This is a genomic window from Castellaniella sp., from assembly GCF_034675845.1.
Lineage (GTDB): Bacteria > Pseudomonadota > Gammaproteobacteria > Burkholderiales > Burkholderiaceae_B > Castellaniella.
Window position 1 is genome coordinate 1610628 of the sequence record NZ_JAUCCU010000001.1, and the last position, 229338, is coordinate 1839965.

At 60.7% G+C, this 229338-nt stretch carries 199 protein-coding genes, 1 tRNA gene, 8 pseudogenes and 1 riboswitch (2 of these 209 running past the window's edge); of the genes and pseudogenes, 100 read left to right on the forward strand and 108 right to left on the reverse strand.

What is annotated here, in order from left to right; genetic code table 11:
* From yidC to VDP81_RS07815, 3 genes are all read left to right on the forward strand, one after another.
* Positions 1-951, forward strand: partial view of a membrane protein insertase YidC gene (gene yidC / locus VDP81_RS07805; protein ID WP_323011978.1) — the 3' portion only. It extends 765 nt beyond the left edge of the window; only the last 951 of its 1716 coding nucleotides appear in the window; its start codon lies beyond the left edge, outside the window; it ends in the stop codon at positions 949-951.
* A gap of 67 nt (positions 952-1018) precedes the next feature.
* The gene (gene mnmE, locus VDP81_RS07810) at positions 1019-2524 is read left to right on the forward strand and encodes a tRNA uridine-5-carboxymethylaminomethyl(34) synthesis GTPase MnmE (protein WP_323011979.1); all 1506 of its coding nucleotides are present in this window, start codon (positions 1019-1021) and stop codon (positions 2522-2524) included.
* An 86-nt stretch (positions 2525-2610) separates the two neighbouring features.
* Positions 2611-3108, forward strand: coding sequence for a cupredoxin family protein (locus VDP81_RS07815; protein ID WP_323011980.1), 498 nt, complete (start codon positions 2611-2613; stop codon positions 3106-3108).
* A 62-nt stretch (positions 3109-3170) separates the two neighbouring features.
* On the opposite strand, the gene VDP81_RS07820 is transcribed toward VDP81_RS07815, so the two are convergent.
* The 7 genes from VDP81_RS07820 to VDP81_RS07850 all read right to left on the reverse strand — a co-directional run bounded on the left by VDP81_RS07820 (position 3171) and on the right by VDP81_RS07850 (position 11447).
* Positions 3171-4436 carry a tyrosinase family protein gene (locus tag VDP81_RS07820; protein ID WP_323011981.1) on the reverse strand — a complete coding sequence of 422 codons (1266 nt, stop codon included), beginning with the start codon at positions 4434-4436 and terminating at the stop codon, positions 3171-3173.
* Positions 4437-4512: 76 nt separating this feature from the next.
* Positions 4513-6192: a YHYH protein gene (locus tag VDP81_RS07825; protein ID WP_323011982.1), complete on the reverse strand. Its 1680-nt coding sequence runs from the start codon at positions 6190-6192 to the stop codon at positions 4513-4515.
* Positions 6193-6331: 139 nt separating this feature from the next.
* Positions 6332-7036, reverse strand: coding sequence for a response regulator transcription factor (locus VDP81_RS07830; protein ID WP_323011983.1), 705 nt, complete (start codon positions 7034-7036; stop codon positions 6332-6334).
* Positions 7037-7040: 4 nt separating this feature from the next.
* Positions 7041-8510 (reverse strand): sensor histidine kinase, encoded by a 1470-nt coding sequence (locus VDP81_RS07835; RefSeq protein ID WP_323011984.1) that lies wholly within the window; start codon positions 8508-8510, stop codon positions 7041-7043.
* Positions 8511-8904: 394 nt separating this feature from the next.
* Positions 8905-9759, reverse strand: coding sequence for a DNA damage-inducible protein D (gene dinD / locus VDP81_RS07840; protein WP_322995798.1), 855 nt, complete (start codon positions 9757-9759; stop codon positions 8905-8907).
* A gap of 144 nt (positions 9760-9903) precedes the next feature.
* Positions 9904-10200, reverse strand: a complete 297-nt coding sequence (locus VDP81_RS07845) for an antibiotic biosynthesis monooxygenase (RefSeq protein ID WP_322995799.1) — start codon at positions 10198-10200, stop codon at positions 9904-9906.
* 128 nt (positions 10201-10328) lie between these two features.
* Entirely contained in the window at positions 10329-11447 is a 1119-nt protein-coding gene (locus VDP81_RS07850; RefSeq protein ID WP_323011985.1) for an NAD(P)/FAD-dependent oxidoreductase, read from the reverse strand.
* A 176-nt stretch (positions 11448-11623) separates the two neighbouring features.
* On the opposite strand from VDP81_RS07850, the gene VDP81_RS07855 reads away from it, so the two are divergent.
* From VDP81_RS07855 to VDP81_RS07865, 3 genes are all read left to right on the forward strand, one after another.
* Complete coding sequence (locus tag VDP81_RS07855; RefSeq protein WP_322995801.1) at positions 11624-12118, forward strand: MarR family transcriptional regulator; 495 nt, start codon at positions 11624-11626, stop codon at positions 12116-12118.
* 168 nt (positions 12119-12286) lie between these two features.
* Entirely contained in the window at positions 12287-12712 is a 426-nt protein-coding gene (locus VDP81_RS07860) for an organic hydroperoxide resistance protein (protein ID WP_322995802.1), read from the forward strand.
* Between the two features lie 99 nt (positions 12713-12811).
* The gene (locus tag VDP81_RS07865; protein ID WP_322995803.1) at positions 12812-14077 is read left to right on the forward strand and encodes a nitrate/nitrite transporter; all 1266 of its coding nucleotides are present in this window, start codon (positions 12812-12814) and stop codon (positions 14075-14077) included.
* 118 nt (positions 14078-14195) lie between these two features.
* On the opposite strand, the gene VDP81_RS07870 is transcribed toward VDP81_RS07865, so the two are convergent.
* Complete coding sequence (locus VDP81_RS07870) at positions 14196-14480, reverse strand: heavy-metal-associated domain-containing protein (protein ID WP_322995804.1); 285 nt, start codon at positions 14478-14480, stop codon at positions 14196-14198.
* A gap of 122 nt (positions 14481-14602) precedes the next feature.
* On the opposite strand from VDP81_RS07870, the gene dinB reads away from it, so the two are divergent.
* Positions 14603-15736, forward strand: coding sequence for a DNA polymerase IV (dinB, locus tag VDP81_RS07875; RefSeq protein ID WP_323011986.1), 1134 nt, complete (start codon positions 14603-14605; stop codon positions 15734-15736).
* Between the two features lie 44 nt (positions 15737-15780).
* Here the strand turns inward: dinB and VDP81_RS07880 are convergent, their stop codons facing one another.
* The gene (locus VDP81_RS07880) at positions 15781-16653 is read right to left on the reverse strand and encodes an MOSC domain-containing protein (protein ID WP_323011987.1); all 873 of its coding nucleotides are present in this window, start codon (positions 16651-16653) and stop codon (positions 15781-15783) included.
* A gap of 103 nt (positions 16654-16756) precedes the next feature.
* Between VDP81_RS07880 and VDP81_RS07885 the strand changes: the two genes are divergently transcribed.
* Both VDP81_RS07885 and VDP81_RS07890 read left to right on the forward strand, forming a co-directional pair.
* Entirely contained in the window at positions 16757-17650 is an 894-nt protein-coding gene (locus tag VDP81_RS07885; protein WP_323011988.1) for an EamA family transporter, read from the forward strand.
* Positions 17651-17704: 54 nt separating this feature from the next.
* On the forward strand, positions 17705-18895 hold the full coding sequence (locus VDP81_RS07890; protein ID WP_322995807.1) for an acetylornithine transaminase: 1191 nt from the start codon (positions 17705-17707) through the stop codon (positions 18893-18895).
* A 6-nt stretch (positions 18896-18901) separates the two neighbouring features.
* Here VDP81_RS07890 and vapC (VDP81_RS07895) read toward each other — a convergent pair whose 3' ends face one another.
* The 4 genes from vapC (VDP81_RS07895) to VDP81_RS07910 all read right to left on the reverse strand — a co-directional run bounded on the left by vapC (VDP81_RS07895) (position 18902) and on the right by VDP81_RS07910 (position 20677).
* Complete coding sequence (vapC, locus tag VDP81_RS07895; protein ID WP_322995808.1) at positions 18902-19315, reverse strand: type II toxin-antitoxin system tRNA(fMet)-specific endonuclease VapC; 414 nt, start codon at positions 19313-19315, stop codon at positions 18902-18904.
* On the reverse strand, positions 19312-19551 hold the full coding sequence (locus tag VDP81_RS07900) for a type II toxin-antitoxin system VapB family antitoxin (protein ID WP_322995809.1): 240 nt from the start codon (positions 19549-19551) through the stop codon (positions 19312-19314). Before VDP81_RS07900 ends, vapC (VDP81_RS07895) begins: the two co-directional genes overlap by 4 nt.
* Positions 19552-19681: 130 nt before the next feature.
* Positions 19682-19882 (reverse strand): hypothetical protein, encoded by a 201-nt coding sequence (locus VDP81_RS07905; protein ID WP_323011989.1) that lies wholly within the window; start codon positions 19880-19882, stop codon positions 19682-19684.
* A gap of 75 nt (positions 19883-19957) precedes the next feature.
* Positions 19958-20677, reverse strand: coding sequence for a hypothetical protein (locus tag VDP81_RS07910; protein WP_323011990.1), 720 nt, complete (start codon positions 20675-20677; stop codon positions 19958-19960).
* Positions 20678-20753: 76 nt separating this feature from the next.
* Here VDP81_RS07910 and VDP81_RS07915 point away from each other — a divergent pair.
* Positions 20754-20924, forward strand: a pseudogene (locus VDP81_RS07915) (IS3 family transposase); the annotation flags it as partial.
* 125 nt (positions 20925-21049) lie between these two features.
* Here the strand turns inward: VDP81_RS07915 and VDP81_RS07920 are convergent.
* From VDP81_RS07920 to gcl, 7 genes are all read right to left on the reverse strand, one after another.
* Entirely contained in the window at positions 21050-23221 is a 2172-nt protein-coding gene (locus tag VDP81_RS07920; protein WP_323011991.1) for a malate synthase G, read from the reverse strand.
* 175 nt (positions 23222-23396) lie between these two features.
* Positions 23397-24821 (reverse strand): pyruvate kinase, encoded by a 1425-nt coding sequence (gene pyk / locus VDP81_RS07925; RefSeq protein WP_322995813.1) that lies wholly within the window; start codon positions 24819-24821, stop codon positions 23397-23399.
* Positions 24818-25261: a GlcG/HbpS family heme-binding protein gene (locus VDP81_RS07930; RefSeq protein WP_322995814.1), complete on the reverse strand. Its 444-nt coding sequence runs from the start codon at positions 25259-25261 to the stop codon at positions 24818-24820. Before VDP81_RS07930 ends, pyk begins: the two co-directional genes overlap by 4 nt.
* A 27-nt stretch (positions 25262-25288) precedes the next feature.
* Positions 25289-26548, reverse strand: a complete 1260-nt coding sequence (locus tag VDP81_RS07935; RefSeq protein ID WP_323011992.1) for a glycerate kinase — start codon at positions 26546-26548, stop codon at positions 25289-25291.
* Positions 26549-26718: 170 nt separating this feature from the next.
* The gene (locus VDP81_RS07940) at positions 26719-27603 is read right to left on the reverse strand and encodes a 2-hydroxy-3-oxopropionate reductase (RefSeq protein WP_322995816.1); all 885 of its coding nucleotides are present in this window, start codon (positions 27601-27603) and stop codon (positions 26719-26721) included.
* A 27-nt stretch (positions 27604-27630) separates the two neighbouring features.
* A complete protein-coding gene (gene hyi / locus VDP81_RS07945; protein WP_323011993.1) occupies positions 27631-28404 on the reverse strand; it encodes a hydroxypyruvate isomerase in 774 nt (257 codons plus the stop codon).
* A gap of 102 nt (positions 28405-28506) precedes the next feature.
* Positions 28507-30288, reverse strand: a complete 1782-nt coding sequence (gene gcl, locus VDP81_RS07950) for a glyoxylate carboligase (protein ID WP_323011994.1) — start codon at positions 30286-30288, stop codon at positions 28507-28509.
* Positions 30289-30577: 289 nt separating this feature from the next.
* On the opposite strand from gcl, the gene VDP81_RS07955 reads away from it, so the two are divergent.
* Together VDP81_RS07955 and VDP81_RS07960 are read left to right on the forward strand one after the other, a co-directional pair.
* Positions 30578-31498: a LysR family transcriptional regulator gene (locus VDP81_RS07955; RefSeq protein WP_323012402.1), complete on the forward strand. Its 921-nt coding sequence runs from the start codon at positions 30578-30580 to the stop codon at positions 31496-31498.
* Positions 31495-32472 carry a DMT family transporter gene (locus tag VDP81_RS07960; RefSeq protein ID WP_323011995.1) on the forward strand — a complete coding sequence of 326 codons (978 nt, stop codon included), beginning with the start codon at positions 31495-31497 and terminating at the stop codon, positions 32470-32472. The genes VDP81_RS07955 and VDP81_RS07960 overlap by 4 nt, the downstream gene beginning before the upstream one ends.
* On the opposite strand, the gene VDP81_RS07965 is transcribed toward VDP81_RS07960, so the two are convergent.
* Together VDP81_RS07965 and uraD are read right to left on the reverse strand one after the other, a co-directional pair.
* Complete coding sequence (locus tag VDP81_RS07965; protein WP_323011996.1) at positions 32473-32985, reverse strand: ureidoglycolate lyase; 513 nt, start codon at positions 32983-32985, stop codon at positions 32473-32475.
* A gap of 16 nt (positions 32986-33001) precedes the next feature.
* The gene (gene uraD / locus VDP81_RS07970) at positions 33002-33517 is read right to left on the reverse strand and encodes a 2-oxo-4-hydroxy-4-carboxy-5-ureidoimidazoline decarboxylase (RefSeq protein ID WP_416233217.1); all 516 of its coding nucleotides are present in this window, start codon (positions 33515-33517) and stop codon (positions 33002-33004) included.
* Between the two features lie 111 nt (positions 33518-33628).
* Between uraD and VDP81_RS07975 the strand changes: the two genes are divergently transcribed.
* On the forward strand, positions 33629-34564 hold the full coding sequence (locus tag VDP81_RS07975; protein ID WP_322995820.1) for a LysR family transcriptional regulator: 936 nt from the start codon (positions 33629-33631) through the stop codon (positions 34562-34564).
* A gap of 6 nt (positions 34565-34570) precedes the next feature.
* Here the strand turns inward: VDP81_RS07975 and VDP81_RS07980 are convergent, their stop codons facing one another.
* Together VDP81_RS07980 and VDP81_RS07985 are read right to left on the reverse strand one after the other, a co-directional pair.
* Positions 34571-35962: an NCS2 family permease gene (locus VDP81_RS07980; protein WP_322995821.1), complete on the reverse strand. Its 1392-nt coding sequence runs from the start codon at positions 35960-35962 to the stop codon at positions 34571-34573.
* Positions 35963-36132: 170 nt separating this feature from the next.
* Positions 36133-37083: a LysR family transcriptional regulator gene (locus tag VDP81_RS07985; RefSeq protein ID WP_322995822.1), complete on the reverse strand. Its 951-nt coding sequence runs from the start codon at positions 37081-37083 to the stop codon at positions 36133-36135.
* Between the two features lie 139 nt (positions 37084-37222).
* Here VDP81_RS07985 and xdhA point away from each other — a divergent pair, with 139 nt between their 5' ends.
* From xdhA to VDP81_RS15350, 6 genes and pseudogenes are all read left to right on the forward strand, one after another.
* On the forward strand, positions 37223-38707 hold the full coding sequence (gene xdhA / locus VDP81_RS07990) for a xanthine dehydrogenase small subunit (RefSeq protein ID WP_322995823.1): 1485 nt from the start codon (positions 37223-37225) through the stop codon (positions 38705-38707).
* A 10-nt stretch (positions 38708-38717) separates the two neighbouring features.
* Positions 38718-41096: a xanthine dehydrogenase molybdopterin binding subunit gene (gene xdhB / locus VDP81_RS07995; RefSeq protein WP_322995824.1), complete on the forward strand. Its 2379-nt coding sequence runs from the start codon at positions 38718-38720 to the stop codon at positions 41094-41096.
* 9 nt (positions 41097-41105) lie between these two features.
* Positions 41106-42143: a xanthine dehydrogenase accessory protein XdhC gene (gene xdhC / locus VDP81_RS08000; RefSeq protein ID WP_323011997.1), complete on the forward strand. Its 1038-nt coding sequence runs from the start codon at positions 41106-41108 to the stop codon at positions 42141-42143.
* Between the two features lie 61 nt (positions 42144-42204).
* On the forward strand, positions 42205-43533 hold the full coding sequence (guaD, locus tag VDP81_RS08005; RefSeq protein ID WP_323011998.1) for a guanine deaminase: 1329 nt from the start codon (positions 42205-42207) through the stop codon (positions 43531-43533).
* Between the two features lie 227 nt (positions 43534-43760).
* Positions 43761-43930: pseudogene (locus VDP81_RS08010) on the forward strand (transposase domain-containing protein); the annotation flags it as partial.
* A gap of 214 nt (positions 43931-44144) precedes the next feature.
* On the forward strand, positions 44145-44738 hold the full coding sequence (locus tag VDP81_RS15350) for a GNAT family N-acetyltransferase (protein ID WP_416233218.1): 594 nt from the start codon (positions 44145-44147) through the stop codon (positions 44736-44738).
* On the opposite strand, the gene VDP81_RS08015 is transcribed toward VDP81_RS15350, so the two are convergent.
* The 4 genes and pseudogenes from VDP81_RS08015 to VDP81_RS08030 form a co-directional block, all read right to left on the reverse strand.
* Positions 44670-45890 carry a hypothetical protein gene (locus VDP81_RS08015; protein WP_323011999.1) on the reverse strand — a complete coding sequence of 407 codons (1221 nt, stop codon included), beginning with the start codon at positions 45888-45890 and terminating at the stop codon, positions 44670-44672. The genes VDP81_RS15350 and VDP81_RS08015 overlap by 69 nt on opposite strands.
* Before the next feature lie 608 nt (positions 45891-46498).
* A pseudogene (locus VDP81_RS08020) lies at positions 46499-46708 on the reverse strand (type I restriction-modification system subunit M N-terminal domain-containing protein); the annotation flags it as partial.
* Positions 46705-47715 (reverse strand): virulence RhuM family protein, encoded by a 1011-nt coding sequence (locus VDP81_RS08025; RefSeq protein WP_323012000.1) that lies wholly within the window; start codon positions 47713-47715, stop codon positions 46705-46707. The gene VDP81_RS08025 and the pseudogene VDP81_RS08020, both read right to left, overlap by 4 nt.
* The gene (locus VDP81_RS08030; protein WP_323012001.1) at positions 47712-47873 is read right to left on the reverse strand and encodes a hypothetical protein; all 162 of its coding nucleotides are present in this window, start codon (positions 47871-47873) and stop codon (positions 47712-47714) included. Before VDP81_RS08030 ends, VDP81_RS08025 begins: the two co-directional genes overlap by 4 nt.
* 273 nt (positions 47874-48146) lie before the next feature.
* Here VDP81_RS08030 and VDP81_RS08035 point away from each other — a divergent pair, with 273 nt between their 5' ends.
* Positions 48147-49379, forward strand: a complete 1233-nt coding sequence (locus tag VDP81_RS08035) for an IS3 family transposase (protein ID WP_322994855.1) — start codon at positions 48147-48149, stop codon at positions 49377-49379.
* A 129-nt stretch (positions 49380-49508) separates the two neighbouring features.
* Here VDP81_RS08035 and VDP81_RS08040 read toward each other — a convergent pair whose 3' ends face one another.
* The 3 genes from VDP81_RS08040 to VDP81_RS08050 are packed head-to-tail and all read right to left on the reverse strand — an operon-like array spanning position 49509 to position 52820.
* Positions 49509-50003 carry a 2-oxo acid dehydrogenase subunit E2 gene (locus VDP81_RS08040; RefSeq protein ID WP_323012002.1) on the reverse strand — a complete coding sequence of 165 codons (495 nt, stop codon included), beginning with the start codon at positions 50001-50003 and terminating at the stop codon, positions 49509-49511.
* Positions 49900-50781, reverse strand: a complete 882-nt coding sequence (locus tag VDP81_RS08045; RefSeq protein ID WP_323012003.1) for a 2-oxo acid dehydrogenase subunit E2 — start codon at positions 50779-50781, stop codon at positions 49900-49902. The genes VDP81_RS08040 and VDP81_RS08045 overlap by 104 nt, the downstream gene beginning before the upstream one ends.
* Before the next feature lie 2 nt (positions 50782-50783).
* Positions 50784-52820, reverse strand: a complete 2037-nt coding sequence (locus tag VDP81_RS08050) for an alpha-ketoacid dehydrogenase subunit alpha/beta (protein ID WP_323012004.1) — start codon at positions 52818-52820, stop codon at positions 50784-50786.
* A 167-nt stretch (positions 52821-52987) separates the two neighbouring features.
* On the opposite strand from VDP81_RS08050, the gene VDP81_RS08055 reads away from it, so the two are divergent.
* Positions 52988-53455, forward strand: a complete 468-nt coding sequence (locus VDP81_RS08055) for an Lrp/AsnC family transcriptional regulator (RefSeq protein ID WP_322995832.1) — start codon at positions 52988-52990, stop codon at positions 53453-53455.
* Between the two features lie 25 nt (positions 53456-53480).
* Here the strand turns inward: VDP81_RS08055 and VDP81_RS08060 are convergent, their stop codons facing one another.
* Positions 53481-53624 (reverse strand): hypothetical protein, encoded by a 144-nt coding sequence (locus VDP81_RS08060; RefSeq protein ID WP_322995833.1) that lies wholly within the window; start codon positions 53622-53624, stop codon positions 53481-53483.
* A gap of 75 nt (positions 53625-53699) precedes the next feature.
* On the opposite strand from VDP81_RS08060, the gene VDP81_RS08065 reads away from it, so the two are divergent.
* Entirely contained in the window at positions 53700-55184 is a 1485-nt protein-coding gene (locus VDP81_RS08065) for an AMP nucleosidase (RefSeq protein WP_322995834.1), read from the forward strand.
* A 65-nt stretch (positions 55185-55249) separates the two neighbouring features.
* Positions 55250-55807, forward strand: a complete 558-nt coding sequence (locus VDP81_RS08070; RefSeq protein ID WP_323012005.1) for a YaeQ family protein — start codon at positions 55250-55252, stop codon at positions 55805-55807.
* Positions 55808-55852: 45 nt separating this feature from the next.
* Here VDP81_RS08070 and VDP81_RS08075 read toward each other — a convergent pair whose 3' ends face one another.
* From VDP81_RS08075 to VDP81_RS08100, 6 genes are read right to left on the reverse strand one after another with little or no spacing between them, the layout of a single operon-like run.
* Complete coding sequence (locus VDP81_RS08075) at positions 55853-56602, reverse strand: TSUP family transporter (protein WP_323012006.1); 750 nt, start codon at positions 56600-56602, stop codon at positions 55853-55855.
* An 18-nt stretch (positions 56603-56620) separates the two neighbouring features.
* Complete coding sequence (locus VDP81_RS08080; protein ID WP_323012007.1) at positions 56621-57055, reverse strand: alpha/beta fold hydrolase; 435 nt, start codon at positions 57053-57055, stop codon at positions 56621-56623.
* The gene (locus VDP81_RS08085) at positions 56937-57419 is read right to left on the reverse strand and encodes an alpha/beta fold hydrolase (RefSeq protein WP_323012008.1); all 483 of its coding nucleotides are present in this window, start codon (positions 57417-57419) and stop codon (positions 56937-56939) included. Before VDP81_RS08085 ends, VDP81_RS08080 begins: the two co-directional genes overlap by 119 nt.
* 41 nt (positions 57420-57460) lie before the next feature.
* On the reverse strand, positions 57461-58486 hold the full coding sequence (locus tag VDP81_RS08090) for a DctP family TRAP transporter solute-binding subunit (RefSeq protein ID WP_416233219.1): 1026 nt from the start codon (positions 58484-58486) through the stop codon (positions 57461-57463).
* Between the two features lie 31 nt (positions 58487-58517).
* Positions 58518-59816 carry a TRAP transporter large permease gene (locus VDP81_RS08095; RefSeq protein ID WP_322995838.1) on the reverse strand — a complete coding sequence of 433 codons (1299 nt, stop codon included), beginning with the start codon at positions 59814-59816 and terminating at the stop codon, positions 58518-58520.
* Entirely contained in the window at positions 59813-60340 is a 528-nt protein-coding gene (locus tag VDP81_RS08100) for a TRAP transporter small permease (RefSeq protein WP_322995839.1), read from the reverse strand. The genes VDP81_RS08095 and VDP81_RS08100 overlap by 4 nt, the downstream gene beginning before the upstream one ends.
* 127 nt (positions 60341-60467) lie before the next feature.
* Between VDP81_RS08100 and ilvB the strand changes: the two genes are divergently transcribed.
* From ilvB to VDP81_RS08130, 6 genes are all read left to right on the forward strand, one after another.
* Positions 60468-62246, forward strand: a complete 1779-nt coding sequence (gene ilvB / locus VDP81_RS08105; RefSeq protein WP_416233220.1) for a biosynthetic-type acetolactate synthase large subunit — start codon at positions 60468-60470, stop codon at positions 62244-62246.
* Positions 62247-62405: 159 nt separating this feature from the next.
* Positions 62406-63386, forward strand: coding sequence for a TRAP transporter substrate-binding protein (locus tag VDP81_RS08110; protein WP_323012009.1), 981 nt, complete (start codon positions 62406-62408; stop codon positions 63384-63386).
* Positions 63387-63389: 3 nt separating this feature from the next.
* The gene (locus VDP81_RS08115; RefSeq protein ID WP_322995841.1) at positions 63390-63878 is read left to right on the forward strand and encodes a TRAP transporter small permease; all 489 of its coding nucleotides are present in this window, start codon (positions 63390-63392) and stop codon (positions 63876-63878) included.
* Positions 63879-63888: 10 nt separating this feature from the next.
* On the forward strand, positions 63889-65166 hold the full coding sequence (locus VDP81_RS08120) for a TRAP transporter large permease (protein ID WP_322995842.1): 1278 nt from the start codon (positions 63889-63891) through the stop codon (positions 65164-65166).
* 181 nt (positions 65167-65347) lie between these two features.
* Entirely contained in the window at positions 65348-66334 is a 987-nt protein-coding gene (locus VDP81_RS08125; protein WP_322995843.1) for an SPFH domain-containing protein, read from the forward strand.
* Entirely contained in the window at positions 66334-66801 is a 468-nt protein-coding gene (locus VDP81_RS08130) for an NfeD family protein (protein ID WP_323012010.1), read from the forward strand. The genes VDP81_RS08125 and VDP81_RS08130 overlap by 1 nt, the downstream gene beginning before the upstream one ends.
* Here VDP81_RS08130 and vapC (VDP81_RS08135) read toward each other — a convergent pair.
* The 3 genes and pseudogenes from vapC (VDP81_RS08135) to VDP81_RS08150 form a co-directional block, all read right to left on the reverse strand.
* Positions 66798-67203 (reverse strand): annotated as a pseudogene (vapC, locus tag VDP81_RS08135) (type II toxin-antitoxin system tRNA(fMet)-specific endonuclease VapC). The gene VDP81_RS08130 and the pseudogene vapC (VDP81_RS08135) overlap by 4 nt on opposite strands.
* A complete protein-coding gene (gene vapB, locus VDP81_RS08145) occupies positions 67203-67436 on the reverse strand; it encodes a type II toxin-antitoxin system VapB family antitoxin (protein WP_322995846.1) in 234 nt (77 codons plus the stop codon). Before vapB ends, vapC (VDP81_RS08135) begins: the two are co-directional and overlap by 1 nt.
* Positions 67437-67515: 79 nt before the next feature.
* On the reverse strand, positions 67516-70206 hold the full coding sequence (locus tag VDP81_RS08150; protein ID WP_323012011.1) for a DNA topoisomerase III: 2691 nt from the start codon (positions 70204-70206) through the stop codon (positions 67516-67518).
* Positions 70207-70270: 64 nt separating this feature from the next.
* On the opposite strand from VDP81_RS08150, the gene VDP81_RS08155 reads away from it, so the two are divergent.
* Positions 70271-72823, forward strand: a complete 2553-nt coding sequence (locus VDP81_RS08155; RefSeq protein ID WP_323012012.1) for a GDYXXLXY domain-containing protein — start codon at positions 70271-70273, stop codon at positions 72821-72823.
* Here the strand turns inward: VDP81_RS08155 and gluQRS are convergent, their stop codons facing one another.
* A complete protein-coding gene (gluQRS, locus tag VDP81_RS08160) occupies positions 72824-73732 on the reverse strand; it encodes a tRNA glutamyl-Q(34) synthetase GluQRS (RefSeq protein WP_416233221.1) in 909 nt (302 codons plus the stop codon). It lies immediately after the preceding gene.
* A 7-nt stretch (positions 73733-73739) separates the two neighbouring features.
* Positions 73740-74207, reverse strand: coding sequence for a DUF494 domain-containing protein (locus VDP81_RS08165; RefSeq protein WP_322995849.1), 468 nt, complete (start codon positions 74205-74207; stop codon positions 73740-73742).
* A 273-nt stretch (positions 74208-74480) separates the two neighbouring features.
* On the opposite strand from VDP81_RS08165, the gene VDP81_RS08170 reads away from it, so the two are divergent.
* Positions 74481-76097, forward strand: a complete 1617-nt coding sequence (locus VDP81_RS08170; RefSeq protein ID WP_322995851.1) for a methyl-accepting chemotaxis protein — start codon at positions 74481-74483, stop codon at positions 76095-76097.
* A 6-nt stretch (positions 76098-76103) separates the two neighbouring features.
* Here VDP81_RS08170 and VDP81_RS08175 read toward each other — a convergent pair whose 3' ends face one another.
* From VDP81_RS08175 to VDP81_RS08200, 6 genes are all read right to left on the reverse strand, one after another.
* Positions 76104-78173, reverse strand: coding sequence for an acetyl/propionyl/methylcrotonyl-CoA carboxylase subunit alpha (locus VDP81_RS08175; RefSeq protein WP_323012013.1), 2070 nt, complete (start codon positions 78171-78173; stop codon positions 76104-76106).
* Positions 78174-78183: 10 nt separating this feature from the next.
* Entirely contained in the window at positions 78184-79785 is a 1602-nt protein-coding gene (locus tag VDP81_RS08180) for a carboxyl transferase domain-containing protein (protein WP_322995853.1), read from the reverse strand.
* A gap of 119 nt (positions 79786-79904) precedes the next feature.
* Positions 79905-81086 (reverse strand): acetyl-CoA C-acyltransferase, encoded by a 1182-nt coding sequence (locus VDP81_RS08185; protein WP_323012014.1) that lies wholly within the window; start codon positions 81084-81086, stop codon positions 79905-79907.
* A 16-nt stretch (positions 81087-81102) separates the two neighbouring features.
* Entirely contained in the window at positions 81103-82959 is a 1857-nt protein-coding gene (gene aceK / locus VDP81_RS08190; protein ID WP_323012015.1) for a bifunctional isocitrate dehydrogenase kinase/phosphatase, read from the reverse strand.
* A 4-nt stretch (positions 82960-82963) separates the two neighbouring features.
* On the reverse strand, positions 82964-84142 hold the full coding sequence (locus tag VDP81_RS08195; RefSeq protein WP_322995856.1) for an isovaleryl-CoA dehydrogenase: 1179 nt from the start codon (positions 84140-84142) through the stop codon (positions 82964-82966).
* Between the two features lie 21 nt (positions 84143-84163).
* Positions 84164-84607 (reverse strand): MerR family DNA-binding transcriptional regulator, encoded by a 444-nt coding sequence (locus tag VDP81_RS08200; RefSeq protein WP_322995857.1) that lies wholly within the window; start codon positions 84605-84607, stop codon positions 84164-84166.
* Positions 84608-84717: 110 nt separating this feature from the next.
* Here VDP81_RS08200 and VDP81_RS08205 point away from each other — a divergent pair, with 110 nt between their 5' ends.
* On the forward strand, positions 84718-85794 hold the full coding sequence (locus VDP81_RS08205) for an MBL fold metallo-hydrolase (RefSeq protein ID WP_323012016.1): 1077 nt from the start codon (positions 84718-84720) through the stop codon (positions 85792-85794).
* Between the two features lie 47 nt (positions 85795-85841).
* Positions 85842-87065, forward strand: coding sequence for a PLP-dependent aspartate aminotransferase family protein (locus tag VDP81_RS08210; protein WP_323012017.1), 1224 nt, complete (start codon positions 85842-85844; stop codon positions 87063-87065).
* On the opposite strand, the gene VDP81_RS08215 is transcribed toward VDP81_RS08210, so the two are convergent.
* From VDP81_RS08215 to VDP81_RS08230, 4 genes are all read right to left on the reverse strand, one after another.
* A complete protein-coding gene (locus tag VDP81_RS08215; RefSeq protein WP_322995860.1) occupies positions 87062-87688 on the reverse strand; it encodes a thiol:disulfide interchange protein DsbA/DsbL in 627 nt (208 codons plus the stop codon). The genes VDP81_RS08210 and VDP81_RS08215 overlap by 4 nt on opposite strands.
* An 89-nt stretch (positions 87689-87777) precedes the next feature.
* On the reverse strand, positions 87778-88497 hold the full coding sequence (locus tag VDP81_RS08220; protein WP_322995861.1) for an SPOR domain-containing protein: 720 nt from the start codon (positions 88495-88497) through the stop codon (positions 87778-87780).
* Positions 88498-88502: 5 nt separating this feature from the next.
* The gene (gene argS / locus VDP81_RS08225) at positions 88503-90185 is read right to left on the reverse strand and encodes an arginine--tRNA ligase (RefSeq protein WP_322996420.1); all 1683 of its coding nucleotides are present in this window, start codon (positions 90183-90185) and stop codon (positions 88503-88505) included.
* 79 nt (positions 90186-90264) lie between these two features.
* Complete coding sequence (locus VDP81_RS08230) at positions 90265-93996, reverse strand: phospholipase effector Tle1 domain-containing protein (RefSeq protein WP_323012018.1); 3732 nt, start codon at positions 93994-93996, stop codon at positions 90265-90267.
* A gap of 93 nt (positions 93997-94089) precedes the next feature.
* Here VDP81_RS08230 and VDP81_RS08235 point away from each other — a divergent pair, with 93 nt between their 5' ends.
* Positions 94090-94431, forward strand: coding sequence for a DUF1840 domain-containing protein (locus VDP81_RS08235; protein ID WP_322995863.1), 342 nt, complete (start codon positions 94090-94092; stop codon positions 94429-94431).
* Positions 94432-94481: 50 nt separating this feature from the next.
* On the opposite strand, the gene leuA is transcribed toward VDP81_RS08235, so the two are convergent.
* Positions 94482-96188 (reverse strand): 2-isopropylmalate synthase, encoded by a 1707-nt coding sequence (gene leuA / locus VDP81_RS08240; protein WP_323012406.1) that lies wholly within the window; start codon positions 96186-96188, stop codon positions 94482-94484.
* 97 nt (positions 96189-96285) lie between these two features.
* On the reverse strand, positions 96286-96438 hold the full coding sequence (locus VDP81_RS08245; protein ID WP_323012019.1) for a hypothetical protein: 153 nt from the start codon (positions 96436-96438) through the stop codon (positions 96286-96288).
* A 127-nt stretch (positions 96439-96565) separates the two neighbouring features.
* Here VDP81_RS08245 and VDP81_RS08250 point away from each other — a divergent pair, with 127 nt between their 5' ends.
* On the forward strand, positions 96566-97612 hold the full coding sequence (locus VDP81_RS08250) for a hypothetical protein (RefSeq protein WP_322995864.1): 1047 nt from the start codon (positions 96566-96568) through the stop codon (positions 97610-97612).
* A 46-nt stretch (positions 97613-97658) separates the two neighbouring features.
* Here VDP81_RS08250 and VDP81_RS08255 read toward each other — a convergent pair whose 3' ends face one another.
* Complete coding sequence (locus tag VDP81_RS08255; RefSeq protein ID WP_323012020.1) at positions 97659-98765, reverse strand: PLP-dependent cysteine synthase family protein; 1107 nt, start codon at positions 98763-98765, stop codon at positions 97659-97661.
* 93 nt (positions 98766-98858) lie between these two features.
* On the reverse strand, positions 98859-99425 hold the full coding sequence (locus VDP81_RS08260) for a hypothetical protein (protein ID WP_323012021.1): 567 nt from the start codon (positions 99423-99425) through the stop codon (positions 98859-98861).
* A 6-nt stretch (positions 99426-99431) separates the two neighbouring features.
* Here VDP81_RS08260 and rpoN point away from each other — a divergent pair, with 6 nt between their 5' ends.
* From rpoN to bfr, 3 genes are all read left to right on the forward strand, one after another.
* On the forward strand, positions 99432-100784 hold the full coding sequence (rpoN, locus tag VDP81_RS08265; RefSeq protein ID WP_323012022.1) for an RNA polymerase factor sigma-54: 1353 nt from the start codon (positions 99432-99434) through the stop codon (positions 100782-100784).
* Between the two features lie 21 nt (positions 100785-100805).
* Positions 100806-101057, forward strand: a complete 252-nt coding sequence (locus VDP81_RS08270; protein ID WP_323012023.1) for a (2Fe-2S)-binding protein — start codon at positions 100806-100808, stop codon at positions 101055-101057.
* Between the two features lie 135 nt (positions 101058-101192).
* Positions 101193-101657, forward strand: coding sequence for a bacterioferritin (bfr, locus tag VDP81_RS08275; protein ID WP_322995869.1), 465 nt, complete (start codon positions 101193-101195; stop codon positions 101655-101657).
* Between the two features lie 34 nt (positions 101658-101691).
* On the opposite strand, the gene VDP81_RS08280 is transcribed toward bfr, so the two are convergent.
* The 6 genes from VDP81_RS08280 to VDP81_RS08305 form a co-directional block, all read right to left on the reverse strand.
* Positions 101692-102978 (reverse strand): LLM class flavin-dependent oxidoreductase, encoded by a 1287-nt coding sequence (locus VDP81_RS08280; protein ID WP_322995870.1) that lies wholly within the window; start codon positions 102976-102978, stop codon positions 101692-101694.
* 10 nt (positions 102979-102988) lie between these two features.
* A complete protein-coding gene (locus VDP81_RS08285) occupies positions 102989-103768 on the reverse strand; it encodes a 3-oxoacyl-ACP reductase (protein ID WP_323012024.1) in 780 nt (259 codons plus the stop codon).
* A 47-nt stretch (positions 103769-103815) separates the two neighbouring features.
* Positions 103816-103907: riboswitch (TPP riboswitch) on the reverse strand.
* A 53-nt stretch (positions 103908-103960) separates the two neighbouring features.
* The gene (locus tag VDP81_RS08290) at positions 103961-104584 is read right to left on the reverse strand and encodes a hypothetical protein (protein WP_322995872.1); all 624 of its coding nucleotides are present in this window, start codon (positions 104582-104584) and stop codon (positions 103961-103963) included.
* Between the two features lie 57 nt (positions 104585-104641).
* Positions 104642-106249 carry a peptide chain release factor 3 gene (locus VDP81_RS08295; RefSeq protein WP_322995873.1) on the reverse strand — a complete coding sequence of 536 codons (1608 nt, stop codon included), beginning with the start codon at positions 106247-106249 and terminating at the stop codon, positions 104642-104644.
* An 18-nt stretch (positions 106250-106267) separates the two neighbouring features.
* Positions 106268-106900, reverse strand: coding sequence for a LysE family transporter (locus tag VDP81_RS08300; protein WP_323012025.1), 633 nt, complete (start codon positions 106898-106900; stop codon positions 106268-106270).
* 38 nt (positions 106901-106938) lie between these two features.
* Entirely contained in the window at positions 106939-108405 is a 1467-nt protein-coding gene (locus tag VDP81_RS08305) for a DEAD/DEAH box helicase (RefSeq protein ID WP_322995875.1), read from the reverse strand.
* Between the two features lie 337 nt (positions 108406-108742).
* On the opposite strand from VDP81_RS08305, the gene VDP81_RS08310 reads away from it, so the two are divergent.
* Both VDP81_RS08310 and VDP81_RS08315 read left to right on the forward strand, forming a co-directional pair.
* Entirely contained in the window at positions 108743-109360 is a 618-nt protein-coding gene (locus tag VDP81_RS08310; protein WP_323012026.1) for a LemA family protein, read from the forward strand.
* Complete coding sequence (locus VDP81_RS08315) at positions 109357-110262, forward strand: TPM domain-containing protein (RefSeq protein WP_323012027.1); 906 nt, start codon at positions 109357-109359, stop codon at positions 110260-110262. The genes VDP81_RS08310 and VDP81_RS08315 overlap by 4 nt, the downstream gene beginning before the upstream one ends.
* Before the next feature lie 20 nt (positions 110263-110282).
* Here the strand turns inward: VDP81_RS08315 and VDP81_RS08320 are convergent, their stop codons facing one another.
* The 6 genes from VDP81_RS08320 to VDP81_RS08345 form a co-directional block, all read right to left on the reverse strand.
* Complete coding sequence (locus VDP81_RS08320; RefSeq protein ID WP_322995878.1) at positions 110283-111749, reverse strand: DUF3482 domain-containing protein; 1467 nt, start codon at positions 111747-111749, stop codon at positions 110283-110285.
* A complete protein-coding gene (locus tag VDP81_RS08325) occupies positions 111746-113134 on the reverse strand; it encodes a DUF2868 domain-containing protein (RefSeq protein WP_323012028.1) in 1389 nt (462 codons plus the stop codon). The genes VDP81_RS08320 and VDP81_RS08325 overlap by 4 nt, the downstream gene beginning before the upstream one ends.
* A gap of 65 nt (positions 113135-113199) precedes the next feature.
* Positions 113200-113613, reverse strand: coding sequence for a DUF1850 domain-containing protein (locus tag VDP81_RS08330; RefSeq protein ID WP_323012029.1), 414 nt, complete (start codon positions 113611-113613; stop codon positions 113200-113202).
* A gap of 34 nt (positions 113614-113647) precedes the next feature.
* A complete protein-coding gene (locus VDP81_RS08335; RefSeq protein ID WP_322995881.1) occupies positions 113648-115666 on the reverse strand; it encodes a TRAP transporter permease in 2019 nt (672 codons plus the stop codon).
* A 2-nt stretch (positions 115667-115668) separates the two neighbouring features.
* Positions 115669-116625 (reverse strand): TAXI family TRAP transporter solute-binding subunit, encoded by a 957-nt coding sequence (locus tag VDP81_RS08340; RefSeq protein WP_323012030.1) that lies wholly within the window; start codon positions 116623-116625, stop codon positions 115669-115671.
* A gap of 92 nt (positions 116626-116717) precedes the next feature.
* Complete coding sequence (locus tag VDP81_RS08345; RefSeq protein WP_322995883.1) at positions 116718-117113, reverse strand: RidA family protein; 396 nt, start codon at positions 117111-117113, stop codon at positions 116718-116720.
* A 98-nt stretch (positions 117114-117211) separates the two neighbouring features.
* On the opposite strand from VDP81_RS08345, the gene VDP81_RS08350 reads away from it, so the two are divergent.
* Genes VDP81_RS08350 through VDP81_RS08390 form a run of 9 tightly spaced genes read left to right on the forward strand, consistent with a single transcriptional unit; the run spans position 117212 to position 128115 of the window.
* Positions 117212-118639, forward strand: coding sequence for an ABC transporter substrate-binding protein (locus VDP81_RS08350; RefSeq protein WP_416233245.1), 1428 nt, complete (start codon positions 117212-117214; stop codon positions 118637-118639).
* A gap of 10 nt (positions 118640-118649) precedes the next feature.
* Positions 118650-119606, forward strand: a complete 957-nt coding sequence (locus VDP81_RS08355; protein ID WP_322995886.1) for an ABC transporter permease — start codon at positions 118650-118652, stop codon at positions 119604-119606.
* Between the two features lie 59 nt (positions 119607-119665).
* Positions 119666-120529: an ABC transporter permease gene (locus VDP81_RS08360; RefSeq protein WP_323012407.1), complete on the forward strand. Its 864-nt coding sequence runs from the start codon at positions 119666-119668 to the stop codon at positions 120527-120529.
* Between the two features lie 38 nt (positions 120530-120567).
* Positions 120568-121617 (forward strand): ABC transporter ATP-binding protein, encoded by a 1050-nt coding sequence (locus VDP81_RS08365; RefSeq protein ID WP_323012408.1) that lies wholly within the window; start codon positions 120568-120570, stop codon positions 121615-121617.
* Complete coding sequence (locus VDP81_RS08370; RefSeq protein WP_323012032.1) at positions 121607-122572, forward strand: ABC transporter ATP-binding protein; 966 nt, start codon at positions 121607-121609, stop codon at positions 122570-122572. Before VDP81_RS08365 ends, VDP81_RS08370 begins: the two co-directional genes overlap by 11 nt.
* Positions 122573-122597: 25 nt before the next feature.
* Positions 122598-123872 (forward strand): amino acid deaminase, encoded by a 1275-nt coding sequence (locus tag VDP81_RS08375; RefSeq protein ID WP_323012033.1) that lies wholly within the window; start codon positions 122598-122600, stop codon positions 123870-123872.
* 15 nt (positions 123873-123887) lie between these two features.
* Complete coding sequence (locus VDP81_RS08380) at positions 123888-124775, forward strand: MurR/RpiR family transcriptional regulator (RefSeq protein ID WP_323012034.1); 888 nt, start codon at positions 123888-123890, stop codon at positions 124773-124775.
* Between the two features lie 4 nt (positions 124776-124779).
* Positions 124780-126252: a D-aminoacylase gene (locus tag VDP81_RS08385; RefSeq protein WP_323012035.1), complete on the forward strand. Its 1473-nt coding sequence runs from the start codon at positions 124780-124782 to the stop codon at positions 126250-126252.
* 42 nt (positions 126253-126294) lie between these two features.
* Positions 126295-128115 carry a sodium:proton antiporter gene (locus VDP81_RS08390; RefSeq protein WP_323012036.1) on the forward strand — a complete coding sequence of 607 codons (1821 nt, stop codon included), beginning with the start codon at positions 126295-126297 and terminating at the stop codon, positions 128113-128115.
* A 102-nt stretch (positions 128116-128217) separates the two neighbouring features.
* Here VDP81_RS08390 and VDP81_RS08395 read toward each other — a convergent pair.
* From VDP81_RS08395 to petA, 6 genes are all read right to left on the reverse strand, one after another.
* Positions 128218-128293: transfer RNA gene (locus tag VDP81_RS08395), tRNA-Thr, on the reverse strand.
* Positions 128294-128324: 31 nt separating this feature from the next.
* Positions 128325-128741: a ClpXP protease specificity-enhancing factor gene (locus VDP81_RS08400; protein ID WP_323012037.1), complete on the reverse strand. Its 417-nt coding sequence runs from the start codon at positions 128739-128741 to the stop codon at positions 128325-128327.
* 1 nt (position 128742) lies between these two features.
* A complete protein-coding gene (locus VDP81_RS08405; RefSeq protein WP_322995893.1) occupies positions 128743-129351 on the reverse strand; it encodes a glutathione S-transferase N-terminal domain-containing protein in 609 nt (202 codons plus the stop codon).
* Positions 129352-129413: 62 nt separating this feature from the next.
* Positions 129414-130259, reverse strand: a complete 846-nt coding sequence (locus VDP81_RS08410; RefSeq protein WP_323012038.1) for a cytochrome c1 — start codon at positions 130257-130259, stop codon at positions 129414-129416.
* A gap of 27 nt (positions 130260-130286) precedes the next feature.
* On the reverse strand, positions 130287-131672 hold the full coding sequence (locus VDP81_RS08415; RefSeq protein WP_323012039.1) for a cytochrome bc complex cytochrome b subunit: 1386 nt from the start codon (positions 131670-131672) through the stop codon (positions 130287-130289).
* Between the two features lie 44 nt (positions 131673-131716).
* Positions 131717-132364: a ubiquinol-cytochrome c reductase iron-sulfur subunit gene (petA, locus tag VDP81_RS08420; protein WP_323012040.1), complete on the reverse strand. Its 648-nt coding sequence runs from the start codon at positions 132362-132364 to the stop codon at positions 131717-131719.
* Between the two features lie 183 nt (positions 132365-132547).
* Here petA and mscL point away from each other — a divergent pair, with 183 nt between their 5' ends.
* Positions 132548-132997 carry a large conductance mechanosensitive channel protein MscL gene (gene mscL / locus VDP81_RS08425; protein ID WP_322995897.1) on the forward strand — a complete coding sequence of 150 codons (450 nt, stop codon included), beginning with the start codon at positions 132548-132550 and terminating at the stop codon, positions 132995-132997.
* Between the two features lie 85 nt (positions 132998-133082).
* On the opposite strand, the gene VDP81_RS08430 is transcribed toward mscL, so the two are convergent.
* A complete protein-coding gene (locus VDP81_RS08430) occupies positions 133083-133862 on the reverse strand; it encodes a Nif3-like dinuclear metal center hexameric protein (RefSeq protein ID WP_322995898.1) in 780 nt (259 codons plus the stop codon).
* Between the two features lie 31 nt (positions 133863-133893).
* Here VDP81_RS08430 and VDP81_RS08435 point away from each other — a divergent pair.
* A pseudogene (locus VDP81_RS08435) lies at positions 133894-134685 on the forward strand (trypsin-like peptidase domain-containing protein); the annotation flags it as partial.
* A gap of 25 nt (positions 134686-134710) precedes the next feature.
* Here the strand turns inward: VDP81_RS08435 and hemB are convergent.
* Together hemB and yihA are read right to left on the reverse strand one after the other, a co-directional pair.
* Positions 134711-135721, reverse strand: coding sequence for a porphobilinogen synthase (hemB, locus tag VDP81_RS08440; protein ID WP_323012041.1), 1011 nt, complete (start codon positions 135719-135721; stop codon positions 134711-134713).
* A gap of 80 nt (positions 135722-135801) precedes the next feature.
* On the reverse strand, positions 135802-136425 hold the full coding sequence (gene yihA, locus VDP81_RS08445) for a ribosome biogenesis GTP-binding protein YihA/YsxC (protein WP_323012042.1): 624 nt from the start codon (positions 136423-136425) through the stop codon (positions 135802-135804).
* Between the two features lie 188 nt (positions 136426-136613).
* Between yihA and VDP81_RS08450 the strand changes: the two genes are divergently transcribed.
* The 3 genes from VDP81_RS08450 to ccsB all read left to right on the forward strand — a co-directional run bounded on the left by VDP81_RS08450 (position 136614) and on the right by ccsB (position 140871).
* Positions 136614-137303, forward strand: a complete 690-nt coding sequence (locus VDP81_RS08450; RefSeq protein WP_322995901.1) for a c-type cytochrome — start codon at positions 136614-136616, stop codon at positions 137301-137303.
* Between the two features lie 231 nt (positions 137304-137534).
* Positions 137535-139520 carry a cytochrome c biogenesis protein ResB gene (locus tag VDP81_RS08455; RefSeq protein ID WP_322996424.1) on the forward strand — a complete coding sequence of 662 codons (1986 nt, stop codon included), beginning with the start codon at positions 137535-137537 and terminating at the stop codon, positions 139518-139520.
* Positions 139510-140871 (forward strand): c-type cytochrome biogenesis protein CcsB, encoded by a 1362-nt coding sequence (gene ccsB, locus VDP81_RS08460; protein ID WP_322995902.1) that lies wholly within the window; start codon positions 139510-139512, stop codon positions 140869-140871. The genes VDP81_RS08455 and ccsB overlap by 11 nt, the downstream gene beginning before the upstream one ends.
* Positions 140872-140914: 43 nt before the next feature.
* Here ccsB and VDP81_RS08465 read toward each other — a convergent pair whose 3' ends face one another.
* The 5 genes and pseudogenes from VDP81_RS08465 to VDP81_RS08480 all read right to left on the reverse strand — a co-directional run bounded on the left by VDP81_RS08465 (position 140915) and on the right by VDP81_RS08480 (position 149580).
* Complete coding sequence (locus VDP81_RS08465) at positions 140915-142387, reverse strand: methyl-accepting chemotaxis protein (RefSeq protein ID WP_322995903.1); 1473 nt, start codon at positions 142385-142387, stop codon at positions 140915-140917.
* 234 nt (positions 142388-142621) lie between these two features.
* Positions 142622-145519, reverse strand: a complete 2898-nt coding sequence (locus VDP81_RS08470) for a putative bifunctional diguanylate cyclase/phosphodiesterase (protein ID WP_323012043.1) — start codon at positions 145517-145519, stop codon at positions 142622-142624.
* 158 nt (positions 145520-145677) lie between these two features.
* Complete coding sequence (gene lysA / locus VDP81_RS08475; RefSeq protein ID WP_322995905.1) at positions 145678-146952, reverse strand: diaminopimelate decarboxylase; 1275 nt, start codon at positions 146950-146952, stop codon at positions 145678-145680.
* Positions 146953-146958: 6 nt separating this feature from the next.
* Positions 146959-147129, reverse strand: a complete 171-nt coding sequence (gene lptM, locus VDP81_RS15355; RefSeq protein ID WP_416233222.1) for an LPS translocon maturation chaperone LptM — start codon at positions 147127-147129, stop codon at positions 146959-146961.
* A pseudogene (locus VDP81_RS08480) lies at positions 147129-149580 on the reverse strand (penicillin-binding protein 1A). Before VDP81_RS08480 ends, lptM begins: the two are co-directional and overlap by 1 nt.
* A gap of 166 nt (positions 149581-149746) precedes the next feature.
* Between VDP81_RS08480 and aroB the strand changes: the two are divergent.
* Complete coding sequence (aroB, locus tag VDP81_RS08485; RefSeq protein WP_322995906.1) at positions 149747-151405, forward strand: 3-dehydroquinate synthase; 1659 nt, start codon at positions 149747-149749, stop codon at positions 151403-151405.
* A gap of 2 nt (positions 151406-151407) precedes the next feature.
* Positions 151408-152535: a deoxyguanosinetriphosphate triphosphohydrolase gene (locus tag VDP81_RS08490; protein WP_323012044.1), complete on the forward strand. Its 1128-nt coding sequence runs from the start codon at positions 151408-151410 to the stop codon at positions 152533-152535.
* Here VDP81_RS08490 and VDP81_RS08495 read toward each other — a convergent pair.
* Positions 152518-152679 (reverse strand): hypothetical protein, encoded by a 162-nt coding sequence (locus VDP81_RS08495; protein ID WP_323012426.1) that lies wholly within the window; start codon positions 152677-152679, stop codon positions 152518-152520. The two genes, VDP81_RS08490 and VDP81_RS08495, sit on opposite strands and share 18 nt — an antisense overlap.
* Before the next feature lie 47 nt (positions 152680-152726).
* On the reverse strand, positions 152727-155585 hold the full coding sequence (gene uvrA / locus VDP81_RS08500; RefSeq protein ID WP_323012409.1) for an excinuclease ABC subunit UvrA: 2859 nt from the start codon (positions 155583-155585) through the stop codon (positions 152727-152729).
* Positions 155586-155673: 88 nt separating this feature from the next.
* On the opposite strand from uvrA, the gene VDP81_RS08505 reads away from it, so the two are divergent.
* Positions 155674-156879, forward strand: a complete 1206-nt coding sequence (locus tag VDP81_RS08505) for an MFS transporter (protein ID WP_323012045.1) — start codon at positions 155674-155676, stop codon at positions 156877-156879.
* A 498-nt stretch (positions 156880-157377) separates the two neighbouring features.
* On the opposite strand, the gene VDP81_RS08510 is transcribed toward VDP81_RS08505, so the two are convergent.
* The 6 genes from VDP81_RS08510 to ssb form a co-directional block, all read right to left on the reverse strand.
* Positions 157378-158400: a peptide ABC transporter ATP-binding protein gene (locus tag VDP81_RS08510; protein WP_323012046.1), complete on the reverse strand. Its 1023-nt coding sequence runs from the start codon at positions 158398-158400 to the stop codon at positions 157378-157380.
* Positions 158397-159392 (reverse strand): dipeptide ABC transporter ATP-binding protein, encoded by a 996-nt coding sequence (dppD, locus tag VDP81_RS08515; RefSeq protein WP_323012047.1) that lies wholly within the window; start codon positions 159390-159392, stop codon positions 158397-158399. Before dppD ends, VDP81_RS08510 begins: the two co-directional genes overlap by 4 nt.
* Positions 159393-159404: 12 nt before the next feature.
* Positions 159405-160295, reverse strand: coding sequence for a dipeptide ABC transporter permease DppC (gene dppC, locus VDP81_RS08520; protein WP_323012048.1), 891 nt, complete (start codon positions 160293-160295; stop codon positions 159405-159407).
* Positions 160295-161320, reverse strand: coding sequence for a dipeptide ABC transporter permease DppB (gene dppB / locus VDP81_RS08525; RefSeq protein ID WP_323012049.1), 1026 nt, complete (start codon positions 161318-161320; stop codon positions 160295-160297). Before dppB ends, dppC begins: the two co-directional genes overlap by 1 nt.
* Positions 161321-161460: 140 nt before the next feature.
* Positions 161461-163059, reverse strand: coding sequence for an ABC transporter substrate-binding protein (locus tag VDP81_RS08530; RefSeq protein WP_322995913.1), 1599 nt, complete (start codon positions 163057-163059; stop codon positions 161461-161463).
* 329 nt (positions 163060-163388) lie between these two features.
* Positions 163389-163874: a single-stranded DNA-binding protein gene (gene ssb, locus VDP81_RS08535; protein ID WP_322995914.1), complete on the reverse strand. Its 486-nt coding sequence runs from the start codon at positions 163872-163874 to the stop codon at positions 163389-163391.
* A 216-nt stretch (positions 163875-164090) separates the two neighbouring features.
* Between ssb and hutI the strand changes: the two genes are divergently transcribed.
* Positions 164091-165308, forward strand: a complete 1218-nt coding sequence (hutI, locus tag VDP81_RS08540) for an imidazolonepropionase (RefSeq protein ID WP_323012050.1) — start codon at positions 164091-164093, stop codon at positions 165306-165308.
* Here hutI and hutH read toward each other — a convergent pair.
* Together hutH and hutU are read right to left on the reverse strand one after the other, a co-directional pair.
* Positions 165305-166822 (reverse strand): histidine ammonia-lyase, encoded by a 1518-nt coding sequence (gene hutH / locus VDP81_RS08545; protein ID WP_323012051.1) that lies wholly within the window; start codon positions 166820-166822, stop codon positions 165305-165307. The genes hutI and hutH overlap by 4 nt on opposite strands.
* A 72-nt stretch (positions 166823-166894) precedes the next feature.
* Positions 166895-168609: pseudogene (gene hutU, locus VDP81_RS08550) on the reverse strand (urocanate hydratase).
* Between the two features lie 206 nt (positions 168610-168815).
* Here hutU and VDP81_RS08555 point away from each other — a divergent pair.
* On the forward strand, positions 168816-169973 hold the full coding sequence (locus VDP81_RS08555; RefSeq protein ID WP_322995918.1) for an alpha-hydroxy acid oxidase: 1158 nt from the start codon (positions 168816-168818) through the stop codon (positions 169971-169973).
* Positions 169974-170055: 82 nt separating this feature from the next.
* Here the strand turns inward: VDP81_RS08555 and hutC are convergent, their stop codons facing one another.
* Entirely contained in the window at positions 170056-170787 is a 732-nt protein-coding gene (gene hutC / locus VDP81_RS08560; RefSeq protein ID WP_323012052.1) for a histidine utilization repressor, read from the reverse strand.
* Positions 170788-171065: 278 nt separating this feature from the next.
* On the opposite strand from hutC, the gene VDP81_RS08565 reads away from it, so the two are divergent.
* The 9 genes from VDP81_RS08565 (at position 171066) to VDP81_RS08605 (ending at position 182346) form a co-directional block, all read left to right on the forward strand.
* Positions 171066-172550, forward strand: coding sequence for a nucleobase:cation symporter-2 family protein (locus tag VDP81_RS08565; RefSeq protein WP_322995920.1), 1485 nt, complete (start codon positions 171066-171068; stop codon positions 172548-172550).
* Between the two features lie 167 nt (positions 172551-172717).
* Positions 172718-173605, forward strand: a complete 888-nt coding sequence (gene rfbA, locus VDP81_RS08570; RefSeq protein ID WP_322995921.1) for a glucose-1-phosphate thymidylyltransferase RfbA — start codon at positions 172718-172720, stop codon at positions 173603-173605.
* Entirely contained in the window at positions 173602-174150 is a 549-nt protein-coding gene (gene rfbC, locus VDP81_RS08575) for a dTDP-4-dehydrorhamnose 3,5-epimerase (RefSeq protein ID WP_322995922.1), read from the forward strand. The genes rfbA and rfbC overlap by 4 nt, the downstream gene beginning before the upstream one ends.
* Before the next feature lies 1 nt (position 174151).
* Entirely contained in the window at positions 174152-175126 is a 975-nt protein-coding gene (locus VDP81_RS08580; RefSeq protein WP_323012053.1) for a glycosyltransferase family 2 protein, read from the forward strand.
* Positions 175127-175143: 17 nt separating this feature from the next.
* On the forward strand, positions 175144-175950 hold the full coding sequence (locus VDP81_RS08585) for a SapC family protein (RefSeq protein ID WP_323012054.1): 807 nt from the start codon (positions 175144-175146) through the stop codon (positions 175948-175950).
* A 264-nt stretch (positions 175951-176214) separates the two neighbouring features.
* Positions 176215-177951 carry a type I secretion system permease/ATPase gene (locus VDP81_RS08590; RefSeq protein WP_323012055.1) on the forward strand — a complete coding sequence of 579 codons (1737 nt, stop codon included), beginning with the start codon at positions 176215-176217 and terminating at the stop codon, positions 177949-177951.
* 9 nt (positions 177952-177960) lie between these two features.
* Positions 177961-179328, forward strand: a complete 1368-nt coding sequence (locus VDP81_RS08595; protein ID WP_323012056.1) for an HlyD family type I secretion periplasmic adaptor subunit — start codon at positions 177961-177963, stop codon at positions 179326-179328.
* A gap of 32 nt (positions 179329-179360) precedes the next feature.
* The gene (locus VDP81_RS08600; protein WP_323012057.1) at positions 179361-180749 is read left to right on the forward strand and encodes a TolC family outer membrane protein; all 1389 of its coding nucleotides are present in this window, start codon (positions 179361-179363) and stop codon (positions 180747-180749) included.
* A gap of 4 nt (positions 180750-180753) precedes the next feature.
* A complete protein-coding gene (locus tag VDP81_RS08605) occupies positions 180754-182346 on the forward strand; it encodes a TolC family protein (protein ID WP_322995928.1) in 1593 nt (530 codons plus the stop codon).
* 69 nt (positions 182347-182415) lie between these two features.
* Here VDP81_RS08605 and VDP81_RS08610 read toward each other — a convergent pair whose 3' ends face one another.
* The gene (locus tag VDP81_RS08610) at positions 182416-184101 is read right to left on the reverse strand and encodes a methyl-accepting chemotaxis protein (protein ID WP_323012058.1); all 1686 of its coding nucleotides are present in this window, start codon (positions 184099-184101) and stop codon (positions 182416-182418) included.
* Positions 184102-184293: 192 nt separating this feature from the next.
* On the opposite strand from VDP81_RS08610, the gene VDP81_RS08615 reads away from it, so the two are divergent.
* Both VDP81_RS08615 and VDP81_RS08620 read left to right on the forward strand, forming a co-directional pair.
* On the forward strand, positions 184294-185775 hold the full coding sequence (locus VDP81_RS08615; protein ID WP_323012059.1) for an IS5 family transposase: 1482 nt from the start codon (positions 184294-184296) through the stop codon (positions 185773-185775).
* A 311-nt stretch (positions 185776-186086) separates the two neighbouring features.
* A complete protein-coding gene (locus VDP81_RS08620) occupies positions 186087-186719 on the forward strand; it encodes a Crp/Fnr family transcriptional regulator (protein WP_323012060.1) in 633 nt (210 codons plus the stop codon).
* 9 nt (positions 186720-186728) lie between these two features.
* Here VDP81_RS08620 and VDP81_RS08625 read toward each other — a convergent pair whose 3' ends face one another.
* Positions 186729-187070 (reverse strand): DUF4148 domain-containing protein, encoded by a 342-nt coding sequence (locus VDP81_RS08625; protein ID WP_322995931.1) that lies wholly within the window; start codon positions 187068-187070, stop codon positions 186729-186731.
* Between the two features lie 206 nt (positions 187071-187276).
* Here VDP81_RS08625 and VDP81_RS08630 point away from each other — a divergent pair, with 206 nt between their 5' ends.
* Positions 187277-188173 (forward strand): LysR family transcriptional regulator, encoded by an 897-nt coding sequence (locus VDP81_RS08630; RefSeq protein ID WP_323012061.1) that lies wholly within the window; start codon positions 187277-187279, stop codon positions 188171-188173.
* A 3-nt stretch (positions 188174-188176) separates the two neighbouring features.
* Here the strand turns inward: VDP81_RS08630 and ttcA are convergent, their stop codons facing one another.
* The 3 genes and pseudogenes from ttcA to VDP81_RS08645 all read right to left on the reverse strand — a co-directional run.
* Positions 188177-189127, reverse strand: coding sequence for a tRNA 2-thiocytidine(32) synthetase TtcA (gene ttcA / locus VDP81_RS08635; protein WP_323012062.1), 951 nt, complete (start codon positions 189125-189127; stop codon positions 188177-188179).
* Positions 189128-189135: 8 nt separating this feature from the next.
* The gene (locus VDP81_RS08640; protein WP_323012410.1) at positions 189136-189450 is read right to left on the reverse strand and encodes a dihydroneopterin aldolase; all 315 of its coding nucleotides are present in this window, start codon (positions 189448-189450) and stop codon (positions 189136-189138) included.
* 111 nt (positions 189451-189561) lie between these two features.
* Positions 189562-191325: pseudogene (locus tag VDP81_RS08645) on the reverse strand (M61 family metallopeptidase); the annotation flags it as partial.
* Between the two features lie 19 nt (positions 191326-191344).
* Here VDP81_RS08645 and VDP81_RS08650 point away from each other — a divergent pair.
* From VDP81_RS08650 to VDP81_RS08695, 10 genes are all read left to right on the forward strand, one after another.
* Positions 191345-192121, forward strand: a complete 777-nt coding sequence (locus tag VDP81_RS08650; protein ID WP_322995934.1) for an enoyl-CoA hydratase — start codon at positions 191345-191347, stop codon at positions 192119-192121.
* A gap of 167 nt (positions 192122-192288) precedes the next feature.
* Positions 192289-192759: an ATP synthase subunit I gene (locus VDP81_RS08655; protein WP_322995935.1), complete on the forward strand. Its 471-nt coding sequence runs from the start codon at positions 192289-192291 to the stop codon at positions 192757-192759.
* A 26-nt stretch (positions 192760-192785) separates the two neighbouring features.
* Positions 192786-193664 (forward strand): F0F1 ATP synthase subunit A, encoded by an 879-nt coding sequence (gene atpB, locus VDP81_RS08660; RefSeq protein WP_322995936.1) that lies wholly within the window; start codon positions 192786-192788, stop codon positions 193662-193664.
* A 54-nt stretch (positions 193665-193718) separates the two neighbouring features.
* The gene (atpE, locus tag VDP81_RS08665) at positions 193719-193961 is read left to right on the forward strand and encodes a F0F1 ATP synthase subunit C (RefSeq protein WP_298014239.1); all 243 of its coding nucleotides are present in this window, start codon (positions 193719-193721) and stop codon (positions 193959-193961) included.
* Between the two features lie 120 nt (positions 193962-194081).
* A complete protein-coding gene (locus VDP81_RS08670; RefSeq protein WP_322995937.1) occupies positions 194082-194552 on the forward strand; it encodes a F0F1 ATP synthase subunit B in 471 nt (156 codons plus the stop codon).
* Positions 194553-194564: 12 nt separating this feature from the next.
* A complete protein-coding gene (locus tag VDP81_RS08675) occupies positions 194565-195104 on the forward strand; it encodes a F0F1 ATP synthase subunit delta (RefSeq protein WP_322995938.1) in 540 nt (179 codons plus the stop codon).
* Between the two features lie 36 nt (positions 195105-195140).
* Positions 195141-196682, forward strand: a complete 1542-nt coding sequence (atpA, locus tag VDP81_RS08680) for a F0F1 ATP synthase subunit alpha (protein ID WP_322995939.1) — start codon at positions 195141-195143, stop codon at positions 196680-196682.
* 53 nt (positions 196683-196735) lie between these two features.
* Entirely contained in the window at positions 196736-197635 is a 900-nt protein-coding gene (gene atpG / locus VDP81_RS08685; protein WP_322995940.1) for a F0F1 ATP synthase subunit gamma, read from the forward strand.
* 44 nt (positions 197636-197679) lie between these two features.
* A complete protein-coding gene (gene atpD, locus VDP81_RS08690; protein ID WP_322995941.1) occupies positions 197680-199101 on the forward strand; it encodes a F0F1 ATP synthase subunit beta in 1422 nt (473 codons plus the stop codon).
* Between the two features lie 9 nt (positions 199102-199110).
* Positions 199111-199536, forward strand: coding sequence for a F0F1 ATP synthase subunit epsilon (locus VDP81_RS08695; RefSeq protein WP_322995942.1), 426 nt, complete (start codon positions 199111-199113; stop codon positions 199534-199536).
* A 127-nt stretch (positions 199537-199663) separates the two neighbouring features.
* Here VDP81_RS08695 and VDP81_RS08700 read toward each other — a convergent pair whose 3' ends face one another.
* Genes VDP81_RS08700 through VDP81_RS08715 form a run of 4 tightly spaced genes read right to left on the reverse strand, consistent with a single transcriptional unit; the run spans position 199664 to position 202525 of the window.
* Positions 199664-200116, reverse strand: coding sequence for an HIT family protein (locus tag VDP81_RS08700; RefSeq protein WP_323012063.1), 453 nt, complete (start codon positions 200114-200116; stop codon positions 199664-199666).
* On the reverse strand, positions 200109-200909 hold the full coding sequence (gene trpC, locus VDP81_RS08705; RefSeq protein ID WP_323012064.1) for an indole-3-glycerol phosphate synthase TrpC: 801 nt from the start codon (positions 200907-200909) through the stop codon (positions 200109-200111). The genes VDP81_RS08700 and trpC overlap by 8 nt, the downstream gene beginning before the upstream one ends.
* A complete protein-coding gene (trpD, locus tag VDP81_RS08710; RefSeq protein WP_323012065.1) occupies positions 200906-201940 on the reverse strand; it encodes an anthranilate phosphoribosyltransferase in 1035 nt (344 codons plus the stop codon). The genes trpC and trpD overlap by 4 nt, the downstream gene beginning before the upstream one ends.
* Positions 201941-201958: 18 nt before the next feature.
* A complete protein-coding gene (locus tag VDP81_RS08715) occupies positions 201959-202525 on the reverse strand; it encodes an aminodeoxychorismate/anthranilate synthase component II (RefSeq protein ID WP_323012066.1) in 567 nt (188 codons plus the stop codon).
* A 414-nt stretch (positions 202526-202939) separates the two neighbouring features.
* Between VDP81_RS08715 and lldR the strand changes: the two genes are divergently transcribed.
* From lldR to VDP81_RS08780, 13 genes are all read left to right on the forward strand, one after another.
* Positions 202940-203695 carry a transcriptional regulator LldR gene (lldR, locus tag VDP81_RS08720; RefSeq protein ID WP_322995947.1) on the forward strand — a complete coding sequence of 252 codons (756 nt, stop codon included), beginning with the start codon at positions 202940-202942 and terminating at the stop codon, positions 203693-203695.
* 13 nt (positions 203696-203708) lie between these two features.
* Positions 203709-204845, forward strand: a complete 1137-nt coding sequence (gene lldD / locus VDP81_RS08725) for an FMN-dependent L-lactate dehydrogenase LldD (RefSeq protein ID WP_323012067.1) — start codon at positions 203709-203711, stop codon at positions 204843-204845.
* A 204-nt stretch (positions 204846-205049) separates the two neighbouring features.
* Positions 205050-206258, forward strand: a complete 1209-nt coding sequence (locus VDP81_RS08730; RefSeq protein ID WP_323012068.1) for a PLP-dependent aminotransferase family protein — start codon at positions 205050-205052, stop codon at positions 206256-206258.
* Positions 206258-207208 (forward strand): 4-hydroxybenzoate octaprenyltransferase, encoded by a 951-nt coding sequence (gene ubiA / locus VDP81_RS08735; RefSeq protein ID WP_322995950.1) that lies wholly within the window; start codon positions 206258-206260, stop codon positions 207206-207208. The genes VDP81_RS08730 and ubiA overlap by 1 nt, the downstream gene beginning before the upstream one ends.
* 58 nt (positions 207209-207266) lie before the next feature.
* The gene (locus VDP81_RS08740; RefSeq protein ID WP_323012069.1) at positions 207267-208880 is read left to right on the forward strand and encodes a GMC family oxidoreductase; all 1614 of its coding nucleotides are present in this window, start codon (positions 207267-207269) and stop codon (positions 208878-208880) included.
* Positions 208881-209003: 123 nt separating this feature from the next.
* On the forward strand, positions 209004-210281 hold the full coding sequence (locus tag VDP81_RS08745) for a putative Na+/H+ antiporter (RefSeq protein ID WP_323012070.1): 1278 nt from the start codon (positions 209004-209006) through the stop codon (positions 210279-210281).
* Between the two features lie 43 nt (positions 210282-210324).
* The gene (locus VDP81_RS08750) at positions 210325-210660 is read left to right on the forward strand and encodes a zinc ribbon domain-containing protein (protein WP_323012071.1); all 336 of its coding nucleotides are present in this window, start codon (positions 210325-210327) and stop codon (positions 210658-210660) included.
* 17 nt (positions 210661-210677) lie between these two features.
* A complete protein-coding gene (locus VDP81_RS08755) occupies positions 210678-211322 on the forward strand; it encodes a DUF502 domain-containing protein (RefSeq protein WP_323012072.1) in 645 nt (214 codons plus the stop codon).
* A gap of 41 nt (positions 211323-211363) precedes the next feature.
* A complete protein-coding gene (gene aspS / locus VDP81_RS08760) occupies positions 211364-213157 on the forward strand; it encodes an aspartate--tRNA ligase (RefSeq protein ID WP_322995955.1) in 1794 nt (597 codons plus the stop codon).
* A gap of 15 nt (positions 213158-213172) precedes the next feature.
* A complete protein-coding gene (locus VDP81_RS08765) occupies positions 213173-214027 on the forward strand; it encodes an endonuclease/exonuclease/phosphatase family protein (protein ID WP_322995956.1) in 855 nt (284 codons plus the stop codon).
* A 104-nt stretch (positions 214028-214131) separates the two neighbouring features.
* Entirely contained in the window at positions 214132-215037 is a 906-nt protein-coding gene (gene rpoH, locus VDP81_RS08770) for an RNA polymerase sigma factor RpoH (RefSeq protein WP_323012073.1), read from the forward strand.
* 467 nt (positions 215038-215504) lie between these two features.
* Positions 215505-216341 (forward strand): universal stress protein, encoded by an 837-nt coding sequence (locus VDP81_RS08775; RefSeq protein WP_323012074.1) that lies wholly within the window; start codon positions 215505-215507, stop codon positions 216339-216341.
* Between the two features lie 174 nt (positions 216342-216515).
* Positions 216516-219059 carry a cation:proton antiporter gene (locus tag VDP81_RS08780; protein WP_323012075.1) on the forward strand — a complete coding sequence of 848 codons (2544 nt, stop codon included), beginning with the start codon at positions 216516-216518 and terminating at the stop codon, positions 219057-219059.
* On the opposite strand, the gene VDP81_RS08785 is transcribed toward VDP81_RS08780, so the two are convergent.
* Complete coding sequence (locus VDP81_RS08785; protein WP_322995960.1) at positions 219039-219662, reverse strand: SCO family protein; 624 nt, start codon at positions 219660-219662, stop codon at positions 219039-219041. The genes VDP81_RS08780 and VDP81_RS08785 overlap by 21 nt on opposite strands.
* A gap of 42 nt (positions 219663-219704) precedes the next feature.
* On the opposite strand from VDP81_RS08785, the gene VDP81_RS08790 reads away from it, so the two are divergent.
* Genes VDP81_RS08790 through VDP81_RS08805 form a run of 4 tightly spaced genes read left to right on the forward strand, consistent with a single transcriptional unit; the run spans position 219705 to position 223783 of the window.
* Complete coding sequence (locus tag VDP81_RS08790; RefSeq protein WP_322995961.1) at positions 219705-220583, forward strand: NUDIX hydrolase; 879 nt, start codon at positions 219705-219707, stop codon at positions 220581-220583.
* Between the two features lie 30 nt (positions 220584-220613).
* On the forward strand, positions 220614-221282 hold the full coding sequence (locus VDP81_RS08795; RefSeq protein WP_323012076.1) for a PhaM family polyhydroxyalkanoate granule multifunctional regulatory protein: 669 nt from the start codon (positions 220614-220616) through the stop codon (positions 221280-221282).
* A 16-nt stretch (positions 221283-221298) separates the two neighbouring features.
* Complete coding sequence (glmU, locus tag VDP81_RS08800; protein ID WP_322995963.1) at positions 221299-222666, forward strand: bifunctional UDP-N-acetylglucosamine diphosphorylase/glucosamine-1-phosphate N-acetyltransferase GlmU; 1368 nt, start codon at positions 221299-221301, stop codon at positions 222664-222666.
* A 10-nt stretch (positions 222667-222676) separates the two neighbouring features.
* Positions 222677-223783 (forward strand): glycosyltransferase family 4 protein, encoded by a 1107-nt coding sequence (locus tag VDP81_RS08805; protein WP_322995964.1) that lies wholly within the window; start codon positions 222677-222679, stop codon positions 223781-223783.
* 12 nt (positions 223784-223795) lie between these two features.
* On the opposite strand, the gene VDP81_RS08810 is transcribed toward VDP81_RS08805, so the two are convergent.
* Positions 223796-224317, reverse strand: coding sequence for a gamma carbonic anhydrase family protein (locus tag VDP81_RS08810; RefSeq protein WP_322995965.1), 522 nt, complete (start codon positions 224315-224317; stop codon positions 223796-223798).
* Positions 224318-224358: 41 nt separating this feature from the next.
* Between VDP81_RS08810 and waaC the strand changes: the two genes are divergently transcribed.
* Complete coding sequence (gene waaC / locus VDP81_RS08815) at positions 224359-225348, forward strand: lipopolysaccharide heptosyltransferase I (RefSeq protein ID WP_322995966.1); 990 nt, start codon at positions 224359-224361, stop codon at positions 225346-225348.
* On the forward strand, positions 225345-226679 hold the full coding sequence (locus tag VDP81_RS08820) for a 3-deoxy-D-manno-octulosonic acid transferase (protein WP_323012077.1): 1335 nt from the start codon (positions 225345-225347) through the stop codon (positions 226677-226679). The genes waaC and VDP81_RS08820 overlap by 4 nt, the downstream gene beginning before the upstream one ends.
* On the opposite strand, the gene galU is transcribed toward VDP81_RS08820, so the two are convergent.
* From galU to VDP81_RS08835, 3 genes are all read right to left on the reverse strand, one after another.
* Positions 226672-227517, reverse strand: a complete 846-nt coding sequence (galU, locus tag VDP81_RS08825) for a UTP--glucose-1-phosphate uridylyltransferase GalU (RefSeq protein ID WP_322995968.1) — start codon at positions 227515-227517, stop codon at positions 226672-226674. The genes VDP81_RS08820 and galU overlap by 8 nt on opposite strands.
* 214 nt (positions 227518-227731) lie before the next feature.
* The gene (locus tag VDP81_RS08830) at positions 227732-228547 is read right to left on the reverse strand and encodes a type III pantothenate kinase (RefSeq protein WP_323012078.1); all 816 of its coding nucleotides are present in this window, start codon (positions 228545-228547) and stop codon (positions 227732-227734) included.
* Positions 228544-229338 carry the 3' portion of a biotin--[acetyl-CoA-carboxylase] ligase gene (locus tag VDP81_RS08835; RefSeq protein ID WP_323012079.1) on the reverse strand. It continues 87 nt past the right edge of the window, so the window shows 795 of its 882 coding nt (coding positions 88-882); its start codon lies off the right edge, out of view — the gene reads right to left on this strand; it ends in the stop codon at positions 228544-228546. Before VDP81_RS08835 ends, VDP81_RS08830 begins: the two co-directional genes overlap by 4 nt.

A 229338-nucleotide genomic window follows, 5' to 3' on the forward strand; every position in this document is an offset into this window, starting at 1 on the left:
TTCCAGAAGGTGACGTTCGAGGACATCACCAAGAACAAGGCCAGCTATATCCAGCAGGCTGACAATGGCTGGGTAGGGATGGTGCAGCATTACTTTGCCACGGCCTGGGTGCCGCAGCAGGGGGTGGTGCGCACCAACCAGACCCTGTCCCTGCCAGGCGGACTGTTTGCCGTGCGCACGATCGAATCCGTCGGATCGATTGCGCCGGGGGCCCAGAAGACGGTTGAATCCCATCTGTGGGTGGGGCCGCAGGATCAGCAAGCCATGGGCGCCGTGGCGCCGGGCCTGGATCTGGTGGTCGATTACGGCTGGGTCACCATCATTGCCAAGCCGATGTTCCAGTTGATGATCTGGCTGCATGACATTGTCGGCAACTGGGGCTGGACGATCGTGGTCCTGACGCTGCTGATCAAGCTCGTGTTTTATCCCTTGTCGGCGGCCAGCTATCGGTCGATGGCCAAGATGAAGCTCGTCGGTCCGCGCATGAAGCACCTGAAAGAAAAATTCGGTGACGACAAGGCGAAGATGAACGCCGCCATGATGGAGATGTATCGCACGGAAAAGATCAATCCGCTGGGGGGATGTTTGCCGATGCTGGTGCAGATTCCGGTGTTCATCGCGCTGTACTGGGTGCTGCTGGGTAGCGTAGAGATGCGCGGAGCGCCGTGGATACTGTGGATTCACGATCTGGCGATCAGCGACCCGTGGTTTATTCTGCCCGCGTTCATGATGTTGACGATGTTCCTGCAGATCAAGCTGAACCCGACGCCGCCGGACCCCATGCAGGCCAGGGTGATGATGATCATGCCGCTGGTGTTTGGTGGGATGATGTTCTTGTTCCCGGCAGGACTGGTGCTGTATTGGTGCGTCAATAATACGGTTTCGATCATCCAGCAGCGGGTCATCATGAACCGCCTGGATAAGGAAAAGGCAGCGTCGGCTTCCAGCTGATGGTGAATTTTCCAGCGTGATGATGGGCGGCGCTCTTTTGGGTGTCGCCCTTTTTTATGATGTTGCCATGACTACATTTTCTTCAGATCCTATTATTGCCATCGCCACCGCGCCGGGTCGGGGGGGAATCGGTGTCATCCGAGTGTCGGGGCCGGACTTGCGTGCCTGGGCCGAGGCTTTGTTCGGGCAGGCGTTGCAGCCGCGGCACGCGCATTATCTGGCGTTCCGGCATCGGGATGGCGATGTCATGGATGAAGGGCTGGCGCTGTTTTTTCCGGGGCCGCATTCATACACGGGTGAGGACGTGCTGGAATTGCAGGGGCATGGGGGACCAGCTGTGTTGCGCCGAGTGCTGGATGACTGTCTGGCGCGGGGCGCTGGAATAGGCTTGCGGCTGGCACAGCCTGGGGAATTCACGCAGCGGGCGTTTCTGAATGAACGCCTGGATCTGGCCCAGGCAGAGGCTGTGGCGGATCTGATTGAGGCCAGTTCGACGGCGGCGGCGCGCAGTGCAATGGCCTCGTTGTCGGGGGCGTTTTCGGCAGAAGTCGATGCCCTGAGCGAGCGTATTGTGCAGTTGCGCATGCTGGTCGAAGCCACCTTGGATTTTCCAGAGGAAGAAATCGATTTTCTGGAGAAATACCAAGCGGCGCAGCGTCTGGATGCGGTGACAGACACCCTGGACAAGGTGCTGTCGACGGCACGCCAGGGCTTGGTATTGCGCGAAGGCCTGCATGTGGTGTTGGCGGGCCAGCCGAATGTGGGCAAGTCCAGTCTGCTGAATGCGCTGGCGGGCGAGGACGTGGCGATTGTCACTCCGATTGCGGGGACGACGCGGGATCGGGTGATCCAGCAGATCCATATTGATGGGATTCCGCTGCATATTGTGGATACGGCGGGCCTGCGCGAAACCGATGACACGGTAGAGCGCATCGGCATTGAACGCAGTTGGGCGGAGATCGCCCGCGCCCAGGTGATTGTGCACTTACAGGATGCGCGGCATCCAGACGATCCGCTGGACGCGGCGATTGTGCAGCGTCTGCCGCCGGGGACGCCGCAGCTGCGGGTGCTGAACAAGGTCGATTTGTTGGATGAGCCAGGACACAGCATAGCCCCTGCGGGCTGTGCTGTGCCTGGCGAATCGGAGTGGCCTGCAGGCCGCGAGGTGGATGGAGCTAATCAGCCGGAGTGGCCTGCAGGCCGCGAGGTGGATGGAGCTAATCAGCCGGAGTGGCCTGCAGGCCGCGAGGTGGACAAGACTGAGGAAATCCAGATTTCCGCCCGCACGGGGGCTGGGCTGGATAGCTTGCGCAGACGCTTGTTGCAGATCGCGGGCTGGACGCCGGGGGCGGAATCCCCCTGGCTGGCGCGGGAACGCCATGTGCGGGCGTTGGAAGACGCCCGCGCACACCTGCTGCTGGCGCGGGAACACGCGGCGCACAGCGACCAAGTGCTGGATCTGTTTGCCGAGGAACTGCGTCTGGCGCACGAGGCCTTGTGCGAGATCACCGGACAGTTCACCAGCGATGATTTGCTGGGTGAGATTTTTTCTCGTTTTTGTATTGGGAAATAAATCGGGAAAAAAGATCAAACAGGTTTCCTGCCTTGTCGCAGATATCAGCTTCTGATTTTAAAAACATTTAATTGAGGATAACCACTATGAAGAAGTTTGTATCAACATTGGTTATTGCATGTGTTCCGGCATTCGCCTTCGCTACAGGGCAACATCAAGGGGAACATGCCGTGGGCGGTCACCATATGAGCGACCACAACATAACGACCATGTCCGGAATTGGCAGACCTGGAGATCCGACCAAGGTCGATCGAACCATCGAAGTGGTTATGGATGACACCATGAAATTTTCGCCAGCACAGATTGAGGTCAAAGCGGGTGAGACCATTCAGTTTCTCATCACAAACTCAGGCAACCTGGATCATGAGATGGTCATCGGGCCACTATCAGAACTGAAAGCTCATGCCGAAGACATGAAAAAGACGCCCGGCATGCAGCATGTTGAACCCAACATGATCACCCTCAAACCAGGTCAGCGCGGTGACTTGGTCTGGACGTTCGACCAAACAGGAACGGTTGACTTTGCCTGCCTGATCCCCGGTCACATGGAAGCCGGAATGGTCGGCAAAGTAAAAGTGAACTGAGATCGTAGCGATTCCAATGCCACGATTCCGATGGGTGATCGGGATCGTGACATTGCTCACCATTAATTTGGGATACGGTACTTACTCTGAGTTAATTGAGACAAAGTGCGTGAATAGCTTGAGTTCGCCTCAATGCCCGGACGTTCAGATGCGGAAGGACTGCACAAGTCGTTATACGCGCCACGCAATGCCAGCCACTTCGCGACTGGAATAAACGTCGTCCCGAGTTCGATTTCGAACAAGGCATCGTAACGATATCCCAACGTCTCGACCGGAACAGCCATGGACCCATTGGTCTGGAGATATGGCCACATACGATCGTCGCGATTACTACCGCGCGGGCCTCCACTGACCGGCAAGTATTGGTAATTATTGGCTGCCCACCACGTTTCGGTCAGCAAGTCGATATAGGCATGGTGCAACCAGAAAACCGGGTCGTTCGGCGACGTTGCCGTATCCGTCAGAGAGCCCGGATTACCTTGGTCGTCTGCCCCACCTACCCACATATGTACTGTGCCATGCACCAACGAAGTCGTCGCACCCGTGATCGAGACGATCCCACCATCACACTCCGTGCCGGTCGCATTGACCGAACCATCCACGAACGCCCGAAAACTCACATCCAGATCAGAGACCACTCCCCAGGGGGCCACATCGTATTGTGTGCGCAGCATGGCCTGCTGAACTTCCTCCCTGCTGGGCAGGGTACTCATACCAGGCATGTTTCCGACGGCCCGCACAAGCCAGTCAAACTGCCCGGGATTGGTCGATTCGAAACCCTTGACGTTAATGCGCCAATCCCCTTTCTTGAACGGCCCCGACATCACGTAATAACCCGCATTGGGATCGCCCATCCCCCCCATGAAATCATCCGCGAACACCGTCGCAATACTGGCTGGATCCGTCCAATCCCAATAAGGAATCGCCATGGGCTTGCCCATGACCGTCGACATGGCCCGCTCGAACTCCAGAAGAAAGGCGCGATGCCATGTGAGGATGTCCGGCCCATTGTGACCAAAGCCGCCCTGATTGGGCTCATCGGTCCAGCAAACCAGCTTGCGCATATGCGAAGCAACGAAGTGATCGTACCAATTACCCACTTCATCGCTCTCGGGTGGACGTGCCTGTTTGAGACGTAGGATGGCTTCGACGAATTCAGCCTTTTCTTCCAACGTCAAGTTGTTGACGTTCTTGCGAACAACCGGCTGAACCACCGCTGCACGCTCTGCGCCCGGTGATGGCGGCACGTCGGAGCGTATACCGCCATCACAGGCGCTGATTAGCATCACAAGGCTCACCAACACCCCTGCGCGACGTCCCCAACGCATCCACGTTCCCTGTAGAAATGACTGACTCATGAATCCTCTCGCTCGAAATGGCGAACACACCCGCACACGCCCAATCTCACTTGCCTCCAGCCAGTTGGTGTAACCATGTCTCCACCACTGATGCGTACTGCGTCTTGCCTTGTTCATCCCGGCCTGTCACACCCAGATCGAACACGGTCAAATTCGCATGCTTTGTCGCGGACACATAAGCGGCCTTGTCTTTTTCTGCAATTCTGGCCGCATTGAAAGGCTCAACCACTCCCTTGAACTGGATGCCTATGAAATAGGGAAAACTATTCTTTTCAAGTCGATCGGGATCATCCAATTTGGCATTGAATGGAGTGACATAGTGATAAATCGCTTCATCGCGATCTGGAATATAGCTCTCGATTCCGTTATAAAAATCCAGATCACCATAACCCGGTATAAATTCGTAATCTTCTGCAAACGAACCCATAACGGCCGTAAACATGAATTTTTCCTGATCCGCCTCCTGATAACTGGCGGGCAAAATCCGTTCTGTCAAACCCGGCCCCCATAGCGAGGAGGATTTCAAGAGATAGTTACGCACTTCCGCCTTCCCGCCATCCGGTTTCTCGACTTGGGCGGTCCAATACACATACCCCTGCTCATCTCGCTCCAGTCCCGGATTGGCACTAAGCGCTTCGATCAGGGCCGCCAATTGAACATCATCACCGGTATACCGCAGCGGGCCGCTGCTTGCCCCATCGGAAAACAACATGTCGGCTTTGGCCATGCCCGCCAGATTCAACAAATCATTGCCCTCATCACGACCATCCCAATTCCTTACAACCCACCCTGGCAACGAGCTGCGCGGACCATCGCCCAACCAGGTGCGCTTGACGTAGCTGCTTTGAAGCGGCTTGATTCCCGAAGACGTATCGCGTGAGCTGTAGCCCAGGGGGCCGTAGATCGGATAACTATCGATGGCAAACCCGTAAAGACGTGAATGCTCTGCCACCCCCCGAGCGAAAGGATCGTCGGCCCGCGTAAGAATCTGCCGCGACATCTGGTGATTATGGAAAATCCCCCGGCTGGCAGGAAAACCAGCAATCTGACTCGGTGTCGCATGCGCGATATCGTCATTGACGATCGGCACCTCTGCCACATTGGCATCAAATGACCAAGCGCCCTGGTTCCGGTAGGTGAACGTATCGGTGTAATTAAAGATACTGTGGCCGTTCACAAAAATACCTACTGCTCCCTCTGGCGCTTTCTGATGCACTGAACGGGGATCGGGCTGCGGGAACGCCGATAATTTATAAACGGTATACAGATTGCCCGGTTTGAAACTCGTGAATAAACTAGGCGTGCCAATGGTGTAATCGGGCAACCCTGCAAAATAGATCAGGGCGTGATCTCCCAGGCGACTGACTTGTATCGCGGATATATTGGCTGGTATACGCGATACGACCTCGTTCCAGGCCGGCGTGTCACTCTGACCAAAACATGGATTATTCCGATCTGGATTCATCCACAGATGACGAAGAACATCCTTGCCAATCCGTGAGTCCATCAGGCTGGCAAACCTCTCTGCCTGAGAGTAAGGGGGGGTCAAATGCGGCATCATGCCCTCGCCAAACAACATGGCCTGCTTGCAATAATGTGCATTGGCTACATCATGCCCCGAATGCGCCTGCGCCGAGCCTGGCCACGCCAGCGTCGCCAGCACTCCCCACACCATACACAGAGAACGAACGGGAACCGTTAAACGTATACCGAAACCTTGCGTCATGCCTGTAAACCCCCTGTCAGTCATCAATTGACAATGAGTGTAGGCAAATTTATTCCGGGAAAGCTCTCAAACCCTAACAACTGGCCAGACTATGGCGCTGCCAAATCGGCGCCGAACCAGCCAACAAGTCCTGCCGCGTTTAATCTTGCCTGACACAGGCAAGTAGCAACCGATAGCCGGCCCCACGCGCTGCACGAATGGCCGCGTGGTCCGCTGAGAGCGGCTCGACCTTGCGACGCAAGCGACTGATGGCAACCTCCAGTCTGTGATCGGAAAAATCCAGATACGTGCCCCCCACGGCCTGAATCAGTGCATGCCTCGGCGCCGGCCGAGGCGCGTGCAGAAGCAACACCTCGAACAATCGCGCTTCCGCATAAGTCAGCACGACGCTACGCCCGTCGGGCGCTGTCAGCAGGCTGCTGCGGGCACTATATCGCCAACCAATGGGGTCGTTGGACGGCAGCTGTTGACCCGGTGCAGGCAAGCGACGCAGAAGATTGGTAACGACCAACAACAATTCCTCGGGCCGCGCAGGCTTGACCAGATAGGCGTCTGCGCCGCCTTCCAACCCTTTTAGCCGATCACTCATCATACCCCTTGCGGTCAGCATCACTACTCCCACTCCAGGGTGCGAAGCGCGCAAACGCTGGCAAATCTGCAACCCATCCTCTCCGGGCAAACCAATATCCAACAACACCAGCCGGCAAGGATGTCGTGCCAGATGCTGATCCAGCCCCCCGCCGTCCTGGACACCCATGACTTCGTAGCCGGCGCGCTCAAAATAAAACGTCAACTCCGCCCGCAAATCAGCCTGGTCCTCCACGATGACAATAGATGCCGGCATACTCTTACTCCTTGGGTAAGGCCACAACAAAACACGCCCCCTGCGACCAGTTGCCATACTCCAGCCGCAGCGTTCCGCCATGTTGCTCGATAATTTGACGCGCCAACATCAACCCTAGACCCAGACCCGGCTTGCCGGACGCCTCATCCAGTCGGTGATAACGTTCGAATACGGCCTCCTGCTGCTCGGGGGGGATGCCAGGACCAACATCCCGGATACGCCAAAGCAGGCAGGAATCACGCTCATTGAAAACGATATCAATCTGAATTGGGGTATCGGGATACGCGTATTTAATAGCGTTATCCAGGAGATTGGATAAACCGATATGCATCAAACGGCTGTTGCCGCAGATTGTCGGCAGCGTATCGGCAGCCCGGATTTCCACCCGTTTTTCCGTCTGAAGATCCAGCGCGTTGCGCAGCGCTGCACTCAGATTGACGAGATCAAGCCGTTCTTCTCTCGGGGCCGCAATTTTCGTATGCCGCAGATGCTCCATGGCTTCGATCAGCTCCATTAGATTGCGCAGACGCCCCACCGCCGAACGGATACTATGATAACGAGCCGCTCTCAGTGTAGCGCTGGCCGGCCCATCCTGATCTAACTGCGACAAACTGTAAGTAGCCATATCAATGACAGAAACCGGTGTCCGGACTTCATGCGTGAGAACGGAAATCACCCGTTCCTGCTCCTGGCGAGTGTAGCGCTCCATTTCAGCGGTCGCCCTCGCCTGCGCTTCTCTCGTTCCGGCTTCATTACGTTCCCGTTCCAACGCTCGCACTTTCAATCCTATCCCCGCATGCAAAGCCAAGATGACAGGCAAACTTGCATAGCGAGCCAGATCGATATAAGCCGGCAGAAAAGGTATGAGACCGATGTTACCCAGCGTTGCGGGTAGCATCACCAGAAAATGAAATGGCAACGCCAATGCAATACAGCGCCCGGACACGCTTCCATCGCGCCACAATCGCAGGTAAGCGGGAATAGACAACCAAAGCGCAGGCAACAGAATGATGAACATCGCGCGCGTTGCCTGATCGAATACTGGGCTGGCACTAAGCGCCATGATCAGCAATCCGGGCACAATGCCGCAATACTGATAATAGCGCAGCAACAATGGATGATACTTGCGCAACTCCAGAAGATGGATCTGACACAGCGAACCAGTCACCATCTGCGCCCCCAACAAGGCGTTTGCAACCCACCACATACCTGGATCATCGGTCAAAAAACCGGCTGCAAGCCCATCGACGGCGAACCATCGCATCCCAGTACTGGCCACAAATAGGGCAAACCAGACATGCAGCGTGCGCTGCGCGACAAAGCCAGCGACCAGATTAAGCACAGAAGTAGCAAGGAAAAATCCGGTATACAGACCAGTAAAAAGCAGACTGGTACCTACTGCAGCGTCAAGATCGCTGTTTTCCGGGATTACAGACAACAGGAGGGCAAGAGGATCGTGCACAGAAAGAGGCATATCATTCGTATAGAAAAATCGGTATAGCCTTGCAGACCCTCAACCACAGCCCAACGCTAAAGAATCTGAGACATCTAAACATATTGTAATGACCCGGTAGTATCTGCTTCGTTCAGGCGGCTAATTCAAAGACCTAGTCTGGTGAAATTACCCCTCGGTTTACAATTTTTCAACCACTATTTCCGTGATCCGATTGCACTCCGAAGATTTCCTAACCAATTGATATATAAAGAAACTTCAGTTTCTGTATCGGGAAGTAGGTGGGGGGAGGGTCTTTTACCGATACTGCACTCAAAGCGCTCATGCTTAGGGAAGCCTCATACATTGTCAGCGACGATCAAGGACATTTACCCCGGCATGTATTCCAGAGCGCTGGTGCAGTTCGGAAATTGCATTACTGATCGGTTTTCTTTTTCAACTGTTTTTTCTTTGTTGATTCGAGCTGCTGGATGCTGCTATCCGGTACCGGTAGGCTTTCGGGCATGGTGCCACCCAGATCTTGGATGGTCTGGCGCACTTTGCGACCCACGGCGAAATGCGTTTGATTGGCTTGCGTCTTGCCGCGAACGTTATCGCGACGGAGTTTTTCTTCCGTTTGCGTGGCGCGGAACAGATTGGCAGCCAGCTCCGTACTACCCATATGGTCAAGGATTTTCTGGCTTTTCTTCAAGCCCTTGCGGGTCTGGATATCCTTGGCACCCAAGCCACCATACAGGCCCTTGTAGCCGTGGTCCTGGAAGATGGCGTAGCCCAGCGGGCTGTCTACACCCGCATCCTTTGCGGCAGCCGCAAGGTGCTTGTTATGCAGCGCCAGTTCGTTACGGATGGCCAGACGCTTATCGTCTTCGGACAACTGCACGAACTTCGCATCATCGGCTAGTTCCTGACGACGGGTCTGGAGGGCGAAGTAGGTCTGGCCGTTAGCGATGACGGGCTTGGACGGATCACCGTTCTGCACGATCAGGTAGCAGGCATAGCGGGACAGATGCACATCTGGCACATGACGCTGCGCACCAGAGCCAATGGTGACCATTTTGGTGACGTCACCAAAATGGTCTTCAGGGGGCTTGCCGGACTGAGCACACGCTATGCGGGCTTTGTCCACCACCTGCATGAAGTTTCGCCAATCCTGATAGTCCAACAGCGGAGTCAGGTCGCGTGCCGACCAGAATTCTTCGCCAGCAGGGTCGAACTGTCGGATGCTCTCGAACGTAATGACATGCCGTTGGGTAATGCACTTGTTGGTCATGGTGCGTTTCCTTATTCGTGGAATGCCTGCACAAGGAACTGCTGCGGCAGACGCTCTATTTCTTCCTGCTGTAGTCGAGCATACGACCCAAACCGATGAGGCTTGCAACCCTAGATGCAAGCGTAATGCAGTTATATCTGGCGCTTATTCGCCCACTACCACCTGGGTATGCACGACATGCGGGGGTTGGGCGAAAAATCCGCCGACGATTCCGCGCCAGGTTTGGAAGTCGTCGGATTCGCGGAAGTGCTGCATGTGGTCTTCCAGGGTTTGCCAGTGGATTTGCAGCACGTATTGTTCGGGATGCTCGATGACGTGGTGCAGTTCCAGGCGGTGAAAGCCGCGGGCGCGCTGGAATAGCGGCAGGGCTTGTTGTACGCCGGCTTCAAAATCGGCCTGGGTGCCGGGTTTGACGGTGATGTGGGCCATTTCGCGAATCATGATCTGTTTCCTGTGTGTGATGAAAATGGATGGAATATCCGCACAGCAAAGTTGCGCGGACAGGGGATTGAGTACCCCTGGATTATGCCTTGTTGATGCAGGACAGGTCGCAACCCGGCGTGCGGCGGTCAGCGGGGGTGTTGCAGGCGGTGCAGCACTTCGTCGGCGATGGCCAGGCAGGCGGTCAGGCCGGGGGATTCGATGCCGTACAGATTGATCAGGCCGGGTATCTGGTGGCTACGGGCGTCCTGGATGATGAAGTCGGCATCCGGGCCATTGGGCTGGGCCAGTTTCGGGCGGATGCCAGCGTAGCTGGGGTGTAGGGCCTGATCGGGCAGCGCGGGCCAGTATTGGCGGATGGCGGCGTAGAAACCATCTGCTCGGGTGGGGTCGACGTCGTAGGCTATGTGATCGACCCATTCGACATCCGGGCCGAATCGGGCCTGTCCGGCCAGGTCCAGCGTCAGGTGGACGCCCAGCCCACCGGGCTGGGGCACGGGGTAGATCAGGTGGGAAAACGGGGTCTTGCCGGTCAGGGCGTAGTAGCTGCCTTTGGCGTAGCGCAGGCCGGGGATGCTGGCGGGGGCGACGTCCTGAATGCTGGCGGCCACGGCCTGGGCCTGCAGGCCGGCGCAGTTGATGACGTGGCGGGCGATGATTTCTGTTGGGTCGCTGCCGCCGATGCGCAACAAAATGCCTGCTGGGCTGCCAGTGACCTTGCCGCCCAGCAGCGGGGATCGCAGCACCAACAGGCCGCCGGCGGATTCCAGGTCGCCTTGCAAGGCCAGCATCAGGCCGTGGCTGTCGATGATGCCGGTGTCCGGTGAATGCAGGGCAGCCGTGCAGCGCAGGGCGGGTTCCAGCGCTTGGGCTTGCTGCTGGTCCAGCAAGTGCAGGTGTTGGACACCGTTGGCGTGAGCCGCCGCGCGAATGCGCTGCAGGGCGTCCAACTGGCTGGAATCAGTGGCCACAATGAGTTTGCCGCAGCGCTGGTGGGCGATGCCATGGGTAGCGCAATAGGCGTATAGCGCTTGGCGGCCCTGCACACACAGCCTGGCTTTCAGTGAACCCTGCGGGTAATACAGGCCAGCGTGGATCACCTCGCTATTACGCGAACTGGTGCCGCTGCCGATGGTGGATTCGGCCTCGATGACCAACGTGTCCAGCCCGGTCTGGGCGCAGGCCCGTGCCACTGCCAGGCCGACCACACCCGCACCGATCACGACACAGTCAATGATATCCGTCATGGGAGCTTCATGTTTGAAAGAGAATCCAGTCTACCTATTTTTCAGTGTCGGGATTGGGAGCACGATATGGGGTCAGACACCATTGTTTTTGAAAATGGTGTCTGACCCCATTGTTTTTTTGATGTCGTATAAATTAATAGCTTGCTATTTAATCGTACGCTATGTACCATGAAGCTATGAACCGCAAAGACCAATCCTCAACCGATCCGCAGTCCGCCGCACTGACGCTGGATGCGCAACTGTGCTTTGCGCTGTATTCGGCGCAGTTGGCCATGAACAAGGTATATCGACATTATCTGGCTGACCTGGGGCTGACTTATCCGCAGTATCTGGTGATGCTGGTGTTGTGGGAACACGATGGCCTGACGGTGTCGGCGCTGGGGCAGCATCTATATCTGGATTCGGCCACGCTGACGCCATTGTTGAAGCGCTTGCAGGGTCTGGGTCTGTTGCAGCGTGACCGTGCTCAGGCCGACCAGCGTCAGGTGCTGATCAGCCTGACCGATGCCGGACGGGCATTACGCCGACAGGCGCAGTCTGTGCCCCAGGGTGTGCTGTGCGCTACAGGCTGTACGCCGGATCAGATCCAGGGCCTGAAGGCCCAATTGGAAGCTTTGCGGGCGCGTTTGCAAATGATGCCGACAGGATCAAGCCAGGAATCAGGACAATAAGCGTCAATCATAAAGGGGCAACATAATGGGGTCAGACTCCATTTTTGGAAAACAGGAAAAATGGAGTCTGACCCCATTAACCTGGAGTCTGACCCCATTAAAACCATTAAAAGTCGCCGTTAGTGGTGCCGGGGCTTTCTCTTTAACTGCACCACCAGGAGTCCAATCATGACCGTTGAAAACGTACTTTATACCGCCCATGCTACTGCCACGGGTGGCCGTGATGGCAGTGCCAAATCCTCGGATGGCCGCCTGGAAGTCAAACTGTCCGTGCCCAAGGAAATCGGCGGTGATGCCGGCCCAGGCACAAACCCTGAACAGCTGTTTGCTGCTGGTTATTCGGCCTGCTTTCTGGGCGCGCTGAAGTTGGTGGCCGGTCAGGAAAAAGTCTCTTTGCCGGATAGCACTCAGGTTGCTGGTTCCGTGGGTATCGGCCCCATCCCCACGGGTTTTGGGCTGGCGGTGGAACTGAAAATCTCCGCCCCAGGCGTGGATCATGCAACGCTGCAGGGTCTGGTTCAGAAGGCAAACATTGTGTGCCCGTACTCAAACGCTACCCAAAATAACATCAAGGTCACGCTGACCGTTCAGTAATTGATGTTTTTCCAACCCGGATCTATCTGATCTGGGTCATATACCGGCACGACCAGTGTGGGTATGATCTCCGTGAGTGTCCTGTTCACGGAGATCACCATGCCATCTGCCGACAATACGCAGCCTGCTTCGCGGCAGGCGTTGTCCGTGCTGTTTTCCAGCACGTTTGCCTTCACGATTTGTTTTGCCATCTGGACCATGTTTTCGGTGCTGGGCGTGCCCCTCAAGGCCGAACTCAGCCTAAGCGAAACGCAATTCGGCCTGCTGATCGCCACACCAGTGCTCACGGGGTCGTTGATTCGAGTGCCGCTGGGCATGTTGACGGATCGGTTCGGGGGGCGGATCGTTTTTCTCCTGGTCCTGCTGATCTGTATCCTGCCGCTATATATGATGGCGTATGCGACAACGTATACGCAGTTTTTGGTTCTGGCCCTGTTCGTGGGCCTGGCGGGTGGCACGTTCTCGGTGGGGACGCCTTATGTGGCGCGCTGGTTTGCGCCGCAGCGGCGCGGCTTTGCCATGGGGGTGTTTGGCGCGGGTAATTCGGGCTCGGCTCTGAACATGTTTGTGGCGCCGCTGATTATCGGTGCTTTTGGCTGGGCGATGCTGCCGCAGGTATATGCGGCGTTGATGCTGGGCACGGCAATTTTGTTCTGGTTGTTCAGTCATACCGACCCTGCGCACCGGGTGCCATCGAATGTGGGGATCATGCAGCAACTCAGTGTGCTGAAAGACCCGCGCGTGTGGCGTTATTGCCAATATTATTCGGTGGTGTTCGGCGGCTATGTGGCGCTGGCGCTATGGATCACGAAATACTATGTGTCCGAGTATGGCTTTGATCTGACGCTGGCCGCATTCCTGGCAATGATTTTTTCTTTGCCAGGGGGGGTGTTGCGGGCGCTGGGTGGCTGGTTCTCAGACCGGTTCGGGGCATACACCGTCACCTGGTGGGTGATGTGGGTGTGTTGGGTGTGCTTCTTTATTCTCTCCTATCCGCAGACCCAGATGACGATTCAGACGCTGAATGGTCCCCTGTCGCTGAACATCGGGTTGAATCCGGTGGTATTCACCGGTCTGTTGTTCATCGTGGGCGTCGCGATGGCGATTGGCAAGGCCTCGGTCTTCAAATTCATCAGCGATGATTATTCGGACAATATCGGTGCGGTGTCCGGGGTGGTCGGATTGGCCGGCGGCCTGGGCGGGTTTATCCTGCCGATCATGTTTGGTGCGCTGCTGGATCTGACCGGGGTGTATTCCAGTGCCTTCATGCTGCTGTACGGATCGGTATGTGTGTCGCTGATTTTCATGCATTATTCGTATCGGCATGATCCGCGAGCGGGGACAGAACTGGTGGAGCCCAGCTGATATTATCGGTGAGTCTTGTTCGACAAAAAGCAGCCTGTGGGCTGCTTTTTTGTGCCTTGCAAGGCGCTCGGATAATCCTGGCAAAAGACAGCCCGCAGGGGCTGTCTTTTGTCCGGAATTATCCCCCGCAGCCGCCGCAGCAGTTGCCGTCTTCGCCGTGGACGGGCTTCAGGGCTTCGTAGCCGGCGTCGGCGACGGCGACCTGGATGCGCTGAACGGAGAGCTGAGCGGTATCGAAGGTGATGGTGGTGTTTTCATCCGCCAATGACACGCTGGCCTGGGTGACGCCGGGCAAGGCGGACAGGACTTGGTCGAGTTTGTCGGCGCAGGCTGGGCTGTGCAGGCCGACCAGGCGCATGGTGGCGGTTTTTTGGGATGAGCGTTTCAGGGTTTCGGCTTGCATAGGTCCTCGCGAACAGGGCAGTAGCCCTGGGTAGGGCGGTTTGTAGATGACTTTTAAATATACCTTAAGATTCGCCTAGTATAGCAGTGCTGGATTTTTTTGAATATGTTTTTGAGTTTTTAATGTCACCATCCCCTGTGCGCCGCATCGCCCATCTGGATATGGATGCGTTTTTCGCCTCCGTCGAGTTGCTGCGCTATCCGGAATTGCGCGGGCTGCCGGTGGTGATCGGCGGGCGCGGCCCTCGGCCTGAAAACGGGGTGTATGCCCGCTTGCGAGATTATGTGGGGCGTGGGGTGATCACGACGGCAACTTACGAGGCGCGGGCCTTGGGGGTGCATTCGGCCATGGGCATGATGAAGGGCGCCCGGCTGGCGCCGGATGCGATTTTATTGCCGGTGGACTTTGTGGCGTACCGGGATTATTCGCGTCGCTTCAAGGCGGCGGTGGCGGCGATTGCCCCACAGATCGAGGATCGGGGCATTGATGAAATCTATATCGATTTAAGCGCGCTGCCCGAGGATTCCGCCACACTGGCGCGGCGCTTGAAGGATGCGGTAAAGACGGCGACGGGGCTGGTGTGTTCGGTGGGGATTTCACCGAACAAGCTGCTGTCCAAGATCGCCTCGGATCTGGACAAGCCCGATGGCATCACCCTGATCGGGCCGGGGGATCTGCAGCGGCGCATTTGGCCGCTGCCGGTATCCAAGGTCAATGGCATCGGTCCCAAAGCCACGCGCCATCTGCAGCAAATGGGGATCGAGACGATTGCCCAGTTGGCCGGTGCGGCGCCGGATCAGTTGCAGGCAGCGTTTGGGCTGGGGATGGCGCGTTGGCTATTGGATGTGGCGCATGGTATTGATGAACGGCCGTTGGTCACGGAGTCCGAGCCGCGTTCGATCAGCCGGGAAACCACCTTCGAGCGCGACCTGCACGTGGTGCGGGATCGGGCGGAGTTGTCCGTGATTTTTCGGCGCTTATGCGAACAACTGGCCGAGGATTTGCGGCGCAAGCAGGTGCGCGGGGCTACCATCGGGATCAAGATCCGGTTCGATGACTTTCGCATCGTGACCCGCGACCTGACCCTGCACGAGGCCGTGGGGGATGCTGATGCCATACACCGGGCCGCCGGGCAGTGCCTGAAGCGGGTGACCCTGGATCGGCGTCTGCGTTTGCTGGGGGTGCGGGCCAGCAAGCTGGAATCCGTGGATAAACCAGGGGCCGAGGCACACCCGGTGCAATTACCGCTTTGCTGAGTTTCCCCAGGGCTTGAGCATCGCCGATACGCCCAGCGCCAAGGCTAGAAATCAAATTCCGCCTGGATGGGGTCGCCGACCTGCAGCCAGCGTTCGCCGTCGGGCATGGCGGCGATGGCGTTCATGCCAAACAGCACGCCGTCCTCGAATTGACGGTGCCGGGCCAGGGTCTGACCGGGTTCGGCGGCGGTCAGCCCAGTGCGGGGATCGACATTGGGGATGGGGCAGCGGGCGCAGGCCTTGACGAAGGCAAAGCCGATGTCGCCGGTGTGAAACCCCGCCAGGTGGTCTTCGTCGTAGGATTCCAGCCCCTGCAGCACGATATTCGGGCGAAAGCGAATCATGTCGACTGCGGCATGGCCCCCATCAGTCAACTGCTGGTTCAGTTCTTCCAATGAATGCTGGTTGGTGACCAGAAACGGGAAGCCGTCGGCAAAGGCAAAGGCGTGGCGGTCCACTGGCAGAAACGACTGCGGCCAGTCGGGGTGGGTCTGAATCCAGTGCGTCATGTGGCGCATGCTGGCCAGGCGGTGGGCCTGAGGGTGGACGTGCAGCAGGCGGCAAGGCGTGTCCAGAAATGCACTAAGCCATTGGGCCACCGCATCGCCCTGGTCGGCCCCGATGGTGGGCGTGCCCCAGATGCTGACCGTCACCGGGGGCTGGTCGTCGCCGATGATGGGGACAAAGCAGTCTGCCTGACCAGGAGCCTTCAGCCCTAAGCCATCGGCCTGGGGTCTGGGCTGAATCAGCACCATGCGCGGGTGCAGGCGCTGGCTCATGAACTGGCCTTGGGCGTTCACGATCAGCCAGTGGCGGTCGAATTCCAAGCCGGCACTGTCGATGCGGATGCGCTGGTGTTTGATGCCTGCGCAGGATTTGACGGGGTAGCTGTACAGGCTGTGAATAGTCGGCGGCATAGGCTAAATGGTTTTTGCGATCAAACCGTTATTCTAAGCGGAGCTTTTAACGTAGCATGTCTGCTTTATGCTGCGCCGCACGCGCCTGGAACCCGGAGTTTTCATGCCGTTTAAAGATGTGGTGGCCGCCCTGATCGTGATTGTGGTCTGGGGGGCAAATTTCGTGGTGATCAAGTTCGGGGTGGATGAGGTCCCCCCGATGTTGTTGGGGGCTTTACGGTTCTTTTTTGTGGCGTTTCCAGCGGTGTTTTTCGTGCCGCGCCCGGCGGTGTCCTGGCGTTATGTGGTGGGGTATGCGGCCACGATCAGCCTGGGGCAGTTTGTGTGTCTGTTTCTGGCCATTTATCTGGGGATGCCCGCCGGGCTGGCGTCGCTGGTGTTGCAGGCGCAGGCTTTTTTTACCGTGGCGATTGCCGCCCTGGTGCTGCACGAGGCCATCCGCCTGCACCATGTGCTGGGGATCGGCTTGGCGATTGCCGGGCTGGTGCTGCTGGATGCGGGGGCGGATTCCACCGTGGTGCCGCTGCTGGGGTTTGTGCTGACCCTGCTGTCGGCCTTTAGCTGGGCCTGCGGCAATATCGTGCTGAAATGCGCAGGCCAGGTGCGCATGCTGTCGATGGTGGTCTGGGGGGCATTGTTGCCGCCTATCCCGTTTTTATTGCTGTCGGTCACCTTCGAAGGCTCGGACTTGATGCTGGATACTTTGCTGAATCTCAGTTGGCGGGCGATTGCCGTGGTGGCGTATTTATCGGGGGTGGCGACGCTGGTGGGCTATGTGCTGTGGGGGCGTTTGCTGTCGCGCCATCCGGTGGCGCGGATTGCGCCCCTCAGCCTGCTGATTCCGGTGGTGGGCTTGTTGTGCGCCGATTGGGTGCTGGATGAAAAGCTGGGGATGTGGCAGTGGGTGGGGGGCGCTGTGGTGCTGATCGGACTGGCGGTCAATCTGTTTGGCGCCCGCTGGCTGTCCCGCCTGCGAAACCAGGCGCAAGCAACCTAAAATAGGAACTTTAGTGCGGCGTGCCGCGTGGCTTGTCTTGATTGGAATGTACTCATGACTATGGATCGTGCAGGGATCAACGCCCTGATGGAAATCACCTCGCGCCCGGATCTGGTGTTTGTCAGCGGACAGGGGGCTTGGCTGCAGGATAATGCGGGCAAGCGCTATCTGGACTTTATCCAGGGCTGGGCGGTTAATTCGCTGGGGCATAATCCGGCCCCGATGGTGCAGGCGTTGGAAACTCAGTCGCGCCTGCTGATCAATCCGTCACCGGCTTTTTATAACCAGCCTTCGATAGACCTGGCCAAGCGCATTGTCCAGGCGTCGTGCTTTGACCGGGTGTTCTTCGCCAATAGCGGGGCCGAGGCCAACGAAGGCGCCATCAAACTGGCCCGTAAATGGGGCCAGCTGCACCGCCAGGGCGCTTATAAGATCATCACCTTCGATCATGGTTTTCATGGCCGGACGCTGGCCACCATGTCGGCTTCCGGCAAGGCGGGCTGGGATCGGAAGTTCGCCCCTCAGGTGGATGGCTTCCCCAAGGCGGATCTGAATGATCTGGACTCCGTGCGCGCCCTGATCGACGACCAGACTGTGGCGGTGATGCTGGAACCAGTCCAGGGCGAGGCCGGTGTCATCCCGGCCACGCGGGAATTTCTGCAAGACCTGCGCGCCCTGACGCGTGAACGCGGGCTGCTGCTGATCGTGGACGAAGTGCAGACCGGCATGGGCCGCACTGGCCGCATGTTTGCCTACCAGCATGCGGGGATCGAACCCGACATCATGACGTTGGGCAAGGGCATCGGCGGCGGGGTGCCGCTGGCGGCTCTGTGTGCCCGCGAGGCTGTCAGCTGCTTCGAGCACGGGGACCAGGGTGGCACCTACAATGGCAATCCCTTGATGACGGCGGTTGGCGTAGCGGTATTCGATGCCCTGGCCGCGCCGGGCTTCATGGAAGCCGTCAACGACCGCGCCCAGCAGTTGTCGGTCGGCCTGATGGCCCTGTCGGACAAGTGGGGCATGCAGGGCGAACGCGGGGCAGGCTTGTTGCGCGCCCTGATCATGGACCGCGACGATGGTCCGGCACTGGTCGAAGCCGCCCGCAACCGCGCGCCCGAAGGCCTGCTGTTGAATGCTCCGCGTGGCAATCTGCTGCGCTTCATGCCCGCCCTGAATGTTTCCGCCGAAGAAATCGACACCATGCTGGCGTGGCTGGACGAACTGCTGACGCAGGTGCGCGGCTAGGCGGGCTTACGCCCAGTTGTCCAGTTTCAGCCCGGGAATACGTTGGAATTCCCGGGTATTGTTGGTCACCAGACAGGTGTCCAAGGCGAGTGCGTGGGCAGCGATCAGCATATCCAGCGGGCCGATCGGAGTGCCCTGGCTTTCTAGTGTGGTGCGCAGTTGCCCGTAATGCCACATGGCCTGGGCGTCAAACGCCAGAATATCCAGCGGGGCCAGGAATTTTTCCAGCGCCTGGTGGTTGCGTGTGGCCCCGCTTTTGGCCACTCCGAAGGCGAGTTCGGCCCCAGTGATGCTGGAGATGGCTACATCGCCGATTTGCAAGCCCTGGAAATGCTGGAAGATGGCCGGTGGTTTGCGATTGATGATGTAAATGCAGATATTGGTGTCCAGCAGATACCGAGGGACAGACGGCTGGATCATGGCAGCAGCGGGGATCGGGGTTGCTGTTCGGTGGGTTGTTCGCGCACCAGGGTAAAGCCCGGTTCAAAGTCGTCCAGGGCCTGCTGCATGATTTCCCAGGGGGCATCGGTTGGCAACAATAAAACGCCATTGCCCAGGCGGCGGGCAATCACGGTGTCGCAGTTAAAACGCAGGTCTTTAGGCAGACGCACGGCCTGGCTGCGACCTGACATGAATATTTTGGCAAGGCTGCTCATGGTGGCTCCGCTTTTGGTATTTGCTTGATACCAATGGTATATACCATGTGCCTGGCCGTCAATCCCCCGCAAACCGATTGTGCATCGTGCGCGATGATCCGCCAGGCCGCTTAGGCCTTGGCCCCGTGTATTACCGGGGTGCAGTTTCGTTGATGATGTCCAGGCATTGGTGGCGCCGCCAGATGTCTTCCTTGACCTGTTCTTGGGCGTCGAACAGCACTTTGTATTGGCAGACCAGAAAATTATTGGATTCGGGCATGGCCAGTTTGATGTGGTAGTTCCATACCGAGCCACTGGCTTGAGCGCCTGCGGGCACCACCCTGAGCGGCATGCCGGGGGCCGCCTGCCATCAGGCAGGTTGCGCCAAGGGTCGCAAGGGCGCGGATGGATGGGTGTCTGTTCATGCTCATCCCATCGTGTAGGCGCTGGTCAGGCTGTCTTCCAGCTCGTCATTCAGCGGCAGGGCATCGGGGGTCAGCGGCGTGTAGCCTGATGCGTCGCTGTTTTGGGATGGCGCATCGGACGGTGAAAAGACGCCCATGCCGTCGCCGTCATCAGCATCCGTGTCCGGCAGCGAAAAACTTGTTGTGTCGCTTTCCCCTTTCGCATTCTGCGCCAGCATGGCATCCAGCGTGGGCAGTTCGCCATCGTGTTGGAACATGAAACTGGCCGCCCCCATACCGCCGTCGTCCAGGCCGTCCAGGCTGAAACCGGTCTCCAGGGTGACCGCTGCGTCATCAACGGTCGCGCCGCCGGTCACCTTCAGGGTGATGGTGGTCGTGCCGTCCGCCAGGGTGCCAGTCCAGGTGCCGCCGCCGCTGTCGGTCCATGTCCCTTTCAGCGAGACCATGTCGTCCGCGCTGCCCTGGATCGTCAGTGAGCCAGTGCCTGAACCCAGGATGGCCTTGACCTGCTCCGGGGCCAGCTCGGTGATCTGGTTGGCACCGTTGATCCCCAGGTCGATGATCACTGGATCGGCCCCCTGAAACACCGGACACAGCCACTCACTTAAAATAGCAGGTAGGCATACGACTGTGTTTATGACCAACAGCAAGCAGGAAGTGATGGAATTACTGACCCAGCCGGAACGCCGACGGCGCTGGTCGGTGGAGTAGAAGCTGGCCATGGTGCGCGAGAGCAACGAGTCTGTGAAACCCTCGGCGTGGCGCGCTCGAATATGGCAGTCAGGCTGGCTCGATCAGACGCCGCAGCAGATTGAGTGGCTGAGCGATAACGGCTCGGGCTACATCGCCGCCAAGACGCGGGAGTTTGCCAGACGCATTGGCCTGAAACCGCTGACCACGCCCGTGCGCAGCCCCCAGAGCAATGGCATGGCCGAGAGCTTCGTGAAGACGATCAAGCGTGACTATATTTTGTGTGATTGTTTTAATCATGTGAATATTACATAAATAGACATGCTTTTTCGATGGCCATCATGCAAAAGCCGCTGGACCTTGGGTAGGGTCCAGCGGCTTTTTAGTGGCGTAGAAAAATCGATTTATGCCTGGGCGAGTTCTGCCTTTTTCACCTGTCGCCAGTGGTGCAATAGCGGTTCGGTGTAGCCGTTGGGCTGTTCCAGACCCTTGAAGATCAGATCGCTGGCGGCCTTGAAGGCGCAGGACGTATCGAAGTGGCCATCCATGGGCTCGTAGGCGTCGTCACTTGCGTTTTGCTGATCGACCACGGCGGCCATGCGGCGCAGGGTTGCTTCTACCTGGGCCTGGTTGGTGATGCCATGCAACAGCCAGTTGGCGATGTGTTGGCTGGAAATTCGCAGGGTGGCGCGATCTTCCATCAGGCCGACATCGTGGATGTCGGGGACTTTGGAGCAGCCCACGCCTTGGTCGATCCAGCGCACCACGTAGCCCAGAATGCCTTGGCAATTGTTGTCGAGTTCCTGTTGGACTTGCTTGGGCGTCCAGGTGGGGGCGGCGGTGACCGGCACGGTCAGGATGCGGTCGGTGTAATCCTGGTGTTGGGTTTCCAGGGTTTTCTGGACTTCGACCACATCGACCTGATGATAGTGCAGGGCGTGCAGCGTGGCGGCGGTAGGGGATGGCACCCAGGCGGTGTTGCCGCCGGCTTTGACGTGGTTGATTTTCTGTTCGAGCATGGCGGCCATCAGGTCGGGCATGGCCCACATGCCCTTGCCGATCTGGGCGTGGCCGCGCAGGCCGCATTCCAGGCCGGTCTGGACGTTGTTCAGTTCGTAGGCCTGAATCCAGGCCTGGGATTTCATGTCGCCCTTGCGCACCATGGCGCCGGCCCGCATCGAGGTATGCATTTCGTCGCCGGTGCGATCCAGAAAGCCGGTATTGATGAAGACGACGCGCTCGGTGGCGGCGGCGATGCAGGCCTTGAGGTTGACGCTGGTGCGGCGTTCCTCGTCCATGATGCCCATTTTGACGGTGTTGGGCGCCAAGCCCAGCAGTTGTTCGACACGGCTGAAGATTTCGCTGGCAAAGGCGACTTCGTCGGGGCCGTGCATTTTTGGCTTGACGATGTAGATGGAGCCGGTGCGGGAGTTCTTGCGGGCTTTCAGGTCATGGATGGCGATCAGCGAGGTGCAGACGGCGTCCAGAATGCCTTCGGGGATTTCGTGGCCGTCGCGATCGAGGATGGCCGGATTGGTCATCAGGTGGCCGACGTTGCGCACAAACATCAGGGACCGGCCATGCAGGCTGGCGGCGCTGCCGTCGCGGGCCGTGTATTCGCGGTCCGGGTTCAGGCGGCGGGTGACGGTCTTGCCGTTTTTCAGTAGGTCTTCGGTCAGGTCGCCCTTCATCAGGCCCAGCCAGTTGCGGTAGGCGACGACCTTATCGTCGGCGTCCACGGCAGCCACGGAGTCTTCGCAATCCATGATGGTGGTCAGGGCGGATTCGACGACCACGTCCTTGATGTGGGCCGCGTCGGTTTGGCCGATGGGGTGGTTGGCGTCGAATTGAATTTCGAAGTGCAGGCCATGATGGCGGAACACCAGCGCCTGGGGGGCGGCGGCGTCGCCGCGATGGCCCAAAAAGGCGTCGGGCTGGGCCAGCCCGGTGGTGCTGCCGTTTTTCAGGGTGACTTGGAGTGTGCCGTTGACCACGGCGTAGCCGGAGGCGTCGCTGTGCGTCCCCTGCGCCAGGGCGATGCTGTCGTCCAGGAAGTGGCGGGCGAAGGCGATGACGCGTTGGCCACGTACCGGGTTGTAGCCCTTGCCGCGTGCAGCGCCGTCGGTATCGGGGATCGCATCGGTGCCATACAGGGCGTCATACAGACTGCCCCAGCGGGCATTGGCGGCATTCAGTGCGTAGCGGGCGTTCATGACCGGCACCACCAGTTGGGGGCCGACCTGTGCCGTGATTTCGGTGTCGACGTTGGCGGTGGTGACCTTGGTCTGGGCTGGAACGGGCTTCAGGTAGCCGATTTCCTGCAGAAAGGCACGATAGGCGGCGGGATCGGCGATCGGGCCGGGGTGCTGGTCGTACCAGTCGTCCAGGGCGGTTTGGAGGCGGTCGCGTTCGGCCAGCAGGGCGCGGTTTTTAGGGGCCAGGTCGTGCACGATGGCGGCCAGGCCTTCCCAGAAGGCGGCGGGCTGTACCCCTGTGCCGGGCAGTGCTTCCTGTTCGAGGAACTGGTGCAGCACGGCTGCCACCTGGAGGCCATGGCTGGAAATGCGATCGGTCATGATGGTCCTTGGGTAATCGAAGATCAATCCTGGGATTATAGGCAGTCTTCTATAAGAGTTAAAGGGCCAGACTTTCGTTTTTTGTTTCCGTTTTTCCGGCTAAGGCCTTGCTGCCACAAAGAAAAAAGCCCGCTGACAGGGCAGCGGGCGGGGTATATGCGGGTTTGGATACTGCTTATTCGGATGCGACCTGGGTGATGTGCAGCAGGTTGGTGCTGCCGCTGCGGCCAAATGGCAGCCCCGCGATGACGATCAGGGTATCGCCTGTTGCCGCCAGACCGGATTGCTGGGCGGCCTGGGTGGCGCAGGCGATCATCTCGCTGGATTCGTGCAGTTGCTTGGGAAAATGCACCGGGTGCACCCCCCAGGCCAGGGTCAGACGGCGGGCCGTGCGTTGTTCCGATGTCAGGGCCAGGATGGGGGAGGTGGGCCTTTCGCGGCTGGCCCTCAGGGCGCTGAAACCGGATGCGGTATAGGCCACGGTGGCAGCGGGCTGCAGCAGACCGGCCACGCGGCGCAGGGCGCAGCAGATGGCGTCTGGAATATTGGCTTCAGCCGGGCTGTGGGTGGCATCCAGGTTGCTGCGCCAAGCGGGGTCGGCCTCGATTTCGCCGATGATGTGGTTCATGATGGTGACGGCTTCGACCGGATATTGGCCGGAGGCGGATTCCGCCGACAGCATGACGGCGTCCGCCCCGCTGTAGACAGCCGTGGCCACGTCGGATGCTTCGGCCCGCGTGGGTACGGGCGAGGTAATCATCGATTCGAGCATCTGCGTGGCGACGACTACGGGCTTGCCTGCCGCGCGGGCGTGGCGCACGATGCGCTGTTGCAGCACGGGGACGCGCTGGGGAGGCAGTTCGACCCCCAAGTCGCCGCGTGCCACCATGATGCCGTCGGCTTGTTCGATGATGGCATCCAGGTGTTCGATGGCGGCGGGTTTTTCCAGCTTTGCCATGATCCAGGCCTGATCGCCGATCAGGGCGCGCGCTTCGACGATGTCTTCTGGACGCTGCACAAAAGACAGCGCGACCCAGTCCACGCCCAGCGACAGGCCAAAGGCCAGATCGGCGCGGTCTTTTTCCGTCAATGGGGAAATCGGCAAGATGACGCCAGGTACATTGACGCCCTTGCGGTCGGATAGCGGGCCGCCCACCAGGACGGTGGTGTCGGCAAAATCCGGGCCGTGGCGCTCGACGCGCAGGCGCAGCTTGCCGTCGTCCAGCAGCAGGTCGGTGCCGTCTTCCAGGGCGGCGAAGATTTCCGGGTGCGGCAAATGGGCGCGCTGGATGCTGCCTTCGGTGGGGTCCAGGTCCAGGCGGAATGGCTGGCCCGCCTGCAGGGTGATTTTGCCGCCGGCGATTTTGCCGACTCGCAGCTTGGGGCCTTGCAGGTCCATCAGGATGCCGATGGGGCGGCCAATGTCCTGTTCGATCTGGCGGATGATGCGGTAGCGCTCGGCGTGGTCTTCGTGGCTGCCGTGGCTGAAGTTCAGCCGGAATACGTTGGCCCCGGCGTCGATCAGGGCGCGGATTTGTTCTGGGGTTGAGCTGGCGGGGCCCAGGGTCGCCAGAATGCGGGCGCGGCGTTCGGTGTTCATGCCGGTTGTCCTTGATAGAGATGCTCGGCCAGGTGGCCGGGGCCGTCCAGAGCGGCGACGCCTGCGCGGGCGACTTGGGCGTCCTGGCCGGCCTGTACGCCGGACACGCCGACGGCGCCGACGACTTGATTGTCGTAATAAATGGGTTCGCCGCCTTCCAGGGGGACGACCGGCATGGACAGGGCGGCGATGCGACCCTGGTTGACCATGTCTTCGTAGACCTTGCTGGGTTTGCCGCTGAGGACGCAGGCGCGGGCCTTGTCGGGGGCAACCATGGCGCTCATGATGGGGGCGGCATCCATGCGTTGCAGCCAGAGGGGGTAGCCACCGGCGTCACAGATGGCGATGCTGACGTTCCAGCCGTTCTGACGGGCTTCGGCCTCGGCGGCGATGGCCATGCGGCGGGCGTCGTCCAGGGTCAGGACACGAATTGTTTTCATGCAGTGTCTCCTTCTAGGGGCCTTTGATCAGAGGATCAGAAAGGCGCGAAAATCATTGACGTTGGTCAGGGTAGGGCCGGTGATCAGGGAATCACCGAGTCGTTCGAAAAAACCGTGGCCGTCGTTGTCGTCCAGGTGGGTGTGTGGCGGCATGCCGATGGCCCAGGCGCGACTGAGGGTGTCGGGGGTGATCAGGGCGCCGGCGATTTCTTCCTGGCCGTCTACGCCGTCGGTGTCGCCTGCCAGGCCGTAGACCCGGTCGGTGCCGTCCAGGGCGATGGCGGCTGACAACAGGCATTCGACATTGCGTCCGCCGCGCCCTTGGCCGCGCACGGTGACGGTGGTTTCGCCCCCGGACAACAGCACGCAGGGGGCGGGGACGGGCTGGTTGTGGGCGCGCACCTGCAGGGCGATTCCGGCCAGGACCTTGCCTACATCGCAGGCTTCGCCCTCGATGCGGTCGCCCAGCAGCACGGGGGTGATACCGGCTTTGCGGGCCACGTCGGCGGCGGCTTCCAGCGCCAACTGGGGGGTCGCGATCAGGTGGGTTTCCACGCGGGCCAGCCGTGGGTCGCCGGGCTTCAGGGTTTCGCCTGCACCGGATTCCAGCAGTTGGCGCGCGCCGGCGGGCAGATCGATCTGGTAGCGGCGCACAATGTCCAGCGCGTCGGCGCAGGTGCTGGGGTCGGCCACGGTGGGGCCGGAGGCGATGTCGCAGGGCTGGTCGCCGGGTACATCGGAAATCAAGAGGTTTACCACCTGGGCCGGGGCGCAGGCAGCCGCCAGGCGCCCGCCCTTGATGCCCGACAGGTGGCGGCGCACGCAGTTCATCTCGGATATCGTGGCACCGGATTTCAGCAGGGCGCGATTGATGGATTGTTTGTCGGCCAGGGTGACGCCTGCGCCAGGCACCGGCAGCAACGACGAACCGCCGCCGGAAATCAGGCAGATGACGAGATCATCGGCAGTCAGCCCCTGGACTTGTTGAAACAGGCGCTGGGCGGCACGCTCGCCGGCCTCGTCGGGGACCGGGTGGGCGGCTTCGATGATTTCCAGGCGCTGGCAGGGCACGGCATAGCCGTAGCGCGTGACCACCACGCCTTCCAGCGGGCCGTTCCAGTGTTGCTCAAAGGCCTGGGCCATGGCGGCGGACGCCTTGCCCGCGCCGATGACGATGGTGCGGCCCTTTGGGGGCGGCGGCAGGAAGGCGGGGATGCAGTGTTCGGGCTGGGCGGCGCGCACGGCGGCCTGGAACATGCGGGTCAGAAGATCGCGGGGCTCGGTCATGGGCTTCCCTATTGAGGTCATACAAGGTGGCTGACGATGGTGCGCCATGCCGACCAAAGGACAGGGTCCGGGGGTTCAGGCCCTGTCCTTTGATCGAACGGCTGCCCGCCCGGCTGGCTGATGCACTCGGACTCCGGTGAGTGCAAAGCCGGGCGGGACGCCGAACCGCTTTACTGGCCGATTTCGTGGTTGGCCAGGATTTCCAGTGCGCGCACCATGCCGGAATGATCCCAGGCTGCGCCGCCGTGGGCCACGCAGGCGTTGAACAGTTCCTGGGCCACGGCCGTGCTGGGCAGCGACATGCCCAGTTGGCGGGCTGTGGTCAGGGCCAGGTTCAGGTCTTTCTGGTGCAGATTGATGCGGAAGCCCGGATCAAAGGTACGGTTGACCATGCGTTCGCCGTGGACTTCCAGAATCCGCGAGCTGGCGAAACCGCCCATCAGGGCCTGACGGACCTTGGCGGGATCGGCCCCTGCCTTGGATGCCAGCACCAGGGCTTCGCCCACGGCTTCGATGGTCAGTGCGACGATGATCTGGTTGGCGACCTTGGTGGTCTGGCCGTCGCCGTTGCCGCCCACCAGGGTGATGTTCTTGCCCATCAGCTTGAAGATGGATTCGCACTGGTCGAAGGTGGCCTGATTGCCGCCGATCATGATGGTCAGGCTGGCGGCCTTGGCACCGACTTCGCCGCCGGACACCGGGGCGTCCAGGTATTCGCAGCCCAGATCGTTGATCTTCTTGGCGAATTCTTTGGTGGCCACGGGCGAAATCGAGCTCATGTCGATGACGATCTTGCCCTTGGACAGGCCTTCGGCGACGCCGTTTTCACCGAACAGCACAGCTTCGACGTCCGGGGTGTCGGGCACCATGACGATAATGATGTCGGCGGCCTTGGCGACTTCGGTGCTGCTGGCGACGGCCTTGGCACCTGCGTCCAGCAGGCTTTGCGGGGTCTTGCCGACCGTGTAGGTGACCAGCGAGTGGCCGCCTTGGATGAGGTTCGCGGCCATGGGGGTGCCCATGATGCCCAGACCAATGAAACCGATATTAGCCATGAGTGTTCTCCTTGTGGGTATTGAGTATTAAGCCAATGCCTTGATCCAGCCCAGACCGTCTTCGGTGCGGGCAGCGGGCTTGTATTCGCAGCCGATCCAACCGTCGTAGCCGGTCTGATCGATGTGGCGAAACAGCCATTGGTAGTTGATTTCGCCGGTGCCGGGTTCGTTGCGCCCGGGGTTGTCGGCCAGTTGGATGTGGCCGATGGACTTCAGCTGTTTGCTGATGGTGTTGGCCAGTTCGCCTTCCATGCGCTGGGCATGGTAGATGTCGTATTGCACGTGCAGGTTATCGGACCCGACTTCGGCAATGATGGCCAGAGCCTGATTGGTGGTGCTGAGGAAAAACCCGGGGATGTCGAAGGTGTTGATGGGCTCGATCAGCAGGCGGATATTGGCTTTTTTCAGCTCGGCGGCAGCGTAGCGCAGGTTGTCGACAAAGGTCTTGTGCGCGGTGGCCTGGTCTGTCCCTGCCGGGATTTTCCCCGCCAGGCAGTTGACCTGGGGGCAGCCCAGCGCCTGGGCGTATTCGATGGCCTGGGCCACGCCTTGTTTGAATTCCTGGACCCGATCCGGGTGGCAGGCGATGCCGCGTTCACCGGCTTCCCAGTCGCCAGGCAGGTTGTGCAGGACTTGCGCCAGGTTGTTGTCCTTCAGGCGCTGGACCAGGTCTTCTTTGGCATAGGCGTAGGGGAACAGGTATTCGACGCCTTGGAAGCCAGCCTTGGCGGCGGCCGCAAAACGGTCGAGAAAGTCGATCTCGGTAAACAGCATCGAGAGGTTGGCAGCAAATTTTGGCATGTGATGACTCCGTATGTTCTAAAGCCCGGCTTGTCGCGGGTTCTCGTTGCCGGGGGCAGGCGAGAGGGGCTGGGGCGACAAGTCGGCGGGCTTTGAAGTGCCTTAATCCAACAAGGTGAGGGCGGTGGGGGCGTCTTCGCCGCGTTCGGCCATTTCCTCGAACTCGTTGACCGCGTTGATGTCGTTGCCCATGGAGATATTGGTGACGCGCTCCAGGATGAACTCAACCACGACGGGCACCTTGAATTCCTGAATCCAGGCACGGGCCTGCGCAATGGCGGGCTGGATGTCTTCAACCTTTTTCACCCGGATGGCCTTGCAGCCCAGACCCTCGGCGACCTTGACGTGATCCACGCCGTAGCCTTCGGTTTCCGGCGAGTTGATGTTGTCGAACGCCAGCTGCACGCAGTAGTCCATATCGAAGCCGCGCTGCGACTGACGGATCAGACCCAGGTAGGCATTGTTCACTACGACATGGATATAGGGCAGCTTGAATTGCGCGCCGACGGCCAGTTCTTCGATCATGAACTGGAAGTCGTAATCGCCTGACAGCGCGACGATTTCGTCGCCGGTGTTGGCGGCAACCACGCCCAGGGTGGCCGGGACGGTCCAGCCCAGGGGGCCGGCCTGGCCCGCATTGATCCAGCGGCGCGGGCCGTAGACGTGCAGCAACTGGGCAGCGGCGATCTGCGACAGACCAATGGTGGTGACGTAGCGCGTGTTACGGCCAAAGGCTTTGTTCATTTCCTCGTAGACACGTTGCGGCTTCAGGGGCACCTGATCGAAGTGGGTCTTGCGCTGCATGGACTTTTCGCCCTTGCGGTGACGGCATTCCTGCGCCCAGGTGCTGCGGTCGCGCAGTTGGCCAGCAGCCTTCAGTCGCTTGGCTTCTTCGATCATCAGGGCCAGGGCTACGCCGGCGTCCGAAGCGATGCCGAAATCCGGGCCGAAGACCTTGCCGATCTGGGTGGGGTCGACATCGATGTGCACAAAGGTGCGGCCTTCGGTATAGACGGGGGTAGAACCGGTGTGGCGGTTGGCCCAACGGTTGCCGATGCCCATGACGAAGTCCGACGCCAGCATGCTGGCGTTGCCGTAGCGATGGGAAGTCTGCAGGCCTACCATGCCGGCCATCAGGGGGTGGTCGTCGGGGATGACGCCCCAGCCCATCAGGGTGGGGATCACCGGCACGCCGGTGAGTTCCGCGAACTCTTGCAGCAGATCGGAAGCATCGGCGCTGAAGATGCCGCCACCGGCCACCAGCAGCGGGCGCTCGGCGGCATTCAGCATGGCCACGGCCTTGGCGGCCTGCGCCGGCGTGGCGGATGGCTTGTAGACGGACAGGGGTTCGTAGGTGTCGATGTCGAATTCGATTTCGGCCATCTGCACATCGAAGGGCAGGTCGACCAGCACGGGGCCGGGACGGCCGGAGCGCATGATGTGGAAAGCCTGCTGCAGAATGCGCGGCACCAGTTCCGGTTCGCGCGCCATCACGGCCCATTTGGTGACGGGCTTGGCGATGGTCTCGATATCCACGGCCTGGAAGCTTTCCTTGTGCAGCTGCGAACGCGGCGCCTGACCGGTGATGCACAGAATGGGGATGGAGTCGCCCAGTGCCGAGTACAGGCCGGTGATCATGTCGGTGCCTGCGGGGCCGGAGGTGCCCAGGCAGACGCCGATGTTGCCGGGTTGGGCGCGGGTATAGCCTTCGGCCATGTGCGAAGCGCCTTCGACGTGGCGCGCGAGCACATGGTGGAAGCCGCCGTTTTTGCGCAGCGCGGAATACAGGGGGTTGATAGCAGCGCCGGGCACGCCGAACAGGGTGGTGATGCCTTCTTTTTGCAGGACAGCGGCGGCGGCGTCTACTGCTCTCATTCGAGCCATGTGGATACTCCTTGATGGATAGTGATGAATGTTGGTGTTCTCAAATCCGTCGTGGCGGACCAATGGGGTATTGGCACTGGCGCCGGATCGGGGATTTCTGTGATTGGGACCAGAATAAGTCTTGTGGCGATGGGCGGGAATCCCTGAAAACCTCATTTCTATAGATACTAAAAGTATTGAATAAGGAAAAACTAAGGTAGAATTTTTCTAGGCTCAAGCAGGGTTGGATACAGCAACCTATCTTGATGTCTATGGGGTTTCGGGCTTTTTTCAGGGATTGGAGGTCAAGGTGGGGCGCTATACAGACATCAGCAGTTTTGTATTGATTGCCGAAAAAGGCAGTTTTGCGGCGGCAGCCCTGATCGAACAGGTGACGCCGGTGGTCATGGGCCGCCGCTTGACGGCCCTGGAAAAACGCCTGGGCGTGCAATTGATGCACCGTTCCACCCGGGGGCTGGTGCTGACGGAACTGGGTGAACGCTACCTGGAACAATGTCAGCAACTGATTCAGGACTTTGACAATGCCGATGCCAGCATCACGGCGCGCCGTCGCAGCCTCAGTGGCCATCTGGTGGTGTCGGCGCCAGCCTCGTTCGGGCGTCAGCATGTGGCGCCGCATGCGCTGTCGTTTCGGACTCGCTATCCAAGCCTGGCACTGTCTTTCAATTTCACCGACAGCGTGGTGGATCTGGTGCGCGAGGGCTATGACATGGCGATCCGCATCGGCGAAGTCACCGATCCAAACTATGTAGCAGTGCGCTTGTTCCCCAATCGCCGGGTGGTGTGCGGCACGCCGGCCTATTTTGATTCGCATGGGGTGCCGCGTGTGCCCGAAGACCTGGTGCGGCATAACTGTCTGGCGTTCAATCTGCAGGGTGGCCAGCATCGCGGCTGGACGTTTGTGCGGGACGGCAAGCCCTTTGCTGTGCGGGTGCGCGGCGATCTGGCCTGCAACGATGGCGAATTGCTATATCAATGGGTGCAGCAGGGGCTGGGGATAGGCTGGCGCTCTACCTGGGAAATCCAGCGTGAACTGAAGCGCGGCGAATTGGTGACGGTGCTGGACGAATACGCGCTGCCGGCCTATGACATCCAGGCGGTCTACCCGCAGCAGCGCTACTTGCCGGCCAAGGTACGTTATTTCATCGATGACCTGAGAAACCATTATCATGAACCTGCTTACTGGGAAGGACAGAGAACATCCACATGACTGATAAAACGACGCGGGCGGCGGCGGGCCAAGACTCCTCCGCGACGCCTGCGGACAAGCAGGTTTCCCACCCTTCCGGCCAGACGATCCCGGCCCAGGAAGCCGCCATGGCCCGGCGCAACGAGCGTCTGGCCTTGATGGCTCTGGCGGGTATGGCGCTGGGCTGGGGCTATAACTGGGTGGTGATGAAATCGGTACTGGCGTATGTGGGCCCGTTCGATTTTTCCGCGCTGCGCACCTTGCTGGGGGCGCTGGCCCTGATGGGGGTGTTGCTGGCGCTGCGCAAGCCCATGCGCATCCGCGCCTGGCCCAGGGTGCTGCTGCTGGGGATTTTACAGACGGGGGTGTTTTCGGCCCTGATTCAGCTGGCCCTGCTGAACGGCGGGGCGGGCAAGACATCCATCCTGGTCTATACCATGCCCTTTTGGGTGATTCCCATGGCCTGGTTCGCCTTTGGCGAGCGCATCCGGGGCTGGCAGTGGCTGGCGCTGTTGCTGGCCGCCGGCGGGCTGACGCTGATCCTGGAACCCTGGGGCCGACATGAGGATTTTTCCAGCGAACTGTTGGCGGTGGGGGCGGGCCTGTGCTGGGCGCTGGCCACGGTGGTAGCCAAATGGATCAAGCGCGACTATCCCATGGATGCCCTGCCGCTGACGGCCTGGCAGATGCTGCTTGGGGCCTTATTTCTGTGCCTGGCGGCCTGGGTGGTCCCCGAAAAGCCCATCGACCCGACGCCCTATTTCTATGGGGCCTTGTTTTACAACGCCGTGATCGCCACGGCGCTGGCCTGGTTTTTATGGCTGTTTGCCCTGCAGCACCTGACTGCCGGGGTGGCCGGCATGTCGTCCCTGGGGGTGCCTGTGGTCGGGGTGCTGGCCGGCTGGCTGCAATTGGGTGAACAGCCCGGTGTTCTGGAACTGGCCGGGATGCTGTTGATTGCCGTGGCGTTGGTGGTGATCAGCTTAAGGCGGTGATCAGGCCAGCGCCGGAATGACGCTGGCGGCTTCCATTTGCACGATGTCGCAGTTGTCGCCGGGGCCTGCGCGGTCAATGATCAGGAAGTCCGAGACGGCATCCAGGCCCAATAATGGGTGATGCCAGACCCCGCGGGCATAGTTGACCCCCTGGTCGCCCTGGCACAGAAATACGCGTAGATCGCCGACCGTGGGGGTGGTGTCGGCCTTGGCCACTACCACCAGATAGGGGCGTCCGGACACGGGGATAAAGGCCTGGCTGGCCTTTGGGTGGCGTTCCATCATGGTCACGGTAAAGGGCAGGGTGCGCGGCTTGCCCCGGAAGATCGAGACAATCGCACGGCCATCGGCGCCTGGGTCGATATCGGCCAGATCGTGATAGCGCTCGGTGTTGCCTTCGTTGATGGTGAAGTGCTTGGCTGCGTCATCGGCCTGGATCACGTCGCCGAAAGGCGCAAAGGCTTCGCGCGACAAGGGTTCGATGGTGAGCTGGATGAGATTGCCGGAAGTCATGGTGGTCCTTTAAGGTTTAAGCAAACTGGGCGTCCAGGCGAAACCGCGCGATCTGGGCGATTTGATCCAGGCAGGTGGCCAGTTCGGTATCCCGGTCATTTTGCAGCCGATCTTCGATGGCGTCCATGATCTGGTAGCGGTTGCGGCCCTTGACGGCAATCACAAAGGGAAAACCAAAGCCTTGCTGGTAGCGGGCATTCAGGCTGCGCAGGCGTTCAAGCTCGTCGGCGCTGCATTGATCCAGCCCCGCGCCGCGTTGCTCGCCGGTGGATGCCTGGGTCAGGGTGCCTGCGGCGGCTTCCTTGCCGGCGAGTTCCGGGTGGGCCGTAATCAGGGCCAGTTGTTCGTCCAGGGATGCTTGTTGCACCACCTGCACCATGGCTTGGTGTAGAGCGTCTACGTCGGCAAAAGGCCGGGCAGCCCAGGCGCGTTCTGGAATCCAGGGCGAGTGTTCGAAGATATCCCCGAGCGTGCGGGAGAAATCGGACTGGGACAGGGAGGAAAGTTCGTTCAGGGTCATGGCAAAAGTCATTGAGTGCATCATGAGGGAAAGTCTACGGGGTATCCGAGGTCAAAAGAAGGGTGCAACAACGTATAAGTGGTATAAGCTTGGGCGCATTCATGCCTGAAGGAGCCCATCATCATGGCCACACGACGCAGCACCGCCGCATTGGACACTTATTTGCTGAAAGTGTTTTGTATCTTGATGGCCGAACGCAGTGTTTCGCGCACTGCGCTCAAGCTCAATCAGTCACAGCCTGCCATCAGCGTGGCCTTGAAAAACCTGCGCCTGATATTCCAGGACCCGCTGCTGGTACGCGAAAAAGGCGGCATGGTGCCGACGGATCGGGCCCAGGCAATTCTGGAACACGCCAAGGCCGCCCTGGAATCGATCGATTTGATGCTGGAAGCCGATGAAGGTTTTGCGCCCGATAGCAGCCGCCAGGTGTTTCGCATCGGTTCGCCGGATTACCTGGCGCCGGCCTTTGCGGCATCTGTGGTGGCGCGGTTCCGGCGCGAGGCCCCGCATGCGCGGCTGGTGCTGCATGCGCTGGGCCCCGATTTCGATTTTGAGCAATCGCTGGCCGAGGGCAATCTGGATGTGGTGATCGGCAACTGGCCCGAGCCGCCCGACCGCATGCATCTGTCGGTCTTGCTGGAAGATCCGATTGTCTGCCTGATGTCGGTGGATCATCCCTTGGCTTCGCGGCGACTGACGGTGGATGATTTTCGGCGCTTGCAGCATGTGGTGCCGACGCCGTACTCCATGACGCAGCGCGGCATGATTGACACCGAACTGACGTCCCTGCGGATTCAGCGCGAAGAATGCGTCGAGGCGCAGTCCTTCATGCTGGCGCCGTATCTGTTGCCGGGCACCGATCTGGTTTTCACCACGACCCGGCATTTTGCGCGCTATTACGCAGGCCTGCTGCCCTTGGCGATTGTCGATTCGCCGATCGATTTTCCGCCGATGCGGTTTTACCAGCTGTGGCATCCTCGCAATCATCATGCGTCTTCTCATCAGTGGTTAAGACACCTGCTGGGGGATTGCGGCCGGGCCATGCAGGCCCCGGCCTGACCGGGTTTAGATGGCCCAGCCGCCCAGATAGAACACACCCAGCGCAATGGCAATCGCCACGGTGCCGACGTTCAGCTTGCGCCATTCGCCAGCGAATATCCGGCCAATCACCAGGGTGGTGAAGCCCAGCATGATGCCGGTGACGATGTTGCAGGTCAGCACGATGAAGACGGCGCAAACCATGCCGGCCATGGTATCCACGGTGTCGTCCATGCGCAGGTGGCGCACGCCGCCCAGCATCAGCAGGCCGACGTACATCAGGGCAGGTGCCGTGGCGTAGGCAGGCACCAGGCCAGCCAGGGGCGACAGGAAAATCAGCGCCAGAAAGCCCAATCCCACGATGGTGGCGGTCAGGCCGGTTTTACCGCCGGCGGCGGTGCCGGCTGCGGATTCGATATACGCAGCTGCAGGTGCGCCACCCAGGCCGGCCGACACGATGGAGCTGACCGAGTCCGCCGTCAGGGCGCGCCCGCCATTGATGATCTGGCCGTTATCATCCAGTTGCCCGGCCTGGCCGGCCACGGCGCGGATGGTGCCGGTGGCGTCGAACACCGCCGTCATGACCAGGGCAAGCACGCTGGGGATGACCAGGGCGTTCAGCGCCCCGCCCACATCCATGGCGCCGATCAGCGAGGTTTCGCCGCTGAAGGACGGCAGGGCGAACAGGCCGTTGAAGACCACGGCGGGGTCCCAGATCAGGCCGACCACCGACAGGGCCAGGATGACCACCAGGATGCCGCCCGGCACGCGGCGACGTTCCAGGCCGAAGATTGCGGCCAGGCCCACGACGGACAGGATTGCCGGCATGGCGGTGATGGTGCCCAGGGACACGGGCAGGCCGGGACCGGGGTTTTTCGTGACCAGGCCGACTTCGTTTGCGGCAATCAGCAGCAGGAACAGGCCGATGCCGATGCCGGTGCCGTGCGCGATGCCGATGGGCAGGTTGCGCAGTATCCAGGTCCGGATGCCGGTGACCGAAATCCCCGTGAAAATAATCCCCATCAGGAAAATGGCGCCCAGGGCCACGGCGGGGGACAGGCCCTGACCCAGCACCAGGTCAAAGGCCGTAAAGGCAGTCAGAGAAATCGCGCAGCCGACGGCAATCGGAAGATTGGCCCACAGCCCCATCAGCAGAGAGCCGAAGGCGCTGGTCAGGCAGACCGCAATGAACACGGACGAGGTATCGAATCCGGCCTTGCCCAGCATGGCGGGCACGACAAACACGGAATAGACCATGGCCAGGAAGGTGGTCAGGCCGGCCAGGGTTTCCTGGCGTACGTTGGTGCCACGGGCATGCAACTGAAAGCGCTGTTCCAGCCAGCCGGTGGGGGTGGGGGCATGTATTGGGGATGCAATGGGGTCGAACCCCGCAGGCAATACGGTTTCCTGCTCGCTCATGAGCCTTGTCTCCAGAAGATAACCGGCTCGTGGGCCGATCTTTATGATGTCGATGCACGATCAGGAATTGATCGGCTTAAATTATTCTAGGGACAAGGTTTTGCGCTGTGCGCCGTGCCGGGTGATGATAATTATCAAGCCCGACTGATGTTCTCGCGTACGCGCGATCCTTAGGGCTTGGTCAGAGAATTACCCAAACTGGCCTGCAGCATGGCGGCCACGCGCACGATGCATTGACGCAGCCAGATGACCTCGGGGGCCCCGTGACAGCGGCGGTGCCATAGCAGATAAAAACGCATGGGCGGGAATTCAAAGGGCGAGGGCAGGATGGTGATGGGCAGATAGCGGGCGTAATGCTGGGCAAACTGCCGCCCGGTGGTGAAGATCAGATCGGTGCGCAGCAGCATCCCGGCCACCTGGCCGAAATACGGGATGGTCATCTGGATGTTGCGCCGCAGGCCCTGGGATGCCAGATAGCCATCGATGAAGCTTTGGCGTTCTGACACGTAGGGAAACGGGGCCAGGTGGGGCAATTCCAGGTATTGCTTCAGGCTCAGGTCGCGCCGGGCGAAGGGGTTCTGGCTACCCACCATGCAGACGACTTCGTCGTCGAACAGCCGCGCCATGTGCATCTGGGGTGGGGGTTCCAGCCAGTTGCCGATGACCACATCCAGACCACCGTCTTCCAGGCCGCTGGCGTAGTCGTAATCCGAGTTGATCGGGTGTACGATGAACTTTGCATGGGGGGCTTCGCGACGCAGGATTTCGGCGATATTGGGCAGAAACATCGCGTCCAGGTAATCGGGCGCCCCCAGGTGGAATTCACGGGTGGTGGTGGCCGGGTCGAACGCCCCCGGTGGATCAGTGATCTGCGCAATGGCCGACAGGGCGTTGTTGGCGTGGGCCAGCAGGTCCAGGCCGCGCTCGGTGGGTACCATGCCGGTTTTGCTGCGCACCAGGATCGGGTCGCCGGTGATATCGCGCAGACGGCGCAGAGAATTACTGATGGCCGGCTGCGACAGGCCCAGCTTGATCGCCGCGCGCGAGACGCTTTGCTCGGTCAGCAGGATTTGCAGGATGCGCAGCAGGTGGGTGTCTATGGATTCGCGGGTTTTGCTCATGTCTGCATTATTCCTGTGTGGACGGCTGGCGTCCATGATCAGAGACCCTGATACCCGCCATCATCAATGGCAAATACTCAGGCCGACTGCTTGATGCTATCTTGATCCCATTAACGGCCCCACAATAAAAGGTAACCCCATGGAGACAACTGCCATTCGCTTTCACTATCGTGGACAGGTCCACGAAGTCACTGATCAGCCTACCACGCGCACCGTGTTGCAGTACCTGCGTGAAGACTTAAGCTGCATGGGCACCAAGGAAGGCTGTGCCGAGGGCGACTGTGGGGCCTGCACCGTGATGGTGGCCGAACCCGACGGTCATGGCGGCGTGACCATGCGTGCCGTCAATTCCTGCATACAGTTTCTGCCCACGCTGGATGGCAAGGCCCTGTATACAGTCGAGGATTTGCGCCAACCCGATGGCGCGTTGCACCCTGTGCAGCAGGCCATGGTGGATTGTCACGGTTCGCAGTGCGGGTTTTGCACGCCGGGGTTTGTGATGTCGATGTGGGGCATGTACCTGGCCCAGGGCCCCCAAGGCCCGGCACCGGACCGCACCCAGATCGATGATGTCCTGTCCGGCAATCTATGCCGTTGCACGGGCTATCAGCCCATTGTGCGTGCCGCCACCGAGATGTTCGACTACCCCGTCGTGGATTTCGACCGCGCCGCTTTGGCAAAAATCCTGTCTGCTTTGCAGCGCGACGAGGTTTTTTCCTATACGTTCGACGGCCATACTTTTCATGCGCCGCGCACCCTGGCCCAGCTGGCGCAATTGCGCTTGGACTACCCGGATGCCCGCATTCTGGCAGGCAGCACGGACGTGGGCCTGTGGGTCACGAAACAACACCGCGATCTGCCGCACCTGATCTACATCGGCCAGGTACAGGAATTGCGCGATATTCACCAAGAAGGCGACGACCTGATCATCGGCGCCGGTGCTTTGCTGAATGATGCTTTCGATGCGTTGGTGGTGCATCTGCCCGAACTCGCCGAATTGCGCCAGCGTTTTGCGTCCTTCCCGATCCGCAATGCCGGCACCTTGGGCGGCAATGTGGCCAATGGCTCGCCGATTGGCGATTCCATGCCGGCCCTGATTGCGCTGGGCACCCGGATCATTTTGCGCCGGGGCGACCGCGTGCGTGAAATGCCGCTGGAAGACTTCTATCTGGCCTACCAGAAAACCGCTGCGGAACCCGGCGAGTTCGTCCAGGGCATGCGGGTGCCGGTCCATGTCGAAGGCCGCCAATTCCGCACCTATAAGCTGTCCAAACGCTTCGATCAGGATATTTCTGCCGTGTGCGCGGCCTTTGCGGTGCAGCTGGATGACCAGGGCGTGGTGCGCAGCCTGCGCACAGGCTATGGTGGGGTGGCGGCTACGCCCAGCCGGGCACGGGCGGTCGAGGCCGCCCTGCAAGACCAGCCTTGGGACGAGACCCATGTGCGGGTGGCCATGACGGCCATGGCCCAGGACTTCAAACCCCTGACCGATATGCGGGCCAGCAGTGATTACCGACAGCTGGCATCACAAAATCTGCTGTATCGCTTTTATCTTGAAACCGCCCCTGGGGCGCCGTTGGCGACGCATCAGGTGAATACGGCCAATCTGGCCGAGCTTGCTTGAGGAGGCCATCATGAACATGCGCGTCAATATCCCCGTTGAACTCGACCGTCTGGCGGTCAGCAACGACAGCATCCCCCATCCTGTGGTGGGCGAACCCGCCGCCGGGGCTTCCAGCCCGCACGAATCCGCCCTGCTGCATGTCAGCGGCGAAGCCGTCTATACCGACGATATCCCCGAACTGCGCAATACCGTATATGCCGCGCTGGGCTTGTCCGAAAAACCCCATGCGCGGATCACCGCCATGGACCTGGATGCCGTGCGCCAAGCCCCGGGCGTGCTGGCGGTCTATACCGCCCAGGATATCCCGGGGGTCAACGACTGCGGCCCGGTGATTGCCGACGAGCCCATTTTGGCCGATGTCCTGGTGCAATATGTGGGTCAGCCCATGTTTGTGGTGGTGGCCAAGACCGTAGAGCAGGCCCGCCGCGCCGCCCGCCTGGGCAAGATCAGCTACGCAGAACTGCCGTTCATCCTGACGCCGAAACAGGCCAAGGATGCCGGCCTCGGGACGACGGATGAGTTGCGTCTGATTCAGGGCGATGTACAAGCAGCCCTGGATCATGCCCCGGTGCGTCTGACCGGCGAATTCTCCTGCGGAGGCCAAGAACAGTTCTACCTGGAAGGCCAGATTTCCTACGCCATTCCGCGCGAAAAAGACGGCATGCTGGTGCTGTGCTCTACCCAGCACCCCACTGAAATGCAGCATGCCGTGTCACATGCCCTGGGTTGGGCGCGCCACCAGGTCGAGATCGAATGTCGCCGCCTGGGCGGCGGGTTCGGCGGTAAAGAATCCCAGTCCGCAGTGTTCGCCTGCGTGGCATCGGTATGCGCGCATCTGTTGCAGCGTCCTGTCAAGCTGCGTATCGACCGCGATGACGACATGACGATCACCGGCAAGCGCCACGGTTTCTATTATGAATACGACGTGGGCTTTGACCAGGATGGCCGCATCCTGGGTGTGAAGCTGGACATGACCCTGCATTCAGGGTTTTCGGCGGATCTGTCCGAGGCCGTGGCCAGCCGCGCCCTGGCGCACTTTGACAATGCCTATTACATCCCGGCTGCCGATATCCACACCATGTGCGGCAAGCTCAATACCCAGTCGGCCACGGCGTTTCGCGGATTCGGCGCGCCGCAGGGGGCGCTGGTCACCGAAATGCTGCTGGACCGTGTGGCCCGAGCACTGGGCAAAGACCCGCTGGATATCCGCTATCTGAACCTATATGGCACGGATACCCGCAACACCACGCCGTATGGCGAGGTCGTGGCGGGCAATATCCTGCACCCGCTGATCAGCGAACTCGAAGCCAGCTCTGATTACCGCGCCCGGCGTCAGGCGGTCAAGGATTTCAACGCCCACAGTCCGATCCTGAAAAAAGGCCTGTCCATCAGTGCCGTCAAGTTCGGCATCTCCTTCAATGTGCCCGCCTTCAACCAGGCTGGCGCACTGGTGCACATTTATCGCGATGGCTCGGTGCTGCTGAATCATGGCGGCATCGAAATGGGCCAGGGCCTGAATACCAAGGTCGCGCAGATCGTGGCTAATACCCTGGGGCTGGATCTGGAATGTGTGCGGGTCACCGCCACCGACACCTATAAGGTGGTCAATACGTCCGCCACGGCGGCATCCACCGGGTCCGACCTGAACGGCAAGGCTGCCGAGGACGCCGCCCTGACGCTGCGCGCGCGGCTGGCCGACTTTGCGGCCCGCAAATATGGCGGCAAGGCCGATGATGTCACCTTTGCCTGGCGGCAGGTCAGCGTCAATGGCAAGACCCTGCCCTTTGCCCAACTGGTCGAGGAAGCCTATTGGGATCGCGTGCAGCTGTGGTCCGATGGGTTTTACAAAACCCCCGAGATCAGCTGGGACAAGGCCACCAGCCGGGGCAATCCGTTCTTCTACTATGCGTTTGGGGCGGCGGTCTCCGAGGTCGTGGTCGATACCCTGACCGGCGAATGGCGGCTGCTGCGCGCCGATATCCTGCACGATGCCGGTGCGTCCATCAATCCGGCCATTGATATTGGCCAGATCGAAGGCGGCTATATCCAGGGCATGGGCTGGCTGACCACCGAGGAACTGGTCTGGCGTGAGTCGGACGGTCGCCTGACCACGCACGCGCCGTCCACCTACAAGATCCCGGCCATCAGCGATTGCCCGCGCGACTTCCGGGTGCAGCTGTTCAAGACCCGCAATCATGTGGATTCCGTCCACCACTCCAAGGCGGTGGGCGAACCTCCGCTGGTGCATGGGGTCAGCGCCTTCAATGCCATTGCCGATGCGCTGGCGTCGCTGGGGGATGGGAAGCAATCCCCCGACCTGGATGCGCCCGCTACCCCCGAGGCGATTCTGAAGGCCGCCGAAGGACTGCGCCGTCACAGCCTTGTCTAAGGAGGCCATATGAGCACAGCCTGGATCGATCAGGCGCTTTGGTGCCTGGAGCGCCAACAGCCTGTCGTGTTGATCAGCGTGGCCTCGATACGGGGGTCCGCCCCGCGTGAGGCCGGTGCCAAGATGCTGGTTTCAGCAGGCCACCAATGGTTGACCATTGGGGGTGGACAGCTGGAATGGCAGGCCACGCACCTGGCGCGTGCCCAGTTGCAGGATGCCGGGCACGCGGACCGCTGGGTGCGGGACATCCCGCTGGCGGCTTCGCTGGGGCAGTGTTGTGGCGGGCTGGTGACGCTGATGTTCGAACACCTGCGCGAGAGCGACCGGGCCTGGCTGATGCAGGCGCGCCAGCGCCTGTGCCAACAGGAAGCCTTCGAGCGCGAAGTCGGCGTCGGTGGCCCTGAGCTGGCGTCCTGGGTGCATCTGCAGGACAGCACGTCTGCCTCGCATCCCCGCGATCGTTTTCAGGCCAGCCGCCTGCTGGACATGGCCGATGCGCGCGGCTGTCCGGTCTTGACCGAGCCGCTGGTGCCGGACGCTTTGCATGTCGTGGTGTTCGGGGCTGGGCACGTGGGGCATGCGCTGGTGAATATCCTGGGGACCTTGCCGTGCCGGGTCACGTGGGTGGACGCCCGCGATGATTTATTCCCGGATCAGGTTGCGCCCAATGTCACCATCGAGGCCACGGATACCCCCGAGGCCGTGATCGATCAGGCTGCGCCCGATAGCTGTTATCTGGTGATGACACACGATCATGCGCTGGATCAGCATTTGTGCGAACAGGTGATGAAGCGCGACGATGTGGCCTATCTGGGCCTGATCGGATCGGCCACCAAATGGCATAAGTTCAAGCAGCGCTTTGCGGCGCGAGGCATTGCACCGGATCGCTATGCCCGCATTACCTGCCCGATTGGCGAGCCCGGCATCGAGGGCAAGCAGCCTGCCGTGATTGCCGTTTCGGTGGCGGCGCAACTGATGCGCCTGCGCACGCAGATGATGCATCGGCTGGCCGCCATGCAGGATGAAGCCGCTACCGCCACTCTTTAAATATCCCGAATTCGTGCTGGCGCACAGCCAGCCATCAAAAATATCCCCGAAGGAGACACCCATGACCTCGTCGTCAAACACCCCCGCTGTGCCTGACGTTCAGGCTTACCGTGCCCAATTGCTGTATTTCCGCGACACCCCCAAGGCCGAGGACGAGGCCTGTGAATGGATTCGCGATGGTCTGCTGGTGGTGCGCGATGGCCGCATCGAACAATGCGGCGAATACGATCAGCTGGTGCGGGATCTGCCACCCGGCATGGCGGTGCACGACTGGCGCGGGCGTCTGATCACACCGGGCTTCATCGATACGCACATTCACTATCCGCAGACGGACATGATTGCCTCGCCGGCCCCCGGCCTGCTGCCCTGGCTGGAAACCTATACTTTTCCCACCGAGCGGCGTTTTGAAAACCCGGAGTACGCCCAGGAGGTCGCCAAGTTCTTCCTGGATGAATTGCTGCGCTGCGGCACCACGACCGCGCTGGTGTATTGCACCGTGCACCCAGGCTCGGCCCAGGCTTTCTTCGAAGAAAGCCACGCCCGCAATCTGCGGATGGTGGCGGGCAAGGTCATGATGGACCGCAACTGCCCGGAATATCTGCGCGACACCGCCGAAACCGGCGCTCGCGACAGCGAAATGCTGCTGCAGCGCTGGCATGGCACGGGCCGTCAACTGTATGCCCTGACGCCGCGCTTTGCACCGACTTCCACCCCGGAACAGCTAGGCCGTTGCGGCGAGCTGGCCCAGCGCTATCAGGACGTATTCATCCAGTCGCATGTGTCCGAAAATCAGGACGAGGTCAAATGGGTGATGAGCCTGTTCCCCGGCCATCGCAGCTATCTGGATATTTATGATGACTATGGCCTGCTGCGTCCGCGGTCGGTGTACGGCCATTGCGTGTGGCTGGACGATGATGATCGCCGCCGTATGCGCGATGCCGGGGCAGTAGCCGCACATTGCCCCACGTCGAACCAGTTTCTGGGCAGCGGCCTGTTCGACTTTGCTTCGGCCAGTGATTTCAATATGCCGGTGACCTTAGCCACCGATGTGGGGGCGGGCTCGTCGTTTTCCATGCTGCAGACCATGAACGAAGCCCATAAGGTCGCCCGCCTGTCCGGCCACCACCTGACCGCCCGGCGCATGTTCTGGCAGGCCACCCAGGGGGCAGCCAAGCACCTGGGCCTGACCGGCCAGATCGGCACCCTGGAAGCCGGCGCGGAGGCCGACTTTGTCGTACTGGATCCCAAGTCCACCCCGCTGCTGGAGCGTCGCACTGCGCGTGCGGAATCCCTGGAAGAGCTGTTGTTTGCCTTGGCGATGCTGGGCGATGATCGGGCGGTTGCCGCGACTTATGCAGCGGGGCGGGAAGTGCATCGGCGGGTTGCTTAGGTCGATCAGCACAAGCCAATATCCACTTATTTCGAGCCATAAACACCTCCGTCGAGTAGACATTATCTAGTACAGATTCGGAACTGTGGTTAGCCGAGGCATAAACTACACCGGCAGGATGTTGCCCAGCGATGCATGCGGGCGGTATTCGTTGTAATCGATCAATCACTGGCAGGTAATGGTTTGTGCCTGTTGCAGGTTTGCAAACAGATGTGCATCGAGCGCTTCTGTTCGTGGAGTCCTTGCGGGTGGTTCGGCGCGCAGCAGCCATTATGAGCCTGATCCAGCCAGCGAAGATGAACGGGCATGATCCGTGTATGCCTATCTGAAGGATGTAATCACGCGCTTGCCGACGCATTCGAACGGCCGGATCGAGGAGCTGCTGCCCCATCTATGAGCACCAGAAACTGCTGGCTAAATGACGAACGGCCGTTCGCGTGGCGGTTCGTCACTGTGTATTTCCCCTGTGCTTACGGGCTATACTACTATGAACAGCCAAACATCAAGCAGCAGGCGTAGGAAGATGGCATACCACTGAAAGTTGACTTAGTCAAGTTAATGCGTTATTCAGTCATTTTTGATAAACTCGCTGGTTGATTGGAGAGAAAACGATGCGGACGCTGGTACTTGACAAAGCTTCTTGGGCGACACGCTCCGAGGTTACGCGTGGTGTAATTCAAGATGTCTGGGGGTGTATCTCCGATCTAGCCGATCAATATCCGGATTTCCACCAATGGTTCGAGCAGAAAGTTATTCCCGGAATACGCATTGGTGAGAGAACTCTCTTGGTCGAATATAGGAGCGGTAAGATCGCAGGACTAGTGGTTCTAAAAGAAACTGACGAGGAGCAAAAGCTATGCTGCCTGCGGGTGATGGAAGATTTCCATTCAACCGGTTTGGGTATACGGCTCTTCGAGAGGTCCTTTGAACTGCTGAATAACGACAAGCCACTGCTTAGCATTTCAGATACGCGTTTTCCATCATTCGTGCGCGTATGCCACTATTTTGGCTTTCGGTTAGAACAAGAATTGACAGGCCTCTACCGACCTGGTCATACTGAGTATGTTTTTAATGGTGTGCTATCCGACAACCGGCATGAAAGGGAGCTTCACATCCCACACTATCAGGGCACACTCTCAAAATTGGCCCCACCAGCGGTCGAGATTGTTTTTCAGCCTTCTCGCGTTTTGCTTCGCCCAGGTTAATAGGTTTCGTGCGGATTGAGCATCAACATGGATGATCAGCACTGGCACTGACAAAAATATCATCCACAACATCCACGGGTATGACAGTATCTCGGCGTATACGCTCTCAATGAAATGTAAATTGCTACCCCGTGTAGCAATAAAACCCGAATGTATTACGCTCCAGATGGCGCTACCAAAAGCTCCCAACCAAAGCATCAGGGCCACGAACTTATAAGACTTCATGGTGGACGAGGCTGTTCTCACAAAACGACCTAATGCGACCAAATCTTTGACTGATTGATTTTCATTTTTTCCAGACGCACTCCATTGATAACCCAAATACCCTTTGATGGTCTCATCCTGTCGATTGCTTACTCCCGGTAAACCCAAGTAGTAATTCCAAATCGCTTCGTCCTCAAGCGAACGACACCCTTTATAGTTCTCGCTGTGAAAAGGAAGCTCGGTATCCCGAGAAACAATAACAAAAACATGGATTTTAGAGATTTTTGGGAACTTCAGAGTAGGGTCATGTAAGAGAATTTCGTCAGGCACTCCTCTTCTTACATTCACGCGCAGATCTAATAAATGTGTTATTGAACTGGAGCTCAGAAGATTCCGATCTTTAGGGTGGAACTCAGTAATGAAAACTGCACGAGGAACATCGCGAAAACGTAGGCGCATGTAAGCTCTGTCCATGATTTCAGTCTCTGAGGTTGACTTTACTTCCTTTGGAATAGAGATATTTACTCGCGTAAGAGAGTAATCACCGGCTACGATCTCCTCTAACTCAATTCCATTAGCACTCAGACGTAATAAAGTAAATTTAGTCTCTGATTCCCCAGACCCTAAAGTCACATGTGCGATATTTTCGCTGGAAGCACTCCTATATGATACTGACTCATTAAAGACCGCCGTTAGCAACTTCTCGTTGTCAAGTTTGCCCCCAAGGTCAATGACACTTCCATGTCGCAATGTCCAAGGAAGATCGATCACGACCTTCCCAACGCGTTGAATATTATGAATCATCATGCCAAGGTCAAGATAATGGCCCCCCCTCAAGTCCCAGAGGTTGACATGCAAGTCCGCCTTTGGATGATGGTCCTTGGAATCGGTTGTATTGGGCTGAGCATCTTCAAACCTAACGATGATCCCAGAGAATGGATACATCATATTCTTGTAAATGTGAAATTCTGTGGGGCACTGCCAATACCTAAATCCTCAATGGTTATGCCCTCTACGCGCCTAATGTTTTCTAGGCATATATAGTAGATTTTATCTCTCCCACTGATATATTGAAGATATGTGTTTTGAGAAATGCCTGCTTGCTCACAGAATTTTCTCCATCCATAATTCACATCTAAATATTCTGTCTTGCCCACAGTTGACTTCCCCACAATGCGGCCACCAGAACCCTTTTCGCAAAACCATATATCTTGGATGGGTGTAGAGGTCCAGCGTTTTCTTAATTCGATTTTTTTTCTCACCAACCAAAATTCTATGGAGGTGGATTTTATCGACTGTTATAACAACATCACGCTTTTTATTCAAACCACGTCTCTCATGAGCTTTGGAAGTGCTTATCTATTATGCCCTTCAAAGTATTAAATTTGATAACGAATCGATCTAAATATATAGGGTTGAAACCTTGATGCCACATCATTCCTGGCCGCCACCCTTCCCCGCCTGTCAGAATAGTTGGAGCATCTACCGATGTTAGAGTCTGGCGCTCGAACCCGGAGCATAGAGAAGGTTCTCAATGAGATATTCACCCGAAGCGCCAACGGTACCCTGCGAGTATTATCGTCCACATCGGGGTAGCCCGGCTCCAGTTCCTTCTTCGCTGCCGTCTCGTAGTTATCGGAGAGATAGCGCAGGAACAGGAAGGACAGCATATAGTCGCAGAAGTCGTCCGCGCCCATCGCCCCGCGTAGTTGGTCGGCGATGCTCCAGAGGGTGTTGTCCTGTTGTTTTTGCTTGATTTCGGTCATTTCTTGGAGCGTCGTTTGATTTTGGTTTCCAGCGCTTGGAGGTCGGCCTCGTCCTGCCGGTCGGCTGCGATGGCTTCCGCCCGTTTGCGGTCCTGGTCGAATTGGAGGTAAAGCTCGCTCGTGCGCGCTTGCATCTGCTCATGACGGATGGTTCCGGCGTGCGTGAGCAGAGGGAAGCCGTTGGACGTGGTGATTTGGTCCACATTCTGCTTCCAGAAGGCCATGCGTGTCTCCCGCTTGCTTTTGGCTCGCAGTTCGGCGGTTTCCAGAAAGATGACCACTAGCCGGTTCAGCGTGTCGACCTCGTCTTCGGTCAAGTAGTTCTTCGCCACCACAATGTCTGCCTTGCGCACCTTGTCGCCCTTCCAGGCGAGCAGGCCAAAATGTGGATCAGTCGGGTTTGCCCGGGCGGTGATGAGTTCAGCGGCGGTCTTTTGCGTTACGGCAAAGATCAGTTGATTCTGCACCGTGGCAAAGAAAACCTGCGTAGCCTTGTCTGTCTTGTCGTAGTCGCTAGAGAGCGCAAAGAGGTCACGCACCTTTTGGTAGAACCGCTTCTCGGAGGCCCGGATGTCCCGGATACGGGCCAGCATCTCGTCGAAGTAATCCGGGCGGCCGTCTGGGTTTTTCAGCCGCTCGTCGTCCATCACGAAGCCCTTGGTCAGGTACTCTTTCAGAACGGTGGAAGCCCAGAGACGGAACTGTATGCCGCGTGGTGATCGCACACGATAGCCTACAGCCAGGATGGCGTCGAGGCTGTAAAGCATGACGGGGCGCTGCACCTCGCGTTCCCCCTCGATTTGAACTACCGAGGATTCCTCGGTAGTTGTTTCCCTGCTCAGTTCGCCATCCTCGAAGAGGTTCTTCAGGTGCAGACTCACATTGTCCGTGCTGACGTCAAAGAGCTGGGACATTTGCCGCTGCGTCAGCCAGACGGTTTGGTTCTTTGCCCGCAGTTGGATCTGGCTACGCCCGTCTTCGGTGGTGTAGAGAATCAACTCATTCATGGCGCAGGAGCTCCTTTCTTGGCGGCAGGTTGAGGAAAAATTTCGAGCAGCTCGAACTGGTAACGCTGCAAGAACGCATCCAATATCTGCTTGAGCAGTCGCTTGTTGCCCTCCGCCAGTTCCCAGGGCTGATAAAGGGTATAAGCCTCGTGGCTCATGAGGTTGAGTGCTCGGGCATAGGGAAAGGACGTACGTTGGCTATAGGTCAAAAGGTAATACGCGAGGTGGATTGCTATGTATTATGCCCGTTGGGATGGCCATCGTCTTGGACTGCTGCGACTGCGCAGCCATGAGCTGGTCGGCGACCACCGTCGGCCATAGTGGCGACGTGGTGCGCAATGTAATGTTGGCGGCGCTGGAACACCGGTTCGGTAAAGTGGACCCCGGAATCGAGACAGCGGTTTAAGCTGTAATCCGAGGAGGAAAGCAGCGTGACAGAGGTTAAGAAACGCAAGGTTCACAGCGCAGAATTCAAGGCGAAGGTGGGCATGGAAGCGATCCGCGGGGAGAAGACGCTCAACGAAATAGGACAACAGTACGGTGTGCATCCCGTGGTGGTCAGCCAGTGGAAGAAGGCAATCCAGGAACAGGCAGCCACGCTGTTTGCCAGCAAGCGTGGCCCAAAGCCTGCAGAGCACGCCGACGAGGACCGCTTGTACAGCGAGATCGGGCGCCTGAAGATGGAATTGGATTGGCTCAAAAAAAAAGTCCGGACTATGAACGCAGACGTACGGATGAACTGGGTCATGCAGGACACGTCCCTGCCGATTACTCGCCAGTGCGAGCTCGCGCAGGTGCCCCGGGCAACTTTCTATGGCCGCAGGCCCGCCAATCTGGCCAGTGATGAAGACTTGCTGTACATGCGGCTGATCGACGAGGAGTACACCCGCCACCCGTTCTACGGCAGCCGCCGCATGGTGGTATTTCTGCAGCGTGGGGGCCACGAAGTGAACCGCAAACGGGTGCAGCGTCTGATGCGCGTCATGGGCCTGGCAGGTATGGCGCCGGGTCCGGCAACCAGTCATCCACACCCCCAGCACAAGATCTATCCGTACCTGCTGCGAGGTTTGCAGATCGTGCGGCCCAATCAGGTCTGGAGCACTGATATCACCTATATCCGGCTGGCGCGTGGGTTTGTCTACCTGGTGGCTGTCATCGACTGGTACTCTCGACGGGTACTGGCCTGGCGCATCTCCAACAGCATGGACACGGCGTTCTGCGTGGACTGTCTACAGGAAGCATTGGATCAGCATGGATGTCCGGAGATCTTCAACAGCGATCAGGGTTCTCAGTTTACGAGCGAGGCCTTCACCGGCGTGCTTAGAGTTGCCGGGATCGCCATCAGCATGGACGGGCGTGGGCGTGCGCTGGACAACATCTTTGTGGAACGGCTCTGGCGTAGCCTCAAGCACGAGGACATCTACCTGAAGGGCTACAGTACGGTGGCTGAGCTCACGCTCGGACTGGTCGAATACTTCGCGTTCTACAACGGCGAGCGGCCCCATCAGGGACTGGGAAACCGCACTCCTGACGAGGTCTATGCCGATGGTATTGGCGGCGGCGCCAGGATTGCTAATCACTTTGACCGGGACGGAAATCCTTCCAGCCCGGTCGCATCGGGGCAGCGCCGTTCGGCTGCAGTAGAAGCAATGGATTTAGCTTAAACCCGGATGAAATCTGTCTTGACAGATGGGTCCACTTTACGGCAATGCTGGCCGATGGGCCCGCATCTATTGTGATCGAGGAAGGGGAATAAGCACGTCACACAGGGTTGCTTGCCAAGCAGCGCCCGCCTAAAGCGGCCATTCTTCAATCACCTGGACAAAGCGCGTCAGCCAGGCGTTGGTTTGCTGGCCGTCCAGCGCACGGTGGTCGATGGTCAGCGAGACATATGCCATGGGGCGGATCTGTATCGTATCGACCCCGTCGATTTCGCGCACGACTACGCGCTTTTCGACTTTGCCCACGCCCAGGATGGCGGATTGCGGCTGGTTGATGATGATGGGGGCGGCAAACAAAGAACCCGATGTCCCATGATTGGAAATGGTGAAGGTGCCGCCTTGCACGTCCTGGCGGCTTAATGTGCCCTTGCGTGCCCCGGTCGTGATGTCCTGCAGGCGGCGGGCAATGCCCGTCAGAGAGGCTTCTTGGGCGCGGTGGATGACAGGGACGATCAGGCCGTCGTTATCCAGAGCAATGCCGATGCCGATGTGGATGTCGTCGAAAATTTCCAGGCCGTCGTCTGTGCCAGCGGCTGTTGATGGCGGGGACTTCGCGCATGGCGACAACGCTGGCGGCCACCAGGTAGGCGGTATAGGACAGATGGATGCCGTTGGCCGCAAAGACCGCCTTGTGGTGCTCACGGTGGCGGATGATGCGGCTCCAGTCGGCTTCGAAAACGGCGGTGACGTGTGGCGCAGTGGCGACGGAGGTTGCCATGTGCCTGGCAATGGCCTGCCGCATCGGGGTGTGCGGCACGATGCGTGATCTGCCCGGCCGGGCGATTGTCCCCGAAGGGGTTGTCGTCGGCGGGACTGGTGGTGTGGCCTTTGGATGGGGGGCGGGTGGTGATGATTGACCTGCCTGTTGCTGCGCGTAGGCTGTCTGCATGTCGGCGCGGGTGACCCTGCCTCCGCGTCCTGTTCCATGGACAGTCGCCGGGTCAATGCCGAATTCCTGGGCGGCATGCCGGACGGCGGGCGAATGGCGCATCAAGGCCTGGGGGCTGAATGGGCTGTCATCCGTCGATGACGCTGCACAGGACTGCAGGGTGGGTGCCGTGGAGGCCTCGGCTGTATCGTGTGCTGGTGTTTGGGTGTCGGTGGCGTCGGTGTCGATGCGCCCCAGGATGGCGCCGGTGGGGACATCCGCCCCCACCGCCAGCAGGATTTCAGTCAATCGGCCCTTGGCGGGCGAAAAGACTTCCTGTGAGACCTTGTCGGTTTCCAATTCCAGCAGGGGTTCATCCAGCTCGACGGGGTCGCCAAGCTGTTTGACCCAATGGGCCACGGTAGCCTTGGTGCCTTCTTGTTCGGCGGGAGCCGTGATGTCGATGAGATGGCTCATGTTTAAAACCTCAGCAGTTCGACCATTTTGTTGCGGATGCGCTGCACGGAAGGCACGGCCCAATCGAGCATGGCAGGGGTGTGCGGGCTGGGAATATCCGGCATCGTCAGCCGGGATACGGGGGCATCCAGCGCCATAAAGGCTGCGTCAGCGACCACGGCGGCAATTTCGGCACCGAAACCCGCCGTGCCCAGGTCTTCGTGCACAATCAGGCAACGCCCCGTTTTGCGTACCGATGCCAGCACGGCTTCGTGATCCCAAGGCATCAAGGTGCGCAAGTCCAGGACATCGGCGGCATATCCTTCGGCGGCTTCTTCGCAGCGCGGCACCATCGCCCCCCACGTCACGATGGTGATGTCGTCGCCTTCGCGGCATAGGTGGGCCTTGCCAAACGGCAGCGCGTAGTCGTCGCCTGGGTAGGGCCGCCGCGCCCAGCTGTGATCCAGCATGGCGCGGTGTTCAAAAAAGATGACGGGATCGTTTCCGCGCAGGGCGCTGCGCAACAGGCCCACGGCATCGGCGGCGTTGGATGGCACAGCGACTTTCCAGCCTGGTTGGTGCACAAAGGCGACTTCGTTGGTTTGGCTATGGGACGGGTCGCCACATTTAAAGAAGCCGCCTGGGATGCGCACCACGATGGGTGCCGCACAGCGGTTGTTGGTGCGCCAGCGGATGGTGGCGCAGTCGTTCAACTGCTCGGTGGCCGGTTCGGCGTATTTGCGGAATTGGATTTCTGGCACAGGCACCAGGCCTGCCAATGCCATGCCGACGGATCGGCCGATGATGCCTTCTTCGGACAGCGAGGTATCGAATACGCGGTTTGCACCATATTTTTGCTGCAGGCCCAGCGTCACGGCGTGTGCCCCGCCCTTGGGGCCGATATCTTCGCCCAGCAGCACGACCCGATCGTTGATGGCCAGTTCGTGATCCAGTGTTTTGCGGATGGCGGTGACCATATTGATGCGTTGACCCCCGGTTTGTGCCTGCTGGGTGCTGGCCGGGGCAATATAGCCATGGGCATATTGCCCGCCCATTTGTTGCAGTTCTCCTTCGTCGAAACGGTAGCGCAGTACGCTTTCGGGATCGGCCAAGGGGCGAGCTTCGGCCTGCTGGCGCGCCTGTTCGACCTGCTCTTTGGCCCGTGCGGCCAGGGCCTGCCAGGTAGATTCGGACAGGATGTTGGGCACCAGATGATGCTTGAGCTTAGGTAAGGGATCGCGCTGCCATTCTTTTTGGATGGTGTCGGCGTCTTTGTAGCTTTGCGTGTCTTGGAAACTGTGGCCCTGCAGACGCGGGACAGTCAATCGCAGCAGGACGGGCGCACGGTGTTCTCGGACGTGCTGGACAGCGGTTTGAATCAGGTGGGCGGCTTCTTGGGGGTCGGTGCCATCGCCGTCGTAAAGGGTCAGGCCCTGCCAACTGGCCAGGTTGGCGGCGATGTTGCCGCCAGGGGTCTGGGTGGTGGATGGGACGGAAATACCATAGCCATTGTCTTCGATATAGAACAGCATGGGCAGTTGCTGTGTGGTGGCGATGGTCAGAGCCGACCAGAAGCCGTTGCTGGCGACGGACCCGTCGCCGCCCAATACGACGGCGATATCGCTGGCGTAATCCATGTTGCCCAGATGTTCGGTGTAGTAGTGGATGGCTTGTGCCCAGCCGGCTGTCGGCGTGTACTGGACACCCACCCCGCCGGACATGGGCAGGGCGCTGGCACCATTAGGGTTGGGATAGTTGAAGACGACGCCGATGTCGCGCCCGTCGGAATATCCGCCGGCGCGGCCCATGGCCGAGCCCAAGGCATCTGCGGGGTCTACACCCAACGCCAGCAGCAGCGGGCGCGAGCGGTAATAGCCACTGGCGGCATCGTGCTGACCGGTCAGTTGCAGGCCCAGCAGGATTTGGGCCATATCGTGGCCCCGGGCTGAAAACTGATAGAACATCTGTTTGCCTGGGATCAGCGAGGTTTCTTCCAGATGATCCATTTCCCGTGAAAGCAGGGTCAGATAGGCGACCTTTTCCCAATCGATTGCTGTCACAGGCGACGGGTCAGGGGCGTGTTTGGATATCGCCTGTAGCATGTCTCCACCTTTTTAATTAAAGATTTATTGATGGAAATCCTATCACGATGAAATGGTTGAATTATTCCAATTTTCACTGGTTTTGATCTAATATTGAAATAATTATTTCACATTAGGCCAAACTTATGGAAAACCCTGATCTGGATCTGATCGATCGCAGCATTGTGCGCATCCTGCAGCGTCAGGCCGATATCGGCCAGGCCGCACTGGCGGAAAAGGTCGGTGCCTCGCCGACATCATGTTGGCGGCGCATCCGCAGGATGGAGGCCATGGGGGTGCTTGGGCCTGCCGTCCGGCTGGTGGACCCTGGTGCCGTCGGGCGGGACTTGAACGTCTTTTGCCATATCCGGCTGAAAGAACACAACCGGCACATCCGTCGGGAATTCGAGCACTTCATCGAAAGCCATGAAGAAGTGATCGAATGCTATTCGATGTCGGGCGAATGGGATTATCTGTTGCGGGTGGTGGTCAAAGACATGCGCGGCTACGAACGCCTGCTGATGGAACATTTTCTGATCCACGAGGCGGTGGCGACGTCTTCATCCAGCTTTGCGTTGAAGCAGGTTAAATACACTACTGCGCTGCCGATTTAATTCGGCAAGCGATGTTGGCATGGTTTTAAATGCTGTCTTTCAGCCCTAAAGCCAGCTGGAGTTCCTGACGGGATGCGTCTGCTTTCAGGGCTGCAATCACCTTTACAACTTCCGGGGTGACTTCCGGGGTGCGTAGTGTCAGGGTGACGCCTTGGTGTTGCTTTGCCATTGTGGCGGAGGCAGGCCTTTCCGGGAGACATCTATTCGTCACAAAGTCCTGCCATAATCAGGTATGGAAAAATTCATGGATACTGCGCGTCCGACGCGCCTGCCCCCGTTGGTGCCCTTTGCCAGCTTTGACAATGCTGACGCTGCCGTCGACCAATTGATTGCGCTGTATCAGCGCAATACCACTTTTATTCGCGAGGCTTTTCGCGAATACATTGCCGGTAATCTGGTTGTTGGTCAGCGGGTGCGCGCGTGCTATCCCGCGATCCGCATCCGCATCAATACCTACCCGGAAATCGACAGCCGCCTGTCCTACGGCCATCTGGTCGAGCCCGGCGTCTACATGACCACGATCACGCGACCGACCCTGTTTCGCGATTATTTGCGCGAACAAGTCCGGCTGTTGCTGCGCAACCATCAGGTGCCGGTCGAGATCGGTGAATCCGATCTGCCCATTCCGCTGCACTTTGCCTTTCCGGAAGGCGAATACGCTCAGGGCGAATATTCCGAGGTCCCCGGCCATACGTTGCGCGACCATTTCGATGTGCCGGATCTGGTCGTTACCGACGATGCCATCGTCAATGGCACCTGGCGTGGCCGCGCCAACCAGCCCCGCCCGCTGGCGCCATTCACTGGCCCGCGCATCGACTATTCCCTGCAGCGCTTGCAGCACTACACCAGCACATCGCCTGCGCATTTCCAGAATTTCGTGCTGTTCACCAACTATCAGTTCTACGTGGATGAATTCGTCAAATGGGCCAAGGAGTCCCTGGCTGCCGGGACGGGCGGCTACACCGAACTGATCGAGCCCGGCAATCACGTCGTCACCCGGGAAACTGTCGGCCAACAGGCGCCGGATCTGGCGTTTACACCGCAGATGCCGACCTACCACCTGAAGCGCGACAGCCACACCGGCATTACCCTGATCAATATCGGGGTGGGGCCATCCAACGCCAAGACCATCACCGACCACGTGGCGGTGCTGCGGCCTTCGGCCTGGCTGATGCTGGGGCATTGCGCGGGCCTGCGCACCACCCAGCGCCTGGGCGATTACGTGCTGGCCCATGGCTATGTGCGCCAGGATCATGTATTGGACGATGACCTGCCTTTGTGGGTTCCGGTGCCGCCGCTGGCCGAAGTCCAGGTCGCTTTGGAAGACGCGGTGGCCGAGGTCGCCGGGCTGTCGGGCTGGGAACTGAAAAAAATCATGCGGACCGGCACGGTAGCGACCATCGATAACCGCAATTGGGAACTGCGCGACCAACAGGAGCCAGTGCTGCGCTTGTCGCAATCCAGGGCGATTGCACTGGACATGGAATCCGCTACCATCGCGGCCAATGGCTTCCGGTTCCGGGTGCCATATGGCACATTGCTATGTGTTTCGGACAAGCCTTTGCATGGGGAACTGAAGTTGCCCGGCATGGCCAGCGCGTTTTACCGCACTCAGGTCAACCAGCACCTGCACATCGGCATCCGGGCGTTGGAGCGCTTGCGCGACATGCCCAGCGAACGTCTGCATTCGCGGAAATTACGCAGCTTTATCGAAACGGCATTCAAGTAAAAAATCGATCACGGTAGACTGCTGGTTTGCGGCCATGCGCCGCCCAGCAGAATCCGGGAATCATCATGGCCTTGCGTGCCACTATCTATAAAGCAGAATTGAACGTGGCCGACAACGACCGCGGGTATTACGGCAGCCATGCCGTCACGGTGGCGCGGCATCCCTCCGAGACTGACGAGCGCCTGATGGTGCGCCTGTTGGCCTATGCGCTGTGGGTACAGGCCGACGAACGGCTGGTGTTTACGCGGGGCCTAAGCGATGCCGACGAGCCTGCGCTGTGGAACCTGGACCTGACCGGGGCGGTGCAGCAGTGGGTCGAGATCGGCCTGCCCGATGAGCGTCGGCTTCTGAAGGCCTGTGGCCGCGCCGATCAGGTGATGGTGCTGGCTTATGGACGTGGGGTCGATGTCTGGTGGGCAGGGGTGCAGCATAAAGTTGCCCGGGCCAATAATCTGCAGGTATTTTCCCTGGATGCCGAGGCGACTAAAACGCTGGCGGCGCTGGCGGATCGAAACATGAGCCTCAGCATCAATATCACCGATGGCAGCGCCTGGGTGTCTTGCGAGCGGGGTGATGTCAGTCTGGATGTGTACCGCTTGCGGGAAGCGGGCCGGGCGTCCTGACTGGGCCTGCTTGCCGAGGTGGCCAATACAGCTGGTAGTCGCGGCTTATTCCAGCAGCATTTTCACCGAGATCACCGTGGCCATGACGACCATCAGGATGCGAATCAACTGGTGGCCTTTTTTGACAACCAGGCGGGCACCGATGGTGCCGCCTATCCACTGGCCTGCCAGCATGGGCAGGCCGTAGGCCCAGATGATGTTGCCATGCAGGGCAAAGAAAATCAGCGCGGCCAGGTTGCTGCACAGATTCAGCAATTTGGCATGCGCCGTTGCCTTGACCAGGTTCATGCCTAGCAGCGTGACGCAGGAAATGGCCAGGAACGTGCCAACGCCAGGGCCAAAAAATCCATCGTAAAACCCCAGCAGAGGAGCCACTGTGGCGGCATAGGCCACCACGCTCAGCCGCTCTTTGTGATCTTGCGCCCCGACCTTGGGCGTGAGCAGAAAATAAAGCGCAAAGCCAATCAGCAACACCGGGATGATTTGCTTCAGGTGGCTGCTGTCGATGAGGGTCAGGGCGATGCCACCGAAGAGCGACCCTAGAAATGTCCCCACCATCATCCAGCGGCAGCGGGCCAGGTCAAGCTGTCTGATGCGCAGGAAATGCAGGGTGGCCGCCGCCGATCCGGCGATGCCGCCGACTTTGTTGGTGGCGATTGCGGCGCCAGGCGGCAGCCCCACCGCCAGCAGCGCCGGAATGGTGATCAGCCCGCCGCCGCCCGCGATGGCATCGATGATGCCGGCAAGCAGAGAGGCGAAGAACAGTAAGGCAGCAACGTCGAAGGTGATTTCCATGGAGCTGCCGACGGTGGGTCAGATTTGTGGGGCGTCAATGAATGTGGTGAGCAGGTCCAGGAATGCCTCGGGCTGTTCGAACGGCGCCAGGTGACCGCTGTCCAGTTCGGCGTAGCGGGCGCCGGGGATGGCGTCCGTCAGGGCACGGGCGTGTTCTTTGGGGACCATGGCATCGTGTGCGCAGCCGATGACCAGGGTGGGCGCCGTGATGCGCGGCAGCAGCGCACGGATGTCCAGGCGCATATCGAGCATGATCTGGCGGATGATGCCTTCCCAGCGGTTGGACACGACAACGGCATCGGCCCATTGCGTCAGTTGGGTCTCGTCCATGCGATCAAGAAAAGCGGGGCTGAAGCCGGTCAGCAGGATCAGCCGGGCGAAGTCGTGTGGATCGTTGCGGATCAGATTGAGCCAGAGTTCGGATTGCATCTGCATGCGGGGGGTCTTGGCCATGGGAAAAACCCGCGAGCAGGGTCAGGGAACGAACACGGCCAGGATGCGTGGCAGCAAGCTGCGCCGCCACGCAGGCACCCAGCGAAAAGCCGACCAGATCGAAGCGGTCAGCACCTGCCGCCTGGGCTGCCGCCAGCACCTGGGCCGCCAGCAAGTCCAGGCTTAGTTCCCCGGCTGGGTCGGTGGTTTCGCCCGAGCCGGAGTAATCGGGCCGCACCACCATGCGATGGGTGGCCAGGGGGTCGACCAGGTGCGCCCAGTTGCTATCCAGATTGCCGCCGGTCCCCGCGACCAGCACCAGCGCCGGTCCCTGACCGTTGACGGCATACGTGACGTGTGTATCAAGGACTTTGACGACGGGCATGCGGGATTCCGTTTTGGATAGGTAATGGGATTGGAGCCTGATTATCGCTTGGCGATGTCTGCCTGGGCTTGCTTGACCAGATCAGGGCCGATTTGCTGGGCCCATTTGTCGAACACTGGCTGGGTGACCTTGGCGAAGGTAGCGATTTGTTCCGGTGACAAGGCCGTGACGGTGACGCCATGGCTTTCGATTTCCTTCAGCAGGGAATCATCCGTGTTGGTGACGCCTTTGCGGGCAATCACGATTTCCTTCTGGCCGGCCTCGAGGGCGGCTTCGCGCACGATTTTCTGATCGTCCGGGGTCCAGGAATTCCAGACATCCTGGTTGACCACAAAGACCAGCGGATCGGCCACGTAATTCCACAGGCTGAGGTATTTCTGCCCCACGTCATAGAGTTTGGCGCCAGCATAGATGGACAGGGGGTTTTCCTGACCGTCCACGGCACCACTGGCCAGGGCCGGTTGAGCGTCGGCCCAGCTCATTTGGGTGGGGTTGGCCCCCAGCGCCGTGAAGGTATCGATATACAGCGGCGAACCCACCACGCGCAGCTTCATGCCCTTGATGTCCTCGGGGGTTTTGACCTCGCGCACCGAATTTGAAAGCTGGCGGTAGCCGTTCTCGCCCCAGGCCAAGGGCACCACGCCTTTTTTGGACAGGATGTCGAATAGCTGTTCACCGACCTTGCCTTGGGTCAGGGCGTCGATGGCGGGGTAGTCCGGCATCAGGAAGGGCAGGGAAAACAGATTCAGTTCCTTGACCTGCGGCGACCAGTTGATCGTGGAGCCGATGGCCAGATCGATCACGCCTTGGCGGATCGCCGTGAATTCGCGGGTCTGGTCGCCTTGTACCAGCGAGGTGCCTGGATAGACTTTGATGTTGATGCGCCCATCGGTGCGTTCGCGCACCAGATCGGACCAGATCACCGCCCCCTGGCCCCAAGGGAAGTTCGTGCCTACCACGATGGAGAGCTTGTATTCGGATTTGTAGTCGGCTGCCTGGGCGGAAAATGCCGTGGCCAAGGCTGTCACGGACAGGGCAGCGGCCCCGATGAATTTCATGATACGCATGGTTGAAGTCTCCTCGGTTGAAAAAATCAGATCAATATCCCAGATAATGCGGCAGCCACAGGGCAATCTGCGGAAACACCACCACCAGCACCAGCGTGGAGAGCATGCCCGCCACCATCCATAATACCCAGGGCACGGTGGTTTCCATCGGAATGCCGGCGATCTTGCTGGATACCATCAGGTTGACGGCCACCGGCGGGGTGAACTGGCCCACTGCCACCATCAAGGTCAGCACCACCCCCAGCCACACCATGTCCCATTGGAAGGCCATGGCGACCGGCTGGATCAGGGGCACGAAAATCAGGAAAATCGAAATGCCGTCCAGGAACATGCCTGCCACGATCAACAACAGGATCAAGAGTGTCAGCACGCCATACTGGCCCAACCCCGAATGGACGATGGCATTGGTGATGGGATCGATAATGGACAGCGTGGATAATGACCAGGCGAAAATCCCCGCCAAGGTCACGATCATCATGATGACGGCCGACAATTCGCCGGCTTCGCGAAAGATCGGGAACAGGTCGCGCCAGCCCATGGTGCGGTGCACAAAAAGCCCGATCAACAAGCCATAGAAGACCGCGACCACTGCCGCCTCGGTGGGGGTGAAATACCCCATGCGCATACCGCCCAGGATAATCACCGGCGCAGCCAGGCCAGGGATGGCCTCGAATAGGCTGCGCCAGAACGGCGGACGTGGTTCGAGGCGGGATTGTGCGCCCATTTTATGGCGCCGGGCCAGCCATACCGCCGGGATGATCAGCCCGATCCCGGCCAGCATGCCGGGCAGCATGCCGGCGGCAAACAGGGCGGGCACAGAGGCCTGCGGCACCAGAATCGAATACACAATCATGGCGATGGACGGCGGAATCAGGATGTCGGTGGCAGCACCGGCCGCCACCACGCTGGCTGAATAGGCCCGCGGATACCCGGCGCGGGTCATGGCACCGATCATGATGGCGCCCACCGCCGCCGCGCAGGCTGGGCCGGAGCCGGAGATGCCGCCCAGAAACATGGCCACGGTGATGGTCACCACTGCCAGCATGCCCGGGCCGTTGCCGGTGATGGATTGCGCCAGGCGCACAAGCTTTGCCGCCACACCCGAGCGATCAAAGATGGAGCCCACCAGCACGAACATGGGGATCGCCAGCAGCGGATATTTCGCCAGGCCGGCATAAAAGCTTTGAGACACGGCCATCAGGCCGAACCAGTGTGTATCAACGTTGGCCAGGGCGATGGCCAGCGTGCCTGCGCCCCCCAGAGCCACGGCGACGGGGACCCCCACGGCCATCAAGACGGCAAACAGGCCAAACAGCAGGGCGGCAATCATGCGACAGCCCTCCAGGTGCGGTGCAGCATGCCCAGCAGGCGCAGCGTAATCACGCCGGAGAGCACCGGCAGCCACATGGAATACCACCAAGTGGGCACGCCGATGGCCGGCGAGGTGTCGCCCCAGTTGAATTCATCCAGCGCCATGCGGCCCAGCAAGACCGTCAGGACAATGAAAAACAGCAGACAGATGGCGTCGCTGGCCAGCGCAAAACGGCGCTGCCTGTCGGATGGCCCTTTATCGGCCAGCAGTTCGATACGGATGTGCAGGCGTCGCACAAAGGCAGATGAACCGGCGCTGAGGGTCAGCACCACCAATAAAAAAACCGAGATTTCCTCGGTCCAGGCAAAAGATTCGCTGGTCAGATAGCGCACAATGACATTGCCCAGTGTGATGCAGGCCAGCAGCGCCAGACTGAGCACAGTCAGCCAGTCTTCGAATCGTAGCGACACGCGCACGGGCGGATCGGCTGGCGGGGTATCGGATAGCAGGAGGTTTGGGTCGCAGGGGGTGTGATCGGGCATGAGAGTCGGCAAGGAAAACAACAGCCAGCTGATACTAGCGCGGAATTGTGGCCTTGCCTGTTCGGGACATCCCGTGGTGTTGGAAAGAGATACACTTAAAGCTTCTCTTTTGCTATCAGGTTCCGCCGTGAATGCCCCCACCCCTGCGCCTGTGCGCGCCACTGCCACCGCTGCTTCTTCCGCCACCCGCAATGGTGCCGAAATCCTGCTGGACACCCTGGTGAATCTGGGGGTGGACACGGTGTTTGGCTATCCTGGCGGCGCGGTGCTGCCGCTATACGATGCCTTGTACGCTGAACCGCGCATCCGCCATATTCTGGTGCGCCACGAACAGGCCGCCATGCATGCCGCCGAGGGTTACGCCCGCACCACGGGCCGCCCAGGGGTGGTGTTCGTCACCTCGGGGCCGGGGATGTCCAATACCACTACGGGGCTGCTGGATGCCTTGTGCGACTCTATCCCTGTGTTGTGCATCAGTGGTCAGGTGGCCACCAGCGCCATCGGCACGGATGCTTTCCAAGAGTGCGATGCCGTGGGCATTTCCCGCCCGGTCACCAAGTGGAACGCCCAGGTGCGCCGTGCGGAAGATATTGCCGATTTGGCTGCAAAGGCCTTGCGCCTGACCCAGTCCGGGCGGCCCGGTCCGGTGCTGCTGGATTTCCCCAAGGATCTGCAGATGGCGCCGGTCGCCCCGGAACACGCCTTGCCTGCGCCAGAAACGGAGATTGCCACCGAGGCCTTCCCGCCCCAGACCGAAGCCGCCATCAAGCGCGCCGCAGCCCTGATTGCGCGGGCGCGTCGGCCAGTTTTCTATGGTGGGGGCGGCCTGATCAATTCCGGGGTGGATGCCTGCCAGGCGTTTCGCTCATTGGTGCAGGCCACGGCGGCCCCTTGTACGCTGACCCTGATGGGCTTGGGCGCATATCCGGCGGGGGATAGCCAGTTTCTGGGCATGCTGGGCATGCACGGCACCCTGCAGGCCAATCTGGCGATGCACCATGCCGATCTGATCATTTGCATCGGCGCCCGCTTTGATGACCGCATTACCGGGCGTCTGTCGGACTTCTGCCCGCATGCCGACAAAATTCACCTGGATATCGATCCGGCCTCGATCGACAAGGTCGTGCGTGCCGATGTGGCTCTGGTGGGGGATTGCTATCCCTTGCTGCGTGCCTTGCATAAGGAATTGGGCCAGTATTCGCTGGAAGCCATGCGGCTGGATGATTGGTGGCAGCGCATCGGGGTCTGGCAGGCCCGTGATTGCCTGAAAGTCGAACCGGCAGCGGATGTGATCCTGCCGCAGGATTTGATGCAGCGCGTCAATCATCTGCTGGCCGGGCGCGATGCCATTGTGGCCACGGACGTGGGACAGCACCAGATGTGGGCCGCCCAGTACATTCGACTGGACCGCCCCAACCGTTGGCTGACCTCGGGTGGGGCAGGCACCATGGGCTATGGCTTGCCTGCCGCGATTGGCGCCCAGGTGGCCCACCCCGATAAGCCGGTGATCTGCATCAGTGGCGATGCCTCTGTCCTGATGAACATCCAGGAATTGGCCACCGCCATGCAGCACAAGGCCCCGGTCAAGCTCATTCTGTGCAATAACGGCCACATGGGCATGGTGCGCCAGTGGCAGGAACTCATCCACGAAGGCCGTTACAGCCATAGCTATAACGCTTCCCTGCCGGATTTCGTCGCCCTGGCGGCGGCCTTCGGCTGGGGGGGCGCACGGGTGGATCATCCGCGCGATCTGGATGCTGCGCTGGCGGCCTGCATGGCCCACGATGGCCCGTATTTCCTGGATGTGGCCGTGGTGCCGCTGCAAAACTGCTTCCCCATGATGCCTGCCGGGTACGGCCATCAACAAGTGATGCTGTCTGAAGACACCTGGTATGTCGAAGAATAAACGGCAGCCCTGATTCGCGCCTGCGGCGCCCGACCCGGTAACCGCGTTGCGAATCAGGTCTGCTTCGTGTTAGAAACACAGGGATCAATCACCACGCCGTGGTCTCGGTCTTTGCGACAGTGCATCAGAACCGTCAATGCTGTATCCCCAGGAGACAATATGCTACACACCAAGAAAATCGCCGGCTGGTTGGCCGCCTTTGCACTGACCGGCCTCAGCGCGGCTGCCCCTGTCTTGGCCGAGACGCCTCTGAAAATGGCCTATGCCTTATCCGAGAATTCGCACTATGGGGCGGGCGCGGCGGCATTTGCCCAGGCACTGGAAGCCAACAAGTCGGATTTCAAGGTTCAGCAGTTCCCCAACAGCCAGTTGGGTGGCGAGCGTGAAGTCATCGAAGGGCTGCAGCTGGGCACCATCGACATGGCCATCGTCTCCACTGGCGCCACGTTGAATTTCGTCCCGCAGACCGGGGTGTTCGATATTCCGTTCTTGTTTCGCGATCTGGATCACGCCCGCAAGGTACTGGATGGCAAGATCGGCCAGGACATGCTGGCGGCATTCCCCGAGCGCGGCCTGGTGGCGCTGGCATGGGGCGAACAGGGCTTTCGTCATCTGACCAACAATATCCGCCCAGTCAAGGAACCCGCCGACATCAAGGGCCTGAAGATCCGCACGACTGAAAACCCCATCCACATCGCCGCCTTCCGCGAACTGGGTGTGCTGGCCACGCCTATGGCCTGGCCTGAAGTCGCCACCGCCTTGCAGCAAGGCACCATCGACGGCCAGGAAAACCCCCTGTCTGTGATCGTTTCCGTCAAGATGTGGCAATTGCAGAAATACCTGTCGCTGACCGCGCACGTGTATGCACCGGCATTGATTTTGATTTCGCCCTCTGTCTATGACGGCCTGTCCGATGCCGATAAGGCCAAACTGAAGGAGGCTGCCCTGGCCGGTGCCCAAGCCATGCGCCAGTTTGTCGACAAGGTCGAAAAAGACGGTCTGGAAACGTTGAAGGAAAACGGCATGCAGGTCAATACCGTGGACCATGCTGCCTTCGTCAAGGCGGTCCAGCCGGTATACCCGCAATACTACAAACAGTTCGGCCAGGAATTGGTCGAGTCGATCCAGAACACGCAATAAATCATGCGCGTGCTGGGGCTGATTGATCGGGGCTTGTCGCGGCTGGTTTCCTGGGTGGCCCAGGCGATGTTGTGGTCTGCCGTGGCAGCCGGGTTTTATCAGGTCCTGGCGCGGTTTATTTTGCAGTCGCCTTCGGCCTGGTCTGAGGCCTGGACGCGTGCCGCCATTATCTGGGCGGTGATGCTGGGGGTGTCGCTGGCGTTTCGCCAGGGCGCCATGCTGGGGGTGGACTTGCTGCACAATCTGCTGGCGCCGCGCCGTGCGCGCTTGCTGGAACACCTGGTGTTGCTGATTGTGGTGGGATTTCTAGGGTTTCTGATCTGGATCGGGATCGATATGACTTGGCGCGTGCGCTTTCAGTCTACCCCCAGCTTGGGGATATCGATCTCCTGGATTTACCTGTCTATTCCGGTGGGGGCGACTTTATCTTTATTTGGCGCCTTGTCCTATTGGGCAGAAGATTCCCGCGTGCCGTACGTTGAAACCGTTTAGGGGCTAGATCATGTCACAACTCATGGTCGTGTCCATGTTGCTGTTTTTCGGCCTGACGGTGCCGGTGGCCGTGTCCATCGGACTGGCCACCATGGTCGGGGTGGGCTTTGACGGTCATATTACCTGGCTGGTGATTGCGCAGCAGCTGTATGCCGCCCTGGATAAATATCCATTGGTGGCCGTGCCGTTTTTCATCTTGGCCGGCAATCTGATGGAGGCCGGCGGCATTTCCGAACGCATGGTCGAATTCGCCAAAAGCGTGGTTGGCGGGATGCAAGGCGGGCTGGCCTGCAGCTGTGTGCTGACCTGCATGATTTTCGCGGCGGTGGCAGGCTCCAGTGTGGCCACGACCTTTGCCGTGGGGGCGATTTTGATCCCCGCCATGGTCAAGGTCGGCTATCCGGCACCCTTTGCGGCGTCCCTGCAGGCATCGGCGGCGGAACTCGGTGTGATTATTCCGCCGTCTATTCCCATGATTCTGTATGCCGTGTCCACGGATACCTCGGTGGGCGAGGTCTTTATCGCTGGCATAGGCCCTGGGATATTGATTGTCTTGGCCCTGATGGGTTATGTGTGGCTGTATGCCCGGCGCAATGGCCTGGGCAAGCATGATGGCGATGGCCGACTGCCTTTATGGGCGTCCTTCAAGCGCGCCTGGTTGGCGCTGTTGATGCCGGTCATCATTCTGGGGGGAATTTACGGGGGGATATTCACACCCACCGAGGCCTCCGCCGTGGCGGTGGTCTACGCTTTGTTCGTCGGCGTCTTTGTCTATCGCCGACTGTCGTTTGCGGCGCTGGGGCGGACTTTTCATCGCTCGGTGGTGTCCACCGCCATCATCATGTTCATCATTGCCAATGCCGGGGTATTCGGTTTTCTGCTGAATCGTGCCGGTGTGCCGATGGCCCTGGGCGAATGGCTCAGCCATCTGTTCGGCAGCGAGATCACCTTCTTGTTGGGGGTCAATGTAGCCCTGTTCTTTATCGGCATGTTCATCGAAACGTCCGCGTCCATCGTGGTGCTGGCGCCTTTGTTGCTGCCGGTTGCGATGCAGTTCGGGGTGGACCCGGCGCATTTCGGGGTGATCATGGTGGTCAATCTGGCCCTGGGCATGGTGACGCCGCCTTTTGGCGTCAACCTGTTTGCCGCCTGCACGGTGGCCAAGGTTCCCATCGAGCGCCTGGTGCGGCCCCTGCTGCCCTTTGTGGGGGTGGTGGTGGTCTGCCTGTTGGTGATTACGTATTGGCCGGATCTGGCGCTGTATTTCAGGGATCTGGTGTATCGCTAGAAAAGCAGGTTCAAAACACGGCAAATATAAGTAATATGTTCTAAGCACTATTCTGGTGTTGTTGCGATGGTTTTGATCCCTGAAACCGGGTGTTCAGACGGGCTGCCGATAAATTTGTGGATCACATAAAGCAAGGCTTTCCTGCGGCTGATGGATGGTTCAATTCTTCAAGGAATTCATCATGGTTAAAAATATCCTGGGCCTGCTCGCTGTGGCGGTCGCAGTCGTTGTTCTTCTTCCCACCACAGTGGGCACCCCCGTCACGGGGGCGGTGGCCATTGCTGCGGTGCTCTTGGCACTGGGTTTGGTCGTGGCGGGGGTCAAAACTGTGCCGCAGGGCCAGCAGTGGACCATCGAACGTTTTGGCCGTTATACCCGGACCCTGACTCCTGGGCTTGGCCTGATCATTCCATTCATTGATGTGGTGGGTACAAAACTCTCCATGATGGAATCCGTGCTGGATGTGCCTGCCCAGGGTGTTATTTCAAGCGACAACGTGGCCATCACCGCCGATGCGGTTGTGTTCTACCGGGTGGATGATGCCGCTGCCGCCGCCTATCAGGTAGAACGCCTGGAAGACGCCATCCTGAATCTGTCTACCACCAACTTGCGCTCGGTATTGGGTTCCCTGGAACTGGATGCCATGCTTTCAAACAGAGAGGTCATCAATGCCCGGCTGCTGGATGCCATGGATGCGGCGACCAGCCCCTGGGGCGTGAAAATCACGCGGGTTGAAATTCGCGACTTGTCCATGCCGCCTGAAATTCAGGATGCCATGAAGTTGCAAATGACCGCCGAACGCAAGCGCCGCGCCATGGTGACCGAAGCCCAAGGCAGGCGCGAAGCCGAAGTCGCGATCGCTGAAGGGGAAAAAACCGCTGCGGTGCTGCGCGCAGAAGGCGAGCGTGAGGCCGCTTTCAAGCTGGCCGAGGCCCGGGAACGCGAGGCCGCAGCCGAAGCCCGCGCCACCGAAGATGTGTCCCGCGCCATTGCGGGGGGCAATGAACAGGCAGTCCAGTATTTTCTGGGTCTTAAATATGTGGAGGCCCTGAAGGAAATCGGCACGGCCAATAACAGCAAGCTGGTGCTGATGCCGCTTGAAGCCAGCGGCATCACCGGTGCCGTGGCCGGGATTTCCGAACTGCTGAACCATAAAAATCAGCCGTGATGGACGATTTTCTGATTAATGCCAGTACTTGGGTCGTGCTGGGCGCGGTGCTTTGCATCCTGGAAGTCTTTGTTCCTGGCGGATTTTTGCTGTGGCTGGGTGTGGGAGCCTTGGCGACCGGGATTTTGCTGGGCATTTTTGATCTGAGCCATTTGCCTTATATTTTGATGGTCTTTGGTCTTTGCACATTGATCAGCGTCGCCCTGGGCCTGTTCGCTCAAAAACGGAAAAAAGAGACGCATGTTCCGGTGGTGAATACAGGGCTTTCCGCTTATGTGGGGCGCAGCGCGACGGTATTGCGGGTAGACGGCGGCTTGAGAATCGCTGTGGATGATAGTTCCTACCCGGCAACTTGCGTACCGGGCGTTCAATTAAAAGTTGGCGATACAGTGCATATTGTTCAGGTCACGCCTGATCGTGCTTTTTTAGTGGAGCCGGTGGGCAGGACATATTCAGAGAATCTTTAGCTGACCGCCCAGTTTTCTATTTCTAGTGCAGGCACACGTGCGAATTCCGACGTATTGTTGGTCACCAGGATCAGGCCTTCGCTGCGTGCATGTCCGGCGATGTGCAGATCATTTACGCCGATGGTTTGACCCTGTTTTTCCAGGGCGGATCGGATGGCTCCGTAATGTTGGGCAGCCTTTGTACTGTAGGGCAATATTGCTAGTCGGCTGCAGAAATCTTCGATCACCGAAAGATTTTCGCTGACACGATTGCTTTTTTTCTGCACCATGTAGAAGTTCAGCCAAGGTGATGGTTGAAATGGCCATGCGGGTGGCATTGGCATTAAAACAGGCCAGCACTTCGATGGGCCGCTGCTTCAAGACGTAGATGACGATGTTGGTATCCAACAAATAACGCAGCATCAAAGCGATTCTCGCTCTGCCTGGTTTTGGTCGGCACGATCTGGCATGAAATCGTCACTGACGGTCGGGCCGTTCAGGAAAAAGCTATCCCAGGTTTGGCCGACAGGTGAGATGATGCGTTCGTTTCCTTTTGCCCGGATTTCTACCTTATGTACGCCTTCAGGCAGGCGTACATCGACAGGAAAACGCACTGCCTGGGTGCGGTTATTGATGAAAACGGTGCCAATGGACATCTGATAGTTCCTTGATGATGCGTGTATATGGCAATCGTATATAGCAAGGTCGCCTTAGTCAAGCCCGAGGCGCTTTGAGTCAGAAAGCAGGCCCATCGTCATCCGTTGCAGCGACGGCTTTCTTTGGGGCCGCGGCTTTCTTGGGCGCGGCCTTTTTGGCGGTGGTGGCCTTCGTTGCAGGTTTCTTGGCAGCAGCGGTCTTGGTTGCCGTGGTCTTGGTTGCCGTGGTCTTGGTTGCCGTGGTCTTGGTTGCCGTGGTCTTGGCTGCTGTTTTCGCCGCTGTGGCCTTGCCTGCCGTGGCTTTAGCCCCCGCCTTGGGTGCGCGCGCCTCGAATTCAAAGCCGACCTTGCCGTCTGGCTGCAGCACCAGATAAGCCTTGAATTTGCGGTTGGTGCGGCTGGAGACAAAGCCGTCGAACAGGTCTGTTTTCCCGGTTTCCAGCAGCTTTGTGACCTGGGCGGCGGCGATTTCCTGCTGCAGGATGATCTTGCCGGTGCGGAACGTGCAGGCTTTGTTGGGGCCGACGGCGTGTTCGCAGACGTAGTTCATGCCGTATTCAAAGACCCGGCCCTGGCATTTCGGGCAGGCGCCCAGGGACGTTTGGCCAGAAAAATCGACAGGTTCGGTGTCTTCATCTTCTTTTTGGCCAAAGTCGAACTCAAGCTTGAATTCGTCGGTGATGCGCAGCACTGCGGCAAAGGGGCGGCCCATTTTGCTGATGAAGCCGGTTAGTGGCCCCAGGGTGCGATTGGTCAGCAGTTCTTCGACCTCGGGGACCTCGAAGGTGCGTCCGCCGGGGTGTTTGCCGATGGAAAAATCGCAACCGGTGCAGGCATAGCGGCGATAGTTTTCCTTGACTACCGCGCCGCACTTGGGGCAGGGAGAGGTCAATGTGGCGTAGTCGCCGGGGACGGTGTCGCGTTCGTATTCTTTGGCGCGCTTGACGATGACCTGGGTCATTTGGGCGATTTCGCGCATGAAGGATTCGCGGTCCAGCTGGCGTTGTTCGATCAGCTTCAGCTGGTGTTCCCAGCCGCCGGTCAGTTCCGGCGAGGTCAGTTCATTGACCCCCAGACCGGCCAGCAAGGTCATCAGTTGGCGGGCCTTGGCGCTGGGGATCAGGTCCCGGCCCTCGCGGCGCAGATAGGTTTCGTTGATCAGCCCTTCGATGATGGAGGCCCGGGTGGCTGGTGTGCCCAGGCCGCGTTCGGACATGGCCTCGCGCAGGGCCTCGTCATCCACCAGTTTCCCGGCACCTTCCATGGCGGACAGCAGGGTGGCTTCATTGAAGCGGGCTGGGGGGTTGGTGACCAGGGCGCGGGATTCAATGTCTTCGGTGCGGACGGGTTCGCCGTCGGCCACCGCCACCAGCGAGGCTTCGTCGCCTTGGGCTTCCCGGCCATAAATGGCCAACCAGCCGGGCGACACCAGCACCTTGCCCTCGGTTTTGAATTGATGGCCCGATACCTGAGTGATGCGGGTGGTGATGCGGAATTCGGCGGCTGGGAAAAACACGGCCAGAAAGCGCCGGGAGATCAGTTCGTAAATCTTGAATTCGGCTTCGCTGAGCTCCCGGGGCACCTGCAGGGTGGGGATGATGGCAAAGTGGTCCGAGACCTTTTTGTCATCGAAGATGCGGCGATTGGGCTTGACCATTTGCTGGGCCACGGCCTGGGCGGCAAAGGGCTGTACTGAGCGTGCCACGCTGGATTCGCTATCGGCCAGCACTTGCATGGTCTGTTGCACGGTGCTGACGTAGTCTTGGGGCAGGTAGCGCGAATCGGTACGCGGGTAGGTCAGGGCCTTATGGCGTTCGTACAGGGTTTGGGCCAGCGCCAGGGTAGTTTTGGCCGAGAACCCGAAGCGTGAGTTGGCTTCGCGCTGCAGGGTCGTCAGGTCGAACAGGGCTGGGGACTGCTGGGTGCTGGGCTTGGATTCCTCGGTGACGGTGCCGGGTTGATCACGACAGGCGCTGACCACGCTTTGGGCGGCACTGGCGGACCACAGGCGTGAATCGCGTGCGTCGGGGTCTTGTTCGTTTTTCTTGAAGCTGGGATCGAACCAACGGCCTTCGTAGAGGCCGGCGGCCGCCACGAAGGTGGCGTGGATTTCCCAGTAGTCGCGGCTGACGAATGCGCGGATGCGGTCTTCGCGTTCCATCACGATGGCCAGCGTGGGGGTTTGCACGCGGCCTACGGGGGTCTTGAAAAAGCCGCCGTCCTTGCTGTTGAAGGCGGTCATGGCGCGGGTGCCGTTGATGCCGACCAGCCAGTCGGCCTCGGCGCGCGAACGAGCGGCGGCCTCCAGGGGCTTCATGGTCTCGTCGTCACGCAGATTGGCAAAGGCCTCGCGGATGGCGGCCTGGGTCATGGACCGCAGCCACAGACGCTGGACAGGTTTTTTTACCCCGGAATATTGCACGATGTAGCGGAAGATGAGTTCGCCCTCGCGGCCCGCGTCACAGGCGTTGATCACGGCATCGACGTCCTTGCGCTTCAGTAGCTTGACCAGCAGCTTCAGGCGTTCGGCAGAGCGCTTGTCGGTGGGGCCGAGCTCGAATTTCGGCGGGATCACCGGCAGGTGAGCGAAGCTCCATTTGCCGCGCACAGGGTCGTTGGGTGCCACCAGACTGAGCAGGTGGCCCACGCTGGACGACAGCACGTATTGTTCGCTCTCGAAGTAGTCGCCTTCGCGGGTGAAGCCACCCAATGCGCGGGAGATGTCCAGGGCAACCGACGGTTTTTCAGCAATAATCAGGGTTTTAGTCATGTGATTCCATAGGTGGCCGTTTTGCGACCACAATAGCGCGGATCATACGAGGGGGCACCGCACCATGCAAGTCAACGCGTTCTGGCAGGCTACCGGCAGTCAGGCTGAATGGCGCCACACTCTGGTCCTGGGCATCAGTCTGCTGGCGGTTTTGCTGGCAGGTTCGGCCCTGGTGTTCTGGGTGGCGGCCAACTGGCCCCGGATGGGACCGCAGACCCGGCTGTGGCTGGCCCAGGGGGTGCTGGCCCTGGTGGTGTTGCTGGCGGCTGGCTTGGCGCTGCGCGGCAGCCGCTGGGCTGGCCTTTGGGCCGGATTTGCGGCATTGCTGAGCGGTGCTTTGCTGGCCCTCGTGGGTCAAATATATCAAACCGGTGTAGATCGCTGGCAAATGTTTCTGCTTTGGGCTGTTTTAGTCACGCCCTGGGTCGTGTTGTTCCGGACGGTTTTCTTGGTGTCGCTGTGGGTCTGCCTGCTGAATCTGGCGTTATGGCTGTGGGCGGGTGGCAGGACGCCGTCCGAGGGCTGGCTGTGGTTGGATGTCGACATGCCGCTGGAACTGCTGGCCTTGTTGTTGCTGAATGCGGGCTTGTTGGCGCTGGCTGAATGTCTGCAGCGATTTTTCCATGATCCCTGGTATTTAGTCCGGCGTGTCTTGGTGCTGCTGTTATTGGGCGCTTCCTTGATGTTGGCGTTGCAAGGGGCTTGGTCAATCGGTGATGCCGATTGGGTATTCGGGGCGATTGTCAGCCTGTTGTTCACGACGGGTCTGGTTGGCATCTATCGGTATTGGCGCACGGATCTTGCCGTGGTTGCCCTGTCCTTGCTGGCGGGCATCGGTGTGGTGGGGACCTTGCTGCTCAGCGGCCTGGACTCGATCGGCGGGGTGCTGGGGGTGGCGCTGTTGCTCCTGGTCCTGATGTGGCTGGCCGTACGGTATATGTTGCGGCTGCAGCAGGCCCTGCGCGGTAGCGTGCAGGGCAGCAATCCGGAAGCTTCGCCAACCTGGCACCTGACGCTGTTGCGGGCGGGAGCCATGATGCCTGTCGTGCTGCTGCTCGGAATCTGGCTGGCCATCAGCTTTGATCTGGAATCCGCCACGGAGGTGCTGGGAGTCGGCATCGTGCTGTTGCTGGCGGGCGTGGGCATGGCGCGCTGGACCAAGCTGGGGGCGGAAATCAGTGCGGTGCTGGCCGTTCTGGGCTTGTTGTTGTGTGCGGGGGCGGCGCTGTTTTTAATGGAAGCCCCTGCCGATCGGTTTTGGCAGTTGGCCGTGCTGCTGCTGTCGGGGGGCTTGGTGTATGCCCTGGTGCCGCAATTTGCAGTCCGCTTGATTGCGGCTAGCCTGGTCCTGTTTGCGGGTCTTTGGGTGTTGGTGGTGTCTGAACTGGGTTTTGATGGCCATGGGGATCGTGCCGGGCTGGTTTCAGCCTGGCTGGCGGTTCGCCTGTGGGGCCTGTTATTCCTGGGGACGGGGCTGTGGGTTTGGGCCATGGCCTCGGACAGATCCAGGCTGCATGCTGGCCAGCCTGTCTTGTGGTGGCCTTTGGCCTGGGCCTTGATGGGGATGGCGGCGGCGGTGGCCTTGTCGGTGCAGATCACAGGACAGGCGCCGCAGCAGGTCTGGCCCATGACGGGGCAGTTATCGCTATTGTTGTGCGCCGCTTTGCCGGGCCTGTTGCTGGCGGCCTGGATGGCCAGCGCCCGGCCTGCTTTGCCGCAGGGGTGGCGGATTGGGGTGCCCTTGGCGATTTTGCTGGCGGGCCTGGGCTGGCTGATGATACCTGCCCTGTCCGTGGCCCTTGGTTGGCTGGTGCTGGGGCGGCTGTCGGGTCGGCGCGGCCTGCAGGTACTGGCGGTGCCGCTGGGGCTGGCCGGTCTGTTTGCTTACTATCAGAGTTCGGTGGATGGCTTGACGCTGTTGGATAAAGCGGTGGTCTTGGGGGCGCTGGGGCTATGGCTGGCAGGCTTGGCGCTGGCCCTGCAGCGCTGGCCTCAGGGGGTCGGCACTGATCAGGCAAGCCCTGGACACACGGCGGGTCATGGCCGACAGACGATCTTGGCCTGGGCCGGCTATCGGGCGTTGGGTGTTTTGGCCGGAGGCGTCTTGGTGCTGGGGCTGATACAGACGCAAGTCACGCGCTACGAGTCTATTTTGACGGGCGGGCATCCAGTGATCCTGGCGCTGGTGCCGGTTGATCCTCGGTCTCTGATGCAGGGCGATTACATGGCTTTGGATTATGCGGTGCGCCAGTCGGCGGATGATTGGCTGCGCGTGCAGCCCAGACTCGAAGAACGCGGCACAGGCCATGGCTGGCTGCTGCTGCGGCCAGATGCGCAGGGTGTCTGGCAATTGCAGCAGGTATTGATGTCACCGTTGCCGGGGCAGCGTGCCTTGTCGGGCGCGTCGGCCGACCATTTGGTGGCGGAGTCCCTGGATACTGTGGCAGTGGCCGTGCGCTGGACGGATGGGCGCATGGATTTTGGGGCCAGCAGTTGGTTTTTTCCGGAAGGCCAGGATAGCCATTATGCGGCTGCCCGTTATGGCTTGCTGCGGGTGGCGGACGACGGTACTGCGTTGTTGGCCGGTTTGCTGGATAAGGACCAGCAGCCTTTGTAATCAGCTGACGAAACGCTGCGCCCATTGGGCGGTGGCGGCGGGCCAGAAAGCCTCCAGGCTGGACACGGACAGGGGGGTGAAGCCCAGACCAACCCAGGCCTGTTGCAAGGCAGCCAGCGGCTGACAGAGGTCCAGGGCGGGGGCGTGGTTTTGCTTCGACAGTTTATGTCCCAGTGGGTCGAGCAGCAGGGGCACATGCAGCAGGCGCGGACAGGGCAGGCCCAAGGCGCGGGCCAGCTGCCGCTGCCGCGCACTGGAATCCAGCAGATCGGCGCCGCGCACAATGTCGGTAATCCCCTGCAGACCGTCGTCTACCACCACGACCAACTGGTAAGCCCATAGGCTGTCCGTGCGGCGAATGATGAAATCCCCCACCGTGGCGGCTACATTCTGTGATTGGCTGCCCAGCCAGCGATCCTGAAAGGCCTCCACTCCGGGCTCTACCTGAAACCGCCAGGCAGGCTGGGAGTGTGGCTGGGGAAGGCCAGGGTTGCGCCCAGGCCGACAGGTGCCGGGATAGGGACCAGACGGCGGCAGCTCGCGCCGTCGGCAGTAGCAGGCATAGGTGCGTCCGGCTGCGTGCAGTTGATCAAAGGCCTGTTGATACAGCGGATGGCGGCGGGTCTGCCAGACCGGGGCTGCATCCCAGTGCATACCCAAGGCCAGCAACTGTTGCAAAATCAGTTGATCCGTCCCCGGAATGCAGCGGGGTTCGTCGATATCTTCGATCCTGACCAGCCAGCGGCCCGCGTGCGCCCGGGCATCCAGATAGCTGGCCAGCGCCGTCACCAGCGATCCCGCGTGTAGCGGGCCACTGGGACTGGGGGCGAATCGGCCGGTGTAGCCCTGGCGGGTCAGTGCCGGGTGCGGGGCTGAGCGGGTATCCGCATCGGGAGGGTGGTGTTGCACCAGGGGCCTAGTGCGATAGACGGCCTTCGTCGTCGGCCAGCAATTCTTCGAAGATCAGGTGATCGACCTCGGCTTCTTGGCTCCAGAGGACCATCAGGGCCAGAACCTTGATTTCAGCCAGCGACAACGGAGAATGATCGGCGACCTGGGCTGTCTCGATGAGAATTTCCCGCAACGCGGGCGGCAGGCTGTCGGAGTTTTCCAGGAAGCTGATGAAGCCGATGGCCTCGGTGCCCAGCACGGCGTATTCCTGCTCGGTATAGATGCGGGTATTGTGCAACTGGGTATCGTGCGAGATCGCCAGCGGCAGGCAGTGCTCGGTGGTGCTGGCCAGGGTGCGCAGCCAGTTCAGGGCATCGTTGATATCGTCGTGTTCGAAGCCTACGGCCGCGAGCTTATTGGCCAGCACGTCAGCGCGTGGACAAGCTTGCGGGGTGTAGTAGTTTTCGAATAGATAGACCAGAATATCGTACATGGTGTTCAGCGTGGCGGGTTACCTCGATAGTGTACTTGGCTTGGTGTCTGTAAGGGGGCGGTGGCTTGGGTTCTTCAGCCGGGCCGTGCCCGTGTTCGCCGGCGCGTGCGGTCTCCTCTGCCATAACATCGCGGCATAACAGAAAGAATGATGGCGTCATGGTCTTTGGTGGGATTCCACGGTTTAATTGAAGCGCCACTTTTTCATTTCAGGCGCAGGCAGGGTTTGCGCGACACAGGCGCCCCAAGCATCTGGCCAGGACGAGACAACACCATGCGTAATTTCAAAATAGGCACCCGGCTGGCGCTGGGGTTTGGCCTGGTCATCATCCTATTGCTGGTGCTCTCGGGGATAGGCGCCTGGCGTATTCTCAGCTCGCAACAAGACAACCAGGTGCTGGGCCAGCGCCTGCAGGCCAATACTTTGATTCAGCAGCTGGCGCGCCAGGTCAGTATCGGTGCCAATCAGACCCAGGCAACGCTGGCCGCAGACCCGGATGCTTTGCGCAATCTGAAGACCAGCATTCTGGCCCTGGATCAACAGATGCAAACACTGGGCGGCGATCTGGCTGTGCAAATCACAGACCCGGATGCATTGACCGTGTTGCAGCAGTTTATGCAGGCATACGAGGCCTATCTGGTATCTCGCAATCAGGCTTTCAAAAGCCTGGACGAGGGTGACTACGGCGCCGCCGATGCGTTCTTCAGCCGCGATCTGCCCAAGATCACCAGTGGCTTGCTGGCTCAGGCGGATCAACTGTCGCAGTATCAGGCCGAATCCGTGCGGGGCTTGTTTGCCGACAGCGCACAGTCCAGCCGCTTGGGCTTGATTATTCTGGCACTGGCGACTTTGCTGGCGGTATTGCTTAGTCCTTTGCTGGCCTGGCGGGTGACACGCTCGATCACGTATCCGCTGTCCTTGGCACTGGGCCATGCCCGTGCGGTGGCAAGACGGGATTTAAGCCACGAATTCCAGCCCACCGCCAAGGACGAAGTGGCTGATTTGGCCCGAGCCCTTGCTGAAATGATCCGCAGCCTGCGCGCTGCAATCAGCGAGGTCCACCGGGGGGCGGGTTCGGTGGCCACTGCGGCTGCCCAGATCACCCATGGCAATCTGGATTTGTCCTCGCGTACCGAACAGCAGGCCAGTTCTTTGGCGCAGACAGCAGCCACCATGGAAGAACTGACTGCTACGGTGCGACACAACGCGGACAATGCCCAGCAGGCCAATCACTTGGCGGCTGCTGCGGCACAAACCGCCACCGAAGGGGGGGCCATGGTGTCCCAGTTGGTGGACACCATGGGTGACATTCACGTCCGCTCACAGCAGGTGGCCGATATCATTGGTGTGATCGACGGCATTGCCTTTCAGACCAATATCCTGGCGCTCAATGCCGCCGTGGAAGCGGCCCGGGCGGGCGAACAGGGCCGAGGCTTTGCCGTCGTGGCCGCTGAAGTGCGCGCACTGGCCCAGCGCAGCGCATCCGCCGCCAAAGAAATCAAGACCCTGATTGATACGTCGGTGGCGGCAATCTCAAGCGGCAACGAACAGGCAGCGCACGCTGGCGACACCATGCAGGGTATTGTCAGCGGCGTTCGGCGCGTGACCGACATCATGGGCGAAATCAGCGCGGCCAATCGGGAACAGACCACCGGGATTGAGGAAATCAATACGGCGGTGGCGCAGATGGACGAAGTCACGCGCCAAAATGCCAGCCTGGTCGAGGCCTCCGCGTCTGCGGTTTCTGTTTTGCAAGAAGATGCAGACGCATTGGCGCAACTGGTATCGAGCTTCAGCTTGGGGGCATCGCAGGCCAGCCAGCAAATCAGCCATGCCGGGGTGACCCCTGTGCCCTCAGGGCGCACACGGCCTTTGCTTGGTGCGCCCTGAGGGCTTTTAGTCCCCGGCTTCCAGTGCGATCAGGGTCACGCCCTCGGTGACCTGATCGCCCACGGCATAGAACACCTCCTGAACGATCCCGTCGTGCGGCGCTTCGATGGTGTGCTCCATTTTCATCGCCTCCATCACCACCAGAGGCTGACCCTGGGTGACGGCATCGCCGGGAGCCACGCTGACGGACAGGATTTTCCCGGGCATGGGGGCCGTCAGCCCGCCTGCGGCATCGTCGGCCTGACCGGTGGCCAGGGCAATGGGATCTTGCCATTGCAGGGTGTGGCGTTGGCCCTGGGTATAAAGGTCCAGGCGCAGGCCCTGAAGGTATGCGTCCCCGCTGCATTCCTGGACATCCCCCTGAGCCGGATCGCTACCCAGGCGGATATGCAGGCGCTGCGGCTGCCGGGGGTCGGCCTGCCATGCGAATGGCTGGGCCGGCTGGCCGTTAATGGCCAGCAGCCATTGGTCGCCCTGGCGCTGGACGTGCAACGTGTGTTCGCCCAGCGGATCTTGCAATACCAAGTCGCGCTGGTAAGTGCCGCCGACGCGCCAGCCATCGACCTGTTGCCAGGGGCTGGCTTGCTGGCCGCCGACACTTGAGCTGTGCGGGCTTGGCCCGCTGCCTGGGTTAGCGCTGCTTAGTCCGTTTGCGCACAAGATGGCTGCAGCGCCCAGGGCCAGCACCCGGTCGGGCGTGGCACTGGGCGTGGGGAACAGGCGGTCGTGTTCGCGTGGGATCAGCCCGGTGTCCAGGTCCGCAGAGACAAAGGCGGGGTTGGCCATCAGCCGCCCCAAGAAGGCAATATTGGTGTGCAGCCCGGTGGCGCGTACAGCGGCCAGTGCGTGCAACATGCGCTGGCGGGCATCTTCGCGATCGCGGCCATGTACGATCAGCTTGGCGATCATGGGGTCGTAATACGGAGTGATGGTGCCGCCTTCGCGCACGCCGCCATCCACCCGTACCGGGCCGGGCTCAAAAGCAACGTGCTCGGGCCATTGCAGCACGTCCAGGTGGCCGATGCTGGGCAGGAAGTCTTTGTCCGGGTTTTCCGCATAAACGCGGGCCTCGATGGCGTGTCCCTGGATCTGCAGCTGATCCTGTGTCAGGGGCAGAGGCTGCCCGGCGGCGACTCGCAGTTGCCATTCGACCAGATCCTGGCCGGTGATGGCTTCGGTCACAGGGTGTTCCACCTGCAGCCGGGTATTCATTTCCATGAAGTAGAAGCGTCCGTCGGGTTCGACGATGAATTCCACCGTACCCGCGCCGACATAGCCGACGGCCTGGGCCGCGGCCACGGCGGCCTCACCCATGGCTGCGCGGCGTTCCGGGGTCATGCCGGGGGCGGGGGCTTCCTCGATGACCTTCTGGAAGCGTCGCTGCACGGAGCAGTCGCGCTCGAACAGGTAGACGCACTGGCCCTGGGTATCGGCAAAGATCTGGATTTCAATGTGGCGTGGTTTCTGCAAGTAGCGCTCGACCAGGACCAGGGGGTTGCCGAAGCTGCTGGCGGCTTCGCGCTGGCAAGAGGCCAGAGCGGCAGGGAAAGCGTCATTGGATTCGACGATGCGCATGCCCTTGCCACCGCCCCCGGCGCTGGCTTTGATCAGCACGGGGTAGCCGATCTGGCACGCCTGATCCTGCAGAAAGCCGGTGTCTTGTGTGTCGCCATAATACCCGGGCACCAGGGGTACGTGGGCTTTGTCCATCAGGGCCTTGGCAGCGGATTTGCTGCCCATGGCGGCGATGGCCTGGGCGGGGGGGCCGATGAATACCAGGCCTGCATCCGCGCAGGCATGGGCAAAGTCGGCGTTTTCCGATAGAAACCCATAGCCTGGGTGGATGGCCTGGGCGCCTGTGCGTAGCGCAGCCTGCAGAATGACGTCGGCCCGCAGGTAGCTGTCTTTGGGTTCAGGGCCACCGATAAAAACGGCTTCGTCGCAGGCTTGGACGTGGCGTGCCTGGGCATCGGCCTGGGAATATACCGCGACGGTGCGGATGCCCATGCGGCGGGCGGTGGCGGCGATGCGGCAGGCGATTTCGCCGCGATTGGCGATCAGAATGGAATCAAACATGGTGGTTTCCTTACATGCGGAACACGCCGAAGCGGGTGGCTTCGACAGGCGCGTGGCGGGCGGCGGCCAGGCCCAGGCCGAGCACGCGGCGAGTGTCGGACGGTGCGATGATGCCGTCGTCCCACAGTCGCGCAGTGGAATAGTAGGGATGGCCCTCGTGTTCGTATTGGGCGCGAATCGGCGCCTTGAAGGTTTCTTCTTCGTCGGCTGACCACTGGCCGCCCTTGCGTTCTATATTGTCGCGGTGCACTGTGGCCAGCACGCTGGCGGCCTGCTCGCCCCCCATGACCGAGATGCGGGCATTGGGCCACAGAAACAGCAGGCGCGGGCCGAACGCCCGACCACACATGCCGTAGTTGCCGGCACCAAACGAGCCGCCGATCAGCACGGTGAACTTAGGCACGGCGGCGGTGGAGACAGCGGTGACCATTTTGGCACCGTGGCGGGCAATGCCCTCGTTTTCATATTTGCGGCCCACCATGAAGCCGCTGATGTTTTGCAGAAACACCAGGGGGATATTGCGCTGGCAGCATAGCTCGATGAAGTGCGTGCCTTTTTGAGCGGCCTCGGAGAACAGAATGCCGTTATTGGCAATGATGCCCACGGGCATACCGTAGATTTTTGCAAATCCGGTGACCAGGGTGGTGCCAAAACGGGCCTTGAATTCTTCGAAGTTCGACCCGTCCACGATGCGAGCGATGACCTCGCGCACATCGTAGGGTTTGCGGGTGTCCTGGGGGATGATGCCGTTCAGTTCGGCCGGATCGTACAGGGGTTCGTCCCAGGTCTGGGGGATTGGCGTGGCGGGGCGGTTCAGGCGGGCCACGGCTTCACGGGCCAGGCGCAGGGCATGAGTATCGTCCTCGGCCAGGTGATCGGCCACGCCTGATAGGCGGGTGTGCACGTCGCCGCCGCCCAGGTCTTCAGCCGAAACTTCTTCGCCGGTGGCCGCCTTGACCAGTGGCGGACCGCCCAGAAAAATGGTGCCCTGATTGCGCACGATAATGGACTCGTCGCTCATGGCGGGCACATAGGCACCACCTGCAGTGCAGGACCCCATCACTACCGCCAACTGGGCGATGCCCATCGAGGACATGACTGCCTGGTTGTAGAAAATCCGCCCGAAGTGGTCGCGGTCGGGGAAGACTTCATCCTGGTTGGGCAGGTTTGCGCCGCCCGAGTCCACCAGGTAAATGCAGGGCAGGTGATTTTGTTGGGCGACTTCCTGGGCACGCAGGTGTTTTTTGACCGTCAGCGGGTAATAGGTGCCGCCTTTGACGGTGGCGTCGTTGCAGACGATGACGCATTCGGTGCCGCCCACGCGGCCTATGCCGGTGATCAGCCCGGCCCCGGGCGAGGCGTTGTCGTATATATCCTGCGCCGCCAGGGGGGAGAGTTCCAGAAACGGGGTGCCGGGATCCAGCAGTCGTTCGACGCGTTCCCGGGGCAGCAGTTTCCCCCGGGCCAGATGTCTGGCGCGGGCGGATTCGCTGCCGCCCTGGGCGGTGCGGGCCAGATGAGCACGGAGATCGTCGATCTGTTGGCGTGTCACCTGGGCGTTGTCCTGAAATTCCTGTGATCGCGGATTGACGCGGGATTCAATGACCGGCATGGGGTTTCCTGGAAAAAGGGTGGCTCGGGGGCGGCGCGCAGGCGTCGCCCCTAGAGGCTGGAAAGAGTGTGATGAACAGGGGCCTTGGCCCCTTATTCATGGGCGGATTGATGCGCTGATCAGACCATTTCGATGGCCAGGGCCACGGCTTCGCCGCCGCCAATGCACAGCGAAGCAATGCCACGTTTGCCGCCGGTCTTGCGCAGGGCGCCGATCAGGGTGGTCAGCAGGCGGGCGCCCGATGCCCCGATCGGGTGGCCCAGGGCGGTGGCGCCGCCGTGGACGTTGACGCGGTCGTGCGGCAGGTTCAGATCCTTCATGGCAGCCATGGTGACGACGGCAAAAGCCTCGTTGATTTCGTACAGGTCTATGTCCTCGGCCTTCCAGCCGGTCTTGGCCAGGAGCTTCTGGATGGCCCCCACCGGCGCGGTGGTGAACCATTCGGGTTCGTGCGAGAACTGGGTATGGCCGACAATGCGCGCCAGCGGCTTGGCGCCCAGTTCAGTGGCCTTGGATTCGCGCATCACCACCAGGGCGGACGCCCCGTCGGAGATCGAGGACGCATTGGCCGCCGTGATGGTGCCGTCTTTTTTGAAGGCGGGCTTCAGGGTGGGGATTTTTTCGGGCATGGCCTTGTAGGGGGCCTCGTCCTTGTCGATCACGGTGTCGCCTTTGCGGCCGGCAATCGTGACCGGGGTGATTTCCCATTGGAAGCTGCCGTCTTCTGTGGCCTGGCGGGCGCGTCGCAGGGACTCTAGTGAGAAGGCGTCTTGCTCTTCGCGGGTGAATTGGTATTTAGAGGCGCAGTCTTCGGCGAACACGCCCATGGCGGTGCCGCGCTTGTAGGCGTCTTCCAGACCGTCCATCGCCATGTGGTCATAGACCGTGGAATGGCCGTAGCGGTAGCCCTGACGGCCGCGCAGCAGCAGATAGGGGGCGTTGCTCATGCTTTCCTGACCCCCGGCCACCACGACATCGGCGGATTCGGCCTTGATGATGTCGTGGGCTAGCATGACGGCCTTCAGCCCGGAGCCGCAGACCTTGTGCAAGGTGCTGCAGGCCACGCTTTTTGGCAGGCCTGCGCCGAGGGCGGCCTGGCGGGCGGGTGCCTGACCCTGGCCGGCTTGCAGCACATTGCCCATGATGACTTCTTGGACAGCATCGCCGGCGATGCCGGCGCGTTCGACGGCAGCGCGGATGGCGATGGCACCGAGTTCGTGGGCCGAGAGGCCTGAGAGGTTGCCCATCATGCCACCCATGGGCGTGCGGGCGGCAGAAACGATGACGATGGAATCGGACATGGTGAGCTCCTGGTCGTTAAGACGTCGTGACTGGTTCCGGGATGGAATCAGCCGGTTTTTGGGGATACAGCCGTCTGGCTGAAGCGTAGGGGAAAATGTCTTCAATGCGGCCCTGAGCGGCGCGATGACGGCATTCCTGCCACCATTGTGCATCCAGAAGCGCGGCATGGTGTTTCATGAAGGCACTGCGCACACGAGCATCGCCCAGCAAAAAGCGTGCGAATTCTTCGGGGAAAACGTCGTTTCGGCCCACGGGATACCAGGGTTCGCTGGCCATCTCGGCTTCTTCATTGGGGGCGGGGGGGATACGGCGAAACTGCATTTCGGTCATGCGCTGGATTTCGTCGTAGTCGTAGAACACCACGCGGCCCAGGCGGGTGACGCCGAAGTTTTTGTACAGCATATCGCCGGGAAAAATATTGGCGGCGGCCAGTTCGCGGATGGCCTGGCCGTATTGCCGCACGGCGGCTTCCAGGGCGGCATCCGAGGCGCTGGTCAGGAAGATGTTCAGCGGCGTCATGCGGCGTTCGATGTAAACGTGCTTCAGGACGATCAGGTCGTCGGTTTCTTCGAGCAGGCTGGGAACTTCGGCGCGCAGTCCATCCAGCAGACGGGTGGAGAAACGGCTGCGCGGCAGGGCGACCTGAGAGTATTCCCAGGTGTCGGCCATGCGCCCGACGCGGTCGTGTTTTTTGACCAACTGGTATTTTTGCAGCACGGTTTCTTTGTCCATGCCTTCCTTGGCGATCCGGTCGCGGATGAGCTTGAAGACATAGGGATAGGAGGGCTGGTTGAACACCGTCATGACCATGCCCTGAATGCCGGGGGCGTAGTCGAAATTATCGCGCGAGTGCGCCAGATGATGTAAGAAATCCCGATAAAACAAGGTTTTACCCTGTTTTTGCAGGCCGATGGTGGTGTAGATTTCGGCCTTGGGCTTACGCGGAAACAGGGTGGCCAGAAAGTCCACATAGGCAGCCGGGGCCTCCATGTCGACCAGAAAATACGCCCGGGTGAAGCTGAACAGCGTGCTGAGATCATCGCTGGTATGCAGTAGGGCATCCAGCTGAATATGCCCCGAAGGCGTGTGCAATAAGGCAATCGAGAAGGGGTGAATCGCGGTCTGATTGACCAGTCGTCCCACGATATACGCGCCCTTGTTGCGGAAAAACAGGGTGTTCAGGACTTGCAGCTGGCAGTCTGGCGCCAGGCGCTTTCCCAGGCCGCGCGGCAGGCTGCGGCGCAGGTGGCGCAGGCCCATGAAAGCCAGGCGGCGGGCATCGCTGGGCAGGTCCTGGTAGGGTGCGGCCAGGCCAAAATCAGCCACCAGGCGCACCAGGCTGGGCAGCAAGCCTTCGGTCAGGGGATAGTACGAGCGGTAGGCGGATTGTGCGCCGTCCAGGTAATCCGTGGCGACGGCAGGCCGCACGAATAAAAAATCATTGTTGAAGTAATTGCGGTGCAGAATGCGGCAGGAGACGGAATTGAAGAAAGTCTCGGCGCATTCGGGTTGCAGATGGCTGCTTAACAGGCCGATATAGCTGGATTTTGCGGCCTGCCAGTACGCCAGTTGTTCGGGAGTCAGGTCAGTGCCGGGGGCGGTCTGGGCCGATGAGGTGCCGCGCAGCGCCTGACCCAAGGCCATGGCGCATTCGCGCACGCGGGTGTCGTAGTATTCGATGCGTTCGCGTGAAAGCTGTTGTATCCCGTGCCAGTCGCCGGATTCAAACAGGGATTTTGCGCGTTGGGCGCCATAGCGAAACAGCGAGTAGTGGCGGTCGAAGCCCGCCAAAATGATACGCGCCACGGCCTCGGGGGTTTTCCCCCGAGGGGCGACAGGTTGGATGTGCTGGTGGTCGCCGTCGTCGCGCATGGAATCAGAGTGTTTCGTTAAAGAGTTCTCGTCCTATCAGCATACGACGAATTTCGCTGGTGCCGGCGCCGATTTCATAGAGTTTTGCGTCGCGCCACAGGCGGCCCGTGGGGTAATCGTTGATATAGCCGTTGCCGCCCAGGATTTGAATGCCTTCACCCGCCATCCAGGTGGCTTTTTCGGCGCAATACAAAATGACGCCAGCGCAATCCTTGCGGACTTGGCGAGCGTGCTGGTTGCCCAGGCGATCCAGGTTTTTACCCACGGTGTAGCAAAATGCGCGACTGGCCTGCAAGGTGGTGTACAGGTCGGCCAGCTTCGCCTGGACCAGTTGGAACTCGCCGATGGCCTGGCCGAACTGGCGGCGTTCGTGCACATAAGGCACCACCACGTCCATGACGGCCTGCATGATGCCCAGGGGGCCGGCCGCCAGCACGGCGCGTTCGTAATCCAAGCCGCTCATCAGCACACGCACCCCGCCGTTGAGCTCGCCCAGGATGTTTTCAGCCGGAACGACGCAGTCCTGGAAGACGAGTTCGCCGGTGTGCGAGCCGCGCATGCCGAGCTTGTCCAGCTTCTGGGCCACGGAGAAGCCAGGGAAGGATTTTTCAATGATGAAGGCGGTGATGCCGCGCTGCTTGGCCTCGGGGTCGGTCTTGGCATAGACCACCAGAGTATCGGCGTCCGGCCCGTTGGTGATCCACATTTTGGTGCCGTTCAGGACGTAGTGGTCGCCGCGTTTGTCGGCCCGCAGGCGCATGCTGACGACGTCCGATCCGGCACCGGCTTCGCTCATGGCCAGGGCGCCGATCTGTTCGCCGGAAACCAGGCCCGGCAGGTATTTTTGTTTTTGGGCTTCAGTGCCGTTGCGATGGATCTGGTTGACGCACAGGTTGGAGTGCGCCCCATAGGACAGGGCGATCGAGGCGCTGGCCCGCGAGATTTCTTCCATGGCGATCATGTGCGCCAGATAACCGAGATTGGCCCCGCCGTAGGCTTCGTCCACGGTGACGCCCAGCAGGCCCAGGTCGCCGAATTTGCGCCAGAGATCCATGGGGAATTGATCGTCGCGATCAGCGGCGGCGGCGCGCGGGGCGATTTCAGCCTGGGCAAAATCACGCACGGCATCGCGCAACATGTCCAGATCGGAACCTAGGTCGAAGTTCAGGCCGGGTAAATCCATGGGGTGGTCTCCTGGTGGGGATTATTTGGCAAATACGGGGAGGGCGTCCGAAACCGGATGATGGACTGCTGCCAGGTCGGCTGCTTGGCGGCTGCGCAGCAGAGCGACGCATTCAGCCTGCTGGCGGTGCAGTTCTTCGAGAGTCTCGTCCAGGTCGTGGCGCTGTTGTTCCAGCTTTTGACGGTGGTTGTCCAGCACCTGGGCGTAATGCTGCAGCTGGGCCGTGGTGCTGGCGTGGCTGCGATCGTACAGGTTGATCAGGGTAACGATTTCGGCCAATTGCAGGCCCAGACGACGGCCACGCAGGGCGAGCTTCAGGCGGGTGCGGTCACGTGTGGCGTACACGCGATTGCGGCCTTCGCGCGCCGGACTGACGATGCCCTGGTCTTCGTAGAAACGAATGGTGCGCGGCGTGATGCCGAATTCGCGGGATAGCTCGGAGATGGTCCAGGTAGGATGGCGCATGGGCATGGGTTCGCGCAGTGCTCAAGGAAAGATTCATTATGCATCTAGTTTACGTTAACGTAAAGTGCTGGTTCTGACATAATGGTGTTTTTGAATCAAGGAGACTTCGCATGAACCCGCAGGAACAAATGCTGGAATATCCCTGGGACATGACCCAGCCCGAACCCGGCTACGCGATCAATGTGGCTGATGGGGTGCGTTGGGTACGCATGCCCCTGCCGTTTGCGCTGGACCACATCAATCTCTGGCTGTTGCGCGATCAGATCGACGGACGCGATGGCTGGACGGTGGTCGATTGCGGTATTGACCGCCCCGAGGTGCGCGAATGCTGGGAGGCCGTATTCAATCAGGTGCTGGAAGGGCTGCCGGTCTTGCGTGTCATCGTGACCCATATGCATCCGGATCATATCGGCCTGGCGCACTGGCTGTGCCAGCGCTGGCAGGCGCCCCTGTGGATGAGCATGACGGACTATGCCCTGGCCCGCTTGTGGACGGGGACCACGGCGACGGACACATCTGTCGAAGGCAGCGGCCCGGCAGGCGAATCCGCAGCACGTCATTTTGGCCGACATGGCCTGGTGGACCCGGAGGCCCAGGCCCTGATCCGCAAGCGCCATGATTATTATGCCCGTCTGGTGCCCGACGTGCCCAAGCAATACCACCGCTTGCTGAATGGCCAGACGCTTTCCATCGGCGGGCGGGATTGGCAGCCGATCGCCGGTTATGGCCATGCACCGGAACACATGTCCCTGTGGTGCCCTACCCTGGATGTTTTGATTTCCGGCGATATGGTGCTGCCGCGCATTTCCACCAATATCAGCGTATTTGACCTGGAACCCGAGGCGAATCCCTTGCCTTTGTATCTGGAGTCGCTCAAGGATTATGACAGCCTGCCGGAGCGTACCCTGGTGCTGCCTTCGCATGGACGGCCATTTCGTGGCTTGCATGAGCGGATCGCACAGCAGCAGGCGCACCACGCCGAGCGTCTGGCCGAAGTGCTGGCTGCCTGTCATCACCCCCAAAGCGCGTATGACCTGCTGCCCGTCCTGTTTCACCGTCAGCTGGACATGCACCAACTGGGTTTTGCCATGGGGGAAGCCGTGGCCCACCTGCACGCCCTATCCTTTCAGGGGGACTTGATTCGCAGCTTGGGTGAGGACGGAGTCTACCGTTTCTGCCAAGCCTGAATCCGGCATTCCGGCGATCACTTTTAACCTCATACAGGACACATATCATGGCACGCGACGCAACCGGTCATGCTGATGAACGCATCGACACTTCGCTGCAGCACATAGGCCAGGCCCCGCTGGACCCCGTCACTGGGGCGGGGCCGGTGGCCTTGCCTTCGATTCGCACCAGCACGGTGCGTTTTGCGTCCATGGATAAACTGGATCAGGCCCAGGCGGCCAAGCAGCGCGGCGAACGCGCCCCGACCTACGGACGGGTCGGGCTGGAAACCCATGCGGCGCTGGAAACCCTGCTGTGCCGCCTGGAGGACGGCGAGCGCGCTTTTCTGGCGCCGTCCGGGATGGCGGCCATCAGCATGGCCCTGATGGCGTATCTCAGCCAGGGCGACCATGCCTTGGTGGCGGATTGCGTGTATGGGCCGGTGCGCTATTTTCACCAGACGATACTGTCGCGCATGGGGATAGCCATGGATTTCGTGCGCCCGGATCTGGCAAGTCTGCAGGCGGCTCTGCGGCCCGAGACGCGCGTGCTGTACCTGGAATCCCCAGGGTCCTTGCTGATGGAAATGCTGGATTTGCCGACTTTGTCGCGCTGGGCGCACGACCATGGCCTGGTGGTCATCGTGGACAATACCTGGGGCTCGGGCTATATCTACCAGCCTTTGACCCTGGGGGCGGATATATCGGTACTGGCCGCCACCAAATACATAGGCGGGCATTCGGACCTGATGCTGGGCGCAGCGGTGGCGCGCGACCCGGCGCTGATCGCCAAGCTGCATGAAACCCACTATGCATTGGGCAACACCGTCAGCGCCGATGATGCCTGGCTGGCCTTGCGGGGGGCGCGTACGCTGGGACTACGCATGCGCGGCTGCGCCGATAATGCCTTGACGGTATGCCAGTGGCTGGCCGTCCAGCCGCAGGTATCGCACATTTTCTTTCCAGCCTGGGCGCAAGACGCGGGCCATGCCCTATGGCAGCGCGACGCCAGGGGCTCCAACGGCTTGCTGGCGGTAGCGGTAGATTTCAACAATGCCCAAGTGCGCCGCGTGATCGATGCACTGCACTTGTTTGGCATCGGCTATTCCTGGGGCGGCTACGAGAGCCTGGTGACCCAGGTCGAGCCTGCCGCCCTGGCGTCCCATGGGTATTGGGCGCAGACAGCCTCCGCCCGCATGCAGGCCGGCACGGTGCTGCGCCTGCATATTGGCCTGGAAGATCCTGCCGACTTGATCGATGATCTACGGCAGGCTTTTGCGGCGGCAACCTAGTTTTTCTGGGCGAGTAACTGCTTGACCAGCTTGTTGGCCTCGTCAACTGCACCCTGGTAGCTGCCAGTGTGTGACGGCGAGGTCACGTACTGGCCACCAATTGCAAGAGACGGCGTGCCGTCGATCTGATAGGACTTGGTCAGTTCGTCGGCGCGGGTGACTTTCGTCTGCACGCCAAAGGAATTGAAGGTATCGGTAAATGCCTGGCGATCCACGCCCTGGTTGGCGACCCAATTGATGATGTCTTTGGCTTCGAACAGGTTTTCGCGTTTTTCGTGGATGGCCTGGAATACGGCGTCATGCAGATCCATGCGGTCAAGGGCCTCTAGCGCGTAATACAGCTTTTGCAGATCCTTCATGCTGGCATTGAAGGCCACCGGCACACCTTTGTAAACCACCGAGTCGGGCAGGGTGGGCACCCATTTATCAATCAGGGGCTGAATCTTGGCGCAGTGCGGGCAGGTATAGGAAAAGAATTCCAGGACTTCGATCTTGCCCGGTGTGTCCGAAGGCTGGATCGGGTCCAGGGTATCAAAGGAAGCTGCCTGGGCGGTGGAGGCCATGGCCAGGGCGGCCAGACCCAGCAACAGGCCGGAAGCAAAGCGGGAAATCAAAGCGGTCATGGATGCTCCGAAATAGGGGGTGAAAAAAGAGGCTACCCTGGGATGCCTGTTAGGGGGTTGAAGGCTTCCAGAAGCCACCCGGAATATCTTCAGGGACGAACGACGGTGGATTCTATCTTTTCGTCACCTAGTTTAGTGCGGGCACGGTTCATGTCGTCAATGCCCTTGAAGGGGCCCACGCGCACCCGATTGATGGAGGCGCCGTTGGATTCGCCGGCCTCGATGCGGACCGGCAGGCCCAGCATCACCACCCGGGCCAGCATGGTCTGGGCTTCGGCGGCAGAGCGAAATGCGCCGGTTTGCAGGTAATACGTGGTCTGTGTGTTAGCCGCTGGTTTATTGGCTGGCGGTGGTGGCGGTGGGGCCGGCAGATTGACAGCCGGTTTTGCAGGGTCCGGGGCCGTGATGGGCTTGGGGGCCGCCGGCGCGGACGCCGGTGCCGTGGGGGCCGCCGCCGGTGTGCTTGTCTGGTCCAGACCGGCAATGATCTGGTTGATGGCGTCGGTCAGGGGTTCCTGAGGCTGGCCGGGCGCGGGCGCGGCACCCGGCGGGGTCAGGGCGCTGCCGCCTTGGGCGGGCGTGCGGGTGCCCGCAGGGCCATCTTTGCCATACAAGGCAATATTCGGATCTGGCGCGTTTTTCACGTCAGGCAGCAAGGTCGTCGGATCGTTGCGGCTGGCTTTGTCCTTGAAGGGCATGGGGGCCTGAGTGACGAACAGAGCCACGGCCACGGCGGCCGCCACGCCCAGCATCATGCCCAGCACCAGGCTGAGCCAGGAGCTATTGGATTTTTTCTTGCGTGTGGCCATGCGGCTTACATCCGGACCGGGGCGCTGACCCCGAGCAGATTCAGACCATTGGCGATGACTTGGGCAGTGGCCTGGGCCAGACGCAGGCGTGCAGCCATCAAGGCAGGGTCATCCACCAGGATGCGTTCGGCGTTGTACCAGGCATGGAAATCCGCCGCGCAGTCGCGCAGCCAGAAGGCCAGTTGGTGGGGGGCGAGTTCGTGGGCAGCCTGGGTCAGTACGCCGGGGTATTCGGCCAAACGCTGTAGCAGGGTGATCTCGGTGGCGGCTGTCAGCAGGGCCGGCTGGGCAGCTTGCGCCTGTTGCGCGGCGTCGTGCTGGCGCAGCAGCGAATGGATGCGGGCGTGTGCGTACTGGATGTAATAGACCGGGTTTTCCTCGCTGTGGGACAGGGCCAGGTCGATGTCGAAGACGAACTCCGAATCCGCCCGGCGCTGCGCCAGGAAAAACCGCACAGCATCGCGTCCCACCCAATCAACGAGGTCGCGCAGCGTGACATAGCTGCCTGCGCGCTTGGAAATCTTGACTTCGGCGCCGTCGCGCATGACGCGCACCATCTTGTGCAGCACATAGGCGGGGTAATCCACCGGGATGCCCAGGCCCAGACCCTGCAGGCCGGCGCGCACCCGGGCAATGGTGCCGTGGTGGTCGGTGCCCTGGATGTTGATGGCGTGATGAAATCCGCGTTCCCATTTGGCGACGTGATAGGCCACATCCGGGACGAAATAGGTATAGCCGCCCTCGGATTTGCGCATCACGCGGTCTTTGTCGTCGCCTGTGCCCAGTTCCGTCGTGCGCAACCATAGGGCGTTGTCCAGTTCGTAGGTGTGCCCGGCGTCGATCAGGGCCTGGACGGTGCGCTCTACCCGTCCGCTGGTATAGAGCGAGCTTTCAAGATAGTAGTGGTCGAAGCGCAGATCGAAGGCCTGCAGGTCCAGGTCTTGTTCGTGGCGCAGATAGGCCACGGCAAAGCGGCGGATCGCGTCCAGATCATCGAGATCCCCGCTGGCCTGGATGGGGTCGCCGTCGCTGGCCTGGACTGCGGCTTGGGCCAGATAATCCTGGGCGATGTCGGCAATATATTCGCCCTTGTAGCCATCGGCCGGGAAGGCCGGGTCGTCAGGCTGAATGCCGCGGCCCCGTGCCTGCACGCTGATGGCCAGGTTATTGATCTGGTTGCCTGCGTCGTTGTAGTAGAACTCGCGCGAGACCTGGGCGCCCTGGGTGGCGAACAGCCGACAGATCGAATCCCCCAAGGCTGCCTGGCGGGCGTGGCCCACGTGCAGCGGCCCGGTGGGGTTGGCTGACACGAACTCGACCAGGATGCGGTCGGTATTGACCGGGCGGTGGCCGTATTGGCTGCCCTGGGTGGCGATGACGTCCAGTACTGCCTGATGGGCGCTGGCGGTCAGGCGGAAATTGATGAAGCCCGGTCCGGCGACCTCGGCCTGAGCAATCAGGTCGGTGGCGTTGGGCTGGGCCAGCACGGCATCGACGATGGCCTGAGCCAGTTCGCGCGGGTTGCGCCGGGCGCTGCGCGCGGCCTGCATGGCGATATTGCAGGCCACATCGCCATGAGCGGCGACCTTCGGGCGTTCCAGGGTGATGTCCAGGGTATGCCCGGGCAATAGCGTGTCCAGGGCGGACTGCAAAAGAGAGATAAGTGTGTTGGTGTGCTGTGGCAGCATGGCTGAATGGTGATCGGTGACAGCGGCGTGGCCGCAAGAGGCATCTCGAAATGATAGCCTGATTTGCATGGTTTCGTGGTCAGGGGCCATTTTGCTGGGTGGCCAGCCAGGCACCGTAGCCTTGCATGTCCACGGTGCCGACCATATTGCCGGCATTCAGTTGCCAGAGGGCAATGCGCTGGATGAAGGTTTCAAATAGCGCCCGCTGCCCGGCGCCCAGGCGGGGATGATTGCCTTGGGGGCCCAGGGACCGGGTCTGGGCGTCTTGCAGGTCGCGGTCACCATCCAGCATGCGCTGGGCGGGCATGCGCTCGTCGTGCAGCAAGGGTTGGGTGATTTGCTGGTCGTCGGCGCTCAGGGGCCGCAGGGGCACCAGGGCGGCGGCAGCCTGCCAGTACATCCAGTTCAATGCCACATCCGATAAATCCCCCTGGGATGCAGCCTGAGCCGTGTCGTCCAGCAGCCCGCCGCCGCCGATATCGGCATGGGCGCCGATGAAGGGGGTTTCGGTTGTATTGCCCATGCCGCCCGCCGAGACTAAAGGAAACAGACTGCGCATTTCATGCGTCGCCACGGCATGGGCGACCCGACTCCAGGCGTCACTGATGCCCAGATCGAATCCGGCATTGGCTGCGCCCAGCAGACCAAATTGGGCCACTGTATCGAACAGGCCCAAAAACCGCAGGTCTACACACAGGCCAATGGTGCCGCGCAGCGGGTCATCATATGAAAACCAGCCGTTGCGGGTCTGTTGGGCGATGCGGTTGGCAAAGTCACGGGCCAGCGCCGCGCCGCGTGAATAGCCCAGAATATCAATGGGTGCGGTGGTGCCGACGCGCTGGGCGCGCTGCAGGGCGTTCAGCAGGGACTGCCATTGATTGCGCAGGATCTGACCGCTGCTGGCGGCGGTGATGGCATCCCAGTTCATGTATAGATTGCTGCCTGGCCCGGCATGATAATAGCTCTGGCCATCGCTATAGGCTTGGGCCAGCTTCCAGACATTGCTTTGGTTTGCCTGGCCGTAGCGTGTGCCGTCGAAGGCCAGCAAGATCAATCCCAAGGGATCGGTGTGACGCAAGGGCTGCTGGGCGGCGTAGCCCAGGGCCTGCTGGCCGGGCAGCGGCCCCAGGGGGTCGGGTTCCAGGTAATGCCCGGATTGGGGCAGGTAGGTGCGAAACACATTGTCGTGCCAGCCCGTGAAAGGGTCTTCGTCCTGACCGGGCAGGCGCAGCACCACGGGCAGGTCGCCGCTTTGATGGTCCAGCCTGCCCAGGGCATCGTAGCGTGCCTGCCAGCGTACCTGGCCCTGCGCGTCTGTCGTCAGCACGGGGACGCCCAGCAGGTCGCTGTGGATGAAATCCAGCTGGGCATTGCCTTGGGCGTCATATCGCAGGCGGCCAACCAGCGCATCCTGGGCGTAGATATAGCGTTCGCTGAGCCCAAACCGGGGGACTGCCGTTGTCGCCTCGGCAGGCGGATTCGTTCGCGGGCGGAGCCAGCGTCCCACCAGGCGGTTATCCAGGTAATAGCGTTCGATATCCAGGGTTCGGCTTTGCTGTCGGATCTGCTGGCCACGGGCGTTATAGGTATAGCGCACCAGTTCGGCCTGACCCTCGTGGACGGCGGACAGGCGCTGCTGCGCCTGGTATTCCAGCTGCCGCAGGCCGATGGATTGCGGCAGACCTGCCGCATCGCGCAGCAAAGTCGGCAAAAGGTCAAGCTGGCGTCCTTGGTGGGTGCCTTGGTTTTGCGAGGCGGTGGCGGGTTGCGCACTTGGCTGGCGATGCTGGCGGAGCAGGCTGCCATCGGCTGACCAGGCCAGCCAGCGGGTGGTGGCGGTATCCTTAATGCCAACCAGCCGTCCTTGGGCATCGTGAGCCAGGGCTTGGCCGCTGATCTGCCCATCGGAGTCCAATATCAGGCGCTGCGCCACCCGGCCCTGGTCGTCGTAATGTCGACGTTCGCCCCAGACTGCCTGTCCGGTGCGGCTGAGTACCAGCAGGTCCGTGCGTCCAGCGGCGTCGACCCGGGTTTGCAGATGCAGGCCGTTGCCATAACGATATCCGGCCAGACCGTCGACGGTGTCGATGACCGCATGCTGCCTGCCTGCGGTGTCTTCCCAGCGTATGCCTTGCAGGATGCCGTCGGGCGCCCAGCGATAGTGCAATGCCCCGCCTTCGGGCAGGTCATGGCGCAGCAACTGGCCTGCGCGGTTGTAGACAAAGTTTTCCTGGTATTGCAGCACACCGTCCGACAAGGGGCGCCGCACGTGGCGGGTTTGTAGCCTGCCATGTTCGTCCGTGTTCAGGAATTCGGTTTCGGCCGGATGCTTCAGTCGGCTGGGTTGGCGCCCGCGCCACTGGATCTGGACAGAGATAGGCGCCTGGTCGAGGCGCTGGTGGGTCAGCGTCACAGGACGGTTCACGGCATCCAGGCGAATGTCCAGGCGGTCGCCATTGGCGTACTGGAAGCCCTGCAGATGGCCTTGCGGGCTGCGCAGTACCTGGGTCTGACCGCTTAGCGTAGCGGACCAGCTGCGGCGCAACCCGGTGGGCGCGTAGTCCAGCACCAGCCCGGGCCAGCCGCCCAGGGGGTCGCGCAATTGACCGATGCGTCCGTCTGGGTAGCGGCGGATCTGCAGGCCGTCTGCGGGTGCCGCCGCTTGCCATCGTTGATGATTTTGACCCCAGCGCAGCTCGATATCCGCTGCGCCAGGCGGGTAGCTCAAGGCCAGTCGGGGGGCGGTGGGGCTGCGATCGCCTGGGATGGCTTCGATGACCCGGCCCCGGCTGTCGTAAGTCCAGCTGCGCGCCTGCCAGCGGGCCCCCGAGGGGCGGCTGAGTGCAATGCCGGTAATGGCATGGGGGTGACCTGCCTGGTAGGCGGCCTCGTGGAGGTAGTGACGCTGCATGCCGTCGGGCCGTTGCACGCGGATCAGTTGCCACGTTGTGGGTTTGTGCGCCAGATGTACTGGCTGATAGGTGTAGCTGAATGTGCCCAAAGGGGTCTCCAGCGACTGCAGCAGGACGTGTCCGGCATGCTGGGCATAGTGCAGGTTCAGGTCTTGCTGGCCTTGTCGGATATGCTGGATCAGGCCCTGGTAGGGGCCTTGGGCGTGGCGCTGAATCTCAATGGCGGGGTGGCCAGGGTGGTGAATCGACCGCAGTTGTCCCTGCGCGTCGAACCCCAGACGGCGGCCATCCGGCCCCAGCCAAACCCATTCAGTACCGGGCGGGTATGCCGGAGGCTGATGGACTGCGGGTCGGCGGTCGTCATCCAGTGCCGCAGCCCGCGTCATGATGTGGCCATCCAGGTAGCGGGTCGTGCCTCCCAGGCGGTTGTAATGCACCGCGCGGCCATCGGCCAGCATCAGGGTGTAGCCATCGGCGTCTGCTTGCAGATGGATGTCATATTCCAGCGACCAGCCTGTGCCCAGCGGCCCGCTGCGCTGGTTGCTGGAACGGTATAGACGAATAAATGCGGGACTGCTGCCCAGAATGGATTCGGGGAGATCAATGTCGCGCAGGAATTTTTCGCCACTGACGACCTGGATGGGGTTGCTGATGCCCGTGTCCACGCGGGGCTCCGGGCTGGGGCCCAGGCTGCTGCTGGCGCCACAAGGCGGGGTGGATACGGGGCTGTCCGGTATCGGACAGGTCAGGGCCGTCTGGCCAATAGCGGGGGGGCCGATCAGCAGGCTGCCGACCAGCCAGCAGGCCGATAGCAAGCACTGTTCCGTGGCGGTGTGCACGCGTAGGTGCCTCGATGCCAAGGTGCTTGGAAAGCCTTTTTTCTGGCGGTTTTCGTGCATGGCTGGACTCCTGTGAAGGCAGGATATTGTCCTGCTTGGCAGGGGGCCAAACTTGGGTTAGTGTATGTTTATGTCCATTGCGGAAGACCCACCATGCTAATTTTGTTTCAGTCCAAATCAGCGGCCGAGGTCCTGATGTTCGCCCAGCACGCAAAGCCCATTTTGCTGGCTGCCGGCAAACAATTCGATACGCCCGATCTGCCAGAGCGCGGCGTCATTACCCGTGACCAGATGGACACCGCCATCGCGGGGATCGAGTCCTTGGTGGCGGCCGACACCAGCCGCGACGATTCCACCCAGCACGATGATGCTGCCGAACACCCCATCGACCAGCACGTCGGCATGCGTCGGCGGGCCTGGCCTCTGCTGGCGATGTTGCGTTTATCCCGGGAAAAAGGCGAAGACGTTACCTGGGGGCCTGCCCCGATCTGGTAGGTTGCTGTGCCAGGGCCGCCCCGCACGCGCGAGGCGGCCACAACCATCTATCAGGCGGCGGCGCTGGCCCGGATGGGCAGTGCCTTGCCGCTGGTGGTATGGCGGTTGACGGCGCTGAGGATCGCCAGGAAAGAAGACGTCACGATGTCTTCGTGGATGCCGACGCCATAGCCGCCGGCCTCGTCGCCGATTCGCATTTCGATATACGACGCGGCGCGGGTATCGGTGCCGGTGCCGATGGCATGTTCCTGGTAGTCCATGATGCGGGCCTCGATCCCCAGGGCATCCAGAAAGGCGGAAATCGCGCCATCCCCCTGACCGGACAGATTGCGTGTCTGGCCGTCGGCCTGGATTTCGACGTCAATCGAGAACTGCTTCTGGCCGGTGGCCTTGGGGCTGCCGGTGATGCGATGACGCACCAGTTGCCAGGGGGTGTCGCGATCCAGGTATTCATGCTTGAAAATATCGTAAACCGCCTGGGGTGTGACTTCGCTGCCGGTTTCGTCGGTGACGCGCTGGATGGCGCGGCTGAATTCGATTTGCAGGCGGCGCGGCAAGGTCAGGCCGTGTTCTTGTTCCAGCAGATAGGCGACGCCGCCTTTACCGGATTGGCTATTGACGCGGATGACGGCATCGTAGCTGCGACCCAGATCGGCCGGATCGATGGGCAGGTAGGGGACTTCCCAGATGGCGTCGGCTTGTTGGATGGCAAAGCCTTTTTTGATGGCATCCTGGTGCGAACCGGAAAAGGCCGTGAACACCAGATCGCCCACGTAGGGGTGGCGCGGGTGCACGGGCAACTGGTTGCAGTCCTCTACGCAGCGGCGGACCTCGTCGATATCGGAGAAATCCAGGCCGGGGTGGATGCCCTGGGTGTAAAGATTCAGTGCCAGGGTGACCAGGTCTACGTTGCCGGTGCGTTCGCCGTTGCCGAACAGGCAGCCTTCGATGCGGTCGGCACCCGCCATGACGGCGAATTCGGCGGCGGCCACGGCGGTGCCGCGATCATTGTGGGGGTGTACGCTGAGGACGATTTTGTCGCGCTGCGCCAAGTGGCGGTGCATCCATTCGATCTGGTCGGCATACAGATTGGGCGTGGTGGCCTCGATGGTGGCCGGCAGGTTCAGGATGATTTTGTCCTGGACGGTGGGCTGCCAGGTATCGACCACGGCATTGCAGACTTCAAGCGCAAAATCGGGTTCGGTGGTGCTGTAGACCTCGGGGGAGTATTCGTAGCGCCAGTGGGTTTCGGGGTACTTGGCGATTTCGGCCTTGACGATCTTGGTGCCTTCGACGGCTACGGTGCGGACTTCGTCGCGGTTCATGTTGAAGACAATCTTGCGAAAAGCAGGGGCACAGGCGTTGTACATGTGCACGATGGCGTGTTTGGCGCCGGCCAGGGCCTGTACGGTGCGCGGAATCAGGTCGTCGCGCGCCTGGGTCAGGCCAATAATGGTGACGTCGTCCGGGATGCGGTTTTCGTCGATCAGTTTACGGACGAAGTCGTAGTCGGTCTGGGATGCGGACGGGAAGCCGACCTCGATTTCCTTGAAGCCGATTTTGATCAGTTGATCAAAAAACCGCAGCTTGCGGTCTACGCTCATGGGTTCGATCAGGGCTTGGTTGCCGTCGCGCAGATCGGTGCTCATCCAGATGGGCGGCCTGGTGATGCGCTGGCTGGGCCAGGTGCGCTCGGCGTAGTCTTGGGCGAACGGGACGAACGGAACGTATTTGGAGGCTGGGTTCTTGATCATGATGATACCTGTCTTGGGGCAAGGTCCGGATCACGGACTGAATGGAATCGCGGATGGCGAAACTGTGGCTCTGGAAAGGCTGCCGAACTGCCACGCGGCGCTAGGCCCGGCAACCGATCGGTAGTAGTAGCAGGCCAGACGAGGCAATCAGTGGACGCGCAGGCGCACCGTGCAGTACGGTTCCTGGCAGACGCACAAACCCGGCTGCAGGTGCCTGCAGGCTGGACGGGGTCGGTGCGTAAAGGATGTTCATAAGGTGTAAGTCGAACATATTTTTGAAATTTTCGCAAGTGCCATAATGGCCTTGTCTTGACACAATGCGCGCGTCATCCACAATCCAACTTGGCTTGTGGCCTGTGCGTCTGATCCTGGAGATTATTATGAACAGACAGGTGCTTCAGTTGGCTTCGGCTTACATGAGCGTCATTATTGGTGGCGGTTTTGCTTCCGGACAGGAGGTCCTGCAGTTTTTTACTAATTTCGGTTTGTGGGGGGTGGCAGGCACCCTGGTATCCGGGCTCTTGTTTGCTTTCTTGGGGATGCAGGTGGCGCGTATGGGGACGCAGTTGCATGCGCATTCTCATAAAGTCGTGCTGGATGCGATTTTCGGCCAACGACTGGGGTCCATTGTCGATCTGGCGCTGATTTTCTTTTTATTCGGGGTTGGCGTTGCCATGCTGGCGGGGACGGGGTCGCTGTTTCGCGAGCACTTCGAACTGCCGGTGCTGGCCGGTGGCCTGTTCATGGCCGTGCTGGTGTCCTTGACCTTGTGCCTGAATGTGCAGCGCATTGTGGATCTGATCAGTTCGGTCACGCCGCTGCTGCTGGCCCTGGTGATTGTGTTGGTCATCTATGCCCTGGTGCGCAGTGATACCAGCGTGGCCACGCTGAATGCCCTGGCGGCAACCCAGGAGGATCGCGCGGCCCCCAACTGGTTCTTGGGTGGGGTGTTGTACGCGTCCTTCAATATTGCCGTGGGTTTTCCGCTGCTGGCGGTTTTGTCGGGTAGTAGCAACAATCTGCACAATACGACGCGCGGCGGCATACTCGGTGGGGTGGGATTGGGCGTACTGATTCTGCTGCTGAATATCGGGCTGTTCGCCAATCTGGATCAGATCCAGGGGGCGGAAATGCCCACGGTGCTGCTGGCAAAAACGCTTAATCCCTGGCTGGGCTGGCTGATGATGCTCTCGCTGTGCTGCATGATCTATAGCACGGCGGTGGGGATGTTCTTTGCCTTCAGCGCACGTTTTGCAGACCCCGAGACGCCGAAGTTCCGGGTGATCAGCATTGTGTCCACCTTTGTGGGGCTGGGGTTGAGCTTCGCCGGCTTCACGACGCTGGTCGGGACGGTATATCCGCTGCTGGGATACCTGGGGATTGCCTTGATCCTGGGCGTGGTGGTGTATTGGTGGCGCAACCGCTGATCGCGGGTTTCTGCTGTCCGGGCTTAGCGTCCGGACAGCAGAAAAATTACAGTAATTCTCCCGTGCCGCTGTCCAGGAATGCTTCGATTTTCGTCCTCCATGCACCGATCTCGAAGCCTTGGGCCTTGAGCCAGTCATTATCATAATAGGTAGTGGCGTAGCGATCTCCGCTGTCGCAGATCAAGGTGACGATCGAGCCGGATTCGCCTTGCTGGCGCATGCGGGCAGCAAGGCTCAGGACGCCCATGAAGTTCGTGCCGGTCGATCCGCCTACGCGTCGAAACAGACGTGCCGACAGCACGTGGGCTGCGGCAATCGAGGCTGCATCGGGGATGCGGATCATCTCGTCGATCACGCCGGGGATGAACGAAGGTTCTACCCGAGGGCGACCAATGCCCTCGATGCGCGAACCCTGGGCCGTGATGTTTTTATCGCCGGTGCGCCAGGCATCGTAAAAAGCCGAGCCTTCGACATCCACCACGCATAGGCGGGTGTCCAGGTTGCGATAGCGGATGAAGCGGCCAATGGTGGCCGAGGTGCCGCCTGTGCCGGCACTCATGACTACCCAGCGGGGCACAGGATTGGGTTCACCTGACATTTGGCGGAAAATGCTGTCGGCGATGTTGTTGTTGCCGCGCCAGTCGGTGGCGCGTTCGGCATGGGTGAACTGATCCAGGTAATAGCCGCCGGTTTTATCGGCGATGGCCTGCGCCACGGCATAGATTTCGTGGGTGTGATCCACGAAGTGGCAATGGCCGCCAAAGCATTCGATGGCCTGGATTTTCTGCTGGCTGGTGGACTTGGGCATGACCGCTGTAAACGGCAGGCCCAGCAGGCGGGCGAAATAGGCTTCGGAAACCGCAGTTGATCCGGATGAGGCCTCGACCAGAGTGGTCTGGCGGCGGATGTGTCCGTTGCAGATGCCGTACAGGAACAGCGACCGCGCCAGCCGATGTTTCAGGCTGCCGGTGGGGTGGGTGCTTTCATCCTTGAAGTAGATGTCGATGCTGGCCAGGCCGGGGAAATCCGGCTTGACCAGGTGCGTATCCGCCGAGCGTCGGCCGTCGGCCTCCAGGATGGTGATGGCGTGTCGGGTCCAGCTGCGGTCATCGGCTGACAGGGCCGAAGGGGTGTCGGAGGGGCGTGCGGTCATGAGGGCAGTATCCTGTATCGTGCCCGACGATCGATCAGGGGGCACTTGGCCTTGAGACTAACAGATCATAATCCTTGCCGCGCCGCCGCTTTCCTATTGGCTGTTTTGCTGGCGGTCGCGGGCGTTTTTCAGCGTTGCCAGCTGCAAGGCGGCCTGTTGCAGGCGTGCAGAGCGCCCGCGGCTGAGCTCTTGTTGGGCCAGCTGCAGGTCGCCTACGCGCAAGGGGTCGTCCTGGGGCTGCCAGGCCCACAGCAGCACATCCAGGGCGGGGGCCGACAGTTGTTGGGCCAGTTGTTGAAACGAATGGTCGTCTACCGTTTTGCGGCGTGCTTGGGCCATGATGCGACGGATGGCCAACGAGACCAGCCAGGCCAGCATGATGGTGACCAGGGCGACCAGCGCCCACCAGAAGTAAGGGTTATAGCGCTGCAGCAAGGCCGTGGCTTCAGTTCCCACCACATGGTTTCCGGCATAATCAATACCATTGCCAAAGGCCAGCAGGCGATTCAGCAGGTCATACCAGACCAGTACCACCAGTACCACAACGGCGGTGGCCATGAGTTTTGCTGCGGCGGTCAAGCGCATCAGGGTTTTGCGCAACAAGCTGGAGTCCTGAGGGCTGGGAGTTTTGAAGGCGTCCTGAGTCATGGTGTCAGTCAAGTGAATATGCGTACGCAAGCGTCCCTGGAGCTGGGGCAGCATCAGCAATTGGTGCTGACCCCGCAACTGCGTCAAGCGCTGAACCTGCTGCAGTGTTCGACCCAGGAACTGGATTTGGAAATTGCCCGGGCTCTGACGGAAAACCCCTTGTTGCAGCGTGATGAAACGCCACCCGAGGCGGCATCGGCACAAGCTGAAATGCTGGAGCACCGTTGGGCGCAGCCCACGAGCCGGACAGTAACGGATGATATGCCAGAATCGCCTGCCGCGCAGAGTCTGGCCGATCATCTGTTGCAGCAATTGCATACGACCCGGGCCTCGGCGCGGGATCAAGCCCTGGTGACTCTGTTGATCGACGATCTGGATGAACATGGGCGGCTGGATTTTGATCCCGCTGCTTATACGGCAGTTTTACCCAGCAGCCTGGGTGTTGAGGATGAAGAATGGCAGACGGCCCTGCGGCTGTTGCAGTCTTTTGATCCCGCCGGAATCGGTGCACGCAGCCTGTCCGAATGCCTGCGCTTGCAGCTGCGTGCCCGGGCCGCCGAATGGCCTGCCGCCGTGCTGGCGACGGCCTTGCAGTTGACGCGGCACCTGGAGGATCTGGCGGCTGGCCGTTGGGCCAAGCTCTGTGCAGCACTGGCTTGCGACCGGGATCAGTTGGAACTGGCCCGCCAGGCCATTCTGCGGCTTGATCCCCACCCAGCCAGTGCCTGGACAGACGAGGCACCTGCTTACATCGTGCCGGATATCCTTTTTTATCATGCGGCCAGCGGCTGGCAGGCCAGCCTGAATCCGGCGCTGGAACCGCGCGTGCGCGTCGATCCGGATTTATTGGCCCAGATGGAGGACACTACCACTGGGCCGGTTCTGCGCGAGTCTCTGCAGCAGGCGCGCTTGCTGATTGCGCAACTGGGCCAGCGGCGGCATACGATTTTGCGGGTGGCCGAATGTATCGCGGTGCACCAGCAGGCTTTTCTGGATCATGGGCAGGCTGCCCTGCGACCCTTGGTATTGCGCGAGGTGGCTCAGGTTCTGGGTTTGCATGAGTCTACGATTTCCCGGGCGACGCGCTTGAAATATGCCCAGACCCCCTGGGGGATTTGCGAGCTGAAGTATTTTTTTGCAACAGGTGTCCAGACCGATACCGGTGAGGATGCGTCGGCCCAGGCGATTCAGGCGGTGATGCGCCGCCTGCTGGCTGCCGAGCAGCCGGAAAAACCCTGGTCTGATGCGCGTTTGACCACGTTGCTGGCCGAGCAAGGCTTTGTGATTGCCCGCCGCACTGTCGCCAAATATCGTGAAGCCATGGGAATACCGGTGGCCAGCCTGCGCAAGAAACGCTTGTCATCGGCGTAATAAAGGATAATAATGATTCGCATGTATATTTGTGTATGCAACGCGATCAGCGAACGCCATGTCCAGGAAGCCATTGCCCAAGGGGCAAAGGATCTCAGCGACCTGCAGGCCCAACTGGGGGTCGCCACCTGTTGCGGCCAATGCGCCGAGACTGCCACCGACTATCTACCGGGTGGGCAGTATGCCGCCGATGCCATGCCGCCGGCAGTCGAGCCTGATCACGTGGTGCAAGTCCCCATGCTGGCCAGCACCGAGATTCGCCGCGTCGCTTGATGCGTTTGGCCTTCTGCCAGCTTCAGACCCTGCTCATCTCATGAGCAGGGCATCCCTGTCTATCTGTCCGATTACCTGCTAGCCTTATGGCTTACAGTCTGCATAGGTGTAGGCTGCGTCAGCCAGGAGCACATCATGAAGGGCGATAAGACCGTTATTCAATACCTCAACCAACAGCTCAAAAACGAGCTCTCCGCCATCAACCAGTATTTTCTGCATGCCCGCATGATGAATCACTGGGGCTACGAAAAACTGGGCAAACACGAATACGACGAGTCCATCGGCGAGATGAAACATGCCGATATGCTGATTCAGCGCATCTTTACCCTGGATGGTCTGCCTAATCTCCAGGATTTGCATAAGCTGATGATCGGTGAGTCCGTGCCGGAGATCCTGTCTTGCGATCTGAAGCTGGAAACCGCCGCTCAGGCCACCGTCAAGGAAGCCATGAAATACTGCGAATCAGTGCAGGATTATGCGTCGCGCGATCTCTTTCTGACGATCCTGAACGATACCGAGGAACACATAGACTGGCTGGAGACCCAACTGGATCTGGTCGAACAGCTGGGCCTGCAGAACTATCTGCAATCGCAGGTGTAATCAGGCGCTGTCGGGTTGGGGGGCTTCCTGCTTCCTAGCCAAGGCCAAGATGGCTGCGTAGCGTGTGGCCTTGGTATGCGCGCCTGAAAAGCCCGCGATCCTGCAGGATCGGTATCACCTGCTCAATGAAGTCGTCCAGGCTGCCTGGCAGCGAGGGGGGCATCAGATTGAAGCCGTCTGCCCCCTCGTTTAGAAACCAGTGCTCGATATGGTCAGCGATCTGATCCGGGGTGCCAACGACGGTGCAGTGGCCTCCCCCGGCGGCCAGCCGTCCAAGCAGTTGGCGCAATGTGGGTTGTTCAGTCTCGATGATGCGCAATATGGTGGCATAGCGGCCTTTGGGGCCCGAGAAATCCTCTAGCGCAGGCAGTGGCGGCACAGGCGCATCCAAGGCCCAGCCCTGGCAGTCCTGAAAAATAAACCCTTCTAATTGCCTGAGCGACGACTGAACAGGCAGCAGAGCGTCCAGCGCCTGTTGTTTGGCGCGTGCCTCTGCCTGGGTGGATGCCACATAAGTCACCAGGCCAGGCAAAATCGGTACTGGCTCGGATCTGCCCGCCGCTTTGACGCGTTGTTTGATGTCACGATAATAGGCCTGGGCGGCAGGCAGGTCGTGGGCGACAGCGTAGATGGCTTCGGCGTGCCGTGCAGCAAGCGCCCGGCCTTGTGGTGAGGCGCCTGCCTGGAATAGAACGGGACGGCCCTGAGGCGGTCGCGGAACGGTGAGTGGGCCGTCTACCCGAAAATAGGCGCCTTGGTGTTTGATGGCATGCACGCGGGCGGGATCGGCGTAGGGCCCTTGGCGATCACACAGCAGGGCATTTGTGTCCCAGCTGTCCCAAAGCGCTTTGACGACAGACACAAATTCCTCGGCGCGCGCATAACGCTGCGCATGGTCGGGCATGGCCTCGTAGCCGTGGTTGCGGGCCTCGGCGTCAAACATGGACGTCACGACGTTCCAGCCCATGCGCCCACGGCTGATGTGATCCAGAGAAGCCAGCATCCGGGCGGCATGAAAGGGGGTGCAGAAGGTGCTGGATAGTGTGCCGATCAGGCCAATATGCTCGGTTGCCCGCCCGATGGCGGCCAATGCGGTCAAGGGCTCCAGAAACCAGCGTGGGCCGTCTTCGATATGGTCGGCTGAATGGCCATCAGCCAGAAATATCGCGTCAAGCTTGCCGCGTTCAGCCATCTGGGCCACAGATTCGTAATAAGCGATATTGCCTAATTGGTCGGCGCATGAGTCGGGCGCACGCCAAGCGGCTTTGTGATGGCCGCAGGCAAACAGGAATAGATTCAGGTGCAGGCTGCGTTGGCTCATGGCGCAACCCTTAGTTTTTAACCAAACCGCCGTCGACCACCAGATTTTGTCCGGTGATGGCGCGAGCCCAAGGCGAGGCGAAGAACAATACGGCGTCGGCGAGTTCGTCTGGGGTCACCACCCGGCGCAAAGGCGTATTGGCGGCAATCAGATCAAAGACCGCAGGGGGCGTGGCTGCTGAGGCATCGGTGGTTTGCAGCAGCCCTCCCGATACCATATTGACCGTGATTCCGGCTGCGCCAAGGTCCTGGGCTGCTGTCCGCGTCAAAGCCAATAAGGCCGCTTTGGCTGCGGTGTAATCGTGGTAGGGAACCACCGGGTTCTGGAATAGATTTGTGCCGATGTTGATGATGCGTCCGAACCCCAAGGACTTCATGCCAGGCAAGGTGGCTTGCATGGTATTGAGGGCGCCTTGTACGGCACCCATCTGTGCCTGCATCGAGCCCCAGGACAGATTTTCCAGGGTGGGCCGGGCATCGCCATTAAAAGAAAAGTCGGGCAGAGCGTTGTTGACCACTGTGGTGATGGGGCTGCCGAAATGGGCCTGGGCCTGGTTCGCCATATGTTGCACGGCAGCGGGATCGCAGACATCGGCTTTCAGGGCCAGTGCGTGTGCCGGTGCCAGGCTGGCCCGCTGGTCTGCGGCGGATTGGCTGGTGCGGTAGTTGATGACGACGCGTGCACCAGCCTGCAGGAAGGCGTTGACCAAGCTGGCGCCCAGGCCGCGTGCCCCGCCGGTGACGAGGACAATTTGCTGGTCGAAATTAAGTGCAGGATATCTTTCTGTCATGATGCGCCCTAGGAAAATGGCGGGGGCACATCAAGATGCAAAACAGTGCGAGGCATCGATGACATCCCTCCGCCGGTATGATCCGGATCAGGTTCGGCGGGTGTTGTCTCAGCCCTGTGGGGCACCCCGTGTCTGTGGTCAGTACCATAGCACGGAAAAACAGAATAGGGCCATCGAAGGCCCATAGAGATATCAGCGTTCTGCCGGGCAGTCTGGGGCCTTGCCCCAGGCGTTGTTGGGCCCGCAGTATTTATTGCGGGCCGCCCAGGCACAAGAAGGCCGCGAAAAGAATCCCAGGGCTTCGCAGGATTTCAGCTCGGCCTGGAATGTGGCCTGCCAGTTTGCGTTGGTGACGGCGGCGGGATTGGGCGCAGGCGGTGGTGGCGGAACATCGATGGGCTGCACGGTCTGGCTGTTCAGCAGCATGTCGATGTTGGCAATGCCCTGCAGGCCGCTGTCATCCATCTGACTTTGTGCCGCCAGGGCAATGGCTTCGTCCATGGTGATGGTGGTGGTGGCCAGGGCGATGGGACGGTTTTCGTCCATCAGCGGGGTCGGCTGCAGTTGCCAGTCTACGGGTGGGGGCAGGCTGGGCACGCCCAAGCGCCCGTTAGATAAGGGCTGGGGGGCCGGAGCCACGAAAGGTCGGCCATTGGCATCCAGCACAGGTACATCGCCCTGCGTGCTGGCGGAGTCGGATATTTGTTGTACCTGGGACGGGCTGTGGATAATCAGCCAGTCGCCCAGGCGTAGGCCACCCCAGGCGGCAGCCCCGGCGGCAAGCAGCAAGATGGCAGTAATCACACGCCAGGACATAAGGGAACACCTTGGTCGGTCAATGCTTCGTTCGTCCTATTGTATCGGATGCGGCCATCAGATCCCGGCACCGAAGACTCGACCAGCATGTTCGCGCATGGCGTGGAATTCAACGTCGGGGTAGCGTTCCTGGGCGACCCTGAGCTGGGCCGGAGAGCTGGCCAAGAACGCGATAGCGTCCACGACGTCGGTGGCAATGCTGGCAGGGTTGGCATCCATGAATTTCTTCAGGGCCTTGGGGTCTTTGCTGGTGATCCAGCGTGCCAGGCTGTAGCGTGAGGGCATCAGGCGGGCATCGACACCATATTCGGTTTTCAGGCGATGGGCCACGACCTCGAACTGCAGTTGGCCCACGGCGCCCAGCAATAGCGCACCCCCAGCGGCTTCGGGGCGAAAAACCTGGATTGCGCCTTCTTCGCCCAATTGGGTCAGGCCGGTGCGCAGTTGTTTGGTGCGCAGCGGGTCTTTGACTTCGACGGCCTGGAAGAGCTCGGGGGCAAAGAACGGCAGGCCGGTGAAAGTCAGGGATTCGCCTTCGGTCAGCACATCGCCCAGTTGCAGCACGCCGTGGTTGGGAATGCCGATAATGTCGCCGGCATAGGCTTCTTCGACGATCTCGCGGCGTTGCGACAGAAATGACACCACATTATTGGGCCGGATTTCCTTGCCGTTGCGGGCGACTTTAAGCCGCATGCCGCGCTGGAAGTGGCCCGAGCTGACGCGCACAAAGGCCACGCGGTCGCGGTGGGCCGGGTCCATATTGGCCTGGACCTTGAAGACCACGCCGGTGAACTTCGCCTCGTCCGGTTGGACAGTGCGTTCCAGTGCCGCGCGCGGGCCTGGGGCGGGGGCAAGTTCCACCAGGGCGTCCAGGACTTCGCGCACCCCAAAATTGTTGATGGCCGAACCAAAGAACACTGGCGTCTGGCGACCGGCCAGAAAGGCTTGGTGATCGAAGTCGGGCACGGCGCCGGTGATCAGCTCGATTTCTTCGTGAGCCTTGGTGTAGGCATCACCGAATCGTTGCTGCAAGACGGGATTGTTCAAGCTCTCGATGGTCTCGTCGTCGTGCCGGTCGCGTTCGCCACCAGGACGGAATACGCGCATGTGGTCGTGGCGGATATCGAATACTCCGCCGAACTGGCGTCCCATGCCCACGGGCCAGGAAAACGGGATGGCGTCCATGCCCAGGTGGCCTTCGATCTCGGACAGCAGCTCCAGCGGCTCGTGCACCTCGCGGTCCAGCTTGTTGATGAAGGTGATGATGGGGGTGTTGCGTGCGCGGCAGACCTGCAGCAGGCGAATGGTTTGCGGTTCGACGCCATTACCGGCATCGATCACCATCAGGGCGGCGTCCACGGCGGTCAGCACGCGGTAGGTGTCTTCAGAGAAGTCCTGGTGGCCCGGAGTGTCCAGCAGATTGATCACGCAATCGCGGTATTCCATCTGCATGACCGAGGAGGCCACCGAGATGCCGCGTTGTTTTTCGATTTCCATCCAATCGGATGCGGCGTGGCGGCTGGCCTTGCGGGCCTTGACGCTGCCGGCGATCTGGATGGCGCCTGCGAATAGCAGGAGCTTTTCCGTCAGCGTGGTCTTGCCGGCGTCAGGGTGGGAAATAATGGCAAACGTGCGTCGGCGGGCGACTTCGGCGGTCAGGCTCATGGGAAATAGTCGGGTGTGTCAGCTTTTGTGACTGAAGGTGGCCAGCGCGGTGCCGGCCAAAACGAAGACAGATCCAAAACCGCGATTCAACCAGCGGATGTGGCCGGGCTTTCGCAACAGGCGCAGAATCTGTGAGGCCAGCGAAGTATAGCAACTCATGGCGACCAGATCGGTGAATGTCAGGGTGGCGCCGATCAGCACATACTGCAGGTCTAGCGGGCGTCCCAGATCCAGGAATTGCGGTACGACGGCCAGCAGAAACATGGTGCCTTTCGGGTTGGTGATATTGACCAGATAGCCGCGCAGCAGTTGATCGCGGATCGGGTGGACACCCGGCTGTGGCTGTGCCACGACAGCGACTGGGGCAGCGTCCGTGCGGAATTGCTTGACCCCCAGGTAGGCCAGGTACAGGGCGCCGGTCCATTTGACGATGGTAAAGGCGATTTCTGAGGTGGCCAGCAGGGCGCCTACCCCGACGGCCACGATGAACAGCTGGCAGATAAGACCAAGCTGCAGGCCGATAGTGGTCCAGAACGCATGGCGAAAGCCATATTTCAGGCCCGAGGCCATGGAGCAAATGGCCCCCGGCCCGGGCGAGAAGGAAATCGCCCAGGCAGCGGCAAAAAAAGCCAGCCAGGTGGACAAGGCCATCAAATGCTCCGCAGTGGTTGCACAAACAAAGGCGTAGTTTAATCCGCCTTTTGTTGTAACAGGGCGGCTGCGCGGCCGCCTTGGGGGCGAGGGGAGCTACTGCTGCTGTTGCTACTGCGACGAGCATCGCTGCGGCGGCCTTCGGTGCTGGGGCGGGCATCCGTCGAGGGGCGGCGGTTGCCGGGGTTGCCATCGCGGCGGCCACCGGGGCGGCCTTCGCGGGCGGCTGGGCCATCTGGACGACGGTGGCGGCCATCACGCGGCGCATCGCTGCGTCCGCCCCGGAAATCGCCCTGGACGCGAGCCAGCGCGCGCTTTTCGCGGGCATCTGGCGCGGAGTCTGTCGTCACCATGGCAGTCGGATTCCAGCCCTCGATACTGATGGGCTCGATGGTTTGCTTGGTCAGGCGTTCGATGGCGCGCAGCAGCTTGATCTCGGTCTGGTCGACCAGCGACAGGGCCGAGCCGGTGCTGCCTGCGCGGCCCGTGCGGCCAATGCGGTGCACGTAATCTTCGGGCACATTGGGTAGCTCGAAATTCACGACTTGGGGCAGTTGGTCGATATCCAGGCCACGGGCGGCGATGTCGGTCGCCACCAGGACGGCGACCTTGCCGTCCTTGAAGCCGGCCAGCGCCTTGGTGCGGGCGGCCTGACTTTTGTTGCCATGAATCGCGGCGGCAGTCAGGCCGTCTTTGACAAGCTTTTCAGCCAGACGGTTGGCGCCGTGCTTGGTGCGGGTGAACACCAGCACCTGATGCCAGCCGCTTTCGCGAATGATGTGGCTGAGCAGGTCGCGTTTATGCGATTGCTCGGTGGCCACCATGCGCTGGCTGACGAGTTCAGAGGTGGTGTTGCGCCGGGCGACCGAGACTTCGCCGGGGTTGCGCAAAATACCCTGGGCCAGGCCGCGGATTTCATCCGAGAAGGTGGCGGAGAACAACAGGTTCTGACGCTTGGCCGGCAACAGCTTCATGATGCGGCGGATGTCATGGATAAAGCCCATGTCCAGCATGCGGTCGGCTTCATCCAGCACCAGAATTTCCACGCCGGACAGATCCAGGGTTTTTTGCTGGGCGTGGTCCAGCAAACGCCCAGGGGTGGCCACCAGGATATCCAGCGGTTTTCTCAGGGCTGCTATCTGGGGCTTGATGTTGACGCCGCCAAACATCACCATGGAGTGGATGCGCGTGTGCTGGCTGTATAGCCGTACGGACTCCTCGACCTGGGCGGTGAGTTCGCGGGTGGGGGTCAACACCAGCACGCGGGGCCGCCCGACCTGGCGGCTGCTCAGGGGGTTTTGGATCAGATAGTGCAGAATGGGCAGCGTGAAGCCGGCGGTCTTGCCCGTGCCGGTCTGGGCGGCAGCCAGCAAGTCGCCGCCTTCCATGACGCGCGGGATGGCCTGGGCCTGGATGGGCGTGGGGTGGGTGTAGCCTGCGTCATGTACGGCACGCAGCAGGGGTTCTGCCAGGCCAAGCGAGGCAAAAGTAATGGAATTGTCCAACAGTGTGACTCCAGCGACCGCCTACCGCTCGAGTCGAGAGATACCAATCGAGGCTGACGAATTGAATGAAATGAGGAAATGGCCGCCGACGAGAGCCGGGCAATGTCTGATGGAGCCGCCTGACGGAGGCCCCCACATGCCAGCGTCGGGGAACGTCGCGCGACGGACTGGTAAGCCGCGCGAAAGCGACCATTATAGCGTGTCGGATGTCCCCGAGCTTGCTGAATGTCTTTAAAATACATCAGTCTCGATTTGCTGAGGCGCACAAGCGTTCTGCGATGATCTGGCAAGTCCTGATCGGGACAGCTCATGAATCAATATCCCTAACGAGGTTCCGATGATCCGACGTTTTTTCAATTGGACAGTGGTGGCGGCTGCGGCGCTATTGCTGTCAGGCTGTGGCTACAACGAAATCCAACAGCAGGATGAACAGGTCAAGGCGGCTTGGTCTCAGGCGCTCAACCAGTATGAACGCCGGGCGGATCTCGTGCCTAAGCTGGTCTCCTCGGTCAATGCCTATATGGTCAACGAGCGCACGGTGCTGGAGCAGGTGACCAAGGATCGGGCGCGGGTAGGTCAGATTCAGATCAATGCGGACGATCTCGGAGACCCGGCGTTGATGGCGCGTTTCGAGCAGGCCCAGGCGGCATTGGGGGCCAGTCTGGGGCGCTTGCTGGCAGTCTCTGAAAACTATCCGCAACTCAAGAGCGACGGCTTGTTTCGCGACCTGATGACGCAGCTGGAGGGCACGGAAAACCGCATTGCCGTGGCGCGGGAACGCTATGTCGGGGCAGTCCAGACCTATAACCTGACCATACGCCAGTTTCCGACGCTGATCACGGCCCGGATCTTCGGCTATCAGACCAAGGTCCAGTACGGTTTGGATAAGGCCGATACCGTGATGCAGGACCCGGCCGTCAAGTTCGACGTGCCGGCTGCGGGTGCGACGCAATGACTGCAATAGGCCGAGGGTGGCTGGGGCACGCTTTCCTGGCGCTGTGCTTGTGGCTGTTCTGGTGCATGCCAGCCCAGGCGCAAAATAGCGCCGGGGCGCCGTCAGGCGGCACGATTCCCGTGCCTGCCTGGACCGCTCCGGTCATGGATTTGACGGATACCCTGGATGCCACTCAGATCCAAAGCCTGGATGCGCAGTTGCGCGCCTGGGAAAAGGCTCGCGGTTCGCAGCTGTTTGTGCTGTTGGTGCCGACGACAGGGTCCGATACCATTGAACAATACGCCCGGCGGGTGTTTGATGATTGGGCCGTCGGGCGCAAGGGACTGGATGATGGGGTCTTGCTGCTGGCGGCTTTGCAGGATCGTCAACTGCGTATCGACGTGGGCTATGGGCTGGAAGGCACGGTCACCGATATCCAGGCCGGCCGCATTATCCGCGAACAAATCACGCCCTATTTTGCCCAAGGGGATGTGTTTGCAGGCCTGCAGGCGGGGGTGTCTGCGCTGCAGGCCCTGATCAACGGCGAAGACCTGCCCCCGCCTGTGTCGCAGGGCGATGACGACGAAGATGTCGTACTCGGGATTCTGGGGTTCTTGTTTTTCATGGCGCTGGTGGTACCGCTGTGGATGACTGCCGTCTTGGCGGCAGGCTTCACCTGGATGATGACCTCCAGTGCCCTGTGGGCCTTGCTGGGGGCTGTGCTTGGTTTGCTGGTGGGGGGCGTGGCTCGTGCGCTGGGGATTACGTCGCGCATGCGCAGGCATTCAAGCTCGCGTGGTCGAGACGATGGGTTTGGTGGCGGTGGTTTCGGCGGTGGTGGTGGCGGTTTCGGCGGTGGTGGTGGCGGTGGCGGTGGCGGTGGTGGTCGTGGCGGTGGTGGTGGCGCCTCCGGCGGCTGGTGAGGCCATTGCCGCCGCAGGCATCACAGCGCCAGAAACAAAGCGTGGGCCATTTGGCCGATCAGCAGTTCGCGCTGGAGATCAGGCGCCGGGTTTTCGCCGATAGTGGACCAGGACGGATGGCTGCGGGCCTCGTTCAGGATGGTCTGCACGGCAGGCGGCAGGCGATTCAGAGGCTCGGTCGGCGGGCTGGCGTTCTCAGTGGGGGCGGCGTCCTCAGCGGGGGCATCGGGGACGGCATTGATCTGGGCCATCAAGTCCTGGCTGATGGGACGCATGGCTGCATGTCCGCGGCATTCCAGGGCCCGCACCAGCGCCAGCTGGCGCAGTCCCAGCAGGTGCAGCACGGGATCGTCCACCGTCATTTCCACCTGGCCGGCGAGCCTGCCGATCAGGCGCTTGCCCCATTGGTTGGCACCTTGCCATACCCCGCCGATCGCAGCCCCCAATAAGGTGGCGGTGCCCAGGCTCAGGCCTCCGGTCAGGACGTCTACCGTGGCGCCGGCCATGGCGCCTGTGGCCAGGCCTTTGCTGACCTTGATGCCAAAGTCGCGCATTGCCATCGGGCTGAACAGATCCATGCCCCAGCGCTCGCCTTCCAGGGGTAGTGGGTAATGGGGAAAGGTAGATTTGCTGAAGCGGTAACGTTTCAGCAGTGCATGTACGCAGCTTTGCTCCCGGTCACGGGTACGTTTGCGCAAGACCAGCGTGATGGCGGCCAGTTCGGCCGGCTCGTGCAGACAGGGCAGCCGCAGGGCCGCAGCATCCATCAGCAATTCTGCAATCAGTCGGGTGGCATCCTGCAGGCGCTTCAGACGTTGCTGGCCCAGGTCTGTGCGCAAGGCCATCAGCCCAGGCGCCTGTTGGCTCAGCATCAGGGCCAGGCGGTCCAGCATTTGGCTTTCACCGTCCAGGGCGGGCGCCACGGTGTCGAAATCCACCGTAGCGTGCAGGCCCAGGCGCGCCAGGGCCTCGCGCCAGGCGAGTACATCGGCCAATGGGCTGCGCGTGAAGTTCAGCACGGGCAGGATCGGACGGCCGCAGGCGGCCAGCAGGGTGAGTTCGTCACGATGCTTGGGCAGCACCGGGTCACGGACATCAATGACATAGAGTGCGGCGTCGGTTTTCAGCACCGTATCCAGCACCCGGCATTCCTGTTCGAATCGCTCGGTGGATTCTGGGCTGTCCAGCAGGCGCTGGATGCGCTCTGGCCCGTCAGGGCGTTCTTCGCTGGGATCGGTCTGGATCAGTTGGTCCAGGTAGTCCAGCACGCCCATGGCGTCTTCCAGGCCCGGTGTGTCACGCAGAATCAGCATGGGCTGGCCGCTGCCGGACAGCAACTGGGCGCTTTCGACATGCCGGGTCGTGCCGGGTTCGTCGGCGACTTCACCGAATAGCTCATCACGCAACAAGGTACGCAGCAAGGATGTTTTGCCGGTATTCGTGTGGCCAACGACGGCAAGGTCGATGGGGGAAAGAATATCAGTCATGGAGATGGGTTTCCGAGGTGTTCCAGCCAGCTAGCCAGGCTGCTTGCTTGAGGCAGCGAATGTTGGGACAGCGCCTGCTGCCAGACCTGCCGACGTGCGGGCGAGCCCTCAAGGCAGAGAATCTGGAAATCGGCACAGACGTGGCGGAGTTCGTTGAACCAGACCGCCGCGCCACGATCCGGCGTCAGCCGCGCATCGCACACCAGCAGCAGGTGCTGGGTGGGCAGCATTTGGCGGATGCGAACGCGGTCTGCGCGACTGTCGCAGCGGCCCAGATCGTCAATGGCATCGGGTAGGTCGGCGGGGGGCCAGAGAATATCCGGGCCTAGTTCGTAGGCCATGATGGCCGCGTGACGGGTGGCCTGATATGGCTGCCGGGTGGCGCTCAGGCGCGCGTCGGCCCGGCCTGCTGGGCGGTCCACCCCCAGTATCTGATGGGTGGGCAGCAGGCGGTCGCGTAGCTCTAGCCAACCGGGTAGATCCGGGTCGACATGCAACTGGCGAATGCGCCGGTGCAGCCACAATCCGCAGGCGATCAAGCCCAGTACCCGAGGCAGCACTCCCCAGGCCAACAGACAGCCGATCAGCCACCATGACCATTGCGTTTGCACGGCGGCGGGCGCCGGGGTGGCCGCCATGCTTTGCGCGACCGACAGTTCGGAAGGCAAGGGAAATCCCAGCCAGTGCGGCACGCTGCCCAGCCACTGGCTAAAGGCCAGGAACGCATCCGGCGACAGCAGCGTGGTTTCCCAGTAGAACGTATAGCTGCGGGTGCTCAGCAAGATCAGCAAGGTGGGTATGGCCCCTGCGAAGACGGCAATCCAGGCGCCGTGACTCAACAGCCCCAGGGCGGGCTTCCAGGCATGGGTACGGGACAGCAGGGACAAAAATGCCTGTGCCACCAGGGCTGCATCCGGGCCGCGCACGATTTTGCGTGTCAGCCATAGCCACGCATGCGAGAGCGTGGTGCCCCCCGCAGGCCAGCCCGGCAGGCAGCCGATCAGCCAGATCAGGAACATCAGGGCATGCAGCCCCAGCAGCCCCAGCAAGGCCAGCGCCAGATTGACGGTGCCCGTCGGATTGCCCAGGACGCTGATGGCGGCCCCCACTCCGGCCAGCCCAGCGCTTAGCCATAAGGCCAGCAGCGCCCAGCGGGCGCCGGTCGTCCATTGCTGCAGGCAGGTCTGCAAAGATCCCCGGGCAGCCAGCCAAGCCGCCCGGGCGAGAATACGCTGCTGCAGATCGGCAGGCTGTCGCAAGGCTGCCTGGCAAGCGGCGGCATCTTCCAGGGGGCCCCAGTGGGCCTCGCGCAGCCGCACGGCTTCGGCTCGCCAGTGCTGCTGCAGTGGCGAGCCAGAAGGCGAGGTGGCGGTGGGATGCTCCATGTGGCGGTGGGCGACGATAAAACGTCGATAATACCGAGTTTTAGAAATTAAGGATCGGAGAGCCCTCAAGGGCGCTGGCAGGGTTTCAGCAGCGTGACGTCTCCGTCAGTGGGCATGATGGCGCGCAGCGGTCGGCAGTGGCCTTCGACGCACCAGTCATAATCTGCCGTATAGATCGACCGGGTCAGGCGCAGGACTTGCAACGGGGGCGTTTGTGGCTGGTAACTGTACCAACCGTCGGCATGGTGTATGGCGTCGGGCGGTGGGTCCATCCCAGCCCCCGAACCCAGTACCCGGGCCTGGCCTGCCACCAGCACGGCTTGTCCACTGGCGTCGCGCTGTACCCGATAGTCTTCTTCCCAGCGGATTTTCTCGATGGAGTGCGTCCAGGCCAGCGTGAAGGCCCGCACAGGCACAAAGCGCGGCGGCAGCGCGGGGGCCGCCGCCAGCGTCAGGCAAACACCCAGTACGCCTAGCATCAGTTTGCCGTGGGCTGCGGATCGGCTCTTTGCATCAAACGGCCTGGGGACCGACAGCCCGATCACGGCTGCGCAGCCAGTGCCAGATCAGGAAAAGACCCGTGGCGGCAAAACCGATTTCGTCGGTCAGGGGCAAAGCCGCCACCAGCAGGGACGCCGCCAGAATAATATAGATGCGTTCGGCGATGTTCAGGCGAGTCTTGAGAAAGCCGGTCAGGCCAGCCGCCCACAGGGTGATGGCCAACAGGGCCTTGAAGACGACATAGATCGTGTCCAACGCCGTGCCGCCCTGCAGCATAAGGGCCGGGGAGTACACCGCCATATATGGGACAACAAAGCCGGCAGCCGCCACGCGCAGCGCCTGAATGCTGATCTTCAGGCCGTTTTCTCGGGCAATCGGCGCGGCAGCAAAGGCCGCCAGCGCCACCGGCGGGGTGAGATCGGCCATGATGCCGAAATAAAACACAAACATGTGCGAGACAATCAGCGGCACCCCCAGCTTGAGCAGGATAGGGGCGGCCAGTGAACTGGTGATGATGTAGTTGGGAATGGTGGGAATCCCCATGCCCAGCACCAGGCAGGTGATCATGGTCAGGAACAGTGCCAGGAATAGGCTGTCTTCGCCGATGGCGATGACTTGGCCGCCGAATTCAGCCGCCACGCCAGTGAGATTGATGATGCCGATGATGACCCCCACCAGGGCGCAGGCCGCCGCGACCGACAAGGCGTTGCGTGCGCCCTCGGCCAGCGAATTGAGGGCTAGATTCAGGGTGTCTCGGCCATGGCGGCGCACCAGCAGAATGGCGGTCAGCACGGCGACGATGACGAAGAAGTCTGTCACGCCGAACTTGACGAAGCCCGCACAGGCGATCCCGAGCAACAGCCAGAACAGATAGCGCAGCATCAGGGGGCGGGCGCCTTGGATCACCGCAGCGCCAAAGATCAGGATCACAGTCAGCCCCAGGCCGATCGTGCCGGAAAACAGCGGCGTGTAGCCGGAGAACAGCAGGGCGACCAAGCCAATCAGAGGAATCAGCAGGTACCAGCGCAGGCGCACGGCGGTCCAGGGGTTGGGGCAGTCTTTTTTGTCCAGCCCATGCAGGCCGCGGCGGCCGGCTTCGAGGTGCACCGTCATGAAGGCGGTGGTGAAATACAGGATAGCCGGGATGATGGCGGCCTTGACGATTTCAATATAGGGGACGTTCAGGGTTTCGGCCATGATGAAGGCCACCGCCCCCATCACCGGCGGCATGATTTGCCCGCCCATGCTGGAGGTGGCTTCGACCCCGCCGGCAAAGGCAGAGGAATAGCCGAAGCGCTTCATCAGGGGGATGGTGAATTGCCCGGTGGTGACGACGTTGGCTACGCCGGAGCCGTTGATGGTGCCCATCAGGCCGGAACTGACCACCGAGACCTTGGCCGGACCGCCTCGCGTGTGGCCGACCAGGCCCATGGAAAAATCACTGAACAGCTGGATCATCCCGGCCTGTTCCAGGAAGGCGCCGAACAGGATGAACAGGTAGATGTAGGTGGAGGACACATAGGTGGGGGTGCCGTATATGCCCTCGACGCCGAAGCTCATGGTGCTGACGATCTGGTCCAGCCCATAGCCACGGTGCATGAAAGGTCCGGGAATATATTGGCCAAACAGCCCGTAGGCCAGAAACAGCCCGCAAATGATCGGCAGCGCCCAGCCCATCATGCGCCGGGTGGCTTCGAAGACCAGCACAATGGTGATGATGCCCACCACCATGTCCTCGTTGGTCATCTGTCCGGCCCGGGCGGTCAGATCGGATTCGTATACCCAGTGATACAGGCTGATGACAAAGCCCAAAATCCCAAGGGCCCAGCCGCTGGCTGTCCCGAAGCGCCCGCTGCGGGCATACAGGGTAAAGACCATCAGCAGGACAAAGCCCACGTGGATGGTGCGGATCACCTGACTGGACAGCGGGCTGTAGGCAGCAGTCCAGATCTGGAAACAGGAGAAGGCGACAGCAATCCAGAAGATGCTGCGCGACATGGGCTTGTCAGCCAGATCGTGGGCGTTGCTCATGCTTATTTAACCAGCCCGACTTCCTTGTAGTAGCGCTCTGCGCCGGGGTGTACCGGGACCGGCATGCCCTTGAGGGCGTTGGCGAGCTCGATGGTTTTGGCGGAGTTATGGGTGGCTTTGAGGGTGTCCAGTTGTTCGTAGAAAACCTTGGTCATTTGATAAACCAGGTCATCGGACACTGCGGCGGACGTGATCAGGAAGTTCGGCACGGCCACGGTGGCCACGCTGTCGGTCATGCCTTCGTAGGTATCGGCCGGAATGGTGGCGGGCTGATATGCAGGGTTGTTGATTTTGGCCACGACATCGGCGGGAATCGGCACCACGGCGATTTTGACCGAGGTGGCTAAGTCGCGGATCGATGACACGCCCAGACCGGCGGACTGCAGGGTGACGTCCAACTGGCGGTTTTTCATGAGTTCGACGGACTCGCCAAAGGGCAGGTATTCGACCTTGGCAAAGTCATCGTACGTCAGGCCGGCAGCCTTGAGGACGGCGCGGGCGTTCAGTTCGGTGCCCGAGCGTGCGGCGCCGACGGAGATGCGCTTGCCCTTGAGGTCGGCCAGGGTGTGGATGCCGGCATCGGCATTGGCCACGATCTGAATGTAGTTGTTATACGTGCCGGTCATGCCGCGCAGGTCTTTCAGTGGAGCCTTGAAACCAGCATCGGCACTGCCGTTATACGCATCGGACACCGTATCCGCCAGGGCGAATGCCAATTCGCCGCGTCCAGCCTGGATCAGGTTCATGTTTTCGGCCGAGGCCTTGGTGACCTGGGCGGTGGATTTTGCGTCGGGTATGTGTTTGTTATAGATCTGAGACAGTGCCACGCCCATGGGGTAATACACCCCGCTTTGGCCGCCCGTGAGGATATTGATGAATTTCGTGTCGGCGTGGGCCGTGCCGGCGGCAACGGTAGCGACAGCCAAGGCGGCTGTGGCCAGCCATTTGGTCATTTTCATGGTGTGATTTCCTTATTGTGCTGGCAAAGTCAGACCGGCCATGTTAGCAGGGCACTGATGGTCTCAGCACCCCGTAATCACCCTGATAAACCTTATGTGGATTGTGGTTTATAGGCGGTCACATCCATTTCGATGCGGGCGTCGATCATCAAACGGGATTCGACGGTGGATCGGGCGGGCCGATGCTGACCCAGACATTCCATATAAATACGATTGAAGGCACCGAAGTCGCGGGCATCCTGCAGCCAGACACTGATTTTGCAGACGTCGTCCAGGGTGCAATCGGCCAGCGCCAGTGCGTGGCGCAGGTTCTCGAAGACTTGGCGCGTTTGTGCCTCGATGCCGCCGATGACCAGTTCGCCACTGGCCTGCACAGGGACTTGGCCGGATACAAACACAAAGTCGCCTGCCCGCACGGCAGGCGAGAACGGACGGATCTGGCGGTCGGATGAATTGGGTTCGCTGCCGAGCATGATTAAAGAAGACATATGGCCTCCGATGTAATAAATTTACAGGGAAAACCCTGAAGCTGGTGGGGCCCAATGCCTTTGCCGCTACCGGCAACAAGAATGCAGTCAGTCTGGCCATGATCGGCGAGCCGCAGACACTTGATCCGATGCTGACGACGGCGGATCTGGTCGGCACCTTGATGCAGCATGTCTATGAGCCCTTGTATACCTTTGACTCTCATTGGCGCATCGTGCCCATGCTGGCGGAAGGCATGCCGATCACGAAGAATGATGGTAAACAGGTGGACATCCCCCTGCGCAAAGGCCTGATGTTCCAGAACGGCAAGCCGGTGCAAATGAGCGATGTCGTCGCCTCCATCAAGCGCTGGATGGAAATTTCCCCGCGTGGCAAATCTGTGGCCAACGAGGTGGAATCGGTCGAGGCGTCGGCAGACGGCGTCCTGACCTTCAAGCTCAAATCGCCCTATGCGCCTTTGTTGGCCCAGTTGGCGTTGCCCACCAGCATGGCGGCCATCATGCCCGAAAGCACGATTGCCACGCAGATGACGGAATTCATTGGTACCGGCCCTTATCGTCTGAAGGAGCGCCGTCCGGATCAATACACCATACTGGAGAAATTCGACGGGTACGTGGCCCGCAAGGAAGCGCCGGATGGCTATGGCGGGCGACGGATTCCTTATATTCAGGAACTGCGCTTTATTCCGGTGCCGGATTCCAATACCCGGGTCGAGGGCGTTTTGTCCGGGCAGTTCGATTTCGCCGATCTGCTGCCGGTCGAAACAGTGGGCCGCCTGGAGCAGGGCGGTGCCGAGATCGTGCCGCTGATCGGCAAGAACTTCGGTTTTCCTTATCTGGTCTTCAATACCAAGGGCACCCTGAATTCAGCCGCGCTGCGCCAATCGGCACAGGCCGCCGTCAGCGCCGAAGAACTGATGGCCGCCGCATTCGGGGACCCTAAATTCTTCAGCATCGGGGCTAATTTCTTTCCCCAGGGCACACCCTATTATTCCCTGGATGGCCAGCAGAATTACAACGCCAATGATCCGAAAAAGGCAGCTGACCTGGCCAAGGCTGCGGGTTATGCCGGCAAGCCCATTCGTATCCTGGCCAGCCGCCAGTACGAGTTTCACTACAACATGGCGCTGGTGCTGGCCGAACAATTCAAGCGCGCCGGATTGGAAACCGATTTGCAGATCGTGGATTGGGCGACTTTGTTGCAGCGCCGCAATGACCCGGAGCTCTGGGATATCTATATCACCCACTCGGGTATTTTCCCCGAGCCCATGCTCTCGCCGCCTCAGCTTGGCGACAATGCGCCGGGCTGGTGGGAAACCCCGGAAAAGAAAGCCGTGCTGACTGCATTCAACCAGGAAATGGATCTGGACAAGCGCGGGCCTCTCTGGGGGCCGGTGCAGGCTTTGGTCTACGAACAGGTTCCGTTCATCGAACTGGGCAAGTTCAATAGTCTATCGGCGCGTTCCGCCAAGCTGCAGGGTTATACGCCCAGCGCCTGGCCGGCGTTCTGGAACGTCAAGCTGGCCTAATGGGGGGAACATGCGTACGGCCTTGAAAATATTGGCTACCCGGCTGCTGGGTGGCTGTGTGGTATTGCTGATCGTCGCGGTGATGGTGTTTTCGCTGGTCCACCTGGCATCGGGTGACCCCATTGCTGTCTTGCTGGGTGACCAGGCCACGGCCAGTGATATTGCTCAGGTACGTGCGCAGTTCGGCCTGGACCAGCCGCTGATGACACAGTTTGCGCTGTGGCTGGGACAGGTCCTGCAGGGCAACCTGGGGACTTCGATCTTCATGCAGGCGCCGGTGACGGAAGTGCTCTGGAACCGCGCCGAGCCCACGCTGATGCTGGCTTCGCTGGCGGTGCTGATCGCCACCTTGATCGGGGTGCCTTGCGGGGTGCTGGCCGCCGTCTGGCGCGGCTCGCGCACCGACCAGGTGTTCAGCGCCGTCGCCATGTGCGCGGCCAGCATCCCCAGCTTCTGGCTGGGACTGATTTTTATCCGTTTGTTTGCAGTGCAGCTGGGTTGGCTGCCCGCCTCGGGCTACGGACCGCCGGATGCCAGCTTGTGGGTGAAACTGAATCACATGATTCTGCCGGCCGCAGTGCTGGGCATTCTGAATTCGGCCTTGATCATTCGCTTCACCCGGGCGTCCATGCTGGACACGCTGGGCGAGGATTACGTGCGGACGGCGCGGGCCAAAGGCCTGTCCGAACCTGTGATTATCCTGCGCCATGTCTTGAAAAATGCCTTGATTCCCATTGTGACCGTGATTGGCCTGACCATGGCCCTGATGATAGGCGGCACCGTGGTCACTGAAACCGTCTTCAACCTGCCGGGCGTGGGCGGGTTGGTGGTGCGTGCGGTGTTGCGCCGGGACTACCCGGTGATTCAGGGCACTTTGCTGGTGGTTGCCTTTATTTATGTGGTTATCAACTTCATGATTGATCTTCTGTATACCGTGATTGATCCGCGCATCCGGGGTTCCCGATGAGCGCCGCCCCTCATACTCCGCCTGTCCTGCAGGATGACCTGCCCGATGGCGGCCTTGGGATGTCGCGCCTGTTGCGCCAATCCAGCCCTTGGCAACTCTGGTTGGGCCGCTTGTTTGCCCGCCGGGTCGTGGCCTTGTCCGCCGGGGTATTGCTGCTGATCATAATATTGGCGGCGTCGATTTCCTGGCTGTCGTCCGCAGACCCCAACGCGATTGCCATCATGAGCCGCCTGCAGGCGCCTTCCTGGCAGTTCTGGGGCGGCACGGACCAACTGGGGCGCGATGTCATGTTGCGCGTGGCGTATGGTGGCCGCTATTCATTGATGATCGGCTTTGTCACGGCGATTGGCGCGGTGGTGATCGGCACCTTGCTGGGCATGCTGTCGGGCTATTTCCGCCGCATCGATCCCGCCATCATGTGTGTGATCGATGCCATGATGGCCTTTCCCGATATTCTGCTGGGGATTGCCCTGGTGTCCATTCTGGGGCCGTCTTTGTGGAATGTGGTGCTGGCCCTGATCATTGTCTATACCCCCCGGGTCGCACGGGTGGCGCGGGCCTCTACCCTGGTATTGCGCGATCTGCTGTATGTGGATGCGGCCCGCGCCCTGGGAACGCCCACTTGGAAAATCCTCTGGATGCACATTCTGCCGGGGCTGGTTTCGCCTATTTTGGTGCAGTTCACTTTTATCTTCGCCTATGCGATCTTGGCCGAGGCCGGCCTGTCGTTTCTGGGGGTAGGGGTGCCGCCGTCCATCCCCACCTGGGGCACCATGATTGCCGGCAGCCTGAACTACATGGACAAGGCGTTCTGGACGATTATCTTTCCGGGCTTGGCCATTGTCTTTACCTCCTTGTCCTTGCAGATGGTGGGCGATGGCATCCGGGATTCCCTGGACCCCAAACTAAGGAAAGCCACATGAGCGCCCCGAATCTAAAACAGGCGCCGACACGGCCCGACATGGCCGAACAGACAGACCCGGTCGCGCAATTGCCGCGCCTGCAGGTGACGGGCTTGTCCACCTCGTTCATGACCGAGCGTGGCCGGGTCCAAAGTGTGGCGGATGTCTCGTTTACCGTGCCCGCCGGTCGTACGCTGGCGTTGGTGGGGGAATCCGGCTCGGGAAAATCCGTCACCAACCTCAGCCTGATGGGCCTGCATGATCGCGGTTCGCGTCCACAGATTGGCGGTCAGGCCTTGTTTCAGTGTCGCGATGGCCGGGTGATCGACCTGATCGGTCTGTCAGCAGCCCAGTTCCGGCAAGTGCGCGGCAACGAGATCGCCATGGTGTTCCAGGAACCCATGACCAGCCTGAATCCGCTGCTCAAGGTCGGCGAACAAATCGCCGAATCCGTGCGCCTGCACTGGGGCTATGACCGGAATCGTGCCCTGGCCCATGCTCAACGCATGCTGGCCATGGTTGAAATCCCCGCTGCGGCTCGCCGCCTGAATGAATACCCGCATCAGTTGTCGGGGGGCATGCGCCAGCGCGTCATGATTGCCATCGCCATGGCCTGTACGCCCACGCTGCTGATTGCCGACGAACCCACGACTGCGCTGGATGTCACCATCCAGGCCCAGATTCTGGCGCTGATGGGGCGTTTGCAAAAAGAATCCGGCATGAGCATTTTGTTCGTGACCCATAACCTGGGGGTCGTGGCCCAATACGCCGATGAGATCGCCGTCATGTATGCCGGGCGCATCGTGGAACGCGGCGAGGTGCACCAGTTGTTTGCCCAGCCGACGCACCCTTACACTCGGGCGCTGTTGGATTGCCTGCCTGCGTTGGCGCGTCGTCGTCGTGGGCCGGATGCCGATGATCGGCCCCGCCTGCCGGCCATTCAGGGCCAGGTGGCAAGCCCCTTTGCCATGCCGCCGGGTTGTGCGTTTCGACCGCGCTGTCCGGTTGCCACCCCCGAGTGCGACCTGGCCATGCCGCCGCTGTACCGCGTGAACGACACACACTATGCCCGATGCATCCGGGTAAAGGACCATCCCGATGAACCCTGATCAGCCACTTATTGATATTCAGGGTCTGTGCAAGAACTTCGGCTCGTCCGCAGTCCCTGTGCGGGCCGTGGTGGATGTCAGCTTCTCCATCAAACGGGGCGAAACCGTCGGCCTGGTTGGGGAATCGGGCTCGGGCAAGACCACCATAGGCCGCATGTTGACGCGCCTGGCGGACCCTTCTGCCGGCCACGTGCAATATTTCGGCGGACCCACGCCAGTAGATTTGGCCACCATCAGCCAGCATCAGTATCGGCCCTTGCGTTCGCAGATCCAGATGATCTTCCAGGACCCTTATGCCAGTCTCAATCCCCGGCTGCGGATTCGCCACATCATTGGCGAGGCCCTGGATACTCATGGCCTGCACCGGGGGGCGGCCCGTCTGCCGCGTATCCACGCATTGCTGCGCCAGGTAGGCCTGAACGAAGAACATGCCGAACGCTATCCGCATGAATTCTCCGGCGGTCAACGCCAGCGTATCGGCATCGCCCGGGCACTGGCGGTCGAGCCGGAATTCATCGTGGCGGATGAGCCGCTGTCGGCGCTGGATGTCTCCATCCAGGCGCAGGTCATCAATTTGCTGTCGGATATCCGTGATCAGTTGGGCCTGACCATGCTGTTTATCTCGCACGACCTGGACGTGGTGGAATATCTGTGCGATCGCGTGGTGGTGCTGTATCTGGGGCGGGTGGTTGAAATCGCCCCGACCAAACAGCTTTATGCCCATCCACGCCACCCTTACACGCGCGCGCTGCTGCAGGCCTCGCCGACCCCCGACCCCGCCCAGCGACGCGATATCCCCTTGCTGGAAGGCGATTTGCCCAGTCCGGCCAACCCGCCCTCGGGCTGTGTGTTTCGCACCCGCTGCCCTTTGGCCGAGGCCCGTTGCGCCAGTCACGACATGACACCGCGCCGTCTGGCGGATGGCCACTGGAGCGCTTGCTGGCGCGACGAATAAAATTGATATCGAAGGAATACGACTCATGACACAGGAAACCCTCGTGCTGGATGGCCGCCTCAAGGGCTACCCCCTGGGGGCAGCCCCTTGCGCCCCCGAACAGATTGCCACCCTGGGCTGGAATCTGTATCAGGACGATTTGCCCTATCCGATTGCCGTCCTGGATGAGCAGGCACTCAGCCATAACCTGCAATGGATGCAGGCGTTTGCACAGGCGCGCGACATTGTGATCGCACCGCACGGCAAGACGACGCTGTCGCCGCAGATATTTCGCCGGCAACTGGACGCGGGTGCCTGGGGGCTGACATTTGCCACGGTCTGGCAGGCGGGAGTCGGCGTGCGGGCCGGTGCCCAGCGCGTGATGATCGCCAACCAGGTGGTGGCCGATGCCGATCTGGATGGCGTCGTCGCCTTGCTGAATACAAACCCCGGATTGCGCCTCTGGTTTTTGGTGGACTCCGCCGAGCAGCTTGCTCGCATCGAGGACTGGGCCCGGCGTCGCCAGCACCGCACCCCGCTTGATTGTCTGTTGGAGATCGGCATCGCCGGTCAGCGTACAGGCTGCCGGACGGCGGAGCAGGCCATGACCCTGGCCCGGCGCATCCACGCCAGCCCGGCCTTGCGCCTGGGCGGAATCGAATGCTACGAAGGCGGTCTGGCTCATGGAGATGCGCAGGCGGATCAGAAGGCGGTCACGGCATTTCTCGATGGCGTGCGCGAGATTACCCAGGATTGTGACCGCGTCGGCCTGTTTCAGGACGAGACCATCATCCTGACAGCAGGGGGCTCAGCCGTCTTTGACGTGGTCGCCCCCGCGCTGCGGGCCAGCGTCTCGCGGCCCTTGCTGGGGGTGTTGCGCTCGGGCTGCTATATCGCCCATGACCATGATTTCTATGCAGGCTTCATGCGCAATATCCAATCCCGTTCCGGGCTGGACGATGGTTTGCGTCCGGCCCTGACTGTCTGGGCACTGGTACAGTCAGTGCCTGAACCTGGTTTGGCCCTGCTGTCGGTGGGCAAGCGCGATGTTTCGTTTGATTTGTCCTTGCCCCAACCGGTTGGCCTGGCGCCGCACGGGGCTTTGGCGAATCAGCCGGTGCCGACTGGCTGGTCCATCACGGGTTTGAATGATCACCATGCCTATCTGCGGTTTGATCCGTCCGGCGCCGTCATCCCTGCCGTGGGAGATCGTGTGATTCTGGGGATTTCCCACCCGTGCACCACTTTTGATAAATGGGCCTGGATGCCTTTGGCGGATGCCCGGGGTCATGTGGTGGGCGCCATTACCACCGCTTTCTGATCTGCGAGCCCGACGATGAATTCCTGGACAGAAGAAGAAGGTCTGCAGCAGAAATTGCGTGCCCGCCAGCCCACGCTGCCCAAAGCGCAGCAGCAGGTCGTGGCGGTCTTGTTGGCCGATCCCGCCACGCTGGTCAATCAGACCGTCGAAACCATTGCCGCCCAGGCCGGGGTGTCCATGCCATCGGTGGTGCGTACCTGCCGCAGCTTTGGCTATGACAGCGTGCGCGAATTCATGTTGGCGTTGGCCCAGGACCTGGCCTTGTCACCGCATCACCTGCATCGCAATGTGTCTCTCAGCGACGAAGGCCCCGAGGTTGTCCGCAAAATCATCCAGGGGGCCATGTCCTCGCTGGCTGGTCTACAGCGTCGCCTGGATGTCGCCGTGCTGGATCAAGTCGCACAGCGTCTGGTGGGAGCTTCCCGGGTGGATGCCTATTCAGTCGGGGCGACTTCGGGCTTTATGGCCCAGGAGCTACAGGCCCGTCTGTTTCGCCTGGGGATCCGCGCCCATGCTTTCACGGACCCGCATCAGCAGCTGATCTCGGCCAGCTCGCTGGATACGGATGGGGTGGCTTTTGTGATTTCACACGTGGGCAGCATGCCCTTTGCGCTGGAGGCTGCCCGCTTGGCGCGTAGCCGGGGTGCCACGGTGGTGGCGCTGACCCAGCCAGGGACGCCCTTGGCGCATTGCGCCGATTTGTGCCTGGAGGTCTCCGTGCCCCAGGACACCACCATGCGGGTAGGGACCGAGGCTTATCTGGCCCACCTGCTGGTCATTGAAATACTGATGGTGCGGGTGGCCCAAACCCTGGGGCCCGACACGCTGGACAATCTGAAAGAGTTCAAGCGCGTGCTGGAGCAGCATGGCGTGGACAGCTCCGTCTATACCGGACTTTACTGATTTCATGAATGAAGCGAATGAAACAAGCTTGACCGTGCTGTGCAATGGCCTGCTGCATGATGGTTCGCAGGCGCCTTTGCGGCCCGCAGATGTGTGGATACGGGGTGATCGAATCCTGGCGGTATGCGAACCGGGGCAGGTGCCTTTATCCAATGTCGTCAGCGTGCGTCGCGTGGATTGCCAGGGTCGGGTGGTGGCGCCGGGCTTTGTGGATGTGCATACCCACGATGACGCCATCGTGCTGGATCAACCCGACATGCTGCCCAAATTATCCCAGGGCATTACCACCGTGATCGGCGGCAACTGCGGGATTTCTCTGGTTCCCGTGGTGACCGAGACACCGGCTGCGCCTTTGTCCTTGCTGGGCAATCGACAGTTTCGTTACCCGGATGTGCCGTCTTACCGGGCAGCGGTCGATGCCACCCGGCCAGCCGTGAATATTGCCTTGTTGATTGGTCATACGGCCTTGCGCATGCAGGCCATGGCTAATCTGGACCGGCCTGCGAACCCGGCTGAATTACAGGCCATGTGCGCCTTGCTGGATGATGCCATGCAGGCGGGGGCGGTGGGGCTGTCTTCGGGCGTGTTCTACCAGCCCGCCTTTGCCGCCGACGTGGACGAGTTGGCGGCCCTGGTGCGCGTGATTGCGCCCTATCAGGGCGTGTATGCCACGCATATCCGCGACGAGTTGAAAGGCATTATGCAGGCCATCGACGAGGCGGCCCTGACTGCGCGTCTGGGTGGGGCGTTTTTGGTGCTGTCGCATCACAAATGCGCGGGCCCCTTGAATTGGGGCCGCACCCGGGAAACCCTGGCGCATATTGAAGCCCTGGCGCAACAGCAGCCGGTCGGCCTGGATGTCTATCCGTACACGGCGGGTTCCACGGTGCTGCGCGAGGATCTGGTGGATGGCATTATCGACATCCTGATTACCGGCAGTCGGCCACATCCCGAGATGGCAGGCCGCTATCTGGCGGATATTGCCGCCGAATGGGGCTTGACGCAGGTCGAAGCCTGCCGTCGCCTGCAGCCTGGCGGGGCCTGTTATTTCCAGATGCACCAGGATGATGTGGACCGGGCCGTGTGCCACCCCCTGACCATGATCGGATCGGACGGGCTGCCACACGATGAGCGCCCACATCCGCGCCTGTGGGGGGCTTTTCCCCGGGTGCTGGACCAATATTGGCGCGTCAAGGGCCTGCTGCCGCTGGAGCAGGCCTTGTATAAGATGACGGGCTTGTCGGCCGGCCGCTATCACCTGGAAGGCCGGGGAAGGCTGCAGGTCGGCGGCTTTGCCGACATCGTGGTGCTGGACCCGGATCGAGTGCGGGATTGCGCCACCTATGCCGAACCAGCGCAGTTCAGCGAGGGCATTGAACAGGTCTGGGTCAATGGGTGCCTCAGTTATACTGCACAGGGCCGCGCTTGCGTCGGCCGCGCGGGGCGGTTTGTGTCTCGTGCCACGCAGCCTGGATAGGCTTATTTTTCTCGAATCCTTTATTGATGCTGGCCACTGCACATGACAAATAGTCCTGAATTGATGCTGGCCAGCATTGGTGCGATTGCCATGGCCGCCCAGTGGTTGGCCTGGAAGATTCGTGTCCCAGCCATCCTGATCCTGTTGCTCTCCGGGATTGCAGTGGGTCCGCTGGCCGGTTGGCTGAACCCAGACGAACTCTTTGGGCCTTTGTTGTTCCCGGTGGTGTCGCTGGCGGTGGCCGTCATCCTGTTCGAGGGCAGCCTGACGCTGGAATTCCACCAGACGCGCGGCCTCAAGCGTGTTGTGCGCCGCATGGTGTCGGGGGGATTGATCCTGGCCTGGGCCGTGGCGGCGCTTGCCGTGCATTATTTCCTGGACTTTCCCTGGGATCTGGCGGTGCTGTTCGGGGCGCTGACGTGTGTGACGGGGCCCACTGTGATCGCGCCGCTGCTCAAGACCGTCAAGCCCGTGGCGCCCGTGGCCCATGCCTTGCGCTGGGAAGGCATCCTGATCGATCCCATCGGCGCGATCCTGGCGGTGCTGTCCTATGACCTGATGATGGCGCTGCGCACCAACGAGACCTTGGGGCATGCGCTGTGGTCGCTGGGGGCCACTTCCCTGACGGGGCTGTGTTTCGGGTTGGCGGGCGGTTGGCTGCTGGGCATGCTGTTGCGCCGTGGCTGGATACCGGATTCATTGCTCAACCTGTCCGTGCTGGCCTCGGTGTTCGCGGTGTTTGCCCTCTCCAATACCGTGCAATCCGAATCCGGCCTGCTGGCGGTGACGGTCATGGGGATCTGGCTGGCCAATCGGCCCGGCATTCCGGTGCGCGATATTCTGGAATTCAAGGAGACCCTCAGCCAGATTCTGCTGTCCGCCTTGTTCATCTTGCTGGCGGCGCGCGTGGCGCCTGGTCAACTGCTGGATCTGGGGTGGCCTGCGCTGGCCGTGCTGGCTTGCATGCTGTGGATCGGCCGTCCCCTGAAGGTCTTGTACTCGACCTGGGGCTCGCGGCTCAGTTGGCGCGAACGGGCGCTGATTACCTGGATTGCGCCCCGCGGCATTGTGGCGGCAGCTGTGTCTGCCTTGTTCGCATTGCGGCTGGAGTCCCTGGATGTGCCGCAGTCCGACCGCCTGTTGCCCATGACCTTTCTGGTCATCATCGGGACGGTGATTTTGCAAAGCCTGACGGCCCGGCCCGTGGCCCGTTTGCTGAAGGTTGTCGAACCCGACCGGGTGGGCTTTCTGATTGCCGGGGCCAACCCGGTCGCGCGCGCCATCGGGCAGGCCCTGCATGATCAGGGCGTGCCTGTGCGCCTGTGTGACAGCGATTGGTACAGTCTGTCCAAGGCCCGCATGATGGGGCTGCCTACCTACCATGGCAATCCGCTGTCCGAACACGCCCAACGCAACTTGGATACCAATGGCTTGGGCCGCCTGTTGGCCTTGAGTACGCGGGATGATGTGAATCAACTGATCATGGTGCGTGGCCGCGATGAGTTCGGCAAGAACAAGGTCTTCAGCCTGCCGCTGTCGCACGATGGCGATCCGGCTGAAAAACACGCACTAAGGCCAGAATACCGGGGCCGCACGCTATTTGCGCCGGGACTAGGCTACTGGAAACTGTCCAATCTGCTGATGACCGGGGCGCAGATCAAGGCTACGCGTCTATCCGAGACTTTTGATTTTTCCCAATATCAGGCTCTGAATATCCCGGAACGGGATGTGGTTCCCTTGTTTGCCATCAATCCCAAGGGCTATGCCATTCCGTTTACCCTGGACCAGGATGTGCAGCCGCAATCAGGCTGGATGGTGATCGGGCTGCATGTGGGCGTGGACACTAATCAAACGGTGGATTAATGCGGGGAGTTGGCCGACCATGATTGCTGCCTGACCGAGTAGGTGGCAAGTCCCGAAAAAGGCTTAGGCCATCCTGCAAGGGATGGCCTAAGCCTTTGATTTTGGTGCCGGTTAAAGGAATCGAACCCTCGACCTTCTCATTACAAGTGAGCTGCTCTACCAACTGAGCTAAACCGGCGAAAGACCGCCATTCTACAACAATCGCGGATTTATTTGACGACCTTCAGGTGCGAAGGTTTTGCGGGCGGTGCCGGGCTTGGTTCAGGACTGGGCGGTGTCGGTTGACTGTCGTCACCGCCCGGATATGGCTGGGATGCCGCGACCTCGAAACCCATGCCGGCGCCGGTTTCTCGGGCGTATATGGCCGACACGGTCGCCACCGGGATGAACAGGTGTTCGACCGCGCCATTGAAGCGCGATTCGAATTCGATGTATTCATTGCCCAGCGTCAGGTGGTTCGTGGCCAGATGGCTGATGTTCAGCGTGATCTGGCCGTCGTGCACATGCGCGACCGGCACCACGGTGTTGGCGTCTACCGTGACCACCAGGTAAGGCGTGTAGCCGTTATCCGTGCACCACTCATGCAGGGCACGGATCAGGTAGGGTTTGGTTGACGTTTCTTGCATATCAGCGGCGCATGACCTTTTCGGATGGCGTCAGGGCCTCGATGTAGGCAGGGCGTGAGAACAGCCGCTCGGCGTATTTCTGGATGGGCGCGGCGCTTTTCGGGAGTTCGATGCCGTAGTGCACCAAGCGCCACAACAAGGGCGCGATGGCCACGTCCAGCATGGAAAAATCGTCGCCCAGCATGAACTTGTTTTTCACTAGCAAGGGCGCCAGTTGGGCCAGGCGGTCGCGAACATTGGCGCGCGCGGTATCCCGGATTTTTTCGTCGGTGATGCTGCGATTTTCCAGTACGGAAACATGAACAAAGAGTTCTTTTTCGAAGTTGTACAGGAATAGCCGCGTGCGCGCCCGCATGATGGGATCGGCGGGCATCAGCTGAGGATGCGGAAAGCGCTCGTCGATGTATTCGTTGATGATGTTGGATTCGTACAGGACCAGGTCGCGTTCGACCAGAATGGGTACCTGGGCGTATGGATTCATCACCGCGATGTCTTCGGGCTTGTTGTACAAGTCGATATCGCGGATTTCAAAATCCATGCCCTTTTCAAACAGCACGAAGCGGCAACGTTGTGAAAACGGGCAGGTCGTCCCGGAATAAAGCACCATCATATCGAGGATTCCAATACAGAGAAAGCAGGGGATGCGCCCCGCTGGTTGGCGGGGCGCGCGAATTACCGGACGTGTTTCCAGTAAGCGCGATTCATGCGAATGGTTACGAACAGGAACAGGAACAGGAACAGGAGCACGACGGCGCCGATTTGCTTGCGCAGGGTCTGTTGCGGTTCGGCTACCCAGCCCAGGAAATTACTGAGATCGGCGGCATCGCTTTCGAATTGGCTGAATTTTTTGGGGTCAGCCGAATCGAACTGGCCCGATTGCGTGGCTTCGCCAGTGTAATTGGCCAGGGGTTCGTTTTTGACCGTGGCAAAGCCGGCTTCGTCGTAGACCGTGGTGGTGCGGGTCCACTGGGCCTGGCCCTGAGCATCGCTGACCTGGTGCACCTGGACGTTGGTATAGGTGCGTGGGCCTTCGAGTTCCCAGAGGACGTTAGGCATGGCAACGGTCGGGAAGACCGTGTTGTTCCAGCCGGTTTTCTGGGCGGTATCGCGATAGAAGCCGCGCAGGTAGCTATAGACGTAATCCACCCCGGAAGGGCCGAAGCTGGAGTTCTTGGCGCGTGTGATCAGGGAGAGATCGGGGGGCGTGGTGCCAAACCATGCCTTGCCTTGTTCGGGCGACATGGAGATGGTCATCAGGTCGCCGATCTTGTCGCGCGAGAACAGCAGGTTTTTCTTGATTTCGGTTTCCGTCAGGCCGAGGTCAGTCAGCTTGTTGTAGCGCATGGCGCTGGCGCTATGGCAATTAAGACAGTAGTTGACGAAGAGTTTTGCGCCGTTTTGCAGAGCAGCCAAGTCAGTGATGCGGTCTGGCGCCCGATCCAGGTGTGCGCCGCCTTCTGCGAAGGTGAGCGTGCTGATCAGGGACAGGGCCAGGGCACCGAGCATTTTTTTGATCATGATCTTTCCGTAGCAGTCAGTGGGCCATTAATGGGCGCGAAAGGTGACGCGATCGGGGACGGGCTTGAACGTGCCAAGTCGGCTCCAGATGGGCATCATCAGGAAGAACGCCAGGTAAATGATCGTGCAGACCTGACCCATGAGGGTATTGGACGGGGTGACGGGTTGCGTGCCCAGCCAGCCCAGGATCAGGAAGTTGACGATGAAGATGGCATACAGGAACTTGTGCCACGTCGGCCGATAGCGGATGGATTTGACCGGGCAGTGATCCAGCCAGGGCAGGAAGAACAGAATGACCACGGCACCGCCCATGGATACCACCCCCCAGAATTTCGCGTCCAGGACTTTCAGCAGGACGGCGACCAGGAGGAGGATGGCGGGTATCGCCAGACGCCAGATGCCCGAGAGCTTGCCCTTGGCAAACAGCACCACGGCGGCAAAGACCGCCCCGGCAGCCAATACCCAGGTGAAGTCGCTGGTGGTGGCGCGCAGCATGGTGTAGAACGGCGTGAAATACCAGACCGGCGCGATATGCGACGGGGTCTTCAGGGGATCGGCCGGCAGGAAGTTGTTGTATTCCAGGAAGTAGCCGCCCATTTCAGGACCAAAGAAGATGATGGCGGCAAAGACGATGAGGAAACCCGCCACGCCGACCATGTCGTGCACCGAGTAGTACGGATGGAAGGGGATGCCATCGACCGGGCGGCCATATTTGTCTTTGGGGCCTTGCTTGATTTCGACGCCATCGGGGTTGTTCGAGCCGACTTCGTGCAGGGCGATGATGTGCGCCACGACCAGGCCGATCAGGACCAGCGGAATGGCGATTACGTGGAAGGAGAAGAAACGGTTGAGCGTGGCGTCGGACACCACGTAGTCGCCGCGAATCCACAGGGACAGATCGGGGCCGATGAAGGGAATGGCCGAGAACAGGTTGACGATCACCTGGGCACCCCAGTAGGACATCTGGCCCCAGGGCAGCAGGTAGCCAAAGAAGGCTTCACCCATCAGGCACAGGAAGATGGCCACACCGAAGATCCAGACGAGTTCGCGAGGTTTGCGGTAAGAGCCGTAGAACAGGCCGCGCAGCATATGCAGGTAGACCACGACGAAGAACAGCGAGGCGCCCGTGGAGTGCATGTAGCGGATGATCCAGCCGCCGGGGACTTCGCGCATGATGAATTCGACGGACTCGAAGGCAAAGCGCGCATCGGGCTTGTAGTTCATCACCAGGAAGATGCCGGTGACCACCTGGAGCACCAGCACCAGCAAGGCCAATGAACCAAAGAAGTACCAGAAATTGAAGTTCTTGGGAGCATAGTATTCCGACATATGCTCTTTGAACATTTTACTAAGGGGGAAGCGGCGGTCTACCCAGCCCAGCAACCCGGTCGTCTCGACGTTATTTTCGGCCATGAACGGCTCCTGTCAGTATCTCGAAAAGATGAACGCTGCGTTCATCAGGCCTTGGAGGGGTACTCATCCAACCCGATGATGACGTGAGTCCCGTCGGCGGAGAATGCATAAGGCGGGATTTCGAGGTTATCGGGGGCGGGTTTGTTTTTGTATACGCGTCCGGCCAGATCGAAGGTGGAGCCATGGCAAGGGCACAGCCAGCCGCCCGGCCAGTCGTTGGGCAGGCCAGGCTGGGCGCCGGTCTGGAAGTACGCAGTGGGCGAGCAGCCCAGGTGCGTGCAGATGCCGATGCAGACGAAGATTTCGGGCTTGCGGGAACGGAACTGGTTTTTCGCCCAGTCGGGGGTGAAGCCAGGGCGATCCGAGTCCGGGTCCGCGAGTTCGGGGTCCAGTTTTGGAAGTTCGTCGATTTCGGCCTGGGTGCGATGCATGATCCAGACGGGTTTGCCGCGCCATTCGACCGTCATCATCTGGCCTGCGGGCAGGCTGGAGATATCGGCTTCGACTGGGGCGCCGGCAGCTTTGGCTTTTTCGGAGGGGGCAAACGACCCGACCAGGGGCACGGCAGTGGCAACGCTGGCGACGCCGCCCAGGGTACAGGCCGAGGCCACCCAGAAACGGCGCGAAGGATCGGGGGGCAGGTTCGGGTCGACTGCGCCCTGCTCGTCGGACTGTGTCGGATTCTGACTCATTTGTTATCCCTGGTAGCCGCCCAGCGGGCGGAGCGTTTGACAATGATCTTTGGGGGATGCTTTGCGCAAGTATCCCTGGTCGCGAGACGGCGCGGCTATCGCGCACTGCCGCCCCACGAGGGTTCTTCAACCGCGTATTATAGCGTTACGACCAATGGGGTAAATGACCAGGAGGATTGACACATGCCCAGTGCCCGCAGTTTCATCAAGGAATTCCAGGAATTTGCCGTCAAGGGCAATATGATGGACCTCGCCATCGGGGTCATTATCGGAGGGGCCTTTGGCAAGATCATTGACTCGATTGTCAATGATCTGGTCATGCCTTTGATCAATTTCATCCTGGGCGGCCAGGTGAACTTTGATAACTTGTTCTGGGTGCTGCGCCTGCCCGAAGGCTATACCGGCGCCATGACATCCGATGCCTTGGCCAAGGCCGGGGCCGTGGTGTTCGCCTGGGGACATTTTTTGACGATCTTCGTCAATTTTGTGTTGTTGGCCCTGGTGGTGTTCATCATGGTCAAGATGATCAACAATGCGCGCCGTCGCTTCGAAGCCCCTGCGCCCGAAGCCGCAGAGATCACGCCCGAGGACATCATTCTGTTGCGCGAAATCCGCGATGCCCTGAAAAAATAGAAAAAAAGGGGCACACAAAGAAAAAGCAAGAAAAAGGGGTCAGACACCATTTAATCGAAATGGTGTCTGACCCCTTTTTCGTTTTTCACACTGGATTGTCGATGTCCACGAAGGTGCAGGGCACCCCGAATTGGGCCTCGATGGCTGCCCCCAGGGCCTGCACACCATAGCGCTCGGTGGCATGGTGGCCTGCACCGATGTAGGCGCAGCCGGTTTCGCGGGCCAGGTGCACGGTGGGCTCGGATATTTCCCCGCTGATATAGCAATCCACCCCGGCGGCGACGGCGGCGTCCATCATGCCCTGGGCGGCGCCGGTGCACCAGGCCAGGCGGCGCACCGGCCGGTCCAGTTCGCCGACGATGATGGGCTTGCGGCCCAGGCGTTGAGCGATGTCGGTGCTTAATTCTCCGATGGTGCATTCCCAGGCGGGGGTGCCCAGCCAGATCAGCTGGTCGGGGCCACAGCGCTGTGGTGTGCCATCGGGCAAAATGTCCGGTGTCCAGTCCATCACCCGCGCCAGTTGGGCGTTATTGCCCCATTCGGGATGGGCGTCCAGCGGCAAGTGGTAGGCGTATAGATTGATGTCTTGTGCCAGAATGGCGGATAGGCGGCGATGTTTGGGGCCGCGGATGCAAGGATCTTCGTTTTTCCAGAACCAGCCGTGATGTACCAGGATGGCGTCGGCCTGGCGGGCAATGGCCGCTTCGATCAGGGCTTGCGAGGCCGTCACGCCGGTGACGATATGGCGGATCTCGGCGCGGCCTTCAACCTGTAGGCCATTGGGGCAGTAGTCCTTGAAGCGATCAATCTGCAGGGTGCTGCTGAGCCAGTGTTCCAGTTCCTGTCGTGAAATTTGTGGTTTCATGCTGGGTTTCCTTGGGATAGAGCAATAAATAATGAAACGATTGTGGCTGATTTTTGCCCAGACCGTGACGATCTGTCTGGCAGTCCTGTTTTTATTGATGACTTTGCGCCCGCAGTGGTTGCCGGGTCCAGCGAGCCCCCAGCAGGCCCGGGCCGTGGATAGCTATGCATCCGCTGTGGCGCGGGCCACGCCATCTGTGGTCAACATCTATACGCGCAAACATGTCGATGTGCCGTTGCTGCGGCTGCCGGCCGACCCGGCGTTGCAGCAGTTGCTGTTGAACCTGCCCGGATTCACCCAGCGGCGGGATAGCACCAGCCTGGGTTCAGGGGTGATTGTGCGTGCCGATGGCTATATCTTGACCAATTATCACGTCATAGACGCTGCCGATGCGATCGAAGTCCGGCTGCAGGATGGCCGCCAGGCGACGGCACATCTGGTCGGGGCGGATCGCGTCAATGATCTGGCAGTATTGCGGGTGGGCCTGGATCATTTGCCCGCCATCGTGTTCGACCCAGCCCAATCCGTCCGGGTGGGCGATGTGGTGCTGGCCATCGGCAACCCTTTCGGGGTGGGGCAGACCGTGACGCAGGGGATTGTGTCGGCCCTGGGGCGCAATAATCAGGATGCCCAGACCCACGAAGGCTTCATCCAGACGGATGCCGCCATCAATCCGGGCAATTCCGGCGGGGCACTGATTGATACCCTGGGGCGGCTGGTCGGCATCAATACGGCGATTTATTCATCCACCGGGGGATCGCTGGGGATAGGTTTCGCCATCCCCTCCGGGCCTGCCCACCAGATCCTGGACCGTATTATTCGTCAGTCAGGGCAGTGAGGCTGGTGTCTTAGGCGCGCAGCAGCGTGGCGGCAGCGATGGCAAAGTACGTCAGGATGCCGTCGCCTCCGGCACGCTTGAAGGCCAGCAAGGATTCCATCATGACTTTGTCGTGATCCAGCCAGCCGTTGGCGGCAGCGGCCTTGATCATGGCGTATTCGCCGCTGACCTGATAGGCATAGGTCGGCATGCCAAAGGCGTCTTTGACTTCGCGCAGCACGTCCAGGTAGGGCAGGCCGGGCTTGACCATGACCATGTCGGCGCCCTCGCGGATGTCGGCGGCCACTTCGCGCAGGGCCTCCAGGCGGTTGGCCGGGTCCATCTGGTAGGTGGCCTTGTTGGACGCGCCCAGGTTGGCTGCCGAGCCCACCGCATCGCGAAACGGCCCGTAAAAGGCGCTGGCATATTTGGCCGAGTACGCCATGATGCGTGTGTGGATCAGGCCGCGCCCGTCCAGCGCCTGACGCACGGCGCCAATGCGCCCATCCATCATGTCGCTGGGGGCCACGATGTCTACCCCCGCCTGCGCGTGGACCAGGGCCTGGCGCACCAGCATGGCGACGGTGGGTTCGTTCAGCAGTTGTCCCTGGGTATCGATCAGCCCATCCTGGCCGTGGCTGGTATAGGGGTCCAGCGCCACGTCGGTCAGCACGCCCAGTTCTGGAAAGTGCTGTTTCAGCAGCGCCACCGTGCGTGGGATCAGCCCGTCGGGATTGGCGGCTTCGATGCCGTCAGGGGTTTTCAGGGCAGGGTCTATATGTGGAAACAGGGCCAGCACCGGGATGCCCAGGCTCAGGCAGTGCTCTGCGGTGCGCAGCAGCGTGTCCGGCGAATGGCGCACCACATCCGGCATGGAGGCGACGGGTTCTCGCACGCCGCTGCCTTCCTGGACGAAAACCGGATAGATCAGGTCGTCTGTCGACAGGTGGTGCTCGCGCACCAGACGGCGGGAGAAATCATCCCGCCGATTGCGCCGCAGACGCGCAGTGGGGAAGTCAGCGAGTGGGAGAAAGTGTGTCATGGCTGTACCTTTGTTCAGGCGTATGGAGGTGTCCTTGGGGTGGGGTCAGGACGAACAGGAATGAGATTTCCGACCCGCTGTCAGGGCACCATTTGCGGTGAAATCCAGTTTTCGATATGGCTGGCGGCGTCTTCCAGGCCGATGCGGTGGGTGGCTGAAAAGGGCAGGGCAGCCAGGGTGCCGATTTCCGCCAGGTCTTTGCGGACTTGGGCCACGGCCTTGATGCGTTGGCCATAAGGCAGTTTGTCGGCCTTGGTCAGCAGGGCCAGCGTGGGCAGGCCGCGCAAGCCGATCCAGTGCGACAGGCGGCGATCAAGGTCTGTGATACCTCGGCGGATGTCGATCAACAGCACTACGCCGGCCAGGCTGCTGCGCTGGTGCAGATAGCCGCCCAGGACCTCGGCCCATTCGTCGCGCGCGGTGCGATCCACGGCTGCGTAGCCATAGCCCGGCAGGTCCACCAGAAAGCCCAGCCATGCATCTGGCGTCAGCGGGTCCGGGATGCCGAATAAGTTGATCAGGCGCGTGCGCCCTGGCGTCTTGCTGGAAAACGCCAGGCGGCGTTGATTCGTCAAGACGTTGATGGCCGAGGATTTTCCCGAGTTGGATCGACCGACAAAACAGACTTCGGCTGTGGTCGGGGCAGGGAGCTGATCCAGCCGGGCGGCGGATACAGTAAAGCGGGCACGATGCAATAAAGACACGGGGAATCCGGGGTGGTGGGCAGGATGGGGCAGGCTGCCTTGGGGCAAGCACAAAGCATGCCTGATCCCTATTGTATAATCTTCGCTTGTATTTGTTATGTCGGCTATCGTGTGCCCAATTGGGTGATGCGTTGGCCCTACGACCTGATGGCGCCCACCGGCGCCCGTACCAAACATCCGAGGACCTCATGAAGCGTGCGCTTTCCAGTATGTTTATGGTCGGCAGCCTGGTGCTAGCCGGCGCCCTGCCTGGCCTGGCCTACGCTCAGGACGCAGCAGTCCCCGACGCCAAGGCCGGCGAGCAGCTGTTCGTTCAGGGCGATATGTCGCGTGGCGTACTGGCCTGTGTCACCTGTCATGGGGCGGCCGGCAACAGCACCATCCCGGTCAATCCCAATCTGGCCGCCATGCCGCACGAATACCTGGCAAAGCAGCTGCGTGATTTCACCCCGCAGGGCGATAAGCCTGCCGTGCGCACCGGCGCGGATGGCGCGCCGTCGATCATGTCCACCATTGCGCCGGCCCTGACGCCCCAAGACGTCCAGAATGTCTCTCTGTATCTGTCTCAGCAAGCCATGGACTGGGAAGTCGCCGGCACGGCAACCGACGAGGCCACGATGGAACATGGTCAGAAAATCTGGCGTGCAGGCATCGAGGACCGCAAGGTTCCTGCCTGTGCGGCCTGTCACTCGGCCAATGGCGCGGGGGTTCCGGGCGAATTCCCACGGCTGGCAGGCCAGCATCCCGAATATATTCTGGATCAGCTGAAGCTCTTTAGTTCCGGGGATCGCGCAAACGCCATCATGCATGATATCGCCAGCCGCATGACACCGCCGGATCTGGCTGCTGTGGCCAATTACGCTGCCGGTTTGCGCTGATCGGGTGGGCCGCCCTTGTCATAGGGGGGCGGGCGGCCTGAAACCTAGCGTATTTCCCGGTTGCTTCAGGGGTTTTGATAGGGCTTCTGGCAGCATCCGGTGTATGGTTTAACTTTAAAATTCACCAGGGGGATACGCGTTGGCGTACCTCCTTTTTTTTGAGCTGCTTCTGTGACATCCACTGCCAGTCCTCGCGCGCGGGGTGCCGACATCATCGAACTCCTGGGGTCGATGCGTTTTGCCATCAGTCTGTTGATGTTTATTTGCATCGCCAGCCTGATCGGCACAGTTCTGCCTCAAAATCAGGCATCCAACGCCTATATCGATCAGTTCGGACCTTTTTGGTTTGCGGTCTTCGATCAGTTCTCCATCTGGCATATCTACAATAGCCCCTGGTTTCTGCTGATCATGGCGTTTCTGGTGGTCTCCACCTCGCTGTGCGTCATGCGCAACACCCCGAAGATGCTGCGCGATATGCGAACCTTTCGCGAGTACGTGCGCGGCAGCAGCCTCAAGGCCTTTCATCACAAGCTTGATGTTGACAGCGCCCTGACGCCGGATCAGGCTGTGGATCAGGTGGGGAGCTTGTTGCGGCGTCAGGGTTTTCGCTATCGCGTCCGTGTAGATGGCGACAGCCGCATGGTGGCAGCCAAAAAAGGCGCGGCAAATCGCCTGGGCTATATTTTTGCGCATGTGGCCATTGTCGTGATCTGTCTGGGGGGGCTGTTGGACAGCGAACTCCCGGTGCGCCTACAGACCTGGCTGTTCGATAAACAGCCAATCATGGGCAATATGCTGATTTCCGAGGTACCGGAATCCGGGCGATTGTCGATGCGCAACCCCAGTTTCCGGGCCAATATGCTGCTGCCTGACGGCAAGCAAAGCAGCATGGGCATTATTGCGGCCGGTCAGGGTGTTTTGCTGCAGCCGCTGCCCTTTACCATCCGTCTGAAAAAGTTCTATATCGATTATTACGACACCGGCATGCCCAGCGATTTTCGCAGCGATGTGGTGGTTACCGACCTGGCCAGCGGGCATTCCTTCGAGCAGACCATCCAGGTCAACGAACCCTTGCACTACCAGGGTGTCACCGTATACCAGTCCAGTTTCGATGATGGCGGCAGTGGCCTCAGCTTAAAGGCCTGGCCTTTGTCTGGCCCCTCGGCCCAGCCGCAGGATCTCTCGGGCGTGGTGGGCCAAGCGGAAAAACTGCCTGCCAATCTGGGTGGGCAAACCATTGATTACACGGGCTTGCGCATTATCAATGTTGAAAACCTGGGCGACCCCGAGCCTCAGCCCAAGGATCTGGTGCGCGATGTGGCCGCCGTGACGGGCAGTGCCGTGCGTCCGCGCAGCGACAGCCTGCGAAATGTCGGCCCCAGTGTGCAGTATCGACTGGTGGGCGCAGATGGCCAGGCCCACGAATTTACGCAGTACATGCTGCCCGTGAAAATCGACGATTTTGCTATGTTTCTGTTGGGTACACGGAATACGCCTGCCGAGGCCTATCGCTATCTGCGTATCCCGGCAGACGATCAGGGCACGATGCAGGAATTCATGCAGCTACGCGCCGCCCTGACAGATCCTGCGCTGCGTGACCAGGCCGCCCGCCAGTTCGCGGCCGGCAACGCCCCCCAGGGCGAGCAGCGCGACCTGATGTTCCAGGCGGCCCAGGGGGCCTTGCGCACGTTCTCATTGCGCGGCTTTAATGGCATACTGGACTCCGCGCCGGCAGACCAACGCGAAAAAATCATGAACTTCGCCGTGCCCATGATTCAGATCAGCCTGCACGAATTGCGCGTGTTGATGCGTGACCAGCAGGGCTTGCCCGCCCTGGCCACCGAAGGCGAACTGGCCGAGCAGCAGACACAGTGGCTGCGGCTGGCCGTATTGGCCTTGGCGTCTTTGCCGGATTACCCTGCCGCCGTGGCGTTGCAGCTCTCCAGTTTTGACCAGGTCCAGGCCAGCGTCTTCCAGGTTGCCCGCAGCCCAGGCAAGACCACTGTGTATATCGGTTGCCTATTGTTGGTCCTGGGGATATTTTCGATGTTCTACATCCGTGAACGGCGTGTCTGGGTCTGGATCCGTCCGTCCGATACAGGCAGCAGTTGGCTGGCCGCCATGACCACCCAGCGTCGTAATATGGATTTCACCCACGAATTTGAACGCTTGAGCGCTGCTTTGCGCCACCTCGGAGGTTCCCGCCATGACCACTGACACCCTCACCCAATCCGCTGCCGCCCTCTGGGCCGGCGACATGAACACCAGCGGCGATCGGCGTGGCCGACGCGGCAGACCCGATTGGACCGACCTGGCGTTTTTCCTGCTGTTGTCGTTGGGGGCGGCCCATGTGATTGGCACCTACGGGCAGTTCATGGACTACTACGAGAAGCTGATTCTTGTCGGGGCAGTGGGCTTGTTCAGCTGGATGGCCTGGCTATGGCGCCCCTTGCGGACCCTGATGGTGGTGGCGGGTGGCTGTGCCTTACTGGCAATCTGGCTCTATAGTCCCACCGGAGACTTGCTGCAGGGCGATCTGTCGCGTGCCGAATCCGCATTCCTGCTGAAGTACCTATTGTCTTCGCAGTCGGCGATCCTGTGGATGTGTGCCTTGTTTGTCCTGGCCACCGTCTGCTATTGGGCGGGTTTTGTCAGCAACACGGCTGCGTGGCTGGGTACGGTGCTGACCTGGACGGCAGTCTATGCCGGGACGATCGGCCTGCTGGTGCGCTGGCGCGAAGGCCATCTGATGGGGCCTGACATTGGCCATATTCCAGTCAGCAATCTCTATGAAGTCTTCGTCCTTATGTCACTGATTACGGCGCTGTTCTATCTATACTACGAACGCCGCTATGCGACCCGGGCGCTGGGTGGTTTTGTGCTGCTGGTGATTACGTCCCTGGTGGTGTTTCTGTTGTGGTATTCCTTTACCCGCGATGCTTTCCAGATTCAACCCCTGGTGCCGGCCCTGAAAAGCTGGTGGATGAAGCTCCACGTACCGGCCAACTTCATCGGCTATGGCACCTTCAGCCTGGCGGCCATGGTGGGCTTTGCCTATCTGGTTAAATCCCACGGTGAAACCCGCAACTGGAAGCCGCTGCTGCCCGTGTTTGTGCTGGGGGCGGTTCTGTGTGCCGAGCCCTTTGTGTTTGGTTCGCGCGAACTCTCGGTCACCTGGATGCTGTATTTTGGAATCGGTGCGCTGGTCGTTGGCACGATTCTGGCTTTTCGCGCGCCCATCGCCCGGCGTTTGCCCTCGTTGGAAATGTTGGATGACATCATGTATCGGGCGATTGCCGTGGGCTTTGCGTTCTTTACTGTGGCCACGATCCTGGGGGCGCTGTGGGCGGCGGATGCCTGGGGTACGTACTGGCAATGGGACCCCAAGGAAACCTGGGCCTTGATCGTCTGGCTGAACTATGCCGCCTGGCTGCATATGCGGCTCATGAAGGGGCTGCGTGGGTCCATGGCGGCATATTGGGCGCTTAGTGGTCTGCTGGTCACCAGCTTTGCATTCCTGGGGGTGAACATGTTCCTGTCGGGACTGCATTCTTACGGCGAACTCTGATTCTGATAAGTTCAGTGTTTGCGGCTGCAGGAACATGCATAGGCTAGGATCTTGAGTATCCAAGACCAGGGCTGGGTTTGAGGCGAATGTGCTTTGGCGCTGAATGGATGTGTGTTTCCAGAGCGACTGGCCGGGGTGCGTGCTGAACGGTGCTATGGCTCGTATCCAAATTAAAGGTAGCGACCAGTTCAGCGAGTGTGGCTGCCTGTTCTTCCAGGCTGGCGGCGGCGGCAGATTCGTCGACCAGGCTGGCGTTCTGGCGGGTGACATCGTCCATCTGGGTGATGGCGGTATTGATTTCCTCGATGCCAGTGGTCTGTTCACGGCTGGCCGCGCTGATCTCGCTCATGATGTCAGTGACGCGATTGATGGAGACGATTTCCTGCATGGTGTCGCCCGCGTTGGCGGCCTGTTCATTGCCCTTGCTGGTGGCATGGACAGAAGAATCGATCAGGTCCTTGATTTCCTTGGCGGCACCAGCGGATCGCTGGGCCAGGGCGCGAACTTCGGCGGCGACCACGGCAAAGCCGCGGCCTTGTTCGTCGGCGCGGGCGGCCTCGACAGCGGCGTTCAGGGCCAGGATGTTGGTCTGGAAGGCGATGCTGTCAATCACACCGATGATGTCGGCGACCTGCTGGGACTTGTCGTTGATCTCGCCCATGGTGCCCACCAGTTCAGCCACCAGGCTGCCGCCGCTGGATGCGGTCTGGGCGGCAGTGGCGGCCAGGGAGTTGGCCTGCTGGGCGTTGTCGGCGTTCTGGCGCACGGTGGCGGTGATTTGTTCCATGGTGGCGGCGGTCTGCGCCAGGGAACTGGCCTGTTGTTCGGTGCGCGAGGACAGATCCAGGTTGCCCGCCGTGATCTGCCTGGCTGCGGAGGCAATCGTGTTGGCGCCGCCGCGAACCTCGCTGACGGTGACATGCAGGCCTTGAACCATCTGTCCCAGTGCAGTTTCCAGATCGGTCAGTTCGTCTTTACCGATAATCTGGACTGTTTGCTTGAGATCGCGATTGGCGACAGCCTTAGCCAACGTGATGGTGTGTTGCAGGGGTAGGATGATGGAGCGAGTGATCAACCAGGAAAATAGCAGGCTGGCTAAGGTAGCTGCTAGGGTAATGACGGCAATTAGAATAATGCGGATTTGATCTTGGGCTTCATTTTGTTCGACCTGATTGGCGACAGATTGAGTCAAGAAATTATTTAGTTGATGGATGGTTTGTATATACTGAGTTGCCAGCTTCGGCATTGTTTCAGTGAAAAAAATCTGGGTATCGGCCGTTGCGCCCTTTTGTAATAATATCTGAAAGGCTTGGTCCCGAGGAGTTACGTACTGTTTTTGGGCCTCGAGTGCCTGCAGAAACAAGGCCTTGCCTTCTGGGGTGAAAAGCAGAGATTCGACATCGTCGCGGTATTTTTTTGCAAGCGCAAAAGACTCGTCCATCCGAGTATTGAGCGAGGGGTTGTACTCCCCTCGCTCGATCGACTGGCCAGGCTGGCTGATATTTTTCAGTGCCAAGTCTCTGATCTACTGACAGAAATCAGTCCACGACGCGTGGATCAAATGGGCTATATGAATAATATGCTTGAACGATTAGACGCGAGGGATCGGTCTATGGTGCTGGAAATGATTGAGATGCTGACAAACCGTTTATGCCAAGGGCAAGGCCCTGGCGTTCTATCCAATCACCAAGTCGGTGTTACCCGTGGGGCACGAGTGCCACAGCCGAGCCTCAGTGGGCGGTGATGATAATCAGATCCGCCGTCCACTGATTTCTTCCACGAAGGCCCGGGTCGCCGAGTTGTTGATCAGCGGCAGGATGTTTTCGTGCAGCAGCATCTCTGATGGCATGCGGGCCGCTGAAATCACATAACCCTGCACGTAATCGACTCCCATCTCGGCTAGTGTCCGCAGGGTCGCTACGTCCTCGACCCATTCGGCAATGCACTCCATGCCCAGGTTGTGGGCCAGATCCACAATGCTGTTGACGATGGCGATGTTGGCCTCGCTGGTCAGCATGTCGCGGATCAAGGAGCCGTCGATCTTGATGGTATCGGCCGGAAGTTCCTTGAGGTATGAGAACGAGGTATAGCCCGCGCCGAAGTCATCCAGCGACACGCGCGCGCCCATGCGCTGCAGACGGCGCATGAACTGGCGTGTGCGCTCCAGATCCTGCAGGGCCACGCCCTCTGTGATTTCTACGCAGAGGCGTCGAGTGAACTGCGGTTGCTGATTCAGGATGCCAAACAAGCTGTTGATGAAACGGTCGTCATTTAGCGAGACGCCGCTGAGGTTGACATTGACCTGCTGGGTATTGGCGAGTGTCAGGTGGTGCTTGGAAATCCATTCGAGCGCAGTGGTGAAGACCCATTTGTCGATGACGGTAATCATGCCGCTGTCTTCGGCGGCCTGAATGATTCTTTGGGTTTGCAGTGGGTGGCCGCCGTTGCTGCGCACACGCAGCAATACCTCGAAATTCAGGGTTTTCAGGGGATGGCGCAGCGACATGATGGGCTGCATGACCAAGTAAATATCATCAGGTGTTTTGCCCTGATCCAGTTCTTCGAACACGCGAAGTTCATTGATGTGATCGAACAGTTCGTGGGTGTTTTCTTCGTAGAGGACGATGTCCTGATGCTGCTTGCGGGCATCGCGGCAGGCGCGGGATGCTGCTGCGATGGCGTCTTTGGGACGCATGCGTGCATCCAGGTCGATGACCCCCATGGCGCTTTTGATCTGGAAGGACCGATCGCCCACATAAATGGGGGCGCTGTTCAGGCTGTCGATCATGTCCTGGGCCAGGCGCCGGGCTTCGCGGGCGCGGATGCCGGGAAACAGGATGATGAAGTCATCACTGCCGATACGGCCGAGCTTTTGCTGCTCAGTGAGAGAATAGCGCACGCGTTCGCAGGCGAGTTGCAACAGCTGGTCGCCTGCCGAATGGCCAAACAGGTCGTTGACGCGCTTCAGGTGGTTCAGGCTAAGAAAAGACATGGCGCAGGGGGTGCCAACCTGCTGCAGCTGCTCGATCGCGCCTTCCATGGCGGTTTCGATGCCGTGACGATTCAGGGTGTTGGTGAGGACGTCGCTGTCGGTCATCAGACTCAGATTGCGGAGCGTCTCGGTGCGTGCAGTCACATCCTGCAGCGAGCCCTCGATGCGGCTGCCCACCAGGGTCGCGCGCAGCAAGAAGCAGCGCGGGGGGGCTTTGGGGTCGTCGCTGATCTGCTGGATTTCAGTGTCTTCGCCTTTTTCGGTGGCCAGCGACACCGCCACCCAGTCGACATCGCTGAAGAAATGCTTCCAGCCCAGGGCTGGTGCTTCGGTTTCGTTCAGGATCTGCAGCATCTGGCGGGCGTTGTTGTTCAGGTGCTCGAAGTGGCGCGTGGCCCCTAGCGTGAACAGACCCAGCGGCGAGAGCGAGTCATGCACAATCAGTTCGTTGCGCTGACGCAGCCGGTTGTGGCGATCTTCGCGGATGCGGTTGGCGGTAGCCAAGGCCACCAGCAGGTTGCAGAACAAAAACACGCCGATGGTGGGCCCATTGCGAAGCCAATGCGTTTGTTCCAGGCCGATGAATATCAAGCCGATGCCCAGCAGGCCGGTGGCGACGCAGACCCCCAGCGTGTGCCAGAACAAAGACCGCGTGGTATAGCGAAACAGGGCATGGATCAGGATGGTGAAGGTGAGCGCCGTCCCGGCCCAACCCGCCAGAAAAGAGGCACCCAGGAACAGGTTGGCGGAGGGCATCACCAGCATGACGGCCAGCACCAGGGACAGGGCCAGCCCTGCCAGTTGCAGGCGACGGTGCAGCATGACCCCCAGGCTGTAGCGGAATAAGCGGGTATATAGCAGCCAGGTCGTGATAAATGACAGCAGCAAGATGAGTTTGCGGGACCAGAGCAGGTCAGCCGGGGCCAGTTGGTGGCCTAGCCAGAGGTGGTCCCAGCCCAGGGCCCAGGCCACAAGACGCAGATTGCAGACGAACCAGCAGGACAGCAGCACATACAGGTGGTCGCGGGTGGTCAGGCTGACAATGGCGGTAAAGGCCGCCAGGATCAGCAGACCGCCTTCCAGCAGGCCCAGGGCATAGGAGCTTTGGGCGCGAGCCGTGGCCATGGCGCGAGAAGGCCACTGTGTGATGGCGATGTCGCCGGGCGTTGCGTTGTCCATGCGGCATGCTACTTGGCCAGAGGCCTGCGTTGGCAGTGCGGCAACGTGGCCCAGCACGTTGGTGTGCAGTTCCAGGGCAACCGGGGGTTGATGGGCTGGCAGTAGCCAGCAGGCGAGGGATTCGATCAGGGAGCTGGGTAGCAGCAGGGCGCGACCCAGATCAGGCTGGCGTTCGTCCAGGGTGGCCAGTAGCCAGACCGGGCCTTCCGGCAGGTAGGCGCTTAGGCGGGTAGGGCTGTCCTGCAGGGCATTGAGCGCTTGCTGGGGGGTGTCATATGCGGTCGTGGAAAAGCGGGTGGTCAGGCCCATGCCGCTGCTGGTGCTGGCATAGTGGTTGGGAAACAAGCTGGCGCTGAGGACCAGGCCCAAGGCCAGTAACAGGGGGATCACGTAATACACCAAGAACACCCGTAGTCCCCGGCGTCTGACGGCAAACGGCAGAAAAAACCGGTTGGAGGAGTGCTGCTGAGTTGGCATATATGACACTAAATAAATATGGAGAACGGCCTTGGTACTTGGTTTCGTGAAACAGGCAGACTCTGAAATTATTATCCCGATACAGTTTTTACGGCTGATCGCACGCCGATTTTAGTCGGAGTTGTTTGTGCGCTGCACCAAGGGATTTCCAGCACTGCTTAATCGGGACCAGGAATGATGCGCTCTTGGGCGTACAAATCCTGGATGGTTTCCCTGGGACGAACCAGCCAGCTCTGGCTGCCATCGACCAGAACCTCGGCTGCCCGGGGGCGGCTATTGTATTGGCTGGACATGGAAAACGCATAGGCGCCAGCGGATTGAATGGCCAGCAGATCCCCCTGGGCGAGGGCCAGTGATCGGCCACGCGCCAGCCAGTCGCCGCTCTCGCAGATTGGCCCCACAATGTCATAGGTGTGTGTACTTGCATCGGCGTGGGGCTGAACCGGGGTGACGTCGTGCCAGGCCTCGTAGAGTGCGGGCCGCATCAGATCGTTCATGGCGGCATCGACGATGGCGAAATTGCGCGCTTCAGTGTGTTTCAGGTATTCGACCCGGGTCAGCAGTACGCCGGCGTTGCCCACCAGGGATCGGCCGGGTTCCAGAATCAGTTGCAAATTGTCCAGGCCGTGTTGTTGCAGGGCGGCAAAAACAGGGTTCAGCAGGTCGGCAGGGTGAGGCGGGTTTTCGTCGATGTAGCGAATGCCCAGTCCGCCGCCCAAGTCCAGATGGCGCAGGGTGATGCCGTCTGCCTTCAGTAGATCGATCAAGGTCAGGAGTTTGTCCAGGGCGTCCAGATAGGGACTGATTTCCGTGATCTGTGAACCGATGTGGCAATCGACCCCCATGATTTCGAGTGAGGGGTGCTGCTGGGCCTGGCGGTACAAGGCCGGCGCCTGGCGGATATCAATGCCGAACTTGTTGTCTTTCAGGCCGGTGGATATATAGGGGTGGGTCTTGGCGTCCACGTCCGGGTTGACGCGCAGCGATACCGGGGCGCGTACACCCATTTCCTGGGCGATGGCGGCCAGACGAGTCAGCTCGTCGGCGGATTCGACGTTAAAGCATTTAATGCCTGCGGTCAGCGCCTGCCGGATTTCCCAGGCTTGTTTGCCGACGCCGGAAAATACGATGCGGCTGGCGGAGGCCCCTGCCGCCATCACGCGGGCGAGTTCGCCGCCGGAGACGATGTCGAAACCTGCGCCCAGGCGCTGGAATTCGTGCAGCACCGCCAGGTTGGAGTTTGCCTTGACGCCATAGCAGACCAGCGCATTGCGCCCGGCGATGGCGCTTTCGTAGCGCTGCCAGGCAGCCTGCAAAGCGGCGCGCGAGTACACGTACAGCGGAGTGCCGTGCTGCTGCGCCAAGTCGGACAGAGGGATGTCTTCAGCGTGCAGGACGCCATGCCGGGTCGGGAAGTGGAGTGCTGTATTCATCGAGGGTCAAAGAGGCGTATCGGGCGGCAGAGTGGGAGGAGCCATCAAGGCAGGATCAGCTGGCGGGGGAGATGCAGCGGGCTGCAGCGGGCCCTTCATGCCACAGGCGGTCAGCAGCAGCATCAGACAGCTGGCTGCGACATACGTGGGCAGTCGCGAATACAGGCGGGTAGTCATTAAAAAGGCACTCGGACAGGTTGGGGAATGGCGGCCGGGTTATTGTCGGCGCTGCCGCCGAGCTGATCCAGCAGGGCTCCGATGCCGTCCTGGGCCGAGTCAGCAGGCGCGCCTGGGTCTGGGTCGCCAGGGGCAGGCAGGCCTACCCGGGCGATGGCGGTGCCCGGTGGGAATTCAGAAAAGTAAAAATCGCCGCTGGCACGCGACAGGCCGCTGGGGATGGGGCCTGGTGGAATTTCTGGCTTGCCTGCCAGGGCGACTTTCATGTAGTTGGCCCAGATCGGCAGGGCTGCGCCACCGCCGGTTTCTCCTTGGCCCATGGATTTTGGCTGATCGAAGCCCATCCAGGCGATGGTGACGATTTCGGGATTGAAGCCTGCGAACCAGGCATCCTGAGAGTCGTTGGTGGTGCCGGTCTTGCCGCCGATGTCATTGCGCTTGAGTTCGCGGTGCGCGCGCGCGCCGGTGCCGGAGGTTGCGACGCCGCGCAGCAGGTCATTCATGACGTAGGCGGTGCGCGGATCGATCACGCGGGCGAGGGTGTCGCCCGCCACCGTCGGGCGCGCGCGCATGATGACCGTGCCGCTGCTGTCGGTGACGTAGTCGATCAAATAGGGCGGCACCCGATAGCCGCCATTGGCAAATACGGCATAGCCGCCCGCCAGCTGGAGCGGCGTGACGCTGCCAGCCCCCAGGGCCAATGGCAGGACGGCGGGCTGACGTGAGCGATCAAAACCGAAGCGTGTGATGTAGTCCTGTACATACTGAGGACCTACGGCTTGCATGATGCGGATGGACACCATGTTTTTGGATTTATACAGGCCCTGGCGCATGGTCAACATGGGTTCGTAGGCGCGGCCATAGTTTTTTGGGTTCCAGGCCTTGGAGCCGGTCTGTTCGGCGGTCAGGGAGAAAGGCTCGTCAGAGATCTGCGTGGCCGGCGTCAGGCCGCGTTCCAGGGACGAGGCATAGATGAAGGGTTTGAAGGATGAGCCCGGCTGGCGCCAGGCCTGGGTGACGCGGTTGAATTTTCCTTCTTCGTAGTCGAATCCCCCCACCATGGCGAGGATGCCGCCGTCCTGGGCACGTAGCGATACCAGGGCCGCCTGGATCGTGGGCTTATTCAGTAATTCCCAGGTGTCGTCGGGGGTTTTGTGTATATACACCACGGCGCCGCGGCTGATTTTGACGGGGGGCTTGGCGTTGGCGGTCAGCCCACGGGCAATCACCCGTAAGGCGCTTTTATCGGTGATGTCGATGATCTGGCTGGCGCTGCGGGCGACCCGAACCTGGGTGGGGCTGGCCGACAGGACAATGCCGGTCAGCAAGTCGCCGTTATCGGGGTATTTTTCCAGGACGGAATCCAGGATGTCATTGAAGGCGTCGGTCTGGTTTTCGATGTCGGCGGGCAGGCTGATGGTTTCCTCGGGGCCGGGGTAGTATGCCCTGCGGGTGTAGTCCAGGACGCCATCGCGCAAGGCCTGATAGGCGGCCTCTTGGTCTTTGGAATTGATGGTGGTGTAGATGTTGAAGCCACGGGAATAGATGTCGTCCTGATAGACGCCATACAGCAACTGGCGGGCGAGTTCCGCAGGGTATTCGCCATGCACCGCATAGCGCCCAGTGGGCGTGCCAGCGGCGGATTGGATGATGATGGGCTGCTCTATCGCTTGTTTGTATTCGGCTTCGGTCAGGTAGCCCAGGTTGCGCATGCGACCCAGAACATAGGCCTGGCGGGATTTGGCACGTTCGAAGTTGGAAATCGGGTTGAAGCGTGAGGGGGCTTTGGGGATGCCGGCCAGCATGGCGGCCTCGGCGGGGGTGATTTCAGCCAAGGGCTTGCCGAAATACGTGCGGCTGGCGGCAGCAAAGCCATACGCCCGGTGCCCCAGGAAGATCTGGTTCATGTACAGGTCCAGAATCTGGTCCTTGGACAGCGTGGCTTCGATCTTGAAGGTCAGCAGCAGCTCGTAGAATTTCCGGGTGTAGGTTTTTTCGGATGAAAGATAGAAATTGCGCGCCACCTGCATGGTGATCGTGCTGGCGCCCTGGGTCTTGGACATGTGCACGACGTTGGCGATGGCGGCGCGCAGCACCCCGGTCCAGTCGATGCCGCCGTGCTGATAGAAACGGTCATCCTCGGCGGCCAGAATGGCCGACTTCATGATGTCGGGGATTTCATGGAAGCGCAGCACATTGCGGCGCTCTTCGCCGAATTCGCCAATCAGGACGTGGTCGGCTGTATAGATGCGCAGGGGTACCCGGGGCCGGTAGTTGGGTCATGGCATTGAGGTCTGGCAAATTGGGCCAGGCCAGTGCCAAAGCCAGCGTCAGCAGCAAGGCACCGCATACGCCTAGGCCGGCAAACAGCACGAATGCCTTCAGCATCAGGCGGCCCAGCCACGAACGAGCAGGCGCCTTGGGCGTGGAGGTTTTGTTGGTGGTTCTCATCAGGGACGATTGTAAGCTCTGGCGGGAGCGCGCCAGCGATCGATAGCGGGGGGAATGTAAGCAGATGCAGCAAGCCGACAGGCCGTGTCAAGCATGGTCGATATGGCACCAAGCTCTTTGGCACCAATGCGATAATACACGCAAATCAACGCCAACCCGAACCTCTATGTCGCTGTCTGCTGCTCCTGTTGTTTCATCTACATCCCCCGATCCCGCTGCCTGGGTGCGGCCGATCTTTCTGGTGGGCATGATGGGGGTGGGTAAAACCACCATCGGTCGCCAGTTGGCAGCGGCGCTGGGCCGTCAGTTCGCCGATCTGGACCATGCCATCGAGGCGCGCTGCGGCGTGCCGGTGGCCACGATTTTCGACATCGAAGGCGAGGCCGGGTTCCGGCGTCGTGAAACCGCCTTGCTGGACGAATGCACGCGGATTTCCGGGCTGGTGCTGGCCACGGGCGGGGGCGCGATTCTGGCACCGGAAAATCGCGCCATGCTGCGCGCGCGCGGCTATGTCGTGTATTTGTATGCGGGCGTGGACGAGCTGTACCAGCGCGTGGCGCGGGACCGTAATCGTCCTCTGCTGCAGACCGAGGACCCGCGCCAGCGCATTGCCGACCTATTGGCACAGCGCGAACCCCTGTACGATAGTGTGGCTGATATCCGCCAGGATACCGCTTCGCAACCCATTAACCAGGTTCTGCGCAATCTGATTGCCAGTTTGCCTAGCACCGCTACTCCTAGACGCATGCATACTGTTCAAGTCTCTACCCCCGGTGGGCAGTACCCCATCCATATCGGCCGCGGCCGTCTCGACGCGTTGGACACCAGCGTGCCTGCCGATGCCACGGCGCTGGCGGTGATCACGAACACCACGGTGGCGGCTTTATATGGCGATCGCGTACGCGCGGTGCTGGCCAAGACCGGTAAACCTATCCATTGCGTCAGCCTGCCTGATGGCGAGCAGTTCAAGACCTGGGATTCGCTGAACCAGATTTTCGATGCCTTGCTGGGCGCAGCCCTGGATCGCAAGGTCGTGCTGATTGCGTTGGGCGGGGGTGTGGTGGGTGATATGGCCGGTTTTGCAGCGGCCTGCTATATGCGTGGCGTGCGCTTTATCCAGGTGCCCACAACGCTATTGGCCCAGGTGGATTCCTCGGTGGGGGGCAAGACCGCCATCAATCACCCCTTGGGCAAGAACATGATTGGCGCCTTTTATCAGCCGCAGGCGGTTGAAATCGATCCTCAGGTACTGGCGACGCTGCCCGCGCGTGAAATCTCCGCCGGCTTGGCCGAGGTCATTAAGTACGGCATGATTGCCGATGCGGATTTTTTCGCCTGGTGCGAATCCCATGTCCAGGCCTTGCGGGCGCTGGATGAGGATGCCATTGCTTATGCGGTGCGCCGTTCCTGCGAACTCAAGGCCTGGGTCGTGTCCCAGGACGAGCGTGAATCCGGTATCCGGGCCATTCTGAACTTTGGCCATACCTTTGGGCATGCCATCGAGTCCGGCCTGGGTTATGGCCAATGGCTGCATGGCGAGGCCGTGGGCTGCGGCATGGTGCTGGCGGCCCAGTTGTCGGTTCAGGTCTGCGGGCTGGACCCGGCCGTGGCCCAACGTATCCGAGCCCTGGTCCAGGCCATCGGCTGCCCGGTGCAGGCCCCCGACCTGGGCATGGATCGCTGGTTCGACCTGATGCGGGTGGATAAGAAAACCGAAGGCCGGCACATACGCTATATCTTGTTGCCCGGCCTGGGTCAGGCCCACTTGCAGGCCGTGGATGATGATCAGGTCCGCCCGGTGCTGGCGGCCGGAACAGGAGACTGACCATGAATGTGCTCGCCCCTTATGCCTGTGATCCACAAGCCACCCGGGGGCGGCGCCATGCAGAGCCCCCACCTCAGGGGCGCAATCACTTTCAGCGGGATCGCGACCGTATTGTGCATTGCTCGGCCTTTCGCCGCCTGGAATACAAAACACAGGTTTTTCTGAACCACGAGGGCGATTTGTTTCGCACCCGGCTGACCCACAGCCTGGAGGTCGCCCAGATTGCCCGTACCCTGGCGCGTAATCTGGATGTACACGAGGACCTGATCGAGGCGATGGCGCTGGCCCATGATCTGGGCCATACGCCTTTTGGTCATGCAGGCCAGGACGAACTGAACGCCTGCATGCGCCGATTCGCCCCGGATGCCGGTGGCTTCGAGCACAATCTGCAGAGCCTGCGCATTGTGGATACCCTCGAAGAACGCTACGCGGCCTTTGATGGCCTGAATCTGTGTTTCGAGACCCGTGAGGGCATACTCAAGCACTGTTCACGCAGCAATGCGCGCCAACTGGGCGATGTGGGGGTGCGCTTTCTGGATGGCACCCAGCCGTCCCTGGAGGCCCAGTTGACGAATCTGGCCGACGAGATCGCCTATAACAATCATGATATTGATGATGGCCTGCGTTCGGGCCTGATCACGCTGCCCCAGTTGCTAGAGGTGGAAATTTTCGCGGCGCACCATGATCACGTCCTGCGGCGCTACTCCGTCACGGATGAGAAACGCCTGGTGTCAGAGATCATCCGCGCCATGATCAATACCCTAGTGCAGGATCTCACCCGGACGACCGCAGCGTGCATTGCCCGGCTGCGGCCCGATAGTGTGGATGCGGTGCGTGCCGGCCCGTCATTAGCTGCATTCTCAGAGGCCATCGGCGCCCAGGCCAACGACCTGAAACAGTTTTTGCGCAGTAATCTTTATCGCCATGCTCAGGTCATGCGCATGACCCACAAGGCCCAGCGCATCGTGCGCGAACTGTTTTGCGCCTTTCTGGAAGAACCCCGCCTGCTGACGGCCGAATACCGGCGGGAAGACGCCAACGAGCAGGCCCGCGCCATTGCCGACTATATCGCGGGGATGACCGATCGCTATGCGATCCGCGAGCACCGCATGCTATTTCTGATGGATTGATTCTCGGACGCGGGCCAGTGCCAGCATCTGGGCGGCGGTGCGCTGCGCCTGGACCAAGCCCTGGCGCATGGCCAGTAGCGCGGTGCGGGCTTCTGCCGGATCTCGTGCCTGTTCATGCCAGCCAGCTGGCCAGTTCCGATTCATCCTCGATCAGCAAAATACGCATGGCGTCTATGATAGGGGCAAGCAGCTTACTTGCCCAGCATAGAGATCAACCAAGCGCCGGTATGGCTGTCCGGGCAGGCGGCGATGGTTTCCGGGGTTCCCTGCGCCACGATCCGGCCTCCGCCCGCGCCGCCCTCTGGCCCCAGGTCCACGATCCAGTCGGCGGTTTTGATCACATCCAGATTGTGTTCGATGACCAGCACCGTGCTGCCGGCATCCACCAATTGTTGCAGCACATCCAACAGCACGGAAATATCCGCAAAATGCAGGCCGGTGGTGGGTTCGTCCAGGACATACAGGGTGCGCTCTGAACCGCGTCGGGAGAGTTCCTGAGATAGCTTCACGCGCTGGGCCTCGCCGCCCGACAGCGTGGTGGCGCTTTGCCCCAGGCGGATATACGACAGGCCCACATCCATCAGCGTTTGCAGCTTTCTGGCGACCAGCGGTACGGCGGCAAACAGGTCCAGGGCCTGGGCCACGCTGAGATCCAGGATGTCGCTGATGGTGTGGCCGCGATAGCGGATATCCAGGGTTTCGCGGTTGTAGCGTTTACCGCTGCAGACCTCGCAGGGCACGTACATGTCCGGCAGAAAGTGCATTTCCACCCGGACCATGCCGTCACCCTGGCAGGCCTCGCAGCGGCCGCCCTTGACGTTGAAGGAAAACCGTCCGGCATCGTAGCCGCGCAGGCGGGCTTCGGGCACGTTGGCGAACAGGTCGCGGATCGGCGTGAACAGTCCGGTATAGGTGGCCGGGTTGCTGCGCGGGGTGCGGCCTATCGGGTTCTGGTCGATGCTGATGATTTTGTCGACATAATCCAGGCCTTCCAGGTGATCGAAAGGCGCGGGGCTGGTCTGAGCCCGATGCAGTTGCTGGGCCAAGGCCGCCACCAGCGTGTCATTGATCAGGGTGGACTTGCCCGAGCCAGAGACGCCGGTGACGCAACTGAGGCGCCCGATGGGGATGGAGAGATCCACCCCCTGCAGATTATTGCCCTGGCAGCCTTTGATGCGCAGCCAGCGAGCGTCAGGGTCGTCGGGCTTGACCGGTCGGCGCGTGGGGATGGCAATACGCTGGGTGCCCGCCAGGTACTGTCCCGTCAGGGATTGGGGTTGCGCGGCTATTTCTTGGGGCGTGCCCTGGGCGACGACTTCGCCGCCGTGTTCGCCGGCGCCTGGTCCCATGTCCAGCACGTGATCGGCGGCGCGGATCATGTCCTCGTCGTGTTCGACGACGATCACGCTGTTGCCCAGATCGCGCAGTTGTTGCAGGGTGTTGATCAGGCGCTGATTGTCGCGCTGGTGCAGGCCGATGGAGGGTTCATCCAAGACATACATCACCCCCGTCAGGCCAGAGCCGATCTGGCTGGCCAGACGGATGCGCTGGGCTTCGCCGCCCGATAGTGTGTCGGCACCGCGATCCAGCGACAGATAGCCCAGTCCGACGTTGTCCAGGAAATCCAGTCGCACGCGGATCTCGTGCACAATGCGTTCGGCGACTTCGCGCCGGGCGCCGCCCAGCACACTGGTCTGGAACCAGTGCCGACAGTCTGCCAGGGATAGGGCTTCGATCTCGAAAATAGCGCGTCCGCGGCGTTGTCCGGGGCCAGGGTCTTCGCCGATCAGCACGTGGCGAGCCTCAGTGCATAAACGGGCCCCGGCGCACTCAGGGCAGGGACGGGTGTGGCGCAGCCGCGATAGTTCGTCGCGGACTGCGTTGGAGTGTGTCTCGCGCCAGCGGCGCTCCAGGTTGGGGATGACGCCTTCGAAGGGATGCCGCCGGACTGTGGGGATGCCGCCCTCGCCCAGATACTGAAAGGCAATTTCTTCGTTGCCCGAGCCGTGCAGCAGGTGCGCGCGCACAGTGGCGTCCAGATCCTGGTAAGGGGTGTCCAGGCTGAAGTGATAATGCTGCGCCAGGCTGGCCATCATGGCGTAGCTAAACGCATTGCGCCGATCCCAGCCATGGATGGCGCCCGCCGCCAGGCTGAGTTCAGGAAAGGCCACGACGCGGGCGGGGTCGAATGAATCCACCAGCCCCAGCCCGTTACAGCATGGACAGGCCCCCACCGGGTTATTGAAGCTGAACAGGCGTGGCTCCAGCGAACCCATGCTGCGCGCGCACACCGGACAGGCGTAGGTGGCTGAAAAGGCACGTTCCTGCTGTGTCTCCAAATCCAGCACGACACTGCGGCCCTGGGCCAGGTTCAGGGCGGTCTCGAAGCTCTCGGCCAGGCGTTGACGGCTGTCGGGTCGTGCGCGCAGGCGGTCCACGACCACATCCAGGCCCCAGGGGCCGTCTATTTCAGGCAGTGGCAGGCTGCCGTCGATCGAGTGGATTTCGCCGTTGATGCGCGCCCGCACAAAGCCCAGGGCCTGCAGACGACGGCATTCGGACGACAAATCATCCAGCCGCTCGCGAGCCATGGGGGCCAGGATGGCCAGGCGCGTGCCTTCGGGCATGGTCAGGACCTGATCCACCATCTGGCTGACGCTTTGGGCCTGTAGCGGCAAGTCGTGGTCCGGGCAATACGGGGTGCCGACCCGGGCGTACAGCAGGCGCAGATAGTCGTGGATCTCGGTGACGGTGCCCACGGTGGAGCGTGGGTTATGCCCCGCAGTCTTCTGCTCGATGGCTATCGCCGGCGACAGGCCCGTGATCACGTCCACGTCGGGCTTGTCCATCATCTGCAGAAATTGCCGGGCATAGGCCGACAGGCTTTCGACGTAGCGACGCTGGCCCTCGGCATACAGCGTGTCGAAGGCCAGGGAGGATTTCCCCGAGCCCGACAGGCCGGTGACGACCACCAGTTGGCGACGGGGGAGATCCACCGAGATATTTTTCAGGTTGTGGGTGCGAGCACCACGGATGCAGATGGCGTCCATGCCGATAGGGGAGTTCAGGTTTTTCAAAGGGCAACTTGCTACTATAACGCGCAGCGCTTGCTTATCCTCGATTGGAATCCTGTCTCCCATGAAGTCGCCCCGACCATCATCCCCCCCTCGTCTGAAGCTTACCCCCCTGGAACGCCGCAGCAGCATTGCCTTGGCCATGCTGTTTGCCGCCCGTATGCTGGGCCTGTTCTTGCTGACCCCGATTTTTGCCGTGGCTGCGGTTACCCTGGTGGGGGGAGACGACCCCGTGCGTGTGGGGCTGGCGTTGGGGGCGTATGGCCTGACCCAGGCAGTCATGCAGATCCCGCTGGGCATGGCCTCCGATCGCTATGGCCGACGCCCCGTCATCGTCTTTGGCATGGTGCTGTTCGTGCTGGGCGGCATTATTTGCGCGCTGACCAACGATGTGGACTGGGTGACCGTGGGGCGTGTCATCCAGGGACTGGGGGCGGTATCGGCCGCTATCACGGCCTGGATCGCCGATGCCACCCGTCCAGAGGTGCGCACTCGGGCGATGGCGATGGTGGGAGGCTCCATCGGCATTTCCTTTGCGCTGTCGCTGGTGCTGTCACCCTTGCTGGTGGGGCAGTTCGGCTTGTCGGGCTTGTTCTGGGCCATCAGCTTGCTGGGTTTCGTTTGTCTGCTGATTGCCATGTTTTTTGTGCCGAATGTGCCGAAATCCGAGGCCGACATCATCCAGGCCACGGCGCATGATGTGCTGGCCCAAAAAGATTTGCTGCGTTTGAATTTCGGTGTCTTTTGCCTGCATTTCATCCTGATGGCGCTGTTCATGGTGGCCCCTGGCCTGTTGGGCCGCCTGGGAGACTTTGAGACAGCCACGCTGTGGCAGGTGTATCTGCCGGTCATCCTGGTATCTTTTGTGCTGATGGTGCCCGCAGTGTTCTACACCGAAACCCGCAAGGTCCATAAAGCCGCACTCGAGCTATCCGTACTGGGCCTGGCCTTGGTATTGGGGGCCCTGCCGTGGCTGGATGGTTCCCTGGCCTTGGTCGTGGCCGCGTTGATCGGGTTTTTCGTGTTCTTCAATATTCTGGAGGCTCTGCAGCCTTCGCTGGTCTCGCGGGTGGCCCCGCCGGCTTATAAGGGCCTGGCCTTGGGCTTTTACAACACGGCCCAGTCATTGGGGGTGTTTGCCGGGGGGCTGTTGGGCGGCATTCTGGTGCAGTCCAGCGGGCCGAACATGGTGTTCTGGGTGTGCGCCATGATGGCCGTGGTCTGGCTGTATACCGCGCGGGGGTTCAAGGATATTCGCGGGGATCGCTGAGGGTTTTGGCGGGGGGTTGTGGGTTCTTTAGGGATAGCTCGTCGTTGTGTGAGGTGGCTTTTGGTTCTTCAGTGATGCCTCATCGTTGTATGAGGTGGCGGGCGGGACAGGTCGTATTTTGGCGGCTTCGCCGAGTATGTTGAGGTTGACTCCAACAGTCCCGCCCGCCACCTCACACAACGATGTGACGACAATTGGAATGCTTGGGGTCGGGGTATATCCACGATGTCGCTATTTTGGGAGTTATTTCACGCTGCTGTTTTCAGCTGTTTCTTGTGGGTAGATCTGTCGCGTCGCTGTTTTCAGTTGTTGCTTGTGGGGTAGCCCCTGTAGCGTCGCCATTTTCGTCGATTGCTGTCCAGGGGGTGGGCAGGACTGTTGGAGCTGGCCCCAACATCCCCGGCGCAGCCGCCAAATTGCGACCTGTCCTGCCCACCCCCTGGACAGCAATGAAACCCCCCAGAAGAACCCCCCCCCCCCCAGATTTCGGAAGAAACTTTAAGGCGTCCCCAAATCCTGTTCCACCGCATAACAGGCCACCAGTCGCCCACCCTGGTCCTTGAGCGCAGGCAGTTTTTCCCGGCAAACCGGCATGACGCGGGGACAGCGGCTGCTGAAAGGGCAGCCGGGTGGCGGATTCAGCGGGCTGGGCAGCTCGCCGGTGATGCGGATGCGCTCACCGTGGCCGTCCTGGTTCAAACGCGGGGTCGCTGACAGCAGTGCCTGGGTATATGGGTGCAGCGGCTGACCGAAAATCGCTGCCTTGCTGCCCTGTTCGACGACCTTGCCCAGATACATCACCATGACTTCGTCGGCCAGGTGTTCCACCACCGACAGGTCATGCGAAATAAATACATAGGACAGGCCGAGTTCGGTCTGCAGATCCTTCATCAGGTTCAGCACCTGGGCGCGTACCGACACGTCCAGCGCCGAGACGGCTTCGTCGGCCACCAGGATTTCCGGGTCCAGCATCAGGCCGCGGGCGATCGCGATACGCTGGCGCTGACCGCCGGAGAACATGTGGGGATAGCGGCTGTAGTGTTCCGGCCGCAGGCCCACGCGTTCCATCATGGCCTGTCCGCGCGTGCGTCGCTGGGCAGCATCCAGATCGGTGTTGATCAGCAGGGGCTCTTCCAGAATGTCGCTGATGCGCTTGCGCGGATTCAGCGAGGCGTAGGGGTTCTGGAAGATGATCTGGATTTTCTTGCGCCGCAGGCGGGCGAGTTCGGGACTGGTCTGCGATACATCCTGTCCACGGTACAGCAGCTGTCCGGCGGTGGGCTGCTCAATCATGGTCAGCACCCGGGCCAGGGTGGATTTGCCACAGCCGGATTCGCCCACCACGGCCAGTGTCTTGCCCGTCTGCAGCGTGAACGATACCCCGTCCAGTGCCTTGACGGATCGTTTGGGCTTCAGGAAGCCGCTCTCGACTGCGTAGTGACGTTTCAGATCGATGGCTTGCAGGACCACGTCATCGGCGTTGGCGCCTGCGGCGGGGGAGGGTGATGCTGTGCTGTTCATGCGGAAACCCCGGTGGATGCTTCGACGGGCTGGCCCAGGTCATTGAGCGGTGTGTGACATTTGACCTGGCGGCCTTCGGGGCCGTGCAGTGCCGGCTCCTCGGTGTGGCAGCGGGCCGTGGCATAGGGACAGCGTGGGCTGAGCAGACAGCCTTGAGGACGGTCATAGCGCCCCGGCACTACGCCCGGCAGAGACACCAGCCGGTCGGCATCCCTGGAGAACTCCGGCAGCGCGCGCAGCAGCGCCTGCGTGTATGGGTGGCGTGGATGACGGAAGATTTCGCTGGCTGGGCCGGATTCGACCAGTTGGCCGGCATACATCACCAGAATGCGGTCAGCCGCCTGAGCGACCAAGGCCAGATCGTGGGTGATCAGCACCAGTCCCAGGCCCTGTTGGCGCTGCAGATCCAGCAACAGATCCATGATCTGTGCCTGGATGGTAACGTCCAACGCGGTGGTGGGCTCGTCGGCAATCAGCAGGCGCGGATTGCAGGCAATTGCCATGGCAATCATCACCCGCTGGCTCATGCCGCCCGAGAGTTGATGCGGATAGGCCTTCAGGCGCGAGATCGGGTCGGGGATGCCGACCTGGTCCAGCAGCTCCAGCACCCGCGCCCGCAGAGCCTTGCGCGAGCCACCCTGGTGTACGCGCAGTGCCTCGGCGATCTGGTATTCCACCGTATAACAGGGGTTCAGGCTGGTCATCGGGTCCTGGAAGATCATGGAGATCTTCGAGCCGACGATTTCGCGGCGCTTTTTCTCGGGCAGGGACAGCAGGTCCTGGTCCTCGAAGCGCAAGGCGTCGGCATGCACCCGGCCTGGGAAATCGATCAGGCCCATCAAGGCCAGCGAGCTGACGGATTTGCCTGACCCGGATTCGCCGACCAGGCCGACGACCTCGCCGGCATTGACGTGGTAGCTGACGCGATCCACCGCCTTGAAGGGGGCGGATTCTTCGCCAAAATGCACGGACAGATTGCGGACTTCCAGCATGGTCTGCCCTCCTTAGACTTTCAGGCGCGGGTCCAGCGCATCGCGCAGACCGTCACCCATGAGATTGAATGCCAGCACGGCCAGCAAAATGGCCAGACCTGGAAACGTCACGACCCACCAGGCACTTTGTGCGAACTGCAGCACATCGGCCAGCATGGTGCCCCATTCGGGGGTGGGCGGCTGGGCGCCCATGCCCAGAAAGCCCAGTGCCGCCATATCCAGGATGGCATTGGAAAAGCCCAGCGAGGCCTGTACGATCAGCGGTGCTACGCAATTAGGCAGAATATTGATGAACATCTGGCGCCAGGCGCCCGCGCCTACTACCCGGGATGCAATCACGTAATCCCGGGTCATTTCGCGCAGCACGGCGGCACGGCTTAGGCGCACATAGTGCGGCAGCGCCACGAAACTGAGCGCTAAAGACGCATTGACGATGGATGGCCCGAAAATCGCCACCAGCACCAGGGCCAGCAGCAGGCTGGGCAGCGCCAGCATGATGTCCACCACGCGCATGATGGAGATATCCACCACGCCGCCCGTATAGCCGGCCAGCACGCCGAAGAAAATCCCCAGCACCAGCGAGATGCTGACCACCAGAAAGCCCACCAGCAGCGACAGCCGCGCCCCGAAGATCAGGCGCGAGAGCACATCGCGGCCCACGTCATCGGTGCCCAGCAGGAATTGCCAGCTGCCGCCGGTTTCCCAGACGGGCGGTTGCAGCAGGTGTTCGCGGAATTGCTCGGTTGGGTCGTGCGGCGCGATCAGGTTGGCGCCGATAGCCACCAGCAGCATGACGACGATGTAGATCAGGCCGATCAGGGCGCCACGGTTGCGGGAGAAGTCCTGCCAGAAGGATTTGAAGGGCCCCGGAGGGGCGGGCATGGTTTGGGTGAGTTCAGTCATTATCGCCCCTGTTTCTGACGAATCCGCGGGTCGGCGAAGCCATACAAAATATCGACAAACATATTGACCACGATGATGATGGTGGCGACGATCAATATCCCGCCCTGGACGACCGGGTAGTCGCGTTGTTCCAGGCCTTGAATCAGCCAGCGACCAATGCCGGGCCAGGAGAAGATGGTTTCGGTCAGGATGGCGCCCACCATCAGCACCCCGACCTGCAGGCCGATGACGGTGATGACGGGCAGCAGCGCATTGCGCAGGGCATGCACAATGACCACGCGCAGACGCGACAGGCCCTTGGCGCGGGCCGTGCGGATGTAGTCCTCGTTCAGGACTTCCAGCATGGACGAGCGCGTCATGCGCACAATCACCGCCAATGGAATTGTGCCCAGCACAAACGCGGGCAGCACAATATGGTGCAGGGCGTCCAGGAAGTCACCGGGTTCACCGAACAGCCAGGTGTCGATCAACATGAAGCCGGTCAGGGGCTCGCTAGGGTCCAGAAACAGGGCGGCGCTGACGCGTCCCGACACCGGCATCAGATCCCATTGCACCGAGACCAGCATGATCAGCATCAGCCCCCACCAGAATACGGGCATGGAATAGCCCGTCAGGGCGGCGGTGATGGAGGCGTGGTCGAACCAGGAGCCGCGCTTGACAGCGGCCAGCACGCCGACGGGGATGCCGATCGCCAGGGCGATGCACATGGCCATGAAGCTGAGTTCCAGGGTAGCCTGGAAACGCGGCACGAACTCTTCCCAAATCGGGGTGCGGGTCGTCAGCGATGTGCCCAGGTCACCCTGCAGCAGGCTCTTGATGTAGTGGAAATACTGGGTGGTCCAGGGTTGGTCCAGGCCCAGCTGCGCCATCATGGCGGCGTGCTGCTCTGGCGACAGGCCCCGTTCGCCCGCCATGATCAGCACGGGGTCGCCGGGGATCAGGTGGATGAATACAAAGGTCAGCAGGGTAATGCCGATGAACGTGGGGATAGCCAGCCCGACGCGCTTGAGGATAAAGGAAAACATGGTGCGAGTAGCCCCTAAGGGTCTCGCCCAGCCGGAGGCCGGGCGGGAAGGGAAGCGATTGCCGGGCAGGATGGACCAGAGCCCGGCAAGCCCCTTCAGCGCCTATGGGTGCCATAGGCGCCAAAGCGGCATCCGGGCGGTTACTTGCCCAGACTGACCTGGTCGAAGACGTGTCGGCCCAGGGGGGACACGGTATAGCCTTCGACGTTCTTGCGCAGCGGTTCGAATACCGTCGAGTGCGCGATCATGACGGCAGGCGCCTGGTCGTGCATCACCTGTTGGGCCTGCTTGTACAGTTCCACGCGTTTGGCGTGATCTGCCGTGGTGCGTGCAGGCTGGATCAGGTCTTCGAAGGGCTGGTAGCACCAGCGGGAATAGTTGGAACCTGATTTGGCGGCGGCGCAGCTGAACAGGGTGGCCAGGAAGTTATCGGGATCGCCGTTATCCCCTGTCCAACCAATCAGCATGGTCTGGTGTTCGCCATTTTTGGTGCGCTTCAGGTATTCGCCCCATTCGAAGGACACGATCTTGGCTTTGACGCCGACCTTGGCCCAGTCGGCCTGGATCATTTCAGCCATGCGCCGGGCATTGGGGTTATAGGGGCGCTGTACCGGCATGGCCCACAGATCGGTTTCAAAGCCGTCGGGATAGCCTGCTTCAGCCAGCAGAGCCTTGGCCTTGGCAACATCGAACGGCCAGTCCTGAACAGCGTCGTTGTAGCTCCACATCGTGGGCGGCAGCAGGTTCTTGGCAGGTTGGCCGGCCCCCTGGAAGACGGCTTCGATGATGGCGGGCTTGTCGATGGCCATGGACAGGGCCTGACGCACCTTGACGTTGTCAAAGGGTTTCTTGTCGGTGTTGAACGACAGATAACCCACGTTCAAGCCGGCTTGCTCCAGGAGCTGCACGTCTGGGTTCTTTTTGATGGAATCCAGATCTGCCGGGTTGGGGTAGGGCATGGACTGACATTCGTTTTTCTGCAGCTTGGCATAGCGCACGGAGGCGTCCGGCGTGATGGCAAACACCAGACGATCAACCTTGGCCTTGTTGCCCCAGTAGCTGTCGAATTTCTTGTACAGAATACGGGCGTCTTTCTGGTAGGTGACGAATTCGAAGGGGCCCGTGCCGACAGGGTCGGAATCGACCTTGGTGGGGGTTTTGGCCTTCATCATCGCATCGGCATATTCAGCCGACTGGATCGAGGTGAAGTCCATGCCCAGGTTGGCAATGAAGGGTGCTTCCGGGCGGGCCAGCACGAAGCGCACCGTGTGGTCGTCGACCTTTTCGATTTTTTCGATCAGTTCGCCCATGCCCATGTCATTGAAGTACTGATAGGCGGCGTTCGAGACCTTGTGGTAGGGGTGGTTGGCATCGAACTGGCGCAAAAAGGAGAACAGCACGTCGTCGGCATTGAAGTCGCGCGTGGGGGCAAAGCCTTTGTTCGAATGAAATTTGACGCCCTTGCGCAGATGGAAGGTGTAGGTTTTTCCGTCTTCGCTGACATCCCAGGATTCTGCCAGGCCAGGAACCACTTCGGTGGTACCGGGTTTGAATTCGACCAGACGGTCAAAGATGGGGTGGATGGCGTCGTTGGATGTGCCGGAAGTAAAGAAGGCGGCATTGAAGCCCTCGGGCGAGCCTTCAGAGCAGTAGACGTAGGTGGTGGCGGCTTGGGCGGAGCCAAAGGCCAGGGCCAAGGAAATCAGGGATAGACCTAGTGTACGTTTGGAAATTTTCATTTTTCTCCTCGCTTGTGTGCGTGAATCAGCGAGAACATAGCATGAAATGCCGTATTTACCGTAGCCCCAAGGCATCAAGGATTACCCGAATGCGGGTTTGTGAAACTTTCTTTAAAGCCGCGTATTCATTGGGTTTTTGGTGGTTTTATTGATTTTTATTTAATTGAATATTTTGTGTATACAACCGGGCGGGTGTTACCTTTTTAGTGGGCAGGTATAACTTTTTCAGGCAGGATGCAAGATTTGCTAGACCTGATCGGGCCATGAAAAAGGCCTGCGCCGCGTGGTTCGGGGCAGGCCTTTGAAGCCGCAAGTAATGTGGTTTTGTTTCAAAACGGAATATCGTCGTCCATATCAGCCAGGTTGGCAGCCGGTGCAGCAGCCGGTGCGGCAGGGCGTTGCTGTTGGGGCGCTCGGCGTGCCGGCGCTGGCGCCTGGGAAAACCCGGCGTCGCCGCTCGGCACGTCACTGACGGAATCGCGGCCACCCAGCATCTGCATCTGATCAGCGACGATTTCCGTGCTGTAGCGGTCGGCACCGGTGTCCTTGTCCTGCCATTTGCGGGTTTTCAGGCGGCCTTCGACGTAGACGGAGCGGCCTTTGCGCAGGTATTCGCCGGCGATTTCAGCCAGGCGGTTATAAAAAACGACACGGTGCCATTCGGTTTCCTCGCGGCGGTCGCCGGAGGCTTTGTCTTTCCATTGGCTGGTGGTGGCGATAGAGACGTTACAGATGGCGGCGCCATCGGGGCTGTAGCGGACCTCCGGGTCGCGCCCCAGGTTGCCGACGAGGATGACTTTATTGACTGAGGCCATGGTGGAATCCTGTGGTTTGAACAAAACATGGGTGCCATTATCGGGGATAGGCCCGGCGCTTGTCCCAGCGCAACTGGCAAAAGAGATATTATCGCCCAAGCGGGTAAACCCGATGTGACGAATCGGTGCCTGACCCCGGAATTGGTGTCTGACCCCATTTCTGGCTCGACTTTTGGGCAATAATCTGTTTGTTGTCTATACAAAAAGGACGCCATCATGCTTGCGTCGCCCGCCCCGATTCTTTGGCAGAATTTACGCATAATCCCGTCTGGCTGGCAGGCAGGCCCCGTGCCGCTCTCGGACTTGGTCAGCGAAGGTCGGCGCATTGTCTGGCTGGGGGAAGCGGGTCAGGCGCCCGACCAGTATCAGGCGGCCAGCCGACACGATCTGGAGGGCGCCCTGGTCACCCCCGGTCTGATCGATTGCCACACCCATCTGGTGCATGGTGGTCAGCGGGCCGACGAGTTTGCCTTGCGGCTGGCGGGCGCCAACTACGAAGACATTGCCCGCCAGGGAGGCGGCATCCTATCCAGTGTGCGGGCAACCCGTGCTGCGTCTGAAGATGTCTTGTTCGAGCAGGCGCTCAGGCGTCTGGACGCCTTGCGGGCCGAGGGCGTGACCGCCATCGAAATCAAGTCCGGTTATGGTCTGGATCTGGCTACCGAGCGCAAGATGCTGCAGGTGGCCCGCCGTTTGGCTCAAGCCCGCCCTGTGACCGTGCGCACTACATTCTTGGGGGCGCACGCCCTGCCGCCGGAATACGCAGGCCGGGCAGACGATTACATCACCCAGGTATGCGATGTCATGCTGCCTGCCTTGCAGGAGGAAGGGCTGATCGACGCCGTGGATGTGTTCTGCGAGGGCATCGGCTTCAGCCTGACGCAGTCTGAACGCGTGCTGCAGGCCGCCACGCGACATGGCCTGCCCGTCAAGATGCATGCCGAACAATTATCCTTGCTGGGCGGCACAGCCTTGGCTGCCCGCTATGGGGCCTTGTCGGCAGACCACCTGGAGTGGCTGGACGAGGACGGCGTGCTGGCCATGCGCCAGGCCGGTATGGTGGCTGTGCTGCTGCCGGGTGCGTATTATTTTTTGCGGGATACCCACCTGCCGCCGATTGATTTGCTGCGTCGCCATGGCGTGTCCATGGCCGTGGCGACCGACTGCAATCCGGGCACTTCACCGGCCACGTCGCTGTTGTTGATGATGAACATGGCTTGTACGCTATTCAAACTGACCGTGGCCGAAGTCCTGGACGGCGTTACCCGCCATGCTGCCGATGCCCTGGGGGCGCCAGAGGTCACGGGCCGCCTGGCGGTGGGGCATCTGGCGGATTTTGTTGTCTGGGATATCGACAGCCCGGCGGAGCTGGCCTACTGGATGGGCCTGCCGCGCTGTCGGTTGGTGGTGTGCCATGGGCAGGTGGTCGCCTAGAGGCGGTAAGCGCCTTCCAGCACCCGCTGGCCGATGATGTCCAGGTCTGGCGCCAGCAGCCGGTCTTTGTCATAGAAGGCCACATCCTGGCGGATCTGGGCATGCAGCTTTTGCAGCGGGACGGATGTCTGCAGCGGCGCATGAAAATCAATTCCCTGGGCGGCGCACAGCAGTTCGATGCCCACGATATGCGCGGTGTTGCGCGCCATGTCGGTCAGTCGCCGAGCGGCAAATGTGGCCATGCTGACGTGGTCTTCCTGGTTGGCCGAGGTCGGCAGGCTGTCTACGCTGCCTGGGTGCGCCAGGGATTTGTTTTCCGACGCCAGGGCGGCCGCCGTTACATGGGCGATCATGAAACCGGAATTCAGTCCGGGTTCGGGCACTAGAAAGGGCGGCAGGCCGGAAATGCTGGCGTCGATCAACAAGGCCACCCGGCGTTCGGACAGGCCGCCGATTTCAGCAATGGCCAGCGCCAGCGTATCCGCCGCAAATGCAACCGGTTCGGCGTGGAAGTTGCCGCCTGAAATCACTTGGTCCGGCTGGCCGTCGCGCCCGGCAAACACCAGGGGGTTGTCGGTGACCGCATTGGCCTCCGTCAGCAGCGTCCCGGTGGCCTGCGCCATCAGATCGTGGATGGCGCCCATGACCTGCGGCTGGCAGCGTAGGCTGTAGGGGTCCTGGACTTTATTGTCCGACACCAGATGAGACTGGCGGATGGCGCTGCCCGACAGCAAAGCCCGGTAGCGTTGCGCGACTTTGATCTGGCCCGGCTGGCCGCGGATTTCATGCACACGCGGGTCGAATGGCGCATCGCTGCCCTTGGCGGCATCCACGCTGAGCGCCCCGGCCAGCACGGCGCTGTCGAACAGGTGTTCAGCCAGGAAGAGTCCATGCAGGGCCAACGCGGTGGAGACCTGGGTGCCGTTGATCAGCGCCAGGCCTTCCTTGGCGGCCAGACGGATGGGGGTGATGCCGGCCAGTGCCAGGGCTTGGTCGGCGGGCAGCCACTGGCCGTCGTGGCCAATCAGGCCTTCACCGATCAAGGCCAGCGTCATGTGCGATAGCGGCGCGAGGTCGCCCGATGCCCCCACCGAGCCTTTTTCCGGAATATGCGGGATCAGACCGGCATTGAAAATTTGCAGCAAAGTCAGCACGACGTTGGATCGGATGCCCGAGTAGCCGCGAGCCAGGCTGGCCACCTTCATGGCGATCAGCAGGCGCGCGACGCGGGCATCCAGCGGCTGTCCGACGCCGACGGAGTGCGACAGGATCAGATTGCGTTGCAGGTCTTCCAACTGATGGTCGGGGATGCGGGTCTGGGCCAGCTTGCCAAAGCCCGTGTTGATGCCATAGGCCGGGTCGCCCCGATCGATGATGGCCTGCACGATGGCGGCCGAGGCATCCATGTCATGGACAGCCTGGTCGGGCAGGGATAGCGTCACGTCGCCGTGCCATATCTGGCGCAGGATGGTCAGGTCCAGGGCACCGGGATTTAAGATCAACTGCTGGGTCATTTTTCTTCACCTGTTGTTGTGGCCATGATATTCCCCCGGCGCAGGTCTGGGGCGTACCGCAGGCCGCTTGATTCAGTCGGCGCTGGCCAGCATGGGCAGATTCAACCCGAAAGATCGGGCGGTTTCAATGGCCAGCGGGTAGCCCGCATCGGCATGGCGCATGACGCCACTGCCGCAATCATTGATCAATACGCGTTCCAGCCGCCGGGCGGCGGCATCGGTGCCGTCGGCCACGATCACCATGCCGGCATGCTGGCTGTAGCCCATGCCCACCCCACCGCCGTGGTGCAACGATACCCAACTGGCGCCGCCCGCCGTGTTCAGAAGGGCGTTCAGCAAAGGCCAGTCGGATACAGCATCGGTGCCGTCGCGCATGGCCTCGGTCTCGCGGTTGGGGCTGGCCACCGATCCTGTGTCCAGATGATCCCGGCCAATCACAATGGGCGCCTTGAGTTCACCCGTGCGGACCATGTCATTGAAGGCCAGTCCGGCCCGATGGCGCTCGCCCAGGCCCAGCCAGCAGATGCGGGCGGGCAGGCCCTGGAAGGCGATGCGTTCGTGCGCCATGTCCAGCCACTGGATCATGTGGTGGTTGTCGGGAAACAATTCTTTGAGCTTGCGGTCTGTGGCGTAGATGTCTTGTGGGTCGCCCGACAGCGCCACCCAGCGGAATGGCCCCTTGCCCTCGCAAAACAGAGGGCGGATGTAGGCAGGGACAAAGCCCGGGAAATCGAAGGCGTTGTGGATGCCTTCATCGTAGGCGACCTGGCGGATATTGTTGCCGTAATCCACGGTGGGAATACCCAGGGCATGCAGGTCCAGCATGGCCTGCACATGGCGTGCGCAGGACTGTGCGGCCTCGGCCCGCAGGCGGGTGTGTTGTGCCGGATCGGCCTGGGCGGCCTGCCATTGCTCGACGGTCCAGTTTGATGGCAGATAGCCATGGATCAGGTCGTGGGCCGAGGTTTGGTCGGTCACCAGGTCTGGCCGTGGTCCGCCGGTCTGGGCGCGGCGGGCGATTTCCGGCAGGATATCGGCGGCATTGCCCAGCAAGCCGATGGAGACGGCTTCTTGGCGGGCCGTGTGCTCGGCGATCATGGCCAGGGCCTCGTCCAGGTCGCGTGCCTGCCGGTCCAGATAGCGTGTGCGCAGGCGAAAATCAATATGCGCTTGCTGGCATTCGATGGTCAGTGAACAAGCCCCGGCAAAGCTGGCGGCCAGCGGCTGCGCACCGCCCATGCCGCCCAGGCCTGCGGTCACGATCCAGCGTCCGGCAAACGAGCCGCCAAAATGCTGGCGGCCCGCTTCGATGAAGGTCTCGTAGGTGCCTTGCACAATGCCCTGGCTGCCAATGTAGATCCAGCTGCCCGCCGTCATTTGGCCGTACATGAACAGGCGGCCTGGTCCAATTCGCTGAATTTTTCCCAGGTGGCCCACTTGGGGACCAGGTTGGAGTTGGCCAGCAGCACGCGCGGGGCATCGCGATGTGTCTTGAACACACCCACTGGCTTGCCCGACTGCACCAGCAGGGTTTCGTCCTCTTTCAGCGTGCGCAGGCTGGCCAGGATGGCGTCGTAGCATGCCCAGTCGCGCGCCGCCCGGCCAATGCCGCCATAGACCACCAGATGCTTGGGGTTTTCCGCCACGGCCGGGTCCAGATTGTTCTGGATCATGCGATAGGCCGCTTCGATCGTCCAGTTGTGACAATGCAGTTGCGTGCCAGTCGGGGCGTGGATTTCACGGCTGGCATCGTAGCGTGGGTCGCTGGCATGGGGGGGTGTGCTCATCGAGGTCTCCTGTTGGTTTTATGTATATACATTTAGATAGTAGAAAAAAGACTGTCTTGCTGCAAGCATTGCTTTGGTTTCGGCTGCGGGGCACAAGAATGTTCGGCGTTGAGCGTATAAAGGCCAGGCTGAACCCGTAAACTGCATCTTTGGCCAGGAGCGTCTGCGACGCCCGGGCGAGTATCGACAATGCAACCGGAGGCGCCATGCCCAGTCTTGAAAAAATGACCTGTGTGGAGGACTTCCAGCGCCTGGCCAGACGCCGTGTGCCGCGCATGTTCTATGACTATGTCGATAGCGGCTCATGGACCGAGCAGACATACCGCGCCAATAGCGCCGACCTGCAGCGCTTGCGCTTTCGCCAGCGGGTCGCGCTGGATATTGCACACCGGGATTTGCGCACTACCGTGTTGGGAAGCACCCAGGCGATGCCGGTCATTCTGGCCCCCACGGGGCTGACCGGCATGCAATGGGCGGATGGTGAAATTCTTGCGGCGCGTGCCGCACAACATGCGGGCATTCCCTTTACGCTGTCCACCATGAGCATCTGCTCGATCGAGGATGTGGCCGCCCAAACGCAGCAGCCTTTCTGGTTCCAGTTGTACGTCATGCGGGATCGCGACTTTATCGGCGACCTGATCGATCGGGCCAAAGCGGCGGGCTGCTCGGCCCTGATGGTGACGCTGGATCTGCAGGTGCTGGGACAGCGGCATAAAGACATTAAAAATGGCTTGTCCACGCCGCCGCGCCCTACCTTGGCCAATTTGCTGAATCTGGCGGGCAAGCCTCGCTGGTGCTGGCACATGCTGCAGACGCGTCGGCGCGGGTTCGGCAATATCCTGGGCCATGCGAAAGGCGTCAGCGACCTGCATTCTTTATCCACCTGGACGGCAGAGCAATTCGACCCGACACTCAGTTGGGCGGATCTGGAATGGATCAAGCGGCGCTGGGGCGGCAAGCTGATTGTCAAAGGGGTGCTGGATGCGCAGGATGCCCGGCATGCGGTGGATGCGGGGGTGGATGGCCTGATTGTGTCCAATCACGGCGGTCGACAACTGGATGGCGCGCCATCCACGATTGCCGCCTTGCCGGCGATCGTGGATGCGGTGGGGTCCCAGACTGAAGTCCTGCTGGACGGCGGCATTCGCAGTGGACAGGATGTGCTGCGCGCTTTGGCGCTGGGCGCCCGGGCGGTGCTGATTGGCCGCGCTTTTTTATATGCCTTGGGCGCGATGGGCCAACCCGGTGTGCAACGCTGTCTGGAACTGATTGCCAATGAACTCAGTGTATCGATGGCCTTTTGCGGTCGCACCAGGATGCAGGATGTGGACGCATCCATTCTGCTGAATCCGGATATTTTTTAATTTTAAGATGCCTGATCTGCGCTGAACTCGTATCAATGCCTTCGGAGTCCGTCCGCAGGCTTGGTGGGCCGCAGACTGCGTCTTAAATTTTCCCGGCCAGCTTATATCGGTTTCCGGGATACCACATCACCGCCTGCGAGGTAAATGCATCGCTGGAAAACGTGACGCGATCCAGCACCAGACAGGGTTGATCCAACGGGATATCCAACGGCTCGGCTGTGTCGGCGGATGGCAGCTTCACTTCGATCGTGTACAGCCCGGTTGGGTCGGGGGCGACACGCATCAAATACTCATTGGGCGTCATCTGAGACCAGTCCTGCTGCAGGTACTCTGGTACGCGACGGGCATCCACCAGCCGGTCTTCCAACTGGATGGGGATCTCGTTTTCGTAGTGGATGATCAGGGAATGAAATAAAGGGGCGCCAGCCCGCAGGCGAAAGCGTTTGGCCTGAGCGGATGAGGCCTGGAGCTGCTGCAATTGCAGCACCTTGCACGAGTGCTGGTGTCCACGATCCCGGATGTCCTGTGCAATGCTGCGGATTTCGATCAGGGTGGCTGGGATTTTGGCGGGTGCCACATAGGTGCCCGAACCCTGATAGCGCAGCAGCACCTGGTCGGCAGTCAGTTCACGCAGTGCCCGGTGCACGGTCATGCGCGACACGCTGAATTGCTTGCACAGAGCCAATTCGGTGGGGATGACTGCGCCTTCAGTCCATATACCGCTGCGGATTTGCTGCAATACATAGTTCTTGATGCGCTGATACGCGGGTATCGCCCCTGCTGTGCGTTGAGAGGCCTGGGCCTGGCGAGGCATACGCTGCTTCCTGTGTATCGAACGCGCTCTATTCTAGTCGGTGCGCTCGGGATCGTCGGTCGATACGCTAGGTGTTTTCCCGACTCATCCGCATGGCTTAAGCAAAATCCCTAGGGTTAACCCAGGATTATGCGTGAAACTTAAACCCCCTTATCGGGCTATTCCTATAGCTCATGTGGCGGGCCTTCGGTACATTGCATCAAACCGTTTGATCAGCGCCTTGGCCATATCGGGCCACGGGTACTCCAAACATATTGAAAATCTCTTTGGAGACAACCATGAGCAAATCCGTTGCCCCGGTCGATGAGGTCTTGCCGATGGGCCAGCTCACCGCGCTGGGATTGCAGCACGTGCTGGTCATGTATGCGGGTGCCGTCGCAGTGCCCCTGATCATTGGCCGCGCCCTGAACCTCGATTCGCACGAGGTATCCCTGCTGATTGCCGCCGACCTGTTTGCCTGCGGTATTGCCACCATCATTCAGTCGATGGGCGCCACCCAGTGGTTTGGGATCAAGCTGCCCGTCATTATGGGGGTCAGCTTTGCCCCGGTGGGGCCCATGCTTCATATTGCCAACAGCAATCCTGGCCATGAAGGTGCCCAGCTATTGTTTGGCACCATTATTGCGGCGGGGATCATCACCATCATCATTGCGCCCTGGGTCAGCAAGCTGCTGCGGTTTTTCCCGCCTGTGGTGACGGGCACGATTATTGCCATCATCGGCATCACCTTGATGCGGGTCGGGATCAACTGGATTTTCGGCAATCCCTTCGGCCCCACCGCGCCGTCCGTGGTTGATCCGAATTACACCGAGTGGCTGAATAATATCCAGGCGGCTTCGGGGGCGCCCGGGTCGCCGCTGACTGCCGTGCCAAAGGGCCTGTCGATTGTGCCCACTGTGCCCAACCCAAGATATGCCGACCTGACCGGTGTGGGGATTGCCGCTGCCGTCCTGGTATCCATTTTGCTGATTGCCAAGTTCTGCAAGGGCTTTCTGGCCAATATTGCCGTGCTGCTGGGCATTGTCGTGGGCGCTGTGATCGCGACGTCCATGGGCATCATGAATTTCGACAAAGTCGCCAAGGCCGACTGGGTCGATATTGTTCTGCCCTTTCACTTCGGCATGCCGAAATTCGACTTCTGGATGATTTTGACCATGACGCTGGTCATGATCGTCATCCTGATCGAATCCACCGGCATGTTCCTGGCCCTGGCCGACATGACGGGCAAGGAAATCAAGCAAAAGGACCTGGCGCGCGGCCTGCGTACCGATGGTCTGGGTACTTTGATCGGCGGGATCTTCAATACCTTCCCGTATTCCAGCTTCTCGCAGAACGTCGGGCTGGTGGCCGTGACCGGCGTGCGTAGCCGTTATGTCTGCGTGGCCAGTGGCGTGATTCTGCTGGTGCTGGGCCTGCTGCCAAAGCTTGCCGCTCTGGTCGAGTCCCTGCCCACCGTCGTCTTGGGGGGGGCGGGTCTGGTCATGTTCGGCATGGTGACTGCGACGGGTATCCGCATCCTGGGTGGCGTGGACTTCAAGGACAACCGCAATAACGCCATGATCGTCGCCATTTCCATCGGCATGGGCATGATCCCCGTGGTCGCCCCCAAGTTCCTGCAATGGACCCCGCATGCAATCCATCCCTTGATCGAGTCCGGGATTTTGCTGACCTCGTTGTCCGCTGTCGTGCTCAACGTCTTCTTCAATGGCGCTCCGCATGACACCAAGGCAGCCGTCGAGGCCGCCAAACACGCCGAAGCCTGATCGCTAGCATCGGTGGGGGCTGGCCACAGCACAGTGCTGTGGCCAGCCCCTTTTTGCATTGCCTGCACCTCTGCAGTGCCGAGATTTCACTACCCTGCTTGCTAGATTGTTAAAATGCCGTGATCAGCAGCTAATCCTGGCTAAAAATCTTCATGCCTAGAACATCCATGACACAACAACGCAAGGGAATCATCCTGGCCGGCGGTTCCGGAACGCGCCTGTATCCAGTGACTCAGGTCGTCAGCAAGCAACTGATGCCGGTCTATGACAGCCCCATGATTTACTATCCGCTGACCACGCTCATGCTCAGCGGCATTCGCGAGGTCCTGTTGATCTCCACCCCGCGTGATACGCCGCGCTTTGCGGAGCTTCTGGGCGACGGCAGCCAGTGGGGCATGAATATCCAGTATGCCGCCCAGCCCAGCCCCGATGGCTTGGCCCAGGCTTTCATTATTGGGCGCGATTTCATCGGCAATCATCCCAGCGCATTGGTGTTGGGGGATAATATTTTCTACGGTCATGACCTGGCCCGCCGTCTGCAGGCGGCCAATCAGCAAGTCGATGGGGCCAGCGTCTTTGCCTACCACGTCCATGACCCGGAACGCTATGGCGTGGTCGAGTTCGATGCCGCCCACAAGGCCCTCAGCATCGAGGAAAAACCCCTGCGCCCCAAGAGCAATTACGCGGTCACCGGGCTGTATTTCTATGACGAACAGGTCTGTGATATCGCCGCAGGCGTCAAGCCGTCGGCGCGTGGCGAATTGGAAATCACCGATGTGAATCAGCAGTACCTGCAACAGGGTCAGCTCAATGTCCAGATCATGGGCCGTGGTTACGCCTGGTTGGATACCGGCACCCACGACAGTCTGCTGGACGCCAGCCAGTTCATCGCGACGCTGGAAAAACGCCAAGGCCTCAAGGTCGCCTGTCCCGAAGAGGTCGCCTGGCGTCACGGCTGGATTACCGCGGATCAGGTCCGTACGATTGCCGGCCCTTTGGCGAAGAACTGCTACGGCCAGTATTTGCTGCGCTTGGTTCAGGCAGGTGACGCATGAATCTCCAGCCCAGTGCCATTCCCGAGGTTTTCACGGCGACGCCCCGCATTTTTGGTGATGAGCGCGGTTTTTTCTTTGAAAGTTTCAATGCCCAGGCCTTTCGCGAGGCGACCGGTCTGGAGGTCAACTTTGTCCAGGATAATCATTCCAAGAGCGTGCGTGGTGTGTTGCGTGGCCTGCACTATCAGTTGCCGCCCCATGCGCAGGGCAAGCTCGTGCGCGTTGTCCAGGGCGAGGTCTTCGATGTGGCGGTCGATATTCGCCGAGGCTCACCCACGTTTGGTCAGTGGGTGGGCGAAACCCTGTCGGCCGACAACAAAAAGCAGCTCTGGGTGCCGCCGGGCTTTGCCCATGGTTTTGTCACCCTGTCGGACACGGCCGAGTTCCTTTATAAGACCACAACGTTTTATGCGCCCACCCACGAGCGCTGCATTCGTTGGGATGATCCCGCGCTGGCGATTGATTGGCAACTGAATGGCCAGGCGCCGATTGTGTCAGCCAAGGATGCGGTCGGCGTCTTGCTGGCAGATGCCGAGGTCTTCTGATTTGTCTGCCAGCCTGCCTGACCAGGCCTCGGCATGCGCCGAAGGCGAGCGCCCGCCCGCCCAAGTCGCCATTTTGATGGGGACGTGGCAGGGAGAACAATATCTTGCGCCTCAGCTGGATTCCTTTCTGGCCCAGCAGTACCCGCACTGGCGGCTCTGGGTGTCTGATGACGGCAGCACTGACGGGACCTTGGATATTCTGCGCCGCTATCAGGCGGGCGCCATGGCCGGACGCCTGCAGGTGATTCAGGGACCGGCCCGAGGCTTAGCCCCCAACTTTCTGTCCCTGGCCTGTCGTGCCGATATCCTGGCCGACTACTATGCCTTTTCCGATCAGGACGATATCTGGGCGCCTGCCAAGCTCTCCCGGGCGCTGGCCGCCTTGGCCGCCTTGCCGCCGGATGTGCCGGCGCTGTATGCCTCGCGCACGCAGTTGGTCGATAGTGCCAATCGCGATATAGGTGCTTCAGTGCGCTTCCAGCGGCCTCCTGGGTTTGGTAATGCCCTGGTACAAAATATCGGCGGTGGCAACACCATGGTCTTCAACCAGGCCGCCCGCCGCCTGCTGTGTCTGGCGGGTGCCGATGTGGATGTTCTGGCCCATGACTGGTGGGTCTATATGCTGGTGGCAGGCTGCGGCGGGCGCGTATACTACGATGACTATCTGGCCTTGCGGTATCGCCAGCACGGCAACAATCTGATGGGCAGCAATCTCAGTCTGGCTGCCCGCTGGCATCGTGTCAGCCTGTTGTGGCAGGGTGATTTCTATAACTGGAACACCGCCAATATCGCCGCCTTGCAGCGTGTCCAGGATCACCTGACGCCGTCGTCGCGACAGATGCTGAATGCCTTTGCCCAAGGCCGGGATCGGTCCTTGTTGCCGCGCCTGTGGTGGTTTGCCCGCAGTGGCCTGTATCGCCAGACCTTGCTGGGCAACCTTGGCCTGCTGACCGCTGCCCTGCTTGGCAGACTCTAAACCCAACGGAATGACTCATGCCTGATTTTCACGCCATTACTCCCACGAACCATGCAGATAAAGGCTGGCACGCCAGCCCTGGCTACGGCTTTGCTGCCCACGACACCATGGCCGTGTTGGTCATGCAGGAAATCCCCCGTGCGTGCCTTAGTCTGCCGCTGGCCCTTACCCAATCTGATGGGCATTACATGCCGGTGGCCCTGCAGGGCCTGGCCCAGGGGCAGAATCTGCTGGTGGCCCCGGACGGGCGCTGGCTGGCCGATTACATTCCGGCCGCCTATCGTGGCTATCCTTTTGCCTTGGCGCGTGTCGGGGACGACCGGACAGTGCTGTGTTTTGACCACGATAGCGGTCTGCTCGAGACCGGCGGGGCCGCCGGTGCGGCCAATGGTGGCAGTCAGCCGTTTTTTGATGAACAAGGTCAGCCTGTAGAGCGCGTGCGCCAGATTTTGCAGTTTCTCAGCCAGGTCCAGGCCAATGCCCAGCCCACCCAACTGTTATGTGATGCTTTGCAGCAACACGGACTGATCGAGCCCTGGCCGATCAATATCCAGGGCGACGAAGGCAAGACCACGACGCTGCAGGGGCTGTTTCGCATCAACGAAACTGCCCTCAACGCCTTGTCGCCCGAGTCATTTCAGGCCCTGAGAGAAGCTGGGGCCCTGCCCTTGGCGTATTGTCAGTTACTGTCCATGCAGCACCTGCAGCGCCTGGGAATATTGGCGCGCGCTCACGCCGCACAGGCGCCGGTCTTGCCCGAAAGCCCCACAGGCGATCTGGATCTGGAGTTTCTGAATAGCGGCGGAACCATTAAGTTCCACTGACCATGCCGCACGCCTTTCCAGGCATGCGCGCTTCGTGAGATTCAGCGAGGCGCGCATGGTGAGAAGCACTGAATCGGGGGGGGCGGTGTCAGAATAAATTCAGCCTACGTTCAAGCGATGTTCAGGCTTAACATGTTATATTGAAATGCTTTTCTGCTTTTGCTTTTGGTAAGTCTTGCGTCATGGGCGTTAGATGTTCTGATCCAGAAGCGGATGATTGCATCAGCGGCCCCTTTCGATGCCGCCTCTTATACTCTCGGTTCAATGACTCCACACAACCGCACCGAACTGGGCGAAGCGCTATTCCGCTTTCGCCGTATCCTCTACAGTCTGGCGGCTTTCAGTTTCGTCATCAATATGCTGGCGCTTACGCCATCGCTGTACATGCTGCAGGTCTATGACCGCGTGCTGAACAGCCAGAATGAAACTACGCTGCTCGTCCTCTCGTTGCTGGTGGTGGCAATTTTTGCCCTGTCCGGCTTGTTGCAGCTGGTGCGGTCCTCGGTGCTGATCCGCGTGGGCAACCGCTTTGACACCATGCTGAACCAGCGGGTCTTCACGGCTGCCTTCGAGCGCAACCTTCGTCGCGAGGGCGGCAATCCTTCCCAGGCAATTCAAGACCTGACCCGCCTGCGCCAGTTCCTGACCGGCAACGCCTTGTTTGCCGTGTTTGATATCCCCTGGACACCGATTTACATTGCTGTGGCCTTCATGGTGCACCCGCTGTTGGGGGCCATGAACGTTTTTGGTTCCTTTGTGCTGGTCATTATGGCGTACCTGACCCACGTCGCGACCCACAAGCCGCTGGACGAGGCGAACCAGGCATCTGTGCGTGCCAATGCCTTTGCCAACAGCCATCTGCATAACGCCGAGGTCATCGAGGCCATGGGCATGCTGCCGGGCTTGCGTTCGCGCTGGCTGTCCCAGCATCGCCGCATGCTGGGCCTGCAGACGCTCGCGTCGGATCGCAATGCCCGCATTAGCGGCATTTCACAGTTCGTGCGTATTTCGTTGCAGTCCCTGATTCTAGGGGTGGGCGCATTGCTGGTGATTCAAGGAAAAATCACCGCCGGCATGATGATTGTCTGCTCCATCCTGATGGGCCAGGCGCTACGCCCGGTGGAAATGGCCATCAATTCCTGGAAACAATTCATTGCCTGCAAGGGCGCCTATGCCCGTCTGGACGAAATGCTGAAAACCGCGCCTGCGCGTGGGTCCAGCCTCAGCCTGCCTGCGCCGCGTGGTCACTTGCTGCTTGAAAACGTGTTTGCCACCCCGCCGGGTGCACGCGCTGCAGTACTCAAGGGCCTGAATTTCAGCGTGGATGCCGGTGATGTGGTCGGTGTGATTGGCCCTTCGGGGGCGGGAAAATCCACGCTTGCCCGCCTACTGGTGGGGGTTTGGGGCGCCCAGGCCGGCAATGTGCGCCTGGATGGCGCCGATATTTATCGCTGGAATAAAGACGAACTCGGCCCCCATATTGGCTATCTGCCCCAGGATATCGAACTCTTCGAGGGCAGTGTGGCCGAGAACATCGCCCGTTTTGCCACTCCGGATTCCAATAAGGTGATTGCGGCGGCCCAGCAGGCCGGCGTGCACGACATGATTCTGCGCCTGCCTCAGGGCTATGACACCCAGATGGGCATGAACGGCTCGTCCCTGTCGGGTGGACAGCGCCAGCGTGTGGCCCTGGCGCGTGCCATTTACGGCAATCCGGCGCTGATCGTGCTGGATGAGCCCAACTCCAATCTCGACGAGGCCGGCGAGGCATCCCTGGTCGAGACCTTGAAAGTATTGAAGGCCCAGGGCTCCACCGTCATCGTCATTACCCATCGCACCAGCGTGTTGTCTGCTGTCGACAAGCTCCTGGTGATGCGCGATGGCGTGGTCATGATGTATGGCGCCCGAGAAGACGTCCTCAAGGGCCTGCAACAGCAACAGTTGCAGGCACGCAGCCAAGCGGCGGGCAATGGCCAACTGCAGGTCGCCGCTGGCCGATAGAGACACCCCATGAAGCTATTTTCACGTAAATCCACCGCAGAAGACGATATCAACGAGGCCCTGGAAGCCCCCGGCAGCCAGGTGGACGAAAATTTCGTCCGGCCCTTGCGTATTGGCCTGCTGGCCCTGGTCATCGGTTTTGGCGGTTTTGTCGGCTGGGGTGCTTTTGCCCCTCTGGACGAAGGCGAGCCCGCCAATGGCGTTGTCGAGGTCGTGGGTAACCGCAAGACCATCCAGCACCTCGAGGGCGGGACCGTCGACGCCATTCTGGTGCGCGATGGCGACCGTGTCGCTGCGAATCAGGTGCTACTGCGCCTGAATCCCACCCGCGCCTTGTCTGATCGCGGCGTGGCCAGTTCCCAGTACATTATTGCCCGTACCACCGAAGACCGGCTCCAGGCTGAACGCGACGGTTTGGAAAATATTGCCTTTGACGAGGAGCTGGCCAAGCGCTTTCACGATGACCCCCGCTATCAGCGGGCGATTTCAGCCCAGGAAGAACTGTTTGGCACGCGTCGGGCAGCCCTGAAGGGCGAAATCGCCATTTTGCGCGAAAATCTGGCAGGCGCCCAGACCCAGCTGGATGGACTGTTGCAGGTCCAGGCCAGTCGCAAGGAACAAATCAGCTATATCAACAAAGAACTCGCCGGGGTGCGCGAACTTGCCAAAGACGGTTATCTGCCGCGCAATCGCCTGCTCGAACTGGAACGCGATGCCGCCCAGCTACAGGGGGCGCTGTCCAATGCCGTGGTGGATGCCGGGCGTACCCGCAACCAGATCGCCGAACTGAAGCTGCGGGTTTTGCAGCGCGAACAGGACTACCAAAAAGAAGTCCAATCCCAGCTCAGTGATGTGCAAAAAGAAGTGTCTTCATTGGCCAATCGTCTGGCCTCGCTGGATTATTCCGTGGCTCAGACGGAAATCCGTTCGCCCATCGAAGGCACGGTGCAGAATCTGAAGATCCATACGGTCGGCGGCGTGATTGCACCCGGCGCAGAACTCATGGAAATCATTCCGGACGACGCCTCTTATGTCGTTAACGCTGAGGTCCCCGTGCAGGCGATTGATCGTGTTTATCCTGGCTTGCCTGTCGAAATCACCTTTCCAGCGCTGAATCATGCGAAAACTCCCAGCGTGCCCGGAGAGCTCGTCACGATCTCTGCTGACCGCATCACCGATCAACGCACAGGCATTCCTTACTATCAGGCCAAGGTGAAACTTCTGCCCGAAGGCGAGGAAATGGTCAAAGCAGTCGGCGGAGACATACGCGCCGGCATGCCGGCCACGGTGATGATCAAGCTGGGCGAACGCACGCTCTTCAGCTACCTGCTCAAGCCCTTCCTCGAACGCCTGCACACATCATTGACCGAAAAATGATCTTCCGTACCCGTGTCTTCGCGCTTATGCTTATGCTTGTGCTGCTGACTCCGGCAGCCATCTGGCCGCAGGCTGCATCGGCAGCGGACTCTGCCGGAGACACGAAAGCCCAGGCGATTGCCAAGCAGTCCTCGGTTTCGCCCCTATCCGCCTGGCAACTGGCCAAGGCCAACGATCCCAGCTATCAGGCCGCCATCAGCGAGCGCGAGGCAGGTCAGGCGAACCGTGCGCTGGGCCGTGCAGCGCTGCTGCCGCAGATCAACGCCAGCGCAGGGCGCAGCCGGACGCGAGGTACTTTGCAGGCCCCCGATGCGCGGGGCAATGTGGTCGAGACCGATCTGGCCTATATGACCCGCACCAACCAGATTCAGGCCAGTCAGGCACTGTTTGACTGGGCCAAGATTGCCGGGGCTCGTCAGGGCTATGCCCGGGCAGACCTCAGCCTGGCGGTGTTTGATACCAAGGCCCGTGATATTTCCACGCGGCTGATCAGCCGCTATCTTCAGGCGCTGCTGTCTTACGAAAACGTGGCCCTGTCTCGTGGCGATCTCAATAACAGCGATAAGAACGTCAATATTGCCCAGCGCCGCTATGATGCGGGCGAGGGCACCATTACCGACGTACGGGAAGCCACCTCGCGCCGCGACCTGTCGCGAGCCAACCTGATTCAGGCGGAAGACGGCCTGGCGATTGCGCGTCGCGAACTGCAGGCCATGATAGGCACAGACCCCGCTGAGATTCTGGGCCTGTCGCCGGACTTCAAGCCCGTGCCCCTGGACCCGCCTGATCTGGCGGCTTGGCAAGCGCGGGCCGAGCAGGCCAATGCGGATATCCAGAGCAGCCAGCAAAATCTGCGGGTCGCCGACCGCGAGGTTGACAAGGCCATCGGCGGTTTTTTGCCCACGGTCAGTGCTGTTGCTTCGCGCAGCGTCAACGAGTCTGATTCGATTTCCACCCGCAGCCAGAACAGTTATTACAACAGCATCGGTGTGCAGGCCAGTTTGTCTATTTTTGCAGGTGGCCAGACCTACGCACAGGTCCAGCAGGCACGCCATAGCCGGGATCAGGCAGGTCATCAGCTCAATGCCGCCCAGGCGCAGGTTGGTGTTGATGTGACCCGCCAATATCAGGGGGTCGTCAGTGGCGCTCAGCGCATTGCTGCCCTGGAAACCGCCGTCAGCACCGGGGCCTTGTCCCTGGAGGCCATGCAAAAAAGCTACCAAGGGGGCACGCGCAGCATCAGCGATATTCTGGACGCCCAGGATCAGTTGCTGACTGCCCAGCGCGATCTGGCGCAGGCGCGCCTGGAGTACGTCAATGCCCATATTGGCCTGGATGCCGTCTCGGGCGCCCTGGACGATGAAGCCATTGCGGATGCCACCAAGGCCTGGTTCGGCCCCAATATTGTCCAGCTGGGTTGATTGGATGGCCCGCCTCTTTGCCATCCTGCTGTTGTCTGTAGGCCTGTCTGCCTGTTCTACGCTGACGGACATGTGGCCGTCCAGTGTTCCGGCGGATTCATCGTTGGCCGGTGACGTGTCGGTGGCGACAGAAAGCCAACATTCCGCCTTTGAAGCAGGTGCGGAGAATATCCAGCCCGAGGGGCAGTTGCCTGCAAAGCATGAGCAGCAGGAATCGGCGGCCTTGTCTGCCGCGCTGGATACGCTGGATCAGGCCCAGGCCGCCCAGCTGACTTTGGCACAGGCTTGGCCCATGGCCCTCGCGCACGACCCCAGCTGGCTGGCGGCGACCAGTGCCCGTCAGGCGACCGACACTTTCCGTACCCAGGGTCTGGCGGGCTTGTTGCCTCAAATCCAGGCAGGATATTCCCGCAGCCGCATCGACGGCTTGCGGCGTCAACCCTGGCTGTTTGGCTTGATGCGCGAATCGATTCTGGAATATGACTCGAGTAACGCCTATGTGCAATTGCAGCAACCGCTGTTCGACCTGGGCAGATATCACACGTGGCGCTGGGCCGAGGCCCGTGCGGTCCAAGGCGATGCCGACTGGCTGGCGGCACGCCAGCAACTGGCGGCGCGCCTGAGCGATGCGTGGATTGCCCTGTTGGGCGCGCGCGATGCACTGGAATTGCGTCAGGCGCTGGCAGACTCCCTGAGCGCACAGCTGGCTGGCCAGGAGGCCTTGTTTCGGCACAATGAAGGCAATGTGATCGACATCCAGCAAATACGCTCGCGACTGGAAACTGCCCGTGCCGATGCGATTCGCGCCCAAGCCAGCCTGGATGTGGCCCAGGAAGCCCTGCAAAGTATGCTGGGCGTGCCCATCGGTCGCGGCCCCGGCCAGCGCCTGCCCGTGACGCCGCAGTTTGCTGCCACGAGCAGCGCACCCGCCACTGCATCCGATCTGACCACCATACATCCCACGGTCTTGCCGCCGCTGCAGCCCGCCCAATTGGTGGATTGGCTGGATATGGCGCGTGCGCGCAATGCAGATATCATTGCGCAGCGGGCCAGCCTGCGCGTGGCCCAGGTCGATGTCGCCCGCGCCGCCAGCCGTCATGCACCCACGCTGGCCTTTGTAGCCAATTGGTCCAAGGCCGACAGTGAAAATCTGTCCTCATTAAGCCAGCGCACCAATACGTATGTCGTGGGCTTGCAGCTGAGTGTGCCGTTGTTTTCTGGTGGTTACGATACTGCTTTGCATGCCCAGGCCCGTGCTCAGGCCAGCCAGGCCAGCCATGAGCTGGATGCTACTCAGGAACAGACACTGGCCGATGTCATGCGGCATTATCAGGGCATCACCGGTGGCGCTCAACGCATCCGTGCACTAGAGTCCTCTGCTCAGTCCGCAGCCCTTGGTCTGGAGGCAACCCGCAAGACCCACCAGTTTGGCCTGGGCAGCAACCTGGATACCCTGAGAATGCAGGACCGCCTGTTCAATGTTCGTGCCCAACTGAATCAGGCGAGACTGGAATACCTGCGCGCCCGGATTGCCTTGTTGGCAGCGGCTGGGATTCCCCTGGACGAGATATTCGTCGGTCAAGCCTTCGAACACTAGGCCGACAAAACCTGCTCTGTCAGCGACAGGGCAGGTTTTAAAGCGTCGTCGGGCCGCAGCGCTTATCCGTTACGACACCTGGTATTGTTCACGAACCTTGAATACCGCGACGGATCGCACCAGATCCTGGGCTTGCTGATTCAGGTTGCCTGCCGCTGCGGTCATTTGTTCGACTAGTGCAGCGTTCTGTTGTGTGTCTTGATCCATTTGTGCCACTGCCTGACCGATCTGGTTGACGCCAGAGCTTTGTTCATGGTTCGAGGCGCTGATTTCGCCGACCAGGACTTTGACCTTGTCGATGCTGTTCACCACATTGTTCATGGTGGACCCAGAGCGCTCCACCAGTTCGGACCCCGTATTGACAGACAGCGCGCTTTCATCGATCAGATGGCGAATATCCTTGGCAGCACTTGCTGCACGCTGGGCTAGCGCCCGTACCTCGGCAGCCACGACGGCAAAGCCTCGGCCGGATTCCCCTGCGCGGGCGGCTTCGACAGCGGCATTCAGCGCCAGAATATTGGTCTGGAAGGCAATCGCATCGATCATGCCAACGATATCTGTGATCTTTTGTGACTTATCACTGATTTCATGCATTGTGTCAATGACTTGCGTGACAATGTTGCCACCTTCCTGGGCGATGTGGGCGGCTTCCTGTGACATGTCATTGGCCTTTTTGGCATTATCGGCATTGTGGCGGACTGTGACAGAGAGTTGTTCCATCGAGGCCGCAGTCTGCTGCAGTGCGCTGGCTTGCGACGATGTGCGGGCGCTGAGATCCATGCTGCCTTGAGAAATTTCAGCACTGGCCATGGCCACAGAACTACTGCTGCCGCGCACCAAGGTAACCAGGCTGCCCAGGCCAGTCTGCATTTCATTCAAGGCCTGCATCAGTTGGGCAACCTCGTCGGTGCCGCTGTGTTTGACGTCGGTGGTCAGGTCGCCGCGGGATACCGATTGGGCGAAACCCATCGACAGTCTGATAGAACGGATGATGTATTGGAAACTGGAATACAGCAAGGCAAAAAATACCGCCAACATGATCAGGACAACAATGGCCTGTGCGATTTGCCAGGTATGGGTTTCGTCTTGCGCCTGCGCGATGGAATCAGCAGTGCGCTGATCCAGCAGCTTGAAGAAATCATTGATGGGTACCATGATGGCCGCTTTTTTCTGGAGATATTCAGCTCCGTTGACCATCTCATTGGCGCGAATGAAAGCTTGGTTCTTGGTATCCAGGCGGCCCTCGCCCTGGGCAGCCAAGGTGGCGGTCAGGCCAATGGCCTGTGATTCTGTCTGGGCCAGGCTGGTGGATAAATCATTGGCTTCTTTGAGCTTATCCAGCTCTTCGGTATCGAAGCCCTGTGCCCGCATCATGTCCAGCAACGCAACTGTGGGACCCGGCTGGCCGGACATATTGATATCGGCGGCTCGAAAGTCCCAATAAATACCTTCGTACCCCGCAGGTCTGGCCTGTTTGCCGGCACGGATATTGACGACCTCGTCATACTGGTCTTTCCATTTCTGCTGGCCTGTTGCTACGTAGGCACGGACTAATCTGGTGAGATCGTCCGAGCTTTGCCGAAGTTCGTCCGCCAGCAGGTAAGACGTATAGCGGTTTTGGTAGGCACGCATGATCTCATTGTTGGCCTTGATGACTACCCATTGACTAACGATGATGACCCCTGTTGTAAGTAGCAACAGGCCTGACAAGATAATGAATTTCTGCTTCAAACTGAGTTGGCTAGTGATCGTCATGCTAGTCTCCCGAGAGCATTTGAGGCCAACTGCGGGTGCTGGGCGAAACGCAATTGGCATTATTAATATAGTCGCCCCTGAAGTATCAATAACACATTGATTTCATGTAATAATATTGACATCCAAAACCAACAAATCTCCCAGAAACGCCTCCGTTGCAGGTCATTTTCTGGGAGAAATGCCAAACGCCCCATGAGTGAAATCGACGATTTTTTCCGCAGTCGCCTGGATCAAATGATCGATCTGCGCAAACCGCTGGCGGTACTCGCCACGCATATTCCCTGGCAGGAATTGGAGGCCTCGGTGGCCCATCGATTTGCACGCCAAGTGCGCACAGGAAAGAAAGTTTCCGATGTGGATTTGTTTGGCCCGAGCGTGGCTGTCGTGGGCGGTGCGATTTCAAACGCTGGGCGCCCGCGCCTGCCGATGCGCCTCATGATCTCCTTGCTGTATCTGAAGCACACCTTCAACGAAAGTGATGAAGGCGTATGCGAACGCTGGAGCGAGACGCCAGTCTGGCAATACTTTTCCGGCCAGGAATATTTCGAGGATCGCCTGCCGTGCGATCCCAGCGCGATCAGCCGCTTCCGAGGCCTGCTGGGCGAAGAAGGCGTGGAAGAATTGCTGGTGCAAACCATTATGGTGGGCATGAAGCTGGGCCTGATTGAACGTCGGGCACTGGAAACCGTGATCGTGGACAGCACGGTGCAGAGCAAGGCGGTGGCACACCCCACTGACAGCCGCTTGCTGGAAGTGGCACGTGACAAGCTGGCTGAGGCTGCCAAGGCCCATGGCATTTGCTTGAAGCAAAGCTACGCCAAAGAAGGCCGGGACCTGGCCAGGCGGGCTGGGCGATATGCGCACGCCAAGCAGTACCGCCGCATGCACAAAGCGATCAAGCGCCAGCGCACGATTCTGGGCCGCTTGGCCCGCGACATCGAGCGCAGCAAGACGGTGCTGGCCCAAAGCATCCAGCAAGCCCTGGATCCGCTGCTGGCCCGAGCACATCGAATCGCGGAGCAGAGCCGTCGCAAGCAGGCGGTGAAGGGCAAGGACAAGATTTACAGCTGGCATGCCCCCGAAGTCGAGTGTATCGGTAAGGGCAAGGCCCGCACCCCATATGAGTTCGGCGTCAAGGTGGGTATCGTCACCACGTTGACAGGGAACCTGATCGTGGGCGCACGCAGCTTCCCAGGCAACCCGTACGATGGTCATACTTTGGCGGAGGCATTGGAGCAAGCCAGTATCCTGCTGCAGGACACCGGCGTCAAACCCAAGACGATCTATGCGGATCTGGGGTATCGCGGGGTAGATGGTGAAATCCCGGAATATGCACTGAAGCACCGTGGGAAATTCAAACGCTTGACACCCAAAGAGCAGCAGTTGCTGAGACGGCGCCAGGCGATTGAGCCGATCATTGGGCATCTTAAAAGCGATCACGGCATGAATCGCTGCCACTTGAAGGGACAAATTGGGGACGCTATCCACGCGGTGCTATGCGCGGCGGGCTTCAATATGAAGTGGCTGCTGCGCATGATTGCCCGCAAGGGCATCCGCCCTTTTTTTGCGCCTTATTTTTTGACCTGGATCTGGCAGCGAATTCAGAAATCATCCCTGTGGGGTGAGCTACCCCGCCAGGATGCGTGGCCTCAGATCGCCGGAAATCCGGCGTGATATAGGTGAAATGAATTCTTCAGGGACGACTAATATAGGGATACATCAAAAGAAGGCCTATGCGGCCTTTCCTGCATTGTCAGGGTTTTTGTAAATGCTATATTCATAGCCTGTGAATACTCATTATTCGTTGTGAATTGATCATGGCTATCAAACATGACTCATCGACGAATTCATGGATGGCGCCGCCCTCGAGTCGTCCAAAGACGGTTAACATGGGCTCTTGTTGTTTTATTTCTACTTGCCCCGTGACCAGCAGGCCAGTTCCCTCACATCCTGACATCCTGGCGCAGCTCCCGTATTTTCAGGGCGTGCCTGCCACGGTGTTGGCACCGATCCTGCAAAGCGCGCGTCAGTTATCCGTGCGGCGTGACGAAATCATCGCCCACCGAGGCGAACCTTGCCTGGGCATGCATATTGTGGTGCAGGGGCGGATAAAACTCTGCTACGAGGCCGCGTCCGGCCTGGAACGCATCATGCGTATCGTCAGCCCCAACGACAGTTTTGGCGAGGCCCTGATGTATCTGGGGCGTGAATATATTGCCAGTGCCGAAGCCTTGTGCGACAGCCATCTGATCTATATCCCCAAAGACATCATCCTGACCCAGATGGCGCACAGCCCGCAGCTTTCCCAGCAGTTGGTGGCGAGTCTCAGTCGTCAGCTATACATGATGATGGGAGATATGGGGGCGTATACGGTGCGTAATGGTCATCAGCGCTTGATTGGTTATTTGCTGCGTGCGTCCAGTCACCACCAAGGCGTTCCGGTGCGCTTGACCATCCCCAAGGGTGTGATTGCATCCCGGCTCAATCTGACGCCACAGCATTTCTCGCGGATTTTGCACGACCTGATCCAACGCAAGCTGGTTCGCGTCCAGGGACGCGAATTCACGATTCTCGACTTGCAGGGCTTGCTGGACTATCGCGATCAACAGGCCCTGTAGCCTTAAGCCTTATGCCGAGAACCCAACCGGGTAGTTGGCTTGATCCGCAGAGTGCACCAGGCCGGCAGCCTGTGCGTGACGCAGTTCGGACAGGACCTCAGCGCGGGCCTTGTTGTTGTCGTGCTGAGCCAGCATCGGATAGGCGGGGTTTTCACCGATGATGAGCAGGCCAGTGGCCTGGGCCTGTTGCAGTTCCTGTTGCACTTGAGCGCGAGTCAGGGTGCTGGTGGCGGTTGCTGCTGTATCGACGGGATAGTTCGACAGGCTGTCAGCGTAAGCAAAACCTGTGGTGCTTAGTCCCAGGGCCAGGGCAGTCAGAGTAGCGGCGATTTTCATGATGGTTTCCTTCATGGTAGGTGAGTCAAATACATTGCGTACTAGAGTTTTCGACGGGTACGCGCTGTTTCAGTGACGCTAGTGTGCTGCTTTTTCGCCGATCGATAAATACGCAAAATGCCAATTCATCTTTCCATTTTTAGTGGTAATCTGACTTACATATATAATTAACAAGTCTATAAATATAGAATTTATTTTGGTGTTAACCCTAGAGTTCCTGGATGAAACCATCTCTGGATAATTTGGAATTGTTCGTTGAAGTCGCTCGCAGCCGTGGGTTCACCCGTGCTGGAGCAGTGTTGGGCCTGCCCGCTTCCACCTTGTCGCGGCGGATCACCCAGCTCGAAAAATCCATTGGGGTCCGCTTGCTGAATCGCACCACTCGCAAGGTCGCACTGACTGAAGCCGGGGCGGTCTACTTCGAGCGTTGCCGTCTGATCGTCGAAGAAGCTCGTGTGGCGCACGAGTTGCTGCAGGAGGAAACCCGCCTGCCTCGGGGGCATTTGCGCGTGTCCTTGCCTTCAGGTCTGGTGCTGGAGTTTCTTCAAGATGCCTTGCACGATTTTTCCCGGCAGTATCCGGATATCGAGTGCGAATACGACCTCAGCATCCGCAAAATCGACCTGCAGATGGATGGCTATGATGTGGTGGTCCGGATAGCCCAGCTGCCCGATTCCAGCATTGTGTCGCGGACCCTGGGGACATTGACGCTGGGACTGTACGCATCCAGGGATTATGTGCAGACGCATGGCGTGCCTGCAACCCCGATGGATCTGGCCATGCATGACTGTCTGCGGACCAGCACGCAGCGCGAAGACTCGGTCTGGCATTTGCACAATGCCTCGGGCCATATGCAGCCAGTCCGGGTGCGGGGCAGGATTGCCGTCAATCAGGTCTTGATGCTGCGCCAGTTGATCAGGGCCGGCGCTGGCATCGGGCAGCTACCCATCCATGGGATGGAGGGCAGTGCGCTGGTCCGGGTGCTGCCCGAGTGGGTGTTTGAGCCCAAACACCTGGTAGCCCTGTTTCCTTCGCGCATGATGCCTGCCCGCACGCGGGTCTTTTTGGACTTCCTGGCGCAGCGCCTGAGCAAGGTCCAGGCTTTGCACGCCCGCTGAGGCTTAGGCCCGCCTGACGCCTGGTGGACTGCGGCGAAGGTCTGCCGCCTGTATCCCTGCTGCGGTGGATTCGTGCTCGTCCTCGTCGTCGGCAGCAAAGGCCGACAAGGCGTAGTCTTCTGCATCAAAGGCATGATCACCATTGGCATCCGCCAGGCCTGTAGGCCTGAGGCCCGCAAAGTCCATCAGATCCCGATCCATCAGGTGCGAGGGCGCCACATGCGAGAGCGCCCGGAATACACTGGCGTTGCGCGTGCTGAAATGCCGGTTCCATTCTTCCAGCATGCGGTTGATTTCCTGGCGTTTCAGATTTTCCTGAGAGCCGCACAGATTGCAGGGGATGATGGGGAAGTCGCGTAATTTCGCATAGGCGATCAGGTCTTTTTCCTGCACGTAGGCCAGTGGCCGGATGACGATGTGTTCGCCGTTGTCGGAGACCAGTTTCGGTGGCATGGCCTTTAGCCGTCCGCCATAAAACAGGTTCAGGAAAAACGTGGCCAGAATATCATTGCGGTGGTGGCCCAGGGCGATTTTATTGGCGCCTAGTTCACGAGCGACCCGGTACAAAATCCCACGCCGCAGGCGCGAGCACAGCGAGCAGGTGGTCTTGCCCTCGGGGATCAGGCGTTTGACGGTAGAGTAGGTGTCCTGGTTTTCGATATGAAACGGCACCCCGCGTGCGCGGAGGTAGTCCGGCAGCACGTGTTCGGGAAATCCGGGTTGTTTCTGATCCAGGTTCACGGCGATCAGATCAAATTGGATCGGTGCGCGTTCGCGCAGGGTCAGCAAAATATCCAGCAAGCCGTACGAGTCCTTGCCGCCCGACAGGCAGACCATGACCCGGTCGCCTTCCTCGATCATCTGATAGTCGCTGATTGCCTTGCCGGTCTCGCGCAGCAGGCGCTTCACCAGCTTGTTCTCGTTGACGCTGGGGTGACGGTTGGAATGTGTCATGGGTGTGCTCATGAGGCTGCGCGAGTCCTGGATTGTTCGATGCACACGGCGGCGCAGTCATCGAAAGCCTGCGGCTTACAGATACGGATGCGGGCCGATTGCACGGCAGGAAAGTCCTGCAAGATGCGCGCCAGGGAGCGTGCCACCAGCGTTTCCAGCAGGTCGGTGTGAGCCTGACCGGCCTCGTCGATCAGCGCTGCGCGCAATTGGCGGTAATCCAGTACCGTGCCGATATCCGCGTCGTTGACCGGCTGCGCAGCATCGACGTCGAATTCGGCGTGGATGTGCAGCGGCTGGCGCGCCTGACGCTCGTGCTCCAGCATGCCGATGGAGGCCGATACTTGCAGGTCGTCCAGAATCACCTGGCGTGTCTGCAAAGGTGCAGATGGGGTGGTGTCAGCCGCAGGCCAGCGATTGCTCGAGGGGCCGGGTCCGGCCTGCGTGATCTGGCGTTTGATGGGGGCTGCGGCCAGACGCACAGAGTAGGCGCGAAGCTCGTCGCGCCGGAATACATGCACGGTGGCTTGGTCGTCGGCCTGGCGCATGTCCAGGAGATGATCCAGGTCGGTCGTGGTGCGGATACGCAGGCCATCCAGGGCTATCAGCAGGTCTCCTGCTGATAGGCCGGCTGCGTGCGCAGCGCCGTGCTCATGGACGGTGGCCAGATGTACCCCTTGGTGGTCCGCCCGCAGGCGGGCACCCAGGCTGGGCCGGGGGGCTTCGGGCTGAGTGGAAATCTGCCAGCCTTGGACGGCCAGCGCGGGTTCCAGGGGCACATCGGCGCAGTTTTCCGCATATCGCTGGATGAAGTCTGCGACATCTACTCCAGTGGCCTGCAGGATCAGGGCGGGCAGGGCGTCTTCGGCCACCCCGTGGGCTTGGCCGCGAAAGAAGCCTCGCCCGTATTGCGTCCACAGCAGCCGCATGACGTCATCCAGACTGCGGCTGCCCCCGCTGTGCTGGCGAATTTCAAGATCCAGCCCCAGCGCCACCAGTGCGCCCTTGGTGTAATAGCTGACCAGAGCATTGGGGGAGTTCTCGTCTTGCTTGTAGTAGCGGGTCCAGGCGTCAAAAGAGCTGTCGGCCACGGACTGTTTCAACCGCCCGCCGCTGCCCAATACCTGGTCCAGGGTGCGCGACAAAACCTTCAGGTAGGCCGGTGTGTCGATCACGCCCGCGCGCAGCAGCATCAGGTCGTCGTAATACGAGGTAAAGCCTTCAAAGACCCACAAGAGCCGGGTGTAATTGGGCTGGCGCAGATCGTAGGGCGCAAAGGCGGCAGGCTTGATGCGTTTGACGTTCCAGGTATGAAAATACTCATGGCTCAGGAGACCCAGAAATGTCGTGTAGTCGTCGGGCGCAGGCCGCCCACGCATGGGCAGGCTGTGGCGGCTGGCCAGCAAGGCGGTGGATGCCCGGTGTTCCAGCCCACCGTAGCCGTCGCCAGTGATGGTGGTCAGGAATACATAGCGCTCGGCACTGTCCAGAAAGGGGGCCTGACGCGTCTCCGGTTCAAATAATGCAATTTGGGCGGCGCAGATTTTTTCTGCATCGGCCGCCAGGCGCGCCAGATCCAGCTGGGGCGCGACCCCGGTGAATACCAGGTCGTGGGTAGCGCCGTGCACCTGGAAGCTGATGCATTGCGGCGTACCGATTTCGACGGGGTGGTCGATCAGGGCATCGTAGCCCGGAGCGCGGTAATAGCCAAAGCCCCGCAGCGCAGCGCACCCTGGGTGGCCCGTGGCAGCAGGCAGGCTGGTGTACACCCGCCAGTCCTGGGCATGATCCGGCGGGCAAAGATCCAGCAGGCATGGTTGGGATTCTTGGCCTTCCACGGCTAGAAACAAGCTGCAGCCATTGAAGAACGCATGGCTTTCATCAAAGTGGGCACCACGCACCGACAGATCCCAGGCGTACACTATGTAATCCACCACCAAGGCCCCTCGGGCCGGGGTACAGTGCCAGGTATGGCTGTCGCTTTTTTGGCAGATTACTGGGCCATCCGCATCTCGCGCCTGCAAAGATTCGATCTGTCGGGCAAAATCACGGATCAGATAGCTGCCTGGTATCCAGGCAGGCAGGCGCAGTGTCTGGCCGTCAGGGCTGGGCTGCGGGATGGTCAGCCGGATGGCATAGCGGTGGCCGACGGGGTCGGCCAAGCGCACTTGATAGCAAATCAGATCATTATTCATCGCGATAGTTTACTGTGGAGACAACATGAGTGAAGCATTGGTAAAGGTTGAAGTCCGGGGCCGCGTCGGGCTTCTGACCCTGAATCGGCCCCAGGTTCTCAACGCCCTCAGCAACGAGGTCATCGACGAGCTGTCCGCCGCCATCCGGGCTTTCGAGGCCGATGACAATATTGGCGCGATGGTGCTGACCGGCAGCGAAAAAGCCTTTGCCGCCGGCGCCGATATCGGTGCCATGGCAGATTGGTCCTTCATGGACGTCTATCAGGCCGATTATCTGGGCGGTAACTGGGATGCGCTGCGGCGCGCCCGTAAGCCCATCATCGCGGCGGTCTCGGGCTATGCGCTGGGCGGCGGTTGCGAACTGGCCATGCTGTGCGATTTCATCATCGCGGCCGAAAATGCAAAATTCGGCCAGCCTGAAATCAAGCTCGGGGTGATTCCTGGTTATGGGGGCACACAGCGCTTGCCGCGTGCCGTTGGCAAGGCCAAGGCCATGGATCTGGCCCTGACCGGACGCATGATGGATGTGCACGAAGCCGAACGCGCCGGCCTGGTTGCCCGCATCGTCCCGGTCGACAAACTCCTGGACGAGGCCATCGAGGCCGCCACCGTGATCGCATCCATGTCGCTGCCTTCCGTCATGATGGCCAAAGAATGCATCAATCGTGCCTTCGAGTCTTCCCTCAGCGAATCCTTGCTGTTCGAGCGCCGTAATTTCCACGCATTGTTCAGCACCGAGGATCAGAAGGAAGGCATGAAAGCCTTTGTCGAAAAACGCAAACCCGATTTCAAACACCGCTGAAACCGGGTGTTTTTCCCGGTTCGCGCATCATTTTCCTTTCTGGGTTAAAATGGTGCGCCTTTTGGGGTAAGGACATAAGTTGTCCGCTAAAAGGCAGCTATAATTCAAGGGTTTGACTGTCAGCTGGCGTATCAAATGGTATGTCAGCTGCTTGGGTGTCAAGGCATATGCGCAAGCAACACACATCCGATCTCGCGGGCGGGGTCGGGGATGAAACTGGCGCGATCCAGCCGCTGGTACTGAGTGATCAGGATCGCGCGCAAATTGCCAGACGCTCGCAGATCGGCCTGTATCGGGCGCTGGCAGCGCAGGCATTCATGGGAATGTTGGTGGTGCTGGGCGCTTGGGGAATTGCCGGGAAGGACGCTGGGGCTTCCGCGCTGATAGGGGCGGCGGCTTATTTTGTGCCCAACGCTTTGTTCGCCTTGCGGCTGCTGCTTGGGTATTTCGGGCCTAAACGCCCGGGGTCGATTGCCTTTTTTCTGGGCGAATTCCTAAAGCTGTTCGCAGTGGCAGGGATAGTGGTCCTGGTGGCGTGGCAGTGGGGCAGCTGGTTGAATTGGCTGGCCTTCTTGCTGGGGCTGCTGGGCGTCATGAAAGGGTACGTGGTGTTGCTGGCCTTGCGCCGCTTGCCATGATTTGATTACGTTTGAAGGGCTTACCGATGACCGACGCAGTAACGACGCCTCAGTCCGAATATATTCAGCACCATTTGGTGCACCTGAATAATCTCGGCGGAAAACAAGAAATCATCGCCAACTTCGGCGTCGTCAACTACGATTCGCTTTTTTGGTCCGCCCTGATGGGCTTTGTGGTGATCTGGTTTCTTTGGCGCGCAGCCAAAAAAGCCACCACCGATGTCCCGGGCCGTTTTCAGATGTCCGTCGAAATGCTCGTCGGCATGGTCCAGGAAGAAGCCAAGAACATCGTTCCGAACGAAAAATCCCGCCTGTATGCCGCGCCGCTGGCGCTGACCGTGTTCCTGTGGATCACGCTGATGAATGCGCTTGATCTGATTCCGGTCGATCTGGTGGGCTGGATCTTCCGCATGACAGGGCTGGGTGCCGATCACGCGGACCCCCTGTACTACCACCGTATCTTGCCGACCGCCGACCTCAACATCCCGATGGGGATGTCGCTGGGCGTGCTGTTGCTCACGCTTTATTATGGCGTCAAGATCAAACACATCGGCGGTTTCGTCAAAGAGCTCTTCACCGCGCCGTTCCATGCGCATGGGGTGGCCGCCATCGTGCTGGCGCCTTTCAATCTGCTGCTCAATCTCATCGAATATGTCGCCAAGACCGTCTCTCTGGGCATGCGGCTGTTCGGCAATATGTATGCGGGCGAACTGCTGTTCATGCTGATCGCCTTGCTGGGGGGGGCCTGGGTCGGGACCGATGCAACAAGCATCAGTCTGGCATTCGGGCACGTGCTGGCCGGCTCGGCGTGGGCGATCTTCCATATCCTGATCGTGCTGCTGCAGGCATACATCTTCATGATGCTGACCCTGGTATATATCGGGCTGGCACACGAAGGCCACTGATTTCTGATTCTTTTGTTTTCTGACTAAACAACGTTTACTTACCAAGGAGTTGTTATGACCAACGTTGCATTCGTTGCGCTTGCTTGCGGTTTGATCATCGGTCTGGGCGCCATCGGTGCTTGTATCGGTATCGGCTTGATGGGGGGCAAATACCTCGAAGCTTCTGCTCGCCAGCCCGAACTCATGAACACCCTGCAAACCAAGATGTTCCTGCTGGTTGGTCTGATTGATGCCGCTTTCCTGATCGGCGTGGGTCTGGCCATGCTGTTCGCGTTCGCCAATCCGTTCGTCGGCTGATCGCACAGGCCTGCTGCGGCAGGCCAGGGGCTGGTCTCGCGCCTGCGGGTGGCGATCGGCCAGGTTTAGTGTCTTGTGGATTTGCCACAAGACACGAGAGGGTAAATTAGGGAAACGACCGTGAATTTAAACGCGACTCTCTTTTTCCAGATGATCGTGTTTTTCGTTCTGGGCTGGTTTACGATGAAATTCATCTGGCCACCCCTGACGAAGGCAATCGATGATCGTCGCCAGAAAATCGCCGACGGTCTGGCTGCCGCCGAAAAAGGCAAGGCAGATCTTGCCCAGGCGCAGGCGCGTGTCAGTCTGATCGAGGCAGCAGCCAAGAACGACAACCACGCACGTCTGGCCGAGGCCGAGAAACAGGCTGCCATGCTGATCGACGAGGCGCGCCGCGAGGCCGAGGCTGAGAAGGCTCGGATTGTGGCTCAGGCACGTCAGGACGCTGCCCACGAGGCTCAACGCGCACGCGAAACTTTGCGTGCCGAGGTCGCCGTGTTGGCGGTTAAGGGTGCCGAGCAAATCCTGCGCCGCGAAGTCGATGCCAAGGCACACGCTGATCTGCTGGATCAGCTGCAGGCACAACTCTGATCGGGGCGGCTCATGGCTGAACTATCTACTATCGCTCGCCCATACGCCGAGGCTCTTTTCGAGGCCGTGCGCAATGACGCGCAGGGCCTCGATTCCTGGTCCGGCATTTTGTCCTTGTTGGCACAGGTGTCCAGCCTGCCCGACGTGCAGGAAGCCATCGGTGATCCGCGTCTCAATGACGCGCAGCGCATCCAGTTGCTGATCGGGCTGGTGCCTCAGGCCCTGCCGCCTCAGGCAGCCAACCTGATTGCGCTGGTTATCGAAAACGGCCGCATCCAGGCCTTGCCGCAGGTGGCCGAACAATTCGAACTCCTGCGCAATCGGCTCGAGGGCACGGCCCTGGCCGAGATCACCAGTGCCTTTCCGCTGGACGATGCCCAGGTTGCCGGTTTGCTGCAGGGGCTCGAGCGCAAGTTCGGTCTCAAGCTCAAATCTCAGGTGACTGTCGATCCCTCATTGATCGGCGGGGTGCGCGTCTCGGTTGGCGATCACGTGCTCGACACTTCCGTGCAGGCCCGTCTGGCCAGTCTGCGCGATACGCTGGCCGCATGATGGCGGGCCACACAACAGGATTCCAGGAGTCTTACCATGCAACTTAACCCGTCCGAGATCAGCGAACTGCTGAAGAGCCGCATCGAAGGCCTGGGCGCGTCCACCGATGTCCGTACGCAGGGTACGGTGGTATCCGTCACTGACGGCATTACCCGCATCCACGGCTTGTCCGACGTGATGCAGGGCGAAATGCTCGAATTCCCCAATAACCGTTTTGGTCTGGCCCTTAACCTCGAGCGCGACTCCGTCGGCGCTGTGGTGCTGGGTGACTACGTGGGCGTGTCCGAAGGCGATTCGGTCAAGACCACCGGCAAGATTCTGGCAGTGCCAGTCGGCCCCGAACTCAAAGGTCGTGTGGTCGATGCACTGGGTGCCCCGATCGATGGCAAGGGCCCGATCAACGCCAAAGAAACCGACGTCATTGAAAAGGTCGCGCCGGGCGTGATTGCGCGTCAGTCCGTGTCCCAGCCCCTGCAAACGGGTCAAAAGGCCATCGACTCCATGGTGCCTATCGGTCGTGGTCAGCGCGAACTGATCATTGGCGACCGTCAGACCGGCAAGACCGCCGTCGCTGTCGACACCATCATCAACCAAAAAGGCAAGGGCGTTACCTGCGTGTACGTCGCCATTGGGCAAAAAGCCTCCACCATCAATAACGTGGTGCGCAAGCTCGAAGAACATGGCGCAATGGAATACACCATTGTCGTGGCTGCTGCCGCCTCTGATTCCGCCGCCATGCAGTACCTGGCTGCCTACTCAGGCTGCACCATGGGCGAATATTTCCGCGACCGCGGCGAAGACGCCCTGATCGTCTATGACGACTTGACCAAACAGGCCTGGGCCTACCGTCAGGTTTCGCTGCTGCTGCGCCGCCCACCTGGGCGCGAAGCCTATCCCGGCGACGTGTTCTACCTGCACTCCCGTTTGCTCGAACGCGCAGCCCGCGTCAACGAGCACTACGTAGAGCAATTCACCAAGGGCGCCGTCAAGGGCAAGACCGGGTCGCTGACCGCATTGCCGATCATCGAAACCCAGGCGGGCGACGTCTCGGCTTTCGTGCCGACCAACGTCATCTCCATTACTGACGGCCAGATCTTCCTGGAAACCGACTTGTTCAACGCCGGTATCCGTCCCGCCATCAACGCCGGTATTTCGGTGTCGCGCGTGGGGGGGGCAGCCCAGACCAAGATCGTGAAAAAACTGTCTGGCGGTATCCGTACCGACTTGGCCCAGTATCGCGAACTCGCCGCTTTTGCCCAGTTCGCCTCCGACCTCGACGACGCCACGCGGCGCCAGCTCGAACGCGGCAAGCGCGTGGTCGAATTGCTGAAGCAGCCTCAGTACCAGCCTCAACAGGTCTGGGAACTCGCTGTTGCGCTGTACTCGGTCAATAACGGCCACTTGGATGACTTCGATGTCAGCCGGGTTCTGTCGTTCGAAAAGGCCCTGAAGGACTACCTCAAGACCAAGCACGAAGCCCTGATCCAGCGCATCGAAGACGTCAAGGAACTCTCCAAGGAAGACGACGCCGAGTTGGCTGCCGCCATCGCCGAGTTCAAAAAGCACGGCACGTTTTAAGTTGCATCCGGGGCACCTGATGGTCGCCCCGGTCAGCCCAAGGGAATAGTGGAATGGCCGGAATCAAGGAAATTCGTACCAAGATCAAGAGCGTGCAAAACACGAGCAAGATCACCAAGGCGATGGAAATGGTCGCCGCATCGAAAATGCGCAAGGCGCAGGACCGCATGCGGGCTGGCCGTCCCTATGCCACCAAGGTTCGCGCGATTGCTGCGCACCTGATGCAGGCAAACCCGGATTACACCCATCCGTACATGATCGAGCGGGCCAAGCTCTCTGCCGTCGGCATCGTGCTGGTCACGACCGACAAGGGGCTGTGTGGTGGTCTGAATACCAACATCTCGCGCCTGGCCTTGGCGCGGATCAAGGAATTCGAAGAACAAGGCATTCGCGTGCAGGCAACCGCTTTGGGCTCCAAAGGCCTGAGCTTGCTCAGTCGCGTGGGCGTCAACGTCGTGTCCTCCGAAATTCAATTGGGGGATGCCCCCAATCTGGATCGCCTGATCGGTGCCATCAAGGCACAGATCGATGATTTCATCAATGGCAAGGTCGACGCGGTGTATGTGGCCACCAGCCGCTTCATCAACACCATGAAGCAAGACCCCAGTTTTATTCGTTTGCTGCCCCTGCCGTCGGGTCTGGGAGATCCTTTCCAGGCCGGCAGTCAGGAAGACGATACGCTGGACACGAAGTATGGCTGGGACTACATCTACGAGCCCGACTCCCAGACCGTCATCGACGATCTGTTGATGCGCTATGTAGAAGGCCTGGTATATCAGGCAGTGGCAGAAAACATGGCCAGCGAGCAGTCTGCTCGGATGGTGGCCATGAAGGCGGCTTCTGATAACGCCAAAAAAGTCATCGGCGACCTCCAGCTGGTCTACAACAAGACCCGTCAGGCGGCCATCACCAAGGAAATTTCGGAAATCGTGGGCGGCGCGGCGGCGGTCTAACCGACGCCAACCAGGGCAACCCAGAGATACTTATAGGACTAAACATGAGCAACGGTACCATCGTTCAGTGCATTGGCGCAGTGGTGGACATTCAGTTTCCCCGCGACAGCATCCCCAACATCTACGACGCGCTCACCTTGACCGACGAGTCCTCCGCATTCGCGGAAAAGGGCCTGACGTTCGAAGTCCAGCAGCAGCTGGGCGACGGCGTGGTGCGCACCATTGCCATGGGCTCCTCCGACGGCCTGCGCCGCGGCATGGCCGTGGCAGGCACCGGCGCCCCCATTTCAGTGCCAGTCGGCCTGGGCACCCTGGGCCGCATCATGGACGTCCTGGGTCGCCCCATCGACGAGCGTGGTGAGATCCAGGCCACCGAAAAGCGTTCGATCCACCAGCCTGCCCCTAAATTCGACGAGCTGTCTCCTTCCGTGGAACTGCTTGAAACCGGCATCAAGGTGATCGATCTGGTCTGCCCGTTTGCCAAGGGCGGCAAGGTCGGCCTGTTCGGCGGTGCCGGCGTGGGCAAGACCGTGAACATGCTGGAACTCATCAACAACATCGCCAAGGCCCACAGCGGTCTGTCGGTGTTTGCCGGCGTGGGTGAGCGCACCCGCGAAGGTAACGACTTCTATCACGAAATGTCCGATGCAGGCGTCATCAAGCTCGACAACCTGGCCGAATCCAAGGTCGCCATGGTGTTTGGCCAGATGAACGAGCCTCCCGGCAACCGTCTGCGCGTGGCCCTGTCGGGCCTGACCATGGCCGAGTCCTTCCGTGACGAAGGCCGTGACGTGCTGTTCTTCGTGGACAATATCTACCGCTACACCCTGGCTGGTACCGAAGTCTCCGCCCTGCTGGGCCGGATGCCTTCCGCCGTGGGCTATCAGCCTACCCTGGCCGAAGAAATGGGTAAGCTCCAGGAACGCATTACGTCCACCAAGACCGGCTCCATCACGTCCATCCAGGCCGTGTACGTGCCTGCCGATGACTTGACCGACCCGTCGCCTGCCACGACCTTCCTGCACCTGGACTCCACCGTGGTGCTGTCGCGTGACATCGCCGCCCTGGGGATCTACCCGGCTGTCGACCCGCTGGATTCCACCAGCCGTCAGCTGGATCCGCAAGTGGTCGGTGAAGAACACTACCAGATCGCCCGTGGCGTGCAGCAAACCCTGCAGCGTTACAAAGAACTGCGCGACATCATCGCCATTCTGGGGATGGACGAACTCTCGCCGGAAGACAAGCAGGCCGTGGCCCGTGCGCGTAAGATTCAGCGCTTCCTGTCGCAGCCTTTCCATGTGGCCGAAGTCTTTACCGGCTCGCCCGGTAAGTACGTCCCGCTGGCTGAAACCCTGCGCGGCTTCAAGATGATCGTCGAAGGCGAATGCGATGCATTGCCCGAACAGGCCTTCTACATGGTGGGCGGCATTGATGAGGCCTTCGAGAAGGCCAAAACCCTCCAATAAGGATTGCACATGGCGACTCTTCACATCGAAGTGGTCAGTGCGGAGGCCTCGATCTACTCGGGCGAGGCAACGTTTGTTGCCCTGCCCGGTGAATCTGGCGACCTCGGCATTCTGCCGGGGCACACTCCCCTGATCTCCCGTATCCGTCCGGGTACGCTCAAGATCAAGAGCAGCGACGGCACCGAAGAAAACATCTTCGTGGCCGGCGGCATCCTCGAAGTTCAGCCCAATTCAGTTACGGTGTTGTCCGATACGGCCATCCGTGCGGCTGACCTCGACGAGGCTCGTGCGATCAAGGCCCGCGAACGCGCCGAGGAAGCCCTGCGCAACACCAAGGACAAGGCCGATCTGGCCGTGGTCGAGGCGGAACTCGCGATGTTGGCTGCTCAGGCGGCCGCAGCGCGGAAATTCAGCCACAAGCGTTCCTCGCACTGATTCCGGCAGCTTGCTTCCGGCATGAAAAAGCACCTCACTCGAGGTGCTTTTTTTGAGCCGATAGAAAGCAAGAAGAATGGGGTCAGACACCATTTCCAAACGAAAATGGTGTCTGACCCCATTCTTCTTAGTCGGGTGGAGAAAATTCCTGTCGAATTTTGTTTTGCAGCACGCTTGCCTGCGCCAGCAGCGCAGGTTGTTGCCTAGCCCAGGCAGTCTGCCGATCCTGATCATGCGCTTGGCCCGTCGCCCAGATCGAGTCTGGAAAACAGGGATCGCCCCGCCAGCGGGGGATCAGGTGCCAGTGCAGGTGCGGCACCTGGTTGCCCAGACTGGCCAGATTGATCTTGTCAGGCTGCAGAATATCGCGTTGCAAGGCCTCCAGCCGATAGACCACCAGCATCAGCCTGTCTCGATTGGCCTGGGACAAGTCAGTCATTTCGGACACATGGTCGCGCCAGATCACCCGCAGGTAGCCAGGAAATTGCGCATCATCGACAGTGATGATGCGCAATTGCGCGTCTTCGTGCAGCAGCCCGACCGGGGCCGGGCCGCACAAGGGGCAGGTGGCGTTATGCATTGGGCTTGAAGAACAGGTCATTCAGCGCGGCCCCCGGGTCGCTGGCCCGCATGAAGGCCTCGCCCACCAGGAATGCCTGCACGCCGTGGGCGCGCATCTGCTCTACGTCTTCGGGCAGCAAGATGCCGCTTTCGGTGACCACGCGCTTGTTCGCCGGGACATCGGCCAGCATGCTTAGCGTGGTATCCAGGCGTGTTTCAAAGGTGCGTAGATTGCGGTTGTTGATCCCCAGCAGCGGCGTTTGCATGGCCAGGGCGGCGTCAAGTTCGCTGCGGTCGTGGATCTCGACCAGCACGTCCATGCCAAGCTCGATGGCCACGGCTTCGAGTTCCAATAATTGATTGGCAGACAGTGCGGCGGCGATCAGCAGCACGCAATCCGCCCCCAGCGCCCGCGCATGAATCACCTGATAGGGATCAATCATGAAATCCTTGCGCAGCACCGGCAGGCTGCAGGCGGCCCGCGCCTGGCGCAGGTGGTCGTAGCCTCCCTGGAAATATTGCACATCGGTCAGCACCGACAGGCAGGCTGCTCCCTGGCAGGCATAGCTGCCGGCGATCTCGGCCGGGTTGAAGTCGGTCCGAATCACGCCTTTGGAGGGAGATGCTTTTTTGATCTCGGCGATCACAGCGGGCTTGCCTTGGGCGATCTTGTCCTCGATGGCGCGGACAAAACCACGAATATCCTGACGGCTGCGCGCTTCGCGCAGCAGCTCGGCTTCACTGCGCATCTGCCGCGCGGTGACGACTTCAATGTGTTTGGTGTCCAGGATCTGCTTGAGGATATCGTTCATGACGCAAACCTTTGAGTGTACTGGCGGAATTGCTCGAGTTTTTCGCGGGCAGCACCCGAGGCGATCAGTTCGCCTGCCTGGGTGATGCCGGCTTGAATAGAGCTGGCCTGGTTGCCGGCATACAGCGCCAGCCCGGCATTCAGCATCACGATATCGCGTGCTGTGCCGGCCTTGTTGTCCAAGGCGGCACGGATCAACTGGGCGGATTCGTCGCGGTTGGTGACCTTGATGCTGCGATTGGATACCATGGCCATGCCGAAGTCTTCGGGGTGGATTTCGTATTCGCGCACTTCGCCGTCTTTCAGTTCGCCGATCAGGGTGGCGGCGCCCAGGGAGGCTTCGTCCATGCCGTCCTTGCCGTGGACGATCAATACATGGCGCGATCCCAGCCGCTGCAGTACGCGCACCTGGATGCCAACCAGATCCGGGTGGAAGACTCCCATCAACTGGTTTTCAGCCCCGGCTGGATTGGTCAGTGGCCCCAGGATATTAAAAATCGTGCGCACGCCCAGTTCGCGGCGGACGGCGGCGACATTTTTCATGGCGCCGTGGTGGGCCGGCGCGAACATAAAGCCAATGCCGGTGGCGTCGATGGACTCGGCGACTTGTTCAGGGCTGGCGGTGATGCAGACCCCCAGGGCCTCCAGCACGTCCGCGCTGCCCGACGAGGACGAGGCGCTGCGGTTGCCGTGCTTGGCGACTTTTGCCCCACCGGCGGCGGCCACGAACATGGCGGCGGTGGAAATATTGAAGGTATGTGATTTATCGCCGCCCGTGCCGCACATGTCCAGCAGCTCGTCGGGATAGGGGGTGGAGACTTTCAGGGCGAATTCGCGCATCACCTGGGCGGCGGCGGTGATTTCGCCGACGGTTTCCTTTTTCACGCGCAGGCCCATCAGCAGGGCGCTGGCCAACTGGGGCGACACTTCGCCGCGCATCAGCATGCGCATGAGTTCCAGCATTTCGTCGTGGAATATCTCGCGGTGTTCTATGCAGCGCACCAAGGCTTCGTTGGGGGTGATCAGTGGCATGATTGGCGTCCTTTGGCGTCAGAGATTGAGAAAGTTACGCAGCAAATCATGGCCATGTTCGCTGAGAATGGATTCCGGGTGAAACTGCACCCCGTAGATGGGCAGTGACTGGTGGGCGATTCCCATGATTTCGCCATCTGCGGTTTCGGCGGTGATCCGCAGGCAGTCCGGCAGAGAGGCGCGTTCGATGGCCAGCGAGTGATAGCGGGTCACCTGGAAGGGCGAGGGCAGATCGGTGAATAAGTCAGTGCCGGTATGTGTAATGGGCGAGACTTTGCCGTGCATCAGCGTCTGGGCGCGGACGATGCGTCCACCGTAGGCAGCGCCAATGGCCTGATGCCCCAGGCACACCCCCAGAATCGGGATGCGGCCGGCAAAGTGCTGAATCAGGTCAATGGAGATACCTGCCTCGGTGGGGGAGCAAGGGCCGGGCGAGATGCAGATGCGGTCGGGCTGGATGGCCTCGATGCCCGCCAGGTCGGTCTGATCGTTGCGCACGACGGACACCTGGACGCCCAGTTCGCCGAAATACTGCACCAGGTTGTAGGTAAAGGAATCGTAGTTGTCGAGCATCAGGAGCTTCATGATCAAGTATTTCCTTGGTCAGGCGCCACCGTGCTGGAGACAGAGAGGAGAGAAAACTTTGCCAGCCAGAACGGCGGCAAAATGCGATGTAACACGCATGTGGATGCCGCCCCGATTAGGAGCGCCACCAAGTGCAAACGTGAGGAATCGCGTGGAATGTCATGGCGGCATTTTACTGTGACGTGGCGATGCTGTCGAGCAGGGTAAGTACGGACCCAGTGCGATTAAATTTGGTCATACCAATATTGTGTTGAAGCCATATCGAACTAAGTTAATTCGCCCTTGTTTCGGTAAAACTTCAAAATTTATTGACGTGGCATGACCATTACTTCTATAATTTACGAACTTATCCTTAAATGGTCATACCAATAATGGCGCTGTGCCAGGGCTCCTGGCTGTTCACCGAATCATTCTATGCGTTTGTCGGACCGTCTCGCTGAACAACTGTTGGCTCTGATCGCAGATCAGGGCCTGCAGTCCGGCGACCGTCTGCCGTCCGAGCGCCAATTGGCCCTGGATCTGGGGGCCTCGCGGCCTTCGGTGCGTGAAGCCATCCAGCAATTGGCCAGCCGGGGCCTGCTGCGTAGCCGCCAGGGCGGAGGCACTTATCTGCAGGACGCGCCTGAAGCAGATGTGGCGGCATTCTGCCCGCCGTTGCTGGAATCCCTGGGTGACTTGATCTCGGATGACCCCGGATATCGCTACGATGTGCTGGAAGCGCGCCACGCCCTGGAGGGCGGAACGGCTTGGCATGCGGCACTGCGCGCTACCGATGAGGACCGTGCCCGCATGTGCGCCCGGTTCAATGATCTGCAGCGCTTTCAGGGGCGCGATGATGCGGATTTGCTGGCGCGCGCCGATGCCGGCTTTCATCTGGCCATTGCCGAGGCCTCGCATAATATCGTGCTGCTGCAGATGATGCGCGGCCTGTTTCAACTGCTGCATGCCAACGTGACGGAAGGCCGCCAGCGCATGTATACCGTGCAGCATACCCAGGAACAACTGGTTGACCAGCACGAGGCCGTCTTGCAGGCGATTCTGCGCGGCGATGCCCCCGCAGCCCGGGCATCTGTCTGGCTGCACCTGGAATTTGTGCACACCACCGTGCGCACCCTGGACGAGGACGAGGCCCGCCGTGCGCGCTCGTCGCGCCTATCTCCCTTTGTCTGACTGCCTAAATGCCATGATTATTTCTGCTTCTACTGACTACCGGGCTGCCGCCCAACGCCGCCTGCCGCCCTTTTTATTTCATTATGCCGATGGCGGGGCCTATGCCGAATACACCCTGAAACATAACGTCAGCGATCTGTCCAGTGTGGCGTTGCGCCAGCGGGTGCTGAATGACATGTCCAGCCTGGACCTGACAACCCGCTTATTCAACGAGACTTTGTCCATGCCGGTGGCGCTGGCGCCGGTCGGCTTGACGGGTATGTATGCCCGTCGCGGCGAAGTCCAGGCGGCCCGCGCGGCGGATCATCATGGCATCCCTTTCACCATGTCTACCGTGTCGGTCTGTCCAATCGAGGAGGTCGCCCCCGCCATCAGCCGTCCCATGTGGTTTCAGCTGTATGTGCTGAAGGATCGCGGCTTCATGAAAAGCGTACTGGAACGCGCCCAGGCCGCCGGGGTATCCACCCTGGTGTTTACGGTGGATATGCCGGTGCCCGGCGCCCGCTATCGTGATGCACATTCTGGCATGAGTGGCCCTTATGCTGCCTGGCGCCGCTACCTGCAGGCAGTGCTGCACCCGCGCTGGTCCTGGGATGTGGGTGTGCAGGGTCGACCACACGACTTGGGCAACGTATCCAAATACCTGGGCAAGCCAACCGGCCTGGAAGACTACATTGGCTGGTTGGGCAATAACTTCGATCCGTCCATTTCCTGGAAAGACCTGCAGTGGATCCGTGATTTCTGGCAAGGCCCGATGATCATTAAAGGCATTCTGGACCCAGACGACGCACGCGAAGCCGTGCGCTTTGGTGCGGATGGCATTGTGGTGTCGAATCATGGCGGGCGCCAGCTCGATGGTGTATTGTCCACGACCCGCGCCTTGCCGGCCATCGCCGATGCCGTCAAGGGCCAGATCGCCATCTTGGCGGATTCCGGCGTTCGCACAGGGCTGGATGTGGTGCGTATGCTGGCCCTGGGGGCGGATACGGTCCTGCTGGGCCGCGCCTGGTTGTACGCCTTGGCGGTTGGCGGCCAGGCCGGGGTGTCCAATTTCTTGAGCCTGATCGAAAAAGAGATGCGCGTGGCCATGACGCTGACCGGCGCACGTACTATTGCGGACATCACCCGGGACTCCCTGGTTCGAGATTGATTGGGTGTTTCCCCATATTCGGCGAACTCGATTTGATCTAAGATAAGAGGTTTGGGGTTTGAAACTTGTCTGAGAGGCCTCTGGCGCCATGCCATGCAGGCAGTATTTCACCCTGACTCACCGCGCCGGCTGCCCGCCGATCCAGGCTGACCGGCACTTGCCAATCAGCCGGCTCAAAAGGCAGGCTTACATTCGGGCTTACCCATGGACATGCACATCAATACTCCCGCCGTCTTCTCCCAACGCGCCATGCAGCTGACCAGCTCGGCCATCCGCGAAATTCTCAAGATCACCGAACGCCCAGAGGTCATTTCCTTTGCCGGTGGCTTGCCATCCCCTAGCGGTTTTCCGATTGCCGAACTACGTGCGGCCTTCGACCGCGTGCTGGATACTCAGGGCGCCACTGCCTTGCAGTATGGCCGCACCGAGGGCTATACCCCCCTGCGCGAATGGGTGGCCCAGGATCTTTCCCGCGAAGGCGCACCCATAGACCCCGAAGAAGTGCTGATTGTCTCGGGTTCCCAGCAGGCTCTGGACATGCTGGGCAAGCTCTTTATCGATCCGGGTTCCAAGGTTCTGGTCGAGGCGCCCAGCTATTTGGGGGCGCTGCAGTCATTTTCCCTGTTTCAGCCGCAGTTTCAGGCGGTCCCCACCGATGCGGGTGGCCTGGTGCCCGACGCCCTGGATGATGCGCTGGTGCGCGACGCCCGTTTTATTTATGTATTGCCTAATTTCCAGAACCCCACGGGGCTGACCCTGGACCGCGCCCGACGCCAGGCCCTGGTCGAACGCTGTGCGGCTCTGGGTCTGCCCATCATCGAGGACGATCCCTACGGCGAACTGCGCTATGCCGGCCAGCCTCAGCCTGGGCTGCTTGAGCTTGGCCGTCCGGCGGGTGCCACCGTCATCCGTCTGGGTTCCTTCTCCAAGGTGCTGGCCCCTGGCATGCGCCTGGGTTATGTCGTGGCCCCGAAAGCCATCATCAGCAAGCTCGTGCAAATCAAACAGGCGACTGATCTGCATACGGCCACGGTCACCCAGATGGCGGTTTATGAAACCGTGCGCGACGGGTTTTTACAGCGCCATCTGCCGTTGGTGCGCGATCTGTATCAGCGCCAATGCGGCTATATGTTGGACGCTCTACAGCAGTATTTTCCAGCGGATGCGCAGTGGACGCGCCCGGAGGGCGGCATGTTCATCTGGGTCACCCTGCGCGATGGCATGGATACCACGCAGCTGCTGCAGCAGGCCATTGCCAAAAATGTCGCTTTTGTGCCGGGTGCGCCGTTTTATGCCGGGGTTCAGGCGCCGACCAATACCTTGCGTCTCAGCTTCGTCACCGTGCCGGAAGATCGTATCCGCAGCGGCATTCAGGTGCTGGGCCAACTGATCGGTCCTGCAGGGCAGTCCTGATGTCGGGGCAGCCGCCCGATCCCGCGCGCGTCCAGCCTGCCGCTCCGGATCTGTCCGACATGCGTGCGGACGACTGGGTGGCGCGCTGGCTGCCGGCCGCCTGGGGGCCTTATGCCCGTCTGTGCCGTCTGGACCGGCCTGTGGGGACGTGGCTGACCCTGCTGCCGGCCTTGGCCGCGCTGGTGCAGGCTGCCGATGGCTGGCCGACCCTGTGGCGCCTGGTGGTGTTCTCGCTGGGGGCTTTGCTGATGCGCGGGGTGGGTTGCTGCTTCAATGATATTTTCGATCGAAACTTCGACCATCAGGTCGAGCGTACCCGCTTTCGGCCACTGACCAGTGGCCAGCTTAGTCTGTCGGCGGCTTTGTGGTTCGTGCTGGCCCAGCTGTTGGTCAGTGGCAGTCTGTTGCTGGCGATCAATGCCTATAGTCGCTGGCTGGCCTTGGCGCTGTTGCCGCTGGTGATTATCTACCCCTTGTGCAAACGCTATACCTATTGGCCGCAGGCCGTGCTGGGCATGGCATTCAACTGGGGCATGCTGATGGCCTGGACCGACACGCGCGACGTGCTGCCCTGGTATGGGGTGGCGATGTGGCTGGGGGCCGTGCTGTGGCAGATCGGCTATGACGCCATCTATGCCTATATCGATCTGCGCGATGACCGCAGGCTGGGTCTGAAATCGGTGGCCATGCGCTTTGGCAACCATGGCCGCTTCTGGATTGGTGGCTTTTATGCTGTGACCGCCGCGCTGTGGACCGCAGCGGGTTGGGGCATGGGCATGGACTGGCCATATTACGTGGTCATGGCCGTCATTGCGGGGCATTTTATCTGGCAGATGTCGCTGTTCGACGTGCATCAGCCCGAGCATGGCTTGCGTTTGTTTCGTTCCAATATGCAGGTGGGCGTCTTGCTGATCGTGGCGGCGCTGGCTGGCACGGTGCTGCTTGTTTAAGCTAGACTGATTCGATAGAACCAGACAAGGCTGCAAAAGCCTGGGGAGACATCGCATCATGGCAGACTCCGCCCCCTCGGATACGCAACTCGCATTTGATTACATCGTCGTGGGGGCCGGATCAGCCGGTTGCCTGCTGGCCAACCGCCTGTCGGCCAAGCATCGTGTCTTGCTGCTTGAAGCCGGTGGCCCTGACGACTGGCGCTGGATTCATATCCCGGTCGGCTACTTATATTGCATCGGCAATCCCCGCACCGACTGGTGCTATCACACGCAGCCGGACCCCGGCCTCAATTATCGGTCGCTGGGCTATCCGCGCGGGCGGGTGCTGGGGGGGTCTTCATCCATCAATGGCATGCTGTATTTGCGGGGCCAGGCCGCCGACTACGACCACTGGGCGGCGCTGGGCAATCCCGGCTGGTCCTGGGCGGATGTGCTGCCCTTGTTCATGGCTGTCGAGGATCACCACGCCGGGGCCAGCGATTTCCATGGGGCGTCCGGTACCTGGCGGGTCGAGTCCCAGCGTCTGCGCTGGGATGTGCTGGATGCCTTTCGCGAGGCCGCCGACCAAGCTGGCATTCCCCGCACGGAAGACTTCAACCAGGGCGACAATGCCGGTTGCAATTACTTCGAGGTCAACCAGCGCCGCGGGGTGCGCTGGAATGCCGCCAAGGCCTTTTTGCATCCGGTCATGGGGCGGGAAAATCTTCAGGTACTGACCGATTCCCGCGTCGAGCGCCTGGAGTTCTCCGGTCGGCGTGCCACCGGCGTGGCCTTTGTCCAGGGGGGGCGACGTCGCCATGCCCAGGCCACCCGGGAAATCATTCTTGCCGCCGGGGCCATTGGTTCGCCTCAATTGCTGCAGGTTTCCGGGATTGGCCCGGCCGATCGCCTGCGTCAACTGGGGGTGCCGGTGGTGCATGACCTGCCGGGGGTCGGCGAAAACCTGCAGGATCATCTGCAACTGCGCATGATCTATCGTTTACAGGGGGCGCTGACGCTCAATACCCTGGCCAATGCGTGGTGGGGCAAGGCCTGGATGGGCCTGCAATACGCTCTGTTGCGCCGTGGGCCACTATCCATGGCGCCGTCGCAGCTGGGCGCTTTTGCCCGATCCGATCCCTCGCGTCACCGGCCCAATCTCGAATATCACGTCCAGCCGCTGTCACTGGATAAATTTGGCGATCCCTTGCATCGTTTTCCGGCCATGACCGCATCGGTCTGCAATCTGCAGCCCAGCAGCCGGGGTTATGTGCGCATCACGTCGCCCAACGTGGCCGACCAGCCCGATATACTCTGCAATTATCTGCAGACGCCCGATGATCGGCGGGTCGCCGCCGATGCCTTGCGCCTGACCCGTCACATCATGGCCCAGCCTGCGCTGGCACGTTATCAGCCCCAGGAATACCTGCCCGGCGATGCCGTGCAGACCCAGGATGCCCTGGAGGCCTGCGCAGGCGATATAGGCACCACGATTTTCCATCCGGTGGGGACATGTAAAATGGGTGTCGATCCGCTGGCGGTAGTCGACCCCACCTTAAAGGTGCGGGGGGTAGAAAACCTGCGGGTGATTGACGCATCCATCATGCCGGTCATCACCTCGGGCAATACCAATTCGCCCACCATCATGATTGCTGAAAAAGGCGCCCGCCTGATCCTGGGTGGCGCCTGAGTCTTTCTTCGGGCTGGCGTGGCGCTGCAGTTCTGGTGCCGTCGGCTTCTTTAGCCCTGGCCTGTCGGGCGGCGTTATTGTCGCGCAATGGGCCGGTCACATCGTTTTTTTCTGGATTCGGATATGGTCAGTCACACCGAAGTAGTGGCCAGTGTATTGTTTGCCATTGCTATCATCCACACGTTTTCGGTGCCGGTTTTTGCGCGCTTGGCGAACAAAGGCGGGCGTCATGCCGGTTTATGGCATTTATTGTCCGAGGTCGAGGCCGTGTTTGGCGTGTGGGCCTGTGCCTTGTTTATCTGGATGGCGGTGGCGCTGGGGGTCAAGGGGGCGGTCGAATACCTGGATACCCGTAATTTCACCGAACCTGCTTTTGTCTTCGTCATCATGGTGGTGGCCGCCAGTCGGCCCATCATCGAACTCGTCCATTTGGTGGTCGATGGCGTGGCCAGGGTACTGCCTGTGCAGGCAGAGCTCGCGCGCTTTTTTGTCATCATGACACTGGTGCCGCTGTCGGGTTCGCTCATCACCGAGCCCGCCGCCATGACGCTGGCGGCACTGCTCCTGCGACAGGCCTATTTTCGTCGTCCGGGACAGGATGGTTTCAAATATCTTGCCGTGGGGGTGCTGTTTGTCAATATCTCCATCGGCGGGGTGCTCACAGCCTATGCGGCACCGCCCGTGTTGATGGTCGCCCAGACCTTCGGCTGGGATACTGCATTCATGGCGACACATTTTGGCTGGCGGGCAGTCACCGCCGTATTGATTAACGGTCTGGTGCTTACTTGGCTATGTCGGCCCTTTTTGCTCAGTGGGGATATCGGCGGCACCCAGGCTCAGGATGATCCGCGTCCGCCCGTATCGCGGGTGGTGATGGCCGTGCATGTGTTGTTTCTGATCGGGGTGGTGCTGTCCTCGCATCACATCAAGATTTTCCTGGCGCTGCTGGTGCTGTTCATCGGTTACGCGCATGCCTATAAGCGCCACCAATCGCCTTTGTTGCTGCGTGAAGGCTTGATGGTGGGTTTCTTTCTGGCGGGCCTAGTGGTGCTGGGTGGCCTGCAGCAATGGTGGTTGCAGGATCTGCTGGGTGGCCTGTCGCCATTTGTACTGTTTGTAGGGGCCACGGCGTTGACTGCGTTGACCGATAACGCCGCCCTGACCTATCTGGGTTCGCTGGTCGAGAACACGGGCGAGCTCTGGCGCTATATGTTGGTGGCCGGCGCGGTGACCGGTGGCGGCCTGACAGTGATTGCCAATGCGCCCAATCCCGCAGGGTTTTCCATCCTCAAAGGCTGCTTTGGCGATGGCACGATCTCGCCGCTGCGGCTGCTGGGCGCGGCGGCGGTGCCGACGCTGGTGGCGGCCATCATGTTTTTGATACCCACCTCGTTTACCTAAAAAGACTAAAATTCAGACAGTTGAGACTTACAGGACATTCGCTGTGCCTATTTATGTATATCGTTGCAGTCATTGCGGTCATCAGCAGGACGTATTGCAAAAGATTTCTGATCCGCGCTTGACCACCTGCCCGTCGTGCGGCCAGGAGGCCTACGAAAAACAGGTCACTGCAGCAGGCTTTCGCCTTAAGGGATCCGGCTGGTACGAAACCGATTTCCGGGGCGGCACCAAGTCCGGTTCGCATTCTGATGGGGTGTTGGGCTCGGCCTCTCCGGGGGCATCATCCGAGGCCTCGGGCAGTGCAACGCCTGCTGCGGGCGGGGGGGCGAGTACCTCCCAGCCCGGCGCTGCCAGCGGCTCTGCGGCAGCTTCCAGCTAAGCCCTGATCCAGGTCACATGCGATTTTTCAAACGTTATTTCATCACAGGCCTGTTGATCTGGCTGCCATTGGTTGCCACGATCTGGGTGCTGACGGTGCTGGCGCGCACCCTGGGCTCTATGGTGCCGGCGTTTTTGTCGCCAGAGGCCTTGTTTGGGGTGGCGATCCCCGGCTTTGAACTGGCGCTGGTTCTCTGCATTATTCTGTTTACCGGCCTGTTTTGCGCCAATTTTATTGGCAGCGCCATTTTATCGCGTTGGGAAGCCTTGCTGGGGCGCATCCCCTTGGTGCGCTCCATTTATAATTCGGTCAAACAGGTCGGCGATACCGTCTTTGCCCCTAATGGTCAGGCCTTTCGCCAGGCCGTCTTGGTGCAGTATCCGCGCCAAGGGGCCTGGACGATTGCGTTTCTCACCGGTGTCCCCTGCGACGAAATCGCGGGTCGGCTGGTCGGAGACTATGTCAGCATCTATGTGCCGACCACGCCTAACCCGACTTCCGGCTTTTTTCTGATGATGCCGCGCACCGATATTCAGGTGCTGGACATGTCCGTTGAAACCGCCCTGAAATATATTGTTTCCATGGGGGTGGTGGCGCCATCCGCCCTGACACCACCGCCCACAGTGCGGTCGGCGTCGGCCGCTGGCGACATTGCCCAATAAAATCCAAGCACAGTCTTGCTTTCAAATATTCGGAGCTCTTCTTGAACCGTACCTGCTACACCGGCGAGGTGTCCAAAGCCCACCTTGATCAGACCGTCACCCTGTTTGGCTGGGTGCATCGTCGCCGCGATCACGGCGGTGTTATTTTCATCGACCTGCGTGACCGGGCAGGATTGGCGCAAATCGTGGTCGATCCCGACAACCACGAAGGCTTTGCCACGGCTGAGCGGATTCGCAATGAATATTGCGTGCGCATCACGGGCTTGGTGCGCTTGCGCCCGGAAGGCACGCGCAATCCGGATCTGCTGTCCGGTGACGTGGAAATTCTTTGCCGCGAAATCGAAATCCTGAATGCCTCACTGACCCCGCCGTTTCAGTTGGATGACGATAACCTGTCCGAGACCACCCGCCTGACGCATCGGGTGCTGGATCTGCGCCGTCCGCAGATGCAGCGCAACCTGATGTTGCGCTACCGTGTCTCCTTGGTGGCCCGAAACTACCTCGACAAACTGGGCTTCATCGACATCGAGACCCCCATGCTGACCCGCAGCACCCCCGAAGGCGCTCGCGATTACCTGGTGCCGTCGCGCGTGAATCCCGGCGAATTTTTCGCTTTGCCGCAGTCGCCTCAGTTGTTCAAGCAAATGCTGATGGTGGCGGGTTTTGATCGCTACTACCAGATCACCAAGTGCTTCCGTGACGAGGATTTGCGTGCTGACCGTCAGCCTGAATTCACCCAGATCGATTGCGAAACATCCTTCCTGGACGAGGTCCAGATCCGCGAGATCTTCGAAGGTATGGTGCGCGATATCTACAGTCAGGTGCTGGAAGTGGCCCTGCCCAATCCTTTCCCGGTGATGCCCTGGTCCGAGGCGATGGGCCGTTTCGGCTCGGATAAGCCCGATCTGCGGGTCAAGCTCGAATTTATCGATGTGGCCGACCTGATGCAGGATGTGGATTTCAAGGTCTTTGCCGGTCCGGCCAAGGACCCGGCCTGCCGGGTGGTGGCCTTGCGGGTGCCCGGTGGCGCCAGCATGCCGCGCAGCGAGATCGATGCCTATACGCAGTTCGTGGCGATTTATGGCGCGCGCGGTCTGGCCTACATCAAGGTCAACGACGCCACGGCCATCCCCGAGGGCCTGCAGTCGCCCATCGTCAAAAATATTCATGCGGATGCCTTGCGTGGCCTGATTGCACGCACCGGCGCCCAGGACGGTGATCTGATTTTCTTTGGCGCCGACCGCACCAAGGTCGTCAATGACGCCATCGGCGCCTTGCGCGTCAAGATCGGCTTGAGTGAATTTGGCCGCACGCATGGCCTGTTCGAAGCTGGCTGGCAGCCGTTGTGGGTGGTGGACTTCCCGATGTTCGAGTACAACGAGGAAGACCGGCGCTACACCGCTGCCCATCACCCCTTCACCTGCCCAAAGCCCGGCCACGAGGACTTGCTCGAGTCCGACCCAGGCAGCGCCCTGGCCCGTGCCTACGACATGGTCATTAACGGGTGGGAAGTCGGTGGTGGCTCCGAACGCATCCATCGCGCCGATGTTCAGACCAAGGTCTTCAAGGCCCTCAATATCGACGAGGACGAAGCCCGCGAGAAGTTCGGTTTCCTGCTGGATGCGCTGCAGTTTGGTGCGCCCCCGCATGGTGGCCTGGCCTTCGGCCTGGACCGTTTGGTCACCTTGATGGCAGGGGCCGAATCGATCCGCGACGTCATTGCCTTCCCCAAGACTCAGCGGGCTCAGGACTTGCTGGTGCAGGCCCCGTCTGCCGTGGATGAAAAGCAGTTGCGTGAGCTGCATATTCGCTTGCGTCAGCCCGAGACCAAGTAAACGCAGGGCCGCGCCATGTCAGTCCTGCGAGTCGTCAGCTACAACATCCATAAGGGGCGTTCTGCCACGGGTGGGCGTGAATCGCTGGCGGACTTGCGCCTGGGCTTGTATGGTCTGCGGCCCGATCTCCTGTTCTTACAGGAAGTCCAGGGCCGCAATCAGCACCATGGCAGCCTGGACGCTCAGCACGAATCCCTGGCGGCCGCGATGCACATGCACGCAGCCTATGGCTGCAACGCCGTGCATGCCACCACCGATCACGGCAATGCGCTGCTGTCGCGCTATCCGATTCTGTACTACGAAAATCAGGATATCTCCGACCATAGGCTGGAACAGCGCGGTCTGCTGCATGGCGTCGTCCAAGTCGAAGATACCCCGGTGCATTGTCTGGTGGTGCATCTGGGTTTGCTGGCAGGCGGACGATCACGGCAGGTTCATGCCCTGGTAGAGCGTATCCGCCGTCTGGTGCCCGCCCACGAACCCCTGCTGATCGCGGGTGACTTCAATGACTGGACCAATCGACTGGCGCCCTTGTTCGTGCAGCAGTTGGGCTTGGTCGAGGTCTTTGCAGCCGCGCCTCAGGGCACCGACGAGATCTATCGCCTGCGACATCGTGTGGCTCAGTTGCGTCAGCGCATGTTTTGGCTACGAGGCCAATCCCAGGATATCGCACCTGCTTTGTCCATGACGGGGCTGGATGCCCGCCTGACGCCGCCGCCGCGTACGTTTCCATCGGTTTTTCCCTGGCTGCGCCTGGATCGCATCTACCAGCGTGGCTTTGCCGTGCGTCGTGCCCGCGTCCTGCATGGTGCCCCCTGGAAGAAAATCTCCGATCATGCGCCCCTGGTGGCCGAGCTGGAATTGCCCTGATCGGAACTCTCAATCATCTGGCGTGTCTAACTTTAGTTACCAGGAAATTAGCACTCAGCCTCTTAGAGTGCTAAGATTAAGCAATCATCAAGGATATCGCCACCATGAGCCTTCCCTCGTCATCCCTGGCGCTGGCACCGGCCCAGCTCGCGCAGGCTATTTCCAATCCTGGCGCTCTGGGCTCCATCGAAGCCTACATCAGTGCCGTCAACCGTCTTCCGCTGCTGACTGCCCAGCAAGAATCCGATCTTGGGCGTCGTTTGCGCGACGACAATGATCTGGCCGCTGCGCGTGAACTCATTCTGTCGCACTTGCGGCTGGTGGTGTCGGTCGCCCGTCAATACCTGGGCTATGGCCTGGCCCATGCCGATCTTATCCAAGAAGGGAATATCGGTCTGATGAAGGCCGTGCGTCGTTTCGACCCCGAACGCGGTGTGCGACTGGTGTCCTTTGCCGTCCACTGGATACGTGCCGAGATCCATGAGTACGTCGTGCGTAATTGGCGTTTGGTCAAAATCGCCACCACCAAGGCTCAGCGCAAACTATTCTTTAATCTGCGGCGCATGCGTCCAGACGGGCAGACGCTGGGGCCGGATCAGGTCTCGGATATTGCCCGCGAACTCAATGTGCGCCCCGAAGACGTCGCCGAAATGGAAGTCCGTCTGTCCGGCGGCGATTGCGCGCTGGATGCCTCCAACGACGACGAAGATCGCTTTGCGCCCATTGCGTGGCTGGCGGACGACACCCAATCGCCAGATCAGATCCTGGCCCGTCGCCGCATGGATACCTTGCAGACTGAAGGCCTGGCCCAGGCTTTGGGTGACTTGGATGCACGGTCCCAGCATATCGTCCAGTCGCGCTGGCTGGCCGATGACGGTGGTGCCACCCTGCACGAACTCGCCGCTGAATATGGCATCTCGGCCGAGCGTGTGCGCCAGATCGAATCTGCCGCACTCAAAAAACTCAAGATTGCCCTGGCGGATCGCCAGGCAGACTTCGCCGCTGCCTAAGCCTGCACGCACTGCCTGTTGGATAGTCGGCTGACTGTCCATCGGGTCAGGTGGCCGTATGGATATGACACGCAAAATCATCCATGTAGTCATGATTTAACATTTAGTTTCATTTTGGTGCTGCTTTTCCCGGAACTTTTCCTTTTTGGGGCGGACTAATTGAACAATGGACGGATACTCGGCTCCCTGGCCGTGACGTCCTGTCGTCCGCTTCAGTTTCTCCTCTTCCCCTCCCTATCGAAGCGGATGTTCATGGGATGCCTCCCCGGCATCCCTTTTTTTTTTGGCGCGTCCATGCCGGACTGGCTCGGCTGCCGGGCTTCCGCTTGCCCATCAATCTCTTGATGTGCATCAAATTGATTTTTCGGAGGCACGCTTTTTTGCCCCCTGATCAGGCGGCTTGTCGATATGATGGAACTGATCGGGCCAAATCTGCCCGGCAGGTCGCAAACCACAGGAGGATTTCCATGTTAGGTCGCATTGCCATTCATTTAAGTGACGATAAGGCGTGTACACGTCGCATCGAGGCTGGTATTTTGTTGGCCAAGGCACATCAGGCCGAGCTTGTCGGTATCTATGCGCCAGGGGGGATTATCGGGCGCACTTATGAAGAAAGCATCATGCCACCCGATGTCAGCAAACTACTGCGTGGCCGCTACGACGAGGATCGTGCTGCTGTCCAGAAGGTCTACACGGAAAAAACCGCCGCAGCAGGCATACAGGCCGACTGGCGGGTGCCAAAGGGCGAAACCGATGCAGCCCTAAGTCTGCATAGCCGCTATTGTGATCTGATCATCATGAGCAAAGGCGACCAGTCGGATAGTTTCTCCGCCTTTACGCCCAATCTGCCCGAGACCGTGATGATGGCTGCCGGGCGTCCCGTGCTGATGATTCCCAACTTTGGCGCCATCGAATCCATCGGGCAGCGCGTGCTTTATTGCTGGGATCAGCGTCGTGAAGCTGCCCGTGCCTTTGCGGATGCCGCGCCGCTGCTGCGCGAATCCAAGGAATTGGCCGTGCTGGAGATCGACCGCGAGGAAGACGTGTTGCAGTCCCAGGATTTGCGGGATGACGATTTCAGCCGCTATTGCGTCAGCCTGGGCTACCCGAAACCCAAAAGCCTGCTGAAGCGCAGCGAGGGCTTCGGGGTCGGCAATGTCATTCTGAATACCGCGACCGACCTGGCCAGCGACCTGATCGTGATGGGCGCATATGGGCATAGCCGCATGCGCCAGTGGGTGATGGGGGGCGCTTCCCGGACGCTGCTGTCATCGATGACGGTGCCGGTGCTGCTGTCCAACTGATCGGCGTCAGCAGGGCTTCATCCCTGCGGCAAAATAATGGGGTCAGACACCATTTTTAAAAATGGTGTCTGACCCCATTATTCATGGCGCAACACATGCCTGTCATGGGCCCTGGCTGATGTTTGCGCCATGGATCGCATGGCATACTGGCGTATCGGGATTCTCTGAGTCATCATGAAAATTGGCCTCTTGGTATTTGGCCTGGCGGGCTTGCTGGCCCTGATCTCTTTTATGCCGCCCTTGGCGGGGCGCCTGCGCTTGCCTTATTCGGTATTGCTGGCCATCGTCGGCTTTGTGCTGGGGGTGATCATTCATGTGCATGGCTGGGCGCCCGGGGTCGTGGCAGACTTCCTGGATTCGCTTCAGCACTTCGAGATATCCTCCGAGACTTTTTTGTTTGTCTTTCTGCCCGTGCTGTTGTTCGAGACGGCATTGGCCATGAATATCCGCCGTTTACTGGATGATATCAGCCCGATTCTGGTGATGGCGATTGTCGCCGTGGTGGTGTGCACCCTGGCGGTGGGGTTCTCACTGGCGGCCATATCGCCTTATGGCCTGGTGGTCTGCCTGATGCTGGGGGCGATTGTGGCCACCACCGACCCGGTGGCCGTGGTGGGGATATTTCGCGAGGTCGGGGCGCCTCGGCGTCTGACGACCTTGGTCGAGGGCGAGTCCCTGTTCAACGATGCGGCGTCCATTGCGCTGTATTCCGTGCTGCTCAGCGTGCTTTTTAGCGGTGGCGAACCTTCTGTCCTCGAGGTCGCCCGCAGTTTTGTGATCAGCTTTGTCGGCGGTGGCCTGGCGGGACTGGTCATGGGGCGTCTGGCGACCTCTTTATTCAGTTGGTTGCGCGGCTGGCCGACCGCCGAAGTCACCCTGACGGTGGCGCTGGCCTACCTGACTTTCTTCGTGGCGGAACACTACCTGGGGGTTTCCGGGGTGGTGGCCACGGTGATTGCCGGTCTGGTGGTGGGTTCCAGCGGGCGCACCCGCATGTCGCCCACCACCTTCGAACAACTGGAAGGCTCTTGGGCCCAATTTGGATTTTGGGCCAATTCCCTGATTTTTCTGTTTGCCGCCATGCTGATTCCGCGCATGATGGCCGAAATCACCTGGATGGAAGTTTTTTTGATCCTGGTGCTGTTCATCGTGACGCTGGCTGCGCGGGCGGTGATGGTGTATGGCTTATTGCCTTTGTTGGGGCGGTTGCGTTTATCAACCCGGGTCAGCCGGTCGTATCGGGCCGTGATGCTGCTGGGCGGGCTGCGGGGGGCGGTATCCCTGGCGTTAGCGTTGGCGGTCACCGAGCAGCCCGCCGTGCCGCATGAGGCGCGCCAGTTCATCGCCGTGGCTACCACGGGCTTTGTGCTGATGACCTTGTTCATCAATGGCCTGACCCTGCGGCCTCTGATCTCGCGTCTGGGGCTCAACCAGCTCTCGCCCGTGGATCGCGCTTTGCGGGATCAGGCCCAGGTGGTGGAACTTGAATCCCTGCGGCTGCGCATTGCCGAGATTGCCCGTAACGAACATATCGGCCAGGATGTACTGAACCGCTTGAAAACCGTGTTTGATGCCGGCCAGGCCAGTATGGATGCCAATCAGGTGCATCAGTTGTCCATGGATGAGCGGGTTGCGGTGGGGATGGGGATATTGGCCGGGCGCGAGGAAGAGATGTTTTTTGCCGCCCTGAAAGCCCAGGTGGTGGATTGGCGCACCGCAGAATCATTGCTGGCGCGCGCGGAGCGCCTGGGCGATGCGGTGCGGCTGGGCGGAATCGCAGGTTTCGAGGCCGACGTCGAGGCCGACTTGCGCTATTCCAAGGCTTTGCGCCTGGCCTTGCGTCTGCATCATCTGACCGGCCAGCCTTTCTGGTTGGCCCGGGCATTGGCCCAGCGTTTCACCAATCTGATGTCCAAATGGGCAGTCGCTCGCCGCCTGATCCAGTTTGCCCGCACGGATGTGCAGCCCTTGCTGGGAGCCGAGGTCACGGACATCATCATTGCTGCGCACCAGCGCCGCCTGGCCTTGCTGGACGGCGCCTTGCAGGCCATGGCCCTGCAATATCCCAGCTATGCCCAGCATATGCAGGCGTCCTATCTGGCCCGCATGGCGCGTTCGATGGAGCATGTCCGCTACCGGGACATGTTGGCGCAAAACCTGATCAGCGGTGAAACCTATGCCGACCTGGTGGAGCAGGTAGAGACTCGCTGGGGGCCGCTGGAAAAACAAAATGGCCTGGATATATCGTTAAGCGCAGCGGTGCTGGTCAAACGCGTCAGTCTGTTCGAGGGCCTGGATGAAAGCATGATGGCGGCCATCAGCAAAGTCCTGAAGCCGCGTCTGGCGATTCCCGGGCAAGAAATTCCCACCCGGATCGGGCGCAATAGCCGCGCCATGTATTTTGTCGCCTCCGGGGCGGTCGTGCTGGATTTGCCTGATGGCACCACCGCCGAATTGGGCAGCGGCCAGACTTTTGGCGAAATGGCCCTGGTGCTGCACCATGATTTTCAGGCGCAGGCGCATTCGCTGGGTTACAGCCGCCTGCTGATGCTGCAGGAGAAAGACTTCAAGAAGCTGCTGGAACGGTTTCCGGAGTTGAATGAAAAAATCAATACTATCGTGCGCCAGCGCTTGCGGGCGGTTGAGGTCTGGCAGCAGTTCGAGTCTGGCGAGCGCCAGCATGAACCGCTGCCGGACTTAGGAAGCCTGAAGCAATAGCCGGATATCGTGCGCCATGTCCTCGGGGGTCAGGGATGGCCCCAGCAGGGCGCGGGCATTGCCGTCCTGATCCAGCAGGTAAAAGGCCGCTGAATGATTCATGGCGTACTGCTGAGGGGTAGGGCCGGGTTCTTTGGCATAGAAGGCCTTGAAAGACCGGGCGGTCTTTTCCAACTGTTCGGGGGTGCCGGTCAGGGCCACGAAGGACGGATCGAAGGCGCCCACGTAGGCGTCCAGGATTTCCGGGGTGTCGCGGGCGGGGTCGACGGAGATCATGATGACCTGGACATTGCTGGCCTGTGCGCCCAGAAGCTCCAGCGCCTGGGCCGCCTGGGCCATGGCGGTGGGGCAGACATCCGGGCATTGGGTATAACCGAAGAATATCAGCAGGATCTTGCCCTGGTAGTCGGCCAAGGTGCGGGTCTGCCCCTGGGTGTCGACCATGGACAGGTCGCGGCCCAGCCCGCTGTCGCTGATGTCGTTGCCTTCGAAGGGCAGGGGAGTTGCGGTGCTGGGTGAGCAGCCCGTCAGAACCAGCGATAGGGTCGCGATGGCACCCGCCAACACGGTGCGGCGCGTAATGGGAAAAGATGAAATGGACATGCCTTACCTGGAACAATCTGAATAAAGGATAGTTTACGTGTCTTGGCCATCGCCATCTACTACAATGCTTCGATGGATTTGACTGCCGTGGCATTTTCCCTTGAAGAACTGATGGCCCGTCGTGCCCGTCTGGTACGGCGCGCGCAGCAGTTGCCGCCCGTGGGTGCCCGGCCTGTGACGGTGGCCGGCAGGGTGGCGGGCTGGGTCAGTCCCGCCGTGCTGGATGCCATCGCACAGCACCCCGGCGTTCATGTAGAACCCGAGGCCGCGCACCTGATGCCTGTGCCCGCCCAGCGCCTGGGCATGGATGCCGTCTTGCGCGAGATCGCCGTCATCATGCGCGACGCAGGTCAGATCCGCAGTTGGCGCAACGAACTTCTGGATGTCATTGCCGAGGGCCGTGTGCTGGCCCACATCGAGCGCGGCGCGGTGCGACCGCTGGGCCTGCTGACCCACGCGGTGCATCTTAGCGCCTGGGCGCCGGATGGGCGCATGTGGGTGGCGCGCCGATCACTGGATAAATCCACCGACCCCGGCCTCTGGGATACTTTGTCCGGAGGCCTGGTGTCGGCCGGCGAGGACCCCGCATCCGCCTTATTGCGCGAGTCCCACGAGGAAGCCGGCCTGGCGCCCGTGGAACTCGCCGCGCACAGCCCCTTGCGCACGGTGCTGCGCATGCACAGGCGCTTGCCCGATGGCTATCAGGTCGAGACCGTACACCTCAGCGACTGCGTCTTGGATGCCGCCACAGCGCCTGCCAGCCTGGATGGTGAGGTCATGGAGTTTCGCTGCGTCGATATGGGTGTCCTGCGCGATATGATTACCCATGGCGCCTTTACGCTAGAGGCCGAACTTTGTATTCTGGATTCATTGCAGCATCGTCTGTCCGCCGGTCAGACGGCTGTCCTGTTCAGCGGTTGATGCCAGCCTGACGCTGGCAAAGGAGTCATCATGGCACAAGATAAAAACAATCCGTTCGTGCTGCCTGGCTTTGGCCAGACGGGCGATGCTGCAGGTAACCCGTTGATGGCGGGCCTGGATATGATGCGTCAGGCCTGGCAGAATCTGGCGGGCGGCAGTACCCTGGAAACGCCTGCCATGCCGTCCTTGTCCCCCGAGGACCTGGATCGCCGCATTCGCGAATTGCAGACGGTCCAGAACTGGTTGCAGCTGAATGCCACGATGCTGGCCAGCACCATCCAGGGCCTGGAAATCCAGCGCAGTACCTTGAAGACCTTGCAATCTTTTGCGGAAGGGGCGTTTGCCGGGATGACGCCCGGCAGCCAGCCTGCTGATGCCGCGCCATCCGTTGTCGGCAGCGCGGCTGCGCAGGCGGTTGGCGATTCCAGTCAGGCGTATACCCAGGCGGCCAGCGATTGGTGGAATCTCGTGCAGCAGCAGTTCGAGCAATTGCGCGATGCCACCAAGGCCAGTTTCGACACCATGGCCGAGAGCGCCGAGGCCGTCAGCCCCAAGCCTAAGCGTGCGCCTGCCGCTAAACCCGCGCGGCAGGCATCCGCCGCAGAAGCGCCCAAATCCACGGCGCGTAAACCTGCTGCGGCGCCCAAGGCCGCTAAGGCCTCCAAAACTGCCGCTGCCCCAAAAAAGCGCAGCACTTAATTTCACCTCATCATTTATGCTGAACATCATCATCCTGGCGGCAGGCCAGGGCAAACGCATGCAGTCTGATCTGCCTAAAGTCCTGCACCCGATTGCGGGACGCGCCATGCTGGGCCATGTGTTGGCGGCCGCCCAAACGCTGTCCCCTGATCGGGTCGTGGTGGTGGTGGGTCATGGCGCTGCACAGGTGCAGGCCGCGTTTGCGGATGAAAATCTGGTCTTTGCCCTGCAGCAGCCGCAGCAGGGCACGGGCCACGCTGTCATGCAGGCCTTGCCGCATTTGCTCGAAGCCGATGCCGATGACACGACGCTGGTGTTGTATGGCGATGTGCCGTTGGTGCAGGCATCCAGTTTGCAGGCTTTGCTGCAGGCACGCGGGACAGGGCTGGCACTATTGACCGAAACCCTGGCTGACCCCACCGGCTATGGCCGGATCGTGCGTGATGCCCAGGGACGGGTGCAGCGTATCGTCGAACATAAGGACGCTACCGAGACCGAACGCGCCATTCGCGAGGTCAATACCGGCATCCTGGCGGCCCCGACGGCGGCTTTGCGCCGCTGGCTCGGCCAGATTGATAACCACAATGCCCAGGGCGAATACTACCTGACCGATATCGTCGGCCTGGCTGTGCGCGATGGCATGCCGGTCGCGCACAGCCAGCCTGCCGCGCACTGGGAAACCCTGGGGGTCAACAGCCGTATGCAGCAGGCCCAGCTGGAACGCATCTGGCAGGCCGAGCAGGCCCGTCGGCTGCTGGATCAGGGGGTCACCTTGGCAGACCCGGCGCGCTTTGATTTGCGCGGCACGCTGACGTGCGGGCGCGATGTCTTCATTGATGTGGGCTGCGTGTTCCTGGGGGCGGTGCAGTTGGCGGATGGGGTGCGGATTGGCCCGCATTGCGTAGTGCAAGATGCCCGGATCGGTCCGGGGGCGGTGCTGGATGCCTATACCCATGTCGATGGTGCCGTGGTCGGCGAATCTGCCCGGATCGGCCCGTATGCGCGGCTGCGCCCAGGGGCCGATATTGGTCCCGATGCCCATGTCGGCAACTTTGTCGAACTCAAGAAAACCCGCTTGGGACGTGGTTCCAAGGCCAATCATCTGGCCTACTTGGGCGATGCCCAGATTGGCGATCGGGTCAATATCGGGGCGGGCACCATTACATGCAATTACGATGGGGTCCATAAATTCCAGACCATCATCGAAGACGATGCCTTCATCGGTTCGGATACTCAGTTGGTGGCGCCCGTGCGGGTAGGCCAGGGCGCGACGCTGGGGGCAGGCACCACCCTGACCCACGATGCGCCTGCGGGCCAGCTGACCTTGTCCCGGCCCGAGCAGAAAACCATCCCCGGTTGGGCGCGTCCGGCGCGCAAGGCCTGACGCCAGACGCATGCGCGTCCTGCATTTGAATCTTGAAAAAGGCTGGCGCGGCGGTGAGCGCCAAACCTTGCTTTCCTTGCAGGGCTTGCAGGCGGCTGGCCATGCGGTGGCCTTGGCTGCGCGCACGGATGCGCCATTGGCCCAGCGCGCCCGGGCCGCCGGGATTTCCGTATTCGATTGCGCCGGCAGCGCGGCGCTGGTGCGCTTATTGCTGTCGCAGCGCCGCGCCTATGACATTATGCATGCCCAGACTGCTCAGGCCATGAGTCTGCTGGCGGTCTTGCGGCCGGTCTTGTCGGCGGCCCTGGTGTTCACCCGGCGCACGGCCTTCGATAAACCCGGTCATGCGCAGCGCCAGCGCTGGAAATGGTCGCGTGCCGATGCGCTGGTGGCCATCAGCCAGGCCGCCGCCGCTACGCCCAGGGCGCTGGGCCTGGAGGTTTGTGTGATCCCCAGCGCCGTACAGCCCTGGGTGGCTGATCCTGACCGGACGCGTGCCTTGTGCATGCAACTGGGGCTGGTCTCCACGGATGAGGCCCCGTCGGCGGGTCGGACGCCCGCCCCCCTGGGGCGAGGCCCCGTTTTGCTGACGACGGCGGCGCTCAGCCCTGAAAAAGATCCACTGACTCTGATCCGCGCCGTGGACCATCTGCGGGTGGACTATCCAGGTCTGCTTTGTGTGCATTGCGGGGCGGATGGCACGGCCACACAGGCTGCCCACGCAGAGGTTCAGGCCCTGGGCTTGCAGGACCATTACCGCTTCCAGGGGTTTCAGGCCCAGGTGGGGGATTATCTATCCTTGGCGGATGTCTACGTCAGCAGCTCTTTGGCTGAAGCGCTGGGGACCAGCGTGCTGGATGCGTGCCTGGCAGGCGTGCCGGTGGTGGCCACGGCGGTGGGCGGCCATCCGGAGATCCTGGAGCCTGACCGTGGCCTGCTGGTGCCTGCGGGCGATCCCCAGGCCTTGGCCCGGCGGATCGGCTGGCTGTTGCGCCATCCCGATGTGGCGCGGGCCATGGCACAGCGGGCGCAGGCCCATGTGGCGCGGGTGTATTCGGTGCCGGCCATGGTTGATGCCTATGCCCGGCTATATGCGGCTTGTTGCAGGCGCGCCTAGCCGGGTGCTGTTTTACAGTGCGCGCAGGGTGTCTTTGTAGTGGGCGGCGCGGGCGGCGTAGTCTTGGGCGCTGTGCTGCAGATGCGCGACCTCGGCGTCGGACAAGGTGCGTACGACCTTGGCGGGCGAACCCAGAATCAATGAACGCGGCGGGAAGACCTTGCCTTCGGTCACCAGGGCGCCGGCCCCGACTAGGCAGTGTTCGCCAATGACCGCACCGTTCAGAATCACAGCTTGAATGCCAATGAGCGCGCCATCGTGGACCGTGCAGCCATGCAGCATGGCCTGGTGGCCGACGGTGACCTGACGGCCTATCGTGAGAGGCTGTCCAGCGTCTACGTGCAGGACGGCGCCCTCCTGGATATTGGACTGTTCGCCGATGGTGATGGGCTCGTTGTCGGCCCGGATGACAGCCCCCGCCCAGACGCTGGTGCCGGCCTCTAGGGTGGCCGCACCGATAATGGTGGCTTCGGGGGCGACGTAGGCGCTTGGATCGATATGTGGGGTTAGTTCCCCCAGGGCGTAACAGGTCATGATGGTCTCCGATCAGGGTTTCTGACGCCTATAATCGCGCCATGATGACACGTATCCTAATCGTTCGCACGTCCTCGCTGGGGGATCTGGTGCATATGCTGCCGGCGATCAGCGATATTGCCCGACATGTGGCGGGCGCGCAGATCGACTGGATTGCCGAGGAATCCTTTGCCGAAATACCCGCCTGGCATCCGGCGGTACACGAGGTCATCCCGGTGGCGCACCGACGCTGGCGCAAGCATTGGTGGGACCCTCAGACCCGCCAGGAGCGCGCTGCCTTGCGCCTTTTGCTGGCCGGGCGCCGCTACGATGTCATTCTGGATATGCAGGCCTTGTTGAAGTCCGTCTGGCTGGTGCGTCAGGCCCACGGGCGGCGTCATGGCCTGGACTGGAAATCCGCCCGCGAACCACTGGCTTCGCTGTTCTATGACGTGCGGCATCGGGTGGAGTTCTGGCAGCCCGCCATCATCCGCCAACGCACGCTGGCGGCAGCGGCTTTCGGCTATGCGCTGCAGGGGCCACCGGATTTTGGCCTGCAGGCCATCACGGACGGGGTCGAGATCCAGCCTGTTGCCCTGATCATGCCCTCGGCCAGCCGCGACGATAAGCTCTGGCCGACGGAGCACTGGCAGCGAGTCTTCGATCATCTTCAGGGGCAGGGGTTGGGCTTGCGCCTGCTGGCCGGCAATGAGGCTGAGCAGGCCCGTGCCCAGGCGCTCATCCAGGGGCGTAACCAGGCCGAGGTCCTGCCTAAGTTGGGGCTGCGCCAAGTTGCCGATCACCTGGCCCAGGCACGTCTGATGGTTGGGCTGGATAGCGGCTTGACGCATCTCAGTGCGGGCCTGGGACGACCCACCATTGGTATTTACAAGGCCTCTACTCCGGTGCGTACGCCGCTGCAGGGATCGGCCTATACCGCCAGCCTGGGCGAGCGCGGACAAGAGCCAGATGCGGGTCGCGTCATCGCAGCCATCGACGAGGCGCTGAGTACCGCCTGCGATCCGCTAGGCCAGGCGTCGGGATGTCCATGAGCCGCCATCTCTATTCCTGGCTGCTGCGCCTGCTGTCACCCTTGTTGTTGGCCTGGATGGGGCTGCGGGCGCACCGGGCAGGCGGCCACTGGGAGGTCCTGGGCGCCCGCCGTTTCGGTTGGTACGGGGCTGCGCCCCAGCCCCAGTCGGGCTGCGTCTGGGTCCATGCCGTCAGCCTGGGCGAGACCCGGGCGGCGCAGCCCCTGATCCAGGCCTTGCTGGCACGCGGTCATTGCGTGCTCTTGACCCACCTGACCGCGTCGGGCCGGGCCGAGGGGCAGCGTGTCTATGCGTCTGAAATCGCCCAGGGTGCGCTGCGCCAGGCGTGGCTGCCCTATGATTTTCCGGGGGCGGTGCGCCGGTTCTTGCGTCACCATCAGCCTGCCTTGGGGGTCTTGATCGAGCGCGAGCTTTGGCCCAATCTGGTGCATGGCGCGCAGCAGGCCGGTATCCCGCTGGTGCTGGCCAGCGCACGTCTGTCGCAGGCATCCCTGCAAAGTACCTTGCGATGGGGGGGGGTGATGCGCCAGACCTATCGTGGCCTGACGCGTGTCTATGCGCAGTCGCTGGCGGATGCGCAGCGCCTGCAGCAACTGGGCGCCCGCGATGTCAGCGTGTCGGGAAATTTCAAATTTGATCTCTTGCTGGATCAGGACAAGGTTGTCCGGGGACGGGCGTTTTCCGCCCGATTGGAGCGGCGGATCGTGGCCGTGGCCAGTACCAGAGAAGGCGAGGACGCCGATTTCATTCGCGCTCTGGTCCACTACCTGGGTACCCGGCCCCATGCGGATCTGTCGGGTGCGCCGATTTTGTTTCTGCTGATTCCCCGCCACCCGCAACGTTTCGAGCAGGCGGCGGATCAGTTGGCCGCTGCGGGCCTGCCCTATGTGCGTCGATCGCAGCTCTTGTCGTTGGGCGATGGCAGCAGTTCAGCGCTGGCTGCTTGCCAAGAGGCCGCTGTGTTGCTGGGGGATACGCTGGGTGAAATGCCCTGGTATTACGCCTGCAGCCAGGTGGCCATTGTGGGCGGCAGCTTTGCACCCCTGGGGGGGCAGAATTTCATCGAAGCCTGCGCCCTGGGCTGTCCCGTGATCGTGGGGCCGCATGTGGCTAATTTCCAGCAGGCCGTGGCCGATGCCTTGGTGGCTGGTGCCTTGGTGCAGGTCAGGGATGCGGACCATGCGGTGCGCCAAGCTCTGCAGTGGCTGGAGGACCCGGCCGAACTAGCCCGGGTGGGGGCCGCCGGGCAATACTGGGTCGGTCAGCATCGCGGCGCGGTTGCCCGCGTGCTGGATGGCATCGAGGCCTTGCTGCCTCAGGCTGTTATTTAGTCGGGATTTGCAGGCCGTGGTATTTCTGGCCTAAGGCAATGGTGGCTTCAAAAAATCCTTCTTTGCTGCCGCAGTCGTAGCGCTCGCCCTGGTAGCGATGGGCAAAGACGGGGCGCTGTGTGAGCATGGCCGAAATCGCGTCTGTCAGCTGGATTTCCTGGCCTACTCCTGCTTGTGTCAGCCGCAAAAAATCGAAGATTTCGGGTTCCAGCACGTAGCGTCCGACGACTGCTTGATTGGATGGCGCGTCCTGGGGGGCGGGTTTTTCGACGATGTGATCGACCCGCGTGTTGCGGGCATCGACAGGGGTGCCCGCCACCATGCCGTATTTGCGAGAATCCCGGGGATCGATTTCCTGGATGGCCAGCACGCTGCCGTTGTGCTGGTGGGCGGCATCCACCAGTTGGCGGGTGACGGCGATATCGGCGTCCAACAAGTCATCGGCCAGCAGCACGGCAAAGGGCTCGTTGCCCACGATGGGGGCGGCGCACAGTACCGCGTGGCCCAGCCCCAGCGCCTGGGATTGGCGGGTGTAGATGCAGTGCACGTGCGGGGGAAGAATCGTTTGTACGCAATCCAGCAGGGCCTGTTTTCCTTTGGCCTGCAATTCGGACTCTAGCTCTGGGGCGCGGTCGAAGTGATCTTCGATGGCGCGTTTGTTGCGGCCAGTGATAAAGATCAGCTCGGTGATGCCTGCAGCCAGGGCTTCCTCGACGGCATATTGGATCAAGGGCTTATCGACGATAGGCAGCATTTCCTTGGGCATGGCCTTAGTGGCCGGCAGGAAGCGCGTGCCTAGGCCAGCCACCGGAAAGACAGCTTTGCGTATGGGTTTCATCGTGTGGTGAATTCTGGAGGTAGAGGGATGCCAGGCACCAGTGCTTGTTGGCTGCGCTGCGACAGGGGACGGGGTGTACGCCCTTCTTCGGCGGGAGGAGGGCCGAAAAAAACCCTGGCCATAGGCCAGTAGCGCCAGATTGGCAATGACGGCAAGGGTCAGCAGGAAGCGCATGATGGAGTCCGGTAGCCGGGAAGGTGCGGTGGACAGTATATCAACTTGACGGGCTGGTCAGGCTGGCCAGTCCATCCAGGACGGGGCTGTCCAGCGTGGGAATCGTCCAGGCGGGCCGCTGCAGCGCCTGCAGTGCCTGATTCAGGTCGGCTTGCGCCACGTTGCGGATCAGCGGCCAGCCGCCGCCACAGCAAAATACCAGGGGTGCTCGGCCATTGGCGTGCCGCCGCAGGCAGTGCCATTGGTGTAGCAGGGCGCCCGCCTGGGCAGCGGCAATGCCGCTGGCGATGGCATCATGGGTGTTGTGTGGAAAATCCATGGGCTGGCCATCTGCCAAGGGGAGCTGGGCGGTGCCCTGCGCCAGGCTTTGGGCCATCAGATAAGGGCCTGGCAGAATCAAGCCGCCGATAAATTCCGGCAGGCCGGCATGGGTGGCAGGCATCAAGGCATCCAGGGTGGTGGCTGTGCCGAAGCTGGCCAGCAGGGCAGGCTGGCCCTGTTGCCAGGCGGGGCTGTCCCGCAGGTGCGAGAGCAATCCCAGCAATCCCAGCCAGCGATCAGCCCCCATGCGGTCAGGATCGGCGTAGATATTGTGCAGCCTGTCTTGCCCGTCGCGGGGCGTACACCAGCGGATCGGCAGCCCCCAGGCCTGATGGCAGGCCAGTTGGATGCGCGCGGCCACATCGGCCCCGGCGACATTGGAGGCCAGTATCTGGCTGGGGCGACCGGGCGCCTGGCGGGCCAAATCCGGCAGGCCGCTGTAATCCAGCGTCCGGGCAGGGGTGCGTGGGGATGTGGCGGTTGCCTGCCAGGCGAATTTGGCCCGGGTATTGCCCGCATCGATCAGCAGCATCATTGGTGCAGGCGCACAGAGATTTCACCCACGGAAATCGCCTGGGTGCCGCGTGCATTGCGCAGCAGCAACTGGCCTGACGCATCGATGCCGCAGGCCACGCCGGTATGCAGGAGCTTGCCGTCATCGAAGACGTCGATGGCCTGGCCTGCCAGCGCGTCGACCTCGGTATAGCTGCTGGGCAGATCCATGAACCCATAGGCAGTGACGTTGTTCAGGGCCTGATACCAAGCCTGGGCAGCGCTGACCACCAGGCTGGTGATCGGGGTCTGGACGGCTACGCGGTCCTGTGCCGTGATGCCGGCCCAGTCGGCGATACGGCGATTCAGCGATTGGGACAGGGCGCGGGCATCCAGCAGATTCAGCCCCATGCCAATAATGATCAGGTGGTGGTCGGCGGCTTGGGCCATCCCGGCGCGGGTGGATTCGATGAGTATGCCGGCCAGTTTGGCCTGGTCCCATTGCAGGTCATTGGGCCATTTCATGTTCAGGCGTGATTGCTGGGGAGCATCCAGGTGCTGGCGCAGCGCCTGGCAAGTGACCATGCCGATCAGCGGCGCCAGCGTGGATAGCTGGCGTGTCGGCAAGAACACATCAAAGGCGCAGGAGAACATCAGGTTGGACCCCACCCGGTTTTGCCAGGTGCGCCCGGCCCGGCCTCGGCCGTGGAGCTGCAGGTGCGTGCCCAGCAGCCAGGGCCGTGCTGTCTGGCCGGGATCGTCTACCGACCAGCGGGCGCGGTTGATCAGATCCGCATTGGTGGAGCTGGTCTCGGTTTTCCAGTCAATCTGGCG

Coding starts and splice junctions, on each gene's coding strand:
- mnmE (WP_323011979.1), top strand. CDS start 1,019: ATGACTACATTTTCTTCAGATCCTATTATTGCCATCGCCACCGCGCCG.
- VDP81_RS07815 (WP_323011980.1), top strand. CDS start 2,611: ATGAAGAAGTTTGTATCAACATTGGTTATTGCATGTGTTCCGGCATTC.
- VDP81_RS07820 (WP_323011981.1), bottom strand. CDS start 4,436: ATGCGTTGGGGACGTCGCGCAGGGGTGTTGGTGAGCCTTGTGATGCTA.
- VDP81_RS07825 (WP_323011982.1), bottom strand. CDS start 6,192: ATGACGCAAGGTTTCGGTATACGTTTAACGGTTCCCGTTCGTTCTCTG.
- VDP81_RS07830 (WP_323011983.1), bottom strand. CDS start 7,036: ATGCCGGCATCTATTGTCATCGTGGAGGACCAGGCTGATTTGCGGGCG.
- VDP81_RS07835 (WP_323011984.1), bottom strand. CDS start 8,510: ATGCCTCTTTCTGTGCACGATCCTCTTGCCCTCCTGTTGTCTGTAATC.
- dinD (WP_322995798.1), bottom strand. CDS start 9,759: ATGACCAACAAGTGCATTACCCAACGGCATGTCATTACGTTCGAGAGC.
- VDP81_RS07845 (WP_322995799.1), bottom strand. CDS start 10,200: ATGATTCGCGAAATGGCCCACATCACCGTCAAACCCGGCACCCAGGCC.
- VDP81_RS07850 (WP_323011985.1), bottom strand. CDS start 11,447: ATGACGGATATCATTGACTGTGTCGTGATCGGTGCGGGTGTGGTCGGC.
- VDP81_RS07855 (WP_322995801.1), top strand. CDS start 11,624: ATGAACCGCAAAGACCAATCCTCAACCGATCCGCAGTCCGCCGCACTG.
- VDP81_RS07860 (WP_322995802.1), top strand. CDS start 12,287: ATGACCGTTGAAAACGTACTTTATACCGCCCATGCTACTGCCACGGGT.
- VDP81_RS07865 (WP_322995803.1), top strand. CDS start 12,812: ATGCCATCTGCCGACAATACGCAGCCTGCTTCGCGGCAGGCGTTGTCC.
- VDP81_RS07870 (WP_322995804.1), bottom strand. CDS start 14,480: ATGCAAGCCGAAACCCTGAAACGCTCATCCCAAAAAACCGCCACCATG.
- dinB (WP_323011986.1), top strand. CDS start 14,603: ATGTCACCATCCCCTGTGCGCCGCATCGCCCATCTGGATATGGATGCG.
- VDP81_RS07880 (WP_323011987.1), bottom strand. CDS start 16,653: ATGCCGCCGACTATTCACAGCCTGTACAGCTACCCCGTCAAATCCTGC.
- VDP81_RS07885 (WP_323011988.1), top strand. CDS start 16,757: ATGCCGTTTAAAGATGTGGTGGCCGCCCTGATCGTGATTGTGGTCTGG.
- VDP81_RS07890 (WP_322995807.1), top strand. CDS start 17,705: ATGACTATGGATCGTGCAGGGATCAACGCCCTGATGGAAATCACCTCG.
- vapC (WP_322995808.1), bottom strand. CDS start 19,315: ATGATCCAGCCGTCTGTCCCTCGGTATCTGCTGGACACCAATATCTGC.
- VDP81_RS07900 (WP_322995809.1), bottom strand. CDS start 19,551: ATGAGCAGCCTTGCCAAAATATTCATGTCAGGTCGCAGCCAGGCCGTG.
- VDP81_RS07905 (WP_323011989.1), bottom strand. CDS start 19,882: ATGCCGCTCAGGGTGGTGCCCGCAGGCGCTCAAGCCAGTGGCTCGGTA.
- VDP81_RS07910 (WP_323011990.1), bottom strand. CDS start 20,677: ATGGCCAGCTTCTACTCCACCGACCAGCGCCGTCGGCGTTCCGGCTGG.
- VDP81_RS07920 (WP_323011991.1), bottom strand. CDS start 23,221: ATGACCGATCGCATTTCCAGCCATGGCCTCCAGGTGGCAGCCGTGCTG.
- pyk (WP_322995813.1), bottom strand. CDS start 24,821: ATGAACACCGAACGCCGCGCCCGCATTCTGGCGACCCTGGGCCCCGCC.
- VDP81_RS07930 (WP_322995814.1), bottom strand. CDS start 25,261: ATGAAAACAATTCGTGTCCTGACCCTGGACGACGCCCGCCGCATGGCC.
- VDP81_RS07935 (WP_323011992.1), bottom strand. CDS start 26,548: ATGACCGAGCCCCGCGATCTTCTGACCCGCATGTTCCAGGCCGCCGTG.
- VDP81_RS07940 (WP_322995816.1), bottom strand. CDS start 27,603: ATGGCTAATATCGGTTTCATTGGTCTGGGCATCATGGGCACCCCCATG.
- hyi (WP_323011993.1), bottom strand. CDS start 28,404: ATGCCAAAATTTGCTGCCAACCTCTCGATGCTGTTTACCGAGATCGAC.
- gcl (WP_323011994.1), bottom strand. CDS start 30,288: ATGGCTCGAATGAGAGCAGTAGACGCCGCCGCCGCTGTCCTGCAAAAA.
- VDP81_RS07960 (WP_323011995.1), top strand. CDS start 31,495: ATGACTGATAAAACGACGCGGGCGGCGGCGGGCCAAGACTCCTCCGCG.
- VDP81_RS07965 (WP_323011996.1), bottom strand. CDS start 32,985: ATGACTTCCGGCAATCTCATCCAGCTCACCATCGAACCCTTGTCGCGC.
- uraD (WP_416233217.1), bottom strand. CDS start 33,517: ATGACTTTTGCCATGACCCTGAACGAACTTTCCTCCCTGTCCCAGTCC.
- VDP81_RS07975 (WP_322995820.1), top strand. CDS start 33,629: ATGGCCACACGACGCAGCACCGCCGCATTGGACACTTATTTGCTGAAA.
- VDP81_RS07980 (WP_322995821.1), bottom strand. CDS start 35,962: ATGAGCGAGCAGGAAACCGTATTGCCTGCGGGGTTCGACCCCATTGCA.
- VDP81_RS07985 (WP_322995822.1), bottom strand. CDS start 37,083: ATGAGCAAAACCCGCGAATCCATAGACACCCACCTGCTGCGCATCCTG.
- xdhA (WP_322995823.1), top strand. CDS start 37,223: ATGGAGACAACTGCCATTCGCTTTCACTATCGTGGACAGGTCCACGAA.
- xdhB (WP_322995824.1), top strand. CDS start 38,718: ATGAACATGCGCGTCAATATCCCCGTTGAACTCGACCGTCTGGCGGTC.
- xdhC (WP_323011997.1), top strand. CDS start 41,106: ATGAGCACAGCCTGGATCGATCAGGCGCTTTGGTGCCTGGAGCGCCAA.
- guaD (WP_323011998.1), top strand. CDS start 42,205: ATGACCTCGTCGTCAAACACCCCCGCTGTGCCTGACGTTCAGGCTTAC.
- VDP81_RS15350 (WP_416233218.1), top strand. CDS start 44,145: ATGCGGACGCTGGTACTTGACAAAGCTTCTTGGGCGACACGCTCCGAG.
- VDP81_RS08015 (WP_323011999.1), bottom strand. CDS start 45,890: ATGATGTATCCATTCTCTGGGATCATCGTTAGGTTTGAAGATGCTCAG.
- VDP81_RS08025 (WP_323012000.1), bottom strand. CDS start 47,715: ATGAATGAGTTGATTCTCTACACCACCGAAGACGGGCGTAGCCAGATC.
- VDP81_RS08030 (WP_323012001.1), bottom strand. CDS start 47,873: ATGAGCCACGAGGCTTATACCCTTTATCAGCCCTGGGAACTGGCGGAG.
- VDP81_RS08045 (WP_323012003.1), bottom strand. CDS start 50,781: ATGAGCCATCTCATCGACATCACGGCTCCCGCCGAACAAGAAGGCACC.
- VDP81_RS08055 (WP_322995832.1), top strand. CDS start 52,988: ATGGAAAACCCTGATCTGGATCTGATCGATCGCAGCATTGTGCGCATC.
- VDP81_RS08060 (WP_322995833.1), bottom strand. CDS start 53,624: ATGGCAAAGCAACACCAAGGCGTCACCCTGACACTACGCACCCCGGAA.
- VDP81_RS08065 (WP_322995834.1), top strand. CDS start 53,700: ATGGATACTGCGCGTCCGACGCGCCTGCCCCCGTTGGTGCCCTTTGCC.
- VDP81_RS08070 (WP_323012005.1), top strand. CDS start 55,250: ATGGCCTTGCGTGCCACTATCTATAAAGCAGAATTGAACGTGGCCGAC.
- VDP81_RS08075 (WP_323012006.1), bottom strand. CDS start 56,602: ATGGAAATCACCTTCGACGTTGCTGCCTTACTGTTCTTCGCCTCTCTG.
- VDP81_RS08080 (WP_323012007.1), bottom strand. CDS start 57,055: ATGGCCAAGACCCCCCGCATGCAGATGCAATCCGAACTCTGGCTCAAT.
- VDP81_RS08085 (WP_323012008.1), bottom strand. CDS start 57,419: ATGCCCGTCGTCAAAGTCCTTGATACACACGTCACGTATGCCGTCAAC.
- VDP81_RS08090 (WP_416233219.1), bottom strand. CDS start 58,486: ATGCGTATCATGAAATTCATCGGGGCCGCTGCCCTGTCCGTGACAGCC.
- VDP81_RS08095 (WP_322995838.1), bottom strand. CDS start 59,816: ATGATTGCCGCCCTGCTGTTTGGCCTGTTTGCCGTCTTGATGGCCGTG.
- VDP81_RS08100 (WP_322995839.1), bottom strand. CDS start 60,340: ATGCCCGATCACACCCCCTGCGACCCAAACCTCCTGCTATCCGATACC.
- VDP81_RS08110 (WP_323012009.1), top strand. CDS start 62,406: ATGCTACACACCAAGAAAATCGCCGGCTGGTTGGCCGCCTTTGCACTG.
- VDP81_RS08115 (WP_322995841.1), top strand. CDS start 63,390: ATGCGCGTGCTGGGGCTGATTGATCGGGGCTTGTCGCGGCTGGTTTCC.
- VDP81_RS08120 (WP_322995842.1), top strand. CDS start 63,889: ATGTCACAACTCATGGTCGTGTCCATGTTGCTGTTTTTCGGCCTGACG.
- VDP81_RS08125 (WP_322995843.1), top strand. CDS start 65,348: ATGGTTAAAAATATCCTGGGCCTGCTCGCTGTGGCGGTCGCAGTCGTT.
- VDP81_RS08130 (WP_323012010.1), top strand. CDS start 66,334: ATGGACGATTTTCTGATTAATGCCAGTACTTGGGTCGTGCTGGGCGCG.
- vapB (WP_322995846.1), bottom strand. CDS start 67,436: ATGTCCATTGGCACCGTTTTCATCAATAACCGCACCCAGGCAGTGCGT.
- VDP81_RS08150 (WP_323012011.1), bottom strand. CDS start 70,206: ATGACTAAAACCCTGATTATTGCTGAAAAACCGTCGGTTGCCCTGGAC.
- VDP81_RS08155 (WP_323012012.1), top strand. CDS start 70,271: ATGCAAGTCAACGCGTTCTGGCAGGCTACCGGCAGTCAGGCTGAATGG.
- VDP81_RS08165 (WP_322995849.1), bottom strand. CDS start 74,207: ATGTACGATATTCTGGTCTATCTATTCGAAAACTACTACACCCCGCAA.
- VDP81_RS08170 (WP_322995851.1), top strand. CDS start 74,481: ATGCGTAATTTCAAAATAGGCACCCGGCTGGCGCTGGGGTTTGGCCTG.
- VDP81_RS08175 (WP_323012013.1), bottom strand. CDS start 78,173: ATGTTTGATTCCATTCTGATCGCCAATCGCGGCGAAATCGCCTGCCGC.
- VDP81_RS08180 (WP_322995853.1), bottom strand. CDS start 79,785: ATGCCGGTCATTGAATCCCGCGTCAATCCGCGATCACAGGAATTTCAG.
- VDP81_RS08185 (WP_323012014.1), bottom strand. CDS start 81,086: ATGTCCGATTCCATCGTCATCGTTTCTGCCGCCCGCACGCCCATGGGT.
- aceK (WP_323012015.1), bottom strand. CDS start 82,959: ATGCGCGACGACGGCGACCACCAGCACATCCAACCTGTCGCCCCTCGG.
- VDP81_RS08195 (WP_322995856.1), bottom strand. CDS start 84,142: ATGGATTTACCCGGCCTGAACTTCGACCTAGGTTCCGATCTGGACATG.
- VDP81_RS08200 (WP_322995857.1), bottom strand. CDS start 84,607: ATGCGCCATCCTACCTGGACCATCTCCGAGCTATCCCGCGAATTCGGC.
- VDP81_RS08205 (WP_323012016.1), top strand. CDS start 84,718: ATGAACCCGCAGGAACAAATGCTGGAATATCCCTGGGACATGACCCAG.
- VDP81_RS08210 (WP_323012017.1), top strand. CDS start 85,842: ATGGCACGCGACGCAACCGGTCATGCTGATGAACGCATCGACACTTCG.
- VDP81_RS08215 (WP_322995860.1), bottom strand. CDS start 87,688: ATGACCGCTTTGATTTCCCGCTTTGCTTCCGGCCTGTTGCTGGGTCTG.
- VDP81_RS08220 (WP_322995861.1), bottom strand. CDS start 88,497: ATGGCCACACGCAAGAAAAAATCCAATAGCTCCTGGCTCAGCCTGGTG.
- argS (WP_322996420.1), bottom strand. CDS start 90,185: ATGCTGCCACAGCACACCAACACACTTATCTCTCTTTTGCAGTCCGCC.
- VDP81_RS08230 (WP_323012018.1), bottom strand. CDS start 93,996: ATGCACGAAAACCGCCAGAAAAAAGGCTTTCCAAGCACCTTGGCATCG.
- VDP81_RS08235 (WP_322995863.1), top strand. CDS start 94,090: ATGCTAATTTTGTTTCAGTCCAAATCAGCGGCCGAGGTCCTGATGTTC.
- VDP81_RS08245 (WP_323012019.1), bottom strand. CDS start 96,438: ATGAACATCCTTTACGCACCGACCCCGTCCAGCCTGCAGGCACCTGCA.
- VDP81_RS08250 (WP_322995864.1), top strand. CDS start 96,566: ATGAACAGACAGGTGCTTCAGTTGGCTTCGGCTTACATGAGCGTCATT.
- VDP81_RS08255 (WP_323012020.1), bottom strand. CDS start 98,765: ATGACCGCACGCCCCTCCGACACCCCTTCGGCCCTGTCAGCCGATGAC.
- rpoN (WP_323012022.1), top strand. CDS start 99,432: ATGCGTACGCAAGCGTCCCTGGAGCTGGGGCAGCATCAGCAATTGGTG.
- VDP81_RS08270 (WP_323012023.1), top strand. CDS start 100,806: ATGTATATTTGTGTATGCAACGCGATCAGCGAACGCCATGTCCAGGAA.
- bfr (WP_322995869.1), top strand. CDS start 101,193: ATGAAGGGCGATAAGACCGTTATTCAATACCTCAACCAACAGCTCAAA.
- VDP81_RS08280 (WP_322995870.1), bottom strand. CDS start 102,978: ATGAGCCAACGCAGCCTGCACCTGAATCTATTCCTGTTTGCCTGCGGC.
- VDP81_RS08285 (WP_323012024.1), bottom strand. CDS start 103,768: ATGACAGAAAGATATCCTGCACTTAATTTCGACCAGCAAATTGTCCTC.
- VDP81_RS08290 (WP_322995872.1), bottom strand. CDS start 104,584: ATGTCCTGGCGTGTGATTACTGCCATCTTGCTGCTTGCCGCCGGGGCT.
- VDP81_RS08295 (WP_322995873.1), bottom strand. CDS start 106,249: ATGAGCCTGACCGCCGAAGTCGCCCGCCGACGCACGTTTGCCATTATT.
- VDP81_RS08300 (WP_323012025.1), bottom strand. CDS start 106,900: ATGGCCTTGTCCACCTGGCTGGCTTTTTTTGCCGCTGCCTGGGCGATT.
- VDP81_RS08310 (WP_323012026.1), top strand. CDS start 108,743: ATGATCCGACGTTTTTTCAATTGGACAGTGGTGGCGGCTGCGGCGCTA.
- VDP81_RS08315 (WP_323012027.1), top strand. CDS start 109,357: ATGACTGCAATAGGCCGAGGGTGGCTGGGGCACGCTTTCCTGGCGCTG.
- VDP81_RS08320 (WP_322995878.1), bottom strand. CDS start 111,749: ATGACTGATATTCTTTCCCCCATCGACCTTGCCGTCGTTGGCCACACG.
- VDP81_RS08325 (WP_323012028.1), bottom strand. CDS start 113,134: ATGGAGCATCCCACCGCCACCTCGCCTTCTGGCTCGCCACTGCAGCAG.
- VDP81_RS08330 (WP_323012029.1), bottom strand. CDS start 113,613: ATGCTAGGCGTACTGGGTGTTTGCCTGACGCTGGCGGCGGCCCCCGCG.
- VDP81_RS08335 (WP_322995881.1), bottom strand. CDS start 115,666: ATGAGCAACGCCCACGATCTGGCTGACAAGCCCATGTCGCGCAGCATC.
- VDP81_RS08340 (WP_323012030.1), bottom strand. CDS start 116,625: ATGAAAATGACCAAATGGCTGGCCACAGCCGCCTTGGCTGTCGCTACC.
- VDP81_RS08345 (WP_322995883.1), bottom strand. CDS start 117,113: ATGTCTTCTTTAATCATGCTCGGCAGCGAACCCAATTCATCCGACCGC.
- VDP81_RS08350 (WP_416233245.1), top strand. CDS start 117,212: ATGATCGGCGAGCCGCAGACACTTGATCCGATGCTGACGACGGCGGAT.
- VDP81_RS08355 (WP_322995886.1), top strand. CDS start 118,650: ATGCGTACGGCCTTGAAAATATTGGCTACCCGGCTGCTGGGTGGCTGT.
- VDP81_RS08360 (WP_323012407.1), top strand. CDS start 119,666: ATGTCGCGCCTGTTGCGCCAATCCAGCCCTTGGCAACTCTGGTTGGGC.
- VDP81_RS08365 (WP_323012408.1), top strand. CDS start 120,568: ATGGCCGAACAGACAGACCCGGTCGCGCAATTGCCGCGCCTGCAGGTG.
- VDP81_RS08370 (WP_323012032.1), top strand. CDS start 121,607: ATGAACCCTGATCAGCCACTTATTGATATTCAGGGTCTGTGCAAGAAC.
- VDP81_RS08375 (WP_323012033.1), top strand. CDS start 122,598: ATGACACAGGAAACCCTCGTGCTGGATGGCCGCCTCAAGGGCTACCCC.
- VDP81_RS08380 (WP_323012034.1), top strand. CDS start 123,888: ATGAATTCCTGGACAGAAGAAGAAGGTCTGCAGCAGAAATTGCGTGCC.
- VDP81_RS08385 (WP_323012035.1), top strand. CDS start 124,780: ATGAATGAAGCGAATGAAACAAGCTTGACCGTGCTGTGCAATGGCCTG.
- VDP81_RS08390 (WP_323012036.1), top strand. CDS start 126,295: ATGACAAATAGTCCTGAATTGATGCTGGCCAGCATTGGTGCGATTGCC.
- VDP81_RS08400 (WP_323012037.1), bottom strand. CDS start 128,741: ATGCAAGAAACGTCAACCAAACCCTACCTGATCCGTGCCCTGCATGAG.
- VDP81_RS08405 (WP_322995893.1), bottom strand. CDS start 129,351: ATGATGGTGCTTTATTCCGGGACGACCTGCCCGTTTTCACAACGTTGC.
- VDP81_RS08410 (WP_323012038.1), bottom strand. CDS start 130,259: ATGATCAAAAAAATGCTCGGTGCCCTGGCCCTGTCCCTGATCAGCACG.
- VDP81_RS08415 (WP_323012039.1), bottom strand. CDS start 131,672: ATGGCCGAAAATAACGTCGAGACGACCGGGTTGCTGGGCTGGGTAGAC.
- petA (WP_323012040.1), bottom strand. CDS start 132,364: ATGAGTCAGAATCCGACACAGTCCGACGAGCAGGGCGCAGTCGACCCG.
- mscL (WP_322995897.1), top strand. CDS start 132,548: ATGCCCAGTGCCCGCAGTTTCATCAAGGAATTCCAGGAATTTGCCGTC.
- VDP81_RS08430 (WP_322995898.1), bottom strand. CDS start 133,862: ATGAAACCACAAATTTCACGACAGGAACTGGAACACTGGCTCAGCAGC.
- hemB (WP_323012041.1), bottom strand. CDS start 135,721: ATGACACACTTTCTCCCACTCGCTGACTTCCCCACTGCGCGTCTGCGG.
- VDP81_RS08450 (WP_322995901.1), top strand. CDS start 136,614: ATGAAGCGTGCGCTTTCCAGTATGTTTATGGTCGGCAGCCTGGTGCTA.
- VDP81_RS08455 (WP_322996424.1), top strand. CDS start 137,535: ATGCGTTTTGCCATCAGTCTGTTGATGTTTATTTGCATCGCCAGCCTG.
- ccsB (WP_322995902.1), top strand. CDS start 139,510: ATGACCACTGACACCCTCACCCAATCCGCTGCCGCCCTCTGGGCCGGC.
- VDP81_RS08470 (WP_323012043.1), bottom strand. CDS start 145,519: ATGCCAACTCAGCAGCACTCCTCCAACCGGTTTTTTCTGCCGTTTGCC.
- lysA (WP_322995905.1), bottom strand. CDS start 146,952: ATGAATACAGCACTCCACTTCCCGACCCGGCATGGCGTCCTGCACGCT.
- lptM (WP_416233222.1), bottom strand. CDS start 147,129: ATGACTACCCGCCTGTATTCGCGACTGCCCACGTATGTCGCAGCCAGC.
- aroB (WP_322995906.1), top strand. CDS start 149,747: ATGTCGCTGTCTGCTGCTCCTGTTGTTTCATCTACATCCCCCGATCCC.
- VDP81_RS08490 (WP_323012044.1), top strand. CDS start 151,408: ATGAATGTGCTCGCCCCTTATGCCTGTGATCCACAAGCCACCCGGGGG.
- VDP81_RS08495 (WP_323012426.1), bottom strand. CDS start 152,679: ATGAATCGGAACTGGCCAGCTGGCTGGCATGAACAGGCACGAGATCCG.
- uvrA (WP_323012409.1), bottom strand. CDS start 155,585: ATGGACGCCATCTGCATCCGTGGTGCTCGCACCCACAACCTGAAAAAT.
- VDP81_RS08505 (WP_323012045.1), top strand. CDS start 155,674: ATGAAGTCGCCCCGACCATCATCCCCCCCTCGTCTGAAGCTTACCCCC.
- VDP81_RS08510 (WP_323012046.1), bottom strand. CDS start 158,400: ATGAACAGCACAGCATCACCCTCCCCCGCCGCAGGCGCCAACGCCGAT.
- dppD (WP_323012047.1), bottom strand. CDS start 159,392: ATGCTGGAAGTCCGCAATCTGTCCGTGCATTTTGGCGAAGAATCCGCC.
- dppC (WP_323012048.1), bottom strand. CDS start 160,295: ATGACTGAACTCACCCAAACCATGCCCGCCCCTCCGGGGCCCTTCAAA.
- dppB (WP_323012049.1), bottom strand. CDS start 161,320: ATGTTTTCCTTTATCCTCAAGCGCGTCGGGCTGGCTATCCCCACGTTC.
- VDP81_RS08530 (WP_322995913.1), bottom strand. CDS start 163,059: ATGAAAATTTCCAAACGTACACTAGGTCTATCCCTGATTTCCTTGGCC.
- ssb (WP_322995914.1), bottom strand. CDS start 163,874: ATGGCCTCAGTCAATAAAGTCATCCTCGTCGGCAACCTGGGGCGCGAC.
- hutI (WP_323012050.1), top strand. CDS start 164,091: ATGCTTGCGTCGCCCGCCCCGATTCTTTGGCAGAATTTACGCATAATC.
- hutH (WP_323012051.1), bottom strand. CDS start 166,822: ATGACCCAGCAGTTGATCTTAAATCCCGGTGCCCTGGACCTGACCATC.
- VDP81_RS08555 (WP_322995918.1), top strand. CDS start 168,816: ATGCCCAGTCTTGAAAAAATGACCTGTGTGGAGGACTTCCAGCGCCTG.
- hutC (WP_323012052.1), bottom strand. CDS start 170,787: ATGCCTCGCCAGGCCCAGGCCTCTCAACGCACAGCAGGGGCGATACCC.
- VDP81_RS08565 (WP_322995920.1), top strand. CDS start 171,066: ATGAGCAAATCCGTTGCCCCGGTCGATGAGGTCTTGCCGATGGGCCAG.
- rfbA (WP_322995921.1), top strand. CDS start 172,718: ATGACACAACAACGCAAGGGAATCATCCTGGCCGGCGGTTCCGGAACG.
- rfbC (WP_322995922.1), top strand. CDS start 173,602: ATGAATCTCCAGCCCAGTGCCATTCCCGAGGTTTTCACGGCGACGCCC.
- VDP81_RS08585 (WP_323012054.1), top strand. CDS start 175,144: ATGCCTGATTTTCACGCCATTACTCCCACGAACCATGCAGATAAAGGC.
- VDP81_RS08590 (WP_323012055.1), top strand. CDS start 176,215: ATGACTCCACACAACCGCACCGAACTGGGCGAAGCGCTATTCCGCTTT.
- VDP81_RS08595 (WP_323012056.1), top strand. CDS start 177,961: ATGAAGCTATTTTCACGTAAATCCACCGCAGAAGACGATATCAACGAG.
- VDP81_RS08600 (WP_323012057.1), top strand. CDS start 179,361: ATGCTTGTGCTGCTGACTCCGGCAGCCATCTGGCCGCAGGCTGCATCG.
- VDP81_RS08605 (WP_322995928.1), top strand. CDS start 180,754: ATGGCCCGCCTCTTTGCCATCCTGCTGTTGTCTGTAGGCCTGTCTGCC.
- VDP81_RS08610 (WP_323012058.1), bottom strand. CDS start 184,101: ATGACGATCACTAGCCAACTCAGTTTGAAGCAGAAATTCATTATCTTG.
- VDP81_RS08615 (WP_323012059.1), top strand. CDS start 184,294: ATGAGTGAAATCGACGATTTTTTCCGCAGTCGCCTGGATCAAATGATC.
- VDP81_RS08625 (WP_322995931.1), bottom strand. CDS start 187,070: ATGAAGGAAACCATCATGAAAATCGCCGCTACTCTGACTGCCCTGGCC.
- VDP81_RS08630 (WP_323012061.1), top strand. CDS start 187,277: ATGAAACCATCTCTGGATAATTTGGAATTGTTCGTTGAAGTCGCTCGC.
- ttcA (WP_323012062.1), bottom strand. CDS start 189,127: ATGACACATTCCAACCGTCACCCCAGCGTCAACGAGAACAAGCTGGTG.
- VDP81_RS08640 (WP_323012410.1), bottom strand. CDS start 189,450: ATGCTGGAGCACGAGCGTCAGGCGCGCCAGCCGCTGCACATCCACGCC.
- VDP81_RS08650 (WP_322995934.1), top strand. CDS start 191,345: ATGAGTGAAGCATTGGTAAAGGTTGAAGTCCGGGGCCGCGTCGGGCTT.
- VDP81_RS08655 (WP_322995935.1), top strand. CDS start 192,289: ATGCGCAAGCAACACACATCCGATCTCGCGGGCGGGGTCGGGGATGAA.
- atpB (WP_322995936.1), top strand. CDS start 192,786: ATGACCGACGCAGTAACGACGCCTCAGTCCGAATATATTCAGCACCAT.
- atpE (WP_298014239.1), top strand. CDS start 193,719: ATGACCAACGTTGCATTCGTTGCGCTTGCTTGCGGTTTGATCATCGGT.
- VDP81_RS08675 (WP_322995938.1), top strand. CDS start 194,565: ATGGCTGAACTATCTACTATCGCTCGCCCATACGCCGAGGCTCTTTTC.
- atpA (WP_322995939.1), top strand. CDS start 195,141: ATGCAACTTAACCCGTCCGAGATCAGCGAACTGCTGAAGAGCCGCATC.
- atpG (WP_322995940.1), top strand. CDS start 196,736: ATGGCCGGAATCAAGGAAATTCGTACCAAGATCAAGAGCGTGCAAAAC.
- atpD (WP_322995941.1), top strand. CDS start 197,680: ATGAGCAACGGTACCATCGTTCAGTGCATTGGCGCAGTGGTGGACATT.
- VDP81_RS08695 (WP_322995942.1), top strand. CDS start 199,111: ATGGCGACTCTTCACATCGAAGTGGTCAGTGCGGAGGCCTCGATCTAC.
- VDP81_RS08700 (WP_323012063.1), bottom strand. CDS start 200,116: ATGCATAACGCCACCTGCCCCTTGTGCGGCCCGGCCCCGGTCGGGCTG.
- trpC (WP_323012064.1), bottom strand. CDS start 200,909: ATGAACGATATCCTCAAGCAGATCCTGGACACCAAACACATTGAAGTC.
- trpD (WP_323012065.1), bottom strand. CDS start 201,940: ATGCCACTGATCACCCCCAACGAAGCCTTGGTGCGCTGCATAGAACAC.
- VDP81_RS08715 (WP_323012066.1), bottom strand. CDS start 202,525: ATGAAGCTCCTGATGCTCGACAACTACGATTCCTTTACCTACAACCTG.
- lldR (WP_322995947.1), top strand. CDS start 202,940: ATGCGTTTGTCGGACCGTCTCGCTGAACAACTGTTGGCTCTGATCGCA.
- lldD (WP_323012067.1), top strand. CDS start 203,709: ATGATTATTTCTGCTTCTACTGACTACCGGGCTGCCGCCCAACGCCGC.
- VDP81_RS08730 (WP_323012068.1), top strand. CDS start 205,050: ATGGACATGCACATCAATACTCCCGCCGTCTTCTCCCAACGCGCCATG.
- ubiA (WP_322995950.1), top strand. CDS start 206,258: ATGTCGGGGCAGCCGCCCGATCCCGCGCGCGTCCAGCCTGCCGCTCCG.
- VDP81_RS08740 (WP_323012069.1), top strand. CDS start 207,267: ATGGCAGACTCCGCCCCCTCGGATACGCAACTCGCATTTGATTACATC.
- VDP81_RS08745 (WP_323012070.1), top strand. CDS start 209,004: ATGGTCAGTCACACCGAAGTAGTGGCCAGTGTATTGTTTGCCATTGCT.
- VDP81_RS08755 (WP_323012072.1), top strand. CDS start 210,678: ATGCGATTTTTCAAACGTTATTTCATCACAGGCCTGTTGATCTGGCTG.
- VDP81_RS08765 (WP_322995956.1), top strand. CDS start 213,173: ATGTCAGTCCTGCGAGTCGTCAGCTACAACATCCATAAGGGGCGTTCT.
- rpoH (WP_323012073.1), top strand. CDS start 214,132: ATGAGCCTTCCCTCGTCATCCCTGGCGCTGGCACCGGCCCAGCTCGCG.
- VDP81_RS08775 (WP_323012074.1), top strand. CDS start 215,505: ATGTTAGGTCGCATTGCCATTCATTTAAGTGACGATAAGGCGTGTACA.
- VDP81_RS08780 (WP_323012075.1), top strand. CDS start 216,516: ATGAAAATTGGCCTCTTGGTATTTGGCCTGGCGGGCTTGCTGGCCCTG.
- VDP81_RS08785 (WP_322995960.1), bottom strand. CDS start 219,662: ATGTCCATTTCATCTTTTCCCATTACGCGCCGCACCGTGTTGGCGGGT.
- VDP81_RS08795 (WP_323012076.1), top strand. CDS start 220,614: ATGGCACAAGATAAAAACAATCCGTTCGTGCTGCCTGGCTTTGGCCAG.
- glmU (WP_322995963.1), top strand. CDS start 221,299: ATGCTGAACATCATCATCCTGGCGGCAGGCCAGGGCAAACGCATGCAG.
- VDP81_RS08805 (WP_322995964.1), top strand. CDS start 222,677: ATGCGCGTCCTGCATTTGAATCTTGAAAAAGGCTGGCGCGGCGGTGAG.
- VDP81_RS08810 (WP_322995965.1), bottom strand. CDS start 224,317: ATGACCTGTTACGCCCTGGGGGAACTAACCCCACATATCGATCCAAGC.
- waaC (WP_322995966.1), top strand. CDS start 224,359: ATGATGACACGTATCCTAATCGTTCGCACGTCCTCGCTGGGGGATCTG.
- VDP81_RS08820 (WP_323012077.1), top strand. CDS start 225,345: ATGAGCCGCCATCTCTATTCCTGGCTGCTGCGCCTGCTGTCACCCTTG.
- galU (WP_322995968.1), bottom strand. CDS start 227,517: ATGAAACCCATACGCAAAGCTGTCTTTCCGGTGGCTGGCCTAGGCACG.
- VDP81_RS08830 (WP_323012078.1), bottom strand. CDS start 228,547: ATGATGCTGCTGATCGATGCGGGCAATACCCGGGCCAAATTCGCCTGG.